Origin of the sequence: Paraburkholderia sp. GAS448, from assembly GCF_050435685.1 — a bacterium.
Classification (GTDB): Bacteria; Pseudomonadota; Gammaproteobacteria; order Burkholderiales; family Burkholderiaceae; genus Paraburkholderia.
The window spans coordinates 1-226053 of the sequence record NZ_JBNDKT010000004.1; the positions used below are offsets into that span (position 1 = coordinate 1).

Here is a 226053-nt window from a genome sequence, read left to right on the forward strand (position 1 = left end):
AATTGCTCGGCGTGAGGCGCGAATGCGCCAGGCCCGGCGCGCATACCATCACCTTGTGCAATTGCCCGACTTCCGAGTAAACGCCCAACCCAGCCGACGAACTTGCAGTTGCATTAGCCATATAACCCTCGCTTAAAGTGGAATCCGACCAGTCGTGGGCCCGCTGACCTTCGTCACGGCACCGTGCATGGTGGCCGTGATGAACGCTCGCTCAGCGCCGGTGAGGGTCGACTTCCCTTGCTCGCGTCGCGCGATTAAAGACGACAACACTGCAGGTGCACACAGTAACGCCTGAATGAACAGGTATCTGCGTTTGCAAAAGTAGAATGGGGACACTGCGAAGGCGGGTAACAACCGCGCCGGTAATGCGGATCGAAGACTGTACTGGGACACACTGGCTGTGATCCATGCGAACAATGCAACAGGAACACCTGCCACTCGCGAGCATGACTGTGGCAACGAGAACATCTCCACTACGGACATAGCGCCGGCAAGCTTCGCGGCAAGCCCCCAAGGAGACATCATTCCCGTCTGGTTCATTTCCAACGTCCTCGTCGAAATTCCAACCCGGCAAGTATGTTGCTTAGTTTTACTTTTTCCGATGCGTTGTCAAGGTCATTTTTTCAGGATTTAACATTGGATTTACCCTGATCTTCTGCTAAGACTCGGCGCGCCTGACAGGTGTCGATTTTTCGCCGATGCGCGCCTGTTCAGGCAGGAATCGCACTCACGATCAATGATTCACGCAACTCAGACAACGTGACTCTGCCGCCTCACGCTTCTATGCGCATCCGTTCACGATGCAAGTGCGGCGTCGTTGCATAGACAGCCCTGCGCCAAACACCCCGTCCCAGATGACAAAAGCGTCGCGCCACCCGACTCGCAAGCCCTCATACACCGCCCTGAAACGTCTCACCCAATGTGTCTGCCAGCTGTACTTGATACTGCTTATGAAACAGTACCTTCCACTATTTCAAATTACGCCTGCCCTGTCGTCTGGATTCAGAGGGCCGCAAGATCCATGCTTGGCGAAATCGTTACTTACATTCACTGATACTATCGCACCCTGCCCGTCACTTATAAGATTTATTAGAGTCAATTTGATTATTTCAAATTTGAAAGTGACATCATGCTAGTCTCCGCGCCGCGGATTTTCTCATCAACTCCGGTAGCGTTTGCGGTTCCAAACATCCAGAACAGCGGTGACAACGCGATAGCCCGGCAAGGTCGCGGGGTATCCGGGATGCCGGTTGGCTCGCGTCGGAAGTTCACGGATAGTGCGAGCCAACGTAAGAACGCAGCGCCGGCGGACTATCGCGCGCGCGGACCTCTGCAGATTGATTGAAGGCTACCGTCCCGTCACATCGAATCGTGCCAGAAAGCGGCCTCTACCGGCGAATTTTCAACCTGCATGGTTAGGCATGCAAACTTTATCTTGACTCAAACCGAACCACCGAAATCCTCGAACGAGATTTCGACGCGGGCGAGCGAGCGCCGCCTCGTGCCCATGCGCTAAACTGCTCTGTTTATCTCCGCTCCTGTCAATACCCTATGTGGAACGCAATCAGCAACGTGGGCGATGCCGCGTTGACCATTCCCGTCGCCATGACCTGCGCCGTCTGGCTCGCGCTCTCGGATCGCGCGCTCGCGATGCGCTGGACGCTGCTTCTGGCGGCAGGCATGGCGCTCGTCGGAGTGACGAAGATCCTGTACGCCGGCTGCGGCATCGAAATCTCTGCGATCGGGTTTCGCGTGATTAGCGGTCACTCCACCCTGTCAACGGCCGTCTGGACGGTCACCATCGCGCTGCTTTGCCGGGGAGCGGGAAGCCGCGTGCTCGCCGGAGCCGCGTGTGGTCTCCTGATCGGCGCGCTCACTGCCATCGCCCGTCTTTTTGACCATGCGCATACCGTTCCGGAAGTCATCGCGGGTTGGCTTCTGGGTGCCGCGGTTGCGGCCTTGTTCATACGCTCGCTGACACGCTCTGACGTCAAGCTGTTCCGGCCTGCGGTTGCCGCTATCGGGTTATCGCTCGTGACAACCCTGGCGTACGGACATCACGCGCCCTTTCAGGCCATGATCGAGGACTATTCTCCTGGCATCTGCAGCGGTGTGCTGGCCGACTTTTTTGGCCGGTTCTGATCCGTTGCTCGCTGCGTAAGCGCCTATCGAAAATTCATGAGCGGTATGGATTTAAATACTCTGATGACCCTTACCCGATATCACGGACGTCACGCATTCCGAACAGGACAAGCGGGACAGGATGCTGTCGATCGGCTCCATCCATCCGTTAAATATTGATTAAATTATCGTCTGGACAACAATATGTCTCGACGACAAGCTTAACAATTGTGAATTCACCTCGCGAACTCGCATAACCGGCCGCGAACTTACGCTTTTACTTCCGGTTAGCAGCCGGAGTGAAGCTGCCGCAATCAACCGACGCAACCATCGCCCTTCAGTACGGGGCGCCCCGCAGGCTCGAAACGTCCCTGCGCCTGTTCCGGAACACCCTGCGGCATCGAGTCGATGGCAACACCTCATCACCCCCCCTCCACCGTGAAAAACGGAAAGCCCCCTGCTTATCACACCAGAACCCAGCGTATCCCGGGCGACATCGTTTCTGACATGTCCGACATTCCCACGCCCGCTAGTAGGATAAATTCCAGGCGTACTGCGCATCGACGCAGCAAATTCCTCTATCGGAATCCTGAATATGTCAACCATGACGATCAAGCTCGCGCTGGCGGACGACCACCCAGCGGTACTTGCCGGGATCAAGCACGAACTGGCCGGAATTCCAACGATCGACATCGTCGGCACCGCTCGCAACTCAACCGAAATCATCGAACTGCTGGACCGCACGCCGTGCGACATACTCGTCACCGACTACGCGATGCCTGGCGGCGCGTACGGCGACGGGATGACACTCCTGTCTTTTTTGCGGCGCCACTATCCAGCCCTGAAAATCATCGTATTCACGACCATCGACAATGCGGCGATTGTCAGCGAGGTCTCGAAGCTCGGCATCCAGGCCGTGCTCAACAAGGTCAGTGAAGTCGCGCATCTGGTTTACGCAATCTATGCCGTGTACGCGGGCGCGTCGTATTTTTCACCCTGCGCGGCGCAGCAGACATTGCGGATCCGCCATGGTCGCGCCACGACGGACCGCGTCCGGCAGTTGACCCCGCGCGAAACCGAGGTGATACGACTCTACCTGTCCGGCCTGTCTATCAACGAGATCGCGGGAGTATTGAGTCGCGCCAAGCAGACCGTCAGTGCGCAAAAAAAGACGGCGATGCGCAAGCTCGGCATCGAGCGCAACGCGGATCTGTTCCGGTTTGCCAATGAAACCGGCCTGATTATCTCAACCGGCCCATCGGGCCCAGGCGACACGCCCACGCTCCCTCCCGGCCCGCCACCGAACGAAATCTGAATTCGAGTGTGGGCGGGCAACATCTTGCGCTTTCGCCCAGACATGTGCATTATGCATATATGCACGATGCACATGTTGAGGTATCGCCATGACGCAGCGCACAGAAAATCTCCTGGGTGTCCTCGCCCTTCTCGTCACCGACGAACTGAACGCTCAGCCAGCGATTCCCGCCTTGGGCGGCCCGACCGTCCGCGCAATGCTCAACGCGGTCGGCATGTACCCCGATTCGTCTATCGAACTGCTGCGCGATGCTGTCGATCTGTCCCATCCTGCCGCAGTTCGCGCAGTCGCGGGGCTGGTCGACGCCGGTCTCGTCAAGAAAAAGCCTGGTCCGGATAAACGTTCGGTTGCGCTTGTCCTCACCGCGGCTGGAAAGCGCGAAGTGAACAGCATGCGGCTCGCGCGCGAACGCATGCTAAAGCGCGTCGTCGGCCATCTGGACGAAGCCGAACACCAGGTACTCGAAAACCTGCTGATCAAGATCCTCTGGCACGAAACGCGCGACGCATCGCATGCCATGCAACTCTGCCGCCTGTGCGACGAAGGACCGTGTCTCAAGGCCGGCTGTCCTGTCGAATGCCGCGACCAGGGATTGCCGATGCCGCAGCGGAGCGGATCATGACCTCGCCCGCCCCTACCCGGTGGCACGCCATTGCGGCGCTGACAGCCGTCTCGACGCTGTCGCAGATCGGTCAGTTCGGCATGGGCTTCGTCGTGCTGCCGGTATGGCTCGCGCACCAGGGTCTCGACGCGCCGCGCGCCGGTCTCTTTTCTGCCGCGCAGTGGGCCGGCATCCTTGCGGGCCTGCTCGCGGCCCCCGTCCTTGTGGAGCGGATCGGCTCGAAACGGACGGTACTGATCGGGCTCGCCGCGTCGATTCTCGCCTTCGTCAGCATGGGCATGCTGTGGTGGCCGCTCTGGATCGCTCCCGGCGCACTGCTCGGCCTGGGCATCGGACTACGCTGGATCGCCAACGAAACATGGCTATATCGGCTCGTGCCGCCCGAATCGAGCGGACGTGTCGTCGGTTTTCATGAAGCGCTGATCGCGACAGCCGGTGTCGTAGCGCCGGGACTCGCAGTATGGTGCGGGGCCAGCGGACAGATCACCTTCATGAGCGGCGCGGCGTTCACGCTCGCCGCGGCGATTCCGCTGTGCCTCACGCGCAGCGACAGGCCGGCCGAAGCCGCAACCCGGCCGCAACCCGCCCGCGCGCAAGGGGCATCAATCTCCGTTGGCCCGCTGGTTGCGCTGGGCATGGTCGTCGGGGCCGTTGCTGGTCTCGCGGACGGCGCACTCTATGGACTCTTTCCGCTCTTCGCCAGCGGACGTGGATTGACCAGCTCGCAGACTTCAACGCTGCTGATGCTCTTTGGCATCGGCGCGATGGCCTGCCAGTATCCGGTCGGCTGGCTCGCCGACCGGCTCGGCTTGACGGCAACGGTGATCGCGTTCGGTGCGGCCGATACGCTGGCGATCCTCGCGTTCACATTCGCCGCGCCGTCATCCGCGTGGCTTGTTGCAAGTGCGCTGCTGCTAGGCGGCATGAACGCCGCACTGCTGACGCTAGGCATGTATGCGGGGGCGGCCGGCGACAAGGCGACGCTGGCGCGCAGCATGCGGCTGATCTCGCTCGCGTTCACGGCGAGTTCCATCGTCGGACCGCTCGTGGCCGGCTTCGCGATGAAGGCGCTAGGCAGCGACATGCTGATGTGGCAACTCGCGCTGATCAGCGGCGCCGTCACCGTGTATGCACTCGGGATCCGTCAGGGTCGGCGTCAGCCTGCGGCACAGTCGTCCGCGGGCTGACGCCGACGTGATGCTACTAGCGTGATGCAGCTACCTTGCGCTGCCGCCACATGCACAGCAGATCACATGCGATGTGCGCTGCAGCGATCGCCGTGATGTCGCTCTGGTCGTATGCCGGCGCCACTTCGACGACATCCGCGCCCACGAGGTTCACCGCACTGAGCCCACGCACAATCGAAAGACCCTGTGCAGACGACAGACCGCCCGCCACCGGCGTGCCCGTTCCCGGCGCGAAAGCCGGGTCGAGGCAGTCGATATCGAACGTCAGATACGTGGGCCGGTCACCGACAATCGACACAATCCGCTCGACCGCAGCGCGCGGTCCATGATCATGCACCCATGCCGCATCGAGAATGTTGATGCCGAGAAAGTCCTCGTTCCACGTGCGGATGCCGACCTGCACCGACGTCTTCGGATCGATCAGCCCTTCCTTGACGGCCTTGTAGAACATCGTGCCGTGATTCAGGCTGTCCGGATTGTCATCGGCCCACGTATCGCAATGCGCGTCGAAGTGGATTAGCGACAAGGGCTTGCCGTACTTCTCCGCATGCGCCACCAGCAGCGGATATGTGATGTAGTGGTCGCCGCCGAACGTCAGCATCTTCGCGTTCGAACGCAGAATGGTGCGTGCGTGTTCGATGATCGCCGGCTTGATCGACAGCGGATTGTGAGCGTCGAACCAGCAGTCGCCGTAGTCGGTCACGGCAAGATCGTCGAAGGGGTTGAAGCCCCACGGATACGGATGCAGCTCGGCAAGCTGCACGCTCGCCGCGCGCACCGCCGATGGGCCAAGACGCGCGCCGGAGCGGAAAGTCGTGGCGACATCGAGCGGCACGCCCGACACAACGACATCCACGCCATCGAGTTCGCGTGTGTACTTGCGTCGCATGAACGAAAGTACGCCTGCATAGGTGTTTTCGATCGAAGACCCGTAGAGGGACGGACGGCGGATTGCACCGTCGCCATAGAGAAGTTCAGTCATGGGATGACCTGATGGAACATGCCGGCAACGCACGCGGAGTGTCCTGGGTTGTGCGCGTGTCGCACGGCGTCGGATTCATTGGGAACGCGACGGCACGGACAAGGTGTGCCGTCGCGCTGGCTTGCGAATCCTTTAGCGCAGCCGCACCAGCGTAGACTTCAGCTCGGTGTACTTCTCCAGTGCGTGCAACGACTTGTCACGGCCGTTACCCGATTGTTTGTAGCCGCCAAACGGGAAGTTCATGTCGCCTCCCTCGTCATAGCAGTTGACCCATACCGTGCCCGCGCGCAGGCTGCGTGCGACTTCATGCGCCGTGGTCAGGTTCGAGGTCCAGACGGCGGCGGCCAGACCGTAGTCGCTGTCGTTGGCGATCTTCACGGCCTCCTCGACCGTATCGAACGTGATCACCGACAACACGGGCCCGAAGATCTCTTCGCGCGCGATCTTCGAATCGGCCTTCGTGTCGAAGATAGTCGGCTCGATATAGAAGCCGCCCGCTTCCGGCGTCACACGGCCGCCACCCAGCAACAGCTTCGCTTCGGCGCGGCCCGCTTCGATGTAACCCAGCACACGATCGAGCTGAACCTGGTCGACGATGGCTCCCATCGACGTGCCCGGATCGAGCGGATTGCCCGGCGTATAGCTGCGCGCCGCGGCGACGAGCTTGCCGAGGAAAACGTCCTTGATGTCGCGATGCACGAGCAGGCGCGAACCCGCGGTGCACATCTCTCCCATGTTGTAGAAAATCGCGCCCGCAGCGGCATTCGCCGCGCGGTCCAGATCGGGACAGTCGGGCATGACGATATTCGGCGACTTGCCACCGAGTTCGAGCCACACCCGCTTCAGGTTCGATTGCCCCGCGTACTGCATGATGAGCTTGCCGACGTTCGTCGAACCCGTAAACGCCAGACAGTCGACGTCCTGATGCAATGCCAGCAGCTTGCCCGGCTCGCCGCCGCCCGGCACGACGTTGAACACGCCTCGCGGAATGCCAGCTTCGAGCGCCAGTTGCGCAAGACGGATCGCCGTAAGCGGCGACTTCTCCGAAGGCTTCAACACCACGCTGTTACCCGCCGCCAGTGCAGGACCGAATTTCCACGATGCCATCAGGATCGGGAAATTCCACGGCACAACCGCCGCCACGACGCCGATCGGCTCACGCGTCACGAGGCCGACCAGATGATCATCGCTCGGCACGACCTCGCCGCCGACCTTGTCGATGGCCTCGGCGAACCATTCGACGCAATAGGCTGCGCCCGGCACATCGACCGATGTCGTATCGCCGATCGGCTTGCCGGCATCGAGCGTTTCGAGCAGCGACAGCTCATCGAGATGTTCACGGATGAGCCCCGCCCAGCGCAGCAGGATTGCCTTGCGCGCACGCGGATTCAGGCCTGCCCATACACGCGCGTCGAATGCGCGGCGTGCGGCCGCTACGGCGGCGTCGATGTCCGCCGCGCCGCTATCCGCGACCTTGACCAGCACCTTGCCGTCGATCGGGCTCACGCAGTCGAACGTGCCCCCCGATTGCGCGTCGCGATACTCGCCGTCGATAAACGCACGGCCTTCGATCGAGAGCGTTGCGGCTTTGTCTTTCCAGTAAGCAAGCGTTTTCTTTTCCATCAGGATGCCTCAATTGTTAGGCGACCGACGTCGATGTAGAGCCGGGCGGCGGCCCGGCGTTCGCGTCGGACGCAGGGGCGCGGCGTCAGAAGCTTGGCGGTGAATTCGCGGACACGACCTCGCAGACCTGCTCCGCGCTGGGATTGCGAAAGCGATGCGGCAAACGGCTTTCGAAGTAATAGCTGTCGCCGGGGTCGAGCAGCCACGTCGTGCCGTCGACGGTCAGTTCGAGTTGACCGCTGACGACTACGCCGCCCTCGTGTCCTGTGTGCTGCAACATCTCCGGTCCGGTATCGGAGAGCGGTTGATAGACCTCGCGCATGATGCACATGTTGCGGTCCTTCACGCTCGAGGCCGCGAGATAGAACTCGATCGACTCCGTGCCGAGATTGGGCATTTCGGCGCGGCGCGACACGATCGACCGGTCGGCCTCGATCTCGAACGTGAAAAACTCCGCGAGACTCATCGGTATGCATTCGAGCAGCTTTTTCAGCGACCCGACGGAAGGACTCACCCGGTTCTGTTCGATCAGCGAGATCGTGCCGTTCGTGACGCCCGCGCGCTTGGCCAGCTCGCGTTGAGAAAGACCATTCTTCTTACGGATGTACTGAAGACGGGCCGCTACTTCGATGGACATCGATCAACTCTCGAGACAGGTTGAAGGGTCTGCTGCTGTGTGATGCGCGAGTGTTGAATATTCTAATCACTTTAACTCGGGCGCAGTACGGAAAAACCCCTGAAAGCCAATCGAAATATTTCCTTAGCATGCCTCATTCCTGCAGCGCCAGCTTCGGGTGCACGCTAGGGGAAAGCCCTGATCAAGCTTTTTTAAAAATGATTTGACGGCCTTTTTGGCTCGTATATCCTGAACTACAGGTCACCGTCATACCGGTGTAACGGAACCAGGCAACAGCTTCCGGAGCGCAGCGAAGTTGGGTTCGCAACGGCATGAACGGATGTTCAATGTCCCGTTTCTTTAAACGCTGTACGCGTTTCATCGAACGAGGCGTTCAATACTTTCAACGTCGCCCAGTCGAGTGTAATCGTGAGAGTCCGAGGCCCTTTGGTTAGGTGGGAAAAAAGTCAGCGTGCGAGGTGTCTTCGCGCTGACCGTACCATCGCCGACGGCAGCAACGGCAGCCTTGCGTTTCGCCGGTTTCTGTCCGTCTACACGATCCTTTCCCGCCGCTCCGTTCGACGTCACAACGCCATTTCAGCACGCGCCTTCATTGCCGTCCGTACGGACGAAGTCGCGTCATTGCTGCCGTAGGTCCTCTCCCTCTCTAGCGGTTCGATTCATCCGTTTGCGTACGCGCATCGTGCCTGCGTCTGGCCGCATATTGCCTGCGCAATTTGCACGCCTCGCGCAAGGCGCGCCACGCAGCGGACCGGATCGAACCGCTTATCTGATCGCCACGCGCGGCGCGGTCCGCTGACGACCGTCGCACGCCTGCACCACGTTGCGGCTTTGCGCCAGGCGCTAGCTGCGCAACCGTGCCGCGCGTACGTCACGCTGTTTCCGCCGCGTCCCGCGGTGACCCAATACGATTGTCAGCTTTCTGTTAGTCATGCAAACAAAACCATTGGTCGGCGTCAGCGCCGACAGAACGATGATGGGTGCACATGCGTCGCACGTGGTCGGCGAAAAGTACATCGCCGCGATCGTCGACGGTTCGGACGCACTGGCCATGCTGTTGCCCGCACTCGGCGCGAAGCAATCCGCCGCGGATATTCTCGCGGCGGTCGATGGCCTGCTGTTCACCGGCAGCTATTCGAACGTGGAGCCGTATCACTATGGCGGCGACGCGAGCGCACCCGGCACGCTGCACGACGCCGCACGCGATGCGACGACCTTGCCGCTGATGCGCGCAGCCATCGAAGCCGGTGTACCGGTGCTGGCCATCTGCCGTGGTTTTCAGGAAATGAACGTCGTGTTCGGCGGGACGCTGCATCAAAGCGTTCACGCAGTGGAGGGCTTTAACGACCACCGCGAGAACAAGGACGACGAACTGGCCGTGCAGTACTCACCTTCCCATTCAATCCAGCTGACCGAAGGCGGCTTGCTGCAGCGCCTCGCAGCGGGCGCGAATGAGGCTCGGGTGAATTCGCTGCATGGGCAGGGCGTCGAGCGGCTGGGCGACGGTCTCGTGATCGAAGCCACCGCGCCGGATGGCTTGATCGAAGCGGTCAGCGTCAAGGAGGCCCGTGCTTTCGCCCTGGGTGTGCAGTGGCACCCCGAGTGGAAGCATGCCGACGACGCGCTGTCCACCGCGATCTTTCAGGCGTTCGGCGCAGCCTGCCGCGATCGAATGCGCATCAGGGCTGGTCTTGCCGCGGCATCCGCCGCGGCGCTGTGAACGACACAGTCAAGACCAGCCGCGCAAACAATAGAGAGAAAATCATGCATGACATCGACGAGTTTCTGAAGAAACACCGCATCACCGAGATCGAAGCAATCATTCCCGACATGGCCGGGATCGCACGCGGCAAGATCATTCCGCGCAGCAAGTTCGAATCCGGCGAATCCATGCGCCTGCCGCAAGCGGTGATGATCCAGACCGTAACGGGTGACTATCCGGAAGATGGCACCCTGACCGGCGTCACCGATCCCGACATGGTTTGCGTACCCGACCCGTCGACGATCCGCATCATTCCGTGGGCCGTCGACCCCACCGCCCAGGTGATCCACGACTGCGTCCACTTCGACGGCACGCCCGTCGCCATCTCGCCGCGCCGCGTCCTGCGCCGCGTGCTCGAAATGTACAAGGCCAAGGGCTGGAAGCCGGTTGTCGCGCCGGAGCTGGAGTTCTACCTGGTCGACATGAACAAGGATCCGGATCTGCCACTGCAACCGCCGATCGGCCGGACAGGCCGTCCGGAAACGGGACGTCAGGCGTATTCGATCGAAGCCGTCAACGAATTCGATCCGCTCTTCGAAGACATCTACGAGTACTGCGATATCCAGGAACTGGAAGTCGACACGCTGATTCATGAAGTCGGCGCCGCGCAGATGGAAATCAACTTCATGCATGGCGACCCGCTCAATCTGGCCGACCGCGTGTTCCTCTTCAAGCGCACTGTGCGCGAAGCCGCGCTGCGCCACAAGATGTATGCGACGTTCATGGCCAAGCCGATGGAAGGCGAGCCGGGTTCGGCCATGCACGTGCACCAGAGCCTCGTGGATGAAGAAACCGGCCATAACCTTTTCACCGGCGCAGACGGCAAGCCGACCGAGCTGTTCGACGGCTACATCGCCGGCCTGCAGAAGTACACGCCTGCGTTGATGCCGATTTTCGCGCCCTATATCAACTCGTACCGCCGGCTGTCGCGCTTCATGGCCGCGCCGATCAATGTGCAATGGGGTTACGACAATCGTACGGTCGGCTTCCGGATTCCGCATTCCGGCCCGCAGGCGCGCCGCATTGAAAACCGCATCCCCGGCGTGGACTGCAATCCGTATCTGGCGATTGCCGCGACGCTTGCCGCGGGCTATCTCGGCATGACGCAGCGCCTCAAACCGACCGAGCCGCTGATCAGCGATGGCTACGAACTGCCGTATCAACTGCCGCGCAATCTCGAAGAGGGTCTGACGTTGATGGGCGCCTGCGAACCGATGGCCGAGATGCTCGGTGACAAGTTCGTCAAGGCCTACCTCGCCCTGAAAGAAACCGAGTATGAAGCGTTCTTCCGCGTGATCAGTTCGTGGGAACGCAGGCATTTGCTGCTGCACGTTTAAGACGGCACCCGCAAAGGCAGAACAACTGGAGGCAACATGAGCTACAGAACAGAAGAAGTCGCATACGTACAACCCGCGCAGCCAGCGGGGAGCGCGCAGGTCGCGCCACGACGCAGCACCGCCGAGTATCGCGCGCTCGATGCCGCGCACCACATCCATCCGTTCTCGGACATGGGATCGCTCAATCGGGCCGGCAGCCGCGTGATCGTGAAGGCGCAAGGCGTCTATCTGTGGGATTCGGACGGCAACAAGATCATCGACGGCATGGCGGGCCTGTGGTGCGTGAACGTCGGCTACGGCCGCAAGGAACTCGCCGACGCCGCCTATAAGCAGTTGCAGGAGCTGCCGTTCTACAACACGTTCTTCAAGACGACCCATCCGCCCGTCATCGAACTGTCCGCCCTGCTCGCGGAACTGGCGCCCGCGCCGTTCAACCACTTCTTCTACTGCAACAGCGGCTCGGAAGGCAACGACACCGTGCTGCGCATCGTCCATCAGTACTGGGCCACGCAGGGCAAGAAGCTGAAGAAGTATGTGATCTCGCGCAAGAACGGCTATCACGGCTCGACGATCGCCGGCGGCTCGCTCGGCGGCATGGGCTACATGCACGAACAGATGCCGTCGCAGGTCGAGCACATCGTGCATATCGACCAGCCCTACTGGTTCGGCGAAGGCGGCGACAGGACGCCGGAAGAGTTCGGCCTCGAGCGCGCGCGGCAACTGGAGACCGAGATCCTCGAACTCGGGCCGGAGAACGTTGCGGCCTTCATCGGTGAGCCTTTCCAGGGAGCGGGCGGCGTGATCTTCCCGCCATCGACGTACTGGCCGGAAATCCAGCGCATCTGCCGCAAGTACGACATCCTGCTCGTCGCCGACGAAGTGATCGGCGGCTTCGGCCGCACCGGCGAATGGTTCGCCCATCAGCACTTCGGCTTCGAACCCGACCTGATCACGATGGCCAAGGGGCTGACGAGCGGCTATGTGCCGATGGGCGCCGTCGGCCTGCACGATCGCGTGGCGAGAGCGATCATCGAAAACGGCGACTTCAATCACGGCCTCACCTACTCCGGTCACCCGGTTGCGGCTGCGGTCGCGGTCGCGAACCTGAAGCTCCTGCGCGACGAAAAGATCATCGAGCGCGTGAAGAACGAGACCGGTCCTTACTTCCAGAAGCGCCTGCGCGAGACGTTCGCCAATCACCCGATCGTCGGCGATATCTCCGGCGTGGGACTCGTCGCCGGCATCCAGCTCGCGAAGGATCCGAAAACACGCGCGCGCTTCGAAAACGGTGGCGAGGTCGGGACGATCTGCCGCGACTTCTGCTTCAACGGCAACCTGATCATGCGCGCCACCGGCGACCGGATGCTGCTGTCGCCGCCGCTCGTGGTCACGAAGGAAGAAATCGATGAAATCGTCTCGAAGGCGAAAAAGGCCATCGACGCGACCGCACAACAACTCGGCCTTTCATAACGGCAGTCCTTACCGGTGCGGGCGCGTGGCGACACGCGCTCATGCCGGACCTTACCTTCAGGGGAAAAAAGCATGAGCGTTTGTCATCTTCGTCACGCGGTCGCGGGGGCCGCTCTTCTCGCCATGACGGGTCTGTCGGCGCTGTCCGCTACTCCGGCACTGGCGGCGGACACCGAACTGAACGTGTACAACTGGTCGGATTACATCGCCAAGGACACGATTCCGAACTTCGAGAAGCAGACCGGCATCAAGGTCAAGTACGACAACTACGACAGCGACGACACGTTGCAGGCCAAGCTGCTGGCAGGCAGCTCGGGCTATGACATCGTCGTGCCGACGTCGAACTACATGGCCAAGCAGATTCAGGCCGGTGTCTACCAGAAGCTCGACAAGTCGCAAATGCCGAACCTCAAGAACCTCAATCCGGTTCTGATGAAGATGATCACCGACGCCGATCCGGGCAACCAGTACGGCGTGCCCTGGGCCTACGGCACGGACGGTATCGGCTACAACGTGCAGGCCGTGCAGAAAGCGCTCGGCGCGAATGCGCCGGTGGACAGCTGGGCACTCGTCTTCGATCCCGCCAATCTGTCGAAGCTCAAGGGTTGCGGCGTGTCCTTCCTCGATCAGGCCGTCGACGTGTTCGCCGCGGTGCTGCAGTACATGCACAAGGATCCGAACAGCACGAACCCGGGCGACTATCAGGCCGCCTTCGAGGTGCTGAAGAAAGTCCGCCCGTACATCACCCAGTTCAATTCGTCGGGCTACATCAATGACCTGGCGAACAACGACATCTGCGTCGCGGTGGGCTGGTCAGGCGACGTCGGTATCGCCCGACGCCGCTCGATGGAAGCCAAGCGCTCGTACGAAGTCAAATTCTCGAACGTGAAGGAAGGCGGGCTGCTGTGGTTCGACGTGATGGTCGTGCCGAAGGATGCACCGCATCCGGAAGCGGCGATGAAGTGGATCAACTACATCGAAGATGCCAAGGTCAACTCGGAGATCACGAACGAAGTGTTCTATCCGACGGCGAACCTGGCCGCACGCCAGTTCGTGACGCCGGCCGTCGCACAGGACCAGACCGTTTATCCGCCGGATGACGTGCTCGGCAAGATGACGCTGATGAAGCCGATGCCGACCGACATCCTGCGGCTTGAAAACCGCCTCTGGGCCCAACTGAAGACGGGTCACTAACCGCCTCAACAACACGGATATCCCCGGTACAGGGGTCGCTTGACCCCTGTACCGATCGAAGCAAGCTTTATCGCAGTCAGCCTGCGCCGTTAAACGCGCAGTCCCCCTGTTTCCCGATCGCCGCGAACCTTTGTGAGCCGCCTCCCGCGCCTCGCACGGGGACGCTTACGCCTGCGATCCGCAAGGAATGGCACCATCATGAACTCGACGCCCACTCTCAGCGCCACCCCGGTGGCCCGCAACACGGCCGCGACGGCAAAGAAGCCGGACGAATTCGTCCGCATCGAAAACGTCGTGAAGAAATTCGGCGACAGCACCGCTGTCGACAACGTCAACCTGACGATCGCGAAGAACGAACTCTTCGCGCTGCTCGGCAGCTCCGGTTGCGGCAAGTCGACCCTGCTGCGCATGCTCGCGGGACTGGAGACCGCGACCTCCGGCAAGATCTTCGTCGATGGCGAAGACCTTGCCTCGCTGCCGCCCTACCGACGGCCCGTGAACATGATGTTCCAGTCGTACGCGCTGTTTCCGCACATGAGCGTCGAAGCCAACGTGGCGTTCGGCCTCAAGCAGGAAGGCACGCCGAAGAACGAGATCCGGGAGCGTGTCGCCGACGCGCTCCACCTCGTGCAGATGAGCAAATACGCGCAGCGCAAGCCGCATCAGCTGTCGGGCGGACAGCAGCAGCGCGTCGCGCTCGCGCGTTCGCTGGTCAAGCGGCCGAAGCTGCTGCTGCTCGACGAACCGATGTCCGCGCTCGACAAGAAGATCCGCCAGAAGACCCAGCTCGAACTGGTCAACATTATCGAGAAGGTCGATGTCACCTGCGTGATGGTCACGCACGATCAGGAAGAAGCGATGACGATGGCCAGCCGCCTCGCCGTCATGAGCGAAGGCCGCATCGTGCAGATCGGCTCGCCCAGCCAGGTCTATGAATTTCCGAACAGCCGCTTCTCGGCCGAATTCATCGGCTCGACCAATCTGTTCGAGGGCTTCGTCGTGGAAGACGAGCCTGATCACATCTTCGTCGAAAGCGAAGACCTCGAAACGCGCATGTACGTGAGCCACGGCATCACCGGGCCGCTTGGCATGCCGGTGGGCATCTCGGTGCGCCCGGAGCGCGTCAGGGTGTCGCGCGAGCGTCCCGCCTCGCCGCACAACTGGGCGCGCGGCGTGGTCTCCGATGTCGCCTACATGGGCAGCTATTCGCTCTATCACGTGCGCCTGCCCAGCGGCAAGACCGTGATGTCGAATCTCTCCAGTTCGTACCTGATGAACGAAGGTGCGCCCGCCTACAACGACGATGTCTTCGTCTCCTGGTCGCCCGCAAGCGGCGTGGTGCTGACGCAATGAGAACGCCTGCCCCCACCTCCGTGCTGCCTGGTGCAGCCCCCGCGAATCCGCGCTTCGTCGCGCTGCGCGCGTTTTTCTCGCGCTGCGTGCCCTCTGGCCGCACGAGCGTCATCGGCGTGCCTTTCCTGTGGCTGACGGTGTTCTTCGCGTTACCGTTCGTGCTCGTGCTGAAGATCAGCTTCGCCGATCTGCGCATGGGCATTCCGCCCTACTCGGAGCTCGTGACCATCAAGGACGGCGTCGTGCATTTCGCCATCCAGCTGAGTCACTACCTGTTCCTGCTGCAGGACGACCTGTATATCGCGACCTATATCAGTTCGCTGAAGATGGCCGCGGTCTCAACCATCTGCTGCCTGCTGATCGGCTACCCGATTGCGTACTACATCGCGCGCTCGGAACCGCAGACACGCAACCTGCTGATGATGGGTGTGATGCTGCCGTTCTGGACGTCGTTCCTGATCCGCGTCTATGCGTGGATCGGCATTCTGAAAGACGACGGTCTGCTCAATCACACACTGATCTCCATCGGCCTGATCCACTCGCCGTTGCGGCTGTACCACACTGATATTGGCGTCTATATCGGCATGGTCTATTCGTACCTGCCGTTCATGGTGATGCCGCTTTACGCGCACCTCGTGAAGATGGACCTGACGCTGCTCGAAGCCGCGTACGACCTCGGCGCGAAGCCATGGACCGCCTTTACCCGCATTACGTTGCCGCTGTCGAAGAACGGCATCATCGCGGGCAGCCTGCTGGTGTTCATCCCGGCGGTGGGCGAGTACGTGATTCCTGAGCTACTGGGTGGCGCCGACACGCTGATGATCGGCCGCGTGATGTGGGATGAGTTCTTTAACAACATGGACTGGCCAATGGCTTCCGCGGTGACGGTGGCGATGGTGTTGCTGCTGCTGGTGCCGATGGCCGTCTTCCAGTACTACCAGGTGAAAGAGCTGGAGGGCGCAAAATGATCAAGCCAAACAAACCCCTTTCCGCCGGTGTGCTGACGCTCGGGTTCCTGTTTCTTTACATCCCGATCATCAGCCTCATCGTCTATTCGTTCAATGAATCGAAACTCGTCACGGTCTGGTCGGGCTTCTCGCTGAAATGGTACGCGGCGCTGCTGCAGGACGATGAACTGCTGACCGCCGCCTGGCTGTCGCTCAAGATCGGCTTGCTGACCGCGTGTGCGTCGGTCGTGATCGGCACCTGGGCGGGCTTCGTGCTCGCGCGCTTCGGCAGGTTTCGCGGCTTTACGTTCTTCGCCGGGATGATCAACGCGCCGCTCGTGATTCCCGAGGTGATCCAGGGCATCTCGCTGCTGCTGCTGTTCGTCGCGCTTGAACAGATGCTCGGCTGGCCAAGAGGCCGCGGCGTGCTGACGATCTGGATCGGCCACGTGATGCTGTGCGTGTCCTACGTGGCGATCATCGTGCAGTCGCGTGTCAAGGAGATGAACCGGTCGCTCGAGGAGGCTGCGCTCGATCTTGGCGCCACGCCGCTCAAGGTGTTTTTCCTGATCACACTGCCGCTGATCTCGCAGGCGCTGATGTCGGGCTGGCTGCTGTCCTTCACGCTGTCGATCGATGACCTCGTGCTGTCCGCGTTCCTCTCCGGCCCCGGCTCCACGACGCTGCCGCTCGTCGTCTTCTCGCGCGTGCGTCTCGGCCTGAATCCTGAAATGAATGCCCTTGCAACCATCTTTATTGCTGCGGTGACGATCGGGGTGATCGCCGTCAACAAGTGGATGCTGGCCCGCGAGCGCAAGCGCACCCGTGACATGCAGATGGCCTTCGCCCAGGCCGAACCGGCCGATGCCAGTCCCGCAGTACCGCAACCCGCCACCGTACGGCAATCACTAGATACGGCAAAAGCATAAGAAGTTCTTTGCAATACGACCAACAAGGAGAAATTTGCATGAGAAAGAAACTCATCTGTCTGCTAGTGGCGGGGAGTCTGCCTGGCCTTGCCATGGCAGATGCCACTAGCGACCAGATCAAGGCGCTGCAGGAGGAACTCCACGCACTGCAAAAAGAAGTGAAGCAACTGCGCGCGGAAGTAGCCACCAGGCCGAAGGCTGCCGCAACCGCGGCGGCCCCGGTGGCGCCTGTCGCCGCGCCGGTCGCGGCAGCGCCGGTGGACGTCACTTCGCCTGACTACGGCAAGGCTCAGGCCACGCTGACCAACGACGACGTCACGGCGATGAAGCAGCAGATCGCGAACCAGCAGTTGAAGGTCGATTCGCTTGAAGATGCGGCCAACACCGGGCCGATCGCAGGTCTTTCGGTGACGGGCTATATCGATCCGACCTACGTCTACAACCGTGCGCAAAGCTCCTCGTCGTTCCTGTTCGCGAACCACGAAAACGTCTACACCTACTACAACAGCACGTTCGGCGACCTCTACCTCGACATCAAGAAGACCTTCGGCGTAGGCCCGATGGCGCCGTCGGCGGAAGTCACGCTGATGCCGAACCGCGGCAACGGCATCACGTTGCTGCAGAATTCGCACGGCCAGATCGGCAACAACATCCTGAACACGGCCGTGGTCAACGTGCCGATGACGGCGGAAGCGACCTTCGTCGCCGGTTTGATCCCGAGCTTCGGCGGCTACGAAGTGCAGCAGTCCAACCAGATGCTGACGCTGACGCACAACCTGCTGTATGACTTCTCCGATCCGGGCAGCTACGTCGGTATCGGTGCCAACTACACGAAGGGTAACTGGGCTTCGAAGTTCTTCCTCGGCAACGAGCAGTACCGCACGTTCGGCTCGATCACGCAGACGGGTGTCAATGCGTTGGGCGACCCGATCACGACCAGCAACAAGGTGCCGACGTTCACGGCGCGGACGGACTACACGTGGTCGAGTGCCCTGGATATCGGCGGCTCGTTCAACATTGGCCGGCAGACGCTGCCGAGCGCGTTCAACGCGGCGACGAACACTACCGCATTCGGTGTCGGCGGCCAGGCGCCGAGCGCTTACGGCACGTTCCTGTTCGGCGAGGTCGACCTCACGTATACATTGGCGGACGTGCAGTACAACGCCGAAGTCGACTACGGTCAGCAGGACCATGCGGCCTTCAACGGCGGCCAGGCACAGTGGTACGGCATCTCGCTGCTCGCCCACCGCAAGTTCAACATCGATGGCATCGGGCGGATGGGTGCAACGCTGCGCTATGACTACCTCGGCGACAGCAAGAACGGCGGCGGTGGCGGTGGCATCGCGCTGAACTCGAACGGCATGGATACCGCCAACGGCTTCGGCATCGGTGCTGACTGTCTTGCGAACTCGCAGGCGAACGGCGGCCTCGGCTTCGAATGCAAGGGCGCGAACCGTCAGGACGTAGCACTCGATCTGTTGTTCTATCCGACCCAGCAGATCCAGGTCAAGGTGGAATATCGCCACGACTGGGCCAACAACAGGGTGTTCCTGCGTAACGACGGCTCGTACGGCAAGTCCAACGACCTGCTCGCCACGCAGTTCATCTACTCGTTCTAACGCTGCACGCCGAAACATCGCGCCTGCTGTTCAGGGCGTGATGTTTCGGCCAACCCTGCCCTTCCTGCCTATGCTCAGGCTTTCGAATCAGCCCCATGCCGCGTCGTACTACGCGGCCACCGTCAACGACACAACCCGCCATCCAGCGCTCGACGATTCCATCACGGTGGACGTCTGCGTGATCGGCGCCGGCCTGACCGGCATCTCCGCCGCGCTCAATCTCGCTGAACGCGGCCATTCCGTCGCGGTGCTCGAAGCATCGAAGGTCGGCTGGGCCGCGAGCGGTCGCAACGGCGGCCAGTTGATCGGCGGCTTCGCGTGCGACATCGATACCTTCGCGAAGTACCTGCCCGCCGACGACGTAAAACGCGTCTGGGATATGGGCCTGGAAACACTCGATATCGTCCGGGAGCGGGTCGCGAAACACCAGATCGACTGCGCGCTGACCCCCGGTTACCTCACTGCGGCGAACAAGCCGCGGGACGTCGAAGCGTTGCAGCAATGGCGCGACGAAGCCGCAAAGCGCTTCGGCTACGACCGCTTTCAGTACGTGGACGGCAACGCGATGCCGCACTATGTGCAATCGTCGCGCTACCTGGGCGGATTGTTCGACCCGGACAGCGGTCATCTTCATCCGCTCAATTACACGCTCGGGCTCGCTCGCGCCGCCGTCGCTGCTGGCGCGCGCGTCTTCGAAGACAGCTGCGTCACCACACTGCGCGCCGAAGGTGGGCGGCACGTCGTCGAAACCGCCCGCGGCAAAGTGCATGCGAAGTTCGTTGTGCTTGCATGCAATACGTATCTCGGCTCGCTTGCGCCCGCCGTCGCGCGCAAGATCATGCCGGTCGGCACCTACGTCGTGGCGACCGAGCCGCTCGATGAAGTGCGCGCCAACGCCTTGATGCCCGCGCAGGCTGCGGTCTGCGACAGCCGTTTCGTGCTCGACTATTTCCGGCCATCGAAGGATCGCCGTCTGCTGTGGGGCGGCAAGGTCAGTTACTCGAAGCTCGCGCCGCGAAATCTCGCGCAGGCCATGCGCGGCGACATGCTGAAGACCTTCCCGCAACTCGCCGATGTCAAAATCGACTACGCATGGGGCGGTTTTGTCGACATCACGATGAATCGGGCGCCGCATTTCGGACGCCTTTCGCCCACCGTCTACTTCGCGCAGGGCTTCTCGGGGCACGGCGTCAACACGACGGGGCTCGCGGGCAAGCTGATCGCCGAAGCGATCGACGGGCAGGCGGCTCGCTTCGATCTCTTCGGCAAGATCCCGCACCGCGATTTCCCCGGTGGCGATACACTGCGTACCCCTGCCCTCGTGCTCGCGATGGCCTGGTATCGGATGAAGGACCTGCTGTGATGACCAACGACAGTCTCGACCGCCGCGCCGACGCACTCGCGCGCGACTCTTACTACGAAGCGACAGCCAGCCGGCCGCACGCGGACGACCCGATGCTCGATGGCATCCACGAAGCCGACGTCTGTGTGATCGGCGCGGGTTTTGCGGGCCTTTCCGTTGCGCTCGAATGCCGGGCTCGCGGCATGTCGGTGATCGTCGTCGACGCGCATCGTCCGGGCTGGGGCGCATCGGGACGCAATGGTGGCCAGACGCTCGTCGGTTTCGCGAAAGATGAAGTCATTGAAAAACAGCTCGGCCTCGACGGCGCGCGCGCCGCGTGGGCCATGTCGGTCGAAGGCGTGGCGCTCGTGCGCGAACGAATCGCGCGCTACGGCATCGACTGCAATTTCACGCCCGGCTATCTGGCCGTTGCGACGAAGCCCAAGCGCGTGCCGGATCTGCGCGCGTGGATGGAGGCCGCTTCGTCCCGCTGGGGCTATGGGAATCTGTCATGGCTCGACACCGACGCGATACGCGCGCGCATTGCGTCGCGCAACTATCTCGCGGGCGTCTACGATCCGCTTTCGGGCCATCTGCACCCGCTCAAATACTGCCTCGGTCTCGCCGATGCGGCGCGGCTTGAAGGCGCGCAGCTCTTTGCGCATTCGCCGGTGCTGGAAGTGGTACGCGGCTCGCGCCCCGTCGTCCGCACCGCGACGGGAGAAGTGCGCTGCCGCTTCGTCGCTGCCTGCGGCAATGCAACACTCGGCGACGTGCTGCCCGCCGAAGTCGCTTCGCGCATCGCGCCGATCGCATCCTACATCGTCGCGACCGAGCCGCTCGGCCGCGAGCGCGCAAATTCGCTGATAGCGGGTCGCGCCGCCGTGTGCGACAACAATTTCTTTCTCGACTACTACCGTGTCTCCGCCGACCATCGCCTGCTGTTCGGCGGCCGCGCCAGTTCCACCGGCGCATCGCCCGTGCAGCTCGGGGAAGAAATCCGCCAACGGATGACGGGCGTCTTTCCGCAACTATCCGATGTCAAGGTCGAATTCGCGTGGGGCGGCTTTGTCGATGTCACGCGCAATCGCGCGCCGGATTTTGGTTCGATCGATTCGAACTACTACTACGTGCAGGGCTTTTCCGGACATGGTGTGGCATTGACCGGCATTGCCGGGCGCGTCGTCGCGCAGGCGATGGCGGGCGAGACCGGCGCCTTCGATCTCTTTGCGAAACTAAGGCACGCGCGCTTTCCTGGCGGCCCGGCGTTTCGCGGCCCGGCGCTCGAACTCGGCATGCTGTATCACCGGATTCGCGAACTGTTCTGAGCGGCGGCCAGTGTGACAACAACAACCAGGGCGCAATCGAGGCACAATGGTTCGCTGCCAGCGGCAGCAGCATGACGCTTGCCGCAGGCCTTCATGGACCGTTTCCTGACGATACGCCAATGACTACCCAACTGACCTCCGCCATAGCGTCGAAATTCGCTGCGCTGGCGCTCGACCACCTCACGCGCGAGTATCCGAACAAGCTCACCCACTCGCTTGCCGGTGCGCAGGATGTGCAGGGTCCGCGCGCGCTCCATCCGGTCTTTTACGGCAGCTACGACTGGCATTCGTGCGTGCACGGCTACTGGCTCGTGCTGCGCCTGATCGACCGCTATCCCGACCTGCCTGAGGCGGATCGCATCATCGCCGTTGTCGAAGCACATTTCACGGACAGCAATGTCGCCGGCGAACGTGCGTATCTGGATCTGCCCCACAATCGCGGCTTTGAACGGCCGTACGGCTGGGCCTGGCTGCTTGCGCTTGCCGCGCAGGTGCAGTCGATGAAACTGCCGCAGGCCGAGCGCTGGACGCAAACGATCGCACCGCTCACGGAGGCCTTCGTCGAGCGCTTCGAGGAGTTTTTGCCGAAGGCGACCTACCCGCTGCGCGTCGGCACGCACTTCAACATGGCGTTTGCACTGGCGCTATCGCTCGACTTCGCGCGCCAGACCTCACGCGATTCGCTCGCTGGCCTGATCGTCGAAACGGCGAAGCGCTGGTATCTGAGTGACGCGGGGTGCCAGGCGTGGGAGCCGGCCGGCGACGAATTCCTGTCGCCGTCGCTGATAGAAGCCGAGTTGATGCGCCGCGTGTTGCCGCCGACGGAATTCGTCGAGTGGTTCAGCCGTTTCCTGCCTGACGTCGCCCGACGCGAACCGGCCACGCTATTCCTGCCAGCCACCGTCACCGATCGCAGCGACGGCAAGATTGCGCACCTCGACGGCCTCAATCTGAGCCGCGCGTGGTGCCAGCGATCGATTGCGCGTGCGCTGCCCGATGGCGATGCGCGTGTCGCCGTCCTGCGCGAAGCGGCGGACACGCATCTGAGCGTGGCACTCGCGCACGTCGCGGGCGACTACATGGGCGAACATTGGCTCGCGACCTTTGCGCTGCTTGCGCTGGAAGCGTAGCAAAGCAAAGGCGGACGGTCCCAGCCTGGGGCGTCCGCCTGTCCGGCTGCGCGATGCGGCTACCGGGTGCTAGCGCGAAATCGTCTCCAGCGCCCGCCCTTTGGTGCGCGGACCCAGCAGACCGATCGCGGCCATCACGATCAGCATCGCACCGGCAATAAAGACGAACACGCCCGTCGAACCGAATTCCTTCAGCACGGCGGCGATCAGGAACGCGGTGAATATCGCCGAAAAACGGCTCCACGAGTAAACGAAGCCCACCGCCCTCGCCCGAATACTCGTCGGATACAGTTCGGTCTGGTACGCGTGGTAGCTATACGAAATGATATTGCCCGCGAGCGTCAGGCACACACCGAGGCTGACCAGCAACACCGCATTCGACACCTGACTGAACCACAACCCGCACACCACGTTGACCGCGGCCATCACGACGATCACTGTCTTGCGCTCGAAGCGGTCGGCGATGAAAAGGCCGATGATCGGCCCAAGCGGTGCGGCGATGGCGATGATGCTCGAATACATCAGGCTCGTCGTGATCGTAATGCCCTGCTTGATCAGCAACGTCGGCACCCAGTTCGCGAAGCCGTAGAAGCCGACGGTCTGGAACACGTTGAAGATCACCAGCATCAGCGTGCGCGAACGGTACGGCGGCACCCACATGTCGCGGAAGTTGCCTTTGGCGGCCACAGGCAGCGCCTTTTCCGGCTGCGGCAGCGGACGGCCGTACTCGGCCTGCACTTTGGCTTCGAGCACGCTCATCACGCGGTCCGCTTCGTCGAGCCGCCCCTGTTGCGCGAGCCAGCGTGGGCTCTCAGGCAACTGACGGCGGATCCACCAGACGAACAATGCGCCGTGCGCGCCGATCAGCACGACCCAACGCCAGCCGTCGAGGCCGAACGGCGCGCGCGGCACCAGCAGGTAGGCAAGAAACGCAACCACGGGCACTGCGGTGAAGCCCACTGCCTGCTCGCACGCGAATGCCCGACCGCGAATCTGCTTCGGCACCAGTTCGGAAATGTATGTGCCGATCGTGACGAGTTCGACGCCAATGCCGACGCCTGCCACGAAGCGCCAGAGATTCAGGCCGGGCGCGGTCTGCTGGAACGCCATGATGACATTGGCCACCGTGTACCACAGCAGCGAGTACGTGAAGATCGCGCGCCGGCCGAAGCGGTCGGCGAGAAAGCCACAGGCGATCGTGCCGATGAAGAGCCCCGAGAACAGCGCGGCAATGAAACTCGCGATGCCAGTCGTGCCGAACAGACCATGCGTGGTCGCGGTCAGCAGCCCGCTTTTGACGAGGCCCGGCGCGACGTAGCCGGTGTAAAGCAGATCGTATAGCTCGAAAAAGAAGCCGAGGCTCAGCAGCACGACGAGCTTCCAGATGGAGCGCGTCGCCGGAAGGCGGTCGAGGCGCGCGGAAATGCTGCCCGCGTCGATGCGGGTATCGGTCTGTGCGCCAGCCGTCGCGGCAGGCGTTCGGGAGGCTGCCGCGCGTGCAACGCTGCCGCCCTGTTCGGGGGATGCCATTCGTTGTCTCCATTGTGAGGCCGGTCTCGTGCCGGCTTCCCATGTCACGCGTGCCACGACAGACATGCTGGCCGGGACACAAGGCCCGGCCAGCATTCTAGCGGTGTGCGCTCTTCAATTGTTCGAAGGTGGCGATTTTTCCAGCCAGCGCACTGGCCGCGACCGTGTACGGACTCGCCAGCCACACGTTGCCCGGCCCCGACCGTCCGGGAAAATTGCGATTGATCGCGCTGATCGTGACTTCATCGGCAGAGGAAGACTGGGCCGGCCCGCAGTTTGCGCACGATCCGCAACCCGGCATCACCAGGGTCACACCCGCACGCTCGAAAACAGGCAGATACCCGCGTTCCTCGCAATAGCGCCGCACCTCCATCGTGCCGAACTGCAGGAACAGGCGCGTGCCCTCCGGCACCGACAAGCCGTGCTCGACGCCCCAGCGCAGCACCTCGTGATAGAAGTCGAAGTCTTCGCGCTTGCCGGCCGTGCAGGAGCCGCCGTAAGCGATATCGATGGCGACGTCGCGCTCCAGTTGCGGCGCCGGGATCCCGTTGCCGGGATCGCCCGGGCGCGCGAGCATCGGCTGGATCGCGCCCGCATCGAGGCGGATCGTGTCGCGATACACCGCGCCCGGATCGCTTTTCATCCAGCCTTCAAGTTCGACATCCACGCCCCGCCGTTCCTTGAGGAACGCGATGGTCTGTTCGTCCGGCTCGACGATGCCGGTGAAGCCGCCCAGTTCGGCGACCATGTTGGTGAGCGTCGCGCGCTCGTCGATCGACATCGCACGCACCGCCGCGCCGCCGTATTCGAACACGAGGCCGATCGCCCCGCCTGCGCGGATCGAATCGAGTTGCAGCAGATACAGCACGACGTCCTTCGCTGTCACGCCAGCGCGCAGCGTGCCGTCGATCTCGATGCGCAGCGTCTCCGGCACCTTGCAGCGCACGTAGCCCGTCACCCAGCTGTTGGCGATATCCGTTGCGCCCGCACCGAACGCGAGGCAACCGAGCGCGCCGGAATGCGGCGTGTGCGAATCCGTGCCGGTCACGATCTGGCCCGGCAACGCGTACTGTTCGGCCATCAGCGCATGACAGATGCCTTCCGAACCCGGCACGCCATCCAGCGCGCCGTGCGAGCGCACCGGATAGTCGCGCGAGAAGGACGTATGCCCTTCCATCAGGTTCGCGACGCCGGGCAACAGGCCATCGCGCAGGTGCGGAATGCTCTGTGCGGCAAGCACCAGATGGTCCTGAAACGCGATCACGTGATCGGGCGCAAAGAGTGGCGCCGGTTTGCCGAACGCGCGATGCATCAGATGCGCGCACATGCCGGTGAAGTAGTCGTGACTGAAACGCCAGTCGGCCGCGACAAACACGCCGTCACCACGTTCAGCCCGCTTGATGCCCGGATGCAGATGGCGCTCGATGATTTTTTCGACCAGTGTCTTCGGCTGGCTGTTCGCGGCTGTGCGGTGCACATCGCTGCGCACGCGCGGCGCGGGCCAGTCGGCGAATTTGCTGTAGGCGAGCAGGCCGCCGCTGCGGATGATCTGCTGCGTGAGGGCGTCGCGTCCTTTGAGGAATTCGTCGATCGGCACCGCCTCGCCCGCGATCAGGCGGTCGAGCACCGAGAAATCCGTGGTCGTCAGAATGCCGATGTTGTCGCAGTTCTGCTGATAGATGCGCTCGAAGCTTTCCGCCACGATGAGCCGGATCCCTGCCGACAGTTCCGCCAGCGGACTCGATTCGCGCGACGACCCCTTGCCGTAACGCTTGCCCGCCACCGTGACCTGAAAACCGCCGTTGCGGATGTCGTTGCGTCCGATCGGCAACTGGTCGCCCGCCTTGAAACCGACGTAGGGAAACTGGCCGAGGCGCTCGTCGTACGTGAGCATCACGGTAACCGGGGTGATTTCGTCGGTGGAAACGTTGTCGCGCAGTGCGCCAGCCGCGTCGAGCGTCAGGTTTTTGCCGGCCAGTTGGGTCCTGACGGCAGCGGGATCCCGCGAGAGGTACAGCACGCGGCCGTCGAGGCGAATCGTATCTTCCATGTGGCTTTTCTCCTTGAAGCCACTATAAGCGCCCACGGCGCGACACCGAAGTGCTGGTTCGACAGGCCAGCCTTCTCGCTTTGCGAGGGTTGGGGGCCGTAACGAGACCTGCCGCGTTCGATACGCCCGGGATGCGCAAGCGCTGCCCTGCTATCCCCGCTCCGCCAGAAACCTGACCAGTTGCGCGGCGCTGGCCGTCAACTGATCGCGGCTGCGGAACACCAGCACCAGTTGCCGCGTCGCCCATGTGTCGCGCAGCGGCAGCAGCCTCACATCCAGCGCGTTCACGTAGAGCTGTCCCACCTGCTCCGGCACCACCGCAATACCCAAACCCACGTGCACCATGCGGCACAGCGCATCGAGACTGCTCACGCGAATCTTCACATCGAGTGTGCGTCCCGCCTGCGCGGCCTGTTGCGCAAGCAGCCGCGTCAAGGCGCTCTCGCTGCGCAGGCCCACAAAGCTGTCGTCGAGCACGTCGGCAAACGCGACGGTCTGTGCCCCCGCCAGCCGATGAGTACGCGGCACCATGAGCGCCAGCCGGTCCGCGCGATACGGCTCCTGCCCGAACGCGTCGACACCCGCCACCGGGTTGCAGATACCGAAGTCCGCGCCGTGTTCCTCGACGATGCGCAGCACCTCCGAGCTGTTTTCCTCCTCCAGTTCGATCGACACATCCGGGAACACGCGGGTAAATGCCGAGATATCTTCCGGCAGGAACTGCACGATCGACGAGAGGTTCGCCACGACCCGCACGCTCCCCTTCGCGCCTGAAGAGAACCGCGACAGCTCCGCGCTCATCTGTTCGATGTTCGCGATGATCGTTTGCGCGTAACGCAGCACGGTTTCGCCTACCGGTGTGACCGTCACACCGCGCGACTGCCGCTGGATCACGGGCAGGCCGACCAATGTCTCGATCTCCGCGATGCGCCGGCTGACGGCAGACGAGGCGATGAATTCGCGCTCCGCGGCACGGGCAATGTTTTTTTCCTGGCAAACCGCAACGAAGAGGCGTAGCGACGTCAGATCGAGTTTCTTGAGGAGGTTTTCCATGACTGTTGCAGCACGATAAAAGTGGATATTTGCAGCGGGCCGCCTTCGGCGGCCCGGTCGTTCGTGACAGTCCACGTATCGCGATGAATCGCGCAACGCGTCTTTAGTGCGGTACGTTCACCACCCCATGGCTCACGCCGATCGCATTGCTGCCGGGGTTCGCTACGATGGCAGGCAGGTTCGCCACGCTCAACTCGGGCGCAAAGCCTGGCATGCCGCCGCGCGGCACCGTGCGGATCACCTGCGACGGCGGTAGCGGCGTGCCGTTCTTCAGGTGGCTCCACATCAGGTTGAGCGCCTGGATGTTGTAGTAGTGGACCGGCACGAAGCGTGTGTCAAAACCAGGCCAGAAGAGGAACGCGTCGAAATGCTGTCCGTTCGTCACCTCGTAGAACGACAGTTGGCTGCGCGAGCCTTCCCTTACGCTGTTTGCTGCAAGATACGCGCGCGACGCATGATTCACCGGCACGAGTGCATCGCTGCGGCCCTGAACGATGATCGCGGGCTTGCCATGCAGGTTTGCATTCACGCGGATCGCTTCGACACTCGCCAGCATGCGCAAGTCCCTACCTGTCCATAGGCTGCGTACGCATGCCGCACCCGCGAAGCTTGCATCGGATGTCGCGAGCCGGTGGTCGGCCCCGCCTTGCGGCGTGACGTTGTAGACGAGACTGATGCCGTTGGTCGGCGGCACACCGTTGCCCAGCCCGAACACGGTCAGCATCGGCGAGACGGCCGGTGTCACGCCCGCCGCGCCCGTTAACGGGTTCGTCGTGCCGAAGCTGAAGCCGCACAGATTGTCGATCACGCTCGACCTCGTGTACGCATTGGCGTACGTCACGGCGACGGCCGGCACGGCTTGCGAATCCCACATGGGTGCGTGCAGCAGATCGGAATCGGCTTCATAACCTGCCTCGTGCAGCAACGTGAGCGCGTCGTTCGCCTGGGTCTGCGTGTCGGTGCCGTGTATGTAGCCTGCCGCTGCCAGCGACGCGCAGCGGGCCTGGCGGATGGCCGACGTTGTCGCGCTGGGCAACACCGTCAGATACGGAGCGCCGGCGGCCGCCTCCGCGAGTGCGGCGCATGGCTGGAGCAGGTTGGCGAGCGTCATGTAGTCCGCCAGCGGTTTGCCGGCCGCAGCGATACGCTGGCCGCCCTCGATCACCTGTGCGTTGCCGGGCATCCGGACATTGACCTGTGGCTCGCCGACCACGACCGCCGTGATCCACCCTCCCGTATCCTGCTCGGCGGCCTCGAGCGACGCGCCGCCGCCGTTGCTCACAGACGCCGCGATCGTCGTGATGCTGCCCTGCCGGTAGCGCACGCCGTGATTCGACGGGCCGACGCGCGGCGCAAACTGCTGGTTCAACGCCCAGTACGCGAACTGCACAGCCGCCAGTGTGTCCCTGCCCCAGTCCTGTTCAGGGTTCTGCTGCGAATGCGCATGCTTGAACGCATAGCGGTTCGGAAACGCCTGATTGTAGGTAGTCAGGGTGCCTGCGGGCACTCTGGCGGTGAAGAGACTGCTGCTCCCGGCGGTAGCGGCATCGGCAAGGCGGCCATCAATCAGCGTCACGAGACCGGTCATCAGTTCGTGCGCCCCGTTGCCGGTGCCCTTGTCGGTATAGGCGACCGCGCAGCCGCGCTTGAGTCCCCACTCGCCAGCCGCCGATATCGCGCCGTAAACCCCGCGCGAGCCCGACGACGTCGCCGTGACGATGCACGGGTTCGCCGGATCGAAGCTCGCCGGCACCTGAACCAGCAGGCTGACGTTCTGCCGGCCATGGCCGTCATCGGCGTACGCCAGGTATTCGGTGCCGGCAATTTTTCCCTCGCCAAGGGTGTCGTTCCCGGTCAGATCAACATTGGGTCCCCAGAAACGACCGTAACCGCCGTTCGCCGTCATGTCGACGAGCGCGCGGTAATTCGACCAGATCGCGAGCCGCCGCAACTCGGCTGACGTCGGGCTCGCCGGATTTGCAATAGCGGGTGCCGCCGGGCTTGCGAGCCCTGTCTTGCCAAGGCCGGCTGTCAGCAGATCGTCGCTGACGCCGTCATATGTGGTGGTCCTGAGGCTGCTTGCCACGACGAACGACGGCAGGCGATTCAGGGCGGACCGCCCACCGTCGTGATCGTCGGCCCACGCGCCGGGGACGAGTACTGCACCCAATATCGCGGCACTGAGCAATACCGCTCGACGCCGGGTTGCGGTCGATTTGTCTCTCATCGGTTTCTCCTTTTCTGTTCTTCGGATGCGCCGCGCACTGCCCGCTTGCCAGATGCATGAGGAACGCCTGGCGTTGCCTGCCAGCGTCCCGGGTGGGGCGAGTTCGGCCGACCGTACAGTGCAAAGGGCGGCCGTCCGGGAACGTCGGCTCACGGCGTCAATAGACATTAGAACGTCGGGGCCGCAGATACAATGAACGTTTGCGCGGTCGCCATGCCCGTCGTGCAGGCGGCGTCAATCAATCCAGCCAGGCAGCAGGGAGCAGCATGACGAAGGTTGAACAGAGAAATGACCTGATGGAACTTCGCGAACTCGTTCGTCAGTTCGTGAGCGAGCGCGACTGGGACAAATTCCACACCCCGAAGAATCTGGCCACAGCGCTCAGCGTAGAGGCGAGCGAGTTGCTCGAACCTTTTCAATGGCTTGTCTCGGGCGACAAAAGCGAACTGGACGAAGCGAAGCTGACCGCCATGCGGCACGAAATGGCCGACGTGCTGGTGTACCTCGTTCGCCTCGCGGACAAGATGGACGTCGATCTCTATCAGGCTGTGCTGGAAAAGATGGCCCTCAATCGGACGAAGTACCCAGCCGATAGGGTGCGCGGCGACTCACGAAAATACTCTGAGTACAAAGACGGAAAACAATGAGACGGTGCGCGGAAGCGATCAACCAGGACGTCCGCTGCGACAGCGGCGCCTCTACAGGTCCGCGTGGTGATCGAAGAATTCGAATCGGTACCGTTGATCTACACTTGGCCCGGCCAGACAATCTGCATGAAGGCGATCGCCGTGGACAAAGCGCTTGCAGGGTACGCGCGAGTGCGTGTGTGAGAACAGGGTGAATCTCGCTCTTCGCAGCTTATTTCGGATGACACTCGAAGGCCAGTTCGGAGTCGTGCTCGTCAGTCAACCGCACACCGCTCGTCGTTTCGAGTTTGACGCTGCTTCGCATTCCGCGCTGTGCGCACCAGGCGTCGGCCTGGGCGAGCGCGGCCTCGTGTGCTCGCGCCCACGCGAGGCGCCCGCCCCGGGCGTTTGCCGTCACCTTGAAGGTGTTTGGCTGGTCCGTCGCGACCACGCTGCTGGCCGTCGCACAACCGCCCAGCAGGAACGCCCCGGCAACAATGGCCGAGACGAGCCGCGTCACCCTGCGGCGCGCTGCCAACGCCGACGCCGCGAACGCGGTGATGCCCGTCGTTCGTTCACCAGGGATACACGCCGCGCCTGCCGGCTCGATGCCCGTTAGCAACTGAAAACGCTCATTTTCGGCTCGGGGGCGAAGATAGCTCTCGCTCTTCATTGAAGACTTCCATGCGCTCGCAAGCCGTGTCGCGAGAACTCATCCCGCGCCCGAAAACCAGCCTGCCATCTGTCGGACCGGCCCACGCACCTCATATTCGGCGCGTGTGCCGACAGCCGAAAGTATGGCGGATGCCGGACGCAAGATCAGCCAGCATGTGATGAACACTGCGTTTCAGTGATGTGAACAATCGCCATCGTCGTGGGTGCCATCCGGGACGAAGCGCAGCGTGCCGTCAGCGTCGAACCAGTGCAGGCCCGCACGAGCAGTGGCCGGACGACGCGGCTCGAAAACCTGCCGTCCGGCACAAGGCGCTTGCCGGGCTACTGCACGACCCGGGCTCTCAGCCGCGCGTACTCATCTTCCGAAATCGCCCCGGTCGACTTCAGGCGGTCAAGCTTTTCGATCTCGTCGGCAGCACTGAAGCCGACGACCTGACGCAATTCATCGCGCGCCTGTTTCGCTCGCTCCTGGTTGCGCTCAGCCATGCCACGCCCCTGCGTCAAGAGGTACGCGAAAATGCCGATGTAAGGCAACACAATCAACAGGATGACCCAAAGCACCTTGCCAAAACCCGACACATCGTGGCGGCGGAACAGGTCGCTCGATACGGTGATGAGCAGCCAGAACCACAGGATAAACATGAACACGGAAAAGATGTCGACCACAAAATTGGAGAATGTAAAGCCACCTGAAAATAACATTGTCGTTCTCCCGTTATTCTGCTTGCGATTGAAATAATCAACGTCCCGATGGATCCTGCATTGCAGGCGGTCGTACAACATCGTGCATCATTATTCGAATTGCCACGGAATTATAGGTTCTTTTCGCACGTCACTTAGAAAAGCTAACCATACCGGTTGATAATTCCCGGGGTCGGAAGCAAGCCAGCATAGGTGAATACGGCAATGAAGATATCGAAACATCATTCGAAGCGAATTCGGGTGATGCAATATGCATCCGCCTTGAATTCTCTTGTTAGCGGCGTTGCAGCAAGCGTCCTCACTTCAGCTCCTTCGACCGACCAGGGGACCTCTGCGCCCCAAAAGGGGGACGGAATTCTCTGCCCGCGTCGGGGTTTCATCCTGACCCGAACCTCTCCCGTAACGCCTTGGTCACAAACGGCCAGGGGTGCAGCGGAAGCCACTTCAAATAAATTCCCAGCCGGTTGTCGATTTCGTCCGGGCTCGTTCGTCGTCAGGTAAAGCGATGCTTTCAGCCGGCGTCCCTCTGCATGGGGCGCCTCCTTCAGGCACGGCCGCGCCCCCTTTTCCGCCGAGGTAAAACCCGATGAAACCCAGGCTCTACGCCCACCCATTTTCCTCATACTGTCAAAAGGTTCTGGTCGCGCTGTACGAAAACGACACGCCGTTCGAGTGGCGCCTGCTGTCGCACGATGACCCGCAAATAATGGAAGAATTCTCCGCGCTCTGGCCGCTCAAACGCTTTCCCGTGCTCGTGGACGCTGGCCGCACGGTGATCGAGGCGAGCATCATCATCGAGCACCTTGGCCTGCACCGTCCGGGGCCGGTGAGGCTTTTGCCAGCGGATGCCCGCGCCGCGCTGGACGTCCGCACCATGGACCGCTTCTTCGACAACTACATCTCGACGCCGCAGCAGAGGATCGTGTACGACAGCCTGCGCCCGGAGTCGGAGCGCGACGCACGCGGCGTCGCCGAGGCGCGCGCGATGCTCGACACCGCATACGGCTGGCTCGACGGGATCATGGCCGGCCGTGAGTGGGCCGCCGGTGACGACTTCAGTCTGGCCGATTGCGGCGCCGCGCCGTCGCTGTTCTATGCCGACTGGACGCATCGCATCGCCCCATCGTTCCCGCACGTGATCGCCTACCGGCAGCGACTGCTCGAGCGCCCGTCATTTGCACGCGCCGTCAACGAAGCGCGGCCGTATCGCCCTCTATTCCCGCTTGGCGCGCCAGATCGAGATTGAGCGCGCCTGAGCACAATTGAGCGCCAGTGATCCGCCCACTCCAGGAGACTGATGATGACACCTGTCCCGCCCCTCGTTCCCGCCACCGAGCTCGCAAAGCGCAACAGCATGACCCTCCCGAACGAAAGCGACGAATACCGCCGCGCACGCAACGCGCTGCTTGCCGAAGAGATCGAATTGCGGCGGCACATCGAACGTGTCGCCGAACAGCGCCGCGCCCTGCCGCCCGGCGGCGAGGTGACCGTCGACTACCGCTTCCAGGGCGAAGCCGGCCCGCTTGATCTCGCTGGCCTCTTCGGCGACAAGTCGACTCTCGTCGTCTACAGCTATATGTTCGGCCCGCAGCGCGAGCGGCCCTGCCCGATGTGCACGTCGTTGCTGAGCGCCTGGAACGGTGAAGCGCGCGACATCGAACAGCGCGTGGCGCTGGCCGTCGTCGCGCGCTCGCCCATCGAGCGCCTCCTCGCGTTCGGCAAGGAGCGTGGCTGGCACGATATCAAGCTCTATTCCGATACCGACGGCCGCTACAGCCGCGACTACCATGCGCTGACCAAAGACGGCGGCGACGACGCGGCCATTACGGTCTTCACCCGTCGCGACGGCGTCATCCGCCACTTCTGGAGCGGCGAAATGGGCTTCGAAACCGCGGATCCCGGTCAGGACCCGCGCGGCGCACCCGACCTGATGCCGATCTGGACCATCCTCGACATGACGCCCGAAGGGCGAGACCCCAACTGGTACCCGAAACTCGACTACCGGGACTAACGCACATTCGCTGCACCACCGTACTTGCCGCCTCCTCGCGGTCGGCATAGAGTGTTCGCACAATCTATGGGCCGACCGCGGAGAGTCTGATGTTTGGCAGCCTGATCTTTCGACAACTGTATGACGCAACGTCGTCGACCTATACCTACCTGTTGGGCGACCGGCAAAGCAGGCAGGCCGTGATCATCGACACCGTGTTCGAACAGCACGCCCGCGACCGCGCACTGGTGGAGGAACTCGGGCTGCAACTGACTGCCGCGCTCGACACGCATTGCCACGCCGACCATGTCACCGGCGCCTGGCTGATGCAGCAGGCCACCGGATGCAGGATCGGCGTCTCCGGACGCTACGGCGATGCGTTGCAGGGCGCCGATCTGCGGCTCGATCATGGCGACCGGGTGACGTTTGGCAGAATGCACCTGGATGTGGTCGCCACGCCTGGGCACACCATCGGATGCCTCACCTACATCACCCACGACCGGCGCATGGCCTTCACCGGCGACGCCCTGCTGATCCGCGGCGCGGGCCGCTGCGATTTCCAGCAAGGCAATGCGGGCATGCTCTACCGCTCGATTACGACGCAGATCTTCAGCCTGCCCGACGACTGCCTCGTCTTTCCGGGGCATGACTATGCCGGCCGCACCGTATCGTCCGTCGCCGAGGAGCGGGCGTACAACCCGCGCATCGGCGGCCATGCCGACGAGCGCGACTTCGTCGGTTTCATGGAAAACATGCAGCTGCCGCACCCCAAGAAAATCGACGTCGCAGTCCCCGCCAACCTGCGCTCGGGCAAACCGGAGAACGGCGAGGTGCCTCGCCCGGCAGACTGGGGGCCGGTGCGGCAGAGCTATGCCGGACTGTTCGAAATCGAACCGGAATGGGTTGCCGAGCATCTGGGCGACGTGCGCGTGCTCGATGTTCGTCAGCGCGAGGAGCTGGATGAACCATTGGGCCGCATCCCCGGCGCGCTGTTCATTCCACTGAACGAACTCCAGAACCGCCTGACGGAGATTCCCAACGACCAGCCGGTGGTCCCCGTGTGTCACTCCGGGATGCGTTCGGGCCAGGCGACGGTCATGCTGCGCCAGGCAGGCTTTCCGCGTGTTGCCAACCTGCGGGGGGGCATGCTGCTCTGGCACCAGACAGGGCTACCGGTGGTGCACGGCGAAGGGCCGCAGGCTTAGCTTGGCGAGCCGGTGATATCGAAGATCCTTCGCTGCTCGATCCGGATCGGGACCGGCGTCAGCGCCGCGCCCTCGCATGGACCGTCGACGCACATCCCGTCCTCGAAGCGAAACATCGCGCTGTGATGCGCACACATCAGCAGTTCGGCGTCGTAGGCCCAGAATGTGTTCGGCTCGTAGTTCAGCGGAATCGAAAAGTGCGGGCAGACGTTGCGATAGGCCCAGGCGTCATCGCCGCGGCGCAGCACGACGATGCCCGGCCCGCTGGCCTGCCCGCTTGCCTGCCTGAGCGGTATTTCGAGCGCGCCGCCGTCAGGAATATCGTCGAGCGCGCATAGATAGCCGGGCTGCTGTTCGAGACTCACCGCATTCATGGCCGCGTCTCAGGAGCGTTGCCGCACGAGCACGAAGTCGCGCTCGACTTCGAAGAACGGGCTGGGCAAGTCCCACTCTTTTGCGCTCGCCGCATTGTCGTTCGGCACGTAGTCGACCACGAGTGACGGCTTGACGCCGAACACCGCATCCGACTGGACATACGCATCGCCCGCGGAGAAAAGCGCCGTGGTCAGCGTTTCGTACCCCGGCGCTTCGATCAGAAAGTGCACGTGCGCAGGCCGCATCGGATGACGTCCGGTTGCGAGGAGCATCCGCCCGACAGGGCCATCGGTCGGGATCGGATAGCTCGTCGGCTTGATGGTTCGGAACGCGTATTCGCCGTTCGGTCCCGAGCGGAATTTGCCGCGCAGATTGCTCTCCGGCTGGTCGGGATCCTGGCCTTCGTACATGCCGTTGTTCGCGGTCTCCCACACTTCGATCGACGCGCCGGCGACCGCTTTGCCCTCTTCGTCGACGAGGCGTCCGCGAATCAGCGCCGGTTCGCCGTCGGTGCGCGCGATGTTCGCGCCGAAGTCTTCCTCTTTCGCGCCTTCGCGATAGAACGGCCCGAGCAGGCTGGTCTCGGTGGATTCGTCCGGGCGACCGTGATTGATCGCATCGACGAGGATCGACAGCCCTAGCGTATCCGACAGCAGGATGAATTCCTGGCGTATGCCGATGCACTTGTTGCCGGTCGCGGTCAGGAACTCAATGCCGCGGCGCCATTCGTCGCCGGTCAGCTCGACCTCGGTCGCGAACGCGTGCAGGTGCTTCACGAGCGCCGTCATGATCAGCTTCAGGCGCGCATCGGTGCACTCCGAAAACGTATCGAGGACGGTAGCTGTAATGGAATGGGTCGTCTCACTGTTCATTTTTCACCTCATGCACGATGAGTGGCCTGCGGCGTATCGAGCGGATCCGCCATGCCGCCGGTTGTCCGTTTCTGCGCCGGCCCCGCATCGACGAACACCACGCGCCGGCCCACCGGAAACAATTGCAGACCGAAGCGGCTCGACACGAAGCCCCACAGACCCTGTGGAAAAAACATCGTCACGACGATGGCCAGCGCACCGAGCCCGATCAGATACCAGGTGCCATAGTCGGACAGAAACCGGTTCAATACAAAGAAAATCAGTGCGCCGATAATCGGCCCTTCGAGCGTACCCAGCCCGCCGATCATCACGATGAAGATGCCGAACGCGGTCCAGTTCACGGAGAACGCGGCATCCGGCGAGATGCGCAGATTGCCGAGAAAATACAGGCCGCCAGCCAGCGCCGCGCCGCACGCGGAAACCAGATAAACAATGAGGCGCGCGCGCTTCACATCGACGCCCTGACTGCTGGCGGCAACGGCATTGTCGCGCATGGCGGTCAACGCGAGGCCGGCCCTGGAGCGCAGGAACACATACACCAGACCGATGGCCGCCGCGACGATGGCAAGCGCGAGCCACAGCGTCAGCGACTCCCGCAACGCACGCGGCACGTCGTGCAGCGCCGTCAGGCTCGTCCCGGAGCCTCCGCCCAGAAACGATACGTTCGCCACCGTCAGGCGGAACACCTCTGCGATCACCCATGTCCCGATCGCGAAGTATCCGCCTTCGAGACGGAACGCCACCCGCGACACCGGAATCGCCACCACCGTGGCGATGACTGCCGCAAGCGGCACCGCGACGAACGGCGACACGCCGCCGTAGTTCGAAAGAATCAGCATCCCATAGCCGCCGATACCGAAGAACGCCTGCTGTCCGATCGACACCATGCCGCCGTATCCGGCGAGCAGATTCCACATCATGGCGAAAACCAGATACGACGCGAGTTGCACGAAGTCGTGCAGCGCACCGCGCCCGGCCCACCACGGGGCGCTGGCGACCGCCAGCGCGACGATCAGCAACCCGGCTACGGCCACCCTGCTCGCGCGCGTCGCACGGCGCACTTCGAAGGATGAAGCGGGTCGGTTCAAATGCATGGTCATGTCGACACCTCTATGCGGTTTTGGGCAACAAGCCCTGCGGCCGGGCAACCAGCACGCAGAGAAACACCACGTGGCCAAGCCAGATGCCCCAGCCGGGGTCGAAATAGAAACCCGCCTGCTGCGCAATGCCGAGCGCCATGCCACCGACGAACGTTCCCCAGAACGAGCCCATGCCACCGATGATCACGGCCTCGAAGGCATACAGCAGCAAGGCGGGTCCATCCGTCGGGGACACGGCAGTGCGCATCGAATAGAGTGCGGCGGCAACCGCGATCAGCACGAACGCGATACCCATCGCCAGCGCATAGGTGCGGCGGTACGAGACGCCCATCAACTGAACGATTTCGCGGTCATCCGAGGTCGCGCGAAAGGCGCGGCCAAGCGGCGTTCTGCCGAACAGCCACTGCATCGCGAACGCGAGCGCGACCGCTGCGGCGAGCGTGACAAGCGGCAGATAGCCGAGCGTGATGCCGCCCGCGAGGGTGATGCTCTTCGCTTCGAAGCTGCCTGTCGCAATCGAGCGCGGGTCTGCGGAAAACACCTGCTGCAGCACGTTCTGGATCACGATCGACAGCCCGAAGGTGACGATCAGCGAAGGAAGCGGGTCGCGGCTGCTGACCCGGTTCAGAATCGCGTATTGCACCGCGTAGCCCGCGCCGAACGCGATCACGAGCAACAACACGATCGCAACGGCAAGCGGCAGATGAGCGAACGCCGTCAGTGCGAACAGCACGAACACCAGCAGCACGATGAAGTCGCCGTGCGCGGTATTGGTGAGCCGCATCACGCCGAACACGAGCGACTGCCCCATTGCAAAGAGCCCATACAATGCGCCCAGCAGCACGCCTTGCACGACGATATTGATGACCGTATTCATGCGACAGCTCCAAAATACGCCTGCGTGATGGCCTCGTCGGAGACATCGGCCGAGATGCCCGACAGCGACACACGCCCTTCCTGGAAGCAGTAGAAACGCGACGACACGCGGCGCGCGAGCTGCACGTCCTGCTCGACGACAATCGCGCTCATGCCGTCGGCCACAATGGCGGGCAACGCCGCATAGATCTCGCGCACGATCACGGGCGCGAGGCCGAGCGAAAGTTCGTCGCACATCAGCAGGTCCGGGTTGCTCATCAACGCGCGGCCGATCGCGACCATCTGCTGCTGGCCACCCGACAGCGCGGTTGCGGCATGATGGCGACGCTCGCGCAACGCCGGGAACAACGCATAGATGGTTTGCAGGTTCCATCGGCCCGGTCGTTTGCTATACGCGCCTAACAGGAGGTTTTCTTCGACAGTGAGGCTCGCAAAGAGCCGCCGGCCTTCCGGCACGAGCGCAATGCCCTTGCCGACGATATGCTCCGGCGCCGTCCCGCCGAGCGGCTCACCGCGGTACAGAATCTGCCCGGCACGCGAGCGCAGCAGCCCGGCCACCGATTTCAGAAAGGTCGATTTGCCCGCGCCATTCGAACCGATCAGCGCGATCACTTCGCCTTGCGCCACCGTCACGTCGATTCCGAACAGTGCCTGGAAATCACCGTAGAACGCAGTGAGGGCGTGCGTCTCCAGAAGAGCCGACATGGTCATGCCTCCAGTCCGAGATAGACCCGCCGCACCTCGGGATCGTCCATCACAGCGGCAGGCAGGCCTTCGGCGAGCCGCTTGCCGAAGTTGATGACGAGCAGCCGGTCGGCCACCGCGAGCAAGGCATGCACGACGTGCTCGATCCACACGATCGTCACGCCGCGCTCCTTGACGCTGCGAATTTCGTCGACGAGTTCGTGTGTCTCGGGTTCGGTCAAACCGCCGGCGATTTCATCGAGCAGCAGCAGTTGCGGCTGCGTCGCGAGTGCGCGTGCCAGTTCGAGGCGCTTGCGGTCGAGCAGGCCGAGCGTGCCCGCCAGCTGGTTCGCGCGCGCCTTGAGGCCGGTGCGTTCGAGCACGTCGACACAGACCTCATAGGCGGCATGCTCCGTCAACTGGCCGCCGAAGGTCGCGCCGACCAGCAGGTTCTCGAACACCGTCATGCCGCCGAACGGGCGCGGCACCTGATATGAGCGACCGATTCCAGCGGCGCAGCGGCGATGCGGCGGCAGGTGCCGGACGTCGGCGCCGTCGAACTCGACGCCGCCCTTATCGGGCCGCACGTCGCCGCTGACGAGATTGAACAGCGTCGTCTTGCCGGCGCCGTTCGGTCCGAGGATGCCGTACGTCTCACCCCGTTCGACGGCGAAGCTGATATCGTCGGTCACGAGCAGCGCGCCGTAATGCTTCGAGACGCCAGTCAGTTTCAGCACAGCACTCATCGCAGTTCTCCACGCACAGGTCAGGCGATCAGCTTGAGCGGGCCGCCGAGCGGCACGGCAGGCGCAAGCTGGTTGTTGACGATCGTCAGATCGAAGGGATGCCTTTGCCCGGGTCCCTGTGCCTTGAGCCACTGGCCACCGACAAGCGGCGTCTTCGCGACGTTCTTCACCGGCCCGCTACCCCAGGCCACGTGCCCGACCAGCGTATCGAGCTTCGTCGACGCCACGGCGTCGCGAATCGCTTCGTTCGAGTCGACGTCTTTCGCGCGTTTCAACGCATCGACTGCGATTTCGAACAGCGCGTGCGCGAAGCCGATTGGCTGGGTCCACTGCTTTGAGGTGGCCCGTTCGTAATCGTCCGCGACTTGCCGCGCGCTTTGGCCCGTCAACGACGATTTGAACGGATGCGACGGCGACCACCACACTTCGGTCGAAAGGCCATCGCCGAGATCGCCGAGCGCCTCGATCGAGGTGGGAAACAGCAGTGCCTTGCCGATCGAGATCACCTTGGGCTTCAACCCTTGCTGATGCGCCTGCACAAGGAAGTTCTTCGCATCGGGCGGAATCACCACGCCGGTCACGATCTGCGTATTCGCCTGCCTGAACGATGAAATCTGCGCGGAGAAGTCCTGCGTCATGCTCTGGAAGCGGCCAGGGTCTTTCAACGCAAAGCCCTTTTGCGCAAGCACGGGAGGAAAGCCGAGTTTCGCGTCGCCCCATGCGTTGCCGTCGCCGTCGTTCGGAAACAGACCGCCCACGCTGCGATTGGTCTGCACCGATTGCCACATGCCGGTGTAGACAGCGATCACGTCCTCCAGACCCCAGAAGAAGTGATACGTAAAGCGGAAACCTTTCTTCGGATCGCCTTTCCTGCCGAAAAACCACGGCTGCCACGGCACCACGGTCGACACGCACGGCATCTCGTTCAGCTCGCAGACGTCGCTGACGGGATTCGCCGTTTCAGGCGTGCCGGACACCAGCATGATGTCGACCTTGTCCTTGAGAATCAGATCGTTCGCGACTTCACCCGCGCGATTCGGATTTGACTGGCTGTCCTTCACCACGATCGATACCGGATACGGCTTGCCGCCGATGACGATGCCGTTCTTCAGCACCGTCTGCATCTGCTGGATCGTGAAGCGGTCGGCTTCGCCGAACGGCGCGAGTGGACCGGTTTGCGGCGATACGTAGCCGATCTTGAGCGTGCGCGCGCCTGCGCCGAATACCAGCGGCGACAGCACCGACGTCGACGCGGCAAGCGCGCCGCCGGCCGCGAGGGTGACGAAGCGGCGCCTGCCGGCATCGAAGGAATGTCCGTCCATGGTTGTCTCCTGTATTTATGTGTGTGTGCGAGTGCGTGTGGCTACGTCGGCCTTCGCCCCTCGAATGCGGCTTCAAGCAACGCTCGCAGTGGTGCAGGTTCGACCGGCCGCGGGTTCCAGTACGGATTCTTCAATGCGAGATCGAGCGCCACGTCCAGATCGGTTGCCGTGAGGCCGATGTCTTTCAGCGCGGTCGGCGCACCGTGGTCGTGGGCGAGATCGAAGGCCCCTTGCGCGGCATCGTCGGCACGCAAAGCCCGCGCGATGCGCTTCATCGCTTCCGGCGCGGCGTCGCGGTTATACGCGAGCACATGCGGCAACACGATCGTGTGCGTTTCCGCGTGCGGCAGATTGAAGGTGCCGCCCAGCGTGTGACACAGCTTGTGGTGCAACGCCATGCCGACGCTCCCAAGCACCGCGCCGCACAGCCACGCGCCGTACAGGCAATCGGCGCGCGCGGCGAGGTTGCCGGGGTCGTCCATGACGAGCGGCAAGCCATTTCCTAGCGCCCGGATGCCCTCCTCCGCCATCAGACTCACGATCGGGTTCGCATCCTGCGCGTATAGCCCTTCGGCCGCATGCGCGATAGCGTTGATGCCACTCGTGAGCGACAGCGCGGGCGGCAGCGATGTCGTGAGCGTGGGATCGTAGATGACCGTCCTCGGCAACACGCGCAGGTCTCGACCGGTCTTCTTCACGCCGCCTTCGGTCAGGCCGTAGATCGGCGTCATCTCGGAGCCCGCGTAAGTCGTCGGGATCGCAATGATCGGCAGCGATGTTTCAAGTGCGATGGCCTTGCCGAGACCTGTGGTCGATCCGCCGCCAATCGCAATCGCGCAGTCGGCTCCGACCTCGGTTGCGAAAACGCGCGCCTGTCGTGCCGTTTCGACCGGCACGTGCATGACGGCTTCGGCAAACACACCCGCTGCGCGCTCACCCAGTTGCCCGGCGAGCGCCTCGGCCTGGGCGCGCTGCTGCGGCGTGGACAGCACGAGCGCGCGGGTTGCGCCGAGCAGTTCGATCTCGCGGCCCAGTTGCGCGAGGCTGCCCGCACCGAAGATCACGCGCGAAGGCAGGCCGTTGTAGACGAAGGGTTGCATGGCGGTTCAGCGCGGGTAGTAAGGGGGAATCTGCGCGTCCACATTGACCCAGACCGACTTGGGCTGCGTGTATTCGCGCATCGCTTCGAAGCCCATCTCCCGGCCATAGCCGCTCGCGCCGACCCCGCCGAACGGCGATGCGGGGCTCACGCGCTTGTAGCAGTTGATCCACACCATGCCGGCGCGAATCTCGCGCGCAATCAGGTGCGCCCGTTGCAGATCGCGCGTCCAGAGACCCGCGCCCAGACCGTACTCGGTGCCGTTCGCGATCGCGAGAGCTTCCTCATTGGTGCGGAACGTGGTGACCGTCATGAACGGGCCGAACACCTCTTCCTGCGACACCCGGTCCTCAGGCTTCGCGGCGACGATAGTCGGTTCGACATAGCAGCCGTTGGCCAGCGCCGCCGCATCGGGCGCCTTGCCGCCGGCCAGCACGCGGCCGCCCTGCTCCCGCGCGATGTCCACGTAGGACAGCACGCGGTCGCGATGCTGCCGCGACGTGAGCGGGCCCATTTCGGTCGACGGGTCGAGCGGATCGCCGATGCGGATCGTGCGGCTCAATGCAGCGAACTTCTCCAGCACTTCCTCGGCGATGGATTCATGCACGATCATCCGCGAGCCCGCGATGCACGCCTGCCCCTGGTTATGGAAGATCGCGAATGCAGAGCCTTGCACGACCGCATCGATATCGGCGTCACCGAAGACGATGTTCGCGCCCTTACCGCCCAGTTCGAGCTGCACCTTCTTCAGGTTGCCGCTCGACGCCTGCACGATCTTGCGGCCGACCGCCGTCGAACCGGTGAACGCGACCTTGCTGATCTCCGGATGCTCGGCGATGTACTGGCCCGCCACGTGACCCAGCCCCGGCAGGATATTGACGACCCCTTCGGGAAACCCGACTTCCGCCATCAGTGCGGCAATCGCGAGACTGGACAGCGGCGTCAACTCCGCGGGCTTCATGATCACGCAGTTGCCTGCCGCCAGCGCCGGCGCCATCTTCCAGCTCGTGAACATCAGCGGGAAATTCCACGGCACCACCTGCCCGACGATCCCGACCGGTTCACGCGTCAGATAGTTCAGAAAGCCCTGCTCGACCGGAATCACGGAGCCTTCGAACTTGTCGGCCATGCCGCCGAAATAGCGGAACGTGGCCGCCGTGCGCGGCACATCCAGATTACGGGTGTCGCGGATCGGATGACCGGTGTCGAGCGATTCGAGCCGGGCGAGCGCATCGCCGTTCGCCTCGATGGCGTCGGCCAGTTTCAGCAGCAGACGGCCCCGCTCCATCGCGGCGAGCTTGCTCCACTTCGGAAATGCTGCCTTCGCAGCCGCGACGGCGCGGTCGACATCGGCGGGGCCGGCCATCGCGACCTCGGCGATCACCGAGTTGTCATGCGGATTCAGGGTGGCGAGCGTTTCGCCGTTTGCAGCGGGCACGAAGCGGCCGCCGATGAAGAGTTGCGTTTGCATGTCAGTCCTGCACGAGTGAGACCTGGCTGAAAGCCTGGACGTGACATCCCCCGCAACGCCAGCGGTCTGGCGCCGTTCGATCGACGAGCGGAGGATGCCGGGAAGTTAGATCTGGATCGGGTACGGCGGCAGTTCGCCGCTTTCGTAACGCTTCGGCAGATCGGGCGTCGCGTTCTCCCACACCAGCAGCATCGAACGCTTCTGCGAGTAGCCCTTGTGGCGGATGTCGGCGGGCATCGCGGCGATATCGCCCGCGTTCATCGTGATGCGCGCGCGCGGCTCGCCGCTATCCTTGTCGGCGACGTCCCAGATGATCTGGTCGGACAGTTGCAGGAACCACTCGACGCGGTCGTTGCCGTGAAAGACCGGCAGCACGAACTCTTCCGTAGTCGGACAGAACAGGCTCTGCTGGCAGACCGAGGTCACCGACGGATTCCATGTCACATCGGAACGCGACAGGTACTTGAACAGGCTGAACGCGTGCAGCGCCTTCTCGAAACCGGGCTCGGCGTGAATCTCCGGCTCGTCCTGCACGACGTCCGCGAACTGGCGATTGACCGGCAGATCGTCGCGCAACGGCGAATCGCCTTCGAGACCGGGCATGCGCTTCGTCGCAATGCGGGTGCGCTCGATCGCCGCGATGTTGTCGCCATGCTTCGTGCCGAATGCAGAGCCCGTCTCTTCGGGCGCGGCGAAGGGATCGAAGCCTTCGTTGACCCAGTCCTTCAGGATCGCCTTGAAGGTCGCCATGATGACCGGCGTATCGAACTGCTGTGTGTGGTCGACGCCCGCGTCCTTGAAGCTCGCGTTGTACGCACCGGCGTACATGTCGACCTTGCCGTAGTGATTGCGCGTGCCGATCACTTCGTCGAAATTGACCCAGCCGTAGAAGAAGCCCCATGCGACGTCGCGCATCATCGCGCGCAGGAAGTCGTCGGCGTGCATCTGGTGCGAACGCGTCTGACCGTTCGCGGGCCACTTGATCGTGGCGAAATAGGCGTCGCGGCTGAATTCGAAGTCGCCCAGTTTGAATACGCGATAGCCGGTGGCCTGATCGGGTTCGCTTGCGGTGACGTTTTGCAGTCTGGTTACTTTGTCCATGATTGACTCCGTGTGTTGATCGATCGTGTAGAGAGGGTCACTGGATGCAGATGTCGGCCCATTTCTCGACCGAGCAGCGTCCGAGGATCGTTTGCACGAGCACCACACCTTTCTTCACCGCTTCGAAGCGGTACGCAGCGCCTGCGGGCAAGAGCGCCTGGTGGCCGCGACGCAGCCGCACATAGCCCATCGACTGCCCTGAAGGTTGGCCTTCGAGACGTACCGTGCCTTCCGTCTGCGCATCGACGAGCGGGCCATCTGAGGGCTTGATGAAGTGCACGTCGATCTCGCCGTCGAGCACGACTGCGAATTCGTCGTGCGACGCCGCAAACCACGGCGACGAACCTTCCGCGCGCAGCGTCTCGATCACGTACTTGAGATTCTTGCCGACGACGATTTTCTGCCAGGGCTCTGCGCGGCTCGCGACTTCGAACACGTTCGACATCGCGTAATGCTCCGGCTTGCCCTTGATGATTTCGATGGAGCCCTTGCGGAAATTGTCCAGGCTGCCGAACCAGGTCTGTTGCATGTCTGCCTCCGTTGATCTGTGAATGCGTTTTGCCTGCATCGAAGATTAGGTGGCAACGGGTCTGTCGGCAATGATCTGAGGGTCGGGATTCGCGAACGATGAGTGCGTCAAAAACCCGCCAGGGAAACTACCTGGCGGGCGTCCCGTCAGGCCTGTGCAGGCCTGGGCGGGCTCAATCTTCGGCCAGTTCCTCGCCGACGCTCCTGGTCTCGTCGTCGGGCGGCGCGATGCCGAGTGCCTTGTCCCATTGCGGCTCGCGCAGATAACGGGCGCGCAGGAAATCGACGAACGCCTTGACCTTGGTCGTCGAGCGATGCGACGCCGGATAGACAGCGGACAGCCATAGCGGCGGTGCGGCGTAGTCCGGCAGGACACGCTCCAGACGCCGCTCGAGCAGATCGGCAGCGGCGACCATCGTCGGCAGATAGACGACGCCCGCGCCGGCTCGCGCGAACTCGAGCAGCAGATGCACGCTATTGGTTTTGAGCACCGGGTTGAGGGCGATTTCGAAGCACTCGTTGCCCTTCATCAACGGCCACTTGTCGCCCCACGGGTAGTAGGAATAACGCGCGAAGTCGTGCCGCAGCAGGTCGAGCGGCGTGTCGATCACGGGCTCTTCCTTCAGGTAGCCGGGCGCGGCGCACAGCACGCCACGCACGGGAAAGAGCTTTCGTTCGACGAGCAGGTTCGACGCTGGCGGGTAGATCTGCAGCGCGAGATCGAAGCCTTCCTGAACGGGATCGATGACCCTGTCGCTGACGGTGACCACGAACTCGACGCGCGGGTACGCTGCGCGAAATTCGATAAGCGTCTGCGAAAAATGCCCGAGCGCAAAGCCCGGCAATACGTGAACGTTGAGCGTACCTGATAGCGAATCGGCCGCGCCGCTCGAACGCCCCGACAGATCATGCACCCTGGTGACCAGTTCGGCGCATTCGCGGTAGTACGTCTCACCGAGTTCAGACAGGCGCACCGCCCGCGTGGAACGGTGAAAAAGCGGCACGCCGAAGTGCTCTTCGAGCTGCTTCACGCGCGAGGTCACGACGGATTTGGCGACGCCCAGCTGACGCGCAGCGCTCGCAAAGCTCTGCGCCTCCGCGGCCCGCACGAACGCTTCCATCGACATGAACAGGTCCATGCTGTCTCCTGGGGCCGCTGTAGTCGCGGCCTGATCTGATGGACTGAAGTGTAATTTGTTTCGCGAGGCGCTGCCGTTTGCGGCGTGACGTATTAAATGAAAGCTTAACGGGCTGTCATGGGGCGTGGCGACGTTTTCATCAAACCTCGCAGGCAACCGGCCAGAAATCACCAGGCGAGGCCGGCAAGGCGCCTGCACGCCAACAAGTCCACTCGCGCCAATGACCGTAGAATGCAAAACCAGCCACATCGAAAAGCGCATGCGCAGATGCAACGATCTGCCCGGACGATCGCTGCTGCGTCTCAGAGGGGAATAGTCTCGTGAAAGATCCGCTCGTTGCTGGACTGGTATTGATCGCGCTGGACGTTGTGCTTTGGCGCCTGGTGTGGCCGCGCAACGATACCGTGCGTCTGTTGCTCAGACTCGTGATCTTTGGCGTCTTTACCGCATTGCTGTTCGGCTCCGGATTAAGCCCCTTCGCCACTGCGCCATGGCCAGAGTCGCCGTTACGCCATCTCGCCGCCCAGGCCCTCGGCGTTGTGTGGTGGCTGGACGGTGCGCGCCTCCTCACGTTGACACTGGACGCCCTCTTCCAGCGCCGCGACTGGCATCGCGAGCGCCTGTTCCAGGATGTGCTGGGCGCGGTCGTCTTTCTTGCCGCTATCGTCGCATCGCTCGCATTCGTGCTCGGGCTGCCGGTGTCGGGGCTAGTCGCGACATCGGGGGCGCTTGCCATCGTCCTTGGCCTTGCGATCCAGAGCACACTTAGCGATGTGTTCGCGGGCATCGTGCTGAACACCACCGAGCCTTATCACATCGGCAACTGGGTTTCGGTGGACGACGTCGAAGGCAAGGTTATGGAGATGAACTGGCGCGCGACGCACCTGCTCACCTCCCAGGGCAATATCGTCATTGTTCCCAACAGCGTTGCGGCCAAGGCCAAGATCACCAACAACAGCCGGCCTTCGTCCCTGCACGGCGTGACGATTACGCTCGAAATATCCCCTGAAGAGCGACCGGCGACAGTCCTCGGTGCGCTCGAACGGGCGATAGCGGGAATCAGCACGGTGATGAAGGACCCTGCGCCGTTTGCACTCGTCAAGGGCGCTTCGACCAACTCAATCCAATACCAGGTCACCGCCTATATCGACGACATGGCGCGCAAGACAGCCGTGAACAACGCGCTCTACGATCTGTGTCACCGTCATCTTGCTGCCGCAGGCATTGAACTGCGTCCGTTGGGCGTACCGTCGCAGCCGGCCCGGGACGTCGCCAGCCGCCGGCAACGGCTTCTGTCCCAGGTCGAACTGTTCAGTACCTTGCAGGGCGACGAACTGGAGGCACTCTCCGGACGGCTATCCCGTCACGAATACGAGCCCGACCAGATCGTGGTCGCGTCCGAGGACGTTACCGACTACCTGATGATCGTCGAATCGGGAGTCCTGTCGGTGTCAGTCGATGAGTCTGGCGGCCCGGTCGAAACCACCCGCCTCGGGCCAGGCGACGCCATCGGCGAAGCTGGTGTCCTCGCGGGCCTGCCGGTACAGGCGCAAATCACGACCGTGACGCGGACCGTCATTTATCGCCTGGACAAGACCGACCTGACACCCTTCCTGCAGAACCGGCCTGAAATCGGCCAGAACATGTGCAGGCTTTTATCCGAGCGGCAAGAGTCCATACGCAAGCTCGGCGTCGCACCCGAGGCGTCGAAGGACACCGAGTGGTCCGTGTTCGAATGGCTGCGCGAAGGCATGCGCAAGCTACATGAACTCACGACCTGAAGGGGGGCGCACGAAGCGCCCGGGCACTATGCCAAGGCTCGCTAGTCCTGGCTGAGCCACGGATAGCGGGCGGTATCGCGGCCCGCATAGTCGGGGTCCAAGTAGATATAGACGCGCTGGATCTTCCAGTCGCGAATCTCGAAGACATCGCACCAGTTCCCCGCGCCCCATGCCGGCACGCCGGCGCGCCATGGACCGTCGCGATGCTCGCCGTGACTCGTCCCTTCGCATATCACGGTATCGCTTCCTGAGAATACCCAGTTGAAATGCGCATAGTGGTGAACGATCGACTTCAATGTGCCGCCGACATCGGTGAACAGCTTGCCGATCTGATCCTTCCCGCTCGCGAGTCCCCACTTGGGGAAGAACACCTGCGCGTCGTCAGCGAAGAGGTCGAGGATGCTGCCTCCCGTCGATGTGACGCCGCCGTTGTCGAAGGCCTTCAGATACTCGATGGCTACCGATTTTCTCTGTTCGTCGGTCATGGTTTGCGTGGTCAGCGCCATGGTTATCTCCTGTTGATGGATTCGTTCGCCAGGGTTCGTCGGCAGCAGCCGACGAGCCCCAGCGGCTAAGGGCAGTTCACGTCGTGTTTCAGCGCGGCGGCTGTCTGTGTGCGCTGCGCGCTGCAAGATACGAGAAGGCGAGGATCGGCCCGAGTGTTGCACCGCCCGCCCAGTAAGCGCGCGCCGACGCCGATGCAACACAGTTGCCGACGCCGTATAAGCCCGAAATGGCCTGCCCCATGTGGTCCAGCACCTGCCCTTCGGGATTCGTGACAGGGCCGCCCTTCGTATCGAGGTTGCCGCCCGTCAGGAGCGTTGCATAGAAGGGACCGCTCTCGCTGAGTGGATACATCGTCGGATTGGGACACGCTGGCCCGGGTGCCGTCGCGCCATTGAACAGCAGTTCGACAGGCCGCTCGCCACGCGCGAAATCAAGGTCCTTGCCGCTACGCGCAAACCCGTTGAAGCGCTCGACAGTCGCCGGAAGATTGGCGTCGAAGTCGTCTCCGAAGGTCAGATTGCCGATCTGCGGTGCGAGCTTCGCCACACGCTCGCGGATCTTCTGTGCGAGTTCGGCGAGCGTATCGGCCTTGATCACATGTGCATCGTTGACGCCTTCGGGCACGATGAAACGCCCGTACTCGGTGCTTGCAGAGTGCTGCTGACTGCGCGCATCCCAGATCGCCGCGAGGACGAGGTTCGGATACTCCGACTTCGCGGGGTCCCACGTAAAAAAGGCCTGCGCGGATTCGTTGTAGGCGAGCTTTTCGTTGGTGACGCGCTCGCCATGCCGGTTCACATAGATCATCGAATCGCCTGACGGCGAGAACGTCCCGATCAGACCCGGATCGTCGTCAAGCGCCTTTTCGAGGACGATCGGACACATCCACGAATAGTTCATGTTGCGCAACTCGGCGCCGACCGCCGTGCCGATACGGACGAAGTCCCCTTCGTTGGTGCGCGCGGCACATCCGCCGAAGACGGGCGCGCTCAGGAAGTTCTTGCGCATCGTCTTGTTGTGCGTGAACCCGCCTGTGCCGAAGATGACTGCCTTGCGCGCCTTGACGATCATCGCGCCACGTTGCGCATCATCCACTTCGACACCTGTAACGGCGCCCGTCCCGTCAGTCACGAGGCGCTTCACGGGGCAACTCGTGCGGATTTCGACACCCGCCCGGCGCGCAGCTTCAGTCATTGAACGCACCGCCACCGCGCCGCCATCGGACATCGATTCGCAAGCGCCTTTGGGCAGCAGCACGCGGCCCTTCGGCGCCTTGTCCTCCGGCAACTCGGCCCAGTAGTCCGGCACATCCGGGCAGTGACGGTATTCGAGCGCCCCCTTGTCCGCGAGCAACTCGGCAGCAAGCGACGCGTTGTCATAGATTGCCTCGCACATATCGAACTCCCACTGCGTCATACCGAAGCGCGGCAGTTCCGGGCTGTACGTTTCCGGCCTCGATAGACGGGCCATGTAGCGCAGACAATCCTCCTTCCGGTCTTCGATGCCAAGTTCACGCATCGGCCGGTTGTTCGGCACCCAGTACCAGAACGCGGCCTTCTTCGCCGTCCCACCCAGCTCCGGCGCCTTCTCCAGCAGCAGGACCTTGTTGTCCTGCCAGGCTGCAAACAATGCGCAAGCGAGGCCAGCAGCTCCCGCCCCCACCACCACGATGTCGAACTGCTCATCGAACTTTCCGGCGCCTTGTGGCGTGGCAGTCTCGCGTGTCATCACACTCATGGACGTCTCCTGGTTTGCGTATCGACCTGACCGGTGCGCGGACTCGCTGTGGATGACTTCGGCTCAAGCGGTCGCGTTCTCTGCATCGAAGAGTAGGGAGCGAGGGACCTGAGGGCAATGCTTCGAGGGTCGGGAATGGCGAACGATGGGTGCTTCAAAAACCTGCCAGGGAAAGTACTTGGCAGGTGACGCAGGGAAGACCTTGACGCCGGATTCCGGCTGGCGGGTCGCTGTTATTCGTCCTCCGGTCATCCTGATTTACCCCAACCAGACCGGCGCCGGCAGGCACCGCACGACATCGCTCGACGCCTTACGTGGCGGGCGTTCCAGCCTCTCCGACGGCAACGCCATTGCGCGCTGCAGCATTTCTCCTTTCTTGACACGCCCGGGCCTGGCTGCTGTACTAAATAAAACAAAGTGATTTAGTCACAAGCGCCCCGGTTTCCAGCCGTATCCACCGGGCGCGATATCGAGAGGCGTCATCAGCGCCCGCTGTCATTGAGTCGACCGTCAGTTCGAAACGTCGCTGTCAACAACCCGGAGGAGCGTCCCCCATGAATCTGAATTCAAGCAGGCACCCTGTCGCAAGACGAATCGTATCGATGTGCGTGGCCGCCACGGCCGTGTGGTGTGCGGGTGCTTCGCACGCCGCCGACCAGCCTGTCATCGGCCTCATCACGAAGACCGACACCAACCCGTTCTTCGTCAAGATGAAACAGGGCGCCGATGCCGAAGCGCAAAAGGACGGCGTGAAGCTGATCAGCGCGGCCGGCAAGTTCGACGGCGATAACGCGAGCCAGGTCACGGCGATCGAAAACATGCTGACGGCCGGCGCGAAGGCAATCCTGATCACCCCGAGCGACACGAAGGCCATCGTGCCGAGCATCAAGAAGGCGCGCGCGGCCGGCGCGCTCGTGATTGCCCTCGACACGCCAACCGACCCGCAGGACGCCACCGACGCCCTCTTCGCCACCGACAACTTCAAGGCCGGCGTGCTCATCGGCGAATACGCGAAAGCGGCGATGGCAGGCAAGCCCGCGAAGATCGCCACGCTGGACCTGGCGCCTGGCGTATCGGTCGGCGTGCTGCGGCATAACGGCTTCCTGCAGGGCTTCGGCGTGAAGGAAGGCGACGCGTCCATCGTCTGCAGCCAGGATACGCGCGGCGACCAGGCGAAGGGCCAGACGGCGATGGAAAACTGCCTGCAGAAGTCGCCCGATATCAACGTCGTCTACACGATCAACGAGCCGGCCGCGGCAGGCGCCTGGCGCGCGCTGAAGGCAGCAGGCAAGGACAAGAGCGTGATGATCGTTTCGATCGACGGCGGCTGTGAAGGCGTGCGCAACGTGAAGGGTGGCGCCATCGCGGCAACGTCGCAGCAGTATCCGCTGAAGATGGCGTCGCTCGGCGTTGCCGCTGGCGTCGACTACGCCAAGACCGGCAAGAAGGCGACGGGCTATCACGACACCGGCGTCACGCTGATCACCGACAAACCCATGTCGGGTGTCGACAGCAAGGACTCGAAGTTCGGTCTCGACAATTGCTGGGGTAACAAGTAACACCGCTCCAACCGGGCCCGCGCCCGCGGGCCCTGACAGGATTCGTTAGCGGATTTGTTTGCGTGGGTCACCTGCCACGCTGTTGCATCGAGGAATCAGATCATGTCCACTCCGTCGGCTACCGGCGCTCGCCGCCTTGGCGATCGCCTGCCTTCTCTCGCTGAAATCGGCCCCCTGCTCGCGCTCCTGCTTGCGTGCGCGTTCTTCATCTCGCAGAGCAACCGCTTTCTGTCGTTCCAGAATCTTTCGTTGATCCTGCAACAAACGATGGTCGTCGCCGTCATCGCGATCGGTCAGACCTTGATCGTTCTCACCGGCGGCATCGATCTGTCATGCGGGATGTTGATGGCGTTCGGCTCGATCGTGATGACCAAGTTCGCCGTCGTGCTCGGCGTGCCGCCAGTCCTCGCGATCCTCTGCGGCGTCGCGGCCAGCACGGCGTTTGGCCTTCTCAATGGCGTGCTCATCACGCGCATCAAGCTGCCCGCGTTCATCGTGACACTGGGTACGCTGAACATCGCGTTTGCGCTCACGCAGATCTATTCGAACGCCGAGAGCGTGTCGAACCTGCCGGACGCCATGATGTTCTTCGGCAACACGTTCAGCATCGGGCCGGCCGAGGTGACCTACGGCACCGTGCTCACCTTGCTGATGTATCTGCTGACCTGGTTCGTGCTGCGCGATACGGTGCCTGGACGACACCTCTACGCACTCGGCAATAACGCCGAAGCGGCACGGCTGATGGGCCTGTCGTCGCAAAAGATCCTGCTCACCGTGTACACGCTGGCCGGCGCGATCTACGGGATTGCCGCGCTGCTGTCGGTATCGCGTACCGGCGTGGGCGATCCGCAGGCGGGGCAAACCGAAAACCTCGACAGCATAACCGCGGTCGTGCTCGGCGGCACGAGTCTCTTTGGCGGGCGTGGGTCGATTGTGGGGACGCTGCTGGGCGCGCTGATCGTCGGCGTTTTCCGTAACGGCCTCACGCTGATTGGGGTGTCCTCGGTGTATCAGGTGCTGATTACCGGCATGCTGGTGATTCTCGCCGTTGCCGCCGACAAACTGTCACATCGCCGCTAACGCGAACGAGGGAATCTGTCATGTCGACTACTCACACCGCCTCCAATGCCACGCCGGTTCTGCAGGCACGCGGACTCATCAAGCGTTATGGCCATGTCACCGCACTCGACGGCTGCGATTTCGAAGTGTTGCCCGGCGAGATTCTCGCTGTCATCGGCGATAACGGCGCCGGCAAATCTTCGCTGATCAAGGCGCTTTCGGGCGCAACCGTGCCCGACGAAGGCGAGATCCTGCTCGACGGTAAGGCAGTGAAATTCCGCAGCCCGCTCGATGCACGCGAACAGGGCATCGAAACCGTGTATCAGGAACTCGCTGTTGCTCCTGCGATGAGCATCGCGGAAAACCTGTTTCTTGCCCGCGAACTGGTCAAGCCTGGCTGGCGCGGCTCGATCCTCAAGATGATCGACAAACGCCGCATGCTGGAAGAAGCGACCGCGCACATGAAGGGCCTGCAGATCGGCATCCGTTCGATGCGGCAGGCCGTCGAAACGCTGTCAGGCGGACAGCGCCAGGGTGTCGCTGTTGCGCGCAGCGCGGCGTTCGCGCGGCACGTGGTGATTCTCGACGAGCCCACTGCGGCGCTCGGCGTGAAGGAAGGCAACATGGTGCTCGAACTGATCCGGCGCGTTCGCGATCGCGGCTTGCCCGTGATCCTGATCAGCCACAACATGCCGCACGTGTTCGAAGTCGCCGATCGCATCCACATCCAGCGGCTTGGCCGGCGCGCCGCGCTCGTCAACCGCGCGGACATCCACATGTCCGAGGCCGTCGCGATCATGACCGGCGCGAAGGAAGCGGACGTGAAGGCGATCGCATGATGCACCGCCCCCTCACCGGCCTTTGACGATGGATACCGGTAGCCGCTCGCCGCTCAAACGCACGGTCGGATCGAATCAGGTCGGCATGCGTCAGTTCAACGAACGGATCGTCCTGCAGGCGATCCGGCTGCATGGTCCATTGCCGAAGGCCGACGTCGGGAGGCTCACGCGGCTGTCGATGCAGACCGTCTCGATGATCGTCGAGCGCCTGATCGATGATGGTCTGCTCGCGAAACAGCCGCGCGTGCGGGGGCGAATCGGGCAACCGTCGGTGCCGATCGCGTTGCGTCCCGATGGCGCGTTCACGATCGGCATCAAGGTCGGGCGCCGCAGCCTCGACGTGCTGGCGATGGATTTTACCGGCCACGTGTGCAGCCGCGATGTGTTCGAGTACGCGTATCCCGATCCCGTCACGCTGTTTCCGGCGCTGGAAAGCAGGCTCGCGCGCACGAACGAAGCGCTCGGCGCGCGCGCCAAAAAAGTCGTCGGTGTCGGCGTGGCCGCGCCTTTGTGGCTCGGAGGCTGGCGTGATTTTCTTGGCGCGCCGCCCGACGCGCTCAACGCATGGAACGACATCGACATCCGTTCGCGCATCGAGACATTGACCGGGCTGCCAGTCGAGTTCGCCAAGGACACGACAGCCGCCTGCGCCGCCGAACTGGTGATGGGCCAGGGGCGCGGCATTCACAATTTTCTCTACCTTTTTGTCGGCACGTTCATTGGCGGCGGCCTCGTGATCGACGGACGGTTGCACGGCGGGCCACATGGCAATGCGGGCGCAGTGGGATCGATCCCGCTTGCCCGCGATGGCTCGAAGCCCGCGCGGCAGCTGCTGCATGCGGCCTCAGGCTTCGTGCTCGAAAAGCTGTTCACGGATGCCGGCGCACCGCCCGCGGCCGCGCACGATCATCGCGCCTTATCTCCGGACCTGTGGCGTTTGACGGAACAGTGGCTCGACACGGCCTGCCCGGCCATCGCATCGGCATTGACCAACGCAGCGGCATTGCTCGATCTCGAAGCGGTGGTGATCGACGGCGAGTTCGACCGGCAACTGGTGCGCGAAATCATCCGTCGCACGGAGCGCGTGCTCGATCGCTTCGAATGGGAGGGCATGGCGCGCCCCCAACTGCTGGAAGGCGCAATCGGCGCCGACGCGCGCGCGATGGGCGGGGCCATCCTGCCGTTGTACGCGCATTTCGCGCCGATGCACGAACTGTTTCTGAAGCCTGCCGTGAACGTCGATTATTGATCCGTGCGCACAGTCACTTTTGCCGCCTCGCCCTTGTCCGACGGCAAAGCAAGCAACGGTTGCAACGCGGGTGCCAGCGACTTGAGCAACTGCACCGCCAGAGCGCTCGTAAAGTCATAGTGCGCCGCGTATGGCTCGTGAACCCACGCGGTCAGGGAGCCATAGAAACGATCGCCGATCACGAACACAAAGGTCGCGCTCCGGTTGACCTTGCGCGACTCGATCAGCCGCGCGCCGCGGGCGAACACGTTAAAGCGCTGATCCCCGGTGCCAGTCTTGCCGTACACCTCGAACGTGCGCCCATTCGGGAATGTCATGCCCTGCGCCAGACGCTTTGCGGTTCCACCCGTTACGACGTCGCGCAGCAGATCGTGCACGGTATCGACCACTTCTGGCGGCAAGGCCGTCTGCGGCGCAATCGACGCATGGGTGAAGCGTGTTTCGTAGGGCGTGCCCTTTGCAAACTCGAGTTCCGCAATGCTGTGCGTCGGCACCTTGTTGCCACCGTTCGCGATCAGGCCGATCAACTGCGCAAGCGCGACGGGCCGGTCGCCCGATGCGCCGATTGCAGACGCATAGGAAGGGGTCAGCGTAGCGAACGGGTAACCCAGCTCGCGCCATGACCGCCCTATCGCCGCATACGCCTGCAGTTCCACCATCCGCCTGATGCGCCGGTCCTGCGTGGCGTGATAGCGGGTCTTGAAGAGCCACGAATAGGCGTCCGTACGCGCGGGGCGGCTCGCGTCGAGCACCTCGTCAAGCTTCGCCGCTGGATGGCTGCGCAGATAGTTGAGCGTCCACAGTTCCAGCGGATGAACACTCGCGATATAGCCGCGGTCGTTCAGATTGAAGCGGTCGATACCGTACTTGACATAGAGCTTCGCAAGATCGTCATCCGATAGAGACGCGGCAGGCGTCTTCTTCAGCGCGGCCCGCATCTGCACGTCGAACCACGCCTGCGGCTCGTCAGGCGCCACGCTGCGCAAGACGGTGGCGATCTTCGGCGGCGATTTGTGGACATTACGGAGAAGCAGCGCGAGCGCATCATCCGGCGTCTTGCCCTGATACTTCGTGTAGAAACGCTTCATGTAAACCTGGCTTTCCTGATCGGCGAAGCGCGTCAGGTAGAGATGCCGCGAAGCCGGATCGTCCAGCCATAGCGATGTCGGCCCCGCCACCTCGATCGTCTCGTAGTGCACGATGTCGCGCATCAACCTGACGAACACCAGATTCACCGAATGCTGGAAGGCGCGATGCACCGTCAGGATCTGGCTGTTGTCGCTCGATTCGAAATTATTGAAGGTCTGCGCCCCGCCGCCCGTAAAGAACGTCTCGCCAGGATTCGCCGAGTATTTCCGTTCGATTGCGGCAGCCAGCATCGGCTGCAGTGAACGGTCGGACGTGTGCGCCAGATAATCGACAGCCCAGCGCGTCAACGCGTCCTGCCTGTCGGGCTTGACCGCGCGCAACTGGGCCGCGCTTAACGACGCATAGCGCTCGTGCAGTTGCGTCATGATCTGCAGGTAAGTGATGACCGTGCGCAACTTCGCCGTCGAGCCAAGGTTAAGGCGCGCGCCCTGATTGACGTCGAAAGGCTGGTTAAGGCTATCCGTCTGCACGCGCAGCACGTTTTCAGTGCCACGCCGCTCGAACAGCGTGAAGCTGTACGCAATTTTCGAAGGATCGTCGTGCGTGCGCAGCATCTCGAAGCCATACAGGCCGGCGGCGCTCGCCCCGTCGCGCGTTCCGGCGCTCGCGAGCCGCGCGCTCACATCCTGCTGTACCGCGTCGTCGAGCGTCGCCCGTGCCGTGACATCGAGCCGGTCGAGATCGTAGAAGTTGCGTACACCCAGCGCCGACAGCAATTGCGCCCGCAACGACGTGACGGCCTTGCGCGACACGTAGGACATCGGCGGATGAATCACACGTGTGCGGTCCAGTTGAAGGGACGCCGCGAGTGCCGCATCCCGCAGCGACGCGGAAATGATGCCGCCGCCCGCCAATAAGCGCAGATAACTGTCCGTCAACCTGCCGAGTTCCGCATTACCGCTGCGAAGGAAGTACGACGGCGCGCGCTGCGCGATCATCAGCGACAGCACCTCGCGAAACGCAAGCGCCTGCTCGCCGAGCGTATCCTCGGTGACGGGTTCCCTCAGGATGCGATTGACCTCGTCGAAATCGCGGCCATACCATGCGGCAAGTCCGTCGCCGATGCCGTTGATTTCACCGACGCCCGCCTTCGCGGACAGCGGCACCGAATTCAGATAATGCACGACGATCTGCCGTCGCGCGGGCAGCGTCTGCGGCCCGTCGAGATACGCCCTCACTGAAGCGGAAGCGATCTGCCGAAGCTTTTCCATCGGCGTGCCCGTCTTGCCGTCCGGCGAATGGCGGAATTTCTCGATCTGGGTCGCCAGCGTGCTTCCGCCGGGCGTTTGCTGATGGCGGTCGAAAACCCGTACCCCCTGATCGACCAGCGCCCGGCTGAAACGGCCCCAGTCGAGCGCCGGATTGCGATTCGGCTGGTCGGCATTGAGCAGATTGCGGTCTTCGATGAAGAGCAGCGAATCGACCACGAGCGGCGGAATCTCGTCGAATTCCGAGTAAATCCTGCCGGGGTAGCTTGCACCGAAAAGAGGCGTGCCGTTGGCGTCGAAGAGCCTGAGCCCCGCCTGATCCTTTTCTTCGTAGGGAAGAAAGAGGCCCTCGTCGGCGAGTGAAAGCATTTTTTCGGAATCGCGCGCCTGGGTCGCGACAGCAAAGCCGCGCTCAGCCAGACGCTGTTCGAAGGAAGGCAGCCACGCGTAACCGAGCCGCTCGTCATACGGCCCGGCGGACGGAAAACGGATGCTGTCGCTGGGACCGTCGGCGACGGTGAAGGCGATATCGCGCGTCAGTTCGGACAGGTAGCGCGCCTGCAGGCGCGACGTCTCGATTTCGATCTGCGCGAAGCGCACCCCGATGACAAGGGCGACAAGGAAAGCTGCTGCAAGCAGCCATTTAAACCACTTCCAGACCGAACGGGCACCGGTCAAGCGAAGCGGAATCCGAACCACCGGCCGATTCATGACGGCTTCTCCCCTGGTAAGGGCCTGGCCGCAAAAAGCACCTCCCATTAGTCTAATACTTCATGGAAAAAGTGCCCGGTCCGGAGTTACCCGAGAGTGTGCGCTGCGCAACACACGGCTGGCACGCCCATGGCAAACGCCTTTCAGCGGCCGGATCTAGCCTTTGGTTGCCCCAAAAGTGAGCCCGGCGACGAACTGCCGCTGCATCGCAAAAAACATCGCCACCGACGGCAGCGCCGCCAGTATCGAACCGGCGGAAACCAGGTTCCACGCCGTCGTCCATTGCCCCTTGAGCGCCGCGACGCCGACGGTGATCGGCGCGGCGTCGTCGCCCTGCGTCAGGCACAGCGCCCAGAAGTAATCGTTCCAGACAAAGGTAAAGACGAGAATCCCGAGCGCCGCGAGCGCGGGGCGGATCAGTGGTAACACGATGCGGAAAAACACGGTCCATTCGCTCGCGCCTTCGATGCGCGCCGCCTCGACGAGTTCGAATGGCAACTGCTTGATGAAGTTGCGCAGGAACAGCGCGCAGAAGCCCGTCTGGAACGAAACGTGAAACAGGATCAGCGCGCTGAGCGTATTGAACAGGCCCAGCCGCAGCGACAGATCGCGAACCGGAATCATCAGGATCTGGATCGGCACGAAATTGCCGGCCACGAACGTGCCGAACAGCAGCATGTTGCCGCGAAAGCGATAGATCGCCAGTGCGAAGCCGGCCATCGCGGCCAGCGTGATCGAACCGATCACCGATGGAATCGTGATCAGGCAGCTGTTCCAGAAGTAGTGAAGCATGGGCGACGTCGTGAGCGCTTCGCGATAGTTGGCGATCAGCGAGATGTGCTCGGGCCAGCCCCAGTAATTGCCTCTCGATAGCTCGTCGGTCGAGCGCACGGAAGTCACGAGCACGGCGATCATCGGCAGCAGCCAGATCAACAGCGCGACCGGCAGCGACATCTTGTACAGCGCACGGTTGGCCGGTTTCCATTTCTCGACGGGAAGCGGGTACATGGCGTGTCTCCTTACTGCTCTTCGCGCACCATGCGGCGCAACTGGAAGCCGATATAAACCAGCACGATCGCAAACAGCACCACGGCGATCGCGGCCGAATAGCCGAGGCGGTAATACTTGATCGCCTGGTCGTACATGAAATAGGCGAGCACCGTCGAGCTTTCGAAGGGGCCGCCGCCGCTCATCACGGCGATCAGGTCGAAGCTGCGCAGCGCACCGATCACCGTCACGACGATCGCCATGAAGGTGGTGGGCCGCAATTGCGGCAGCACGACGTGCCACAGCATGGCCCAGCCTTTGGCGCCTTCCATCCGCGCGGCTTCGAGCTGTTCCGAACTGAGGGTCGTCAGCCCGGTCAGATACAGGATCATGCAGTAAGCGGTTTGCGGCCAGAGCGCCGCGAAGATGATGCCGAACGTCACGTAGCGCGGATCGCCGAGAACCGGAACGCCGTGCCCGAGGATCACTTTCAGCAAGCCAAAGGTCGGATCGTAAAACCAGCTGAAGATCAGCCCCACCACCACGCCGGACAGCACAAACGGCGCGAAGAAGAGCGACTTCACGATGCGGATGCCGCGCACCGCCTGATTCAGATACAGCGCAATCGCAAGGCCCATCGGCGGCGCGAGCATGAAGAGCACCAGCCACAGCACGTTGTTCTTCAACGCCGTATAGAAGGTCGGCGCATGCATTAATTCAATGTAGTTGCCAGGACCGATGAACTCCTTGTCCGTCATGCCGTCCCAGTTGTAGAGGCTGAGCGTGAGCGACGACAGAATCGGATATACCACGTAGATCGCGACCATGATGCACGCGGGCGCAAGGAACAGAAAGGCCGCACGGCGCTGCTGCCTGGCACTGGGCGACGCGCGCCTCTTCGCCAGGTGCGGCGTGGCCGCCTGCGGCACGTCCACCTCCACGCTGCGGGTCGAGACAGTTTTCATGACGATTACCTCTACGGCCTCTTCGATTGCCAGCGATACCGGTATGCGTGAAGCGGCACACGTATACCGGTATCGTGCTGTACTACGACTGCTTCTTGTAGATCCGCTGACGCGTCGTTTCGAGCTGAGCGAGGATTTCGTCGATCTTCGTCGGGTCGGACATGAACTGCTGCATGCCCTTCATGCCTTCGTCAGCCATTTCCTTGGTCATGTCACGATCATAGAACTGCGCGATGCCGCCCTTCGTGTTCGACAGGATCTGGAAGCCGATCTTCGAAATCTGATCGTCCGGTTCCGGCGACTTGCTGTTCCCTGGCAGCGAACCGAGTCCCTGCGCAAGTTTCGCGCTGATCTCGGGCGTTTCCATGAAGGCGAGGAAGGTGTGCGCGTCGGCCTTGTTCTTCGCTTTCGACGGAATATGCAGCGATTCGACCGGGCCATCTTCAGCGGTCGGAACCTTCGGGTCGATGATCGGGAACTGGAAGAAGCCCATTTTCGGCTTCACGTCCGCCGGAAATCCCCCGGTGATGAACGTGCCCATCAGCATCATCGCGGCCTTGCCCTGGAACAGGAACGGCTGTGCCGCATCGAGATCGTATGACAGCGAGTTGTCGATGAAGACCTTATCGTCGATCAACTGCTTCCACGTCGTGTAGACCTTCTTCACCCGCGGATCGGTGTAAGGTACTTCACCCGCCATCAGCTTCTGATGGAACGCATTGCCGTTGATGCGCAGGTCGAGGTAATCGAACCAGCCTGCGAGCGTCCATGCGTCGCGCCCCGCCACGGCAACGGGTGTGATGCCAGCGGCCTTGAGCTTTTTCGATGCTTCGAGAAACTCGTCCCACGTCTTCGGCTCGCTGGTGATGCCCGCCTTTTCAAACAGGTCCTTGCGATAGAACATGCCCCATGCGTAGTACACGGTCGGCGCCGCGTATTGCTTGCCCTTATACGACGACGCTTCCTTCGTCGACGCGTACATGCCGTTCCAGTTGTCCCTGTTCCAGTCGTTCGTCAGGTCCTCGAGCAGACCACGTCGCGCGTAGTACGCCATGCGTTCGCCGTCGTGCCAGTTCACGACGTCCGGTGCGACCGTCGACAGCCAGCCGGGCAACTGCACCTTGTACGCCTCTTCATCGACGAACGACACCTTCACGTCGATATCCGGATGCGCCTTCTTGAATTCGTCGATGGCAGATTGCCAGACGGCTCGCTGGCTCGCGCCCTTGAATGCGATGTTGACGGCGAGCGTGCCCGCGTGGGCAATGTTGCCGGCAATCATCGTTAGTCCCGCGGCTGCGAGCATCATGCCGATCAGCCCTTTGCGTACCGCACTTTTCGTGCTTGTCATGCCTGTCTCCTGATGGGTGATGGAATCTTATGCGGCGCGAAAGACCGCCACGCCCTGCGGTTCGACCGACGACGACCCGATCACGAACGCGTCCGCACGGACGTTGTCGATCGTGTGGGCGGTATCGCCGTAGTTGAAAACATAAGTCAGCGCGCCACGCCGGCTCACGCGGACCGTCTCTGCGAGCGGCGCAGCATCGAGTTGCGCCGCCCTGGCTACCTGCTGGAAGATGCGTTGCGTCAGTGCGTCGTCGAACAGGCTCGCGCAGTAGTGTAGCGAGCCATGCCGCACGAACGCCGGATGACCATCGTCGAAGCGCGCGAGCACATCGATACTGGATGCTGCCTGCAACAGGTCGCGCCAGTGGTGAGCCGTGCCTTGCAGTGCGCCGTCGCTGCCCGCTACGGGCACGCTGACGTTCGGGCGCATCGAGTCGACACGCCATACGCGCATCGGCAGGACATCGGCAAGTGCGCCGGGCGGGAGGTTCGCGGGAATCTGCAGATCGCGTGTTTTCGACCCGGTGCGCGGACCCAGCACGACCTGCGCACCGCTTGCCACGAGCCGCGCACCGAAGTCATCGGCGACGACTGGCAGCGGCGGCACAACGATCATCCGGTAGCCATCGAACGACGCGTCCGACGGAATCACGTCGACATCGAGACCGAGCGAACGCAGCGCCGAGTAATACTCGAACGCGAAACGCGGATAGTGGAAATCGGCGGCCTGCGGATGGATCTCGAAGAGCCACTTCGCCTCATAGTCGTAAACCAGCGCAACTTTGGAGCGGACCTGCGGCTCACCATCAGCCGCCACGATGGCACGGATCTCCTGCGCCACGCGCGCGGCCTCTTCACCCCCTATGTCGAGCTGGTTGTCCGGCGTGTTCAGCCCTGCATGCATCTGTTCCTGCGCGAACGGCGCCTGCCGCCAGCGGAAATACGACACACAGCCTGCGCCGTGCGCGAATGCCTCCCAGCTCCACAGGCGCACCATGCCCGGCAGCGGCGCCGGATTCCACATCGCCCAGTTCACCGGGCCCGGCTGCTGCTCCATCACCCAGAACGGCTGCTTCGACATGCCGCGGTACACATCGTGATTGAACGACGCGAAATCCGGATGGCCGGTGCGCAGGAAGCGCGCCTTGATTTCAGGCGCGAACCATTGCTCTTCGAGCGCGCCGAGCGGATAGCTGTCCCAGCTTGCGATGTCGAGGTCGGCGGCGACCTTGTAGTGATCGAATTCCGTGAACAGTTGCATGAAGTTATGCGCGATGGGACGGCCCGGCGAATGCTGGCGCAGAATCTCCGTCTGCATACGGTTGAACCGCACCACTTCGTCAGATGCGAACCGCCGATAGTCGAGCCGATGCGACGGATGCGCTTCCGTCACGGTGCCGATGGGCGGATCGATTTCGTCGAAGCTGCGGTATTCCATGCTCCAGAACACCGTGCCCCATGCTTCGTTCAACGCATCGATGTTGCCGTAGCGCGTGGCGAGCCAGCCGCGAAAACGCCTGGCCGCCGCAGGAGAATAGCTGACCACGGTGTGATGGCAACCGTATTCGTTGTCGGTCTGCCAGAACGCGACAGCCGGATGCGAACCATAGCGGCGCGCCACCGCTTCGCAGATCACGCGTGCCGCCTCGAAGTACGAGGGCGACGAGAAATCGTAGTGACGTCGCGAGCCGAACGCACGAGGCCGCCCGTCGGCACCGATCGCGAGAATATCCGGATGCTGGTCGATCAACCACTTCGGCGGTGTTGCGGTCGGCGTGCACATCACGACCTGCAGGCCGGCCGCGCCGAGAATGTCGACCGCTTCATCGAGCCAGTCCCATCGGTATACGCCCGGTTCCGGTTCGATGCGGCTCCACGCAAATTCGCCGATCCGGACGCGCTCGATGCCGAGTGCCTTCATGCGCGCGGCGTCGTCGCGCCACATGGCGGGCGACCAATGTTCCGGGTAATAGCAGACTCCTAAACGCATGCAGCGCTCCTACGCGAGCTGAGTGACGGAATGATTCGAGGTATCCGCGCGATGCGTCAGCGCGAAACCATCCTCGGTGAAGAGATGACACGATGCAGCCGGGACATGGAAACTGAGACGCTCGCCGCTCTGCACCTCGATGTCGCCGGGCGCCTTGGCGATCAGCACGTCGCCGCCCGGTTGATCGAGATGCAGATAGCTGTGCTCGCCAAGCTGTTCGATCAGCGTCACGCTGCGATGAATCGACTGGGCGGCCGCCGTCGACGAAGGCGCGCCGGTTGCGTGTGCAACGGTCTGCGTCTCGAGATGTTCGGGCCGGATACCCAGCGTGACCGGCTGCCCGACGTTGAGCGTCCCCGCCTCGACCGGCACGTCGAGCGATTCGCCCGTGTGTGAAAGCGTGATCTGTACGTGTTGCGAATTGAGCGCCGCGACCGTTGCAGGCAAAAAATTCATGCGCGGCGAACCGATGAAACCCGCGACGAAGCGGCTCGTCGGCCGGTGATACAACTCGAGCGGCGAGCCGACCTGCGCGATGCTGCCGTAGCGCTCCGTATCCTTGCCCGCATGCAGCAGCACGATGCGGTCGGCCAGCGTCATCGCTTCGATCTGGTCATGCGTCACGTACACCACGCTCGCCTTCGCGAACTGCCTGTGCAGCCGCGCGATTTCGATCCGTGTCTGGCCGCGCAAGGTCGCATCGAGATTCGACAACGGCTCGTCGAACAGGAACACGCCCGGCTCACGCACGATCGCGCGGCCGATCGCCACGCGCTGGCGCTGCCCGCCCGACAGCGCGCGCGGCTTGCGCTCGAGCAACGCTTCGAGTTGCAGCACGCGCGCGGCTTCCCTGACCTTGCGGTCGATTTCGTCCCTGGGCTTTTTCGCGAGCTTGAGGCCGAACGCCATGTTCTCGTACACGCTCATATGCGGGAACAGCGCGTAGCTCTGGAACACCATCGCAACACCGCGCTCCGCCGCCGGCACTTCGTTGACAAGCCGGCCGCCGATGTACAGGTCGCCGTCGGTGACATCCTCCAGACCGGCGATCATCCGCAGCAAGGTGGACTTGCCGCAGCCCGACGGCCCGAGGAACACGCAGAATTCGTTTTCGCCGATCTCCAGATCCAGGCCGCGGATCACCGGCGGATGATCGCCGTACGCTTTGTGCACTGCTTTCAACGAGATACTGGCCATTGCCTCGCCTCCATGCTTTAATGCGTCACGACAGGAGGTTAAGCGCTTAATCAGGCGGCAGAGAAAAAGACGATTGATGAACAATCGCCTGATCTTGCGCTGTCTCCGGTACGTTCTGTTTTGCGGACTCTATCTCGATGGCGACTGTCGTTGCAAATGTCAGGATGCCATCCCAAATGCTGATCAACCCCATTCAACTGCGTTACACCGATGACCACGCTCAATGAAGTCGCCCTGCACGCAGGCGTCACGCCCGCGACGGTCTCCAACGTGCTGCGCAATCGCGGCCGGGTTGGCGTGGCGACGCGCGAACGCGTGCTCGAAGCGGTCAGGGAGTTAGGTTATCGCCCTCACCTCGCGGCGCGCGCACTGGCCGAAGGCCGGGCACCGACATTCGCGCTGATGGTATCGAGCATCGCCAATCCGTTCTACCCGGAATTTACCCTTGCTGCCGAGCGCGCCGCGCGCACCAGCGGGCACTTCCTGATCGTCTGCAACACCAACGACGACCAGCAGACCGGCCGCGCGTACCTCGAGCAGATTGCGGGCACCTTATCGGAAGGCGTGCTGGTGACGAATGCCGAACTGGTGTTCGACGATCTGCGCGCAACCGCCGAACGCGGCACGCCGGTCGTGCTGTGCATGTGGGAACGCCCCGACGATCCGCCGGATCTGCCGTGCGTCGCGGTCGATTTCAGCCTCGCGGGATCGCTCGCCGCCCAACACCTGCTTGAGCTTGGGCATACGCGCGTAGGTGCGCTCGTCGGCAGCAAGAGCCACGACCAGGACAAATGGCCTTGCGGGATTCACGGCGCGCGTCGGGACGGCTTCATCGCGACCTTCAATGCGGCAGGCGTCGGTCCGCTGGTTGCGGAGTTCACGTGCGAGTCGGACACCATACGCGGTGGCTATGACGCGGCACGGCAACTGCTCGAAACGCATCCGGAAGTGACGGCGATCTTCGCCACGAACGACCTGCCCGCTCTCGGCGCAATGCACGCCGCTGCCGACCTCGGGTTGTCGGTGCCGGAAGACCTGTCGGTGATCGGCATTACCGACATCCAGCTTGCACGTGATTCACGCCCGGCGTTATCGACGGTTGCCGTGCCGACCGAGGAAGCGGCGCGCATGGCGGTCGACCTGCTGCGCGAACTGATCGAGCGCGCGCCACGCGATACGCGTGCGGACCCGGGCTCCGTGCCGATGCTGGTGACGTCCGCGCCCGTGCTGGTGCCGCGCGCATCGACCGCGCCGCCGCGCCGCGTGGCAGGCGCTCAGCGCGCCCGTGCCCCATCGCGCAGGCGTTGAATGAAGGCCTGCGCGGGTGGAGAAAGCACGCCACCTTTGCGCGTCACGATGCCAAACGTCGGTGATGGCGACTTCAATGTGACCGGCAGGATGCGCAGCATCTTCTTGCGCACGAACAGTTCAGCGATATCGGTCGGCAGCAGTGAAACCAGATCGGCGCTGTGCTGAAGCAGCGCGACCGTCACGAATGTCGATGCGGTCGAGATCGGGTTCGCGGGCATGCTCAGCCCGGCGAGATCGAGTTCGCGTTCCAGCAGCGCATGCAACGGCATGTGGCCCGGGTACGTGACCCATCGATAGCCGCTGAGGTCCTGCAACCCCATCTGCTTCGCCGCCATGCGCCGATGGCCATAGCCCACCACGACCGACAGCGGTTCATCGCCCAGCGGCCGGTAGTGGTAGCGCGCAGGCTCGTCGCTGACGATCGACCGCCCGATCACGAGATCCAGCCGGCCTTCGTCGAGGAGCATCAGCAGCCGCGCGCTCGTATCCTCGACGATCTCGATCGACAGGTTCGGCTGGCTTCCATGCAGTTCATCGAGAATGGGGACGACCACGTCCGGAATCGCGCCCATGATCGTGCCGATCGCAAGACGCCCGCCTTTACCCGAGCGGATTTCCGCCAGGTCCTGGCAGAGCGACGTCAGATCCGTCGCGAGGAGTCGCGCATAGCGAATCACGCAATGCCCGAACTGATTCGGAATGAGGCCGCTCTTCGCGCGCTCGAAAAGCGGCGCTTCAAGCATCGATTCGAGCTCATGCAGCGCCTTGCTCGCCGCTGACTGCGTCATCGACATCGCACCCGCCGCCTTATGCAGAGACTTGTGATCGTCGAGCGCGATGAGCAGTTGCAGCTGTCGCATCCGCAGCCTCGACATCAGCACGTTCAGGGTGTTCTTCATGTGAGTCGCAAAAGTGATCGCCGCCTGGAAACGATTCACTATACCGCGCGGGGAAGCGGGCCGTACACCCGTGGTCGTGCGGTCAACCCACGCTCAACACTCGACGATCGCCTTCACCACACCCGCCTTCGCATCGAGCAAGCCTGGGAATTGCGAAGGCACGTCAGCCAGTTGCAGACGATGTGTATTGAGCGCCGCGCCCGGCACCTTGCCCGCGCGCATCGCCGCAAGCACTGTTTCGAAGTCTTCGGCTGTTGCATTGCGGCTGCTGAGCAAGGTCGCTTCCCGCTTGTGAAACTCAGGGTCGGAAAACGAGATGGTGTCGCGCACGATCGAGATCAGCACATAGCGCCCGCCGTGCGCGATGAATTCGAAGCCGCGTTCCATCGCTTTCGCATTGCCGGTGGCATCGAACACGACGTCGAAGAATTCGCCGTCGGTCAGCTGCGAAAGCTCGGCCTTGTCGTTGTCTCCGATGCACACCGCTGCGTTCACGCCCAGTTCGCGCCTGCAGAAGTCGAGCCGGTCCTGGCGCGTATCGAGTGCAGTCACGTTCGCGCCGCGCAAACGCGCAAACAGAATTGCGGCCATGCCGATCGGCCCCGTCCCGACAACCAGCACACGCTCGCCGGCCTTCACGTCGCCGCGCCGGGCCGCATGGGCGCCGATCGCGAGAAATTCGACCATCGCAGCTTCGTCGAGCGATACGCCTTCGGCCTTGTGCACGAACTGCGCAGGCAGGCTCAGATACTCCGTGAATGCGCCGTCGCGATGGACGCCGAGGACCTGGATATTCACGCAGCAATTGGTCTTGCCCTGCCGGCAGGCGACACAGTGACCGCACGACAGATAGGGCATGACATAGACAGGGTCTCCTGCGCGCAGGCCGCTCTCGGCGTCCGCCTCCTCCACTACACCGGACAGCTCGTGCCCCATCACGCGCGGATACGCGAGATACGGCTGATTGCCCGTGAAAATATGCAGATCGGTGCCGCATACGCCGACGCGCTTCACGCGCAGCAGAACCTGGCCTTGTTCACGTTGCGGCTTCGTACGGTCTTCGGCAACGAGCTTGCCGGGTGTTTCGCAAACGACAGTCAGCATGGCATTCCTTGATGACCGGACACGCGCCGGTCGCTAATCGATGACGAAGGCAATTTAGCGAGAAGCAGACAATCTGGTCAAGCCAATTTATTAAATCGTTTAATTGGCCTGACCTCAGAACCCTTGCTTCGGTCCTGTGCCCTCATCGCCGGGAACCGGTGTAGGCCGCCTTGCAAAAGTTGAGTAACATAGCCGCGCATGCCATCACTCATCTCTCCATGACAGCCAACCCACAGGAATTGACACCGGAAACGCTTGTCGCCTTGCTCGAGCGAGTCGCCGGTGAAGATGCGTCGGCGTTGCGGGAGCTCTATGACGTCGCGTCGCCGAAACTGTTTGGCCTCGCGCTCCGTATATTGAGCAAGCCCGAATGGGCCGAGGAGGTGCTGCAGGACAGCTTCGTCAATATCTGGCGCTTTGCGGGCGACTACCGCCGTGGCTTGTCAGCGCCGATGACGTGGATGTCCGCCATCGTGAGAAACCGTGCCTTCGACCATCTGAGGCGGGTCAACGCGACGGAAACCGAATGGAGTGATACGTTGGATGACCTTGTCGCGTCAGGCGACCCGACTCCCGAAGAACTGTCGTCGATGAGCGCCGAAGCGCGCCAGCTCGCGCGCTGCATGGAGACGCTCGAACCGGCACAGCGGCAGGCGGTGGCGCTCGCGTATCTGCGCGACCAGAGCCATAGCGAGATCGCCGAGGTTCTGACCGTGCCGCTCGGCACCGTCAAGTCGTGGATCCGGCGCGGCCTCCAGAAGCTCAAGACCTGCCTCGGGGGTGTCTGATGAATCTGCATCGGTATCCCGAACTGGTGGATCGCCTCGCCGCTGAATTTGTGATCGGCACGCTGCGCGGGGGCGCCCGCCGCCGGCTTCAACGCTATGCCGACCACGATCCGGCGATCCGGCGCGCACTGCAGGACTGGGAACGGCGGCTCGCGCCGATAGCCGAACTGGGGCCCGCCGCCACGCCGCCGACGCGGGTCTGGCAGGCCATCGAGGAACAGCTGGGATTCGCCGCACGTCGTCAGCTTGAGTCGCGCGCGGCCGAAGCTGCGCGTCCAACGCCACCCGTGCTGCCCGAACGGCGCCCATGGTTTGAAAGTCTTTCGTTCTGGCGCGGCTGGGCGATCGGTGTCACCGCACTCGCCGCGATTGCTTTCGTGCTCGTGGTGCGTAGCATCCTGCCGCTTTCACCAACCCAGCCGACGCCGCCTACCGTTGCGCAACAGCCTGAAAACGAGATTTCGCACGTCGCCGTGCTGGACAACAAGGAAGCGCAGGCGGTCATGCTGATCTCGTGGGACGCAGTCCACGCGAAGGTCAAGCTGCACCGGCTCACCGACGCCGCGCCGCCGGCAGGCCGCTCGATGCAGCTATGGGGCTTGCCGGTGAATGGCCATCCGGTGTCGCTCGGGGTGATGCCGGATCACGGCGACGCCACGATGCCGGCCGGCGAGCAGCAGCCGCAGCAATATCCGGTGCTGGCGGTGTCGATCGAACCGTCGGGCGGCTCGCCGAATCCAGATGGACCGACAGGACCCGTCGTGTTCACCGGCAAACTTCTGCCGGTTTCCTGATTACCTGAAAATGACCGGCGCTGCCATACGGCGCCGGCAAACCAATCCTATGCAAAGCTATTACGAAGCAACCGTCGCTCGTCCTGCACGGCCGCCGCTGACTGGCAAACGCAGCGCCGAGGTGTGCATCGTCGGTGGGGGTCTCGCCGGTCTGTCGACTGCGCTGGGTCTTGTCGAGCGTGGCGTGCGCGAAGTGGTCGTGCTCGAAGCGAAGCAGGTTGGCTTCGGTGCGTCGGGACGCAATGGAGGCTTTGTCTTCGGCGGCTATAGCCTCGACTGCGCCGACCTGCTGAAGGCGCTCGGCCCGCAACGCGCGCGCGAACTCTATACGCTCACGACCGATGCGGTCGATCTGATGCGCAAGCGTATCGAGCGCTATCGCATCGACTGCGACGACACGCACGCCGGCGTGATCCTCGCGAACTGGTTCGATGAACCCGCGCGCCTCGATGCGCAGAGGCGTCTGATGAAAGAGTCATTCGGGGTCGACTGGGAGCCGGTGGCCGAAGCGGAGCTTGCGGAGCGGCTGAAGACACGCCGCTATCACGGCGGCCTGCTCGAACATAACGCGTTCCATTTCCATCCGCTGAAATACGTGCTTGGCGTGGCGAGAGCCGCTGTCGACGCCGGCGTCGACGTCTACGAGCAATCGCCCGTCACCGGCCTTCATCGGCAAGGCAGCGGCTTTCTGGTCGAAACCGCGAACGGCGCGATCGACGCGAAGCACGTCGTCATGGCAGGCGGCGGCTATGCGCGCAACGTCTATCGACGCGTGGAACGCGCCGTGCTGCCTATCGCAACGTATGTGATGGCCACTGAACCGCTCGGCCCACGTCTGAAGGATGCGATCGATTGCGCGTCGGCAATCTACGATACGCGCTTCGCTTTCGACTACTACCGCCCCCTGCCCGACACGCGCATCCTGTGGGGCGGCCGCATTTCCGTCCTCGACCGTCAGCCGGAAGTCATCGCGCGCCTGCTGCGGCGCGATCTGCTGAAGGTGTATCCGCAACTGCACGACGTGCGCGTCGACTACGCGTGGGGTGGCCTGATGAGCTACGCGCGGCACAAGATGCCGCAGATCGGCCAGAGCGCGGACGGCGTCTGGTATGCAGTCGGCTTTGGCGGACATGGCATGGCGCCCACCACGGTGTCAGGCGAACTGCTGGCAGCTGCCATCTCCGGCGAGCGGCCGGTGCCCGAAGCCTTCGGCAGTTTTGGATTGACCCGCACCTTCGGCGCGCTTGGCCTCGCGGCTGCACAGCTCACCTATACGACGATGCAGACGCGCGACGCGCTCGCCGCACGGAATACACAAAACAGGCAGACATCCTGAAAGCAGGCGCGCCAGACGCGCGCAGCCCGACGCCCGTTTATGCCGGAAACCCGCGTCTAACGGGGCGCCTGGCGGGGATTTGGCCATGCTAGAATGATCCGTCATCGCCGCTAATACGCAAAATGAAAATGGGAAGCAAGGCCGCTGAGCCCGACAACCACGGCATCGTGTCCGAAGCCCGGCGCAAGTACGATCCCGAAGAGACAAAGCGCAACATCCTCGACGTCGCCACGCAGGAATTCTCCGCGATGGGTCTCACCGGCGCCCGCGTCGATGCTATCGCGGAGCGCACGAACACCACCAAGCGCATGCTCTACTACTACTTCGGCAGCAAGGAAGGGTTGTACGAGGCTGTGCTCGACAAGGTGTACGGCGACATCCGCGCGCTGGAGCAGGATCTGCACATCGATGAACTGGATCCGCGCGAAGGCCTGCGCAAGCTCGTCGAATTCACGTTCGACTATCACGACAAGCATCGCGATTTCGTTCGCCTCGTCAACATCGAGAACATTCACGGCGCGAAATACATCGAGCAGATGAAGACGTTCAAGAGCCGCAATGCAAGCGTGGTGAGAACGATCGAAGATCTGCTCGGACGCGGCGTGGCGGCGGGACAGTTCCGCAGCGACGTCGATGCCATCGATCTGCATCTGATGATCAGTTCGCTGTGTTTTCACCGCGTCGCGAACCGTCACACGTTCGGCGCGGCGTTCGGCCGCGACCCCTCGCATCCGCGTCTGCGGGCGCGGCATCGGGCGATGATCGTCGATGCGATACTGCGCTTTGTGAAGCAGGAAAACTAAGAACAAACCGGCGCGTTCGATACTGCAACGCGCCGCTGTGCCGGTTCAATCAGCGTGCGGATGAGCTTCAGTCAGCACGATCCGCTTGATATCGCCGACGATAAAGATATACGACAGCGCGCCGATCAACGCGACCACGCCGATGAACACCAGCGCGCCGACGAACGATCCCGTCGCCGAAACGATGAAGCCGACCACAAGCGGCGTCACGATCCCGGCCAGGTTCGCCGCGAAGTTGAAGATGCCGCCCGTCACGCCGAGCAGGCCGTCCGGTGCGATATCGGACACGAGCGTCCAGCCGAGTGCCGCCATCCCCTGCGCAAAGAACGCCACCGACAGGATCACGATGACCGCGACATTGCTATCGACGTAGTTGGCCAGAATGATCGTCGAGGCAAGCAGCAGGCCGGCGATGATCGGCAGCTTGCGCGCCACGTTCGGCGAGACACCGCGACGCAGCAGCCAGTCGGAGAACGTGCCGCCGAACATCACGCCGACCGAAGCCGCAATGAACGGCATGATCGCGAAGAAGCCGATCTTGAGCCAGCCCATGTGCCGCTCGGTCGCGAGATAGGTCGGGAACCAGGTGAGGAAGAACACGAGCGTCGAGTTGCCGGCGAACTGGCCAAGGCAGATGCCCGTCAGTTGACGATGCTTGAGCAGGCGGCCGATCGTGCGCCATTCGAAGCCGCTCTTCTTTTTCTGGCCGGATTCCTTGTTGGCGTGCGTCAGCCCGCCACCCTCTTCGATATAGGCGAGTTCAGCGGCATTCGCGCCCTTGTGATCGAGCGGCTCGCGATAGAACATCCACCAGATCGCGCCGAACACGATGCCCACCGCGCCCACCACATAGAACAGCGAACGCCAGCCGAAGGCGCCCATCAGTGCAAACAGGAACGGGCTGAAGAACGCGAGGCCGATGTATTCGCCGACGGTGTACGTGCCCGTCGCCATCGCGCGTTCGCTTTGCGGGAACCATGTCGCGACGACACGGCTATTGGTCGGGAAGCACGGCGCCTCAGACACCCCTAGCCCGAGACGGAACGCAACCAGCCCGCCGATGCCATGCACGAGCCCCTGCGCCAGCGTGCACAGCGACCAGAACGTCATCGACAGGAAATAGGTGACCTTGCTGCCGAAGCGGTCGAGGAACAGTCCGCCTGGAATCTGCGCGAGCACATAGCTCCACGAAAACATCGAGAAAATCACGCCCATGACGGCCGCACTGATGCCGAGTTCTTTCGTCAGCTGCGGCGCGGCGATGCCGAGAATCGTGCGATCAAGGTAGTTGATCATCGTCCCGATCGCGAGCAGTGCCAGGATACCGTAGCGCGCATTCGAACGACGCATCCCGCCGACGCCGGCTGCAGATCCTGCCGGTGGCGACACCGGCGTTTTCGGCCGGGTTGCTTGAGAGCTTTGCGACATTTTAGTCTCCACGTTTTGTAGTGTATTAACGGCTCAACAGCGACTGAAAGTGCATAAACATGCGTTCGGCGTCAGGCTCGAGTCCGGTGAAAAGCCGGAACGCGTCGACAGCCTGATAGACCGCCATCCCGCCACCCGTCAGCGTGCGGCACCCCACCGCCTCGGCGGCCTGCAGGAGCGCGGTGCGAATCGGGAAGTACACGACATCGGCAACCCACAGGTCCTTGTGCAGCAGTTGCGCCGGCAACGGCAGGCCAGGGAGCTTGGCCATACCAGTCGGGGTTGCGTGGATCAGGCCGGTCGCGGCCGCCATTGCGTCCGGCAGCGAACCGCCCGCCTTGACCGTTGAAGCGGGGAACCGCTTCTGCAATTCATCCGCCAGTGCGCTGGCGCGCGCGGCATCGACATCGAACAGCGTAAATTCGCGCGCGCCCATCGTCATGGCGGCATGCGCCACGGCTGCGCCCGCGCCGCCCGCACCCAGTTGCACCACATGTTCGAGCGACACATCTGGCAAGCCGCGCCTGAATGCGCGCGCGAAGCCGGACCAGTCGGTGTTGTGGCCGATGCGACGTCCGTCCTTCAGCAGCACGGTATTGACTGCACCCAGCGCGCGCGCATCGTCCGACAGTTCGTGCAGTAGTGGAATGACGCTCTGCTTGCAGGGATAGGTGATGTTCAGGCCGTTAAAGCCCATCCGCTCGGCGGCGAGCAACAGATCCGGCAATGCGGATGTGTCGAGCTTCAACCCTTCGAGATCGATGCGTCGATAGACGTAGCTCAAACCGAGTCGCCGCGCTTCTTCTTCGTGCATCGCCGGGCTCAGCGAACCGCCGATGCCCGAGCCGATCAGACCAACCAGATAAGACGATGACGCGCTCATTTCAGGTTCCTTGCGTTCAGTATCGTGGCCATCCGCTCCAGCGCGAGCACATAGCCTTGCGTGCCGCACCCGCAGATCACCGCCTCCGCCAGTGCGGACACATACGAGTGATGGCGGAATGCTTCACGCCTGTGAATGTTCGAGATGTGGACTTCGATCACCGGCTTTTCGATCGCGATGATCGCGTCGGCAATGGCGACCGACGTGTGCGAGTACGCCGCCGGATTGATCACGATGCCCTGCATCGTCGTCCGGGCTTCGTGCAGCCAGTCGATCAACTGATGCTCAGCGTTCGACTGACGGAAATCGATTGCAAGATTCAGCCGCTTGCCGGCTTGGCGGCAAAGCTGCTCGACGTCGGCAAGCGTCTCCGAGCCGTAGATCGCCGGCTGACGCGTACCGAGCAGGTTGAGGTTGGGTCCGTTCAGGACCAGCACCGAAGCAAAACTCATGAAATACCACTCCAGAAGAAAGCACGCGGAACTCACCGCAAGCCGGGCAGCCTTCCCCGACGGTAGCGCAGTGTGCGCCCGATCGCGCATGATGTCTTTCCGGGTTTATCCGAATTTGTACCATCTAGTTAGTTTGTATAGAATCGCGCCAACAACTGAATAAAGTGCCAAAGTCTGTGGCCCAGATATGTAATTGACGGGTAAGCCGACGGGTCACGACGCTACGCACAGCTCGCTGCCGAGGTACGCCGTCCGCGTCTTTTCAGCCAGCCCCTTTCCCCTCGCAGGAGCCGTTTCATGCAGCGTTCGATTGCCACCGTGTCCATCAGCGGGACACTCGTTGAGAAGTTGACCGCCATTCAGGCGGCCGGCTTCGATGGCATCGAAATCTTCGAAAACGACCTGTTGTATTTCGACGGCTCACCAGCCGATGTCCGGCGCATCGCCGCCGATCTTGGCTTGAGGATCGTGCTGTTCCAGCCGTTCCGCGATTTCGAGGGCGTCAGCGCCGGGCGTCTCGCGCGCAATCTCGATCGTGTGAAGCGCAAGTTCGATCTGATGCACGAACTGGGCACCGACCGCATTCTGGTTTGCAGCAATGTCTCGCCCGATTCGATCGGAGACGACGCGCTGATCGTCGATCAGCTCGGCGCGCTTGCACGCGCGGCACAGGAAGCCGGCGTCATCGCGGGTTATGAGGCGCTCGCGTGGGGGCGGCATGTGAATTCGTACCGGCACGCATGGCGGCTCGTCGATGCGGTGAACCACCCTAATCTCGGGCTCGTGCTCGACAGCTTCCATACGCTGGCGATCAACGATCCGGTCGCCGAGATCGCCACCATTCCCGGCGATCGCATCGTGTTCGTGCAGATCGCCGACGCGCCGAAACTCACGATGGACGTGCTCGAATGGAGCCGCCACTACCGCTGCTTTCCTGGCCAGGGCGACTTCGACCTTGCGGATTTCATGGCACGGGTGATCGAAGCGGGCTATCAGGGGCCGCTGTCGCTGGAGATCTTCAACGATGGATTCCGCGCGGCGCCCACCGCTGCGACCGCGGCTGACGGCTATCGCTCGCTGCTCTATCTGGAAGACGAAACACGCGCGGTATTGAAACGCGCGGGCACAGCGACGCATCAGCTCTACGAACCACCGGCCGCGCCGGAACACGTCGGCATCCAGTTCCTCGAATTTGCCGTCGACGATATCGCGCGCAACCAGCTGGTCGACTGGCTCACGCGTCTGCGTTTTCGTCCGGCCGGGCGGCATCGCTCGAAAGACGTCGCGTTGTATCAGCACGGCGCGGCGTCGATCGTGCTCAACGCAGAAGCGGATTCGTTCGCGAGCGCTTTTTTCATGCAGCACGGCCTGTCGCTGTGCGCCTCGGCATTTCGTGTCGACGACGCGAAACTCGCGTTCGAACGCGCGGCAGGCTTTCGCTACGCGCCGTTCTCAGGTCGCATCGGGCCGAACGAACGCGTGCTGCCAGCCGTGCAGGCGCCGGATGCCAGCCTGAATTATTTCGTTGACGAAGCGCCCGACGAACCCACGCTCTTCGAAGCCGATTTCGTGCTGACGGACGTGAATGGGCCAAGCGAAGTCGGCCCGCTCTCCGGTATCGATCACGTATGTCTGTCGCTTCCGGCCGACTCGTTGAACGCCTGGGTGCTCTACTTCAAGACGGCGTTCGGCTTCGAAGCCGAAGCGGACTGGCTGGTGCCCGACCCATACGGTCTCGTACGCAGCCGCGCCGTGCGTAGCCGCGACGGCTCGGTGCGGATCGCGCTGAACGCGTCGCTGGACCGGCATACCGCAGTGGCCGAATCGCTGTCGATGTATCGAGGCTCGGGCCTCAACCATGTCGCATTCGGCACGAACGACATCTTCAGCGCCATCCCGCAGTTCGTTGCCGACGGCCTGCCGCTGCTGCGTATTCCAGGAAATTATTACGACGACCTTTCGTCTCGCTACGCACTACCTGACGAAATTCTTAAGGCGTTGCGTACGCACAACATCCTGTACGACCGCGATGATCGCGGTGGTGAGTTTTTCCACGCTTATACGGAACAATTGGACCAGCGCTTTTTTCTCGAGATCGTGCAACGGCGGGGCGGATACGACGGTTACGGTGCAACCAACGCCGCCGTCCGCCTCGCCGCCCAGGCTCAACATAAAAAACACGCAGCGCGCTAAGTGTTTTTCTTGTTTGACAAGGAAAACGGTTTCCCCGAACATGCTTGACAAATAAAAACCGAAATCCGGTTTAAGACATTCTTTTCTCGCCTCGCAACCGTATGCGAAAACAACGAAGGAGACTGCAGATGAAATCTGGCGGCACACTCAAGAAGGTCCTTATCACGGCCGGCGCGGCGCTCGTCGCGGCACCTGCTTTCGCGCAAAGCAGTGTCACGTTGTACGGCATGGTCGACGATGCGCTCGTCTACGTGAATAACCAGAAGGGCCATGCGAACTGGTATCTGCGTCAGGGCAACCTGTACGCGTCGAAGTGGGGCCTGCGCGGCGCTGAGGACATCGGCGGCGGCACCAAGGTCATCTTCGATCTGCAGAACGGCTTCGACCTGAATACCGGCGCGCTGTCGTCGTCCACGCAGATCTTCAACCGCCAGGCCTACGTCGGTGTCCAGAACAACACCTACGGCACGTTCACCGCGGGCCGCCAGTACACCCCGTACTACCAGTTCGTCGGGCCGCTGGCCTCGAGCAACTGGCTGACCGGCGCGACCGGCGCACACCCGGGCGATATCGACGGCCTTGATACGACGATCCGTATCAACAACGCGATGATCTATTCGACGCCGATCTGGAACGGCCTCCAGGCCAGCGCGATGTACGCGCTCGGCGGCATTGCCGGCCGCACCGGCGCAGGCCAGACGATCAGCGGCGCGCTGCGCTACTCGAACGGTCCGGTCGGCGTGGCCGCGGGCTACCTGAAGATGGACAACGCGCAGACCAACCTGCCGCTGGCCCCGACCGGCACAGCGGCGTTCGATCCGGCCTCGACGGGCAGCTTCGGCGCTTCCGCGCTGAACAACGGCTACCTGACCGCGGCGTCGGTCGAGCATGCGTCGGTGGCCGGCAACTACACGCTGGGCGACCTGATGCTGGGCCTGAACTATTCGAACGTCAAATACGTGCCGAACGCCCGCTCGATCTTCACCAATACGGCGGTCTTCAACACGTATGCGGCGCTGGCGGTGTACCGCTTCACGCCGGCCTTCGATGTGGCCGGCGCGTTCGCCTACACGCTGGCTTCGAAGGCGAACGGCATCAACGACGCGGCGCATTACCAGCAGTACTCGCTGAAGGAGGCCTACCACCTCTCGAAGCGCACCACGCTCTACGCGCTGCAGGCCTATCAGCACGCAAGCGGCCAGACGCTTGGCCTCAAGGGCGCGGGCAACATCATCAATGCTGCCCCGGCAGTCGGCGACTCGCAGAACTCGACGCCTTCGTCGACGAGCGGACAGTTCGTCGGCATGGTGGGTATGGCGTTCACGTTCTAAGGTCCGCCTGAACCGATGGCCGCCGGCACAGTCCGGCGGCCATCGAACTTCTTCTCCAGAACCGTCGACACGACCCGGCAACTGGGTCACGACCGGACAGAATACGGCCGGAGACAGGCCATCATCCCGACACAGACAAGCCCTGGGCAGGCCGCCTCCCCGGCCGGAAATACCGGAGCCGATATAATGGCGGTTAGTCCGCACTACCGCGCCTGTCTGTGTTCTCGCCGATAGCGGCATTATTCTGGCGCCATCCTGGCGTCGCGAGCACAGCCCGCGCGGGTTCGAAATGCCAGGAGAGTCATGAAGAAATTTGCTGCAACGCTGTCGATTCCGTTCCTTCTTGCCGCTTGCGCGCAGTTCCAGAATCCGGACGCGGGCGAACCGGTCTCCGATCACCCCACCCAGCGCTCGGTCAACGATGTCGTCGAATGCATGACGCAGGAAGCGGCCAAATACGACGCCAGCTTCAAGACCACCGCCATCCCGCAGGGCTCGATGCTCGACTTCGGTGATTCGAACATCGTCAAGGTCCGCAGCGACAACGGCGCGACGCAGTACCGCTTCTACGCAGGCAAACGCCATGCATCGAACCTGTGGATCGAAGGCGCCAGCAAAACCTGCGCGCCCTGACGGCCACAGTATGAAAGACGGCTGCAAGGTTCGGTAATTCTTTCCGGTCGCATAGGACAAGTCTTAATCATTCTTTAAGACTTCGCCCGTACGATCCTCTCGACGCCAACGCACAACGAGGTGCGCCCATGGGCCAGCCGAACCCGAAGAACATGAACACGAAAGAAGTCCCGGCTTCCGCGAAGCGGCCGACAATCCTGCGCCGCCTGTTGAGCCATCACGAACTGGCGACGCTGCTGCTGTTGCTGCACGCGCCGGTTGACGCGATGGCAAAGCCCGAGATTCCGATGCTTCAGGAGGCCGGGCTGGTTGAAAGCGTTTCGTCGGAAGCCGGCGCTCCGCGAATCCGCCTGACGTCTGAAGGCAACGCGATCCTTCGCGGACTCGGCGTGAAGTGATGCACCTGCTGACTCTAAGGCGGTGAGGCGACGTCACCCATTCGCCTCGTGCGTCGTCTCCGTTTGGCCCCCTCCGGTTTGCCCCCTCAAGCCTGCCAGACTGCATATCCTGCCTCACGCAGTCCGATTCCCAGTTCCACTTCCATGTCTGCCGCGCCGTCATATGGCATCGGATTGAACACTTCATACAACGCCGGCAAGAGACGCAAACCGTAGTCGCGTACGAACCGGTTCGCCTGAATGCCCGCCTTGTGCCGGTCGAAGCGCACGTCGGGGTCGAGTCCTGTCATCCCTACGTACACGCACGGCTTGTCGAAACGGTAATCCGGGTTGGCACGGCGAAAGCGCGGCTCGTTCCACACCGTATCGTCAAGTTCGACGACATAGACGAAGTAGTGGTAACGCTTCTGGCGACGCGCCATGTGCCGCCGCTTCAGCTGCGCGCGGTGCCGTGCAGCAGCATCCGGTACTCGGTCGGCGTAATGCCGACGGTCGCCTTGAACTGCCGCGTGAACGCGCTGTGATCGGTGTAGCCGCATAACGCGGCGACGTCGGTGACTTTGTCGTGCGAAACGAGCAGCGCGGTGGCCGCGTCCAGTCGCGTTTTAAGCAGAACCTGGCGCGGCGTCAGATGAAACACCTTGTGAAAATACCGCTCAAGCTGTGCCACCGACATGTCCGCCATTGCGGCGAGATGCTTCAGGTTAAGCGGCTGAACGTAGTTGTCCTGGATGTACTGGACCACGGTCGCGAGCCGGCTGTATGCGGGATGGCCGCCCTCGTCCGCTTTCAGGTCGCGGGAAATGCCGGCGAGCCCGACGATATGGCCTTCCGGATCGCGCAGCGGCTGCTTGTTGGTCAGGCACCAGCCCGGCTGGCGGCCGGGATACAGATGCAACTCCAGTTGATCGACCAGCTGGTTGCCGACGCTGACGATCGCCTTGTCCTGTGCGGTGTAGACGCGCCCGAAGCGGCGTGGAAACACGTCTTCGGCAGTTTTGCCGAGCAGCGCCTCTTTGTCCTTGTAGCCGCAGCGCGAAGCCAGCGTCCGGTTCACGAGCACGTAGCGCGCCTGCGTATCCTTGATGAAGAAGACCACGTCAGGCATCGCATCGAACACCGGTTCCAGCAGCGTGAAATGCGAAAGCATGCCGGTCAGCGTGGCGGCGCCCGGATCGAGCGGGTGAGCCAGCGTATTCATCGTGCGTGTCCAGGTGTCGGTTGCCAAGCGGTTGTCGTGTGCGGTCGATTATAGGGCCGCCCAGCAGGCGAAGAGAATCCGGATACGCCGCCGGGATCCGCTGCGGGCGGTCCGGGTGTCCGCATCCATCCCCTCACCCCACTGGTAAGCTCAGTCAGCGCATGCGCCGTCGTCCGGACAGGCAGCCATCAACGTACCGATCTGTGCCGGACTGAACGGCGGACGCGGCTGCGCCACATCCCAGCCGAAGTACGTGTGCGCTGCCGTGCCGCAGATTCGCCCCTGACACGCCCCCATGCCGCATCGCGTGTGCAGTTTGGCGTCCCGCCACGTCGGATGGACGCGCACGTCGCCGACCGTTACGTCTTCGCAGCGGCATAGCAGGGTTTCGTCGGACGGCATCGCAAGTGCGGCCCGCGTCAGCGAGAAACTGTCTTCCAGGCGCGCCGCGAAGCGCCGCCAGCGCATGCGTTGCATGCGCAACGATATCGCCTGATGCGGTGCGCCGCTTGCCACGAGTCCGGCGATTTCCCCCTCGACGCGCGCCAGTTCCATTCCGCCGATGCCCGTGCATTCGCCAGCCGCAAGCACGCCATCGACCGATGTGCAAAGCGCGTCGTCCACGGCAATCGCGCCGGCGTCGTCGAGCGTGCATCCCAGCGCCTGCGCGAGCGTCACATTCGGCACAAGGCCGTAACCGCACGCGACGCGATCGCAGGCCAACGTCACGTCACGCGCCCCTCTGCGGATGACCACCTCTTCAACGCGACCGTCGCCGCGCACTTCATGCACCGTGCTGTCCGTCCAGTATCGCAGGCCTGCAAAGCCTCGCGTGAGTCGTGCGGCCTGCAGCAACTTCGACGGCGTCGCAACGAGCGATGCCCCGAAGCGCGCCACAGCGGCCGCCGGCGCCTGCTCGACCACGGCAAGCACCTGCGCACCAGCTTCGCGCGCAGTTGCAAGCGATGCCAACAGCAACGGCCCGCTGCCCGCGATCACGATCCGTTCACCGCGCACCGGCACACCGCTTTTGATCAGAGCCTGCAGACCGCCCGCGCCCGTGACGCCGGGCAAAGTCCAGCCCGCAAACGGTAACAGGCGCTCGCGAGCACCCGTCGCCAGAATCAGGCGGCCGTAGCTCAGGTTGAACCCACCGTGCTCCGCCGATTCGACCAGCAGGCCGTGTTCAGGCAGCGGGGCGATGACGCGTGTCGAAGTCAGCAGCGTGACGCTGGAATGTTCGTGCAGACTGGTCAGCAGTGCAGACAACATTGCCTTCGGCGGATGTGCCGGCCCTTGACGCCACACCTGGCCGCCTGCGAGCGGATTGTCATCGAGTACGGCCACGCGTGCGCCCTGCTTTGCCGCCACCCACGCCGCGCTCAGTCCCGCCGGACCGGCACCCGCGATCGCGATATCGAAGTGCCGGGTCATCGGGATCCTGTCGTCTCAATGGTCTGCCCGTCCCGGCAGAGGGTCTGGCACGCGAGTACGTGGGCGTGCCCGTCGACCGTGACACGGCATTCCTGGCAGACGCCCATGCCACACAGCGGCCCGCGCGACTGGCCGCTCACCGACGTGCGCGTGGTGCGCACGCCGCTTATTGCAAGAGCCGCCGCGACCGTGAGGCCCGCTGCGACTTCCCTGATGTCGCCATCGATCGTCACACGGACCAGACCGGAGTTGGCGCTAGACATGACAGATTCCCTCCGCAAAGCGAGCCGGCAGAAAGGGGGCAACCGGAATGGCGGCGTCGCTCCGCGTGATCTGCGCGGCGAGGAGCTTCGCCGTCGCAAGCGACGTGGTCACGCCAAGACCTTCGTGGCCGACCGCAAGCCAGATGCCCGGCGCGGTATCGCCCGCCGGTCCGATCAATGGCAGGCCGTCCGGCGATGCCGCGCGAAAACCGGTCCATGCGCGGATGCCGTTCAGCTTGGGCAGCGCGGGCAGGTAACGGGCCGCACGCTGCAGCATCTGTGCGAGCACGGGCATTTCGACGGCGGGATCCGTCGTATCGAACTGACGCGATGAACCGATCAGCAACTGCCCGGTTGGCCGTGGCTGTGCATTGAACGCGACCGACGTTCCTGTCGCGTGATGCGCGCTTTTGATGTAGCCCAGTTCCAGAAGCTGGTGGCGGATGAAGCCGGGGTAACGGTCGGTGATCAGCAGATGCCCTTTTTTTGGCTGCAATGACACCGACGGCACCAGCCGTTGCGCGCCAATGCCGTTCGCCACGATCACGTGCGCCGCGCTCACGCGCTCGCCGCTCGATAGCGTCACGTGCTGCGCGTCCACCCTGGCGACTTCCGCATTGAGTCGCACGCGGATGCGAGCTGCGTGAGGTGAGTGCGCGAGCAACCATTCAGCCGCCGTCGGCGCATAGACGATGCTGTCTTGCTCGATCAGCAGACCACCTGCCATAGACGGCGCGAGTGCGGGTTCGCGGGCACGCAACGCCGCAGCATCCAGCATTTGCGCTGCCACGCCCTGCGCCGCAAACGCGTCGTGCATGGCGCGAGCGGCCTCGCATTCCTCATCGTCGGTGGCGACCCACAGCGTGCCGCAGCGCGCGAACGCGTCGCGCTCGCGCAACTGCGGCGCAATCTCCAGCCACAGATCTCGCGAGTACCGGCTCAACGCGAATTCGGCCGGCGAATCGTTCATCACGACGATATGGCCCATTCCTGCCGCCGTCGCGCCACCGCCGATGCCGCGCGAGTCGATCACCTGTACCTGCATGCCGCGCGCCGCGAGTTCGGCCGCACATGCCGCGCCGACAATACCCGCCCCCACGATCACTGCATCCGCTGTCATACCGTCCGGATACCCCAGGCGAACGGATCGCGCTCGTCGAAACAGAGCCGTCCTTCGGACATGATGTGCGCGCGGCCGGTGATGGTGGGCACCACCGTCGCGCCGTCGCCGCTGTAGCGATAGCTCGCCTCGAACACGCTGCCGATGATGCTTTCCTGGCGCCACACGGCACCTTCCGCGAGCTTGCCGTCGGCCGCGAGGCAGGCGATTTTCGCACTCGTGCCGGTGCCGCACGGCGAACGGTCATAGGCATTGCCGGGACACAGCACGAAGTTGCGGCTGTCGATGCCTTCCCGCGACGGCGGCCCGAAGAGTTCAATGTGATCGATCAGCGCGGCGTCGGCGCCGGTGATGTGCTGCGCGCTCAGCGCGTCGCGTATCGCAGACGTGAAAGTCGTCAGTTCCGCGATATTTGCCGGCACGAGCGTGCGGCCATGATCGGCGACAAGGAAAAACCAGTTGCCGCCCCACCCGATATCGCCCGTCAGCGTGCCGTAGCCCGGCACGTCGACAGAGACCGCCTTGCGGAACCGGTACGCGGGTACGTTACGCACGGAGACGCTGCCGTCGTGGTTGAGCGTCGCCTCAACAATGCCGACTGGCGTTTCGATCCGGTGCTGCCCCGGCCCGATGCGTCCCATATGGGCGAGCGAGACGACGAGCCCGATCGTGCCGTGTCCGCACATGCCGAGATAGCCGACATTGTTGAAGAAGATCACGCCGGCCGCGCACCCGGGATCGTCCGGCTCGCACAGCAGCGCGCCCACCACCACGTCGGAGCCACGCGGTTCGGTGACCACACCCGCGCGCCAGTTGTCGAATTGCGTGCGGAATACGTCGAGCCGTTCGGCTAGCGTTCCACTGCCGAGATCGGGGCCGCCCGACACGACCAGACGGGTCGGTTCACCGCCGGTGTGCGAATCAATCACGTTCAGGGTTTTCATGCCGCCATGTTAGAAACGCGGCTGATACGAGTCTTGGTGACATTACGCGCGGATTGTGACGATTTCCGCATAGTCAGCCTGAATGCGCCGCGAACCTTTCATTCATTTCCCACTATGTCGATAACGTCATCTGGCCGCACGCATTACTGCCACTTCGAGGACACCATGTGCGTTGCGCGCCATCTATCAGATTTGCACCGGCAACACCTGACTCAGCAAGACAGGTCAGCACATTTATTGGTGTTGACGTGCACAGTCGCTGTGCCGAAATCGTCATCCGGCACGCGCCAAACGCGCAAGACGGGGGATTTATACCTGCTTAAACTGCGTTCAATTCATCACACTCAGGAGAGCAGTCGTGGCGCATATCTGGGAAGGCGTTTGGCCCGCAGTCACCACCAAGTTCAACGCGGATTTCAGCATAGATCGCACATGGACGAAAAAGAACATCGAGGCGCAGATCGATGCGGGTGTCGACGGGATCATCGTGTGCGGCTCGCTCGGCGAAGCCTCCACGCTGTCGCTCGATGAAAAGCTGGACGTGCTGGACATCGCCGTCGACGCGTCTCGTGGCCGTGTACCGGTACTGCTGACGATCGCCGAAAACAGCACGCTCGACGCCTGCCGTCAGGCGGAGGCTGGCGTGAAGCGCGGCGCGGCTGGTTATATGGTGCTGCCGGGCCTGCGCTATCTGTCGGATCGTCGCGAGACGCTGAACCACTTCCGCATGGTCGCTAACGCCAGCGCGCTGCCGCTGATGATCTACAACAATCCGCTCGCCTACGGCGTCGACATGACACCGGAGATGTTCGCCGAAATCGCCGACGAAAAGAAAATCGTCGCGATCAAGGAATCGTGCGGCGATGTGCGGCGCGTGACCGACCTGATCAATGTCGTGGGCGACCGCTTTGCGATCCTGTGCGGTGTCGATAACCTCGCGATGGAAGCCATTCTGATGGGCGCGCACGGCTGGGTAGCAGGACTTGTGTGCGCGTTTCCGCATGAAACCGTCGCGATCTACAAACTGCTCAAAGCTGGACGGATCGAAGAAGCGCGCGCAATCTACCGGTGGTTTGCGCCTTTGCTTGCATTGGATGTGTCGGCCAAGCTCGTGCAGAACATCAAGCTTGCTGAAGCGATCGTCGGACTCGGCACAGAGCCCGTGCGTCCGCCACGGCTGCCGCTCGCGGGCGACGAGCGCAAGGCTGTCGAAGCGTTGATCCGCCGCTCGATCGAAACGCGCCCGGCGCTGCCGAAACTCTAAGCCTCAGGCGCGAGGCTCAGACAGCGCAGCAACCGCGTTTCGGCGCGGCCGCTGCCTGTCGTTATTGCAACAGGAGGGTGACTCGCGCGGCCTCGTGCTTTTCCGACAGCACCCACTGATGCTGGCCCGCTCACCCTGTCTCCGATCCCCTACGAGGCGTAGCAGACGAACCTACAGCCCCACGTCACCATTCCTGGCACGCTCAATGGCATACGTGACGGCGGTCTGCATGGCGTCGTCGCGACTGGCGAATTTCTGGGGAATCTTGTGCCTCATGACCTGCACGAATGTCCTGGCGAGATCGCTCTTGAGCTCGAACAGCACCGATGCCTCCCACTGCCCGGGCGATGACTCAAACACCGTGCAATGTCCGACGTAGCCGCCCTCTTCAAAAACAGTACAGTCCGTCATGGCACTCTCCTTCGCCAGGAACGTCAATCGGTGTGGGCCGGCTTGTCGTGTCTCGGACCCTGTCTGCCGCAAGCGATTCAGACGCCGATATCGCGCACGTGATCCCGGCCGCCCCCGCCACCTTAAGTATCGAAGTACAGGTAAAACTCCCATGGATGCGGACGCAGCTTGATGCTGTCGATTTCGCGTTTGCGCTTGTATTCGATCCATGTCGCGATCACGTCTTCGGTGAATACATCGCCTTTGCGCAGAAACGCGTTGTCGGCTTCGAGCGCCGCGAGCGCCGCGTCGAGTGAGCCTGGCACCTGCCGTATATTGCTGGCTTCTTCGGGCGGAAGGTCGTAGATGTTCCGGTCGAGCGGGTCGCCCGGATCGGTTTTGTTTTCAATACCGTCGAGACCGGCCATCAGCATCGCGGCAAAAGCGAGGTACGCATTGGCCGACGGGTCCGGACAGCGGAATTCGACGCGTCGTGCATTCGGCGAGTCCGAATACATCGGGATGCGTGCCGCGGCCGAACGGTTGCGCTGCGACATCGCCAGATTGACGGGCGCCTCATACCCCGGCACCAGACGCTTGTACGAATTCGTCGTCGGCGCGCAGAAAGCCATCAGCGCGGGTGCGTGTTGCAGCAGGCCGCCTATGTACCAGCGGCACAATTCCGAAGTCAGCGCCCAGCCGTTTGCGTCGTAAAAGAGATTCAGTCCGTCTCTCCACAGGCTCTGGTGGCAGTGCATGCCGCTCGCGTTGTCGGCAAACAACGGCTTCGGCATAAAGGTTGCAACTTTCCCGTGCCGGCGCGCGACGTTTTTGCAAATGTATTTGTAGATCATCACGTTGTCGGCCATGCGCGTGAGCGTCGCAAAACGCATGTCGATCTCGTTCTGGCCGGCGGTCGCCACCTCGTGATGATGCACCTCGACCTGCACACCCGCCTGCTGCAACGTCAGCGCGATCTGCGAGCGGATCTCCTGGAGCGTGTCGTGTGGCGGCACCGGGAAGTAGCCCTCCTTATAGCGCTGCTTGTAGCCGAGATTGCCGCCGCCATACGCGCCCTCGTCGCGACCAGTGTTCCAGTCGCCCTCGGCCGACTCTACGTAGTAGTAGCCGCAGTGCTGATCCTGTCCGAAGCGGATCGAGTCGAAGATAAAAAACTCCAGTTCGGGCCCGACGTAACAGGTCGTCGCGATGCCCGTCTGGCGCAGATAGTTCTCGGCCTTTTTCGCAACGAAGCGCGGATCGCGCGAATACGGTTGCTGCAGCACCGGATCGACCACGTCGCAGATGATCGACAGGGTCGGCGTATCGCAAACGGGATCGACGAAAGCAGTCGCCGGGTCGGGTCTCAGCAACATGTCGGACTCGTGGATCTCCTGAAAGCCTCGGATCGACGAGCCGTCGAAACCGATCCCGGCGCTGAACAGGTCTGCGTGGACCTCAGGGAGCGTAATCGAGAAGTGCTGCCACAGGCCGGGCAGATCGGTGAACTTCAGATCGACGATCTGGATATGGTGTTTCCGCAGCCAGTCGATCACATCGCTCGCACTAGCCGGTCGCGTGACGCCGTAGCTGCCTGCTTCGACGGATACAGCGAAAGGCGATCCGGAAGCGTCTTGAGTACTGGCCATGGACATCCTCCTCTTTCGGCCCCTTGAGCTTGATCCCACCCTCGTACGTGCACGTACGACAACGGCAGACCTGTGCGCAGCTAGCGGTCTTCCGCGAGGGCTTTCAGATGGGCGTCGCCAGCGTCCTGCGCAGCGGCGCGCGTGGTATACGACTCGTCCGAAACGAGCGAGCGCTTGACCTTCTGGGCGCCGAAGTCGACCAGCGTGATGACCCATACATAGGCGCCAGCCTGCTCAGCGGTTTGCACGAAAGCGCGCACGTCGCCGCTGTCGTCTGTTTTCATCGTGACCTCCCAGGAAATGTGTCGGGATTAAGACGCTGGCGGCGCCGCACACGCAAATGCGCTCGTGTGGCCGGAACCGTTCTTCGCGTAACTTGATTCTAGGCAATGGCGCCGGGTGCTGCGGGTTGTTTGTACGCTTCTCCTGACGATGGCTTCAGATTCATCCTTACGCGCGCCAGACTGACTTCAACCGGCCAAACTCGGCGGGCCGGGTATATGACCGATATAGTTCGCCGACCGTGCCGAACGCCAGGGCTGGCTTAAGCGTTGCGCCGGGGAGAACCCGTGTAATCCAGTCGTATGCGTTCATATCGCGCTGCCCGGCACGCACTGCGTCTGTCAGCGCGATGAGCGCCTTGTCCGCCGAGTGCCCCCCAAAGTCCACGAAAAGATGCTCTAGCGGATGTCTCGCAGCGGTTGTAGCGCGCAAAGCAGGTGTTGCCGTCGTCAAGTTGCTCTCCTGCGTGGGTTGGTTCTTCCGTATAGCAAAGCCATGTGACACGACAGTCACTTCCGTCAATCAAGGTTTCGAAAGGAACTTGAAAGTTCTCCAGGGAGAATTCCGCCTGATCCTGCACGCGGTATATACCGCAATATTTAAACCCGCAATCACGGGTAAACGATGTCTACAAATCAGGCATTTCGGTAAAAATCGCGGTATATACTGCGGCACATCGCACTGACCGGGCCAGGCGGTACGACCCCACAGAGTCTTTCTATCCCCAGGAGAATTGCATGAACATGTTTTCAGGCTGGAAGAGCGGTGCATTGACGCTGGCATTGTGCGCGGCGAGCCTGTGCGCCCACGCGGACGACCAGCTGGCGAACGTCAGAAAGGCCGGCGAGCTGGTGGTCGGCACGGAGATGCAGTTTGCCCCGTTCGATTTCCTCGACAACGGCCAGCAGGCTGGCTTCAACAAGGACCTGTTTGCCGAAGTCGGCAAGGAACTGGGCGTGAAGGTGCGCTTCATCGACCTGCCGTGGCCGAGCGTGCTGCCCGGTCTGGAAGCAAAAAAATTCGATATGGTCGGCGGTCCGTTGACGGTCACGAAGGCGCGCATGGACCGCTATGCCTATACCCTCCCCATTGCTGATGCAACCGACGCCCTGCTCAAGCGCACCGGCGACAACTCCGTCAAACAGGCGTCGGATATCGCCGGCAAGACGGTCGGTGCAGGCAAGAGCACCGCGCAGTACGAGCAGTTGAAGAGCTGGGCTGCCACGCTGCCGAAGCCGCCTGAAATCCGCGAGTACGTCGACTTCAATCAGGCTTACTCCGATCTCGCCGCCGGTCGCATTGTCGCCGTCGCGAACTCGGTGACCAATATCGCCTATGTCGCCAAAGAGCGTCCCGACACGTTCACCGTCGTGCAACCGGCGTTCGGAGCGAAGGTCTATTACGCCTACTGCATGCGCAAGGATGCGGACAGCAAATCGCTTCTTGACGCATTCGACGCCGCGCTCGTGAAAATGCACAACGACGGACGCCTCGCCACCCTGCAGAAGAAGTGGCTTGGCGTGGCGATGGATACCCCCACCACACAGCCCGCACCGAACTATTGAGCGAGCCTGCACGCTTCACCGGACGTATGCGGCGGCTCGACAGCCCACACGTCCGGTCTGCCTCACCGCCCCCTCTTTTCAACGCTCTCGACCATGTTCAGTCCGACTGTGTTTGCGCACGCATTCCCCCTGTTGCTCCAGGCGGCAATTGCGACAGTGGGTATCTCGCTGACCGGCCTCGTGATCGGTTTCTTCGTGGCGCTCGCTGTCTGCGCCGCGCGCCTCTCCGCCCGTCGAACCATGCGCGCATCCGGAAGCGCGTACGTGTTCTTTTTCCGCGGCGTGCCGCTGCTGGTGCAACTGCTGCTCGTGTACTACCTTCTGCCGTTCGTGGGCATCAACGTGCCGCCGCTTGTCGCGGCCATCAGCGCGGTGTCGCTGTGCTCGGCGGCGTATATCGCGGAAATCCTGCGCGGCGGCTTTCTGAGCATTGCGCACGGACAGATCGAGGCCGCACGCATGCTCGGCATCCGGCCATTCGACATGCTTCGGCGCATCCAGGTGCCGCAGGCATTCCGGCTTACCCTGCCATCGCTCGCCAACGAGATGGTGCTGCTGATCAAGGCATCGTCGCTGATATCGGTAGTCGGTGTTGCTGAAATCACCCGTACCGCGCAGAACATTGCCGCCGGCACCTATCGGCCGCTCGAAGCGTATCTGGCCGCCGGCCTGATCTATTTCGTGATCAACGGCACGCTCGCGGCGCTCGCCCATCTGGCCGAACACCGGCTCCACGCATGAGGCCTCACGATGAAACAGTTCGATCTCACCGTCATCACGCACAACCTTCAGCCGATACTTTCCGGTCTCGCCAACACCATCGGCACATGGACGGCCGGCGTTGTGATCGGCATGGTCCTCGGCTTCCTGATCGCCGTCCTGCAACTGTTCAGCGGTTCGCTGGTGCGTGGCGTATTGCGCGCCTATGTCGAGTTTTTCCGCAGCACGCCGTTTCTCGTCCAGCTCTTCCTGCTTTACTACGGTGGTCCGTCATTCGGCGTGACGCTCGAACCCATGACGGCGGGCGTCATCGGGCTCGGTCTCTATGGCAGCGCCTATTTTGCTGAAGCCTTCCGCTCCGGATTCCGCTCGGTCCCGCGCGGCCATCTCGAAGCGGCCCAATGCCTCGGACTGACGCGCTGGCAGATGGTACGGCGGGTCCAGCTTCCGCAGATGCTTGTCCTGATCGTGCCCGCACTCACGAATCTGACGATCGTGTTGAGCAAGGAAACCGCCGTCCTGTCGATCGTCACCGTTCCGGAACTCACGTTCGTCCTGACGGGTATCGGTTCGGCAACGTTCGCCTTTATGGAAACGCTGCTCGTATTGTGTGTCTGCTATCTCGCCCTCGTCGAACTCACGGCGCGCGCCGGCGCATGGGCAGAAACACGTCTTGCCCGCTTTAGCGTCTGACAGGAATTCCCAGCCATGAATGCCATTACCGATATGCCTGTCTCCTCTACTCCGAACGCCGCTGCTTCCGCGCGTCAGCCTCTGATCGAGGTGCGCAGGCTCGGCAAGCAGTTCGGTGAAATTGAAGTGTTACGAGGTGTCGACCTCGAAATCGACAAATCCGAAGTGGTCTGCATCATCGGGCCGTCCGGATCCGGGAAAAGCACGTTGCTGCGCTGTGTCGCGGCGCTCGAAACCTACGACCGGGGCGAGGTGCTGATCGAAGGCGAACTGCTCGGCTACACCGAACGCAACGGTCGCCGCATGCGGGCGTCGCAGGGCGAGATCAACCGGGTGCGGCGCAACGTCGGCATGGTGTTCCAGCAATTCAACCTGTGGCCGCACATGAGCGCGCTCGGCAACGTCATCGAAGCGCTGCAGCGTGTGCGCGGCCTGTCGCATGGCGAAGCGAAACGGCGCGGCATGGCGATGCTGGAGACAGTCGGTCTCGCGCACAAGGCCGACGCTTACCCGGCCAAACTCTCGGGCGGCCAGCAGCAGCGCGTCGCCATCGCACGCGCGCTGGCGATGGAACCGCACATCATGCTGTTCGACGAGCCCACCTCGGCGCTCGATCCCGAACTGGTCGGCGAGGTGTTGCAGGTGATGAAGCAGCTCGCGCGGGACGGCATGACGATGGTTGTCGTGACCCATGAAATGGGGTTCGCTGCCCAGGTCGCCGACAAGGTGGTGTTCATCGATCAGGGACGCATCGCCGTGCAGGGATCGCCGCAACAGGTGTTTCATGATGCAGCCAATCCGCGCCTGCGCCAGTTCCTGCAGAACTACTTTGATCGCAACGCGTTCTGGACGCGAAACAACGACACGGAGCCAGCATGACCCCAACCGATGCGCTGATTGGCGCGCTTCGCCCCGAAGTGCGCGAATTGCCCGCCTATAACGCGGGTTTGTCCGCGCGACATGTCCGCGAGCAGTTCGGTGTGACACGCGTCGTCAAACTCGCCAGCAACGAAAATCCGCACGGCGCGAGCGCAAGCGTGACCGAGGCACTGGCGCAGGCGCTCGCCGACGGCGTCGGTGTCTATCCGGACCCGACCTGCGGCGCGTTGCGGGCAGCGCTTGCGGAACACGTTTCTGTCGATGCTGGACAGCTCGTTTTCGGCAACGGCTCCGAAGATCTTCTCTCGGTGGCAGCGCACACGTTTCTCGCACCCGGCGACGAGGTCGTCACCGTCGTGCCGTCGTTCGGCCTGCACGTCATCTGCCCGCAGAGCATCGGCGCCACCGTCAGGACCGTTCCCATGCGCGGCTTCGAATTCGACGTCGACGCGCTCTGCTCCGCGCTCACGCCACGCACCCGGATGCTGATCGTGAGCAACCCGTCCAATCCGGTCGGCTGTGCGATGGACGGTGCGCAAATCACACGGCTGTTGTCCTGTGTGTCGCCTGGCACGCTGGTCCTTTGGGACGAAGCGTACTACGAGTATGCGATGGCCACACCCGGCTATGCGGACTGTCTGGCGCTGCTGGCGGCGTCCGGCCTGCCATGGCTGGTGCTGCGGACCTTTTCCAAAGCGTATGGTCTCGCCGGCTTGCGGATCGGATATGGCATTGCGTCCGACCCGCGACTCGCCGATCTGATGAACCGGGTTCGTACGCCGTTCAATATCAATCATTTCGCGCAGTGCGCCGCCGTCGCGGCATTGTCCGACATGGAACACGTTGCGCAGAGTGTCGCGCACGTCAGTCATGAACGCGAGGCGATGCGTGCTTCGTTGATCGCCCTTGGCTATTCGCCCGCGCGATCCTGTGCGAACTTCCTGTTCTTCGATACACATGAGGACGCGGTCGGGCTGTCGCAGCGCCTGTTACGCGAAGGCGTAATCGTCAAGCCGTGGCGGGAACAGGGTTACTCCAGTTGCATCCGCGTATCGATCGGCAGCAGCGACGACAACGACCGGTTTGTTGCGGCGCTCACCCGCCTCTCGCGTGATACGGAAGCGAGGGACACAAATTGAAATCCGCCGAACGGACCAGGTCATCCCCGGCGAAGGGCCTCGCACACCAGCCTCGCGCCTCGACCAAACACGCTATCCAGGGAGCGGCAACGCCCGCAGTGTCGAGCGAAGGCCCGGCCATCGCCCGCTACGAGCGAGTCAAGACCTACATCCGCACCACCATCGACTCCGGCACCTGGAAATCGGGAGACCGGATACCCTCCGAGCTCAGTCTGGTCGAAACACTCGGTGTGTCGCGCATGACGATCAATCGGGCATTGCGCGAGCTGAGCGACGAAGGCCTGCTCACGCGGCTGTCTGGTGTCGGCACCTTCGTCGCCGAATCGAAACCGCAATCCACGCTGCTGATGATTGCGCATATCGGAGACGAAATCCGTTCGCGCGGTCACGAGTACAGCTACGCAATCCTGCTCCAGAAGCGGGAAACGGCTCCAGCATTCGTGTCGAACGCTCTTGGACTTGAGCCTGGCGCATCCGTGTTCCACGTGATCTGCGTGCATCGTGAAAACGGCCTGCCGGTTCAGCTCGAAGACCGCTATGTCAATCCTGAGGTCGCGCCGGAATTCCTCGGTCAGGACTTCAGCAGCAAACGTCCATCGGCCTATCTGTTTAGCACCGTGCCCCTCGATGAGATCGAACACGTGGTCGATGCGGGCCTCGTGACAGCGGCCGAGGCGCAACTGCTCGACATCGCCGACGAGGAACCCTGCCTCACCCTGGTGCGGCGAACCTGGACCGCAGGCGTCGCTGTCACCTTCGCGCGCTTCGTTCACCCGGGTTCGCGCTATCGGCTTGGGTGCCGCTTTACGCCCGATGTCGCTCGACGACAAAGCTAGCGCCCCCTGCAATCTCTTCGCTATTTTTTAACATCGGACAGTCATGACTCAAATCGAAAACGTTGTTACCCTCGTGCCCGGCGAGGTCAGGCTCGATCAGTTGCGCAGGATCCTGCGCGACGCCACGCCGGTTGCGATCGATGCGCGTGCGTTTCCAGAGGTCGACCGCAGCCACGCGGTCGTCGACGATGTGATCGCGCGCGGCGCAGTGGTCTACGGAATCAACACCGGCTTCGGCAAGATGGCGCAAACCGTGATCCCTTCAGACAAGCTCGCCGAACTGCAGAAGAATCTGGTGCTGTCGCACAGCGTCGGCACGGGCACGCTGCTCGACGACAGCACGGTGCGCCTGATCATGACGCTGAAGGCGATCAGCCTTGCCCGCGGTCACTCCGGCGTGCGGCCGGAAGCGATCCATGCGCTCGTGCGTCTCATCGATGCGGGTGTCTATCCGTGCATTCCGGCCAAAGGATCGGTGGGCGCTTCGGGCGACCTGGCGCCGCTCGCGCATATGACGTCCGTGCTGATCGGCGTCGGTCATGCACGCGTCGGTGGCGAACGTGTCAGCGCGATCGACGGATTGCGCCACGCCAGGCTCGAGCCCCTGCAACTCGGCCCGAAGGAAGGACTTGCGTTCCTCAATGGCACTCAGGTTTCTACTGCCCTGGCACTGGTGGGTCTGTTTGCTGCTGAAGACGTGTTCGCGTCCGCGATACTTGCAGGCGCCTTGTCGCTCGAAGCGATCAAGGGCTCGCTCGTGCCGTTCGACAGCCGCATCCACGCGGCGCGTGGGCAACCGGGGCAGATCGATGTCGCCGCGGCTTACCGCGCGCTCCTCGCGGAAAGCCAGATCGTTTCATCACATCAGGATTGCGGGCGTGTGCAGGATCCGTATTCGATCCGCTGCCAGCCGCAGGTGATGGGCGCGTGCCTGGATCAGCTGCGTCATGCCGCTGAAGTATTGCGTATCGAAGCGAATGCGGCCTCGGACAATCCGCTTGTATTCGCCGAACAGGGCGACGTGCTGTCAGGCGGCAACTTCCATGCCGAACCGGTCGCCATCGCGGCAGACAACATTGCGATAGCGATCGCTGAAATCGGTGCGATATCCGAACGTCGTCTCGCCTTGCTGCTCGATTCGAATCTGTCGGGTTTGCCGCCGTTCCTTGTGAGCGACGGCGGCCTTCACTCGGGCTTCATGATTGCGCAGGTGACCGCCGCGGCGCTCGCCTCGGAGAACAAATCGCTCGCTCATCCGGCCAGCGTCGATAGCCTGCCGACATCCGCCAACCAGGAAGATCACGTGTCGATGGCGACGTTTGCCGCACGACGCCTCGGCGACATGGCGGAAAACACCGCTGTTGTGGTCGGTATCGAAGCCATGGCGGCGGCGCAAGGTGTGGACTTTCATCGCCCCCTGCGCTCGACCGATACGATCGAAGGCGTGATCGCGGAGATTCGCCGGAACGTCGCATTTTACGAAAAGGACCGCTATCTGGCGGACGACATCGAAGCGATGAAAACGTGGGTGAGGACCATCGAGGCGCCCGCTTGCGTGGCAAAGCTTTTGCCCAGTGCGGCGCGCCAGGCGTAGGAACGAAAGGATGGCGACCCATCTGATCGCGGCACCTTCCGACACATCTGGGGAGGAGGAAACGCCGTTCTGGACGCCTGCGGCTGGCGTCCGCCGCCCATCGGGGGTCGCCGCTCAATTACAGGTGCGCGACAATGCGCAGCGCACCCGTTTTGTCCTCGTGTGGAGCAGCGCCGACGGGCAATCGGTGACATCTGCGACAAGCCGGACTTTCCGCACCATCCGCGAGGCGGTGGCCGAAGGCGTCGCGCGCTTTGGCGTTCTGCCGATACGCCAACGGCAGATCACGGGGCTTTGATAGTCATGTGGCGGGCCTGAAGGATCGCTTCAGCGAGGCGCTCGTCGGCCCGTGCCGGTTTACGCCCGGTGGCCCACGCCAGGTTGTGTCGGCTGCCTGACAACCAGAACGGGAATGGCACTGTGTGTCAGGACCTTCTGGGTTTCACTGCCGAGCAACATGGCGCGCATACCACCCCGGCCATGGGATGCCATCACAATGAGATCGCAGTCTCGTTGCTCTGCAACGCTGATAATCGCCTCATACGGGTGAGCGTGGTTCCTCGCAACCGTGTCGCACTCGACGCCGGCCTGCGTGGCGGCCTTCGTGACCACCGCGAGATAGTTCTCCGCATGCTGCCGGGTAACCTGAATGAATCGGTCCTCGGTGTCCGCAAGCATTTCGGTGCCGTACGCGAGGACGTGGAATTCCGGGATGACATGGAGCGCCGTCACTTTGGCTCCGCTTTCCCTGGCGAGTGTCACCGCCATCTGAATAGCGGCGTCGGAGAGTGCCGAACCGTCGGTCGGCACCAGCAGATGCTTGAACATACCTTTCTCCCCCCGGACAGACCTGTTCGCCTTGACGTCCTGTTCGGGGCCAACGTTTGACCCAGGCGAGCCCGAATCAGGACGATTCCTTTCAGTATAGTCAGCGCGAACAAGACCTGCTCCTCCTGATTCGCGAAAGCCGGCATCGACGGCGCCCAAACCCGCGGGATCGTGACGATGTTCCTGCATGATCTGGCGTCACCGCGAAAAAGTCAGACGAGCAGGCGCAGGAACCCTGGCGGAGCATCCTGTCTATACAGGTTCAGCGAGATCAAAGCTGTATATACAATATGTCTTGATTACGCGTATACCCATCCCCGACTCCCCCTCTCCACGTAACGATTCCGTAATTTCAGGCCGTTGCACGGCCACTCCGCGAGAAAACCCTAGTTGCGATCCACAATGTGGATCAGCTATCTTGTATGTACAAGTTGAAGATTCAAGTGGCTGACGTAGCATTCGAACGCGATATGCCTATACAACATTGATTTTCTGCCTTCGGCGCTGTGGGACGCTCCGCATCCTGTGGCACTTAGCATCACGAAGTACCTCTCTGGAGATTCCATGAAGAAACTCGCTCTGTGTATCGCCCTCGCAGCCATCGCCACCGGTGCCTATGCAAAAGACTGGTCCACCATCCGGTTCGGGGTCGACGCAAGCTACCCGCCGTTCGAGTCGAAGGGCGCCGACGGCAAGCTGTCCGGTTTCGACATCGACCTCGGCAACCAGATCTGCGCGCGCCTGAAAGCGAAGTGCGTGTGGGTCGAAAACGACTTCGACGGCATGATCCCGGCGCTGAAGGCGAAGAAGTTCGACGGCGTGCTGTCGTCGATGTCGATGACGCCGCAACGTGCGGAGCAGATCAGCTTCTCGTCAAAACTCTTCAACACGCCGACACGCCTCATCGCGAAGAAGGGCTCGCCCCTCGTCCCGACGCCAGAATCGCTGACGGGCAAAGCGATTGGCGTCGAACAGGGCACGATCCAGGAAACGTACGCCAAGACCTACTGGGAACCTAAGGGCGCGAAGGTCGTGTCGTATCAGAACCAGGACCAGGTCTATACCGACCTGCTCTCCGGTCGTCTGGACGGAGCGTTGCAGGACGCGGTACAGGCGGACATCGGCTTTCTGAATACGCCGCGCGGCGCGGGCTTCCAGTTCGCCGGCAAGGACATCATCGACGCGAAGATCCTCGGCAATGGCGCGGGCATCGGCCTGCGCAAGGACGATGCCGATCTCAAGGCGAAAATCGACAACGCGATCGCCGACATGATCAAGGATGGCACCTACAAGACGATCGAGAAGAAGTACTTCAATTTCGACGTCTACGGTAGCTGAGCGCTTTCCGTCGATTCCTCCGCAGCGTGTGTGCCCCGGCGCGGTTTCATCCGCCGGGCGGGCACGCATCAGCGGCGCTGAACGGGCGCAGCACAATCAGGCGCCGGGTAATCAAGGGTACGAATACATGTTCTTCCACGGGTACGGCCCACTCCTCCTTGCGGGCACTTGGGAAACGGTCAGGCTGGCAGTGCTGTCGCTGGGGGCATCCTTTCTGCTGGGTCTTGGAGGCGCCGCGGCGAAGCTCTCGCGCAACCGGGTGCTCTCTAGCGTCGGCACGCTCTATACGACGTTGATTCGCGCAGTTCCTGATCTCGTGCTGATGCTGCTGCTGTTCTACGGCATTCAGATCCTGCTCAACAATCTGACCGACTCCCTCGGTGCCGCCCAGATCGACATCGACCCGTTCGTGGCCGGCGTCATCACGCTCGGCTTCATCTACGGCGCGTACTTCACCGAGACGTTCCGGGGCGCTTTTCTTGCTGTTCCTCGCGGACAGCTGGAGGCCGGTTACGCGTACGGCATGAGTTCGTGGCGAGTGTTCAGCCGCATCATGTTTCCGCAAATGATGCGCTTCGCGATACCCGGCATCGGCAACAACTGGCAGGTGCTCGTCAAGGCAACGGCGCTCGTATCGATCATCGGCCTCGCCGACGTCGTCAAGGCCTCACAGGATGCAGGCAAGAGCACGCTCGAATTTTTCTTTTTCACCGTGACGGCCGGCGCGATCTATCTTGTGATTACAAGCGTGTCGAACCTCGTGCTGGTCTGGCTTGAAAAGCGCTACTCGGCAGGCGTACGGAGGGTCGCATTGTGATCGAACTCGTCAGGCAATACTGGCAAAACTTCCTCTTCACCGACGGATATCGCTACAGCGGTCTCGTCATCACATTGTGGCTGCTGGTCGCCTCCGTGGGTCTGGGGTTCCTGCTCGCTGTTCCGCTGGCGGTTGCCCGCTCGTCGAGCAACCGCTTCATCTCCGGACCCATCTGGCTCTTTACGTATGTCTTTCGCGGTACGCCGCTGTACGTACAGTTGCTGGTTGTCTATACGGGGCTCTACAGCCTTCACTTCGTGCACTCGCACGCAGCGCTCGACGCGTTTTTCCGCAGCGCGATGAATTGCACGTTGCTCGCCTTTGGGCTGAACGAATGCGCCTACGTCACCGAGATATTTGCCGGAACGATCAAGGCGACACCCTATGGCGAGATCGAGGCCGCGCAGGCCTACGGGATGTCGAAGTACAAGCTCTACACGCGCATCATCCTGCCGTCTGCGTTGCGGCGCGCGCTGCCCAACTACAGCAACGAAGTCATCCTGATGCTGCATGCGACGACGCTCGCATTCACGGCGACCGTACCGGACATCCTGAAGGTGACGCGCGACGTCAACTCTGCAACCTATGCATCCTTCCAGGCCTACACCATTGCCGCCGTCATGTACGCCTGCATCGTTTTCGCGCTCGTATGGGCGTTTCGCCGGATGGAAACACGCTTGCTGGCCTTTTTGAAGCCGCAAGGGCATTGAACCTGGCTGTCTGCAGCCAAGATGGAGTGTATCGAGAATGTACAAGCTGACTGTCGACGACCTGCACAAGAAATTCGGTGACAACGAGGTTCTGAGAGGCGTATCGCTCAAGGCAAAGGCTGGCGATGTCATCAGTATCATCGGTTCGAGCGGCTCCGGGAAAAGCACCTTTTTGCGGTGCATAAATTTTCTCGAGCAACCTTGCGCGGGGCGCATCACCCTCAACGCGGAAGAGGTCCAGACGACGCTCGACAGAAACGGCGCATTGCGGGTTAGCGATCACCGCCAGTTGCAGAAAATGCGCACCAGGCTTTCGATGGTGTTTCAGCACTTCAACCTGTGGGCGCACATGACCGTGCTGGAAAACATCATCGAGGCGCCCCTCAGCGTGTTGGGTTTGAGTCGCGCCGAGGCGGAGAAGCGAGCCCGCAAGTATCTGACCAAGGTGGGCCTCACGGCCGGCATGGAAAGCAAGTACCCGTCCCATCTGTCAGGCGGCCAGCAACAACGGGTGGCCATTGCACGCGCGCTGGCGATGGAGCCCGAAGTCATGCTGTTTGACGAACCCACGTCCGCGCTCGATCCGGAACTGGTCGGCGAGGTACTGAAAGTGATGCAGTCGCTGGCTGAAGAAGGACGCACGATGATCGTGGTCACGCACGAGATGGGATTTGCGCGCAACGTGTCGAACCATGTGATCTTCCTGCACAAGGGAAAAATCGAAGAGGAAGGGCATCCTCAGGAAGTGCTGGTCAAGCCGAAAAGCGAACGGTTGGGTCAGTTCCTTGCCGGGAACCTGAAATGACAACGGGCCTCGACCCGATTCAAGGGGCTGCTCAGGACTGGAGTGCCGGATGCGGACCGTAGTACGCGGTCGGTTCGGCGCTATGTCCATCTTCCTGCGCACGGCGTCTGCGATACTTCCAGGCATCTCGTCCAGCGGACACGCACAACGCAACACGGTCTAAATCCATGCAAATCAAAACACACCCGCTCATCTCGCCGACGCTTGGTACTGAACGCCATCTGACCAGTTTTCACTATGGATCGACCGGCGGTCAGAAAATTTACATCCAGTCGTCGTTGCACGCTGACGAACTGCCAGGCATGCTCGTCGCCTGGCGCCTGCGCAAGCATTTCGCCGACCTCGAAGCTGCAGGCAAGCTGCGCGGCGAAGTGATCGTCGTGCCCGTCTCGAACCCGATCGGCCTCAACCAGTGGATTCTCGGCTCGCACATCGGTCGCTTTGAAGGCAATACGGCGCAAAACTTCAACCGCCACTTTTATGACCTGACGGCCCTGGTCATGCCCCGCGTCGAAGCGCGCCTGACGGGTAATACCGACGAGAACCGGCAGGTGGTGCGCGCCGCCATGCGCGAAGCACTTGATGAACAGACACCACGCACCGAACTCGATTCGCAACGGCTTGCATTGCAAAAGCTCTCTTACGACGCGGACATCGTGCTTGATCTGCATTGCGACTGGGATGCCGCGATGCATTTGTACACCAATCCAGATACCTGGGAGGAAGTGGAGCCCCTCGCGCGCTATATCGGCGCCAAGGCGTCGCTGCTGGCTCTGAACGCGGACGGCAATCCGTTCGACGAGATTCACAGCTTCTGCTGGTCCAATCTGCGTGCGCGTTATGGCGAGCAGCATCCGATTCCCAATGGCAGCGTTTCGGTGACCGTCGAACTGCGCGGCCAGCGCGATGTGTCGCATGAGTTCGCCGAACAGGACGCTCAGGCGATCGTCAATTACCTTTGCCATCGCGGCTTCATCGATGCAAAAGCCGAGCCGATGCCAGCGCTGTCGTTCCCCGCCACGCCGTTCGCGGGTGCGGCAGCGGTCACTGCGCCAGTATGCGGCGTGATCGCCTTTCGCGCTGAACTCGGCGCATGGATCGAATCCGGCCAGCCCGTCGCCGACATCGTCGATCCGCTTACGGACCAGGTGACCACGTTGAACGCGCCGACGGCCGGCGTGCTGTACGCGCGTCACTCACTCCGGTTTGCATCGGCCGGGTTGACGATCGCGCACGTCGCTGGCGCGACAGCGTTTAGAACAGGCTCTCTGTTGCCGCTTTGAGTATCTAGACGGCCTTGTCACGGTTACGCGTTGCCCAGAGCCGACATGGATCTCCGACGAACAACGTCTGGCAGGTGATCAGTTCGGGCAGCGGAGCAACCGTGTTTCAACGCCAGCGCTGCCTGCGTTTGTGACGCAAGGAGGGCGACTCAGGCAGCCTTATGCTTTTCCGACTCGCCTGTGCGCAGGGACAGCAGCCGGTAACCGCTTCGGTACACTGGCTGCAACCGGAGCCCATTGCGCGCCTCGATCTCGAGCAAGAGACGCAGCCGCGACACATGGCTATCAATCGTACGCGTGGCCTCACGAAATTCCCGTCCCCATACCATCGCAAAGATGTGATCTCGCGTCAGCACACGTCCGATATTCGAAAAGAACAGCGACGCAAGACGATACTGCGTGCCTGATAGGTGCACCGGCGCGCCGCGCAGCGTCACCACCTGGTGGCGGGCATCGAAATGGTAAGGACCGACATCGAAACGCACCGCGCTCTGCCTGTCTGGATACGCGCGCCGCAGCAGTGCAGTCACCCGCGCGCGAAACTCCGCGGGACGGATAGGCAGTTGCACGTAGTCGTCCGCGCCGTGCGCGAATGCGCGCACGATGGCTTCCTCCGAACCGTCGAGCGACGCGAAGATGACCGGTATCTGCTCCGCCCCCACCCATCGCGCGGATCTCAGCACCTCGCCGCCCGACAAACGGAGGCCCTGCCAGTCCAGCACCAGCAGGTCTGCTGTAGAAAGCGCCAGTGACTTCGACAGGATCAGCCCGTCCTGATAGGTCACGCACGTATGTCCCGCTTCGTTGAAGATTGTTTCGATCGCCTTGCTCTGGACCGGATCACGCTGGAGGATGGCAACACGCATTAGGAGGACTCACAACAGATTGACTCGCAAGTGATTCTGTTTGGACGTCGTGGTACCGCCTATAAGATGAATCTGAATATGGAGGTGACGTACCGTGTTGCTATCGGAACGCATGTGCAGCCACGCCGCACCGAACGCCTGCGCCTCCTGCCGGCTCGCGGAGCCCCCAGAGCCTCGATCTTTCATCCTGTAAAATAGCCGGTTGGCATAAAAGTCGTCAGCACGCGCGCCCTTATCCGGGCGGCCGTGCCTCGTGTTCCGTGCTCTACCCAGCGCCCCGCACTTCTCGTCCGACGACGGCCGGTATCCACGCGCTACGCGTGGCGTTCAATCCAAAAAAAACACATCGCAATGCAAGCTACGGATCTGGGTAGGGCACAACCCGTCACGACACGCGCCCTCAAGGGCAGCGACTACAAAACGCTGGGACTCGCGGCACTCGGTGGCGCACTCGAGTTCTACGACTTCATCATCTTCGTGTTCTTCGCTCCGGCGATCGGACAGCTGTTCTTCCCCGCCTCGATGCCCGACTGGCTGCGCCAGTTGCAAACCTTCGGCATTTTCGCGGCGGGCTACCTGGCGCGCCCGCTCGGCGGCATCATCATGGCGCACTTCGGCGACCTGTTCGGCCGCAAGCGCATGTTCACGCTGAGCGTGCTGCTGATGTCGGTGCCGACGCTGATGATGGGCCTGTTGCCCACCTACACGAGCATCGGCGTGCTCGCGCCGGTGCTGCTGCTGGTGTTGCGTGTGCTGCAGGGCGCGGCGGTCGGCGGCGAAGTGCCGGGCGCATGGGTGTTCGTCTCCGAGCACGTACCGCAGCATCACGTCGGCTATGCGTGCGGCACGCTCACCGCGGGTCTGACGGCCGGCATCCTGCTCGGCTCGCTGATTGCGGCGGCGGTCAACCGTCATTTCGCCCCCGCGGAAATTGCCGGCTACGCGTGGCGTATCCCGTTCCTGGTCGGCGGCGTGTTCGGGCTCTTTTCGGTCTATCTGCGCCGCTGGCTGCACGAAACGCCGGTGTTCGCCGAACTGAAGCAGCGCAAGTCGCTGGCAGCGGAGATCCCGCTGAAAGCCGTGCTGCGCGACCACGGCCGCGCGGTCATCGTATCGATGCTGCTGACGTGGATGCTGTCGGCGGCTATCGTCGTCGTGATCCTGATGACGCCGACGTTGCTGCAAAAGCAGTTTCACATCGACCCGGCTACCGCGCTGCTTGCAAACTGCGTAGCGACGCTCTGCCTGACGATCGGCTGTGTCACCGCCGGCTCGATCGCCGGACGCGTCGGCGCAGGCCGCACGATCTTCGTCGGCGGCCTGGCGCTCGCCGTGTCCTACTACGCGATGATGCAGCAACTCGCTGTCGATACCTCGTCGCTCGTACCGCTCTACGCAGTCAGCGGTTTCTTCGTCGGCGTGATCGGGGCGATCCCGTTCGTGATGGTCAAGGCGTTTCCGCCGGTCGTGCGCTTCTCCGGCATCTCGTTCTCGTACAACGTCGCCTATGCGATCTTCGGCGGCTTGACGCCGGTTGTCGTGTCGCTAATGATGAAGTCGAATCCGATGGCGCCGGCGCTGTATGTCGGCGCACTGTGCGTCGTCGGCGCACTGACGACGCTGTTCATCAAGGATGCTGCGTCGTCGCGCTGAATTCGTTCGAAAAGGCTGAACCGGTAACGCAACATCACGTGATCTACTGACCCGGCGCGCCGCCCTCACCGGCTGCGGCACGTGCGGCAGGCCCACGACGGCGCACCTCCCGGTGCGCCGTTCTGCTTTCCGGGCACGTTCACGGACGACATCGACACTTCACGCCGTTCCGAAACATCCCGCCATGGACAGGTTCAGGCTATGTCCCATGAACTCATCCAGAGCCTCCTTTACACCCGCGCTCGCCCGCATCGTCGCAACGGTCAGCGTCGGCTTCGTCGTCACGCAGCTCGACGTCACCATCGTCAACATCGCGCTCGCCAACCTCGGCGCCGATCTGCACGCGAGCGTCGCCGGTTTGCAATGGATCGTCGATGCCTACACGCTCGCGTTCGCGGTCCTGATGTTGTCTTTCGGCGTGCTCGGCGACCGGCTCGGCGCGCGCCGCGCGTACGCAGCCGGCATGACGCTGTTCGCACTGGCCTCGCTCGCCTGTGGGCTGTCGGTGAACGCACCGATGCTGGTGGTCGCCCGCGCGCTCCAGGGCGTGGGCGCCGCCGCCATGCTGCCGAACTCGCTCGCACTCCTCAATCAGGCATGCCGCCACGATCCGAAGTTGCGCGCGCGCGCCGTTGGACTCTGGACCGCGGCCGGCGCGATCTCGATTGCGGCGGGCCCCGTGATCGGCGGCCTGCTGATCGCCGCATTAGGCTGGCGCAGCATCTTTCTCGTGAATCTGCCGTTGTGTGCCGCCGGTCTCTTTGCGACCTGGGCCTGGATACCGCGCGCCGCAACCCCGCCCTCATCGCAGCAGGTAGCACAGCAGCGTTCACGCGGGATCGATCTGCCGGGTCAGTTGCTCGCGGTCGTGACACTCACGGCGTTCACCACCGCGGTCATCGAATGGCGGCCGCTGGGTCTCGCCCACCCGCTCGTGGCAGGCGCATTCATGCTGGCGCTCGTCGCCGGTGCGGCCTTCATCGCGGTCGAGGCGCGCGTGCGCGAACCCATGCTGCCACTGGCGCTGTTCGGCAATCGCACGTTCAGTGCTGCCGTGCTGTTCGGCATCTGCGTGAATCTGACCTACTACGGCATGGTGTTCGTGCTGAGCCTGTACCTGCAACGTGTGCGCGGCGACACACCGCTCCAGGCCGGCCTGGCGTTCCTGCCGCTGACTGGCGGGTTCCTCGTCTCGAACGTGGTCAGCGGCTGGGTGGTCGGCCGGTTCGGTGTGCGCGTACCAATGATCGTCGGCGCAATGATCGCGGCGCTTGGGTACGGTCTGCTGCATTTCATCGATGCGTCGACGCCGCTTGTCGCGATACTCGTGCCGTTCCTGCTGATTCCCTCAGGCATGGGACTCGCCGTGCCGGCCATGACGACAGCCGTCCTCGCTACCGTCGCGCCGCGCCGCGCAGCCACCGCCTCCGCCGTGCTGAATACGGCACGCCAGGCTGGCGGCGCAATCGGCGTGGCGACGTTTGGAGCGCTCGCGAGCGGGGCCGAAGCGACGAACATCGTCGCGGGACTGCATGGATCGACGGCGATCTGCGTCGGCCTGCTGCTGACCGGCGTGGTGCTCGGCTGCCTCGTGCATCCCGAGCCCCATGCGCGCAGACCGGACGGGGCAGCCCCCCCTTCGCCCAACCGCCAGAGCAATGCCGGCTGAAGGCCGCCTGCCCGCGCGGGCGCAGATAAGACAAAGCCCACGATGCGACTGCACCGTGGGCTTTATCTTCCTGATATCGCGTTACAGACTGGTTTCCTGAATCTGGCCCGTATCGAGCGCGCGCTCCACGAGTCCTTCTTCCTGCACCTTGCGAATGGCGTTTTCGAGAAGCTTTTCGGGCTCTTCGATTTCCGCCTTGATGGCGCCGATCAGCCCGGAGGCATCGAGAATGACGAGTGTTTTCGCCGAATCGGCCTGGCTGATGATGACGCGATGCGGGGTCGGCCCTTCGCCGAGGCTCGCGCAAAACTGCATCACCTTGCCGCCGATCGTCTGGTCAAAGCCCTGAATCATGGTCTGCTCCCTGCATCGATATGCAACCCCGAACACGGGAAACTTTGCAGAAACAGCGCGCGCAAACGAGGCGCGTCGCCACCATCCTGTTTCGTCCGCCAATGAGCCCGCAAGTTCACAAACCACTCAATCCGCCACGCGGCGCACGCGCGCCGTCGACGCTGATGCGGCCCGCGCCCGTCACGCAAAGCAGCAGGAAACCGCCGGCAATGCCGATGTTCTTCCAGAAGTGAATGAGCATGTCATGCTGGACGGACGCATCGGCGATGTTCCAGAAATCGTGACCCAGCACGGCGGTTGCGACCGTGTACACGGCCATGATGAGCCCGAGCGGCCGGATCTTGAAGCCGAGTACGAGGAACACCCCCCCGAGCGTTTCGACAGCGACGGCAATGGGCGCCGCGACCTGCACGAATGGCACGCCCTTCGAGTGCAGATATCCGACGAAGCCGGCGTAGCCAAGCAGCTTCATCACGCCACCCCACAGAAACAGCACCGCGAGGGCAATACGTGCGATGAAGATTACGCCGGAATCGACGGGACGCGTCATGAGAGGGCTCCTGTGAAGAATATGCAGAAGACCGGGCGGATTACTGACAGTTCCCGGACGCTGTCGTCAGAATATGTGCATTACCCAGGTTTTCCAAGCGAAAAGACGCGTCGCCCGGCCCGGGTGAGGCGCCGCAGCGGCAGTCAGAACGTCGTGCGGCGATCCGGGTCCGGCTTGCTGCGTGGACGCCAACTTGTCATATTCCTTTCATCGCATCGAGGTCGCTCGCATGGTGGGCGCGGCGCCTCCTCAAGAAACAGCTTACCTCGGGGCGTCAGGTGCGAGCAGCACGCCTTTCTTGAACACGAAGCACCCGTAACCGCGCTGTTCGCCCGTCACGATCACGCAATACGCGCTGCGCGCACGTTCGTAGAAGGCAAAGCGCTCGATCGACGCAAACGGCACGTCGCGGCCTTCAGCCGCATTCACTTCCGCCTGCGCCTCACGCTGCACGGCGGGAATCGTATCCGGCTCGCCGACCACTTCCATACGCAGGGCCGGGTGGTCGACAAAGGTGTCGAGCGGCAACACAGACAGCACGGCGCGAATCGCCCGCGCCGAATCGACGCCGTCGAGGCGCAGCGGCTTGCCGGTCACGGTTGCGCGCGCAACGGAGTCGGACGGGAAATTAGCGTCGCAGATGACCAGTTCGTCACCGTGGCCCATCGCGCGCAGCGCGTACAGCACATCGGCATTCAGCAGCGGGTCCAGATTCTTCAGCACGTGATCTCCTTCATGGTCGGTTGGCACGCAGCCCGTCTTCGGCAGTCGGTCCGCCTGCGTAAGGTAACCGCATATGCGCCGCCTGCACAGGCTTGCATCAAAACAGATGACTCACTGCACAGCGCGAACGGGCCGCAAGGCGCTTCGCCGCGCGGCCCATCATCGCGAAACCGAACGGCTGGTCGAAGGCGTACGCCGGCGTTCCGGCGCAAGCCTTCAACACAGAGACGTTGCCGCTCTCGCGGGCTCAGGCTTCGCCCGGCACTGCATCCAGAAAACCCGTGACGGCGCGCAACCGGCCACCTGCGTCAACGACGCCGAAATCAGAGCCCTTCACGACGGGGATGCCTTGCGGCGTCTCCAGCGCCCAGGAAAACCGCAGGTTATTCGCGAAGCCATCGACTTCCGACGAACGATGGAACGTGTGCCCCGGGAAACGTTCGTGGACCGCGCGGATCATCGCGTCGATGCCGTCGTGGCCGTTGCCCGCAAGCAGCGGATCGACATAGACGGCGTCGGTCGTCCAGGTCGCAGCGATCAGCTCGCGACGGCGCGCGGGGTCGGTTTCGTTCCAGGTGTCGAAGTAGCGGTCGACAAGATCGGTATGCGTATTCATCACGGACTCCTTCAATCGGATCAGGTTAAGGCGGACAGGTGAACCCGGCTTTGCGGCCCAGGGCCCGGCAGGAAGAACGCCGCGGCAGGGCACGGACTGAAGGTTCGGCGAAGCGTCTGCGGTCGTCGATTACGTCAGAGGTAAGTTTCATAAATCGAGATAAGTGACTGTTTTTATGAAAGAGAGCTGGTATTTTGACTTGTGCGGGTAGCTACTGAAATGCACAAGCGATACCAAATAAAATCAACGGTTTACAACGCGATTCCAGACGAGGGGTTGTCTCGCCTCTTGTTGTAAGTGCTGTGCGGAGGGCGTTGTCACGTGACGGTGTTGGCGACGGCTAATGAGCAACTGTCTTACCAGTCAAGCCGTGCGGATGGTTTCATCCCACGGCTTTCCTGTTTTTGCGATTGCGTTGAGAATCGTAAGCAGCTTCCGCATACAGGCAACCAAAACAAGCTTGTTTGGCCTACCGGTGGCGACGAGCCGATGATAGAAGGTCCCCATCACGGGGTTGAAGCGAACAGCCGCTAACGTCACCATGTACAGCATGCGTCTGACGGCAGCACGTCCGCCGAAGATCATTCGTTTGCCACGAGACGCTCCTGAGTCGCGGTTGAAGGGCGCCACACCGATCAGCGCACTGACCTCACACCGCGTCAGCTTGCCCAGTTCCGGCACGTCGGCAATCAGCGACGGCACCGTGGTCACCGCGGTTCCGCAGGAGGATGTGTGCAAGTTTGAAGTTATCGCGGGCCGCGTCAAATGTGACGGGATAGCGGCTCCACGATTCGCGTGCGCACTCCAGCGCCCTCCTGACACGCGTGCTGGTCGCTGCCGCACTCGACCAGCGTGGTTGGGTTCGGTCCACAATGGTTGACGTGGTCACAGATCGTGCCCAGGCTATGCGATCGCCAGTAACGTCAGTGGAGCCTTGCGTCGCACCGCGGATTCTCGACTGGTTCCACATCGGCATGAAACTTCACGCTGTGCGGTCGGCGCTATGCGCGTACACATTTCCTCTGCCCAATGTCAGACCTTGTCTGAACTGTCCATGGACGCGCCGCCGGAAGGAGCCCGCTCTGCGTATCGGGCAGATCGCAGTACGTCGGCACCGCGAAGGTCACAGGATCGTGCCGCGCGTTCGGGTAATGCACGCAGTTCGATTCATCTGTCGAGGTTCTCGACTTCGAGTAGGTACTTCGAGCAGAACAACGCGGCGACTCGGGTCTGCACTGAGGCGGTTGGCCAGCACAGCACCAGCTTAACCGCCCCCAATGGGGAAAACGTCGAACCTCACGACGATCCCCCGGTATATATTGATTATTTATTCGCAAAAAATTGCTTCAAACCGTAGACCAGTCCGGCAAAGGGGATGCCCAATGCGGCATAGACAGCTTGCGCCTCCGGCGCCGCGTTGTCAGCAAGCATTTCGACCGCAACGTTCGAGTAGCCGACCGGAATCACGCCCGCCTGCTGCATGCGGCGAATGCCCATGTCGACCTGCGTCTGACTAAAACCGCCCGATGCGTCGATGACCGCATAGCTCGAATAACCATCCGCGATGGCGGAGATCGCCGGGAACGCGAGACAAACGTCGGTGGAAATGCCGGTGACGATCAGCTTCCTGCGCCCCGTGGCTTTCACCGCCTCGACCACGCGCGGTTCGTCCCAGGCGTTCACCGTCGTACGCTCGATGCGCTGGATGCCGGGAAGCGCCTCGGTCAACTCCGGAATCATTGGGCCCCACATCTGTTCCGTGGTGGTCGTGACAATCACCGGCACCTTGAGCGCAAGCGCCGCCTTGGCCAGTCCAACGACGTTGTGCATGAGCTGTAGAGTGTCGATGTCGCGTACGCCGCTGTACAGTCCGACCTGGTGATCGACGAGCAGCAGTACCGCATTGTCACGGGTCAGGCGTTCAAGAAACGGCGAGGAATTGGCGTTCATGGCTGTGTCTCCTTTCAGTGAGGTAGTTCGGTTTGTTGCCGATGCAAAACCTGCTCGTCATATACTGATCGGCCCTTTCGCGCCGATAACCTGCCGCGCCGCCAAACAATGTCGCGCGCTGCGACCAGTAGTGCGTCTTTTCCCACAGACGCAGGACATCCATAGCCTCCTTGCGGAATTGGGCGTCCTGCTTCGCCGTGGCAGTCACGGCAGTCAACTCGAGGCGGTGCCCGGACGGATCGAAAAAGTAGATCGAGTACAGGAAATCGTCATGATTGGTCGGGCCTACAACCGGGATACCTCGTGCAAGCAGCGATTCTCTCGCTCGCTCGACGGTTTCCTTGTCCGCCACGCGAAAGGCAAAATGCTGCACCCAGTCCGGTGTTCCAGGATCTCTGCCTGACTGCTCCCCCTCATCGGCCGGCAACTCGAAGAACGCGATGCAGGCGCCATCTTCCATTTCGAAGAAGATATGAACGTGTGGGCTATAGGCGCCCGTCGAGGGCACGTGATCCTCGCCCATTGCATGGATAAACTTCAGGCCTAGCACTTCCGTGTAGAAGTCGACTGTCTCACGTGCGTCCCGGCGCCGAAACGCTGCGTGATGCAAACCCTTGCAAAGCATCGTATATTCTCCTTTAAGGCAAGCAACCCGGCCGAACCCTACCGTGTCGCCGGCACGAACCGCTGGTCGATATAGCCGAAGACAGACTGACCGTCGTGACCCACATGCTCAATGCGCACGCGCTCGCCGAAGCTGAAGAAAGGCGTCGATGCCTTGCCGTCGCGCAATGTCTCGAGCGCCCGGATCTCACCAATGCAGCCGCACCCGGCCGACTCATCCTCGTTCGATACGGTGCCAAGTCCGACAATAGTGCCCGGCTCGAACGCCCGCGTTTGAGCAACGTGGGCGATCAGATCGCCGTAGTGAAACGGCGTGTCCACACCGGTATCGATGCGGCCAACGGTTTCACCGCGCAACGAGCACAGCATCTGCCCTCCCACGAGCCCATCGTGCCAAAGCTCGCCCAGTTCGTCGGGTGTCACGGCAATTGGGCCGAGGCTCGATGCGGGCTTACCCGTCCGGAAGCCGAACGTGCGCTTCAACTCGCCGGGAAGCAGCGCGCTCAACGACACGTCATTGAGCAGCACGAAGAGCCGGATGTAGGAACACGCTTCCTGCGGACTCACGCCCATCGGAACGTCCCCGGTCACTGCAGCGATCTCCGCTTCGAAATCAATACCTAACGCATCGGAGGGCAGTGGAATGTCGTCGTCCCAGCCGAAAAAGCCATGCGATGTCCCTTGATAGACCAGCGGCTTCTCCATCAGATCATCCGGAAGCGCCTCCCCGCGAGCAGCACGGTTGCGCTTGATGTGGCTTACATAGGCGGCACCGTCAAGGTATTGATAGGCACGCGGCAAAGGCGGGCCAACTTCGCTCCACTCGATAGGCAAGGCGCCTTGCGCTTTCCCGGCGTTGAGCGCCGTATATATCGCTTCGAGCCTGGGAGCTGTCGCCTCCCAATCGTCGAGAGCAACCTGCAAAGTACGTGCAACCGAACCTGCACGCACGATATATCGCAAGTCCCGACTCACCACTACCAATTCGCCGTCCCGCCCGGAACGCAATGACGCCAGTTTCATATCTCTTCAAGCTCCCAATCCCAAGTTTCATCAACGCGATTTCCTGCGTTTGATCTTAGGCGCGGCGCCGGAAGCGTCATCGTCAATTTCCACCTACTGAACACGAACCACACCGTGGCGTGTCGGACGGCCGTTTCGTAGTCTGAGACGCCATGGATTGCGAAGAATCACTGCTCGACAGGTTGCGGCATCACGATCTGTCCGAATTCGCCGTTCTGGAAAGCGCTGATCCGATCTTCGAGTTGCTCGCGAGTGTTCATGACGATTGGCCCGTGTTTGGCAATCGGTTCGTTCAACGCCGGACCGGAAAGAACGACGAAGTGGCAATCTTCGTCAGAGACGAAACGGACCGTTGCCGTGCTCTCTGCAACGTCCTTATCCAAAGCCACACTCACTGCGTCGCCGGCCATCAGATGCCGCACCTTGCCCCCGATTTCTATCCGTAGTGCTCCCGCGACCGCGTAAATCATCCCGTTCCAGCCGCGCAATAGCTCATGGCTGAATGCAGATGAACGCGAAAGGAAGGCGTCCAGCAACGTGAATGGTTCAGGCAGTCGTACGGAGTGAGGGTTGCTGACGCCATTGCTGCTGCCCGAAACCACACGCACACGAACACCTGGAGCCTTGAACTCCGGGATCTCATGCGGTTCCACATGAACGGCATAAGGCGCGTCAAATTTCTTGCTGGCCGGAAGATTCACGAAGATCTGCAGCGCGTGAACGTGCTGCCCCTCGCCCTCAGGCTGCTCGGTATGCACCGCCCCGCGGCCGGCGGCAAACCAATGCAACGCACCCGGATTGATGGGATCGTGGTTGCCCAGCGAGTCGTAATTGACGTGTGCGCCTGTTGCATCTTCGAACACATAGGTCACCGCCGAAATTCCCGCATGTGGATGCGGCGAAAACGTCGGACCGGTCATATGAAAATGATCGAGCATGACGACGGGATCCATCAATCCGCCAAATGCCTGCTCGCCGAAATGCTTTGCCCAAAACGCTTCGCCAATGCTCATGTCGTGACCGGCGACGATGTGCGACATACGCACGAATTTGCTCATGGTGATCCTCCGTCATACCGCATTTCAGCCTCGAAGCCATCCGGGCGCGCACGCAAGGATGGCTTCGCGACTGTCCGGACGAGGACGCGAGACGCCCTCGCCGAGTCGGGTTGCCGCCTTACTTGCTGGGCGCGTTCTTCATCTGCCACACGAGGGTGGCGAACGGCATGTCGAGATCGGCATACACTTCCTGGGCCTTCGGATCGGTGTTGCCGTGCCGCATTTCCACACCGGCGGTAGCGTAGTCGGTAACCGGGATGCCGGCACCCGCCAGGCGTTGCAGCCCCACCGTACGCTTGGTCTCGCTAAACGTACCCGACGCGTCGAGCACCACACGGGGGTCGTAGCCAGCGGCCTTGAGCGTCAGGGCAGGGAACGTGGCGCAGACTTCCAGCGAAACTCCGGCAATCAGAATCTGCTTGCGGCCCGTCTTCTGGATGGCTGCCCGGACATTCGGATCGTCCCAGGCGTTGATCGAAGTCCGGCTGATCACCGGGACACCGGGAAGCGCGGCAGTCAACTCCGGGATCGTCGGGCCCCACATGCCGTCGGGCATCGTGGCGGTAACGATGACGGGGATGCCGAGCGCCTTCGCGGCTTTGGCGAGCGCCACCACGTTGTGCTTGAGTTGACCGACGTCGATGTCGCGCACGCCGGTGAACAGGCCAACCTGGTGGTCAACCAGCAGCAGCACGGTGTTGTCTCGCGACAGCAACGAATACGGCGCACCCGAAGGCGCGACCGCGTTTGTCGCAGGCGCTGTGCCGGCCGCCTCGGCCGTAGTAGCAGCGGAAGTGGCAACGACCGCCATGGCGAGAACTGCAGCTTTCAGGAAAGGAAGGGTTTTCATGATCTTGATGAACGTTGGCATTGGGATAAGGCATCGGCCTATGGGCGCCTTCGCCTGACTGTCCGGTGCACATCCGCCCCGGTTGAGATGAATCATATATACGCAACGACAAACGATAAATATGGTATTTCTAAACCTATCGTTGCACACTGGAAACGATAGGCAAGCCAACTCAAGAACACCTGGACGCCGGATGAACCCCGTATCTCTTGACCTGAACGACCTCTATCTTTTTGCTCAGGTGATCGAGCATCACGGCTTTACCGCCGCGGGGGAGGTGCTCGGCGTTAGCAAATCCCACATTTCCAGGCGGATCACCGATCTGGAAGCCAACCTCGGCGTTCGGCTCCTTCACCGAACCTCACGCCGGCTCAGCTTGACCGACGCCGGCCAGGACCTTTACGCGCATTGCCGAGCCATGATTTCCGAGGCACAGGCTGGTGAAGAGGCCGTTCGGCGCCGGACTGCCGAGCCCACAGGTCTCGTGCGGGCCAGCATGCCCGTGGCGATCACAGACATCGTGCTGGCCAGATTGCTGCCCCGTTTCATGCTGCGCTACCCCAAGGTCCGGCTGGCAATCGAGGCGAGTCACCGGCAAATTGATCTTGTCGAAGAACATGTCGATGTGGTGGTACGGGGCCTGGGTTTTGAAGTGGAGTCTTCGAGCCTCGTCCAGACCCCGCTGTGCACGGCGCGCTGGGGGTTGGTGGCGAGCCCCGTGTATCTGGCGCAGACGGGGACGATTGATGAGCCGGACGCGCTACCCCACGGCGATCTGTTGATCTATGCGTCGATCAATGAGCAGGCCACCGTACTGCGCCTGTTCGGCGCTCATGGCGATGTTGCCGTACGGACCATTCAACCCCGCCTGCAGAGCGACAATGTCGCCGCGCTGAAGGAGGCCGCATTGGCGGGTATGGGCATCGCGAGCCTGCCTCTCTATGCATGCGCGCGTGAGATCGAAATGGGGACTTTGCGCGTCGTACTGCCGGAGTGGCGCCCGCGGGAGGGACGATTGGCGGTGCTGTTCCCGACGCGCCGCGGCATGATGCCGGCGGTACGCGCGCTGGTCGACTTCCTGAGGGACGAATTGCCGCCCCTCATGGGTTAATGCGCTCGCGTCACTTTCCCTTGCGTGGCGCAGCAGTCGATCCTCTGACGATCAGTTTGGGAGGCAGCACGACCTTACGCACCGGTTGCTCGCGAACCTCGATTGCCTGCTGGAGAAGATCGGCCACCTGGCGCCCCATCTCCTCATGGCTGATGCGGATGGTCGTTAAAGGCGGTTCGACCATGTCCACAAGCGGCATATCGTTGTGCCCGACCACGGACATGTAGCGAGGGCATGGCAGCCCCTTTTCGCGCAACGCGTCGTACACGCCCAGCGCAAGCGAATCGTTCGCCGCGACGACCGCAGTCACTTCCGGGTGTGCGCTTAGCAAGCGCCGCATGGCTTCCAGCCCGTCTTCCCGAGTATAGGAAGCGGCCACCTCGCACGGCGCACGATTGCCGTCCAGCCCGTGTGATGCGAGCGCCTGCACGAAGCCTTTGCGCCTCAGGAAGCCTGTCGAGTTGTCCTCGGGACCCGCAATATGGCCGATCTTCACGTGCTTCAATTCCACCAGGTGATCAACGGCCAATTGGGCGCCAAGCAGTTCATCGGAAACGACAGCTGACAATCTCGCCTCGTCTTCCGCCCGGTTCACGAGCACCGTGGGCACACCTCTCTCGATGCAAAACGATGCCAGCGGATCGTGACGAGTGGCCGTGGCGAGGATAAGCCCGTCGACTCGCCGCGCGATGAGGCCGTGGGCAAATTCCAGTTGGGCCTCAGTGTCGGTATCGAGGTACCCGATGATCGAGAAGTACCCATGTGCTGCAAGACGCTCCGTCGCACCCGCAAGGATTGGGGTAAAGACACTCGTTGCGATCTGTGGAACCAGAATGCCAACAAGTTTGGAGCGCCCGGTTCGCAGGCTCGCCGCCACGGGATCCAGACGGTACCCGAGCTTGTTGGCGGCCTTCATGACGCGAGCCACGAGATCGGGCACGACCACAGAACGCGTCGCAGGATTCAATGCGCGCGACACCGTTGAAGCGTGGACCCCGGCGAGTTCCGCGACCTGCTTCATGGTGACCGGCCGCCGATTGGCAGGTTGGGTTGCTTTCTCTTTCACGACAAGCCTGCTTGGGTTCAGTCTGGAATGGGGTCGGGCCGTGCCGACGGGAAGGGCCAGGTACGCACTTCGCTACAATCGATTGTATCAATCGTACCCGAATAGGGAAACCACCTGAGGGTGGGTCGCCGGACTGTATCTCCAGAAATACAGGGGGCTGCCGCCCGCCGCGACGCAATCAGCGGAGGCGAGTTGGCCTTGACCGTCACACCGGCCGCCATGGAACTCATTTTTCCGGCTTGCATTCTGCAATCGATTGCAGTACATTGAATCCAGAAGCCGACAGCGATACATCCGCCGCGCGCCGTTCAGCCGGATTCCAGGCAGACGCCATGCCGCTCAAACCCCGGCAGTAAATGGCTATCTGCGCTAACGACCCTGTTGCACCTGCTTACTGCAGCCCACGAGTCGCTGCGCGTTTCAAATTCTGCAATCGATTGTAAGGAGAAGGCCAAATGGCTGAAACTTCGCTGGATAGATCAAACCTGAATCGCCCATACTGGGGCGCCATCCTTGGCGGCATGGTCGTCGAGGCTGACCGTGAACAAGAGTTCTTTACGGTCGAGGAAGCCGCGACCGCGAATCCGCTGGGACGCGTGGTGTCCGCGGACGAAGGGCTCGTAGACCGGGTCGTCGCGGATTCGCGGCAAGCGTACGAAAACGACTGGCGCCAACGCTCGCCTCGCGAGCGCACCCAGTTACTGCATCAGGTTGCCGCGAAGATTCGCGAGCACGCCGATGAACTCGCCGAACTCGAGGCTCGCGAAGTCGGCAAACCGAAGCGCGACGCACTTCGCTTCGACGTCTCTTACTGTCATGCCTGCTTCGACTATTTCGCCGGTCTCGCCGATACGCTCCATGGCGAAATCCTCGATCAAGGTGCGATCGAGGCGCGCGTGCTGTTCGAGCCGTATGGCGTGGTCGCGGCTATCCTGCCGTTCAACTGGCCGCCGATTCACTTCGCAAAGAAGTCCGCGCCGGCACTGGCCGCAGGAAATACCGTCATCGTGAAACCAGGCGAACAGGCGCCCCTGACCGTCATGCGACTGGTTGAACTGGCCAATCAGATTCTTCCACCCGGTGTTCTGAACGTTGTCCCGGGCATCAAGGCCGGCCCCGCGCTGGCGTCGCATCCCAAGGTCGAACGCATCAGTTTTACCGGCGCAACCGCAACGGGCCGCCGCGTTCTACAGAGCGCCTCAGAGAACATCACCTACGCGACCATGGAACTCGGCGGCAAGAACGCCCTCCTCATTCTGGAAGACGCGGACATGGAGGTGGCCCTGAACGTCGCCCTCGAAGGGATGTTCTATAACCAAGGGGAAGCATGCACGTCGACGGCACGGATTCTCGTCCACGAATCCCGCTACGCCGAGTTCGAAGAGAAATTTGCGCGTGCGACAGAGAAGCTCGTGGTCGGCAACGGACTGGATCCGAAAACGGACATCGGTCCGATGGTCGACGGCAAGCAGCGCGACCGCGTGATGGGATACATCGACATTGCGATGCGCGAAGGCGCGCGGCTCGTGACACAAGGCAAGCCGCCGACCGACCCGCAATACCAGCGCGGCTTCTGGGTACCGCCCACCGTGCTCGCCGACATCGTGCCGACGATGACTGTCGCCCAGGAAGAGATCTTCGGGCCGGTAGCGTGCCTGATGCGTTTCAAGACCGAGGACGAAGCTGTCGAGATCGCGAATGGCACAGCCTACGGGCTGACCGCAGCGATTGTCACGACCGACGAGAATCGCGCGTGGAAGCTCGCGCCGCGCCTCGAAGCCGGGATGATTTTCGTCAATAACTACATGCGCCGGGCGTTCCTCGGCTCGCCGTTCGGCGGCGTGAAAGGCAGCGGTTTCGGCCGCGAAAACGCGACCGAAACGCTCAAGGAATTCGTACGCTCGAAGAATGTCCGTTTCCCGTCCGGAAAGACACCGATCCCGACGTGGCCGCCGAAAGACTAAGTAGTACGCGAGCGGAAAACCGATAGTGCGGAAGGTAGGTGTCGTCCCAGGAGACAAGTACGGACGACACCAGTGTCCAAGTCAAGACACTCAGGAGCAGAGACCATGAAGAAGATACTCATCAAGAACGGCTATGTCGTCACCGTCAACGCAGGGCGTGAAGTATTCGAGCGCGGCGCAGTTGCGGTCGAAGGCAAGCGCATTACCGGCGTCTACGCGTATGAAAATACGCCGATCGATGGCTTCGACAAAACCATCGATGCCACCGGGTGCCTCGTCATTCCCGGTCTTATCAATTTGCATCAGCATCCGTGGTACTCGATGTTCAAGGGCCTGGCGGACGGCATGCTGCTCGAAGACTGGATCGACGATCTGGTTTTTCCACTGGTTCGCAATCTGTCGAGCGACGCGATGCGCCTGTCCGGATATCAATGCGCGATCGAGATGCTCGCAACCGGCACGACGACGTCATTCAACCACTCCGTCTCGGTCAGCGACGAAGCGATCGTGCAGTCGAGCGTCGAGTCCCAGGCTGAAGTGGGCATCCGTCAATTTTTTGGCAAAGAATTGCGCTGCCGCAACAGCCGGTTCCTCGACCATCCGCTTTCTCTCGACGAATCGCTTGCGGCCGCTGAAGAGGACATCCGCCGCTGGGACGGGCGACACGACGGTCTGATTCGCATGGGCATGGTCATCGAAGCCAACGCTCATTGGACCTCATCCGGCATGAGCACGGAAGAGCTCATCATTCGAGGCACGGAACTCGCGCGAAAGCTGAACGTTCGCATCAGCAGTCACATCGCCGCCGGTACGTTCTCCACCGAAAAGGGTTTCCTGAAACATTTGCGGGAAACCGGGCGCACGGATGTGCGGTATCTGATGCAACTCGGCGTGCTGGATGAACAGTGGATGCTGATTCACGGCATCCACTGCACCGAGCTGGACCTCGAACAAATGGCGCATGTGGGTGCCGGTCTGGTGTACACACCAACCAGCGAAGCAATGCGCGGCGGCGGCATCGCCCCTGCTGCGAATGCATTGCGCGCGGGCGTTTCGACTGCACTCGGCACAGACGGCGCCATGGTCGACTACACCAACGACATGCTCGAGCAGGTCAAGGCATGTGTGCTCTTCCAACACCAGCGCCATCTCGATCCGACGCGCATGCCATTCGAGCGAGCCCTGGAAATGGCGACCATCAATGGTGCTCGCGTTCTCGGCGTCGCCGATGAGCTTGGCTCACTCGAGGCAGGAAAGCTCGCCGATATCGCGGTCTTCGATATGCGGGGTCCCCATGTTGGTTCACTTCAGCGCCCGTTGTCCGCGTTCCTCGGTGCCGGCAAGGGAACGGACGCGAAGTATGTGATGGTCAACGGCGAGATCGTGTTCCGTGAAGGGAGTTTCACGAAGTTCACGGACCGCAAGGCACTTCTCAGCAACATCGAGCAGCTTGCCACGGAAATCATCACAAAGGCCGGTCTTGCATCCAGGCTCCACATGACGTGGAAAGAAAAGTGCCCTCCGCTTGTCTCCGCGCGCGCCTCGGTCTAGTCAGGCGCGCTCACCTCACCGGGTTAGATCCATGAACTATGTGAATCTCATCATCGCCATTGCGTTCCTCGCAGCGGCCACTGTCAACCTGATAGGTCCGCCTGCCATCCGCGCCGAGTTCACGAAATGGGGTTATCCGGGCTGGTTCAGAGTGACCGTGGCAACCGTCGAGCTGGTTGGGTCGATCTTGCTGTTCGCGCCCGGAGCCCATTGGCTCGGGGCTTCGATTCTTCTCGTGCTCACGCTGGGGATTCTTGCCTCGTTTGCCAGATCGAAAGAATGGATGCGGATGCAGTACCCGCTTGTATTGCTCTTTCTTCTGGCCACGAATGTCGCTGCTTGATCGATCGCACGCCGCGTGGGAATTCACCGCGTCACAGGGCAGCTACGTATCGATAACGTCCTTCCTCAACGTGTGCTGAATCTGCCTAGCCATGCCTTGCAACTGCTTCGCGAGCACCGCGATTCGCTGGCGGTCCATTCGGGAGTCAATTGCCGCGACGCTGATGGCGCGATTGGACGCCCAAGTATGTCGCCGATGTGCACGCCAATCGCAGAAGTGCCAAGCGTGACGCGATTTCTAACGTGGGCATAGCCGTTGTGCTGATACTCGTCGATCGACGCAGACAAGCTCGATCTCGCCAGCAGCCCCGGAGCGAATACGGCGGATGCAACGCTATCGATCACGAGCTGACGCTCGTCTTCGGGTCGCGCGGCAAGAATCGCCAGCCCTCCAGCACCGAGGCCACGCGGGCGGCGGCTACCTGAGTCGAGCGTCAGAACGCGGACAGGAGATGGGCCCTCGATTCGCTCAAGGCACACGGCTTCCATACCGCTGCGCACCACCAGATACACCGTATCGCCGACCTCTTCGGCAAACGCGCGTAGCAATGCCCGTGCAGGCTGCCAGATGTCGAACCGGGGCGCCGCGGCAATGCCCAGTTCGTAGGCGAGCGGGCCCAGCGCATAACGCCTCGATTGATCCATTTGAGAGGCCAAACGTTCGGAGACCAGTTGCTGTAACAACCGATGCACCGTCGAATGAGACAGGTCCGTCATGCGCGCCAGGTCGGTCAGCGCAAGACCACGGCGCCCCGCGGTGGCGAGCAGACGCACAAGTTGCAGCGAACGCTCAACCGACCTTGACGTGGATGCCATCTTTGCCCCTATCCGGTTACGACGACGTGAGTCTAGTCCCCGCGCGATTCATTTGAAAGTAGCTTGCCCGCAAGGAAAACGTGGAATGAGACCAAACGCCAGAGAAAACAACGCAATGCATGCATTGAATCGATGTTCACCAAATGAAAACGCGATCAGCACGCGCTGATTGTCCTGTTCTCGCAAGGTGTGGATCCGGTCGGCAGCCAGCGGGAGGACATTTCGAGCAATTGCGAGACATTCCGATAAGCGATTGAGGTCCCTCTTCCGTACGATGATCTTGACACGCCATTTGTGGAACTCGCCAGCTATTTGCTGGATCAGGCTGTCTCACGTTGCTCCCACTGATTTAGATAAGGAATTCGAAATGTTTCAATATTTCCCAGGCAACTACATGTGGTCCCTTTCCGTCATGCGCTGTCTCGCCAGTGGCGGCTTTCAGACTCTCAGCCGCACCTTGAAGGAAGAGGTACGCTTCAGCTCGAAAGAAATACTGACCCTCGACTGGGCCAGCTACCCGATCCTGCGATTCAGCGAATGCCCATCCGAAGTGACCACTTCGTTGATCAGCCGCCCGGATAAGGCGCCGGTCGGCGCGGGCGAGCCAACGGCGCTGACGATTGCTCACGCGGTTGGCAATGCCATATTTCACGCCACGGGTGTTCGCATTCGGAAGACGCCCTTCACCGCACAGCAGTTCAAGGCGTCTCAGAGCAGTTGATTACAGTAGCTGGCTGCGCAGACTTGGCTATTGCGTTGAAAGCACCGTTGTTACCGACATCGGATATCGACGTCGATAGAATGCGAGCCCGTAGACGCTGACTGCGGCCACGGTAATCGGCACGGACACCACGGCGAACATGACCGTGGGCGCCCATTGCGCCGAGAGCATAACGCCACCGATCATCGAGCCAACGATCGAGCCCACCCGCCCCATCCCCAGCGTCCACGCTACGCCGGTGGCACGTGTTGCTGTGGGATAGAAACCCGTGGACAGGATGCTCGTCCCCGTCATGGCGCCGCCGGTGCCGACACCGGTCAGGAAGAGCGCGACCAGCGCAAGCGCGGGAACCGCCGTCAGATGACCGAACGACGCAAGGCAGATCGCAGCGCAAAGGAACGCGCCGGCTACCACGTACTGCGGATTCATCCGGTCCATCAGGAACCCAAGGAAGATCGCGCCGAGACCGTTACCGGTCAAATACAGCGCCGTCATGAGCGATGCACGGGCGAACGGCACGCCACTCTCCTGGATCAGCATGGTCAACCAGTTGCCGAGAAAATAGACGGCCAACAACGCCATGAATCCCGTGACCCAGAGGAGCAAGGTACCGCCACGAAGCCCGGGACGCAGCAGATGACTCACCGGGAATCCCCGAGCGGGTTCTTCATCGAGTGTCAGGCGCAGGTCGCCCAGTTGCGTTTTTGGCTCGATGCGCTGAACGATAGCCTGCGCATCGGCCTGCCGGCCCCGTGCCACCAGAAAAGACGCCGACTCCGGCAACCAGGCGACCAGAAGTACGGCCAACAGGACCGGCAGTACGCCTCCCAGAATCAGCATCGATTGCCAACCGTAGTGGCTGATCATATGCGAGGCGACAAGACCGCCCAACACGCCGCCAGCCGAGATGCCGCATCCAAGGGGTGCGATGAGCGTCGAGCGCATGCGATCCGGACTATATTCAGCGGCGAGCGTGTAGGCATTGGGCATCGCACCACCCAAGCCGAGGCCCGTCATGAAACGCAGCGTAATCAGTGCTTCGATCGAGATAGCCCTCGACGACAGTATGCTGAACAGACCGAACAACAGTACCGAACAAATCAGCGTGGCTTTTCGTCCAAAGCGATCCGCAATGGGCCCGAAGAGAAAGGAGCCAATGGCGAGGCCAAGGAATCCAGCGCCGAATACAGGCGAGAACTGCACCGGGTTCGCCCCAAAATGCGCTTTGAGCGCGGGGGCAATGAAACCAACGACGACTGTGTCGTAGCCGTCCAGAACCAGGATCAGGAAGCAGAGAACAAGTGTTCTGATCTGGAACCCTGACATCTTGCGTCCGTTGATGAACGCTCGAACCGAGATGGATTGTGTTGCTGACATCCTGAAGCTCCTATTGCGCATGAAGCGTGTTCAACCTGAAAGAATCGATCAAAATGAGTGCGCGATCCCCACGCCGAATCCGGTCAACGTCATACCGGCAACCTGACCCGGCAATGGATTTGTCGAATAGTTATACGAAGTTCCGGAGCGATTCATGAGTCGGCTGAAAATCGCACACAGAGTAGTCCGCCTGGACAGCGCATAGTCGTAGCCCAATGCAATCTGGCGAGCCCCCGAATCCACACCGGGCCGCCCAATGCCGCCGATCGGAACCGTCGCATTTCCTGTTGCTGCCTGCGCCTGGATGTACGAAACCTTGATCGATTGCACGGTCCATTGGTAGACGGCCGCCAACTGCCATGCCCAACGGTTCGTGTAAGTGGAAGGGGTCGGCTCGTAATGCAGACGTTCGGCCGCACCGCGAACACTCAAACTTCCATACGTGTAGGCGGCGCCGAACCGCTGCCCATAGTCCATCGTGCCGTGCCCGAAATAGCTGTTGTGCTGCTCGTACGCGTATGACAGATAGACGGAACCGCTCTGGTACGCCAATGACGTCGACAATAGCGACGGTGTCTGTGTAGCGGTCTTCTCGTTGGGTAGTGAATACATCACTTGTGCCGTCACGCCATGCCAGTTCGGTGACGTATAAAGCACGCCGTTGGCTTGCCGACGGTCGAATGACGAGTCCCCCTGGGCGTTTCCTCCAGGAAAGAACCCATTGCCCATGATGCTGTTCGCACCGGCAATCGTGTTCATGAAAAATGGGTCAATCGGCATGCATGTCGAGGCACGGTAAGGTGTCAATTGAAATCCCATCGATAGCTGACCATAGGGACCGGCAAGTCCGACATAGGTATCGCGGTCATTCACGCCGCCGGCCCCGCGATTCACGAAAATATTCCCCTGAATCTGGAAGAACGCGCGCCAGCCACCGCCGAGATCCTCAGTCCCTTTCATACCCCAGAACGACAGGTTGTTCGACTCCCGCCAGGTGGACGGAATGCCAGCTCCGCCGCTCGCTCGAACGTTCTCGATATCGGTGTTCAGATAGCCGAACAGCGTCACGCTGTCAGCGGCCATGCTCGAAGAGGAAGCGAAAAGTGTGGCGGCGGCAAGCACCGCCGTACGGGCCCTGCTCATCGCGCGGTCTCCAGTGAAAAGACGGATTGCTCATGCTTGTTGTGTTCGGTGTGCTTCATACGTCACGCCCTTGAACTGAAAGATCCTGATTGCCTTGTGCTGGCTATCGATACGACGCAGGTCAACTGGCTACCTCAAGCCACCTGCCGGCATCAAAACAGCTTGTTTGAGTCACTATATTGCAATCGATTGCAGCCAATAAACTATGGTTTACCAGTGTATTCAGATCAAGGCCGTCGAAAGAATGATCGATACGTATTGGACTTTCGCGCTCATGTTAGTGATAGCCATGGCGGTTCACTATTTTGACAATTCAACTTCCATGAACTATGCTGCAATCGTTTGCAGATTTGATGGCTTAAGGGTCCGATTCGGACTCGCAAAGTGACTCCGTGACCCGCTTCAATCCCACCCGGATCGCGAGCGTCTCCCGGACACTTGCGGCGGCGGCGCATCCGTGGCCATCAGGAGGCGTGCTCACGCCACACATGCAACACGTTCCGGTTCACTTCAACTCATGAAAGCGAGGTAGGTATGACAAATGACGCACAGAAGGAGCACGTTCGAAACTATGTCAAGCGCGATGCCGCGCAAGAGCGGGCGTATTCCCCCGCCGTCATCACCCAGGGCGGCAAAATCGTGTGGCTGGCGGGACAAACCGTGGTCGACGACGAACATGGCAACTCCCTTGCCGGCGATTTTTCAGGGCAGGCGCGGGAGATCTTCGCCAGGATTGCGAGGACGCTCGAGCAGGCAGGCGGCTCGCTTGCGGATATCGTCACGATGACGGTTTCGATAACCGATTCGCGCTTTGGCGATCAGTTCACCAAAATCCGCAAGGAGATTTTTGGTGACAACTTTCCGGCGAGCGCGCTGATTACCGTGGTCGGGTTAGCCAAACCGGAAATGCTGCTCGAGATACAGGCAATTGCCGTGATCGACTAGGCGCTTGAGCGGGCGGAGATTCCGGATCACCTCCGCCCAATTGCTTCGGTCCCGCACCCTGGCCTAACGCGGCCAGCGTGCCGAACTTTGAGCCATGTGAAGATACTGACGATCCACGCAGTCGCTGGGTCCCTGGACCGTTGATACGCTTGCATGCGCCTCGCGAATGCGCGAGACCTGCTCCAGACCCGCGTCCGGAATGCTCATATCGCGAATGAGTCCGTGTGACGGATCCACCAGATCTTCGAGTACCGCGCGGGCACCGTCGTCCGTCAGTTCGATAAACTCGGCGCGCAGAATTTCGACTGACGCATCGTTGTTAGCCGCGTCGAAAATCCAGTTCAATGCTTCACGGTAAGCCAGAATGAAATTGATCAGTTGCTCATGGTTTCTGGCGGCCCATGACTGCATGACCGCGCCAACCGTGCCCAGATAGTCTGAAAACAGCGAGCTGCCGCGGGCCACCACGTTGAGCCCATGGCGCCCACCCAAACGTTCAAAGGGAGTGCGCACAAGTGTTCCGTCGTGCTGTGCGGCGACCAGTGCGCGATAACGATTACCCGTGCCGCCGGCTGCTTCGAAGGTCACGTCAGTGACCGCGATCTGATTTGCCGCGAGAATTTCTCTCAGCACAAATGCAAAGCCGGTTGTCAGCGCATCGACTGACAGGGTTTTTCCTCGCAACTGCGACACAGACTTGAGTTCCGGTTTCGCCATCAACGACAGGAAGCCATGATCGCCGCCCATGAACGCAACCAGGTCTGGCGAACTTCCGTCCGCCGTTTCGCCTTGCCCGCTCCTGTATGCGAGTACGTTGTCCACGCTGGTCAAAGCGACGTGCGCGGAGCCGGACGTCAATCGGTTAATCATATCCACGGAGCCCTTTACGTACTCAAGGCTTACGTCCAGTCCGTACTTCTCGAAGTACCGCCGTTTCTTGCCGACCCATATCGGCAGGTTGAACGCGCCCTCAAAGCCGAGGACAGTAAAAGTCTTCAGATGCTCTTCCATGTGCCATCCTGTTTGACGTTTGCAATCGATTGCAGGATACTGTCGAGGTACACGTGTCGTCAAGACGCCATGGTGTAAGTACTGAGCCGTTTTCTTGCGGGGACAAACATGCTTTTGTTTTGCTGGAGTGCGGTGACTGATGCCGCAGTATCGGAACTATGACGCAAAGGAAGCGGACCACCCTCCGGGAATTGGCGGAATCCATCGGCGTTCATTCGTCCACGGTTTCACGCGTAATGAACCCCGAGACTCGCCATCTGATCAGCGATGGTGTGGTCGAGCAAGTGCTCAAGGCCGCACATGAGCGGTATTTCTCGCCCAATCAGACTGCCGCCACACCGCGCACCAGACGATCTCACATCATTGGGGTCGTGCTGCCGGACATTGCCAACCCGATCTTCCCGCCGATTCTGCGCGGGCTCGAAGACGAGCTCGCCAGGAAAGGCTACATTCCACTGATTGCAAACGCCGAAGGTGGGAAGGAGCGGCAACGGTTCGTTATCGATCAGATGGTCGGGCGTCAGGTAGACGGTTTGATCCTGGCAACGTCCGACCGCAACGACCCGATCCTCGAACATTGCCTCGCGGTGGGCATACCGGTGGTAGTCGTCAATCGAAGCGACGACAGCGGCCGTGCTTCCTGTATCGTCGGCGACAATCGGCTGGCAATGCTCCAGGCCGTCACCCATCTGGTTCAATCTGGCCACACCTCCATTGCCCACGTCGCAGGCCCGGATGACCTTTCAACCGGTCACGAGCGCCGCCTGGGATTCCTTGAAGCAGTACGGGAGAACGGCCTGAAGGAGGCCCAATGCCCCGTGGTCGAATCCAAAGCGTTTCACCGTGATGAAGGCCGTGCCGCTTGCGACATGCTGCTTGAACTCCATCGCGGTATCACCGCGATCGTCGCCGCCAACGATCTGCTTGCGCTCGGGTGCTATGACTCCATTTGCGCACACGGTCTTCGGTGCCCACAGGACATTTCGGTCGTCGGCCACAACGATATGCCGCTGATGGATTCCGTCGCACCTCCGATGACTACCGTACGCATCCCCCTTTACGGAATGGGGGTTCGTGCTGCGACCCTGATGCTGGAAAACCTCGATAGCAGTACAACGGTGCATGTCAACATTGTGCTGAGGCCAGAACTCGTCGTTCGCGAATCCACGATCGCCAGATAATCTGCTTGCGCGCGGCGCACTGCCGTCCATTTTTTCCCGCGGTGTCCCATTCTACAAACGATTGTAGAAATATCATCACATCACTTCTAGCCACCAGGATCAATCCTCTGATCTCATCTTAGAAAAGGATCTTTGACAACCCGATGCTGTTGCACTATTCTGCAATCGATTGCAAGAGGAGACATGAAATGTCGGAATCTGTACGACCCGGCAGCATCGTTAGCGATGCTGCATCGGTGACGGACATCGTGCTTGCGGCTATGAGCAAGACCGAGAGCCCGCGCCTGAAGGAAATCATGAATGCGCTCGTCAAGCACTGCCACGCGTTCCTGGCCGAGACCAGGCTGAGCGACGAGGAGTTCGAGCAGGGGCTGGATTTTCTGAAGAACGTGGGCTTGACCTGCACGGACAGTCACAACGAAGTTGTGTTGCTGGCGGACGTGCTTGGCCTCTCCACTTTGGTGAAGGTACTGAACAACTCGGCACACGAAGACCGCACGGGCGGCGCCTTGCTCGGACCATTCTTTCGTGATGGCTCGCCGCACTATGAACTGGGTGCGTCGATCGTTCAGGACAATGCGCTCGGATCGTTGATCTTTGTCAACGGGCAAGTCCTGAATACACAGGAAGAACCGATCCACAACGCGAAGATCGACGTGTGGCAGGCCTCGCCAGTCGGCCTTTATGAGAATCAGGATCCGAACCAGCCGGAGATGAATCTGAGGGGCCATCTCTTCACCGATTCGAACGGCCAGTTCCATTTCCGGAGCTTGAGGCCCGCCGGTTACCCGGTACCCACCCATGGGCCAGTCGGCGCGCTGCTCCGCATCCAGCATCGACACCCGTACAGGCCGGCTCACCTGCACTTCGTTGTTATCGCGGAAGGCTATTCGACACTCATCTCTCAAATCTTTGCCGATGACGCCGAGTACCTGGATTCCGATGTCGTTTTCGGCGTCACGCGCGATCTGATAGGAACGTTCGAGCAGCATGAAGCGGGCACCGGTCCTCACCCCGAGCAGAAGACGGCGTACTACACGCTCCATTGCAAATTTGTGCTCGCGCAAGGCGTGCCGACCTACCCCACGCCGCCGATCAAATAGGAGGAACGTCTCATGTCTCATACCTTAGACCATAAGGTCGCGGTCATCGTCGGCGGTACTGGCGGCATTGGTGCCGCGACGGCGCACCGGCTTGCCCTTTCAGGCGCCTGCGTTGTCGTAGTCGGTCAAGATGATCTCTCGCACGCGCGAGCCGTAGCGGAGAGCTTGCCGGGAGAAGGACATTGCGCTGCGCTTGCCTCGATCACCGGTAGCACCACGCTCAACGAACTCGCTGACACGGTGCGCGGCCACTATGGTCGTGCCGACATACTGGTCAACGCCGCTGGTTTCACGCAACCGGTCAAGCATGACAACCTCGATGCGTTGACCGACGAGCTGATCGACGACATGTTCAAGGTGAACTGGCGAGGTCAGTTTGCTGCTATCCGCGCGTTTCGCGCGCTGCTCGCCGAGTCGGGCGACGGGTTGGTCGTGAACGTGTCCTCGATTTCGGCAACGACCGGCATTGGCAGCAACATCGCGTACTGCGGGGCGAAAGCCGGCCTCGACATCATGGCGGCGTCTCTTGGCCGCGCACTGGCACCACAGATTCGGGTCATGAATGTATCTCCGGGCGTTGTCGATACGACCTTCGTGCCTGGCCGAGGGGCGGATTTCAACGACAAGGTGGCGGCGACCACCCCGCTCGGCCGAATTGGAACCCCCGATGACATCGCAGCCGCGGTCGAGGCGTGCGCCACTCACCTGACGTTCACAACGGGTGTCACGCTCGTCGTCGACGGCGGCCGCAGGCTGGGCTAGTTCATCACAAGTTCCGGAGAAGACAATGCATCCTCGAAAGACCATCATCACCTGTGCAGTAACCGGGAATCTGACCAAACCCGAGCAACATCCCGGCCTGCCGGTTACCCCTGAGCAGATTGCCAACGCATCGCTCGATGCGGCACGCGCCGGCGCGGCAGCGGTACACATTCACGTGCGGGACCCCGAAACCGGTCGCCCCTCGATGGACATCGAGTTGTACCGCGAGGTGATCCGGCGCATTCGCGCTGAAGACGCCGATGTCATCATCAATCTGACGACCGGCCCAGGCGGACGCTTTATCCCGAGCGACGACGATCCCAAAGTTGCAGCGCCTGGAACGACGCTGATGCGCCCCGAAGATCGGGTCGAGCATATTCTTGCCCTGAGTCCTGATATCTGCAGCCTTGACCTGAACACCATGAATTCCGGTGCGGATGTGGTAATCAATACGCCGAAGAACGTCACCCGCATGGCGGCGGTGATCCGGAAAGCCGGCGTCAAACCCGAACTCGAAATTTTCGATTCGGGCGATATGCATCTCGCGCTTGATCTGATCAAGTCAGGCGTACTCGACGGCCCCGGGTTATGGACCTTCGTGATGGGCGTGAAGTATGGATTTTCCGCCTCGCCTGAGTCCGTGATGTATGCCCGCAGCCTCCTGCCCGCCGGTGCGCAATGGGCCGCGTTTGGCGTGGGCCGCTTCGAGTTTCCGATGGTTGCGCAGGCATGGCTGGCGGGCGGCCATGTTCGTGTGGGCCTCGAAGACAACATCTACATTTCCCACGGTGTACTGGCGGAGAGCAATGCGGCACTCGTCCAGCGGGCAAGCGACATTGTGCATTCGCTTGGCGGCGAGCTGGCGACCGCCCAGGAAGCTCGCGAACAATTGGGGCTGCGCTGATGAATACAGTCCTGAACTCTGTGCCTCTCGTTCCGTCAGTCGATCCGAGCGCCTTCGTGGCCCGAGGTACACAAATCATCGGCGACGTGACGATCGGCGAACAGTCATCCATCTGGTTCAACTGTGTGCTGCGCGGCGACGTCCAGAAGATCTCGGTTGGACGACGGACCAACATTCAGGATGGTTCCATCGTTCACGGCACCACCAACGGCCTTCCCACCATTATTGGCAATGACGTGACCGTCGGCCACGGCGCGATTCTGCACGCCTGCACGCTCGAAGATGGCGCTTTTGTCGGCTTCGGCGCACGCGTGCTGGACGGTGCCGTCGTCCAGTCCGGAGGCCTGCTTGCCGCCGGTGCCGTGCTCTCGCCACGCAAGATTGTTGGTACCGGAGAACTCTGGGCTGGAAACCCTGCCCGTTTGCTTCGAACCCTCACCGACGAAGAACGCGCCAGTCTGAGTCTGGCCGCTTCACGCTACGTCGCACTGGTTGAACGCTACAAGACCAATCAGTTCATTACCTTGACCTATTAGGAATCCAAAGATGAAAGCAGTTCATGTTACGGCACCGAGCGTCAGCATAGATTCACTCGACCTGAATATCGCCCCCCAGCCGGTACCGACCGCTGACGGCGGCGAATGCCTGGTACAAGTGGTGAGCGCGGGCGTCAACCCAAGCGACGTGAAGGCCGTACTTGGCGGCATGCCGCACGCAGTGTGGCCACGTACGCCTGGCCGTGATTATGCGGGGATTGTGCTCGAAGGCCCTGCCGATCTGGTCGGCCAGGAGGTCTGGGGAAGCGGAGGCGAACTCGGCATCCGGCGCAACGGTTCGCATGGCCATTATCTAATCGTCCCTGCTGCCGGTGTGCGCAAGAAACCCGCCAATCTGACGATGGAGGAAGCGGGATCCATTGGCGTGCCGTTCATTACCGCATACGAGGGACTGCGCCGTGCCGGTGGGGCGAAAAAGGGCGATGTCGTACTCGTGTTCGGCGCAAACGGCAAGGTTGGTCAAGCTGCCATTCAGCTCGCGACGAACGCCGGCGCAAAGGTACTGGGTGTCGAACGTACCGCTCAAGACTATCTCGGGCATACGAATGGCGAGGTGATCATGATTGATGCGTCATCGCAGAAGATTGCGGAGGTCGTGCGTGAAAATACGCACGGCCACGGTGCCGATATTATCTATAACACGGTCGGCAGCCCGTACTTCGAACAGGCCAACGCGGCGCTGGCAAAGCGCGGCACCCAGATCTTCATCGCCACGATCGACCGATCAGTCCCATTCGACATCTTTGCTTTTTACCGGGGTCAGCATACGTACGTCGGAATCGACACACTTGCGCTGGATAGCATTGATGGAGCCCAAATCCTGGATCAGTTGCTACCGTTGTTTGTGGGTGGACAGTTGAAGCCGTTCCCGATCAACCAGGAGGCGGTATTCTCGATCGATGATGCCGCTCGTGCCTATCAGGCGGTGTTGCGCGGCAGTACCGACCGTGTCCTGCTCAAGCCATGAACGTCACCCGATTCGACTCGGCGCCCGAGTACTTCCCGGACAACCATTTTTCGATGCGGTGCGTGAGGCTACAAGGGCATGAGGCAGGAGAGTCGGACACGCTGTGGCTTGGCGTTTCCACGATTCAGCCAGGCGGCTATACGTCGCTTTCTGCATCTGCCGTCGAGAAGCACTACGTCGTATTGTCAGGCGAGCTGACCGTGGAAACGTCAGCCGGTACAGAGGTACTACGTACCAACGATTCATGCCGTCTCGCGCCAGGTGAAGCCCGGGCACTCAAGAATTTGTCTTCCGCCACGGTCACTGTACTTCTGGCCATGCCGCTTTCCTGAGACCTGTATCGATCAGCCCATGGAGCGCCGCGGTGTTCCTGGCATTTCCTGTAGCTCGCCCGCCGTCATCACACGTTAGCGGCAGGAAGGTCGACAGGAAACGGCTGATCGAAGTTGGCGGACCTGCTGCGGTTGTTTCGCGATAAGGCCGACGGGGCGAAAATTCTGCCACGATATGGATTCCTTACACCATCAGCGAGTAGAACTGGGTGGCGACGGTTTGCGCAACTCCGTCGTGCTTCATCTGCCCTTTTCTGATCATGTTCATCACTTCGATGCCTGACAGAATGATGCAGGCGCACCGGTAATCCTTGAAGCCGATCATGGGTTTGATGATGCGCTTGATGGCACGATGGTCCTGTTCGACAATGTTGTTCAGGTACTTGACCTGGCGGACCTCGATGGGCGTTTCCCTTTCAGCGTTGATTTGGAGCCAACCGCCGTCGATGACGTCGCGACCGCGCTGTCCAGGCTCTGTAAGATTTTTGCCCTCAAAGGGAGGCCGCGAGGTGATAGCAAATCCTCAACTCAACCTTCTCGGACAACTGGACTGTTGATGTCCACCGAATTCTGACGCACAGCTGGTCAATTCTGCGACATCAACACTGGGTATTGCTGCGGCGAACCTTATCTGACTCGGCGATGCCTTCAGTCCCTGGCAGGATAAACGATGCCCGCGGCCCCTCTTTGATCCAACGATCGAGCGTATCCGCCCATGCCTGAAGCATCATCCCTCTCTGTTCTGCGTACTCCGCCTTGTTGTAGATCGCGCGAACACCACGCTGCTCATGTGCAAGACACTTCTCGATCCAGTCAGTATTGAATCCAGCTTTGTGCAACAGCGTAGTTGCCGTGCGCCGAAGGTCGTGAACGGTGAAAGGCTCAAATTCGTCGCCTCGGTCGCAAATCAGCCTTACAGTGCTATCGATCACCCGGTTCAGCGTAGCCGCGCTTATTGGCAATGCAGTCTCGTACCGCCCACGATGCAAGTACGAGCTAGCGCCAAAGCACGTCTAAAACGCCACGAGAATCTCTAGCGCCTGTTCGCTCAGGTAGACACGATGCGGACGCCTTGCCTTCATGCGCTCTTTTGGGATAGTCCGGGTTGCTGTCTCGGAGTCGACCTCATCCCAAGTAGCCTCGATGACTTCCGATTTACGGACAAGCGTCAGCGGTCGCCTCGTTGGTTACCGCATCGTATAAGGGCTTGACGTGAACGAGGTTCTCCCCGATCTGTATCGGCGTGCTGACTTTCGATGCAATCTGCGCGATGCGCGAATAGTCATCGTGCCGGACCGGCTCTCGATCCAGTAAATTCCTTCGCCGTCGAGCATCGGACAGAACTACAGTGGCTGGGAAACGCTCAGCGCCTGATTGAAATCGACCATCAATACCACGTCATCGGACAGTCTCTTCCGTACCGCACGAACCGCGGCGAGATCGTCCATAAACGGCGGCCTTCCCAGTCGAATCTTTATCGCGCGAAAGCCGCCCGCGACGAGCTGGTCTGCTTCGCCCGCCGCGTGTTCAGGCGATATCAATCCGAGGCCGTTGCCAGGAGGCCGGGACGGGTTCCAGGGACGCCAGCGGCATCTGCGCGCAAATCGCAAGAGCGTCCCATGCCGTCGTATCCGTCGCCGACGCGAGCATGCAAAGTGGACCGTAAAGACCGGTAAGCCTGAAATAGCGCGCCTTCTGGCTGTTGGACGGGGGAAACAGTCGATACCCCAATCCTATTTTGCATATTCGGGAATATCGGTTACAGCGCGGCTCAAACCTGCTGCGCACCGCTCCTCGGTGGGTTCAACGCATGCGGGGAAGGGGCGGTCTGTTTCGCATACAGATGTAACCGAATCGGGCTTAAGATCGAACTAGCAAAGTATCGATTGCGGTCGAAGTTGGACTTGCTTTCGTTTCCATTTGTATGTTCCGCTTTCTTAACCCTGACGTTGACCATGACCATGGATTTAAACTTCGCATGCACAATGTGCGGCAATTGTTGTCACAATCTTCGTCTGCCTCTCAGCGTCAATGAAGCCATACACTGGTTAGAAAGAGGGGGTGACGTTCAGGTGTTTTGCGAAGCAATGCCGTGGCCCGTCGAGCCGTCAACGGACGATGGTCAAGCACAACACAGGCGAACCCGGTCTTTTGCTGCCGAAAGCGGTGAACTTGCAATCCGTGTGATGGTGACAGTCGTTGCCGCCTTTGATGGCGCTTGCCCGCACCTGCAACCGGATATGCGATGTGGCGGATACGAGGCGAGGCCCAACGTGTGCAGAATCTATCCGGCTGAAATCAATCCTTTCATTGAGCTTATGCCAACTCACAAGGCCTGCCCGCCCGAAGCCTGGACGGTCGACAAACCGTCACTTATCAAAGGCGGTCAAATCGTGGATTCCATTACGGCGGGCCTGATCCGGAACTCGCGCGAGGCAGCGATACATGATGTTCCTGTGAAAGAACGTCTGTGTGGCAACGCCGGCTTTCATACCGCATCGTTGACCAATGAGGGGTTTGTAACGTACACGTTACCCCCTGGAGCAATGCTTGGGGAGTTATACAGAGCGCTGAATCCGGCATCGTCTGCTGCACGAGCGGTGTCGTGGCGCATCCTGTCAAACCGACGCACTACCGTAGACACGCTGAATTCAGTGGGCGCTCACTCGGAAATGCACACGGCCCTATTGCCGACCCAGGGGTACATCCCGCTCTTTGGCGCGAACTAGCGCCTGTACCCCTGGATTCCCATGGGCAGCAGATCGTCCTTGCCCGTACGGACGATGCCATGCGCTGCAAAATTCGATCCATTTTTTCCGCTACTTTGAACCGCTTGCGCGTCGGAACCGGGTAGGATCAGCGCCGTACATAGCCGTGAATGCTGACGAGAAACTGCTGCGGCTCGAAAAGCCGACCCGTCGGGCAATCTCTGCAATGCTAGTCGAGGTCGTTTCGAGCATCTCCGCTGCCTGACGTAAGCGCACGACCTTGACGAAGTGCATCGGCGACTGGCCGAACATTTCGGAGAACCTGGCGGCAAACGTCGACCGGCTCATCTCCGCGATATCAGCAAGACGCTCGACCGTGAAAGGCGCTGCTGGCCGATCAAATACTGCCTGCATAGCCCGACCCAACCTCACGTCGGAAATTCCCGCTAGCCACGGGAGCGTATCATCGCCCTCTTCCATCTGCTTTCTCAACGCCAGAATCAGGCATTGCTTGAGCAGTGCCTCCGTCAGGGCGCGGGACCCCATACGCGGTCGGGCTGATTCCGCAAGAAGCATGATGAACTGGTCCCTCAAGCCTCCGGCTTCGCCAAATTGAACAACAATCGGTTGTCCGGATGTCAGGAACGGATCCCGTCCTGCGGCAATTCCAAGGCTGACTTCGCCGCAAACCGTGAAAATGCCATGTCCGCCCGTGCCAGCCGAAACAATGGGCACCGATTCCCGGGATGCGTGCGCAACCGCTCGAGGCCGCGTCTCGTACCTGAGCGGCGACGCATTCCGGCTTTCCATCCGGTATGGAACACCGGGAGGCAGAAGCACGAAGGTGTGAGGCTCGAGAGAAATAGTCTCGTCGTTGCGAATTACCAGGGACCCTCGACCTGCGAGGCAATAGTGAAGACTCGCCGTCTTGCACGGATCGAAGCTCACCGCCCAACCTTCGCGTACATCACAGGCCGTGAAGTTGACCACGCCGACGTCGAGCGCTGCCAGCAGAGCGTCAAGGAGGAGTAAAGCATTACGTTGCATACATGTCTGGACGAATCAGCACCAACTTTGGACCCAATGAAACCCACGATTTCCTACCATGAAGATCCCATCCTCGTAGTTATCTGACTCATGGAGCCTGACATGTACGACATGAAAAAACTCGCACGACTCAAGAAGCTGGACGAACTAGCACCGGATTCGATGCAGCAACTCTCGAACTTCGATACTGCGGTCTTCAGGGAAGGAGCGCTGTCGAGTGTTCACAAGCAACTTATTGCGGTTGCGGTTGCCCTCACGACCCAATGTCCATACTGCCTGGAGCTTCACGCGAAAGCGGCGCGAGACGCAGGCGCAAGCGACGAACAATTGGCAGAGGCTGCCCTCGTAGCGGCTGCGATTCGCGCCGGCGGAGCCATTACTCATGCAACGCATCTTTTTGGTGGATGACCTGCAGCGGCGCCCCGAGGGGGTGTAACTGTTTCTGAGTCGGCTGGAGTCGTCGCCCGGCGGCACATAGGGCGCACCATTAGCCATGCTCATACAAGAATCCGCCATGCATATACTTGGTTGCTTCGGCGCCCAGCGTGAGCACGCGGGTGCCGCTCGGCAATCCGCGCGCTCGTAGTTGAGAAAGCGCCAGCCAGATCGCTGCAGATCCTGTATTACCAATTTGATGCGCGTTGACGAATATCTTCTTAAGTGGAATGTCGAAATGCGCTGCAAGCTGCACGCCAATGCGCCCGTTTGCTTGATGCGGAATGATCCAGTCAACCGTGCCTGGTGTAACCCCTTGGCAAGCCGCCGCGGCCAAACCTTCTTCGAGCAGCCCTGCTCCAGTCTCCGCAATCCGGCCGTAATCATGGCTGAAGCTGAGCGGCGAAGAGGCAAACGCGGCACAATCGGAGCCGCCAGTGCGCATCTCCAGCCCGGGGGACTTGCCCAAACCAATGGAGCCGAACCAACTTGCCCGCAATCGATGCGGCCCCTGATCCGAAGGCGCCAACACGATCGCTGCCGCGCCGTCGCCCATCTGTACGAGACTGACTCGCTGGTCCCGGTCAGTCGCAGCGCGGGCCGGATCAAAAAAGAGCGAGCCGGTCTCCGATCCCACAATCGCCACCGGTCGCGCACCGGCGGGCGTCAGCAGCCCGAAGGCGATCACCAGTGCGTTTGCGAATCCGGTGCACGCCTGGCGCAGTTCGAGATGCGGCCCAGCGTAGCCAAGTTCATCCGCCACCAGCGCGATATTGGACGGCAATGGCTGCGCCGGCGTGGCGGTATGGCCGATCAAATAACCGAGATCACCCGCTGTAAGCCCCGCCTCGTCGAGTGCGATGCGTATGGCGTTTGCCGCAAGTTCGGGGTTGCGTGCGCCAGGTTCAGGAGCCTCGACGCGGGCCCGGAACGCGCGGCTGATATGACGCGTCTCAATTGCCAGCCGCCGCGCCGTTGCGCTTATCGCGCGCGAAGACAGCCCAGGTGCGAACGGGGCCACCAGGTCAAATAATTGTTCGTTACCGACCGGTGGCCCAGGTAAAGAAAAGCCTGTGCCCAGAACAGCAACACTGCCGTTCGCGTACCAATTCCGGGTGGATGCTGTCGTCATAGCAAGCCATTCGGCAAGCGCGCGACATGGCGGATGAGCGCGTCTGGATCAATACGAAGTCCTTCGAATGCCGCGCCTCGCAGGCGCAATAATTCCGCGAGCGACAGCCGTGCGGCCGCGGCAGCGTGGTGCATTCGATCGCTTGTTCCGAGTGCGCGGACAAGGGTTCTCGCCACTGCAACATGACGCGCCTCATCATGACGAATACGCTGAAACAGTTGGACGATCACTTCATCATGCGCGAGCGCTGCGCGAGACGCGATCAGGCGGGACAGAATTGTACAAGCGGCCGCATCGATCGCCGCAATCCGCGCGAGATGCAGCGCCCGCCCGTGGGCCGCCAGGTGGATATGGAATCGGCGCGCGGCGCGGCGGAGTTCTGCCGCATCCTGGGACGGTGGCAGCATGACAGCGAGTTGCTGCAATAGCGATTCGTGAACATGTTCCTCCATTTCAATTCGCCGCAACGCCATAGTCGTTTCAGTGTCGCTGCCCGCTTGATCGGCCAGCCGATGAAAGGCGATCGTCGCAGCTTCCTCGCCGCAGCTAAGTAATGGCAAAACATCTGCCAGGGCTTGGGCGGTGAGATGATCGAGGCGCGGTGCAGCCACATAGGGTACTGGTAGGGCATCTGCTGGGCGCGACAAGACAAAGCACACGCCTGAAGCGGAACTCACGGCAACCTGTTCCACCTTGTTCACGGCAACGCGCATTTGCAACGTCCTGTCTAAAATTGGCCAACATGTCGGTCTGACGTCCTTGGTCGCCTCAACCTGGAACGACGACGCCAGGAACCTCTTTACAATTTCCAGATATGAAAGCCGAGGTTCGGTCTGTCGAGAGGTCCCGAAAGATTTAAATTCTTCAAAATCGGGCGACCAGATCAGTCAGCCATTGCGGCGAGATAGCGAGAGCGACTCCTTCAAGCTGGTGATCAAGCCCCGTAATGATTAGCAAACCAACCGCGATCAGCAAGCCGCCGAGCATCTGCTTACTGCTTCCTCCAACACGCATCAATCTGCCGCGCCACCGACTCAACATGCTACGTGCCGCGACTGCGAGGGCGAGCAATGTCGACGCGATTCCAAGTCCAAAGGCCAGCATCACTAGAGCGGCTTCACTCAGATTCTTTCCCTGACTGGCAAGTACCGTCGCTGCACCGAGCGTCGGCCCGACACAAGGACTCCAAACCAGGCCAAGCAACGCCCCGATCGCGGCCTGGCCGATGAGGCCATAGCGGTCCAATGCCGTCTGGCTGTGGCTCGCCCAGTTGGCGATCGGGGCGACGATCCGGTTGAGCAAAACCTGGGCGCGATCGACCAGCGTCACAATCCCGATCAGGATCAGAGCTACTGCGCCGATGAAACGGACGAGATCGGCGTCTGGGGCAGCGGAGACTCCTGATGCCGCAAGAGCGAGACCCAACGATGTGAATGACAGGACCAGTCCACCCGTGAGTGCGAACGGGCCGAAGCGGTCTCTTTGCGCCGCACTCCCCAGCACGATCGGGACGAGCGGAAGCACACATGGCGAAAGGATTGTCAGTGCGCCTGCCGCAAAGCCCAGCGGCAGCAGGTCTAGAGCCGCGGACATGGCTACTGCACAGCACTTGTGAGCAATGTCTGGATCTTCCCGGGATCTGTCTGGAAGATGATGCGACCCGTCTCGGTCGCGCCCTTGAACGCAATCAATGTACCCTGTCTGGAAACGCCGAAGCGTTTCAACTCGGACTTTTGACGATCGTAGTTGAGCTCGAAAACGATGAGCTTGTCGTACGCTGGCGCGGCGACAATCTTCTTGATCGTATGCCTTTGTGATGCACATACAGGGCACCACCACGCGCGAACGTCGATAAGCACCGGCTCGCCAGCGGCTTGAGCGGAAGCGAATGCTGCGGTATCGAATTCGCTAAATTCGGCAGATTGAGCTGCTGTAGAAAGTAACATTGCCGTGCTCAATACGGCCACGGGGCGAAAGATGTTCATGGGGACACTCCCTGGGGCATTGCACTGTCAATCCGGAGTGATTGGTCCGCCAGTCACTTCGTACGTCGTCGCTGACACGGTTGCTCTGGCTTCTAAAATGGACGAACGGCGACTCTGACTGGTAATTCGCCATAGCTTCGGCGCCGGTTACAGCAGTTCGACTATTTTTATACTTCCTCTACGCCGTAAAGTGTTCTCGCACATGGGCGAAGACGAGCTGACCGAGCCAGATCCTGGCGATCAAAAATCGGCCAAGGCGTACAAACGGTGCACGCGGCTAAGCGGAAACCGATGACGCGTTTGAAAATGTCTCGAATCATGGTGATACGAGAACTCAGTTAGTGAAGGGCACCCATGTGCAGGTATCAACGGCGCGAGGCCCCGCGGCCGGTTTTCGGCGTGAACCTGCGGCGCATCGGGATGCGAAGCGGCGCCGTTGGACTGCAATGACCGGCTCGGGATCGGAAAGCCGATCTTAAGGCTCTCCTCAGCTGCATCAATGACCGCGGTAGAGCCCTTGAGGACCGTCGTCCTGTCCGTGGAACGGACGTCGGCTGCCCGAGCGCGAAATCGAGGATTCGGGCACACCGCCGACAGCGCTTTGCGTCTCGGCTGCCGTGTTCTGCTCCTCAGCGAGCGTGCGCGCGCTCGGCCCGCCTTGCGACGACGGCGCGCCGACCTCAGGGCGATAAAACGGGGCAGGACCATAGCCGCTTGCGAAAGCGGGAGCAGCAAGCGAAGCGATAGCTGCAAGCAACAGCGTGGCGATGAGCTTGGACTTCATGACGACCTCCAAAAAAACTGTGATTGCTGGAATGCGCCTGGATCGGATCTGATGCACTTGCATTCCGGAAAGTAATTCGGAGAAGCTCAAGAACGGGTTACAGCACGTCTGAAATCTTTTGCGCTTCAGTCGACGGCTGACGTTCACCGCGCGACTTGCCAACTAGTAGAACATCCCGTAAATAGATTGACTAATTAACTGCCTTGTTTATCACGGCGGATGGTGTCATGTTGCGGTTGTGCGTGCCGCGGACGCTCGAGCGCCCGGCAAAAGTTTTCGGTCAGCTGTAACCGAACGCGGTCGCCATCCGAACTAGCTTTAGTCATTGCAGGTAGAACGATATGGAAACCGACCGTCTGGTCTCGCTGCTAGCCGCCGACGTCACGCCCGTCGATCCGCATGCGGGTGCACGGCGTTTCAGCTGGGCGCTGCTCGCCGGCGCGATCGGCGCAACGCTGCTCATGTTGATCTTTTACGGTCCTCGGCCCGATCTGCGCGAGATGCTCGTCACGCCGCTCTTCTGGGCCAAGGTGGCGTTCCCGGTCGCGCTCGCCGCAGGCTCGCTTCTCGTCACCGCGCGTCTTGCGCGGCCCGGCGCTGCCGTGCGCCCGGCATGGGCAGGGATTGCCGTTCCCGTCGGCGTCGTCTGGCTTGCGGGCCTGGCCGTGTTTTGGCTCGCGCCTTCCGCGCAGCGCGCCGAACTGCTTTTTGGCCATACCTGGCGAACTTGCCCGTTGAACATCGCCTTCCTTTCGGTACCCGGCTTCGCTGCGGCGCTTTGGGCCGTGCGCGGGCTCGCGCCGACGCGGCTGCGGCTCGCGGGCGCGGCCGCCGGCGCGCTCGCAAGCGCTACCGGGACCGTCGCCTATAGCCTCCATTGTCCGGAAATGGGGGTGCCGTTCTGGGCCGTCTGGTACGTCATCGGCATGGCGCTTCCCGCCGTGGCGGGCGCGCTTCTCGGGCCGCGATACCTGCGATGGTAGAAGGACCACCGACCGTGCATTCGACAGAGATGCGACTGAGAGCCCTGCTCATCAGCAGCATGAGCGGCGACGCCGTGGCCTACCACACTTTCCTGAGCGAGCTGACGCGCCACTTGCGCGGCTACCTGCGCAAACGCATTCCTCAGCTCACCGACGACGTCGAGGATCTCGTCCAGGAGATCCTGCTTGCCGTCCACAATGGACGCCACACCTACCGGCCCGAGGAGCCGCTGACGGCGTGGGTTCACGCGATCGCGCGCTACAAGCTGATGGATTTCTTCAGGGCACGGGCGCGCCGCGAATCGCTGCACGATTCCATCGACGATCACCTCGACATCTTCTGCGCGCCGGACGACGAACCATTGGCGGCACGCCGCGACATCGGCAAGCTGCTCGATCAGCTGCCCGACAAGCAGCGCTTGCCGATTCTGCATGTGAAGCTCGAGGGTCTGTCGGTCGCCGAGACCGCGCAGCTGACAGGGCTCTCGGAATCGGCCGTCAAGGTCGGCGTGCATCGCGGCCTCAAGGCACTCGCGGCCAGGCTGCGCGGGGTTGCTTAAGTTGTTGCGTGCCTGAAGCCAGCAATTCTCCGTCACCCCGACACCTGCACTGCAGCCTCACGAATCGAAAGATTCGTTCGCTGTAACCCGGCATCGATATCCGGCGAATTAACTGGCGTATCCGCCACGGATACCTTCCATCCCGACTATTGGAGAGATTTCATGTCCGCAAAGATCAATGTCAGTGCCGCCCTGCTGGCCGGCGCAGTTGCAGGCCTTCTCGCATCGGCGGCGCATGCCGCGCCGCTCACCAAGGCGGAAGAAAGTGCCGCTGTCGCGGCTCACAAGGAAAAGTGCTATGGCGTCGCGCTGAAGGGGCAAAACGATTGCGCGGCCGGCCCGGGCACGACCTGCCAGGGTACATCGGCGACCGACTTCCAGGGCAACTCGTGGAAGTTCGTTCAGGGTGGCACGTGCACGAACATTCAGGTGCCGGGCGGCGGCCACGGCTCGCTCACGCCGACCTGATCGCGCAAACGACAAGAGGGACGGGACGACCATGAGCGATTCCACCAGATCAGCGGCGGCGAATTCGCCTGGCCGTTCCCGTGGTCCGGCGCCCGGCGCAACCGGGCTTGCCGGCACCAGCTTCAAGCACGTACACCTCGCCGCGATTCTCGAAGACGGCCTGCAAGACGGATTCTTCGAGGTTCATGCCGAGAACTACATGGGCGCGGGCGGACCACCGCATCGCGCGCTTGCCGCGATCCGCGAGCGTTACCCGATCTCGCTTCACGGCGTGTGCATGTCGATCGGCGGGCCGGACGCGCTCGACGTCCGTCACCTCGCGCGCTTTCGCGAACTGGTGGAGCGCTACGAACCCACGCTCGTTTCCGAACATCTCGCGTGGTCCTCGCACGGCGGCACGTTCTTCAACGACCTCCTGCCCCTGCCGTACACGAAAGCCACGCTCGACAAGGTGTGTGAGCACATCGACCAGGTTCAGGAAGCCATCGGGCGTCCGATGCTGCTCGAAAACCCGTCCACGTATGTCGCCTTCGCGTCGTCAACAATGAGCGAGCCGGATTTCATCCGCACAGTCGCGCAACGGACGGGTTGCGGTCTGCTGCTGGACGTCAACAACGTTTTCGTCTCGGCGGCCAATCATGGCTATTCCGCGCGCGCCTACCTCGCGGAATTTCCGCTCGAATACGTGGGCGAAATACATCTGGCCGGCCACAGCGAGCAGCATGACGACGAGAACACACTGCTGCTCATCGACAGTCACGACCGGGCCATCGCTGATCCGGTCTGGGATCTTTACCGGCATGTCGTGGCACGCACCGGGCCAATACCGACGCTGATCGAGTGGGACAGCCATCTTCCTGCGTGGCCGGAACTGCGGGCGCAGGCGTTGGCGGCTCGATGGATCGTCTCGGAGCACGAAACGCTACTCGTGGAAAACGCCGGCCATGAAGCCTGAGTATCTTCCTCTCGAATATGCGGCGGCGTTCGCGCCGGGTTTGACGAATCCGGAGACGACGGCGCCCGAAGACGTCGTGGCCGCGCGCGGAAAAGGCGTGGTCAAGCGGTACAACGTTTATCGCAACAACGTCACGGTCAGCCTCATCGACGCGCTGGCCGCCATCTATCCCGCGGTCCAGCGCATCACGGGCGTCGAGTTCTTCCGCGCGATGGCGCGCTCTCACGTCCGCGCCACGCCGCCGGATTCGCAGCTGTTGTTCGAGTACGGGCGGGATTTCCCCTCGTTCATCGAGTCGTACGAATACGCGCGCGACATGCCCTGGCTCGCGGATACGGCGCGCATCGAACGCGCCTGGCTCGACGCGTATCACGCGGCGGATGCCGCGACGCTCAAGGCTGAGACTTTGGTGAGCGTCGATCCGTCATCGCTGGCGCAGGTGCGATTCGTCCCGCACCCTGCCGCGCGAATCGTGCGGTCGCGCTATCCGGCCGTCGCGATCTTCGCGATGAACCGCACGGACGGCCCCGTTTCCCCGCTGTGTTCGAGCGATGCGGAAGACGCGCTCGTCACGCGGCCGGACCAGAACGTGATCGTGTCGCGCCTGCCGGTCGGCGGCGCGGCCTTCCTCATCGCGCTCATCAAGGGCGAGTCGCTCGGGGCCGCGGCCGAAGCGGCCTTCGACGAGACTGATTCCTTCGACCTGCCGGCCAATCTGGCAGCGATGATTTCAGCCGGCGTGTTTGCCGGCTTCCAACAGAGGGAGTAATCAAGATGTCGACTCGACAAGAGACCAGACTGTCCTTCACGGGCATCGTCGCGAATGCAATTGTGCGGGCACAACGCCTCGTCGAACGACTCGCGCAACCATGGTTCGTGCAACTTGTGCTGCGCATTGCGCTGGCCGTGCCGTTCTGGAAATCGGGCATCCTCAAATGGCGCGGTTTCCTGCAACTTAACGATACGGCCATCGACCTCTTCACCGATGAATTCCATCTGCACCTGCCGGGTGGCCCGTATCCGTTTCCGGCGCCGTCCGTCTTCGCCTTCCTTTCCGCTTGCGGGGAGGTTACGTTTCCGGTGCTGCTCGTGCTCGGCCTCGGCACGCGGTTCGCCGCTGCGGGTCTGCTACTGATGACTTGCATCATCGAATTGACCGTGCCGGACGGCTGGCCGATTCACATCACCTGGGCAGCCATGGCGCTGGGAATCGCCGCGTGGGGACCGGGTCTGATTTCGATTGACTATCTGCTTGGAGACCGTGCGAACAGGTCATGAAAACGCGAGATCTGGTCACCCGGCTAGCCAGCGACATCTCGCCGGTCGAGCGCGACGCCGTCCCCAAGCTGCTCAATCGCGCGCTGATGCTCGGCCTCGCCGGCAGCACGGTCCTGCTGGTCGCGCTGTACGGGGTCCGAAGCGACATGCCGGAGCTGATCCTCACGACGATGTTCTGGGTGCGCCTTGTCTTCCCGCTCGCGATTATCGCTGCGGCCATGAAACTCGCGGAACGGCTCGGACGCCCCGGCGCGCCGCTCAAGTTCGCCTGGTTCGCCGTCGCGCTGCCCATCGTCACGATGCTGCTTGCCGCCGGAAGTATTCTGATGGCAACGCCGCCGGGCTACCGGCTTCAGCTGATGCTCGGGACGACATGGCGCACCACGACGGCGAGCGTCGTGATGCTGTCTTTTCCGTCGCTCACCGCCATGATGCACGCCATGAAGCAGCTCGCGCCTACCCGCCTCGCGCTGGCCGGCGCGGGCGCGGGCCTGCTGGCCGGCGCACAGGGGTTGCTCGTTTACTCGCTGTATTGCTCGGAGATGGCCGTGCCGTTCTGGGGCGTCTGGTACGTGCTCGCGATCGCGATTACCACCGCCATCGGTGCGGCCATCGCGCCGCATTGCCTGCGTTGGTGACGTTCGCGGTTTGCGGATGGCTTCGGCGCATTCGCCGCCCGATTGGATTCGCGCCGTTAGAGGTCGAGGACCGGTTCGCAGCGACCACTTGCCGGCGGAACCTCCGCCCAGCCTGCGCAAGTGAAGTTCGCGCCGGAAGGCAACGAATTGCTGGTGACCGAAAAGGGCACACAACTCATTGACACGTATTCCGTCGGCTTCACCGGCTACGCCTCGACTCCAACACCCCATGCCTCAAACGGCGTCACGCCGTTCGGCTTTTCCATCACAATCCGAGGTTATGCGATCGTCTCCGAAGCCGGGTCCGGTTCGGTTTCCTCATATGAAGTCGAGGACGGCAAGCATCTTACTTCGATCAGTGCAGCGATTCCCCTGGGCCAGTCCACCCCCTGTTGGCCTGTCACAACCGGCGACGGACGTTTTGCCTATACCGCCAATGCCGGTAGCGGCACGATCAGCAGTCTGCGGATTGCGGCGGATGGTACGCTAAGCTTGCTCAATCCATCTGCAGGTACGCTTAGCGCTCCCCTCGACATGGCGCTCAGCAGTCGCAGCAAATTCCTCTACGTGCGGGAGGGCAACGGCGCTGTAAGTGGCTTTCGCGTGACGCCTGACGGCACACTCGAGCCGCTTGGTTCAGTTACCGGCATACCGCCGGGAGCCCAGGGGATCGCAGCGCGCCAGGCACATCACCCGCAACAGGCGCGCCTGCCAGATTTCTTCCGAGGCCGAAGACAGGGATTCGGACGTGTTCGGCCTTCGACTGGCTGCCGCCTCCGTATCAGCGTCCCGATGCAGCCACGACTCGATCACGTCATGCCCGACCCATGCTCGTGCCCGCGAGCTCTCGTTGAGCCACGCCCCGGCACTGTCGATTGCCCGTGTAGCGCATTGAAGGACGGTGCATGGGTGCAGTCCGACGTGAGCGGCCGTTTTGTGCAGAATCGTACCCGAGGCGATCGGCCGAAGCCGACCCACAACTGCCGTTCGGACCGCTACAACTGCAATGACAGCTTCCGGGGCACAACGGACAACCACCCAGTCGGTAACTCATCGACCAATGCGGTCATTGAGCCGATCGCCGGCCAAGGGTCGCCATCGGCCCCCAAAGCGACCCTTCCGATTTCCCGAGGGTAGTCGTTCATCTCGTCGAGTTGTCTGTCAAGCACACGGAAACGGACGGACAGTGCAACCGCCGTTGGACGGCGAGGCAATTCAGGAGCCTCTCTTACTTTTCTTTCTTCTTCCGAATCTCGGCCTCTTGCGCCCGGCTTACAGCAACCCGCGAGAGGGATGGTCCTGACGTGGAGACACTTATTTCCCAATACCGAGAAGGAATTCGCGATCGGGTTCCGGCATTGAATTGAGCCATTCCGATTCAGCTCCAGGTGCGGGCAACACCTTACCGTACTCAACCATCTGGGACGGCGGTAACTCAGAGAGATACACCCAAACGGAGCGCTTTTCGGCGCCCGTCGCGTTTGCGACAAGCGTGACGAGAGCTTCGAGCAAACCCCTCTTCTGATCCGCGCTTCTGCCCGCACGGATCTGTCCTTGAACGAATAACTGATCCGACACGAGCGGTGCTCCGCCGAGGAAGTGATCGCCAGCCGGAATGGCCTGAAAAATCACTTGCGCGAAGAAACCTTGCGCGCCGGTCGCCTCGCTGTGTACGCGCGTAATGTCTCGCGCGATCTCCCGCTTCTGTTGATCGGTAAGCCGCCCAGCGGGCGCCATCACGGTATAAGTTGGCATGCTGCTCTCCTGTCGCGATTGCACGCTACGTTGCGGATTTGCAAATCTCGAATTAGGGCGATGGATACGCCTCGTCCCTCACGGCCACGACGCGATATCTCAAGGAATCTGTTTCCGCGCCGGAAAATCGGTGACTCGGAATTAATGCGTCTTGCTATCGACAGATTGTGACCCATTCAGCGTTACCGATCCATCGATCGAGATGCGTTGATCCCGCTCTCCGTAAAGCACCGCGTGCATCTTCGACCGGTCGAGCTCCCCCTCCCACGCCGACACCACGACAACCGCTACTGCATTGCCAATGACGTTCACTAACGAGCGGCATTCCGCCATGAAGCGATCGATACCCAGGATGAGCACCATTGCTGCCACAGGAACGGTAGGCACAACCGCAAGACTTGCCGCAAGCGCAACAAAACCTGCACCGACAACCTTTGGACGTGAGCATGGTTACAGCCAGGAGCGTCAATTCCTGACCGGTCGTCAGATGTATATTCGTCGCCTGGGCAAGGAACAGAACGGCGAGCGTCATATAAATGTTGGCGCCGTCAAGGTTGAACGAGTACCCGGTAGGCACGACCAGACCAACCACCGCTTTCGAGCAGCCCAGTCTTTCCAGCTTCTGCATCAATTGAGGAAGCACCGCTTCGGACGTGCTCGTTCCAAGCACAATTAACAGTTCATCCTTCAGATAGGCGAGAAGCCGGAACACGCTAAACCCCGCCATCCTGGCAACAGTCCCAAGCACCACTGCAACAAAGATGAACGCCGTCACGTAGAACGTCAGGATCAGCTTGAAGAGCGGTATCAACGATGCAATTCCGTACTTCCCGACGGTGAACGATATCGCACCGAATGCACCGGCAGGCGCAGCTTTCGTGATGATCTTGACCAGAGAGAAGAACACTGCAGACAGCTTTTCAATCATGGCCGTTACGCCGCTTGCCTGCTCCCCCGCCGCAGAGATCGCAATGCCGAACATGATGGATACGAAAAGGATGGGCAGCGTGTCGCCCTTGGCAAACGCATCGAAGAACGACACGGGAATGATCCCGAACAGAAAGCCGGTCAGCCCGTCGAGATGTTCCGACTGGCTGACGAAGCCTGCAATCGCCCGTGTGTCCAGCGACGCGACCAACACATTGAACCCGTCGCCAGGATGCAGCACATGGCCGGCCAGCAAGCCGATCGCCAAAGCAATGGATGACACGACCTCGAAGTAGACCAGCGCCTTTCCACCGACGCGTCCCACCTTTTTCAGATCGCTCATGCTGCTGATGCCCGTCACCACCGTACAGAAGATCACCGGTCCGATGATCATGCGAATGAGCCTGATGAATGCGTCCCCGAGCGGCTTCATTGCGGTCGCGTACTGCGGGTACAGGTGACCGAGCAGAACGCCAGCGGCAATCGCCAGCAGCACCTGCACGTACAGAACTTTGTAGAAGGGTTGTCTCATGATGTCGTTTTCCGTTAGCTCGTGGTCTTCTGCCGGGCCTGATCCAGTGCCAGCCTGATATCCGTTGCCCGGACAGGTAGGTGGCGCATCCGCACGCCCACAGCGGCAAAAATCGCGTTGCCGATCGCCGGTGCGACCACGGTAGTCGGAGGTTCGCCAAGTCCGACAGGCGCCTCCGTGCTGTCCACAAAGGCGATGTCCATGTCCGGAACGTCCGCCATGCGCAGCGGCGTATAGGTATCCAGATTCAGATCCTTCACATACCCATCTTCGAATCCGGTGCCTTCGTAGAGCGCCATGCTCAAGCCCCACAACGTCGCGCCCTGGGCCTGCGCCATGGCACCATCGGGATCGATGATCGAGCCCGCATCGATCTCCATCCACAACTTTTGCACCGTTACGTGTCCCGTCTGCCGGTCTATCTTGACCTGCGCCACGCACGCACACCATGTCGGCATTGCGCGCTCCTGTCCGAACGAACTGGCAAGGCCGAGACCCGTGTCGGGCGGCATCGCGCGTCCCCAACCCGCACGCGCTGCCACGCGCCGGATGACGTTGGCCTGCCGCAGCGCGCCACCCGTCGAACTCGGCGCGGCGCCGGCGTTCCGGCCCGCGCCTGTGAGGTGCGCGAGACGCAGCGCCACGGGATCGATTTTCTGCACATGCGCGACCTCGTCCATGAACGACTCGACCGCCCAGTTCGTCCATCCTGGCGCGACTGCACGCAACCACCCCGGACGAAAGCTCTTTTGTGCGAGATCGTTGTTGACTGCACGGACCCGCAGTGCGCCCACGTCGTACCAGTGGTCCGCGCCCGAGATCGAGAACGGATCGTACGGTGCACCATTGGTGCCCTTCTGCATGTTTCCCGGAAACACAGTCAGACTGGGCCAGCCTGCAACCGCGACGTGTTCCATCGCCACGATCTTTCCATCGTTATTCCAGCCAAGGCGTAGCCGCTGTAGCGTGGGCGAGCGCAGCGAGTCGAGCCGCGTGTCGTCTTCGCGGGTCAGCACCATCTTGAACGGACGTTCCAGCGCTTTCGCGGTCAGCGCCGCAGGAACCGCGTAGTCGCCGTTTAGCCTTCGGCCGAAGCCGCCGCCTATCAGGTACGTCCGCATGACAATGCGTTCTACCGGAACCTGAAGCGCTTTGGCGAGGACGGGCAGAATGAAGCCCTGCGCCTGATTGCCGGTGTGAATTTCGAAGACGCCGTCTTTCTCGAACGCGACGGCGTTGACGGGTTCGAGTTGAAAATGCAGCACACCTGTTGTGGTGTAAGTGCCTTCGAGCGTCTTGGCTGCTCGTGCGAGGCCACCGTCGACATCACCTCCGCCTGTGTCGAGCAGCGCGCCCTGGCTCCTGTCAGCCACCAGCGCTGCGGCATGGTCGAACAGATCCTTTTCGGATACCGTTGCCGTGTCGCCAACCTGCCACTTCACCTTCACGAGATCGACCGCGCGTAGCGCCGCGTAGAAGCTGTCCGCTATCACCATAACCCAGCCAGGTACCGTTCCGGACGGATCGTCCAGCGCCACGCTACGCAGGTAGCCTTTGACGCCTCGCGCAGCACTGTCGTCGATCGAGAGCACCTTCGATCCGTAGCGTGTGGGCGGTAGCTTCGGCCGACCGTAGACCATGCCTGGCACGTCGACGTCGATGCCATAGACCGCCGCGCCGATGGTTTTGTCGGGAACGTCGAGCGCCCGGGTCGGCTTTCCGATCAACGTACGATTGGCGGCGCCTTTGATCGGCAGCGCTTTCAGCTCGTCAGCGGAAAAGCGGCGTCCGAGGTTGCCGCGGCGCACGATCTCGCCGTAGCTGATTGAACGGCCATTCGCATGGACGGCGCCATTCCTGGCAACACATCGTGCAGCGGACACATCCAGCAGCTTCGCACCTGCTTCGATCAATGCCATACGACCGGCCGCACCCGCCCGGCTAAATACCGGGAACGTCGCCCACACCGATGTACTTCCGCCCGTGACCATGAACCCCCATCTGGGATTGGTATCGACACCCACGATCCGGACCATGGTCCAGTCGGCTTCGAGTTCGTCGGCCAGAATCCGCGCTATGGCTGTGCCGATGTGCTGACCCATCTCGGCCTTCGGGACGTTCACGGACACAACGCCTTCGTGGTCGATCCCGAACCACACGGTCGGCTCGAAGACCGGCTCGCCCGATGTCGCTGATGCTGACGCCGGCGACGCGCCTCCGAACGCATTGAGCGCGAACGCGGCCTGCGAAAAGCCGAAGAACGCGCCTGTGGCAACTGTCGCCACCAGAAAAGAACGGCGCGACAGATTGATGACCGAATCTTCGCCGCCATGCTGGGTCCTGCTCATGCCTTGTTCTCCGCCAGTTCCCGCGCAGCCCGTCTGACTGCTTCCCGGATACGCGAATACGTCATGCATCGGCATAGATTGCCAGTCATCACTGCGTCGATATCCGCGTCGGTTGGATCGGGAAAGTCTTTGAGCATGGCGGCCGCCTGCATGATCTGACCGGACTGGCAATAGCCGCACTGGGGAACCTGCAGTTCTCTCCATGCACGTTGCACGGGATGCTGGCCGTGCGGATCGAGCCCTTCGATCGTCGTGATATCGGCGCCCTCCACGGCACCTAGCTGCGTGACGCACGAGCGCGTCGGGCGACCACCGACATGGACCGTGCACGCACCACACATGCCAATCCCGCAGCCGAATTTGGTGCCTTTCAAGCCGACCTCGTCACGAATGACCCACAACAGCGGTGTTTGCGGATTCGTGTCGACCGTGGCGGGACGGCCATTGATACGAAACGTTGTCATCGAATTTCTCCTGGCCCTGCGGCACGGATCGCTGCAACCTGTTTCCCGAGATCCGGCCACGGCGCTTTGGTCGTTCGGGTACTGCGCAAATAACCGGCGATGCTCGCTACATCGTGGTCCGTCAAGCCACGTGCGAAACCGGGCATCACGATGCCGGCGGCGCCGTCCTTCGCGTTGATGCCATACAGAATCACGCGAATGAGGTTCGACGGATCGTCCAGAAATACGGCGCTGTTCACCCCCAGCTCCGGCCTGTCTGGATTGACGTCGGGCGCCCGGTTGTAATGGCACGAGGCGCACGCGGCGACGAACAGACGGCCTCCCGCACTTGCCATACGGCTACGATCCTGCGCATCGACGTCGAGCGCCGATGACACCGCCGAAGCCGTATGAGCAGCCCTCGCATCGCCGTCGCCGAGCGACTCGACGTAGGTCACCAGCGCCTGCTGGTCTTCGGCACTGAGAGCGCCGAGTCCCTGCGTGACGGGCGCCATCGGCCCTGCCGCTGTTCCGTGATAGTGGCTCGCTCCGGTCGTCAGATAGTCGTGCAGTTCCGCTGACGTCCACGGCACCGGCGCAGGATTGGCCGCGGTCAAAGCCGGCGCGAACCAGCCGTCGACCGATGCACCCTGATAGAGACGACTCGTGAGTTCGTCGCCCAGCGGACCGCGCGGCGTGTGGCAGGCGGAACAGTGGCTCAGCCCCTCGGCGAGATAAGCGCCGCGATTCCAGGCGGGCGATCGATCGTCTCGCGGTTCGAATCGCTCCGGATGGAAAAACAACAGCTTCCATCCCGCCTGAAGCGCCCGGATGCCAAACGGAAACGGCATCTCGTTCGGATGGTTCTCTGCGTGCACGGGCTGCTGTGTCATGACGAATGCGTACAGCGCGTGAATGTCCTCGTCCGACAGCCTGGTGAAGTGGTCGTAGGGAAAGGCGGGAAAAAGATGCGACCCGTCGCGCGCCACGCCTTCACGCATGGCGCGGAGAAAGGCTTCTTCCGACCACGAACCAATGCCCGTCTCGCGATCCGGTGAGATGTTGGTGGAGTAGATGGTGCCGAAGCCCGTCTTCATTGCGTAGCCGCCGGCAAATGACCTGCCGCCCATGACCGTATGACAGCTCGCGCAGAATCCCGCAGCGGCAAGACGCGCGCCTTGCTGTATCAAAGCGGGCGAAAAGCTCGACGGGTCAGGTGTCGGCACTTCCGAAAGTGCCGGCCTCCAGGCGAATGCAATAAATCCGCACACGCCTATGACAAGCACTGCCGCTACCCACGCCCCGACGCGCCTCATACGACGACGCTCCGATCGTGGCGCTTCTTGCGGCGATGTATCCTGATCTCTCGACATTGCATCCCTCTCCAACCGTTGGCGTGTTCACCGACGAGTTTCACCGGAGGATTAAAGGAACCTGAGGAACCGGAACGGCGACCGCCGCAGGCGCCCCCAGAAACCTGTTGCCACTACCTTAGATGACGCCGGTGCCTCAAACCATGTCGAATAAGCAGGGTTTTCAGGTCATCGGGAAACCCATGAAAAAAGGACCGGATACAACGCATCCAGTCCTTTCACGAACTTGCTCGATAACCTGGATCAGTTCGTGCGCGCTTTCAGTTTCGCCACCAGGACGTCACCGAATTCCGGTGCCGACATCGGCTGCTGACCCGTAATCAGTTCGCGATCGACGACCACGTTGCTGTGCCAGTTCGCGACCGTATCGACATGCGCGCCCGCTTCTGCGAGTGCATTCACGGGATAGAACTGAACATTGCCGCCGAGACCGTTCGGGCCTTCGAGTTGCTGCTCTTCACCCGTGGAGAACACGGTCATGCGATAACCGGCATACGGCCAGCCTGCAGCGAGTGAATTCGCCTTACCATCATTGGCGATCATCGATCCGACGAAGGCGTCCGGGTCCTTCAGCGTGGACAGCAGCACGATGGGTCCGTGGCAGATGATTCCAGTCGGACGGCCGCTGTCATGGAAGCTGACCAGGATCTTGCCGAGATTGCGGTCCTTCAGCAGATCCACCATCGGGGCGTGGCCACCCGGAATGAAGAGCCCGACATAGCCGCCTGTTCCCTCGGCGACCACCGAAGCGAGCGTCTTGGGTTGCTTCAGCTGCGCGATGCCTTGCGCGTACTTCAGTGCGTCAGCGCGCGCCGCGTCATCGCCGCCAAAAAACATCTTGTTGTTCGAATTGGCGTCCATGACGGGCATGTCGCCTTTCGGGTTCGCGATGACCGGCTCGTAGCCTGCCTCGACGAGCTTGCGATACGGCACGACGAACTCGTTCAGGTAGTAGCCGGTCTCGTAGTGCTTGCCATCGCGCAGGTCGAGCTCATGCGCGCTCGACATCACAACGAGGACCTTGCCGCGTGACTGTGCCGACGCGCCCACCGGCAATGCAAAGGCACTGGCCATCGCGAACGCAGCAGCGCCGAATTTAAGGAGGTTCATGATCAATCTCTTTCGCATTATGGGTTGGTGGGCTTACTGGGCGGTCGTGGCGTTCGACGTGTAGCGCGGCGCGGCCTTGGCATTCGCGAACCGGGGAGCCAGCGCGCGACGGTCGGCTTCCCACTTCGTCCAGTCGTCGCCATCGTGCAGCGTCGGGATGGTCACGAGTTCGCCCTGATCGAGGCCTGCGAGCGCGGCATCCACCAGATCGTCGGCCGTCATCGTGCTCGCGGCTTCCTTTTGCTTCGCATAGCCGGCGACGTCCCAGAACTCGGTTGCCGTCGCTGCCGGCAGCACGGTCTGCACACGCACGCCCTTGCCTGCGAGGTCGCGCTGAAGCGCATGGCCGAAGCTCAGCACGTACGATTTCGAGGCGCTGTACACACCGTTCAGCAGTTCGACTGCAATGCCGACCACCGAACTGATGTTGATGATCGTGCCCGAGCCCTTGGCGACGAACGCAGGCGCAACCGCGTAGGTGAGACGCGTCAGTGCCGTGATGTTCAGGTTGATCATCGATTCCATGGAGTCGACGTGACCGTCGAGAACCGATGCAACCGAGCCGACGCCCGCGTTGTTCACCAGCATCGTGATGCGCGGGTCTTCGCGAAGCAGGGTCTCGATTTTCGCGAGCGCAGCCTTGTCGTTGAGATCCGCGGCAATCGTTTCGATCGAGCGGCCCGTCTCTTTCGTGAGGCGCTCTGCGAGAGCGTTCAGTCGGGTCTGGTTGCGTGCAACCAGAATGAGGTCGAAGCCGCGCTTGGCGAGACGATCAGCGTAGATGGCGCCAATGCCAGCCGACGCGCCGGTGATCAGCGCGAAACCGTTCGTAGAGGAAGTCATTTTCAGTCCTTTGAGTGGGTGGTTGAACCAACAGGCGTCGGTTCATGGAGCGAATTCTGAGCTCGGTCACCCACGACATCAATGCCATATATGCAATGATTTATGCCATGCCTTCACCTACGCCGCCGCTGTCCGTTCTGTGCTACTTTCAACGAATCAAGCCATGACTCGCGAGGCATCAATGCATACCGTCGGACTTGTCGTCTATCCCAACTTCCAGTCGCTCGCGCTCGCAGTGGCGAGCGTCTTCGAATACGCCAATCTGCTGCGCGGCGAAGCAGCTTACGAATTCAGCATCGTGTCCGAGCACGGTGGACCTATCGCTTCGTCCCAGGGGTTTTCGGTTCATAGCGAACCACTTGCCAAAGAGGGCTACGACACCCTCATCGTGGCGGGCGACAACGAATGCCGCCTGCCTTCGACTGCGCTGGTGGATTACCTTCGGGAAGCGCCGCGCCATTCACGGCGAATTGCGTCGATCTGTACGGGTGCATTTGTTCTGGCTGCTGCAGGTCTGCTGGAAGGAAAGCGCGCAACGACACACTGGTTCCACGCGCGTGACTTCCAGAAGCAGTATCCGAACGTACAGCTCGAAGAAGATCGCATCTTCGTCGTGGATGGACAGATCTGGACGTCGGCCGGCATGAGCGCCGGCGTGGATCTCGCGCTTGCGATCGTCGAAAACGACTTCGGGCTGGACACCTCGCGCATGGTTGCGCGCAAGCTCGTGCTTTATCAGCGTCGCGGTGGCGGTCAGTCGCAGTTTTCGGCGCTGCTGGAGATGGGCGCGCGCTCAGACCGCGTTCAGATGGCGCTCACCTACGCGAGCGAAAACCTGGCGAGCGATTTGTCGGTCGAGCGGCTGGCCGAAGCGGCACGGCTCAGTCCGCGTCAGTTCAGCCGTGTGTTTCGTGAGGAAACGGGTCAATCGCCCGCGAAGGCAGTCGAGCGGCTTCGCGTTGAAGCCGCTCGTCTGATGATGGAGACGACTCGTCACCCGATCGAGATCGTCGCGAGAGAGACCGGCTTTGGTGACCGGGAGCGGATGCGTCAAGCGTTCCTGCGTGCATTCGGTCAGCCACCGCAAACCATACAGCGGGCGTCGGGTGTCACGCCCCTTGCGCTTTAAGCGTAGTTCGCCTTACTGCTCGCCCGGCGTCCACTCCGGGCTATAGCCGCCCAGCGCCGGGTGATACATCTCATCCCCGGAATGCTGGGTGAATTCGACGTTGAGCCGGTCTTCACGCAGGCCGAGAATTTCGATGCAGTGCGCGCACAGCGCTTTGGCCACGTCCATACGCAGTTCGGGCGTCCTGCCCTTTCTGACGTCCAGCATCATGACCGCGACCGGGGTGGGCTCTTCACCGGCTTCGGGAATCCGCCAGACACCGCCATCTCCCAGCTCTCGAATCGCGACGCTGATACGCCTGATGTCGACCGACATCATCCGCGCGTAGGTCTCGCTCATCTTCAGCGCCAGGCGCCGCTTGTCTTCCACTGAATAGTGGTCGTTTACGTCCAGTTGCAGGTAGGGCATAGCGTCAACACTCCTGGAAAGCCCCATTTTTTCACAGGACGCGGTGCCTCTCCAATGTCAGATGTGCAAGGTTTCCGGACACGCAAGTGATTGCGTTCCTTCGCCGTGGATCACTTTCCGGACGCCGCGGGATTGCTTGCGCGAGCGCTTTCATACGCGGTCAGGCATTCATCCGACGCGACGTGATCGGCGAGCGCGCGCAACGCTGCGGCCGATTCCCGCCCGAGTACCGCCTCGACACGCTCGTTGACTTTAGTCCAGTGCATGAACGCTTGACGAACCCGCGCTGCGCCCATGCGCGCTAGCGCGGCAGGTTTGGCCCGCCCATCCAGCTCATCGGGCTGCAGTTCGACCAGGCCGTCTCGAATGAGCTGCCAAAGCGCATGAGTCACGGCGGAAATCTGAATGGCGAGTTTGATCGCCAGGTTAAACGGTCGCTCGCGAGAATGTCGGCCTTATCCGGTCCAAGCAATGACGCGTCCTGCCTCGGTGTAAGCGCGGCGACTACCACGTGCCCTACGGCCTCACGGCCGCGTCAGATCGATCGTTCCGGCGCGGCCAGACAAGCCCGCTTACTGCGCCGTCCATCCTCCGTCGATACGCAGACTCGTACCGGTGATCATTGCGGCAGCTGGAGACGCAAGATACAGCACCGCCGCAGCGACTTGGTGACTTGAAAGCAGACGGCCCATCGGAATCCGGTTGAAGACCCAGCGCTTGAACTGCTCGTTCTCAAAGAACGGCTGCGTCATCGGGGTATCGACGAACGTAGGTGCCACCGTGTTCACGCGTATTCTGGGCGCGAGTTCAACAGCGGCTGCCTTCGTAAGACCTTCCATCGCGTGCTTCGTCATGCAGTACACCGATCGATCAGGTGCCCCCACGTGGCCCATCTGCGACGAAATGTTGATGATGGCACGGTCACCAGTCGCTTCGCATTCGAGCATCTTGCGAACGGCCGCGCGGGTTACCAAGAACGTCGCCCTGACATTCAAGCTGATGACAAAGTCCAGATCCGAAGTTTTGACGTCCGCGAGTCGTGAAGGGATGTTGGTGCCCGCATTGTTGACGAGGATGTCCAGCGTCGGGAGTTCGGAGAATGTCCGCTCTAGTTCGTCATCTTTTAAGAGGTCGCATACAACAGAAGTGCAAGCGCCACCGTTTCGATGGATACTAGCGGCGACTTTATCCAGTTCCCCGGCATCCCTGCTGAGCAGATAGACGTGCGCGCCGGATTCGGCGAGCAAAGAAGCGATGTCCGCACCAAGGCCACGACCCGCGCCAGTCACAACAGCAGTCTTACCATCAAGACTAAAAAGTCCCTTAGACATATGTCCCTCTCTGATTCAAATCCGGTTGATTGATTGTTTCGCTGGCTGCGTCCACACCGTGTGCCCGCCGATTTGTGACAGTCCATTCGGAGGCCGGCGAGCAGAGTCGGGCACGACTAGTTGACCACTGACGATGCGTGGCCCCGCCGATAGGTCGCGACCATCGCCATTTGGTCGTTCGCGCAAAAGATAGCGTCAGTCGCGAATTGTTTCATTTTCTTGATGCAGTCGTGTGGTGTTGCGTGAGGTGCGGTGCGTTGTGCCACCCACGATTTCCAGGCCACTCCAGTTCGTCGAGGTACAGGTTCCGCCTCCACGCGGAAGCGATCAATCTCGACGGAGCGCGGCTCAGCCTTCATGCGTTCCGCTAGCCGGAATCAACATCGCCGTTGAAGGAGCTTTGCGATCGTTGGCGACCCTTGCGAACAGGGCACAGACGAGCGTGATGCCGGCCGCAATCATTGCGAAGATGGCCACGGGTGTGTAGTCGCCGTACTTCGCGAGCAGCGCCGTCGCGATTAGCGGCGTCGGCGCACCGGCAACCAATGCGCCCAATTGGAACCCAATCGTCACTCCGCTATAACGCACCTCGGGGCTGAACATTTCGGCGAACCAGGCGGCCATCGGCGAGAACACAGCAGCGTGAGCAATCGTGAGCACCATGATTTGCGCAAGCAGGATCATCGTCGGGTTCCCAGTTCCTATCATGTGGAAGAACGGGAAGGGCGCCACCACCGCAATCGATGCGCCAAAGACTACCACCTGCTTTCGACCAGACTTGTCAGATAACGCGCCGAAAAGTGGATTCGTCAGCAGTTCAAGCGCAGCGGCAATTAGAATCGCGACAAGCACCGTCTTCCGCGGCAGGCCAAGATGGCTTGTCATGTACGTCAGGCCGAAGGTGGTAAATACGTAGTACAAAATATTGTCCGCAAATCGGAGTCCCGCAGACATCAGGATCGCCCTTGGGAACCGGCGAACCGCCTCTACGATAGGCAGTTTGACGGTTGCATCGGTGTCAAGTACCTTCTTGAAAGCGGGCGGCTCTTCGATGCGGAGTCGGATCACGAGACCGACAGCGACAAGGACAGCACTGAACAGGAACGGAATACGCCAACCCCACGCCAGAAACTCCGCTTCAGGCAGGCGACTTGCCAGTTCCATTCCGCCCACTGCCATACACAGCCCTGCGGGAAGACCCATCTGGGGGAAGCTGCCATAGAGGCCACGTCGGTTCGGGTTTGCGTGCTCGACGGCGATCAGCGCGGCCCCGCCCCATTCTCCGCCTACGGCCAAGCCTTGCACGATGCGCAGCAGGATCAGAAGGATCGGCGCAGCGAGTCCGATGCTGTTGTAAGCCGGCACAAGACCGATGAGCGTGGTCGAAAAGCCCATTGCGAGCAGCGTCGTGACCAGCACGAACTTGCGCCCGACACGGTCGCCGAGATGGCCCGCGACGATGCCGCCGAATGGCCGGGCGATGAAACCGACCGCGAACGTACCGAACGCCAGCAGCGTCCCGGTCAATGGATCTCCACCGGGGAAATACAGCTTGCCAAAAACAAGTGCCGAGGTGATCCCGTAAAGAAAGAAGTCAAACCACTCAATGGCACTTCCAATAAAACTGGCGGTCGCAATCGTCAGCATCTTCGGTAACGAATGCCCTGCCGCAGTCGAGTGCTTGGTATCCAAACCTGTCTCCTAATGCATAGGTATGCAAAGTTTCGTGAATTTATCTACAGCCCATATCGTGCGGATGTCGACCACGCGTAAGGCGGATCGGGCAGCTGCTTGCCACCGCGGATGATGAACTTGGGAACGAATTCAAGCAGGCCGGTCTCGATGCGGTCTTCTGGAATGCCCGCGAAATCGCTGAAAATGGCGCTCACTTTTTTGACAAGAGTGAGCTTCGCTTCGTCGGATCGACCGGCGCGAATGTTACACATGATGAGCGTGTCGCCGCCCGGTTCTCCACCTATGTAGCTGCTTTCGGACGCCAGGTCATTAAAGATTACGCTGATGATTTCGAGCGGGGATTTGATGGTCTCGTTGACGGCGATGGTGATCGCCTTCGCGATCTTCCGCTTGACAGCGACATCCAGTCCTGCGCGAGTGTTGCAAACGATGATGGGCATTTCCGAGAGCTCCTGGAGAGGCGAATCAGGTTATGGGTTGTGTCCGGACTGAATACGTATGCAGCTTACGAAAAACTGCATGGACCGGACAGCATCGCGTTAATTTTCGGTTGCATATACATCTATATGGACGTAAGGTGACAGTGCGACGCGGGTGGCCCCAACAAGGCGCAATGTCTCGTCTGCTACCACTTCTGATGCGCTCACCCCTGACTGTAACGGCTAGATTCAATCGTGGAGAGATGTACCTACAACTGATGTATATGCATCAGTCTAGTGAAGATGGACAGGTTTGAAACCTAGTGAGAACCCTACGGACCCTCGATGCCCCTGTCATAAAGTCTGAATGGGCGCGGAGTCCGATTTTAGATCTAACTTCAAACCGGTCACCGGTTCTACACGTCGCTGTCGAGAGGTGATACGATAGTTGCATATACACTGCTCGTCTATCCGGAGGACCGTCGATGTTCACTGAATGCTATTGCACCCAGTTCAGGCGCTCGGCGAACGCCCTGACGAGCATTTACGACGACGCTTTGCGCCCGGTGGGTCTGAAGATCACGCAGCTCACCCTGTTGCGTGGTCTCGACCGCCTCGGCTCGGCAACCTACAACGAGATTGCGACTGAGTTGTCGCTCGACAAGACGACAATCTCGCGCAACATCAAGTTGCTAATCGATGCGGGATGGGTTGAGGTATCGAGCGATGAGGATGCGCGCTATAAGCTGGCGAAGCTTAGCCCCGCCGGTGCCCGTGTATTGAAAAAGGCTGAGCCGCACTGGCGCGCGGCGCAGACCCAAGTCGAGAAGGAACTCAAGAAATATTTGAAGGGACCTGCCAAGGACGTGCTTCTGGAAGCACTGGAGACACTGCAGCAGTTTGGCGGCGAACGATAGGCTGCCGTCGCCCGGAGAAGCGGAGCACGAATTGCTCCGCTTTTTTTCTTTTGCCTGGGCGTTATGCCTTCCCGGTGAGGTTGTAACACGGAGCAGGCTTGGCGTTTTAAAATTTGGGCGTCATCGCGCGCCGATCTTGCCTTCGCGACCTGCATGCGCAGTTCGGGTGTTCGTCCCCTTCGAATGTCACACATCATCACGGCGGCGGAAACGGGTTCTCCGTCCACGATTCTCCAGACGCCGCCATTGCCCACTTCTCGAATGGCGATGCTGATGCGTCGTATGTCTACCTTCATCATGTCGGCATACGTCGACGCCATTTTCTGCGCAAGCGCTTTCTTGGCCTCTACCGGATACGTGCCGGTCACGTCCAACTGCAGATACAGCATGCGGAACTCCTGAAGCAAAGCGGACGGCGGCCGTAGCGCTCACTACGCCCGCTGTCTTCACACGTTCACTTTAGATAGTTGATCTGGCTACGCCAGCAAAGAGACTCTCAGCGACTGCCCTGAATTTGTTGCACCGCGCTACGTAGATCGTCAGAAAGCGGGACCGGCCGGCGAGTGATACGGTCGACGTAGGCGTGAACGAAGGTGCCATGCGCGAACGACTGATTACTGTCGTTTCTGAACAGGCTGATCTCATAGGTTACGCTGGTTGTACCCACTCTGCTTACGGACAGTCCACAGGTGACGAGGTCTGGAAAGACGACCTCGTCAAAGTACTCGCAGCTCGTGTGCACGACCAAACCGACAGCCTCACCGCGAACCGGGTCCAGGAGACCTCGTTCGACGAGCCATCCATTGACTGCAGTGTCAAACCACGTGTAGTGAACAGCGTTATTCACGTGCCCGTAGATGTCGATGTCTTTCCACTGGGTATTAACCTGGCAGAACCAGTGAAAGTCGGTTCGCGGCCGCGGCTTGGTCCGTGTCATGAGCGTTTCCTTATCGGCAATCAGGCCGGGACGGCGGTACCGTAAGGCACGTCGCGGTTGCCGAAGCGACGCACGCGGATGTTGGCTTGCTCACCGTGGGCGATCATGCCCTCGATGGCGCAGAGCCGAGAGCAGTACGAACCAATCAAAGCGCTCGCTTCATCCGTCAGGACCTTCTGATACGTGCAGGTCTTGATGAACTTGCCGACCCAGAGGCCGCCCGTGTAGCGCGCGGCCTTGCCGGTCGGCAGCGTGTGGTTCGTGCCGATGACCTTGTCGCCGTAGGCGACGTTGGTGCGCGCACCAAGGAAAAGCGCACCGTAGTTCTTCATCCTCTTCAGGAAGTAGTCCGGGTCGCGCGTCATCACCTGGACGTGCTCGGACGCGATGCGATCGGCTTCCGACACCATCTCCTCGAGCGTGTCCACCACGATCACTTCACCATAGTCGCGCCAAGAAACGCCCGCCGTGTTCGCCGTAGGCAGGATCTTCAGCAGGCGCTCAACTTCAGCGATGGTGTCCTTGGCCAACTGCAGCGAGTTGGTGAGAAGAACAGCGGGGGTATTGAAGCCATGCTCTGCCTGACCCATAAGGTCCGTCGCGCAAATTTCTGCATCGACGCTGTCGTCGGCGATGATCAGCGTTTCCGACGGTCCTGCGATGAGGTCGATGCCGATGCGACCGAACAGTTGACGCTTCGCTTCCGCGACGAACGCGTTGCCCGGTCCGACCACCATTGCAACCGGATCGATCGTCTGCGTGCCGAGCGCCATCGCAGCGATGGCCTGAACACCACCGAACGTGTAAATCTCGTCAGCACCGCCGAGATGCATGGCGGCGACCACAGCCGGGTTGGGTTTGCCACCGACCGGCGGCGATGCGGTGATGATGCGCGGGACGCCTGCAACCTTGGCCGTTACGACGCCCATGTGTGCCGAGGCAACCAGCGGAAACTTCCCGCCGGGAACGTAACACGCCACGCTCTCGACCGGCATGTTCTTGTGACCAAGGACCACGCCCGGCAGCGTTTCCACCTCGATGTCGCGAAGCGAGTCGCGTTGCGCCTGGGCGAAGTTGCGCACCTGCGCTTGCGCGAACTTGATGTCTTCGAGCTGACGCTGAGACAGCGAGCGAACACAGCTTGCAATCTCGTCTTCCGACAGTCGGAAGCTTTCAGGCGACCAGTTGTCGAATTTCGCCGAGAGTTCAGCGACCGCTGCGTCGCCGCGCGATGCTACGTCGGCGAGGATGCCCGTGACCACGTCGCGAACCTTCGCGGCGTCTTGCGAGGACTCTTCGGCGCTACGACCGTGCTTCAAGAATTGGATTGCCATTTGCATTTCCTTTTTGCAGGGGGGTGATCGGTAGCAGCGTGCTGTCTGAACTTGGGTAGTCTGCTGCGTTGATGCAAATGTAGCGCAAATTTTTCTGCAAACTCTGCGCAAATGCTCCATACTTACCCTAGCGGCCAGCATCCTTAGCGTGAAGTAACCTGTCTGCACCACCCCGGCAATGCAAATTTATGCAAACTAACGCGCGTTCGATTGTTCGCTCAAAGTCTTCAAAAGTCCGGCTTGAAGATGTTGCCGAGCGCCTTGGCATCTCGGTGTCCACTGTGTCTCGTTCCTTGACGGGGCACCCAGCCATCAGTAGCGACACCCGTAGCGCCGTGCAAGCGGTCGCTGCCGAAATGGGATACAGGATTCCGTCCCAAGGTCGACCCACGCGTAAGTCGGCAACGAAGCTGATCGGCGTGGTTGTCGGAGCGTTGCATAACCGGTTTATGACGTTGTTGCTGACGCATCTACATGACGCTCTGCAGGAATTCGATTACCAGATCACGCTGATGATCGACTCGATGAACGATTCAGGAAATTTGCTCGCGTTTCGGCCTTTGATCGATGGCTATCTCGATGGAATGATCTTCGCGACCGCGACACTGGATTCACCTGTCGTGGCGGAGATGCAAAGACGAGGCATTCCCTTGGTACTCGTCGTTCGGTCCGTCGACAATGTGAGGGTCGACACGGTAGAGATTGACAATGTTCACGCTGGTGCGATCGCGGCCGAACATCTCAACCAACTCGGTCATCGCCGAATCGGGCTTGTAATGGGTCCGCAGAACACGTCGACAAGCAGAGACCGCGTCAAAGGGGCCATGCAGTGGTTAGAAGGAGCGGGCATACCGCCGACTTCGGTACCGTTGATTTTTTGTGATTACACCAGCGAAGCGGGGTATTCCAGCGCCATTGCGATGCTAAGCGAGGAGAACCGCGTCACTGGCATCGTTGCGGGCAATGACACCATCGCGCTCGGTGTGCTTGAAGCAGCAAAACGGCAGGGCATCGCAGTGCCGGGGCGGCTATCGATAATCGGCTTTGACGACATGCCGCTGGCAGGCTCGCCACTGGTCGGCCTGACATCAATCCGACAGCCTGTCGAAGCGATGGCACGAACTGCCGCGCGCCGGCTTGTGGAGCGCATCAGAGCGGGTGGAATGGGACCGCCGGTCCACGATGTTTTGCCCATTCAACTGGTGCGGCGCGATACCACGGGACCGTGTCAGTAAGTGACGCGACTCGATGACGAAGTCCTTCGAATTGCCCGGGAGCGGGCCGTCGCGCGGTGTGCCGACCATACTTATCGTGTGCGTCCGGACCGGCAACGAGGTAGACGAATCTCTCGCGAAACCCGAATGGCGCTTTACGGAGTGGACCCGTCATTCAAGTGTCCATGGGAGCGCTCGAGCGAACGTCGCTTCATGGCCGACCTCTGCCTCACGCGATCCGCATGTGCAGCACGAGCACGGCGGTCGGCACCGCGCGACCCCAAAAGCGGACAGTCTGGCGAGACCCGCTACAAACTTTTCAGAAGATTGTCGATTTTCGATCATCAGCTTCGTCGTCAGGTTATTCACACCCAAAGGATCTCCCATGAAATACCTCGGCTTGGCCTACTTCACCCCCGATAAATTCGCCGCGATGGCGCCAGACGACGTCAAGAAATTGGTGAGCCAATGCCCCGCATTGGACGACAAGATGCGGGCTACCGACAAGGTACTGATTTCCGCATCGCTTGGCGATCTGGACAACTGGAGGACGCTCCGCCCGCGCAGTGGCAAGACGCACGTCACCGATGGGCCCTATACCGAGTCGAAGGAAGTCGTGGGCGGCCTGTTCATCATCGAGGCGGATACCCATGACGAGGCGTTGCGCATCGCCTCCATGCACCCGGCGGCCACGCTGGGCGAAGAAGGTGGATGGGTCGTCGAGCTTATCCCCGTGGATTTCTACTGGTCCCGATGAGGGCTTGGACGCGTGTCTCAAATATGCGTTGGGGCTCTGTTCTCCTCAAACACCTTCACGGCTTCGTGAGTCATCGCGACGATGCTACTTCTGGGCCGAGCGGCGACGCCTGTGATCGACCCGAAGCCGCCGTTCGAGCCGCCAGGGCTTCAATGGCAGTTATCGGAGTGATCCGGCCGTCCGCGCCGGTCCCTCACGAGCAACGGTTCCACCTCTTTGTGGACGTTTGTCGATTGACGGCAAGGCGATCGTTCAACGGCCCAGGCTTACTGCTTAAACCCTGCGTGACGCAGCGCTTCCTCAGCGGCCTCGTGGTCTTGAACCGATGTTCCGCCAGAAACACCTATGCCACCCACCAGACGCCCTTCGTGGAAGATCGGTACGCCACCGCCGACCGGCGTCAGCCGCGGATGGTGCGCCAGTGGGGCAACGGTGGGCTCGGCCATGTACTGATTCCATTGGTGCGTGGCCATACCGAACGACGCGGCGGTCCATGCCTTGTCGATGGCGACATCAACGGTAAGGAACGGGGCGGTATCCGCTCGCTCGAAAGCGCGCAGGTGGCCTCCTGCATCGGTAATTGCGATCGTCGCGGCGAATCCGCGCGCTGCGCAGGCGCGGCGCGCTTCTGCCAGCAATGCTTGTGCAGCTTCCAGGCTGATCGTTGTCGTGCTGATGATTTGCGATGTCATGTTGATGCTCATTGTCAGAAGAGTTCAGCGGTTGGCGACGACGACCTTGCCGATCATATTGCCTGCCTCGACCAGCGCATGCGCCTCGATCAGACCTGCGGCGTTGATGCCGTCAATGCGTCGGGTCAGCGTGTGCTTGAGGCGGCCCAGATCGACCAGCTCCGCCGCGCGGCGCAGCAACGCGCATTGCCGTGCGAGGGTGTCGGTGGTGAACATCGCGCGGGTGAACATCAGCTCCCAGTGAATCGAGATGGATTTCCCCTTGAACGGCCCGATGTCCAGACCCACCGGGTCGTCGACGAGTGCGAACTGGCCTTCCGGGCGCAGCACGGAGGCGATTTGCGGCACATAGGCGGCGCTGTTGTTCAGCCCGGCAACGTGGGTAACGTGCTCGATGCCGAGCGCGGCCAACTGGGGTGCCCAGGCCTGATGATGATCGAGGACGTAATGTGCGCCATGGGCCAGCACCCACTCGCGGGTTTCCGGCCGCGAGGCCGTGCCGATGACGGTCATGCCAGTCAACTCGCGCGCCAGTTGGGTCAGAATCGAACCGACGCCGCCAGCCGCTCCAATGACGAGCAGCACGTTGTTGTCGGTCGGGTCCGCCGCGTGAACACGCAGACGGTCGAACAGCAGCTCCCACGCAGTGATCGTCGTCAGCGGCAACGACGCGGCCGCGGCGAAGTCCAGTGAGGTCGGCATAGGTCCGACGATGCGCTCGTCCACGGCGTGCAGTTCGCTGTTGCTGCCGGGCCGCTTGATGTCACCCGCGTACCAGACACGGTCGCCTGCCTTGAAGCGGGTTGCCCGCGGACCGGTCGCGCGGACGATTCCCGCCGCGTCCCAGCCGGCGATGCGCGCACCGCCTTCCGGAATATCTCCACCGCGCCGGATTTTGGTATCGACCGGGTTGACCGATACCGCTTTCACTTCCACCAGCAGATCGTGGTCGCGCAGCTCCGGCGTCGGCAGCTCGATATCCTGCAGCGCCTGCGGGTGGCTGACGGGATGGTTCTGATAGAAGCCAATTGCTTTCATACACGTGGTCTCCAAGGGTGATTGAGACCATGTTATCTTTCGTCGATATGCGGATAAATACCCGCCGAGCCCAAACAATTTCGGCATTTCAATGAAAATGATTCGACTCGATGACGTTCAGATCTTCGTACACACGGTGGACTACGGCAGCTTCTCGGAGGCGGCGCGCCAGTTGAATATCGCGCCCGCACACGCGAGTGCGTCAGTGCAGCGACTCGAAAAGGCGCTGGACACGCGCCTGTTCACCCGTTCGACGCGAAGCATGCAACTTTCAGACGCCGGGGAGCGATACCTGCCGCATGCGCGGGTCATGATTGGCGCGCTGGAGCAAGGCGAGCAGGCCCTGGCCGACGGCCGGGGGGCGCTGTCCGGGCCGCTGCGGCTGTCCGCTCCGTCTGACTTTGGTCGAAACCTGCTGTTACCGTGGCTGGATGAATTTCAGCACCGGCACCCTGGTTTGTCGCTGCACGTGAAAATAAGCGACCGTGCGGCCGACCTCATCCGCCAGCCGCTGGATGCGGTCGTGCGCTACGGAGCGCTGCCAGATTCGTCTCTTCTGGCCATGAAACTGGTCGACAACAATCGACGCGCATTGTGTGCCGCGCCGTCATACCTCGAACGGCATGGCGCACCGGCCAAAGTTCAGGATCTGCGGCGACACAACTGCCTTCGGTACGTCTGGAGCGAGCAGATACATGAACGCTGGCACTTTACCCCGCCTGGCGGCGAGCGCACCGTGGCCGTCACAGGCAATCGCATCAGCGACGATGCCGATGCAGTTCGTCGCTGGGCGATAGCCGGGGAAGGCCTTGTCTACAAGTCGCGGCTGGACCTCATTGACGATCTGAAGGCAGGTCGGCTGGTGGAGTTATTTCCCCCGGAGTATTGCGAGCTCGCGCCGCTGCACTTGATTTGTGCTCACCGTGCGCAACTGTCGCCGGCGATTAACGCGTTGCATGCTTTCTTGCGGGAGCGATGCGCTGCATTGCTTGCCAGCTGTCCATTGGGGGGCACTCAAGCTGTACTCGCGATTTAAATGGCCGCCTCCAGGGCGCAACGGACGTCTGAATGTTCGAACCTCTTTGACCGCGAAGGTCGTCTGTTGGCCGAGCCCGGGCCAACGCAAATGTCGGGGGGATCGCCGCGCGCAGTATTTATGCGAGTGGCATAAAGCGACCCTCAACAGCCGCTCAGGCTGTCGGGACATCAATGGCCGCTCCCGGAGTGGTTCGGACGTTCGTGGTCAAGATCCAAAGTACTTGGCTTGTAACCGCGATAAGACGCGGGTTATCACGGCTACCGCCGACCGCCCGTTCCCGGACGCACATCAGATCCAAGGTGGCTTTATTGTTTAACACCTTCCGTCTGGATATGCAGTACGGTCTTCATGCCAAAGCCGTATGACTTGCCCGAGTCCATGCCGAAGTCGGCTCGGTCGAACGTGGCCGTCGACTCAGTCCCACACACTTCGCGCTTGAGGAGCGGATTCATGAAGCATTTGAACGATTCGATCTTCAAATTCAGCGGCTTGGAAACACCGTGCATTGTCAGTGTTCCAATCACTTCGACAGGCGTGTCGCCGTCGAAGCGAATTCCTGTGCCCGTGTAAGTCGCAGCCGGGTATTTTGACGCGTCGAAAAACTCCGGGGTTTGCAGACGCTTGTTGAGTATGTCGTTGCCCGTGTCGATCGACGCAGTATCGATCGTCACGTTGACCATGCCCGTCTTCGCGGCACGGTCAAGCGTCACCACGCCGCTCGACTTCTTGAACTTGCCTCGCCACACTGAAATCCCGCCGAAGTGATCCGCTTCGAAGCTTGGGTAAGTGTGAGTCGGATCGAGCTGGTACGTCTCGGCGGCCGCCACGGCACCAGACGACACACCCGCGACCAGCGCACCCGCTACGATCAATAGTTGCTTCTTCACGCTGCGCTCCTTGATTGATGGGTGTGCCTCGCGCGCCTTCAGTGCTGCGCGGCAACGATGTGAAACTTGATGACGACGTCGTCCGCCACGACTGAGGTGTCTTTCCATTCGCCCGTGCCGATTTCGTACAGCGTGCGCTTGATCGGAAGTGAACCGTCGAACGTCTGCGTCGCACCCTGCTGCGTGATCGCGACGAGTAGCGTGACGACCTGCGATTTGCCCTTGATCGTCAGCTTGCCGGTCACCTTGTACTGGTTGCCGCCGGCAGGCGAGATGGCCGTCGAGGCAAACGTCGCTTTCGGGAACGTCGTGCTGTCAAACCATTCCTTGCCGCGCACCTGCTTGTTGTACTCAGCGTCGCCCAGGTCGTAGCTGCTCATATCGACCGACAGGTTCGTGCTGCCCGCAGTGGGCTTCGCGGGGTCGAAGGCCACTTGCGCGGTGAACTTCTTGAACGCACCGTCGACCGGCACGTTCATCTGCTTCGACGTAGCGACAACCGTGCTCTTGCTTGCGTCGACTTGCGCGAATCCGGGCAACGCGACTGCGAACAGAACGGCCGCGGCACTCGCCAGTAGCCGGCGAGAACAGCTATTCCTGAGAGTCATTCGAAGATCCAGAGTGAACGCGCCCTGAGATGGCGCTCTCATTTAAGGAAAGGAACCACGCGTGCGAGAAGCCCGTCACGTTCCACAAATTGATGCTTGAGTGCCGCCAGCACATGCGTGGCAAACAGCACGAGCAGCGTGTAGATCATGCGAGCTTCGCTGTTGCACACGAAGCGATTCGTAACAATCGCCCCTGTGCAACTGCTGGTGACGACTTGAAAACTTCTTGTGCCGGCGCCTCTGCACTAAACGCGAACCAATCCTCCATCAACAACAATGGTTTGTCCCGTGATGAAGTCAGCATCCTTCGAAGACAGGAACGAAACGATTCCAGCCAGATCCTCCGGCGTTTGCGCTCGCGGGATGGACTGCATGGAAACGATGAGCTTCGACTCCTCCTCGTAGCTCATCCCACCTGGACCCCTGCGTCCGGGCTCGAGCATCCAGGGTGTTCTCGTCAATCCAGGCGCCACGGCATTGACCGTGATGCCGGAGACACCCAGCTCGCTTGCCAATGCGCGCGTCAAGCCGATCAACCCCATCTTGCTGGCAATGTAGTGAGTGAAATCCTTTATTGGCGCGCCGAACGTATTGGACGTGATGTTGATGATGCGCCCCCATCCTTTTTTGCGCATATTTCCCACGAGTGCATGTGCCAGCCAGAATGGCGCATCCAGGTTAATGGACATCAGCAATCGATAGTCCTCCATGGTAATTTCATCGAAGGATTTGTTGGGGAGAATCCCGGCGTTATTGACCAGCACGTCGACGGAGCCGAGCTGACTTTGCACCTCCGCCGCTACGCGGTCTATGTCTGCCTTCTCGCTGAGGTCGGCGCGGAAAATATGTGCCTCCGATCCGGCTTCGTGGACGAGTTGCGCAGTAGCCTGGCAGTCGAGACGATCGAGGAGAGCAATAGTAAAACCGTCTTGAGCAAGTCTTTTCGCAAAGGCTTGACCGATACCTCGCGCTGCGCCGGTGATTAAAGCAACTTCATTCATGTCGTAGCCCTTACTAACGTTAGGATTTGGAGCGATCTGCGGACGGAGATGATCGTGACATCGTCCGCCGCTGGGTCGTTTGCGCCTGCTCGACTTAGCTACCTGGTGATGCTGAATCCCTGCCCGTATGCAGCGAGGGAGTGCGGTGCCACCCTTTTTTCAGAATGGGTAAGCGGGAAGGTTTTCGCGGCTCGTCATCCACTGCCATTCCGTGAACTGGTCGGCATTGGTCAGCGTGCTGTAGTTATGCCCGTTGCCCGACATACCCAGGCCGCCCATCGGCCCGAACACCTCGTGCATGACCGTCTGGTCATTGATGTGGACGATGCCGGCATGCAATCGGTCCGCAACCCGCTGGGCCCGGCGCAAATCGGAGGAAGCCACTGCCGCAACCAGGCCATACCGGTTCTGATTGGCCAGCGCAACCGCTTCGTCATCGTCCTTGACCACGGTTACCGCGGCGACAGGACCGAAGATCTCTTCCTCGAACACCGGCATGCCTGGCGCGACGTCAACCATCACGGTCGGCTTGTAAAACAGCCCGTCTCGCGATCCACCGGCGAGAATCTTCGCGCCCTTGACGGCCGATTCCGCCACGATGCGATCGACGTTTGCGGCCTGCCGTTCGTTGACGATGGGGCCCAAGTGGAAATCGCCCTTGAACGGATCGCCGACCGATAGCGCATTGGCCCGCCGCACGAGGCTCTCGATGTAGGCGTCGGCAATGCTTTGCTGAACGAGATGCCGCCCCGCGGACATGCAAACTTGCCCCTGATGCAAGAACGATCCCCACGCCCCGGCACTCGCCGCGGCTTCGACATCGACGTCGTCGAGCACGATGTAGGGATTCTTGCCGCCGAGCTCGAGGTTCGCTCGCTTGAGCAAGCCGCCCGCCACGGCGCCGATCGCTTGCCCGACCCGCGTGGACCCGGTGAAGCTGATCATGTTGACGAGCGGATCCCGGACCAGCGCGTCACCCGTTTCCGCGCCGCCGGGAAGCACATGGAACAGCCCGTCGGGCAGCCCCGCGGCCTCGAACAGCCGGGCAAACAAGACGCCCCCGCAGACCGACGATTGAGGATCGGGCTTGAGCAGCACCGCGTTGCCGGTGGCCAGCGCCGGCGCGATGGCGCGTGCCGCGAGGATCAACGGGGAATTCCACGGCGTGATGACCCCGACCACGCCCATCGGGATTCTGCGCGCAACGCTATGCCGCCCCTTCATGTCGCTCGTCGTGATCATGCCGGTCGGCTGGCTGGCCAGCGCCGCCCCTTCGAGAATCTCGCGTATCGCCAGCTTCACCTCCAGATGCCCCTTCGGCCGTATCGACCCGGTCTCGCGGATGATCTGACGGGCGATCTCGTCTGCGTGCACCTGCAACAAGCGCGCGACCTCGCGCAAAGCGTCGCCTCGCTGAGGCCCCGGCGTCGCGGCCCACGCGCGTTGCGCATCGGCCGCGATCGCGGCGGCGGCTGACACGTCGGCGGCCGACGCGCAACCAATCGATCCCATTTCCTCGCCGGTCGCCTTCTCGGTCACCGGGATCGTACCGCCGCCGGCGGCTTTCCACCCGCCGCTGTAGATTTTGTTGCGCCACACGTCTGCGGGCGCCAATTCGGTTACGGACATCCGATTCCTCCTGTTCGCTTCATTCAAGACGGAAAAGACGTCGCGCGTTTTCCCGTCCAACCTTTACGCGGTCAGGCTTGCTGATCGCGCACATTTCGAACCGCCAAGACGCCTCTCATGCGTTCAAACGGGCGAGGACATCATTGGCCCGCCGCGCAACATCAATCGCTTCCTTGATGTCCGGAATCCCCTGGATGCCAGGCGAGTTGAGCGACAAAATTGAATACTCCGTTCCGCCCTGCTCCATCCGTTCGAGCCGTTTCTGCTCGACGTCTATCAGATTGGACTTCAGCATCTCCCAGATGTGGGAAGGCGCATAACCTTTCGATTGCTCGATCGTCAGGTCGATTGCAAAGTGCTCTTCAAGTGCAATCTTCTTGTTTCTCATCAATCTGCTCCGGTTCAGCGTATGACGCTTGGCTCAAGTAGGAAGAAACGCGCGGCCGATCCGAGTTCGCCCGGATGGCATTTTTTTGATTTATCAAATACTTTACGGGTGGAGTATATTTGATTTTTCAAATACAAAAACTCGCGTAAACCCTCGACACACCAACAATCGAGACGCTATCGTGCTGCCGGCCGCGGTCGACGGCAGCCTCGGCACCAACCGCGCGCGCGGTGGACACAGGCAGATCACTGCTGATACCGACGTCGAGGCCGTGCGGTCACAACGTCCATCTCGCCGGCAGCGAAGTCGCGGCCGCGCACCAGGACCGGAACGTAGGATGGGGCACTTGAGAGAGTCTCCGCAGGAACAAGTCCCCACAATCAACCATTTTCCGCTGTCAGCTGCCACTGCAGGCCAAGCCTGGCAAGCGTTTAGCGAAGGTATTCAGTTTTCAGGGGATGGGCAAAAATAGTCAATATCTCTAGATCATCGGGCTGCATCGCCTCGGCGATATTCTGAAGTCAGATCGTCCATTTTGTCCTTCAGGCCGCCGTCAAGAACATAGTCCGCGGCGGCGATCGTATCCCTCAATTGTTCGGCGCGGCTCGCGCCCAGAATGACGGAGGTAATCGTCGAATTCGCGAGCATCCATGCGATCGACAGCTTGGCGAGGGGCTCACCTAGTCCTTGAGCGATTACGCGAAGCTGTTCGATAGTTTCGAACTGACGCTGATGCCAATAGCGGGCTTGGTACATGGCGCCAAACTGGCCGTTCTCAGCCGAAAAGCGGCCCTCGCCGGGCGTCTCGTCGGGCTGGTACTTCCCGGTCAAAAGTCCGCCGGCGAGCGGATTGAACGGGATTACCGCCAGATTTTCTTCCTGCGCCAATGGCAGTAGTTCACGCTCGACCTCCCTGAACAGGAGATTGTAGCGAGGCTGCACCGATACGAACCGGGCCAGCCTCAAGGTGTCCTGCCGGCCGATCGCCCGAGCCAGCCGATAGGCCAAAAAATTCGACACGCCGACATAGCGTGCTTTGCCCGAGCGGACGACCAGATCGAGCGTTTCGACGGTCTCGTCGAGCGATGTCGCCGCATCGTCGATGTGGAGTTGATAAAGGTCGATATAGTCGGTTTCCAACCGCCGAAGCGACGCGTCGATCGCGTCGAGCAGATGCTTGCGCGACGAGCCCTGATCCCACGCAGATGGACCCATTGGAGCTCCGGCTTTAGTCGCGACGATGAACCTGTCGCGCCTGCCTTTCAGCCAGCGCCCGGTGATCCCCTCAGTCCGACCTACGAAAGTCAAGTCGGCGCCCATTGGATAGGCGTCGGCTGTATCAATGAAATTCACACCCGCGTCCGCGGCGACATCCAGGATTTGGTGTGAGGCGGATTCATCCGTCTGCTTACCGAACGTTGCGGTTCCGAGGCTCAGACGGGAGACCGTAAGTCCAGTGAGACCGAATCTTGTGTACTGCATGGCATGCACCTCAAGTGGAGAGTCGCGCAGGCGCGACGTAGATCATGCGCCGGTGAAGCGACGAACCGCTTCCACGGCATGATCCTGAATTACGGCATCCCCGAGATCAGCGAAGCTTTCCGGTTGATCGACGACGAGAGTCCCGGTAAGCGTATTTGCACACGCCCAGACGGATGGTCCGGTTTCAGCTCCTGGACTGTGCTCCATTTCATCCTCCTGCAGAGGGGGCTGTTTATGAGGCTTGCGGTGCAGTCCGTGGAGATGGGGGCTGCGGAGCATTGGGGTTCATTTCCTTCGCGATGGCGTAGGCGCGTTTGGTCGCCGGACGCACGGCGACCGTGTCCAGCCAGCGTTCGACGTGAGGAAACTGGTCGATGTCCTGGTTCAGGATGTTGTAGGCAGCGGCCCAGGGATACGTTGCGACATCAGCGATTGAATAGTCGTCGCCGGCGAGGAACGGCCGGTCAGCGAGACGTCTGTTGAGCACGCTGTACAGGCGGGTGGTCTCAGCCGTATAGCGCTCGATCGCGTAAGGAATCTGCTCGGGTGCGGCGCGCCGGAAGTGGTTCTGTTGCCCCGCCATCGGACCCAGGCCACCCACTTGCCAGAACAACCACTGATGTACCTCAAGCTGCCCACGCTGATCTGCGGAAATCAGCTTGCCTGTCTTGTCTGCGAGGTAAAGCAGAATGGCGCCCGACTCGAACAGAGAGACCGATTCCCGGCCATCGGCCGGTTCGTGATCAACGATCGCCGGAATCCGGTTGTTGGGCGAGATTTTCAGGAATTCCGGCTCGAACTGCTCGTTCTTGCTGATGTTCACCGGAACGATGCGATACGGAAGACCGCTCTCTTCAAGGAAGATTGTTATTTTGTGGCCGTTAGGCGTGGTCCAGTAGTGCAGGTCAATCACTGAATTCTCCATCTACTAAAAGGCTCTTGCCCGGGTAGCAGGAACCGGAATGATCGAGGCTATGCCGCAAGGCCCAGCCGGACTGAACAGGTCCTTGACGCTCACCGGGATTTGGGCCGGTTCCCGGTCGACCGGCCACGGGAGTCAGGCGGTGCCCGCGCGCGCCAGTTGATCCAGTACAGGAAACAGCTCAGAGGGGTCAGGACGACGCGTATAGTCTGGGTTCACCTCGGAGTACGCGACGACGCCGTCTTGCGCGATGACATAGCGTGCGGGCATTGGCAGGCTCCATGACGTGTCGTCGTTGAACGCCGTGAGGTCGTTCTTCAGGACATTCCGATACAGATCGATCAGATAGTCGGGCAGCGCGAACCGCACACCGAACGCTTGCGCCAGCTGGCCATGAGGATCGACGAGAATGGGAAAGCCCAGGTGGTTTTGCTGGACCGACTTGCGGCTATTGACTGCGTTCTGCATCGAGATCGCGACGAGTGAGGCCCCTCGCGCTTCGATGTCGCTACGTGCTTCCTCCAGCGCCTGAAGGTCCAGATTGCAATACGGGCACCAGACGCCCCGATAGAACGTGACCACCAGCGGGCCGCGGCTCAGAAGACGATCCGAACTGAATGTTGCGCCTTCGGAATCCTTGAGCGTGAAGCTGGGAGCCTGCTGACCAGCCTTGATCGCAAGACTTGCCTGCCCGCTCGCGATCAGTTCCGCAGTGCCTTTACGGAATGTCTCGATCACAAAAGAGGGAATATTGTAGGGGGGGCCGCCACTCACCAGTTCGGTGGTGAAGGCATCCAGTTTGTCCTGAAGCGCCATGACTATCTTCTCCGTTTGGGAGCCGCGAGCAAGAGACGCGGCAACGAGAGGGAAGATATTTCATGCACCCACGCTCTTGTAGGCGTGGAAACCAACTTTAAGATATTCAGTTATTGAATGATTGACCCACTCAGGCGACAACATCGGGTTGGCGCTTGATAAAATCGGTCCGAATCTCCTTGAACGCGGCGCTCACGAAATCGGCAAACGCCCGGGCCGATGGCTTTGCGGCGCGACCAGCGGGGAGGATCACGTGGATGTCGGCTGACCCCATCTCCCAGCCCGGGAGGACACGTACGAGTGCGCCGCTGTCCAGTTCTGCCAGGCAGCTCAAATGACCGGTTGAGAGAATGCCAAGACCCGCCACCGCTGCGGCCGTCGCACCATCAGACCCATTCAGCATGAAACGTCCGTCGACGCGAACGGAAGTCGCCTTTCCGTTCCTCCGGAATGCCCATGCTTCTGAACTCTGGCCAGCCGGCCCGACGATCACGGCATGGTTAGGCAAGTCCGATGGAGCAGATGGGGTTCCCGCCTTTTCCAGATAAGCCGGCGAAGCTACCAACACGCGACGCACTACACCGATCCTGCGTGCGACCGCCGTCGAATCGGCCAGTGGACCGACGCGAACTGCAACATCCACGGACTCGCCGACCAGGTCTTGTCGCCGATCGTTCAGTGTGAACTCCACTCGCAATCCAGGATGGGCGTCGGTGAATTGCGAAAGTCGTGGGAGGACAGCCCGGGTGGCTAAAGCCGACGAGGTAGCGACGCGCAGAATTCCGCGTAACTCCCCGGTGCCGCGAGCAGCGTGATCTGCCTCGTCGAGCGCTGTGAGAATCGCCTCCGCGCGAGCCAGATAGTCGACACCGGCCTCCGTCAACGTCACGGCACGTGTCGTGCGCGTGAGCAAGGAGGCACCGATTTTCCTTTCCAGGGCGGCGACAATGCGCGAGGCGGTCGGCTGGGAGAGGCCGAGTTCACGACCGGCCGCGGAAAAGCTGCCAGTGCGCGCAACCCTGACGAAAAGTAGCAGCGAGAGAAATCGATCGTTCATGCAGATATCAAATATAACTTAGTCATTTTCTCCTACTACTTCAAAAAAGTGAATGAGGCAATACTAAGTTAAAAGGCCGCCGCGTGTGGCGGCCTCGTCCACAGGAGAGAGTCTCGGCATGTTGGCCCTATCGATCGTCTACGCTAGTGCGCTGGTCTGGATTTCGGCCATCGCTCAGCACGTCAACAATCTGACCGTACATAGCGCCAGGTGGGTCGCGAGTGACCGCTCGCAGCCGATCGCCGATGACGGTTTCACCGGGCGGTCGACGCGTGCACTGCGCAACAACCTCGAGTCGGCTGCGATGTACGTCCCGGTTGCGCTGGTCGCGCTTTTCCTGCACCCGACCTCGGCGATCGTCTCCTGGGTGCCAGCCATCTATATGGTTTTCCGTACGACGTTCACACTCGGCTACTGGCTGAAGATCAACCCGGTCCGCTCCCTGTCCTGCTGGCTTCCGAACTTTTATCTACTGCCTGGTGTCGTCTCATGACACCCATCGTGTTGAGCAGAGCAGGCCGAATAGCGCCGTTCAGTCAGGAATCGGGCAACTCGAAATCAATGGCTGTCTCTACCGACGCATTCCTGAATTTCCATTTCTCTTATTGAACGCATCAGAGATCCATCATGCCCGACAATGAACAACAGACCGTGTTTTCACCATTCAGCCTGGCCGGCCTGAAACTGAAGAACCGGGTCGTAATGGCGTCGATGACACGCGGACGCGCACGCAATGCGGGACTTATCCCGACGGCGTTGCATGTCGAATATTATCGGCAACGTGCTTCCGCTGGTCTGATCATGACAGAATCGACCTGGGTCAGCCGCGAGAGCATTGGTTTTATCAATGTCCCTGGCCTTTTTACGGCCGAACAGGCCGAAGGCTGGCGCGCAGTCACTGACGCCGTTCACGCGGAAGGCGGCCGGATCTATTCCCAACTCGCCCATTCCGGGGCCGGGTCCCATCCGGATTTCTTCAAGGGCGAGCCGCCGCTGGGGCCGTCGGCCATCAACCCCGGCCTCAAGTCATTCACGCCCGGAGGGTTCAAGGATACGGTCACGCCCCGCGCGATGACTGTCGAACAGATCAAGGCGACGATAGCCGATTACGCAGCAGCGGCCCGTAACGCCAGAGCGGCCGGCTTTGATGGAGTCGAACTCCATTCGGCCACGACCTATCTACTGCCGGAGTTCCTCAACAGTGCACTGAATGTCCGTCGGGATGAGTATGGGGGTAGTCCCGAAAACCGTGCGCGGATCGTCGTCGAGATACTGGAAGCCCTGATTGGCGTGTGGGGGCCTGGTCGCGTGGGCATCAAGATCAGCCCGACGATGGCGATGGGTGGATTCGGCCCGACCGGCGAGACGGTTGCGACCTACGATTATCTCGTCGAGCGGCTGAACGACCTGGCGCTCTCCCACCTGCAGATCGTCCGCGCCCCGAACGATCTTACCGGGACACCGATTGATGCGCTGCAGGACACCATTGCTTATTACCGCCCCCGATACGCTGGCACGCTTATCGCCAATCGTGGCTTCGATAAAGCGTCAGCCACCAGCGTTATCGAATCGGGCCAGGCCGACCTCGTATCCTTCGGTAGTTCTTTCATCGGAAATCCCGATCTGGTCCGACGGTTGCGCGAGGATCTTCTGTTAAACCCATCCAGCCGGGAAACCTATTATCAGGGCGCTGCCGAAGGCTACGTCGACTATCCGGTGGCATCCTGATCGCTTCCCGGCCGCGGTGTGAAGCAGAGGCGAACTCGATCAAGACTACGAACATCAAGAACGAACTTGCGCCACTGAACGGAGCGACCTCAGGAATCGGGGAAGCTGTCGCTGGGCGTCTGGCTTCCATGGACATCCAACCTATGCCGCGGCGCGGCGGGTAGATCACATGGCACCCAACATACCCGGGCACGACCTTTACTTATTGTAATCACTCAATCGGAGACAGAAATGACTTCAAGCAGTCCCACCAACGACCGCATCAAGGCTGACGACATGGTGCAAAATTTTAAGGAACAGGGGTTCCTGGCACGGCGCCTTTTCGTTGTGTTTACCACTCCAGTTAATGGACTCAGCCCTGTTATGCAGAATCTTCAGGCCCATCTTCGCTATCAGGTTGAACTTGAACACAAAGGCGTGATGTTCGCGGCTGGCCCTCTTCTGACGGACGATGGCGAGTATGGTGAAGGCGAAGGAATGTTCATTTATCGAGCCTCGTCGCTTGGGGAAGCCCGGTCGATTGCTGAGGCCGACCCTATGCATTCGAGCGGTGCTCGCAGATTCCGCATCAGACCGTGGATCCTCAATGAAGGGAAAATAGCGATCTCCGCAGACTTCTCTACCGGAAAGTTCGAAGTCGTCTGATAGGCAGCAAGAACCCAACCCGTATGGTCAGTTCTACGGAATAAAGCGGTCGAGAGATCATCGAGGTGCTCAAGCGCGTTGCGATTCCATGTTACACGCTTCACCGAAGGCTTCAATCGCTTCATTACCTCCACGATTGCTCCGGTTGCTTCCGGCTGGAGCGGTCGCCGGGTGGGGCTTGCACCCACTGGAAAGCGCCACCTTTTCACGGCGCACGCCCTAAAGGGACTTTCGACACGCTGAGCTTATAGCGGCTCCTTGAAATCTGCGGATTGCTGACGGTGGCGGCATCGAACAGCCGGACGGCAGCTTCCTGCATCAGCGAACTCACACTCCCGTTAAGGGTCGGACCGGTCGTGATGAAGGGCGAGATCGACTACTTCCGCGAACTGCATCTGCTCGACCGCATGACGGTGCGCCTGACACTCGCTGGCCTGTCCGACGACGGCAGCCGCATGGTGCTGCGCAAGGCGCCGTTACCCTGTCGTATGCGGCGAGGTGGCGGCTGAGCCGCATACGGCGCGCCGTCCTCACCCGATGCGCCGATTTGTTCCCTTACGTTTTTGATGTCGGCCGGCCGTGTTTGACTGCGTAGCTGACATTCGACCGTGTGGCAACGAAGGATATGAACGACTCGTTGTGGCCCGAGAATCGTCGAAGCCGTCGCGTTGGGGGCGCGAACGGTTTCGCCGTGTGAAATATCTCCGGCAAAGTCAAATTCCACCGTGCGCAATGGAAATTGCGGCTATGGATCGTGGCAGGAAAGAGCTCTGCACAACGTGAGGCAACAAGACACACAACAAAATCGCAGCCAGGCTACCGTTCCGGTGCGAAATCGTATTGCTTTATCTGATCATCGTGGGTCAATAACACTATGCGCGTTTCCCTCGGTTGATCGACGAACAGTGAGCAATGCCGGGCGTGGATAGCAGGGCGCCCCGTCGCATTCCGACAAATTCTTCTGCCCGGCACCTTCATCGGCACAATTCGGCTAGCGAGCGGCGATGCCTTGCGCGCCCGGAGGCAGCCCTGTCACTGCGCCGATCGAATTCAAACTGCCATCGGGTGAGATGCTGAAGCCACTAACGGCGCCGTCAGCTTCGCGAACGTACAGGAACTTGCTGTTCGCGCTAAGTGCGAGATCGAGCGGGTTGCTTACGACTGCAGCAGTCGCATTGATCAACTGAGTTGTGCCGTCGGCGTTCACCCGCAGGCTGCTGATCGTGCTGCTGCCCGCGTTGGCCGTATACGCGTAGCGCCCGTCACCTGTCGTGACGAGCCAACACGGCGCCTTTTCTCCGAGGGGGACGTTGCTGATCGCCGTTAGTTCCTGATTGCGCTCGATGTCGTAAGAAGCCACGGAGCCCGAGCCCGCCGCGGAAACGACTGCATAGCCACCGCGCGTGACCGAAAAGCCGAACGGCGTGACGCCGCTCGATGCATGCCGCACGGGGCCGGTCGCATATCCGGCGGGGTTGACATGATACGTATCGATGAGTTGCGTCCCTTTTTCGGTCACAATCAGTTCGTCGCTCTCCGGCGCGAAACCGATCTGACCAGGTTGAGCCGATGTGCCACCAGCGACCGGACGCAGCGAATTCGCTAGCGGAACCAGGCGCCTTCCAAACCCGTCGACGAAAAATCCGCTTATATTGGGAGTCCCGCCTGCGTTGACCACGTAAGCGGTAAACCCTTTTACCGCGACACTGACCGGCATTTGACCACCCGATGGCTCCTTGTCAAGCAGCGTAAGCTTCGTGCCTTCAACCTTGAACATGGAAACTTCGTTGCTTCCTGCGTTTACCGCAAACAGGAATCCGGACGAGAAAACCAATGAGCCTTGTGAGCCCAGGGGATCAGCTCCGGCACCTGCACCTTTGCCGCCTGTCGGGTAGGTGGCCTGGTACGCAAGATGACCGTTCGCGTCCCGGGAGTACGCCAGCACGGCATTGCCGGTTGGCTGGTTCGACAGAACAAAGACAGCGCCAGGCGAGTCGATATCCGAATCGGCCCATGAAATTGAGGGTAAAGATAGCGCGGCAGTTATGGCAAAGATGAAATGTTTGCGCGCTGCGCGTGGAAAAAGGCGGTCTGATTTCATTGACAGCTCCATATGTTGGCGAATTACAAATTGAGTGCCACAGGACAGATCGTTATTGACACGACCCGATCTTTGATACGTCGTTCGCTACGGGTACCCGTGCCGGGTACACCTGCAAGTTCGCATACGCGACGGTTTCGGTTACACCGACCACGATTTTTTTCTGGGACTGAGAGTGACCTGATCTGTTATCCAGGCCAAAGCGGGGGATTACTCGAGCGTCATCCACATGCGAGGCGCGCCTGACGACGGTAGATCAGGGCGCGCTCGATCGCGCTCTCCCAAAGGCTTGCGACGCTGAACTGCGGGGTATGGCGCGGGCCCTCGATCAGGCCCCGTACGACGGTTGACAGTTTCGCGGCGCCGGCAGCGGCCCATAACAGCAGATGCGTGTCGAGTAAGAGCTTCACGCGTCGTTACCTTCGAACAGATCGGTGATCTCACTCGAGCCCATTGTGTCGGAGCCGGTCGGGGACCTGGATCCGGCCCACCATGAAACCGATCCGCCGCTGCTGCGCGACGACCGGCGCGTCGCGCAGCAGCCCGTTAAAAGAGGAGGTGAGCGTCGCCGAAAAACGCGGCCGAGGACAGCCCCGTAAGCGGGGTCCCCTTGTTTTCCGTGCACAGAGTAACGGTTGGAGATCGAGCACTGGCGTGGGACTCAGACCGTAAGCGCTTGAATAGTTTACGATTTCTGTTCGTTGTTTGACGCGGCGGAAACCCGCATGTTCATTGGGCTGGTTTTGCACGCGGAGAGCTTGCGTCGAGCACGCTGCCACGCGGGTTTCCGGCCGATTCGGAAGCGAACAGCAAGTATTTGAATATGCAGCGATTGATGCACTGCAAACCGCCGAGACCCGCATCAATCCAAGGCCTGCCTACCGTCACTTTGTGCACGGAAAACAAGGGGACCCCCTTTATGACGTGCAGCCGTCATTCAGCTCACCGTTCACGTCCTTCCAGATACGGCCATTCGGCAAGTCCGGTTTCGTGCGGCGCGGATATGCGCTTTCAACCGTTTCGGTCGCGGAGGCTGACGGTATGATTCACGGACGGACCCTATGACCGAATTCCGCTAATAGTGTGAAACCCCCCCTGAGAGGCGAATCGACTGACTATCCTTGCTAAGGATGGAGCGGATGGGAGGGTACCAATAATGAACACCTCACGCACTCGAGCACTGGTTGGCAGCCTCTTCCTTCTCATTGCGGCCCTGTTCATCACCCAGTTCACCGCCTGCAGCGGGGACGAGGAATCGTCTTCATCCCCTCCAGTCCAGCGCATTCGACCTTTTGCACTCAGGTATGCCGATGGCTCCGTGGTGTATGCGGTAGGCCAGCCCATCATTCCAAACGATCCCAGTGTACGCGGACAGGTCGTTTCATACTCCGTTGAGCCCGCACTCCCACCCGGCCTCGCTCTCGACCCCCGCACGGGTGTCATTGGCGGGACGCCCACCGCCCCCTCCGTGGCAACTATTTACGTTGTGACGGCCTCGAATTCCCAGGGGTCAACTTCGGGACGTGTCCAGATTGAGGTAACCGACCACGTACTCGCCCCGGAGAGCCTGAGCTATCCTGTCGTGTCTGCAATCTACGCGATACACCAGGCGATCCCCCCGAACGCGCCTGTAACTACCGGGGGCGAGATTACCCAGTTCACCATTAATCCGAGCCTTCCACTGGGCCTCTCGCTGGACCCTGAGACAGGTGTCATCAGTGGTACGCCCGTGTTCACCCAGCCAGCTACGCAGTACACCGTAACCGGCGCCAATGCTGCGGGAAGCGTTCAGGCGAATATTGCCATTGCGGTTCAGCAACCGGTGGTGCCTCCCGTAGAGCCTCCCATACAGCCACCCATTGAGCCTCCGCCCGTACAGGTGGTGCCTCCCTCGACGGTTTCCTATGCCGATGCGGTGTACGTCGTGGGCCAGCCCATTGTGCCCAACGTGCCGACGCTGACTGGCGGAGTGCCCACACAGTTCACGGTCAGTCCGGTTCTGCCTGCCGGTCTCGACCTTGATCCCGTGACCGGTGCGATCAGTGGTACGCCGACTACCCCGCAAGCCGCAACCCTGTTCACGGTGGTCGCGGCCAACTCGGCGGGTCAAGTCCAGACCACCCTGACCCTGACTGTGACAGCTGCGGGTACGTGGACGCCTGGCGATAGTCTCAATACCCCCCGCGTGACACATACCGCCTCGCTGCGTCCTGACGGCACCGTGCTGGTGGCCGCCGGCTTCGGTTCGGCCCGTGTACTCAGCTCTGTGGAAAGCCGCACCGTGGCCGGAATCTGGCTGAATGCCCAGTCGATGGCAACATCACGCTTCTTGCACACATCGACCACGCTCCAGGATGGCCGTGTACTTGTCGTGGGTGGCGCAGGATCCAACGGCAGCGCGCTAAACACGGTCGAAATCTTTGACACGCAATGGAGCGCAGCGGCGCCCACCACAACCGCCCACCAGAGTCACACGGCAACCCTTCTCAACGATGGTCGGGTCCTGATTGCAGGGGGCTTCGATACGAGCGGCAAGCCTACTGCCGTAGCCGAGGCTTACAACCCCGGCACAGACGCCTGGACACCGGTTGCTTCGATGAACACAGCCAGGGCCGACCACACGGCAACCCTTCTTGCCGACGGTCGTGTTCTTGTCTCAGGCGGGGAAAACAGCGTTGGGAAACTGGCCTCTGCGGAAGTGTATGACCCAACCGCAAATACCTGGACGCCAGCACCCGACATGAGCCTGGCTCGCGCGTTCCACACTGCATCATTGCTCGCCGATGGCTCCGTCCTGGTGGCAGGCGGCGGCGTCGGCGATGCCGGACTCGCGACCAATGAGGTTGAGCTGTTCAATCCGCAGACCCTGAGCTGGCAGCCCATGCCGCCCATGACAACCCGGCGCGACTCACATACCGCTACCGTGCTGCCGAACGGCCAGGTGGTCGTAGCAGGTGGTTCAGGCGTCAACACGGCGCCCCTGGCGTCGGTGGAAATCTTCGACCCCGCCAGCGGGCAATGGCTGGCTGCGGCCTCGATGGCAAACAGCCGCGCCGCTCACACGGCGACGCTCCTGCCGGACGGCCGCCTGCTCGTCGTTGGTGGCAAGGGCGCCAGTTACCTTGCCAGTTCGGAGTTGTTCAACATATCTGTCAGTGGCACGCAGGCCGCCGCAAACACGGGCCCTTAAGGACGGGAGCTTCGACGATTCAGCGACGATCGCGATATAGGCGCAATTAGCCAGCTCCGCCAGCTGGGAGTAAGCGAACCCCAGCAGCAACCGGACGTTCCCGGACGCCTGGTCGCACTGAGAGACGTGCGTCCGGTCGGGCCAGAGACCCAACCGCCACATCCACGCGGGGGTGCGATATCTGGCAGAGGCCGACATTTAAATGTCCGCGCGGTAGCGCGAACGAACGACCGCTCGTGGCCGATTGCACCCGCTGAGATGCGGCGCCACAAAGCTGCCGTAGGCGCCGGACGAATTCTTTCGACTGGCAGCTTACGGTCGACCTGGTCGAACGCGTACAACCGGCCATGTCCGGACATCGGTCCGCGCCTTCACGGGGTCATTCAAATGTCGGCTCCGCACCAGACAGCGGTCCTTTGTGCGCAGAACATTTCAGTCGCGTTTCCGATCAGCCCTCACCGCACGACCTATTCTCGCCACGGCTAGCCAATCGACCCGGGATGGCAATTGTGTAGAAGAGCCTTCGTGCATCTTCACCGCGCCCGCGCAGGAAGGCGCGCAATCATCCGATCAGCCATCGCGCGGTCGATGACTTCAAATGAGCGGCTCGTGCGCTCATAGGCATACATGTCGCCAGTCGCGATGTCGAACCACCAGCCGCTCAACACCAGTGCGCCAGCAGTGACTTGCTGGTGAACGATCGGGTATGTCATCAGATGCTCAAGCTGCACAAGTACGTTGAGTTGCGACAATTGATCGTGCGGTTTCAGCCTGTCATTGAGCGGACCTTCGTGTTCGAGGCGAAACGCTGCGTTGTTCGCGTGGTACAGCCATTTATCGAGATTCGGCGCTTTCAGCTTGGCGTTGCGTGTATACACGGCTTTCATCGCTCCGCACTCGGAATGCCCGCACACAACAATATTCGCGACTTTCAACACCAGCACTGCGTACTCGATCGCGCTTGCCTCGGAGAGGTCGCCGGTAGAGACTCCCTCCGCAGTCGCCGGTGGTATCAGGTTGCCGACGTTGCGCATCGTGAACAGATCGCCCGGATGGGTCGAGGCAAGCAGGTCCGGCACAACCCGGCTGTCCGAGCACGTGATGAAGAGCGCATCCGGTGTCTGCGCGAGCGCCAGTTCGCTGAACTGCTTCGCGTATTGCGGCAGCATTTTCTCGCGGAATTCAACGATGCCCATTATGAGTTTGTCCATGGTTTGCCTCCGAAAGGACTAGTCGTTTGCTGTCGAGACTGCCGAACCTCCAAGCCCTTGCGAATCGGGGATACGGGCCAACGCCAGGTCCTCGGGAAATGGGTGCGTCGAGGCGATCGCGCGATCGAGCAGTGTCAGCTCGACACGCAATGCGTCATGACGATGTTCCGGCAGGCTCTGGATGAGGTTCTCGATCGCCGCGCGTAGACGGCGCGCGATTTGAATGCTGCTCGCGCCGCATTGTCGTATTTCGCGGAAACTAATATGCACGAAGTCTTCCCAATTGGGCGTCCGTAAGATCACGCGCACCCGCCCCGACCTATCCACCATCTCTTCGATGCGCAGAGACCGTTTGCCCACCACGCGCAATAGCCGGTGCAACTGATCGATCGCAAGCACGGCCGTCGTCGGATCGTTGATCGCCGCCGACAGCGCTTTCAGCGCAATATCGACCAGGATGCGAAACGCGAACATAGGGTCCTGCTCCATTGTGCGTTCCGTCCCGAAAGCGACCAGTGTGCGGAGCCTGCTCTCATCGAGAGCGCCAGAGTTCCCGTACAAATAAAACAAGGGTTCGTCCGCAGCGACGAAATCACCCACTTGTGGCACGAATTCGATGATTGAGTCAGTGCGCCGCGCCTTGTCCACCAGCCTTTCCAGATTCACGGCCAGAACGATGCCAGATTTGCCGCGGTGACGAACAATGCGATCAGGTACGCCTCGCTCTTTGTCACGTTCCGGCGGGGTAGTTGCACCGGAAGTCGAAGCGGGGTAAACGCTCTCTATGACCGCCATCCCGTGCTTCCCGACGCGTGCCACGAGGCTTACCGGACGCAGAGATTTCGCGGCGTAGTCAATCAGGAAAAGGAACGCGACGACGGAGGCGAATCCAAATAGCGCTGCAAGGAACACTTGAAGTTGGTGTACTTCATTCTCACCCATCCAACTCTGCGTTCTATCGGCGAACAGCATTGTGAAAACGAACAATCCCGAGATGCTACGGATGGTGTTATCGCGCAGCAGTGTCGTCGTGATCCGCGGGGTGTACTGCCCGCCAGCGACCTGGATTGCGACGAGCAGCGAACCGAACGTAAACACCAGAAACCCCAGGTCTGCGGAAACGATGTCACCAAGCAACGACCGCGCCCCAGTCATGGACAGCCCAAGAAAACCGGTTTTCGGATCAAGGATCGCTTGCCTGATCATCCACCTTCCCAGCATTTCAGTCAGAGGTTTTACCACGGCATAGATCGCGACTGCGATGAGCGGCACGGCCCACAGCGAAGATCTTAGGTAGCTCCTTAAGCTGTACCAGCGATTCCAGTCCATGTTTGCTCTCTCCCCAGGATCCATATTGCAGCGGGAGACCAAGGTCTTCACGGTTCGCCAGATGGCATGCGAAGGGGGGCCTCCCGACCGGGCGCGCGCACGGCTGCGCTTACCCCACGGTCGCTTCCTCCGGCCGTCGTCTTGACGTCCCGTCGGTGTTCAGGTCAGCGCCGCTGAAACGTCCAAAACCACCTGTTTTGCATGCACGAACTGCACCGGCGCCAGGACGACACCGTCGCCTCTGTCATACGCCAGAACCAGACGATCCTCCATTCTGACGGACACGCTGCATATCACGTTACCTTCGAGGGGGCCACGCGGCCCCCTTATTGTTGACTACTTCCCTCAACATTGCGACGCCATTTATAAACGGATCCACACAGCCGCCAACACCTATGTCTGGCCAGTTCGTCGCGGATGTAATCCAGCGGTGTGAGCGGAAGGTTATCCGGCAACTTGTCGATCAGGCCAAGGATCCGCTCCTCCGCCTCCTCCAGCTCCTTGCCCTCCGCGCGACGCTTCGACACATCGCCGTAGCGGCCGGTCTCCTTGATCCAGAGCACCTTATCGAGCGTGCGCCGCAGGTAGTCCTTAAACGTGATCGGCTTATCCAGCTCGACACCGGTAAACTCGCGAGCGACGGCCTCTGGATCGTCGTCGTAGGCTTCGTTCTGCCCCGTGACAAATTCTGCAAGCATTGCCTCGCCGGTGCGCTGCAACGCTATGATCGGCTTCTCGTTGTTTTCGATCGCCTCGATCGCGAGGTCGACAATTTCCCGCGATTTCAACGCGAGCAGCATTTGCGATACGAGCGCGTGCATGCGCGAGCCGAAGTTCATGCTGGTCGCCCCCATTCGCATGCCGACGCGTTCGCTTTCCGGGATCCTCAGCAGCTGCTTCGCATATTCCTTGTTGATCTTGGTGACGATTTCCTTCACGTCGCCCGAGATCTAGTTCATTCCAGTCAGGATCTCGGCGAGCTGGTTGGCAATCTCCTCGTTGCGCTCGACGTAGCGCGACACCACAAATTCCTTCTCGATTCCGGTGTTGTCGAGCTCGCGCGAGATCATGCATCCCTGCAACGCGATCTCGTAATTCAGGGCCTCCTGAAGCGACAGCGGATCGCTGTTGACCGCATCGAGCAGTTTCTGCGGATTAACGCCCTTCGGCAGGATCTTCTTGTACAGCGCGAGGTTCGTCGCGCCCTTGATCGGGGTGCCCGACGAATACACCACGTTACCTGTTGCGAACGGCGACGGAGCGAACGCGTCTCAGGCACATGGGATATCAATCAGGTCATCCAGACGGACAGCGAAGCCGCACGTCGCATCATCGGGGAATCGTTGCCCGACTACTTGCGCGCGATTACCGGGGAGGAAGAAGTTGAAGGTATGCACCGACGAATTCACGGCCTGCCTCCCGAAGGTCGTCGCACCCTGGTAGCGAGGGACTTTCTCGAGGCATGACGCAGGACTCGCTCGACAAGTTCTGCAACGCGGCAGGCTGGTCGGTGGGCAGCGACGCGGCGGTTCCGCTTGTGAAAGTGGGGGCGAACGGCACCATCGACACTACATTGGCCTCCTCGCAGGTGATAGCCCTCGTGCTGACCATTACCGGCCTGTTGGCAGCCGTTTCTATCAACGGCGCCAAGGTAACCCGGCTCAATCTGTGAGCGCGAAGCCGGGCTTGCTCCCGGCCCGCCAGCTTGCCTGCGCGGTCATGGCGGGTGCGGGGCAAGCGCCATACGTCCGGTGCGGACGGCGTCCAGGCGCGGGAATGTGCGCTGTGCGTGGCAGGTCGGCGCAGGCCCGATCGTCATTCAACTGTCACATGAACGAAGCCGGCGATGTGCCTACTTCTGGGCAGCAGGCTCCACGGAAATGGCGAGGGCTTCGGTGTACACGGCCTCGACCTGGTCACCCGTCTTGATGTTCGCCAGTTGCGCGGGATCCTCCACCTTCAGGTCTACCGTGTTGCCCTTGGGGCCTTTTAACGTGACAGTTTTGGTTTTTGTATTGACTCCGACGACGTCGGCCAGGACTTTCACCTCCCGCCCAACGGTACCGCCAGGCTTGGCCCCAGGGGGCGTGCGCTCCATCGACGGAGTCTCTGAGGCGGAACTCATGCCGTCGCCGTTTTTCTTGAGACTCAAGGCGAGTGATTCCTTGTAAACGGCCTTGACGACGTCGCCCACCTTGAGTTGGTCGAAGTTGCGCGCCTCGTCCCCAACCTGCACTTCGACGACCTTGCCGTTGGCACCCTTCAGCACTACGGTTCTTGTCGCGGGATCGATGTCCTGGACTGTGGCGGTCACCCGGGTGGTTCCCTTTATGACCGCCTTGCCCGGCGATTTCATCACTTCCACGTGGGACTCCGGCTGCTGCGCCCATGCTGTATGGACCATCGCTGCCACGGCAGCGATGACGAGCATCTTTCTGTTCGACATAATTTACTCCTTTAAAACACCGATATGTCACCCGCAGCGGATCTGAAACGGCTAAGTGCCAACTGCGCGATGTTCATGCGCGGGATGAGCCGCCCACACCAGCCACCGCGTGCACGCACCTTGTGCATCCCATCGGGAAACAAGTGGGAAAGATGCGCCCAAACAGGCGACTCCTCTCGTCGCTCCCGCTTGCGAATTGAAGGATCTGCGCGCGGTATCCCTACGATCGAACACACGTTGTGCGACCGTTCTGTATCGGTGCGTATCTCCAGGTGCGCTTGTTCCATATCAAAGATCAGGTTAGCAGCGATAACCCGCAGGAATAGAGTTACCGGCTGAAGTAGATCGTCCTTCAGTTTGGCTCATCGTCGCGTGAACAGGCATGGCCTCTCGCAAGAACTCCACCTGTCACGCAAGCATTGAGACTTGTAACGCAATGAAGTGACGACGCTGCTCCAGTTCACCATATACCATCCAGATAGCTCTACGCCAGTAACTAATGACATGAATGTCCGCGCAACATGAGCGCGTCTTCCAGATTGCGATGTTTTAGCGATCGACATAGCCGGCGAGCAGCTCGGGTATGGCTCGTACGATCTTTCGATAATCAGGCTCATTCAGGAATCGGCAACCCATAGCGCGCCATGTGCCGGGAGTCCGCGAGCCCCAACCCGTCACGCATCGCTTTCGATCCAGCGCTCCTGCGGAATCCGGGTACGCTGTAGGCCTCGCTTCGACTACCTCACGACGGCCGGCTAGACGTCCGCGACGGGTACGGATTGTGCTTATCATTTAAGGCATCCTACACGTTCAGTCATACCACGTTGCCTCGCAAAGATGCAACGCGACCCGAGGAATGGACGCATTCCCGGTTCATGGTCACTACCTATTGTGCGGCGGTGTAGACGTCAATCAACATGATTCACGGTTTATCCCCTACCCTTTTACGCGCGACCTGATCTGGATTTCACTTGAACCGCAGACTGACGTCGAGCGTGCGGCGGGTTGCGCCGGCAAACAAAGAAGGGCATGGTCATGGTCAAAGCCGATACTCGAAAGCACGCGAGTGCCCAACTTCGAACAGAAACCCCGTACCTGATGGCTGATGAACGCCTGGCTAAAGGGAGTGCGCTGCGCGCTACCGTCCCTCGTGTGTCGCAGGGGATGGAAGCCACCCACCGATCGCCGTGATCCGGTCGAACTCCTGAGTGATTCCAATGAAGGCTGCATCATGGATGCTGATTCCGGTCCGCTTCGGGCGCATGCCCGCCCGGGCGATGCCGCGATGATCGCCGGATACACGGGTTCCGGCCAGACGTTCGACGACGCGATTACCGAGTTCGCGACGGAGCACAGTTCCCTGAACCGACGTGACTATCGGGAGTTCATCCGCGCGTCGGACGGACCGGATTCAGGCGACGATAGAGGACTAGTCAGGAGCGCTGCTAGCCACTCTAGTCACCGATGTTCGCCCGACGCGCGGCTTCCTGGACACCGCGAACCGATGCAGCGGTGACGATGCCTGTCACCAGTCGCCCCACCACGCCGAGCAGGACCGCGTCGATCCGGCCCAGCGCAGTCGTGGGGACCACGTCACCGTACCCGCACGTTGTTCATGATCTTGCCATGGTCGAACACGTTCCAGCTCACGCTGGGACCGGCGACGAGCGCCAGGGTGCTGGGCGCGCCGGCCACCGACGTGGCGGTCCGGACCAGGCTGCCCAGAATCGTCACAGGGGGTAGAGATCGGCCCCTGCCACGCCGATCAGCGCCGACTGGGCAGAGCCACCTGCAGTTCGGCGGCACGAACGTCCGGGCGGCGCAGCAGCAGGCCGGCGGGCACGTTCTGCAGCACCGCACGGCCAACGAGCGGGATCATGCCTTCCTTGCCCGGGTGTTCCTCCAGTTCGGGCAGCGGGCCAGGCGGGCGGCCGATCAGGATGGACAGCGCATGGCGGGCAAGCATGATCTGATTCTCGAAATCGGGGATGGTGGCGAGAGTGCCCAGATACTGCGTCTTTGCCTGTTGCAGATCCAGCTCATCGCTTTCGCCACTCTTGAATAGACGCTGGGTGATCGCATAGCTGCGCTTTTGCAGTTTGGCGTCGTCGCGGGCGATGCGCAGGCGCGCCTCGGCCGTGCGCAGGGCGTAGTAGGTGGTGGCCACCTGGGCATGCAGTAGTACCAGCACATCATCATGGTTGGCTCTGGCGGCAAAATACGCGCTATCGGCCGACTCGATCGCGCGGCTGAAACGCCCCCAGAAATCGAGTTCCCAGCCGACGCTGAAGCCCGCGCTGTATTGCAGGAAGCCGCCGTCGTGCGGGCGGCTTCCGCCGGAGCGCCTTTCATCGCCGTACAGAACGTCGCCGTTGATCTGCTGCACTTGAGGGTAGCGCCCGCTCAGGGCAATCCCCAGTTGGGCGCGAGCCTCCATCACACGCAGGCCAGCGATCTTCAGGTCGCCGTTGTGGGCGTCAGCTTCAGCAATCAGACGCTCGAGATTCTGATCCGAGAATACCTGCCACCACTGCCGGGCGTCCGGTTGTACCCCCTGGCTGGTGACCTGCTCGATAGCCGGGCTGCTCCAGTGTTCGATCCAGGCCTCGCGCTGGGGATGAAAGTCGGACCCGAACCAAAATGCAGCCACTGACGCACACCGCGCCGATCAGCAACAGGCGTTCGGGGCGGACGAAGCTCAGCACGGGACGACCCTCGCGGCATCAAGGCTTCTTTTGCTCCCCTGGCGCCTCCGCTTTCGGTCCGTCCTCCACCCATCGCCAGAACAGTTGATAACCGACTGCAAGCACCACGGGACCAACAAACAGGCCAATCACGCCGCCGGTGACCATGCCGCCCAGCGCGCCGATCAGCACCACCGGCATCGGCACGTCGACGCCGCGACCCAGCAGCAAGGGCTTGAGGACGTTATCGGCCAGTCCTGCAACGAAGACGTAGACCGAGAAGATGATCGTCGCTACGCCGACACCTTTGGTGGCAATGACAAAGGCGATCACCGGAATGGTGATCAGCGTGGCAGGCAACTGCATGATCCCGAGCAACAGGACCGCGAGCGACAGGAGGCCAGCGGCAGGAACACCTATCACGACAAAAGCAACGCCTACCAGCAGCATCTGGATGAACGCGATGCCGACCACGCCTTGTGCGACCGCACGGATGGTGGCGGTGCACAATTCGGCGATCTTCGGACCGTTTTCCGGGCCCGAAAGACGCGAAGCGATCTGCACTGCGCTGCGGCTCCCCTCTTCCCCATAAGCCATGAAAATGCCGGCGACGATCAGGGCAACGAAGAAGACCAGCAGCCCCGCGCCGAGGCTCGTGACCGTCCCCAGCAGCGCGACACCGACCTCCTTCAACTGAGGCGCGTACTTCAGCACGAGACCGGTCAGGTCCGTGGCGGCCTGCAGCCAGAAATCGTACAGTCGCTGGCCCACCAGCGGCCAGGCCGCCACCGACTCAGCCGGTGGTGGAATCTGGAAGGTGCCGCTCTTCGCGATGTCCATCGTGCGCTCCAGCGAGTCGGCAATCGCGTTGCCCATCAACCAGGTCGGCACAAGGATAATGGCGAAGGCAACCAGAACGATCAATGTCGCAGCATGACCATCCTTCTTGAGCACCCCGCCCCGGAGTTTGACCAGCAGGGGATAGAGCGTGATCGCCAGGATCATGGACCAGACGATCAGGTTGAGGAACGGGTAGAAGATCCGGAAGCAGGATATCGCGAGAACCGCTATCAAGCCGGCACGGATCAGTACATCGAGCAGCCCGCGGGACAGCGCCATGTCAGAAGTTTGCGTCGGCAACATCGATTTGCCTCCTTGCAGATTGGCGCCAGGTATCGGAGCGGTATGCCAAACTTGCCAGTCAAACGTGCCCAGCCAGCGCGACGAGAAGAATTCGTGCCAACGACGATGCACGAGTTCGAACCGGGACATGACGTCCAGGATGCAGCGTTGTCCGCCCCGGCGATGCCCCGCGGGGATAGTTACACACGGCACGACGGTGCGTTCCCTCGAGGGAAGTCTAGATCAGTCGGGGAGCCAGGACAAATTTAGAAGGGGGATACCGCGGCCCATTTGCGAGCGCCAGGCGGCCGGAATGGGTGTGCCACATCTCACGGCGCACGTTCTGGAGACAACATCAACAAGGGCCAACAACCAGCAAGCCTAAACAATATCTAACGTTCTGTACCAGCCGCATGCTCCGTATCACTACTTTGGCATCGCCAGATCTTCTTCCACAAAGCGCAGAAGCGCTTCTGTCAGCGCCTCGCGCGGGTAGGCGTTCTGCGTGACGAACAGTGAGCCGATCGTCGTATGGGTTCGGGCGACAGGCACCGCGAGTGCCCAGTGGTCAGCGTTGATGTAGGCCACGAGGGTGCTTCCGGGCACGACCTGATCATAGAAGATCACCTGACTGTCGTTGCGCGCATCGACGCGCGAGAGTTTGTCGTAGCTCGATTTGAGTATCGACGAAATGCGCTCCGGCTTAGGGAACGTCACGATCGAGTAGTAGTGCAGTTCGGGGGGAAGCGGGTTTTGCGCGATCCACGCCTTGCGTGTTGCCGGTCGCAGGCTTTGCACGGCGCCTCCGTCTCCCGAGGTGCAGGTCGCGCCAGGAAAGTGCTTCAGCAGGTCAGCCTGGTATTGCTCGGCATCATTGGCGAGCGGCGAACCACCGACCGCTCCTGCTACGCTGACTACCGCCGCCACGCGGCTACGCATCTCCGGATACGCGACTACGGCCTCCAGGATGTCCGCAGCACCCTTGGAATAACCGATCAGCACGAGCCGCGGTGTTCCCGCGGGCAATTGCATGGCCATGATGGCGTCGCGAATCTGGCGTGCATTGTGCGCGGTGCTCGACAACCCGTTGACGTCAAGCATGATCGCGTCGTATCCAAATTGCTGAACGTGCTTCGTGACGGTGCCCGGCGCATTCAGCCACGTCTTGAAGCAGTCGTACCCGATGCCTGGCACCACTACCGCAATGAGATGCCGCCTGGATTGCCCCAGATCGACGGGCATGGTGGTGCCGGCAGGCTCGGAGCCGACGCGTGTCAGCGCGTCTTCGCAGGGACGGTAATCAGGAAGCGCCGAGCCACGCGCTTCCAGCACCGCACAATAGATCTCGCGGAACCGCGCCCGTTTGTCCTGAACGCCCGCCTGAAATGCCGGAACGAGAACAAGCGGGGGCGTGTCTGTCGAGTACGGGATGAGTGGTTTCGTTGCACACGCCCCAAGTGTGAGACAGGTCGCGACGAGAGCGCACGTGAGGGCGCGATTCCACCACATACGCAGATAACGAATTGATTGCTGCGCAACGGCACCGTGTGCTCCCGTGACTGGATTACTTACCTGCATCGCCATTCTCCTCACGTACAGCAGGCTCACGCCCTTCCAGGTAAGGCACCCAGTCGAGAATTTCCACGTTCGAGAAACTCAGCGGTCGCGTTGCGAAAAACATCACTGCACGTAACCCGTCGGTGTAGTAGTGCGCGCCGTTGAGCGTGGTCCGGGGGTGCGCCTGCGGCGCCGGACCGACACCGTGCACGAACCCGAGTTTGTCAAGACCACCGGAATACATCATGTCCTGCACAATAAAGTTCCTTGCCTCGTCAACGTCCTCATGCAACACGCCGCCTGCCATGTCGTGGCGCGCAAAGCGGCCACCGACCGGCCGTCCGACCTGCGCCACGTACACCGCGTCGCCGTTGATGCGAATGGGCGCGAGCCACGCACGTATTGAGGTTGCGGGCACGCCAGCTTGCGCCTCCTTGCGCAGGACGACGTCCGGTTTGCGGCCGAAGACCCATTGCGCGAGATCGCTCTCGCGCAGGTCGCGACGATAGCTACGTCGCACCATCGCTGCCCCAATGTCTCCAAGTTTGCCTACGACAACGACATTCAGCGGGTCGGCGCTGGTCGTCGCGTGCTGATCGCTGGCGCAACACGGCAACCGTTCGAGGGCGGCACGTAGCGATGCAAGGTCGTGGCAGTCGGTGACCGCCGCATCGGGATACTGGAACAGCGTTAGTGCGAAGCGTGGGTCCGGGATGTCGTCCGGCACGCGCACAAAGAGGGAAAATGGAATCAGCGTCCTGCTCCCGAACAGGTCGATATTCACGAGTTTAGGGTCTCGATCCGGGTTGGTGAACAGAATCCCGGCGCGCGTCTCGCCCGGCTGAATCGGGTTCTTGAATCCAAGCTCGTCAAAGTGCTTGTCGATGCTCGCATTCGTCACACCCCCGAGAAGCGTGTGCAAGGACCAGGCGACTTCGAGTGGCGAAAAGTAGTCCGGATCGGTTCCTGAACGCAGCAGCCATAACGGTTGCGAAGTCCGGTTCTGAACTTCGATCCATAACGGCTGTACGTGGGTCTTGTTGATGTCGGCGCCGAACATGCGCTTGCTGTCTTCAGATCCCAGCACGGCCGCGCTCACCCGCACGTCCTGGCTGGTAGCGCTGACCGCACGTTCACGTAGCGGCGCATCGTTGATGCTGGTTGGGGCTGACCATGTTGCGCAGCCAGTGAAAGCGAGCGAGAGGACAACGCTGCCCGCAGTTCTTCTCAATGCACGTTGTAACGATCGCAGCCTGCTCATCGATCTTCTCCCAGGGGCACGCTATTGCGCCTGGTGCCCGCCTCCGAAGGGAGGAATTCGATCTCAGAAAGCGAGGATGGATGGCGGTCAAATATGAGTATCTGGCGATATCCATCGGTGTAATACGGATCGGTCGTCAGGTTTTCGCGCGGTGCACTTTGCGGGGCGGCGCCTACTCCCTTTACGAACCCAATCTTTGCGAGGTTCTGGGAGTAGGCCATGTCCTCCGTTAGCGCTGTGCGCGCCTCGTCGACGTCCGGATCGATCTTGTGCGTTGTGAGCGTCGGCGAGTGAAACGTGAAACGGACGCCGATATCCCGGCTGATCTGACCCACCCACACGGGCTTGCCCTGGTAGCGCATGGGGCTTAGCCAGAGTCGTAAATGATTGCGCTGGTGAATCGTGTCACGTGCTTTCTGCAACGCGAGGTCCTGCGGCCGGCCAAACAGGTAAAGATCGCTCACCGGCGCATTGACGTAACGTTCGCCAGAGAGCGCGGAAGTAATCACCTTCATGATCGCGCCTGACCACCTCTGCTCGGTCGGGCTCCACCCGCGGCGCACCAGTGCGGGAAAGGCGTCGTCAAGGCCACCCACAATAACCAGATTGAGTGGATCGCCGTTCTTCGAACCGTCCTTATTCGTTGCACAACACGGAAGAGCTTCGAGCGCGGCGCGAAACGCGTCGTCATCGGTATAGTTCACGATTTGCTCGGGCGGATAGATCTCGCGCCTAAAAACTTCGCTTACATGGTAATCGGCAAAGAAGCCGGGCACGACTATGAGGATCGAGAATGTCCTTGCCTGCCCGCTCGCAATCAGGTCGAGCTGGACGAGCTTCACGCCCTCGCTGAGGTTAGTCAGCACGAACCCCGATATGGTCTGGCCGGGCAGCACGGGGTTGTGGAACGCAAGCCGGCGGAAGCGCCGGTCGAGTTCGTCCTTCCCACCAGGCGAATCGCCGTGGACAAACGCCTCGGCCGCTTCTGACGCAGGGAAGAAATTTGGGTCAAGGCCCGGCGACATCAGATAGTAGCTGTGGGTGTCGTCGTCCTGGACCTCGATCCAGACGGGCTGAATCATCTTCTTCGCAAGCGGCACGCCATAGACCGCTTCGCTTTCGTCGGCAGAAAGGACCGCTGCCGATACCTCTACCCAGCCGTTCGAACGCGTCTCTGCGCGGCTTCTGTAGGCGAGTCCACCTGTGGAAGACGGCGTCGTGGCGCAACCACACAAGACGCAGGTGATGACAACTGACGCAAGCAGTCGATTCACGATCCGGTTCATCGCGTAACCTCATTGCCGCGAGTCGGGGCGGTGTTCCTGTCAGTGGGCGAGCGCCAACCGAACCTTACGACAAGCTCCGTTGCTGTACCTTCATCGTTTCCCGGTACACATGAACTATATAAGACATAATGCCTTTCCGTGAGACAAAGGCTGGCCGGCCGTGAGGGATCAGTAGCGGGATAGCATCGCTGACAGAGCCGCGCGGTGTGGACAGGGCCACACCCGGCGATTTCCGGCGCGCAGGCCAGCGTCGAACACGATAGCACGGGGTACACGGGACTGGATGTTCACGTGCGGCCGGAATATCCCATTGGTTCGTCCGAGAGGTTAGCCCCCGTTGCGCGTGCTGGAATGACGCCTCGATAGTCATGCGGTGCCGCGCCGGCATCAGATGTCGAGCCGGCTGACCTTGGTGCCTTCGAAGCTCAGGTTGGCCATCAGGCCGGAGTTCGTCAGCACGAAACCGACGATCGGCGCACCCGTCGTCGCGGTGTCGAGCGTACCGTTGGCGCCGGTCTTCGCCACCACTACCGAGCCATCCACGCCGGCTGTCCAGCCCTTGTCGCTCGTCCGGAATTTATCGAGCGCGTCCTGGGTCATGAACATCATGATCACCGCCTTGGACTGGGCGCCAATCTGCAAGCCGAACGAGGCGGTACTGGTCTTGTAATAGCCGACGGACGCGCCTCCCACGCGCAGCGCGCCTTCGCCATATTCGCCGCCGACCACGAGGCCAGCGGCGAACACCGACGGGAAGACGAGAATGCCCTTGGCCTTGCTGGCCTGCGCCTGCGCGCCCGGCGTCGAACTGAACAGCTTGTTGAGGGCGCCATCGACACCGGCATCGATTTCATGGCGCTTGATGTTCGCTTCCGCCGGATCCTGGGTCGTGTTGCAAGCGGCCAGCGAGCTGGCCAGGGCGATGGCGGTCAGGGAGAAGAAGGTACGACGGTTCATGAGACTCTCCTCGATTGAAATGCTGCAGAATTGGGCCTGAGGCCCCTGAGATTGATGTCCACATCCATCGAACGACGGAGTCACGCAGACCGACGCGCTGCTTAGAGGCAGCCGCTAATATCGCCGGTAGGGTTCGTTCCACCCCCGCTTCCCGGGCGGAAGCCGACCCATGTTTTGCTGGTACCGGTCCACGAGGGCCGCACGACGGCGGCTGCGCCATTCGGAGGCTGCTGCCCCGGGACATAGACATCCATCGCCTGGTTGTTCGCCAGCGTCAGCTGCGATGTGACATGCTGTTGCGACTGGTTTGCCCATTTCTGAGCGATGCATTGTCCGACTGCGGAGGCCGGCTGCTGACTTTCTCCGACCGATTGCACGCCCGGCGGCATGGATTGGCTTGCACAGGCTGACAAAGCAGCGGTCACGACGAGAAGCGGTAAGGATTTCATTTTTTCACACTCCAGTTGGATTTCGCATTTCCATCGGTTTGGTGCAACGTCCTGCTGGCATGTGCGCAAGTCCGAAACGACGCCCGTCGCCCGGCCCCTCACGACATGCCCTCAGAACCCGCCTGTGCCGCGCTGACTAGCCAATACTGACGTGCTCGTCTATGCAACCAGGCTTTTCGGTCTCCACGCTTCGAAGCGCGCAGGTAAGTCAATCTGTACGTCGCGGCGGGAAATTTTTCGGCTATGACCCGAAGACCAGTTTAGTTGGCGCTGAAACGCTACGACGCTCAATGCCCACCTCGACGGATCATGTCTGCCGATTCCCCTGCAACGACGACCACCCCCTCCTGCTGGTCCAGCCAAAATTCCGCATCGCCCTTGAAACTGGTCTGCGGCGATACGCCCTGATCGATCGCGGCGCGATCACTTCACCATTCGCGAGAGCACGAGCACGTATATCGCCGACGCGAGGAGCTGGGCCACGGTGACCGGTAGCCCGAACCGCAAAAACCTGAGGAACGTGACCGGCTTGCCGTGGCGCGCGCAAATGCCAGCGGACACGACGTTGGCGGATGCACCGATCAGCGTGGCGTTCCCGCCTGGAGTCGCACCGAACATCATCCCCACGAACACCGGAAGGACGGCCGCCGGCCAGTCGACGAACTGCGTGCCGAGCGCCGCGTCCGGCACCACCTCCGCTGCTACCAGGTAGCCCTTCACAATCAGGATAGACGCCGCTGCAACCGGAACATTGGCCAGCACGGCTGAAAGCAGGCCAATGCCCGCGATCGTCGTCAGCGCAACGGGCATCAGCGCGGTGCCGAACACCGCGTAAAGCCGCAGCGCCAGCAGCGGCAGCAACTCTGTCTTGGCCACCGCCTGGACAAGGCAAAAGATGCACCCAAGGAGCAGAAGCGTCTTCCAGTTGACGCGGCAACCGCCGTATCGATGACATTGAATGCGATCGTCAAGATCACCACCGCGAACACGCCAAGGACGAAGTAGATCTGCAGTGCGCTCATGAGCAGGCCCGGTCAGCTAGCGCATGGGCGGCGCGTAGATCAGGCCACCCTCGGTCCAAAGACGGTTGAGGCCGCGTTCAAGATTCAGCGGGCTGCGCGCTCCGAGGTTGCGATCGAACATTTCTCCGTAGTTGCCGACGACCTGCACCGTACGTGCCACCCAGCCCCGTTCGACCCCGTTGGCTGTGTCCACATCGGTTCCCGGATCGAGCGCACGCGCCACCAGCGGATCGCGCAAGCGCACCCGTGCGTTGCTCTGCGTGACTCCATACCCTCCGGCGGCAGTCAACGAAAACAGCATCCAGCGCACGAGGGTCAACCAGGCTCCGACGCCGGCGCGAACAACGGGCCCGCGCGGCTCCTTCGCAATCTGCTCTGGCAGGATCACGTACTCACCCGCGCCGCCCGGGGCATGCAAGCGGACAGCCGAGAGGTGGGCAGCGTCAGCTGGATAGGCGCGGCAACGTCCCTGGAAGTAAACATCCGCGGTTTCGCTCGCCGAGTCGACGACGAGCGGCGTCACGCTCAGGTTTCTCTCGGCAAAGTAGTCAACGAGGTGTACCTCGCTCGACGTGCCCTTCTCGACACAGGCGGCAGCGCCGCCGAGATCGGCAACTCTGCGCACGCCGCTTTTTGCCGGAACCATGAACGCCTGCACATCGTAGAAAAGCACACTGGCGAACTGCACGCCGAGCGTGCTTTCACGAACCAGCGTCCACGTCGTATTGCGGCTGAGCAGGTCCACCATACCGGTGCACAGTGCGGGGAATCTTGCTGAAGCCTTCAGCGGAATGAAGGTGACCCGATCCGCGTTACCCAGCGCCACAGCAGCGACCGCGCGGCAGAAATCGATGTCGATGCCCATCCAGCGCCCCGCCGCGTCTTTTGCCGAAAGCCCCGTAACGCCCTGACTCACACCGCATCGCAGCACGCCGCGCGTCCTGGCCTGCGTCAGGGTATCGCCGTTCGCTGCGTAAGCGGGCAAGTCAATGGCCGTGACCAGCAGTAACGTTAGCGGCAATATCCTGTCGATCATGCGGCCAATGAGAGTCATCGGTGCACCTGTGGCAGACTCCAATCGGAGTCTGCTCCCGACCCTCAATACGCCGCCGAACGCCCGCACCAGCTCTCTCGACAGCATCCTGTGGGATGTGGATGTGGACAGCATCGGTTGTCTCCTCGAAGGTCGCGCCGAAGGTATCCTGGCGACAAACAACACCTGCCAATGACCATGGTGATCGGAGCTGGGCTATGCCGCTGCGTCCGTCAACTTCCGGCAGAAAAGCAGTCGACTCATCGCAAGCCAGGGTGACGTCAAATTCATCAGATATGCAAATTGTTACTTCATCCTTTCCCTGGCGCAACAAGCTGCTTTCGACCACGATTACCTAAGGCATTCGCTGGTCAGGTCCACCGCTCCTGCGTTTCAAGTCGTAGGCCACCGCGAGGCCGACCCACCGTTTTCATCTAAATTTGACCCACCCCTAGACAGGGTAGTGCATCTATTCCGATGTGGATAACTCTTCGCCGTCTGTCGTCTTAGAAGCACTCTTTCTCGTTTCCTTTGCTTTGGCAGAACTGGTCCAGAAGCCGAGGGCGGCCGCGAGCCATTGGAGGAGAACATGGCGATTGTCCGCAACGTAGAGCTTCGTTCAACAGATCTTGTTGGCGCTGGCGTTAGATTGACTCGCGGGGCCGACCTTGAACCGACTAGCGTTGCCGCTCAAGAATGATCGACACCAGAACGAATCGCAGCGCATTCCGGGTGATCATTTGATTTCTGGCATACGGTACAAACCGGGACCGCAGACAACCATACAGCCATAGATACGCCGATGGCAAAGAGCACTAATACGGAGGATTCACAACTACATATTGTGAGCCTTGGGGCTGGTACCAGGTACTGCCACATTGCTGGTAAACCATCCCACCATAGTTGACCGGAACACAATTTGCCGGCACGGTTCTGGTCATGGAGCCAATAACAGCAGAAGTCACGGCAACCGTCGCGCCAACCGCGGCCGCAGTTGCGACCGGATGATAGTCGTTATCCCAACCTCCATGTCCTTCGACATTCACATTGGTATTCCTGTTGACGTTTACGTTGTTGACACTGGTGTTTCGGACATTGTTCGTGCGCGCGTCGGCCCTGCTGTTGTTAACCTGAGCGTTCTGTCTGGGGGCACCACCGCCAGCCGCTTGCGCCCGAGCGCCACCGCCGCCGGCCGCTTGGGCGCGAGCGCCGCCTCCGCCGCCGCGACCTTGCGCCTCGGCTATGGGTGCTAAAGCGAAGCTGGTGAGAACGAGCATAGCCAGTGGCGTCAGAAGCAACTTGCTGAATAAATTCTTCATGTTGGATCTCCTTTACTTTGCCTTCACCGGCACGATCTCGATCTTCGTAGAACCTTTGGGCGGCGCAAACGCGAAAACCGAGTCTGGGAATGTCGGCTTCAAATCCCAGTGCAACAGGGAGATCGATTGTGGGCGGGCATCGTCGGCCCGATTGGTGATGACGATCTTGTGCGGCAGCGGCTTGCCGCCGGCGGATATCCAGATCTGCCAGTCGATATCGCCCTGACGGAACGCGTAATGGTCACAAAGCTCATTTCCGATAAAGCCCTGGCCGGCATTCATCGCGGACTCAATCTTGTCGAGGGGCGCAAGGTCGGTACCCCAGACAAAGAGATCCGCCAACGGCATTTCCAGGCCGTACCTCGTTTCCAACTTCTCGATCAGCTCACCGATCGTGCCGGAAAATTCGACCGACGAGTAATACTTTTGTGCCGGTGTATAGAGGGTGACGGTCTTTCCGTCGTAGAAGAGTTCACGCGTGGAGCGTGGGCTACGCATCACGACGTGCAGCCTGTTCGGGCGAACGACATTCATATCTGCCGTCGCCGAGTGCTGCAGCTTTTGGCCGTCCTCCAGAACGCGCTCGGCGGTCAGTTCGGTCGAAACATGAAAGCGCTTCAATGTTTGCAAATAGGCGCCCATGGCCTTGAGTGCCTGTATCGATCCTTGATCGACCGCGCTCGCCGCAGGCTGCGTCGTGCTCGCCGGCGCAGTCTGTGCGTAACTGGACGAGGCGGCGACCGACATAGCTAACAGGCCGAGGACAAGACTCTTCCGTTGCATGGCTGTCTCCTGTTGTTAAGCACCACTAGAGCTATACAGACGGCTCGCCGTCGGCTTAATATTGCCTGGCTGATCGAGGGAGGGTGGCCGCCTCTTCGTTATAGACCATCTTGAGATTGGCGTTGCGGTTCACTGTCGTCCGATGTCCCGCTTCCGGTCTGTCTGGTTTCGGCTGCACGGTATCCTTCGGGTCACTCGCCGTGGCGCTAACCGGGCGATGCTTGAGCCACGCTTTCTGGTAATCGTGAAGCCAGTCCCGTACCGGCATGTGAAAGCTACCGGCAGCCTGTTTCGACGCATCGTGTTCCATGATCGGTGGTGTCCGAAAAGACGGCGATGGTCCCCGCCGTCGACGAGGCCGACGCCCATTCACTTACGTCCCTGCCCGCGCTCGATCGCCTTTTCACGGGTAGTCTGCGCGTTGATGATCAACCTGTACGCCGCCGCGTAGTATTTGTAAATATTACGCACATACGTCGTTGTTTCGATGCCGATCCTCTCCGCCGCGACGATCTCCACGTTGATGAACCATTTGTCCGGGTAGAGGCCACAGTTGGCAGCTTCCTCATAGCTGTGATTCGATCGGCAGCAGTCCCAGAAACCAGATAGTGATCCGCCGCCCGGCAGACAGACCCGGCTCCCGATCAAGCTCCGTCACTGTTCCGTCAGCCGCGGTGTCGATCCAGACGATCCGACGGTTGCCAGCGGCATCGACGCGTTGTTCGAGTCGCCAGGCTTCCCGGTCGAGACGCGCTTCGACTGCGTCTACCACCTGGCTCGCGGCCACGTCGCTTTCACAGTAAACGCCAATTTCAGTGTTGAGCTCCATGGAACGTGGATCGAGATTCATCGAGCCGATAAAGATGCTCTTGCGATCGAACACGTAAGTCTTGGCATGCAGCGATGCCCTCGACGAACCAAACGTGGATTTCTTGTCCTCTGCGGATTCATTTGTCGTGACCGGCTTCCGTTCGTAGAGGCGCACGCCCGCGGCAAGCAGCGCCTTGCGATAGCGCTCGTATCCCGCATGCACCGCGGCGACATCGGTTGCAGCAAGCGAATTGGTCAACACGGTGACACGCACCCCGCGCGCGGTCAGCCCCGAGAGCCAGGCCACCCCGCCCTTACGCGGGACGAAGTACGGCGAGACGATCAACAACTCCTGTGTCGGTTGAATGCGCAGCGCCCGCCATTCCGTCATCAGATGCCCCTGAGAGTCGCCAGGCGCGCGGGTGATCGTCGACGGATCGTCGTAGAGCAGCGTAGCGTTGCCCCAGGAAAAGTCGAGGTCGCGTGCCTGAATGACCTGAAACAGCCGTTGCCTCGCCTGCACGAAGTAGGGGCGATCCTGTTGCGACGCGACGGAGGCATCCAGCTTTTCGCGGTAGGCCGCCAGCGTCGTCGGCTCCGCGCGATGGCCCATCAGCCGGTCGATCGGATAGGCCGCATCCGAGTTCCAGTATTCGTCGAAGGCGTCGGAAACCTTGCGGACTATCGGCCCGTGCACAAGCACATCCAGATCGCCGAAAGTGAAATCGCTCGATGCACCGAAGTACTCGTCGCCGATATTGCGCCCGCCCACAATGGCGCCCTGGTTGTCTGCGATCATCACCTTGTTGTGCATGCGCCGGTTGACCCGAAAGAACTCGAACACAGCCCCCAGTTTCTTGAGACTGCGGTTCGCGACCGGGTTGAACAGGCGTATCTCCATGTTGGGCTGCGAGTTGAGAGCCAGCAGGAGCTGATCGTCGGCATTCGTACCCAGATCGTCGAGCAAAACACGAACCCTTACGCCGCGGTCGGCCGCTCTGAGCAGTGACGCCGCAAGCTCCCGCCCGGTCGTGTCGTTGTGCCATATGTAGTACTGCAGGTCGAGCGAGCGGTCTGCGGCTTCGCTGAGCAGTATGCGGGCGACCAGTGCGTCGACCGGGTCCGGCAAAAGGTGAAACGCGTTGCTGCCTGGGTGTTGCTGCTCCGCGGGTACGAAGACCGCGCCAAGACGCGTGGTCTCAGTGTGATCCAGTGCATGTGTCTCTGTCCGACCCGCCTGCGGCGGCAGACTCGCGCATGCGGCCAGCATGGCGACGGCAAAGGCCGCAATGATATTCCGAAGCTTTTCCATTTTCGTTCTCCGCCTGGCTGATATGCGCGGCAACCAGCCAGCACACATCCTTTCACGCATCGAGCGCGTCAGCAGGAGAACATATAGCGCCGATGCAGCCAGTTGGCAAAGCATGACAGGTAGCCCGTCATGCAGGAATCTGGCAAAAGTAAACGGCTTGCCCTGGCGCGCGCGGATCCCGGTACGGCGAAGTTAGCGAAAGCGCCGGCAGCAGGTCGGCGCGCGCAAAACGCACCAGCGAGAAAGCACGCATGCCGGCCGGGCTGGCGGGAATACAGGCGACCCGGAATTCGATCTGCGCGCCGTCCTCCGACGAAAGGAGAGCATGAAGGATACAGCGCGCGTGCTCGGACGCATGTACGACGCAATCGAATACCGGGGGTACAGCCAGGAAATTGTCGAGGAACTGGCCCAATACGCGGCGTGCCCGTCTTCAACGGGCTGACCGACGAATACCACCCGACCCAGATGCTCGCCGACGTGCTGACGATGCGCGAGCACAGCGACAAACCGCTGCACGACATCAGCTACGCGTATCTCGGCGACGCACGCAACAACATGGGCAATTCACTTCTCTTGATCGGCGCGAAGCTCGGCATGGACGTGCGCTTAGGGGCACCCAAAACGCTGTGGCCGCATGAAGACCACGTCGCGGTAGTCTCGACTATCATGGACGACCGGCACAAGAATCATGCCAGGCCTGCCTGGCCAAATCCCCGAGTTGGCGACGCCCGTGCGCCCAGTCCATTGAGATCCAAACGGGCCGTGTGTCACCGATCGCCGACAGGCCGAGGCCGACGAATGGACCCAGTCGATTCAGCCGTCCGGTTTGTGACGGTTTCATGAAACAGGTTCGTTTCGACCATCCCGAACGGCCAATGCCGCGCCTCGGACGGCACATCAGCAATGCACGCCTGGACTTGCCCCCACCGGCAGGTGGATGACGCTCTATCTGACGGAGCGCCACCTCACGGAAGTGTTTTTGCTCGTGTGGAGACGATATCGCAGCGTGCTTTGGGTGCTTGAAGGACGACGCGAAGGGCATACGAAGCGAGACAGGCCTGGCCGTACCCCCGGAGCGCTCTCGAGTTCGGCCTTGCACGGCTGCGATCGGCTTTCGAACGTAGCCGCCGAGTCCAACTATCAGTTGGATATCTTCGGGTGACTTTTCCCGTTTTTCCAATAGGTGGTGAACAAGGTACGCGCTTATGCGCGGCAGAACACAGACTTGGTGCGCTCCCATCCATGCGTCCACGCCTTATTTTACGGAACGTTGGGATCCACTCTATGCAGTCGGCCCCGGTCCCGAAACTGACCCAACTGGCGATCGAGCGTGGACTTGTCGCGCGTGAGAAAGCGCTGAATCATGCAGCGGCGATAAATCTAATAGTCAAACCTCATCTTTATACGAAAAACTTCATGACCTCGTTTTGCAAATTCAGCTTTGAAACGAGCGCGGCGTACTTGCCATTCCGCGTCAAGGCGATAAAGGGCGACTCGTCCTCCAGCAACGCATCGAGCTGACGTTCTGGAGCCCAACTGAGGTCGATAGGCTTCCTGAACAAGACCGGACGGAACAGTTCGTCAAAGCGCACCAAGTCGACGCTTCGTGAACCTTGAACCTGTTCCACTTTCTTTCCGAGATCGCTCTGGAGTATTTGCTCTGTCAACAGCGGGTTGCGCAGACCCGTCGATGGATCGAAGGCCATCCATCGATATTCTGTCGCCGAGGCCCCTGACACAGAGGCGGGTTGCGCCGGTACAACAGGAGGCTTGACCGGAGGATTCACGGGCTCGACGAGATCCCATTGTGCCGCTGCCGCCCGAGCCACCTGTATGCTTCGTTCGTATTGCGGGTGAGCGCTCGCAAGGAGCGGCAGCAGATCGCCAGGATATGACCACCCCTGAATGTGTGATTCGCAGACATCGTTTCAACTAAAATGAGGCGATGGACCGCGAAATTGCGACTCGATTACGTTGGGTGATGATGTATCACGAGACCGGCAACGCCGGTCTCGTGTGTGCGCGCTGTGGCATCTCGAGACCGACACTTCGCAAATGGTTACGACGCTACCGGGATGCTGGAGAAGAGGGTCTTCGATCTCAAAGTCGCCGCCCTCTCAACAGTCCAAACCGGAAGGTCACTGAAGCTGATCGGGCGACGATTCTCCGGAAGCGTGCCGAGCACAAGGGGGCGCGGAGGATCCAGAACGAGTTGCGGCTCCGCGAACAAAGAGAACTGTCCCTGGCGACCGTTCACAAGGTTCTGAACGAAGCGTCCGTGAAACCGTTAGTGCGTCCCAGGCGGCCGGCACATCCCAAACGCTATAGTCGCCCGGTTCCAGGGGATCGGGTCCAGATGGACACGATGAAGATCGCGCGAGGCGTCTACCAATACACGGCCATCGACGACTGCTCGCGCTTTCGCGTACTGGCTGTCTACCCGCGCAGAAACGCCCGTAATACGCTGCTTTTTCTTGATCGTGTCATCGAGGAAATGCCGTTCCCGATCCAGCGTATCCAGACTGATCGGGGCGGCGAGTTCTTCGCCGAATCGGTGCAGCGACGTCTGATGAGCGACTGCATCAAATTTCGACCGATTCCGCCACGCTCGCCACCCCTCAACGGCAAGGTCGAGCGTTCACAGCTGACTGACCTGAACGAATTCTGGGTCCACCATGCCCCGACCGAGGACGAGATTGACCAGCGACTTGAAGAGTGGCAGTTCGACTACAACTGGCGCCGTCCGCACGGCTCCCTCGGTGGCAAGACGCCGGTTGACCGCATCGCAGAAGTCGGCGAAATCACGCCTCTCTCGGAGCAGGTGCAAAACGCATACGACGAGCGGAAGGAACGAATCCGGCATCGCGAATGGCGTGTGGACAAGACACTTGCAGAGCACCGGCGCGTGCTGGAACTCGCGTCTCCTACCGGAGCCGCGAGTTCCCTGTGAATCGCACAACTTACTATGTCTTGTTCTTCATGGACATGGCGACCCGCTCCGTTCACATCGCCGGCATGACCCCCGACCCTGATACGCCCTGGATGATGCAAATCGCACGTAATCTCAAGGACGTTGATGGTGGGTTCCTCCGCGGCAAACGATATCTCATCCTCGATAGGGACACCAAATACTCAGATGCCTTTCGCAGCTTCCTCGTCCGCGAGGGCACCAAAGACATTCGCCTGCCCCCCACGTTCACCCAATCTGAATGCTTTCGCCGAACGCTTTGTGCGCTCTATCAAAGAGGAATGCTTGCGCCGGATGATCTTTGTCGGACAGGCATCGCTTCGCCACGCGATCAACCAGTTCATGGTCCACTACCATGCCGAGCGGAATCATCAAGGGCTCGGAAACCGCCTGCTGCGGCCCATCTCGACCACCGCGCGTCTCGGGGAACCCGTTAAACGGCGCCGACGCCTTGGCGGAATGCTCAGCTACTATTATCGCGAAGCCGCCTGAACCTCACAGTTCCATTTTTGGACATTTCGCCTTCGCGTCCCGCAACGCGATCGCGGCCCGGTTCAGTTCGCCTCTCAGCTGCTCGGCGCTGCGCATGCCAGGCAAACGCCACTGCGGATTATTCGAGTCGCTGGTGCACGCCGCCGGACTTGTTCGTTGCGCCGCGACGGGATGACGCGCAGGGCTACAACAGCATTCACGCCGAGACGCCGGACTTGCCCTTGCTCTTCGGACCGGCGACATTGCCCGAAGCGGAATGCTCCTTGGGTGCTGCGCCTCGTTTCGCTGCGCCGGTTCGTCCACCACGCCCGGCTTCCATCACGTCCTCAAGGTAGCGCTCTACCACGTGCTGGAACTCCAGGATCGCCGCGTGACGGTCAACCACACTGGCATCGTGGCTCAGCGTGACGGCTGCCTTCATAAGATGCTGCACGACCACGGCCCGGAACAAAGCTTCGTCCACAGACAGTCGCGGCGCGAGGGCGGCCAGCACGGATGCGATTCCTTTGCGCAATCTTTCGCGCACTCCGGTGGCGCCGGGCAATGCGACATCACGCGCGTCGACCAGCACCACGAAAGCGGGGTGCGTCGTGCGAAACGCCACGAAAAACGTCGTCAGCCGGCTCGCAACGACCGAAACATCAAGCAGCGGCACCTCCTCGCTCAGCCGGACTAACGCTGCTTCAAGCTCGGTCACGTATTGCTCGATTAGCGTACCTGCGACCTGGTCTTTCGTCGGAAAGAACTGGTAAAGCGAACCGATCGACGCCCCCGCGCGCGCGGCGATCGCTGTCATCGTCGTTGCTTCGTACCCTTTTTCGGCGAATTCCGCACTTGCGGCTTCCAGTAACGACGCCACCCGCGCATGTCCGCGGGCGCGGCGCGGCGCCTTCGCCTCGCCCGTATTCGGCGTTGACTTTTGTGAGGCCATTCTCATATACTGTTTGTGAGCACCCCCTCACAATACACCAGCGGCTCGCCGCTTTCAATGGAAGACCATCATGTTGCAAAACCTTGACCCCAAGACTACCGCTCTCGTTCTGATCGATCTTCAGGAGGGCATTCTCGGATTCGGGAAAGCGCCCCGCCCCGCCGCAGCCGTGCTGGCTACCGCGGCAACGCTCACAAAGCGCTTCCGGGAAGTGAACGCGCCGGTCGTCCTGGTCCGGGTGGGCTGGAGCGCCGACTTCGGCGATGCACTGAAGCAGCCCGTCGATCAGCCCATCTCGCTTCCCCCCGGCGGACTGCCCTCGAACTGGTGGGACTTTCCCGCCGAACTGGCGGTGGAGGAGCGCGACATCAAGATCACGAAACGCCAATGGAGCGCTTTTTACGGCACCGAGCTCGATCTGCAATTGCGGCGTCGCGGCATCGAAACCATTGTGCTCGGCGGGATTTCGACGAACATCGGCGTTGAGTCGACGGCTCGCGCCGCGCACGAGCACGGGTACTCGCTGGTGCTCGTCGAGGACGCGATGAGCTGCGGCGCGCCCGAGCATCACCATGCGTCGCTCAATTACATCTTCCCGAGGCTAGGTCTCGTGCGGCGATCCGTCGACGTACTCGAGGCGCTCGCAGGCTGATGACGCCCGATGGACAAGCACAGCATGGCCGGAGAGCGACGATGAGCAGCGAACGTCAAACCGGAGCTTCGTCGCTCTTGCGCCGCGTCGAAACCGTGTTCGACAGGCGGGGATTGGGTCGCGCCATGTTTGCGCTCGTCCCGCTGCTCCTGCTTGCAGTCATATCAGGCAGATCCGAGTGGCTTACCGCTGCTATCGTGCCGGTCGCGATGCTCATCGCACTCGACCACTCGCAGCTTGCGCCGCTCAGCGTATTCGCGCACGCATTGGCGATCAGCGCGGGCTTCATGATCCTGATGGCGTCGCTCGCGCACCCGCTGCTCTTTGTCGTAGCCACAGTCCTGCTGGGCATGGGATCCGTGCTGGTGACCGCGGGCGGCAGTGCCTTGCGCTCGCTCGGCAACTTCACGTTCATTCCCTCGCTGTATCTTGCCTGCGAAAGTGGGGAAGGCGTCACGCGGCAGGCGCTTATTACCCGGAGCGTTGAGGTCCTGCCGTTCCTGTTGGTAGCCGCGTTGCCGATCCTGCTCCTAGCGTCAGTCGAGCACTTCCGCTCGCGTGAAACCGGCCAGCCGACTCTTGCGCATTTCGCAAAGTGGACTCGCCTCTCCCCAAACAGCGAGCGCAACGCATATATCGAGCTGATGATCACCGTCGCGCTCGCGGTCGCTTGCGCTGCCGTACTCGTCGAATGGCGGCACGTCGATCATGGTCAGTGGATGATCTGGTCGGCCGCCAGCGTCGTTACCGGAAATGCAGCAAGCGCCCGGCAGAAGTTTCGCAGCCGGCTCACCGGGGCCGTTGTCGGCGTTTCCTTCGGAGTGGTCGTCGGGTTGATGGTCCCTCATGCGTTATTTATGCGTGTGCTCGTTGTGTTCGCCGCAATGCTGACGCTCATCTGCATTCGTCCGTACACGCTCGCATTCGGCGTCCGGTGCGCCTGTGCGGCAATAGCCTTTGTATTGGCGGGAAAGCCGTGGATTTTTGGAGGCGAACGCCTGCTGAACGTGGCAGTCGGCAGCGCCATTGGGCTGCTGTGTGCGCTCACGGCATCCGCCATTGCGGCGCACATGAAGGACACGTGCCGCTCGACGTGTGACGCCCCGAGACCCAGGCAAGACTGAGCGGGACTGCGCAGTCGCCTCCGATTAAGGGCGCACGAGGGTACGGGCCGATTCGGTGTTTTGGACATTTGCACCGGCGAATTTCGCTGGCTGAGGAAGAGCTGCATTTCAAGAGTGCTTACGATCGAAGACGATGAAACTACCGCGAGCGACATCGCAGTGGAGTTGCGGAAACGCGGTTTCAGCGTCGATTGGGTCAACAACGGACGCGAAGGAATTGCGCGGGCAATGAGCGATGAGTACGACATCATCACGAACAGAGCTGAGTGTCCCCTTGCTTTCACTGCGAGCCGTCTCGTCCGCCTTCCCTTTGCCCTAATTCTGGCTCGTAAGATGCGCGGAAGTACTTTGCGCAGGAGCGAACACGATGGATCTCGATGCGGCAAGTAGAAGCCGCGGCGTCGCCGTACTCTTGACGCTGTCCGGAGGCTTTCTCGACGCGTATACGTACGTTGGCCACGGCGGTGTATTCGCGAACACGATGACGGGAAACGTGGCACTCCTCGGCATCCACATAGCAGCTGGTGACTGGACCCAGGCGCGGCTGCACATTCCCCCCCTTGTCGCCTTTGTATTCGCGGTATTTATGGTTCACCTGCTGCGCCTCGACGCCGTCGCGAACTCGCTTCCGCGCCCCGCACTTGTCTGCCTTTTGCTTGAAATTCTTTTTCTGGCTGTAGCGGCTAGCGGTGTGTGTGGACGCTCAGAGCTTTGGCTGATCCCAGGTATCACATTCGTCGCTACGCTGCAGACCTTGTCCTTCACGCACATCGAGAATCTTACGTACACGTCTGTGATGACAACCGGAAACCTTCGCCGCGCAGCGAAGAAATTGCTCGAAGGACTGATCCCAAGATACGACAAGTCGGCTCTTCACGACGCGTCGCTGCTTGGAGCGGCAGGATTCAGCTTCTTCGCCGGTGCTGTGTTCGGGGGGCTCGCAACCAGACTCATGCACGATGTGGCGTTATGGTTCGCAGTAGGGCTCCTCTTGGGCGCCCTACTTCGGATGTGGCAACTGGTACGCAGCAGCGCCAGCGCCTGACACTACCCGCGCTCAGCAAGCATAGTCGCCGCAGCCATAGCGATCGAAGTCTCCGTGGACTCGCGGTGTTATATGTCCGACTAACCGTTGCAAGACATCTTTGGCCGAAGAGCGCTGGCCTCTAAGACGCGTTCTAAGCAAGCAATTCGACTCGAGACAATCTCCGATCAAGGCATACCTGACACCCTCCCAGGTTTGACGCTAACAGTTGCCGGGTCGCACGTTTTCTAAATTTAATCTGGATTTCTACACTTTGTTCATTCGGTGTGCGATGTCATGGCCAGATACAGATGTCGCATCTTTCTCCGGTTTGTTCCTTTCCCGTTATTTAAGGAAGAGGGTGAAGCGGCAGGGTGTATCCTTGAGCAGATACAGCACCCGGTCATACAGCACCGTCAAGGATCTGGATACCCGCCGCATCTCGCGCCAGGTGAGCAGGGCGTCCAAGCGGGGGGAGCGCAAACGTTGACCTCGTTACTGGGGTTCAACGCTTACGGGGACGCTTCGACGCAGCAATGTCAGCCCGCAGCCGCAAGTTCGTAACGCGCGAAGGACCGAGATCCCCTGTGGACAATGCTGTGCAACGTGAAGCCGAAGTTCTCAAAGACCGCCCGCAACGGCTGCCTATCCGCAGCACAGTCTAGGCGCAGATACGGGCGGTTGAGGTCCCGCGTCCGCTCCTGAGCAAACGTGAGCAGCGCAGTGGAGACCCCTTTCCCTGCCCACGCACGACGAACCGTCAGCTTGTGCACAAACGCGGAAGTCCCGGCCTTGATCTCCGGCCAGAAGTACGGATCATCTAGCTCAAAGCGCATGATGCCGATGATTCTCCGCCGTCACGGGCGACCACAAAAATCCCGGCCTAAATGTCAAAAAGCGTGCTCCCGACGCTGAACCCCGCAGGACTCCACATAGGCCTGCCGCCATCGACAAGCCATTGAGCGGCCTCTTGCACAACAGAAGCGACTGCCTGCGCATCGTGTATTTGGGCTTGCTCGATATGCATAAGAGCGGAGATGGGTAAGGCTTGCGAGAGTTTATCAACTCACATGGGTAACGTCAGCTACGAAGCCCGGCAGTCTTCGCGCACTAATGGCGCCGGTCTCGGGCCCTTTGTTAAGGGCAGCGCGGGAGAGGGTCTTATCCAGCGAGCCCCGCACCAGTGCAACGCTGCGACCGTCTCCCGCACCGCAGGTACAACTAGCGCAGCCACGTAGTGGCCAACTCTACCACTTCATTGCCCTTCGCATTGAGCACTGCCCGCAGCATATACAGGCTGAAGCCCTTCGCATGCGCCCACTCGATCTTGGGCGGCAAGGCAATTTCGTGCTTTGCAACCACAACGTCCACCAGCACCGGCCATGGCCGCGAAAGCGCATGCGCGAGTGTGCCTTCCAGCGTTTCCGAGTCCTCCACGCGTATCGCCTCGATGCCCGCACCACGCGCGATAGCGGCGTAGTCGGTCGAAGCGAGCTGCGTATCGTCGTCGAGATAGCCGCCGGCCTTCATTTCCATCGACACGAAGCCAAGCGAGCTGTTGTTGAACACGACGACCGTCAACGGAAACGCCTCCTGGCGTGCCGTGAGCAGATCGCCCATCAGCATCGAAATGCCGCCATCGCCGCAAAGCGCTACCACCTGACGATCCGGTGCAGCCGCCTGGGCGCCCAGCGCCTGCGGCAAGGCATTCGCCATCGAACCATGGTTGAAGGACCCCAGCAGCCTGCGCTTGCCGTTCATGCGCAGATAGCGCGCGGCCCACAGGGTCGGCGTGCCGACGTCGACGCTAAAGACCGCATCCTCTTCCGCCAGATCGCTTATGAGCTTCGTGAGATATTGCGGGTGGATCGGGCTGCCCGGCGGCGACGGCCTCGCGAATGCATCGAGACCGGCCCGCGCTTCGGCATAGTGCTTGAGCGCTGCTTCGAGAAAGCGCCGGTCCGGCTTGCGCTCGAGGCGGCCCCGGAGCGCGGCCACCGTGGCCTTGACGTCACCCACGAGCCCCAGCTCGAGGGGCACGCGGCGGCCGAGCGCGGCGCCGTTGCGGTCGATCTGGACGACCTTCGCTTCGGAGGGATAGAAGTTTCGGTACGGGAAGTCAGTGCCAAGCATGACGAGCGTATCGCACGCCTTCATCGCGTGATAGCCGGAACTGAAGCCGATCAACCCGGTCATGCCCACATCGAACGGATTGTCCCACTCCACATGTTCCTTGCCGCGTAAGGCGTGAACGATCGGCGCGCCGAGAGCGTCGGCCAGCGCCACCACTTCGTCGTGCGCGCGCTCGCAGCCGCTGCCGCAAAGCAGCGTGACAGCCTCGGAGCGATTGAGTAGTTGCGCCAGCCTGTCGAGCTGACCCGCTTCGGGAATCGTTACCGAAGCGTCCACCGAGAGCACGCCGGGCTTGTCGTCGGGCGCGCTTTCGAGCGCCACGTCGCCCGGGAGCACGATGACGGCCACGCCGCGCGATTCCAGCGCCGTGCGGATGGCACGGTCTAGCACGCGCGGAAACTGCTGCGGATTGGTCACCAGTTCGACGAAGTGACTGCATTCGCGAAAGAGTTCCTGCGGATGCGTCTCCTGAAAGTAGCCAAGCCCGATTTCGGAGGTAGGAATATGCGCGGCGATGGCCAGCACGGGCACGTGGTTGCGCTGGCAATCGAACAGCCCGTTGATGAGGTGCAGATTGCCCGGTCCGCAGCTTCCCGCACACACGGCGAGCTTCCCGGTCAGCGCCGCCTCGGCGCCCGCGGCAAAGGCTGCCGACTCTTCGTGGCGCGTATGGGTCCACTCGATCTTGCCGAACCTCCGCAAGCTGTCCGATAGTCCGTTGAGGCTGTCGCCCGTCACACCCCAGATGCGCTCGACACCCGCGGCAGCAAGCGCGTTCGTGAGGTAATCGGAAATGGTTTGTCGTGTCATGATCGTGCTCCTGCGATTAGATCAGATGAAGGGCTTTGGCCTCGTCCGCGAGCGTCGCGCGGAAATCGGGGTGCGCGAGCCCGATCAGCGCCCGTGCCCGCTCCGTCGACGACAACCCCTTGAGATTCGCGACGCCGTACTCGGTCACGACGATGTGCGTGTCCGTGCGCGGCGTGGTCACCGGCCCCGAGAGCTTCGGCACGATCTTCGAAAGCGCGCCGCCCTTCGCCGTGGAATGGAACGCGATGATCGACTTGCCGCCTGCCGACCCGTAGGCACCGCGAACGAAGTCGAGCTGGCCGCCTGTCGCGCTGTACTGATGCCCGTTCACATGCTCGGAATTGCACGCGCCGGTCAGGTCCATCTCCACAGTCGAATTCACCGAGATCATCTTCGGGTTCTGCGAGATGACCGCCGGATTGTTCACGTAGTCCACCGGGTAGCTCTCGATGGAGGGGTTGTCGTTCATGAAGTCGTACATCGCTTGATCGCCCATGGCGAAGGTAAAGACCGACTTGCCGCGATTCACGGCCTTGTTGCGGTTCGTCACCACGCCGCGCCGGATCAGGTCCACGAGCCCAGGCGTCAGCAGTTCGGTATGCACGCCCAGCTCGCGGTGGCCATACAGCGCGCCGCACACCGCATTGGGCAGCGCGCCAATACCCATCTGCAGGCAGGCGCCGTCGGGAATGAGGTTTGAGATCAGATCCGCGACCATATGATCCTTTTCGCTCGCCGGCTTCGGCAGCAATTGCGGCAGCGGATGATCCGATTCGACAATGGCGTCGACCTCGGAAATGTGCAGCAACGAATCGCCGAACACGCGCGGCATGTTCGGATTGACCTCGACCACAAGCCGGCGCGCGGAGCGCGCAACGGCGCTCGTGTAATCGTTGTTGGTACCGAACGTGAAATAGCCGTTGCTATCCATGGGCGACACCATCACCAGCATCGTATCGACCGCAATATGGTCGCTGAAAAGACGCGGCGACTGGCTGAAGGTGTTCGGCACGAAGAATACGACCTTGCGGTCGCCGTCTTCGGCGCCCTGGCGGATCAGCTTGCGCTCAGGCTCGCCGAGGAACATGCAGTGCGGCTGGACGCGCCCCATCAGTTCGTATTGCAGCAGCGTCTTGCTGAGAAACGATTCGGCGTGGAAGTAATAGACCTTCAGCGCATCGACATCGCCCGCACTCGCACGCGCCGCCAGCGCAGCCAGCAGCGAAGGCGGCTGGGACATCGCCATGCCGAGCGCCACAGTCGAACCGCTTGCAATCGACGATACTGCTTCCTCAGGTGTACGAAATTTTGAGGAATAGACGGATTCGTTATTCATAGCCACGCTCCTTAGTAGTTGGCTTCCGCTTCCGGCGAATGTCCGCGCCGGTAGATCAGCATCGTCCGCTCGAACGACATCACCAGCTTCCCGTCCTGATTGATACCACGCGTGAGAACCGTCACGATGCCTTGCGTGGGACGGCTTTTCGATTCGCGCTTTTCCAGCACCGTCGATTCCGCATAAAGCGTGTCGCCCGCAAAGACCGGATGCGTCGCGCGCACGTTGTTCCAGCCGAGATTGGCCACCACCTTGGCGCTCACGGTGCGAACGCTCATGCCCGTCAGCAGCGCGAGCGTGAAGGTGCTGTCCACCAGCATCTTCTTCCACTCGGTGTGACTCGCGTAGGCCTGGTCGAAGTGCACTTGCTGCGTGTTCATGGTGAGCAGGGTCGTCCAGATGTTGTCGACGTCCGTGATCGTCCGGCCCGGGCGATGCTCGTAGGTGTTTCCGATCTCGAAGTCTTCGTAGTAAAGGCCGGAGACCTCGCGAAAGCGGTTCTCCGCGATCTTGCGGTAGGCAGCGATGGATTCGCTCATGACATGCTCCTGGTTGAAATTGAAAAAAGCGGCGAACGCTCAGGCACGCGACAGAACGCGCCGCGCCTCGCGTGCGATCGCCTCGTCGACCATGCGGCCGTCGACGACCGCAGCGCCTTCTCGCGCGGCCTCGATCACGCGATGCGCCCAGTCGATTTTTGTGGCGTCCGGTGTCATGGCCGCGTTGATGGGTCCGATGTGGGAAGGATGGATGGCCGCCTTGCCGTCGAACCCGTTCGCGGCGGCAAACCCGATTTCGTGCTCGAGTGCGGCGCTATTGCCGATCTCGAAGCATGGCGCGTCGATGGCGCGTATGCCGCTCGCCACGCACGCGGCCGAAATCTGCACGCGTGCGACGGAAAGCGCGAACGACGCAGGCTGCACGCCAACGTCCCCGGCATAGTCCCCCGCGCCGAACATGACCGCCGCGACACGCGAGGCGGCGGCAAGCACCTCCGGCAGCACCGCGATGCCCTGGCGCGATTCCACCAGCGGCACCACGCGTGCGTCGCTCGCGATTTCGCGCAGCAGCGCTTCGACCTGCAGGACCGTTTGCGCGGCCTCCACCTTGGGGATCACGATGAAAGCCGGTTGAAATTCCGCGTCGAGCATCGCGGCCAGGTCATCCAGGCCGTTGCGCGAGTTCGGCGTATTGATGCGCACCGCGAGCGCGGCAGTAGAACTGAACGGCTGGCTGAGCAGGTTGCCCAGCTGCTGGCGGGCGATGGTCTTTTCTTCGGGACGCACGGCGTCCTCCAGATCCACGATCAGCACATCGGCCCCCGCCGGGCCGGCTTTGGCGAAACGCTCGGGGCGCGTCGCAGGCGTGAACAGCCAGGACCGGGTTTTCGTCTCGACGTCGCGAGCATTCATTGCTTCACCTCCAGAAGTTCGATTGCCAACGGGGTTCATTCTCTGTCCCCATCGGCTCCTGAACAATCGCTGATTGGCGAAGCCAGACTCAACCCGAACCGAAACCGGCGCTTCTTGCGCTTTTTTATCAGCCGGTGGCGGCGCCAAGGTGCGCGAGATGTTCGACGAGCCGCCGGGTGGAGGAAGGCAGCCGCTCGAGGTCGCTTACGCAGATCAGGATCTTGCGCACGGCCCACGCGTCGGTGATGCGCAGCAGACGCACCCGCATCGAGCGTTGAAACCGCCGCGCCGCCGACTCAGGGAGTATCGCGACGCCCACGCCGTTTTCGACCAGGCGGCAAATCGACGCGAAGTTGCCAAGCTGGATGCGGTGCCGCAAGGTGCGATGCAGCCGCTTCGCCTGATTTTCGAGAAACACCTGAATCGACGAGCCGCGTTCGTGACCAACGAAATCGGCTTCGATAAGATCGGCAAAGGCGATCTCCCGCTGCAGCGCGAAGCGTTCGTCGACTGCGGGCACAACCGCGCACAGGCGGTCGGTGGCAAAGGGAAACGTCGTGAGCGCCACGCCCTCGGGCGGCGAAGCGATGATGCCGATATCGGCCACTCCTTCCGCAATGGCCGCGATGATCTCATCGCTCGGACGCTCCTCAATTTCGATGTTGATGTTGGGGTTGTCGCAGAGAAAGCGGCTAAGCGGGCCAGGCAGCGTCTCGACAAGTGCATTCGTGTTCGAGAGGATGCGGATGGTCCCCCGCATCCCTTGGGAGAACTGTGCGAGGTCGTCCGTCATGCGTTGTAGCGCGCCGAGGGTGGCCCGCGCGTGGCGCAGGAAGGTCTGCCCCGCCTCCGTAACGCGTATGCCGTGAGGCCGACGCTCCAGCAGCGGCACACCTACCGCCTCCTCCATCTGCCGGATACGCGCACTGACCGCCGCGAGCGAGAGGTTGACGCGGGCTGCGCCGTGCGTAAGGCTGCCAGCTTCGGCGACGGCAGCGAAGGTTTGAAGGTCGACAAGGCCAAAATGCATGGGATAACACACCGGGAAGGGAGTCTGGACTCGAATGGACGGGCCACGAGGCTCGCCTGCGAGAAGCATACCTGGCTTTACGAACGCATGTCCAACGTGTGCCGCGTGCCTCGACGCGACACGCAGATAGCCTTTCCCTCCCTTCAACCACTCTTCTTTTTTGTTCAATTGACCGTAGCTTACAAGCGGCCCGGCACTGCGCCGCCTGGAGGGCACCGGTGCACGCGGAGTTGACCCACACGAGCTGCACGTTGGTGATCTCCAAGTGCTGGAGCGTCGTCTCACGCTAAGTCTTGTGGTGCGCAGCGCCCTCAGGCGGCAACGCCCCCCGTGTCCGTCAGCACTTCGCGCAAGCGGTCCCGAAACGGATTCAATACCGGTGTGTTGCGCAATACGCATACGCACAGGTCGCGGCGAGCCCAGGGTTCCGCGAGCTTGAGCACCACGACGTTGCTGCCTGAGTCGCTCTCGATGGCCGAGCGCGCGACGATGCCAACTCCGGCACCTGATGCAACTAGTTTCACGATCGCACCATAGCTCGACACCTGCACGCGCACGTCCAGGCGCCCGCCCAGCGCGCTCGCGTGATTCATCAGGAACGTGTGAAGTGCCGCACCTGGCTGGAGGCTGATGAACGGGCGCTCCAGGCACTCCCCGAAGCCGATCTCTCCCCTCGCGGCGATATCGCTGTCGCGCGCGGTGACCACCACGAGTTCGTCCTCGCGATACCGATGAAAATCCAACTCGGGATGGTTGGCCTCCAGCGCCACCACGCCGAGGTCTGCGCGGCCCGAAGCCACGGCCGCCACGATGTCGTGGCTCAGGCGCTCCTCCAGCGAAATCCGCACGTTCGGATAGCGCGAGAAAAAGCAGGCGAGATCGTCGGGCAGATAAGAGCTGATCGCATTGTTGTTGGCGAACAGCGTCACGTGCCCCACCAGACCATTCGAAAACGGCAACAGATCCGCGTTCATCTGCTCCAGTTGCGCGATGCAGCGCCGGGCGTGCTCCATTACGATACGCCCGGCGGGCGTCGGCATCACGCCGCGCGCGAGCCGCACCAGCAAGGGTGCGCCAACCACGTCTTCCAGGCCCTTGATTCTCAGGCTTACCGACGAAGGCGCGAGGTGGCAGCGATCCGCGCCGCGCGTCACGCTCCCTTCCTCGGCAACCGCCAGGAAAACTTCCAGATCCGTCAGTTCATAGCGCATCAGCACCTCCGCAGGAAAGACGATTCTGCCGCCAGCATTCGGTTTTGACAAACGCTCCGTTTGAATTATCTCGATGTATCTATTCGGACCGAACCGCAATACTCACTGCGACCAGCCAAAAATTGCGGAGACGATCCATGAATCGCCAGACTTCAACTGAACACCCGCTGCCGCTTGCCGGGGTCACGGTCGTGGCCATCGAGCAAGCGCTCGCGGCCCCCCTTTGCACGTGCCGTCTTGCCGAAATGGGCGCACGCGTCATCAAGATCGAGCGCCCCGAGGGAGATTTCGCCCGCGGCTACGACGCGGCCGCGAACGGCAACTCTTCCTATTTCCTCTGGACCAACCGCGGCAAGGAGTCGGTCGTGCTCGACTTCAAGCTGGCCGACGACGCCGCGCTGCTGCGTCGCCTCATTGCCGAGGCCGACATCTTCGTGCAGAACCTCGCACCCGGCGCGCTCTCGCGAGCAGGCTTCGATAGCTCGACCCTCCGCGAGCAGCATCCGCAGCTCATCACCTGCGACATCACCGGTTACGGAACGGGCAGCGAGACGAGCAAGCTCAAGGCCTACGACTTTCTCGTGCAATGCGAAAGCGGCCTCGTGAGCGTTAGCGGCGCGCCCGATGCGCCGGGCCGTATCGGCGTTTCGATCTGCGACATCGGCGCCGGCATGAACGCAACGATTGCTGTGCTCTCCGCGCTCACGCTGCGCGATCACACAGGCCAAGGCTCGGGCGTTTCGGTCTCGCTCTTCGACGGTGCCGCCGACTGGATGACCGTGCCCTACGTCCACGAGCGCTACGGCAAGGGCGCACCCGCGCCGCAAGGCCTCAAGCACCCGTCGATCGCACCCTACGGGGCGTGTCGCACGAGCGAGGGACGTGACATCGTGATCAGCATCCAGAACGACCGTGAATGGGGCAACTTCTGCGAGGTGTTCCTCGGCAATCGCGAGATTGCCAGCGACGTGCGATTCGCGACCAACAATGCGCGTGTGCAAAACCGCGAAGCGCTGGATGTGCTGATAGGCGACGCATTCCGTACGAAGGCACTCGATGAAGCACTCTCGCTGCTCGGCGACGCCAACATCGCTTACGGCCAGTTGCGTCAGGTCGCCGACATGACCACGCACCCCGCGCTGCGCACGTGGCCGATGGCCGCCGACGATGTGGAGTTGCAGATGGTCGCACCGCCCGTGCGCGCCCCCTGGGACGCGCAGCGCTTCAAACCCGCGCCGAAGCTTGGCGAACACACCGCGCGCATTCGCGAGGAGTTCGCGGCCGAAACCGAGGAGGCAGGCGCATGAGGCAGGCCGACATTTCCAAACTGGGCGAATGGGTGGGCAAGACCATCGTGGACGAAGACGTGCTCGATGTCCGCCACGCCCGCCTGATGGCCGCCACGATCGGTCGCGGTGCCGAGGACCTCGTCACAGGCGCACCGCTGCCACCGCTGTGGCATTGGCTCTATTTTCTTGAGGGCCTGCCGCCCGAGCGCCTCGGCCGCGACGGCCATCCGCAACGCGGCGGTTTTCTGCCCCCAGTGCCGCTACCGAACCGGATGTGGGCCGGCGGCCGCGTCCGCTTTCTCGACGCATTGCCCCTCGGTGCCACGGTCGAAAAACGCTCGACGATCCTCGCGATCGAGCACAAGCAGGGTCGCTCGGGCGAACTCGCCTTCGTCACGGTACAGCACGAGATCGCACGCGGCGGAAAAGTCGCCGTTTCGGAAGAGCACGACATCGTCTACAAGGAAGTGTCGCCGGGCGGCCCGGCGCGCCAGGAAGTCCGGCGCGCACCGGGCGAGCATCGCGAGACCTTCCTCGCAACTTCCACGACGCTCTTTCGCTATTCCGCGCTCACCTTCAACGGGCACCGCATCCACTACGATCAGGATTACTGTCGAGAGGTGGAAGGCTACCCTGACCTGGTCATCCATGGTCCGCTGAATGCGACGCTGCTGGCTGGCCTTGCGCAGCGCATTGCCGGCAAGCCGCTGGCGACGTTCGATTATCGCGGCGTTCAGCCCGCCATTCTCGGCAATGCCCTGACACTGAACGGCGTGCGCCAGGGCGAACGCCTTGAACTCTGGACCGCGCTACCCGAGGAACGCGTCTCGATGCAAGCAAACGCCACTTTCTGACGTAGGTCCCTCGCAGTTCACCCTTTCACAAAAACATCAAGGAGACAGGTATGACAGGCAGAGCCACCATGACGGCGGCGGTCCCCGGCGCGGTGTCGGGCGAAGAGGCTGAGACGCGCACCTCCGCGCGCCGTATCGAGCGGCGCGCGGCGCTTGCGGGCGTGATCGGCACCACGATCGAGTGGTACGACTTCTTCATCTACGGCACCGCAGCGGCATTCGTATTCCCGAAGCTGTTCTTTGCGCACGGGTCATCGTCAGGACTCCTAGCTTCGTTTGCGACGATCTTCGTCGGGTTCTTATCGCGCCCGCTGGGCGCCGCGCTATTCGGGCACATGGGCGACCGCATCGGCCGCAAGTCGACGCTGATCGCCACGCTGCTCCTGATGGGCCTCGCCACGTTCCTGGTCGGCTGCCTGCCCGCCGACGGTGCGATTGGCGCGCTCGCGCCATGGCTCCTCGTCGCGCTTCGCTTCCTGCAGGGGATCGGCGTCGGTGGCGAATGGGGTGGCGCCGTGCTGCTTACCATGGAATCGCATCACGGCGAGCGGCGCGCCTTCATGGCCAGCCTGCCCCACATCGGCGTGCCGCTCGGTCTCGTGGTGTCGGTTCTCGTCTGGAGCGGCTGCGCGCGCGCCACGGGCGACCATCTGCTCGACTTCGGCTGGCGAATTCCGTTCTGGATCAGCGGCGTATTGCTCGTGATCGGACTCGTGATTCGTTTCGGCGTGCCCGAAACGCGCGAATTCCTCGAAGCGAATCGCGCCGTTGCCAGCCGCGTCGGGCGGAGGAAGACGCCTATCGCAGAAGCCTTTCGTACCCAGTGGCGCACCATTCTGCTCTGCGCGCTCATTCGCCCTGGCGAACAGGCGGCGTTCTATATGCTCACGACTTTCGTCGTCCTGTACGGGTCGCAGGAGTTGGGGCTTGGGCGCGAGTTCGTCCTCAACGCGGTTCTCATCGCCGCGATCGTGGCATGCTTCGCTCTGCCTTTCTTCGGCTATGTTTCCGACCGCATCGGCAGGCGCCGGACCTTCTTTTCCGCCTGCGTCTGCATGACCTTGTTCGCGTTTCCGTATTTCGCCATGCTTGATACGCGAGCACACGCGGTCGTTGTCGTCGCCATGGTGGTGCTAATGATCATCCACGCCGCCATCTACGGCAGCGAGGCGGCCTACATTGCCGAATGCTTCCCGGCGCACATCCGGTATACCGGCGCGTCGCTGGGCTATCAGGGCGCTTCGATCATAGCCGGCGAGCCCGCCCCGCTGATCTCGCTGTGGCTCTATGAGACCTTTCATAGCGGCTACGCCGTGGCCGCATTCCTCGCGGCCATGTCGTTCATGAGCGCCTGCGCTTCGTTCTTCCTCGGACGTCCCAATCGCCCCGCACGTCGAGCTTGAAGCCGGAACTAGAAGCGTGGTCCATGCAAGACGCGCGTGAAATCTTCGAGGCTCGGCTCTTGATCGAGCCCTATCTAGCCGGAAACGCGGCGGCCAGGATTGGCGTAACGGACGTCGAACGTCTTCATGTGCTCGCACAACAGATGGCCGACATCACGCACCGGCCATCGACGCCGGAATCAACCGAACGCTGGTTCTCCGCCAACGATGAATTCCACGCGATCGTTACCGCCGCCGCCGGCAACGCTCGTCTGGACCAGTCGTTAAAGTCCATGAAGGAGACGCCCTTGATCAAATGGACATTCGACGCCTATAGCGACGCGGACCGCAGTCGGAGCGCAAGCCAGCATTTCGAGATCGTTCGTGCGCTTGAGCAACGGAATGCCGCTTGTGCCGAGGCCATTACGCGATGCCACATCCTGGCGGCGCAAGCAGCGGTACTCGACAGATCCGCGACGGAAGATCCCGCTTCTTGACCGAGGCCTAAACGAACAACAACTGCCCTGAAAACTACATCGGAGACGTCACATGCAAAGCACAGTACGGGCCGGCGCAAGACTCGACAGGCTACCCATATCCCGGTTCCAACGCCGCATTCTGTGGCTCATCGGCGGCGGGATGTTTGATCCAGGCGAAAACGCAGGTGAAGTTGCGCATACCTGTCAACGTGCGGCTCCATGCAATTGGGCTGTCCCCCGACGACATCGTGAAGCGCTGCCGCGATTCAGTTGTGTCGAAATCCATGCTTCATCATGCACGAAATACCTGGAAACACGAGCGCGGCAGTCCGGTCGACAAGGATTCCCTGACTCGCCAGTTCATGCGCGCTCGCAGGCAATCGAACATCACATGGGAAAGTGGCAGGACGGCACCAACGTTTCACGAGCTCCGCAGCCTCGCCGCGCGCCTATATGCAGACCAGGAAGGGCCTGAGTTTGCCCAGGCAATTCCTGGACATAAGCGCGCATGCATGACTGCGCAGTACCGTGACATGCGCGGCGCTGAATGGACCGAAGTGAAGTTCGCCGGGTGAGAATTCCAGACCAATAATAGGCGAATTCCAGACGCCCCGCGCCACGACAGGGGTTTCCGGGCGGTTCAATTACGTCGGAGGTAATGGAATCGGGGCGGCGTTTGGCTATCATCGGCAACATGAACACACTCTCTCACTCCCCGTCCCTTCCGTCAGGTGGCACGACGGACCGCCGCTCGGTCGGCGAACTGCTGCGCGAATGGCGACAGCGTCGGCGCATGAGCCAGTTGCTGCTCGCGGCCGAAGCGGACATCTCGACGCGGCATCTGAGCTTCGTCGAATCGGGCCGTGCGGTTCCTAGCCGCGAGATGGTGATGCACCTGGCCGAGCGCCTCGACGTGCCGCTGCGCGCGCGCAACGCACTGCTGGTCGCCGCCGGTTATGCGCCGCTCTTTCGCGAACGGCCGTTGACCGACCCGCAACTGGCGGCCGCGCGCGAAGCCGTCGATCTCGTGCTGAAGGGGCACGAGCCGTACCCGGCGCTCGCGATCGACCGCCACTGGACGATCGTCGCGACCAACCGCGCGCTCGCGCCGCTCGTCGCCAACGCGAGCCCCGCGTTGCTCGAAGCGCCGGTCAACGCGCTGCGATTGAGCCTGCATCCTGACGGCCTCGCATCGTCGATCGTCAACTGGCATGCGTGGCGTACCCACGTGCTGGCGCGCCTGCAACGCCAGGTCGATGTGAGCGCCGATGAGACGCTTGCCGCCCTGCGCGACGAACTGGCCGCCTACCCGTCACCGCCAGGGGCGCTCGCCGCGGACGACCACCGCACGTCCGACGCTGGCCAGATCGCCGTTCCGCTGCGGCTGCGCACGCCGCTTGGCGTACTGTCGTTCTACAGCACGACGACGGTGTTCGGCACGCCTGTCGATGTGACGTTGTCCGAACTCGCGATCGAGGCGTTTTTTCCCGCCGATCCACAGACTGCCGCCGCACTGCGGGCGCATGCGGAAACTCAGGCGCCGACGGTTCTCAAACAGGACGGCGGAAGATAGGCCAGCACCATCGGCTACCATGCAGGGAAACAACCGGCATGGGGACAACGGTGGCTGATCAGGGCAACGACATCCTCGTCAGGCAACTCGGCCCTGACGACCGCGACGCGTATTTCACGCTTCGTCTGCAAGGCCTGAAAGCGCATCCCGAAGCGTTTGCAGTGAGTTACGACGAAGCCCTGCAACGGGGGCCGTCGCTGCACGACGCGACGTTGCAGGGCACGCGTACCGACGAAGGCGACTTTCTGCTGGGGGCATTCGCCGGAGCAGGCGGTCCGCTCGTCGGCATTGTCGGACTTTTTCGCGCACAACGGATCAAGGAGCGCCACAAGGCATCGCCAGGCGGCATGTACGTCTCACCGCAGGCCTCGGGACGCGGCGTCGGACGCGCACTGCTCGCCGAACTGTTCGTGCGGGCCCAGCGGATGGAAGGCCTGCAGCAGATCCAGCTTGTCGTGGCGAGTACGAACGAGGCCGCGCGGCGGCTATACGAATCATTCGGCTTCCGCACGTATGGGCGGGAAATCGGGGCGATGTGCATCGATGGCGTCCTGTACGACGCCGACTACATGGCGCGTCATCTGTGAAGTGCAGCACACCGGATTGAACCGCAAGACATGGAGTGTCGAGCGCCCCGCGACTCCGTAGACTGAACCTCATCGGTTACCCTCACTGGAGCACAAAATGAATCAGACGGCGCTGTTTGAGCCCGCGAGCGACCTCGAGCCGCTGGCAGCCATCGCTACACGAAGCGCCACACCGCGTGCGCACCACGCAACCCGCGAAACGTATCCGGTCGCCACGGCGGGATCCGTTGCGCAGCGTGTCGATGCGATCGACTGGGTGCGTGTCGAGGAAGAACTGGATGGCCACGGTTGCGCCACCATCGCGCACCTCCTTGCATCAGCCGAATGCGATGCGCTGACCGCCCTCTATTCCCGCGACGAGTTCTATCGCAGCCGCGTCGTCATGGCGCGCCACGGCTTCGGACGTGGCGAATACAGGTACTACGCGTATCCGCTTCTGGATATCGTCGGCGGCCTGCGTACGGCGCTCTATCCGCATCTGGCGCCGGTGGCGAACCGCTGGAACGCGGCCATGCACATCGACGTGCGCTATCCAGCGGCGCACGACGCCTTCCTGCGCCGCTGCCACGAAGCCGGCCAGCTACGTCCGACTCCGTTGATCCTCCAGTACGGCAAGGACGACTACAACTGTCTGCATCAGGATCTTTACGGCGAGCACGTGTTTCCGCTCCAGATCGCGATCCTGCTGTCAGCGCCGGGTGAGGATTTCACAGGCGGCGAGTTCGTGTTGACCGAACAGCGTCCGCGCATGCAGTCGCGCGCCGAGGTCGTCCCTCTGGGCAAAGGCGATGCGGTTATTTTTGCAGTGAACGATCGCCCTGTGCAGGGCACGCGCGGACCTTATCGCGTCAAGCTGCGTCACGGCGTGAGCCGGCTACGTTCCGGCCATCGGTACACGTTGGGGGTGATTTTCCACGACGCGCAGTGAAGTCGAGGCGTTTGCCGTAACGTGCGCGGCTATCGATATCGCGTCTCGATCGATAACCGCCGCCGGCCTGAACATGGAGCGCTCGCGCTCGTCCAGTTTCCAGTCGTTACAAACACCCCCTGGTTTGTAACATCTGACAAAAAGCATGCGTAACAAATTACATCAGCGGAACCTGCCAACAGAACCCGTATTTTTTACCGAAAGTCACTTCAGCTTATCTTTCAGTTCTATTCTGTTCTCTGTCTTCTCTGTTCCCGCCCGAATTTCTCTCACGCTTTCCATGGATTACCCTAATACTCCGCCTGGTAAGGCTTTGCGACCATCCAACGGAATTCTTCCCACCAACAAAAAGCCTAAACTTCGACTGTTTCAATCGGATGAAAAAATTACCGAAAATGAGTGTGGTTTTTTGAGATATTTTTTTAAGAAAGGGATTGCTTTCCGCAATCTGTGTTCATACAATTCGCTCCAAGGTGTTACGAGATGTAACACCTTGTATCAAAGATTCGATGACGCCGGAGATCTTCAGTGTCCGGCGGGGGCAAAAAAGATAACGGCAAAAAGCCGGCATATAGATAGATCGGGGCTTCGGAAAACTGAAAAATGGACCGCAGCAGCGAGACGCTGGATTCAATCCGCGAGATTAATTTGTCTTACATCATGCTTGCGCAACGTATGTTGCGCGAGGACAAGCCAGTCGGGATGTTCCGGTTGGGACTGTCGTCGGAACTGGCCGATCTGCTTGCCGGGCTGTCGCTCGCGCAGATCGTCAAGCTGGCCGCTTCCGATCAGCTTTTGTGCTTCTTCCGTTTCAACGACCACACGATGCTGTCGGCGTTGACGCAAACCGCGAAACACGCGGAAGTAGCGCCGACCCACGCGGCTATCCTGCTCGCAGGACAGCCCGCAGAGCAGTTCGCATAAAAGGTGACAGCGATGCTCAAGCGAAGCCTGACGGAAGACGCCCAGGAAGTATTCCGCGCCATCGCGCTGATCGAACTCGGCGCGCGCATGCAGGTGCTCGAAAGTGAACTGACGCTTTCGCGCGACCGCATGATCCGCCTGTATCGCGAGGTCAAGGGCGTATCGCCGCCGAAGGGCATGCTGCCCTTCTCGGCCGACTGGTACATGAC

General features: G+C 61.4%; 221 protein-coding genes and 14 pseudogenes (1 of these 235 only partly in view). 104 read left to right on the forward strand and 131 right to left on the reverse strand.

Features of this window, described 5'->3' with window-relative positions:
* Positions 1-1551: 1551 nt before the first annotated feature.
* From P3T23_RS08785 to P3T23_RS08800, 4 genes are all read left to right on the forward strand, one after another.
* Positions 1552-2142: a phosphatase PAP2 family protein gene (locus tag P3T23_RS08785; RefSeq protein WP_429315791.1), complete on the forward strand. Its 591-nt coding sequence runs from the start codon at positions 1552-1554 to the stop codon at positions 2140-2142.
* Positions 2143-2725: 583 nt separating this feature from the next.
* Positions 2726-3436, forward strand: coding sequence for a response regulator (locus P3T23_RS08790; protein ID WP_429316213.1), 711 nt, complete (start codon positions 2726-2728; stop codon positions 3434-3436).
* An 88-nt stretch (positions 3437-3524) separates the two neighbouring features.
* Positions 3525-4058 carry a MarR family winged helix-turn-helix transcriptional regulator gene (locus P3T23_RS08795; RefSeq protein ID WP_429315792.1) on the forward strand — a complete coding sequence of 178 codons (534 nt, stop codon included), beginning with the start codon at positions 3525-3527 and terminating at the stop codon, positions 4056-4058.
* The gene (locus P3T23_RS08800; protein WP_429315793.1) at positions 4055-5245 is read left to right on the forward strand and encodes an MFS transporter; all 1191 of its coding nucleotides are present in this window, start codon (positions 4055-4057) and stop codon (positions 5243-5245) included. Before P3T23_RS08795 ends, P3T23_RS08800 begins: the two co-directional genes overlap by 4 nt.
* A 16-nt stretch (positions 5246-5261) precedes the next feature.
* Here P3T23_RS08800 and speB read toward each other — a convergent pair whose 3' ends face one another.
* From speB to P3T23_RS08815, 3 genes are all read right to left on the reverse strand, one after another.
* Positions 5262-6227, reverse strand: a complete 966-nt coding sequence (gene speB, locus P3T23_RS08805; RefSeq protein ID WP_429315794.1) for an agmatinase — start codon at positions 6225-6227, stop codon at positions 5262-5264.
* A 132-nt stretch (positions 6228-6359) separates the two neighbouring features.
* Positions 6360-7850 (reverse strand): aldehyde dehydrogenase, encoded by a 1491-nt coding sequence (locus P3T23_RS08810; protein WP_429315795.1) that lies wholly within the window; start codon positions 7848-7850, stop codon positions 6360-6362.
* Positions 7851-7935: 85 nt separating this feature from the next.
* Positions 7936-8487, reverse strand: a complete 552-nt coding sequence (locus P3T23_RS08815) for a cupin domain-containing protein (RefSeq protein ID WP_429315796.1) — start codon at positions 8485-8487, stop codon at positions 7936-7938.
* A 408-nt stretch (positions 8488-8895) separates the two neighbouring features.
* Between P3T23_RS08815 and P3T23_RS08820 the strand changes: the two genes are divergently transcribed.
* The 12 genes from P3T23_RS08820 (at position 8896) to P3T23_RS08875 (ending at position 22898) form a co-directional block, all read left to right on the forward strand.
* Positions 8896-9120 carry a hypothetical protein gene (locus P3T23_RS08820; RefSeq protein WP_429315797.1) on the forward strand — a complete coding sequence of 75 codons (225 nt, stop codon included), beginning with the start codon at positions 8896-8898 and terminating at the stop codon, positions 9118-9120.
* A gap of 298 nt (positions 9121-9418) precedes the next feature.
* A complete protein-coding gene (locus tag P3T23_RS08825) occupies positions 9419-10207 on the forward strand; it encodes a gamma-glutamyl-gamma-aminobutyrate hydrolase family protein (protein ID WP_429315798.1) in 789 nt (262 codons plus the stop codon).
* A 44-nt stretch (positions 10208-10251) separates the two neighbouring features.
* Entirely contained in the window at positions 10252-11586 is a 1335-nt protein-coding gene (locus P3T23_RS08830; RefSeq protein ID WP_429315799.1) for a glutamine synthetase family protein, read from the forward strand.
* 36 nt (positions 11587-11622) lie between these two features.
* Positions 11623-13056, forward strand: a complete 1434-nt coding sequence (locus P3T23_RS08835; RefSeq protein ID WP_429315800.1) for an aspartate aminotransferase family protein — start codon at positions 11623-11625, stop codon at positions 13054-13056.
* Positions 13057-13128: 72 nt separating this feature from the next.
* Positions 13129-14250: a polyamine ABC transporter substrate-binding protein gene (locus tag P3T23_RS08840; protein WP_429315801.1), complete on the forward strand. Its 1122-nt coding sequence runs from the start codon at positions 13129-13131 to the stop codon at positions 14248-14250.
* Between the two features lie 198 nt (positions 14251-14448).
* Complete coding sequence (locus P3T23_RS08845) at positions 14449-15603, forward strand: ABC transporter ATP-binding protein (protein ID WP_429315802.1); 1155 nt, start codon at positions 14449-14451, stop codon at positions 15601-15603.
* Positions 15600-16571: an ABC transporter permease subunit gene (locus tag P3T23_RS08850; RefSeq protein ID WP_429315803.1), complete on the forward strand. Its 972-nt coding sequence runs from the start codon at positions 15600-15602 to the stop codon at positions 16569-16571. Before P3T23_RS08845 ends, P3T23_RS08850 begins: the two co-directional genes overlap by 4 nt.
* A complete protein-coding gene (locus P3T23_RS08855) occupies positions 16568-17479 on the forward strand; it encodes an ABC transporter permease subunit (protein WP_429315804.1) in 912 nt (303 codons plus the stop codon). Before P3T23_RS08850 ends, P3T23_RS08855 begins: the two co-directional genes overlap by 4 nt.
* Before the next feature lie 38 nt (positions 17480-17517).
* Complete coding sequence (locus tag P3T23_RS08860; protein ID WP_429315805.1) at positions 17518-19098, forward strand: DUF3138 family protein; 1581 nt, start codon at positions 17518-17520, stop codon at positions 19096-19098.
* Positions 19099-19168: 70 nt separating this feature from the next.
* The gene (locus P3T23_RS08865; protein WP_429316214.1) at positions 19169-20461 is read left to right on the forward strand and encodes an NAD(P)/FAD-dependent oxidoreductase; all 1293 of its coding nucleotides are present in this window, start codon (positions 19169-19171) and stop codon (positions 20459-20461) included.
* Positions 20461-21768, forward strand: coding sequence for an NAD(P)/FAD-dependent oxidoreductase (locus tag P3T23_RS08870; RefSeq protein ID WP_429315806.1), 1308 nt, complete (start codon positions 20461-20463; stop codon positions 21766-21768). The genes P3T23_RS08865 and P3T23_RS08870 overlap by 1 nt, the downstream gene beginning before the upstream one ends.
* Positions 21769-21887: 119 nt before the next feature.
* A complete protein-coding gene (locus P3T23_RS08875; RefSeq protein ID WP_429315807.1) occupies positions 21888-22898 on the forward strand; it encodes a DUF2891 domain-containing protein in 1011 nt (336 codons plus the stop codon).
* Between the two features lie 69 nt (positions 22899-22967).
* On the opposite strand, the gene P3T23_RS08880 is transcribed toward P3T23_RS08875, so the two are convergent.
* From P3T23_RS08880 to P3T23_RS08895, 4 genes are all read right to left on the reverse strand, one after another.
* Positions 22968-24428 carry an MFS transporter gene (locus P3T23_RS08880; RefSeq protein WP_429315808.1) on the reverse strand — a complete coding sequence of 487 codons (1461 nt, stop codon included), beginning with the start codon at positions 24426-24428 and terminating at the stop codon, positions 22968-22970.
* Positions 24429-24525: 97 nt separating this feature from the next.
* Positions 24526-26478, reverse strand: coding sequence for an aconitase family protein (locus P3T23_RS08885; protein WP_429315809.1), 1953 nt, complete (start codon positions 26476-26478; stop codon positions 24526-24528).
* 150 nt (positions 26479-26628) lie between these two features.
* Positions 26629-27531 (reverse strand): LysR substrate-binding domain-containing protein, encoded by a 903-nt coding sequence (locus P3T23_RS08890; RefSeq protein ID WP_429315810.1) that lies wholly within the window; start codon positions 27529-27531, stop codon positions 26629-26631.
* A 103-nt stretch (positions 27532-27634) separates the two neighbouring features.
* Complete coding sequence (locus P3T23_RS08895; RefSeq protein WP_429315811.1) at positions 27635-29758, reverse strand: D-(-)-3-hydroxybutyrate oligomer hydrolase; 2124 nt, start codon at positions 29756-29758, stop codon at positions 27635-27637.
* Positions 29759-30024: 266 nt separating this feature from the next.
* Between P3T23_RS08895 and P3T23_RS08900 the strand changes: the two genes are divergently transcribed.
* Positions 30025-30405 (forward strand): nucleotide pyrophosphohydrolase, encoded by a 381-nt coding sequence (locus P3T23_RS08900; RefSeq protein ID WP_429316215.1) that lies wholly within the window; start codon positions 30025-30027, stop codon positions 30403-30405.
* Between the two features lie 211 nt (positions 30406-30616).
* Here the strand turns inward: P3T23_RS08900 and P3T23_RS08905 are convergent, their stop codons facing one another.
* Together P3T23_RS08905 and P3T23_RS08910 are read right to left on the reverse strand one after the other, a co-directional pair.
* Positions 30617-31057 (reverse strand): hypothetical protein, encoded by a 441-nt coding sequence (locus P3T23_RS08905; protein WP_429315812.1) that lies wholly within the window; start codon positions 31055-31057, stop codon positions 30617-30619.
* A gap of 323 nt (positions 31058-31380) precedes the next feature.
* Positions 31381-31842 carry an SHOCT domain-containing protein gene (locus P3T23_RS08910; protein WP_429315813.1) on the reverse strand — a complete coding sequence of 154 codons (462 nt, stop codon included), beginning with the start codon at positions 31840-31842 and terminating at the stop codon, positions 31381-31383.
* Positions 31843-32347: 505 nt separating this feature from the next.
* Here P3T23_RS08910 and P3T23_RS08915 point away from each other — a divergent pair.
* The 3 genes from P3T23_RS08915 to P3T23_RS08925 all read left to right on the forward strand — a co-directional run bounded on the left by P3T23_RS08915 (position 32348) and on the right by P3T23_RS08925 (position 34956).
* Positions 32348-33007, forward strand: coding sequence for a glutathione S-transferase family protein (locus P3T23_RS08915; protein WP_429315814.1), 660 nt, complete (start codon positions 32348-32350; stop codon positions 33005-33007).
* Positions 33008-33061: 54 nt separating this feature from the next.
* Positions 33062-33772, forward strand: a complete 711-nt coding sequence (locus tag P3T23_RS08920) for a DUF899 family protein (RefSeq protein ID WP_429316216.1) — start codon at positions 33062-33064, stop codon at positions 33770-33772.
* A gap of 101 nt (positions 33773-33873) precedes the next feature.
* Positions 33874-34956: an MBL fold metallo-hydrolase gene (locus tag P3T23_RS08925; RefSeq protein WP_429316217.1), complete on the forward strand. Its 1083-nt coding sequence runs from the start codon at positions 33874-33876 to the stop codon at positions 34954-34956.
* Here P3T23_RS08925 and P3T23_RS08930 read toward each other — a convergent pair.
* The 12 genes from P3T23_RS08930 to P3T23_RS08985 all read right to left on the reverse strand — a co-directional run bounded on the left by P3T23_RS08930 (position 34953) and on the right by P3T23_RS08985 (position 46269).
* A complete protein-coding gene (locus P3T23_RS08930; RefSeq protein WP_429315815.1) occupies positions 34953-35330 on the reverse strand; it encodes a Rieske (2Fe-2S) protein in 378 nt (125 codons plus the stop codon). The genes P3T23_RS08925 and P3T23_RS08930 overlap by 4 nt on opposite strands.
* Before the next feature lie 9 nt (positions 35331-35339).
* Entirely contained in the window at positions 35340-36203 is an 864-nt protein-coding gene (locus P3T23_RS08935) for an intradiol ring-cleavage dioxygenase (protein WP_429315816.1), read from the reverse strand.
* Between the two features lie 8 nt (positions 36204-36211).
* The gene (locus P3T23_RS08940; protein ID WP_429315817.1) at positions 36212-37303 is read right to left on the reverse strand and encodes a branched-chain amino acid ABC transporter permease; all 1092 of its coding nucleotides are present in this window, start codon (positions 37301-37303) and stop codon (positions 36212-36214) included.
* A gap of 10 nt (positions 37304-37313) precedes the next feature.
* Positions 37314-38180 (reverse strand): branched-chain amino acid ABC transporter permease, encoded by an 867-nt coding sequence (locus P3T23_RS08945; RefSeq protein WP_429315818.1) that lies wholly within the window; start codon positions 38178-38180, stop codon positions 37314-37316.
* On the reverse strand, positions 38177-38884 hold the full coding sequence (locus P3T23_RS08950) for an ABC transporter ATP-binding protein (RefSeq protein ID WP_429315819.1): 708 nt from the start codon (positions 38882-38884) through the stop codon (positions 38177-38179). The genes P3T23_RS08945 and P3T23_RS08950 overlap by 4 nt, the downstream gene beginning before the upstream one ends.
* A gap of 2 nt (positions 38885-38886) precedes the next feature.
* Positions 38887-39609: an ABC transporter ATP-binding protein gene (locus tag P3T23_RS08955; protein WP_429315820.1), complete on the reverse strand. Its 723-nt coding sequence runs from the start codon at positions 39607-39609 to the stop codon at positions 38887-38889.
* A gap of 20 nt (positions 39610-39629) precedes the next feature.
* Positions 39630-40931, reverse strand: a complete 1302-nt coding sequence (locus tag P3T23_RS08960) for an ABC transporter substrate-binding protein (protein ID WP_429315821.1) — start codon at positions 40929-40931, stop codon at positions 39630-39632.
* Between the two features lie 41 nt (positions 40932-40972).
* Entirely contained in the window at positions 40973-42031 is a 1059-nt protein-coding gene (locus P3T23_RS08965) for a maleylacetate reductase (protein ID WP_429315822.1), read from the reverse strand.
* A gap of 6 nt (positions 42032-42037) precedes the next feature.
* Positions 42038-43501 (reverse strand): aldehyde dehydrogenase family protein, encoded by a 1464-nt coding sequence (locus P3T23_RS08970; protein ID WP_429315823.1) that lies wholly within the window; start codon positions 43499-43501, stop codon positions 42038-42040.
* Between the two features lie 105 nt (positions 43502-43606).
* The gene (locus P3T23_RS08975) at positions 43607-44602 is read right to left on the reverse strand and encodes a hydroxyquinol 1,2-dioxygenase (protein WP_429315824.1); all 996 of its coding nucleotides are present in this window, start codon (positions 44600-44602) and stop codon (positions 43607-43609) included.
* Between the two features lie 37 nt (positions 44603-44639).
* On the reverse strand, positions 44640-45131 hold the full coding sequence (locus P3T23_RS08980) for a hydroxyquinol 1,2-dioxygenase (protein WP_429315825.1): 492 nt from the start codon (positions 45129-45131) through the stop codon (positions 44640-44642).
* 172 nt (positions 45132-45303) lie between these two features.
* On the reverse strand, positions 45304-46269 hold the full coding sequence (locus tag P3T23_RS08985) for a LysR family transcriptional regulator (RefSeq protein WP_429315826.1): 966 nt from the start codon (positions 46267-46269) through the stop codon (positions 45304-45306).
* Positions 46270-46589: 320 nt separating this feature from the next.
* Here P3T23_RS08985 and P3T23_RS08990 point away from each other — a divergent pair, with 320 nt between their 5' ends.
* Positions 46590-48050: a mechanosensitive ion channel domain-containing protein gene (locus P3T23_RS08990; protein ID WP_429315827.1), complete on the forward strand. Its 1461-nt coding sequence runs from the start codon at positions 46590-46592 to the stop codon at positions 48048-48050.
* A gap of 41 nt (positions 48051-48091) precedes the next feature.
* Here P3T23_RS08990 and P3T23_RS08995 read toward each other — a convergent pair whose 3' ends face one another.
* Complete coding sequence (locus P3T23_RS08995) at positions 48092-48556, reverse strand: nuclear transport factor 2 family protein (RefSeq protein WP_429315828.1); 465 nt, start codon at positions 48554-48556, stop codon at positions 48092-48094.
* Between the two features lie 88 nt (positions 48557-48644).
* Entirely contained in the window at positions 48645-50294 is a 1650-nt protein-coding gene (locus P3T23_RS09000; protein ID WP_429315829.1) for an FAD-dependent oxidoreductase, read from the reverse strand.
* A 145-nt stretch (positions 50295-50439) separates the two neighbouring features.
* Between P3T23_RS09000 and P3T23_RS09005 the strand changes: the two genes are divergently transcribed.
* From P3T23_RS09005 to P3T23_RS09025, 5 genes are all read left to right on the forward strand, one after another.
* The gene (locus tag P3T23_RS09005) at positions 50440-50715 is read left to right on the forward strand and encodes a hypothetical protein (RefSeq protein WP_429315830.1); all 276 of its coding nucleotides are present in this window, start codon (positions 50440-50442) and stop codon (positions 50713-50715) included.
* Between the two features lie 133 nt (positions 50716-50848).
* Positions 50849-51853 (forward strand): sugar ABC transporter substrate-binding protein, encoded by a 1005-nt coding sequence (locus P3T23_RS09010; protein ID WP_429315831.1) that lies wholly within the window; start codon positions 50849-50851, stop codon positions 51851-51853.
* A 102-nt stretch (positions 51854-51955) separates the two neighbouring features.
* Positions 51956-52933, forward strand: a complete 978-nt coding sequence (locus P3T23_RS09015) for an ABC transporter permease (RefSeq protein WP_429315832.1) — start codon at positions 51956-51958, stop codon at positions 52931-52933.
* A 20-nt stretch (positions 52934-52953) separates the two neighbouring features.
* Positions 52954-53751, forward strand: coding sequence for an ATP-binding cassette domain-containing protein (locus tag P3T23_RS09020; RefSeq protein WP_429315833.1), 798 nt, complete (start codon positions 52954-52956; stop codon positions 53749-53751).
* 28 nt (positions 53752-53779) lie between these two features.
* The gene (locus P3T23_RS09025; RefSeq protein ID WP_429315834.1) at positions 53780-55000 is read left to right on the forward strand and encodes an ROK family transcriptional regulator; all 1221 of its coding nucleotides are present in this window, start codon (positions 53780-53782) and stop codon (positions 54998-55000) included.
* Here the strand turns inward: P3T23_RS09025 and P3T23_RS09030 are convergent.
* The 6 genes from P3T23_RS09030 to P3T23_RS09055 all read right to left on the reverse strand — a co-directional run bounded on the left by P3T23_RS09030 (position 54994) and on the right by P3T23_RS09055 (position 64557).
* Positions 54994-58068 (reverse strand): transglycosylase domain-containing protein, encoded by a 3075-nt coding sequence (locus tag P3T23_RS09030; RefSeq protein WP_429315835.1) that lies wholly within the window; start codon positions 58066-58068, stop codon positions 54994-54996. The two genes, P3T23_RS09025 and P3T23_RS09030, sit on opposite strands and share 7 nt — an antisense overlap.
* Before the next feature lie 156 nt (positions 58069-58224).
* Positions 58225-59076, reverse strand: coding sequence for a carbohydrate ABC transporter permease (locus P3T23_RS09035; protein WP_429315836.1), 852 nt, complete (start codon positions 59074-59076; stop codon positions 58225-58227).
* An 11-nt stretch (positions 59077-59087) separates the two neighbouring features.
* Positions 59088-60020 carry a carbohydrate ABC transporter permease gene (locus P3T23_RS09040; protein WP_429315837.1) on the reverse strand — a complete coding sequence of 311 codons (933 nt, stop codon included), beginning with the start codon at positions 60018-60020 and terminating at the stop codon, positions 59088-59090.
* Between the two features lie 82 nt (positions 60021-60102).
* Positions 60103-61329, reverse strand: coding sequence for an ABC transporter substrate-binding protein (locus P3T23_RS09045; protein ID WP_429316218.1), 1227 nt, complete (start codon positions 61327-61329; stop codon positions 60103-60105).
* A 69-nt stretch (positions 61330-61398) separates the two neighbouring features.
* Positions 61399-63360: a beta-galactosidase gene (locus tag P3T23_RS09050; protein ID WP_429315838.1), complete on the reverse strand. Its 1962-nt coding sequence runs from the start codon at positions 63358-63360 to the stop codon at positions 61399-61401.
* 9 nt (positions 63361-63369) lie between these two features.
* Positions 63370-64557, reverse strand: coding sequence for an ABC transporter ATP-binding protein (locus P3T23_RS09055; protein ID WP_429315839.1), 1188 nt, complete (start codon positions 64555-64557; stop codon positions 63370-63372).
* Between the two features lie 210 nt (positions 64558-64767).
* Here P3T23_RS09055 and P3T23_RS09060 point away from each other — a divergent pair, with 210 nt between their 5' ends.
* The gene (locus P3T23_RS09060; protein ID WP_429315840.1) at positions 64768-65865 is read left to right on the forward strand and encodes a LacI family DNA-binding transcriptional regulator; all 1098 of its coding nucleotides are present in this window, start codon (positions 64768-64770) and stop codon (positions 65863-65865) included.
* On the opposite strand, the gene P3T23_RS09065 is transcribed toward P3T23_RS09060, so the two are convergent.
* Positions 65832-66767: a LysR family transcriptional regulator gene (locus P3T23_RS09065; protein WP_429315841.1), complete on the reverse strand. Its 936-nt coding sequence runs from the start codon at positions 66765-66767 to the stop codon at positions 65832-65834. The genes P3T23_RS09060 and P3T23_RS09065 overlap by 34 nt on opposite strands.
* Positions 66768-66860: 93 nt before the next feature.
* Entirely contained in the window at positions 66861-67871 is a 1011-nt protein-coding gene (locus P3T23_RS09070) for a zinc-binding alcohol dehydrogenase family protein (protein ID WP_429315842.1), read from the reverse strand.
* Between the two features lie 218 nt (positions 67872-68089).
* Between P3T23_RS09070 and P3T23_RS09075 the strand changes: the two genes are divergently transcribed.
* From P3T23_RS09075 to P3T23_RS09090, 4 genes are all read left to right on the forward strand, one after another.
* The gene (locus P3T23_RS09075; RefSeq protein WP_429315843.1) at positions 68090-68659 is read left to right on the forward strand and encodes an RNA polymerase sigma factor; all 570 of its coding nucleotides are present in this window, start codon (positions 68090-68092) and stop codon (positions 68657-68659) included.
* Positions 68659-69453: an anti-sigma factor gene (locus tag P3T23_RS09080; protein WP_429315844.1), complete on the forward strand. Its 795-nt coding sequence runs from the start codon at positions 68659-68661 to the stop codon at positions 69451-69453. Before P3T23_RS09075 ends, P3T23_RS09080 begins: the two co-directional genes overlap by 1 nt.
* A gap of 49 nt (positions 69454-69502) precedes the next feature.
* Positions 69503-70789, forward strand: a complete 1287-nt coding sequence (locus P3T23_RS09085; protein WP_429315845.1) for an NAD(P)/FAD-dependent oxidoreductase — start codon at positions 69503-69505, stop codon at positions 70787-70789.
* Positions 70790-70911: 122 nt separating this feature from the next.
* Positions 70912-71592, forward strand: coding sequence for a TetR family transcriptional regulator (locus P3T23_RS09090; RefSeq protein WP_429315846.1), 681 nt, complete (start codon positions 70912-70914; stop codon positions 71590-71592).
* Positions 71593-71637: 45 nt separating this feature from the next.
* Here the strand turns inward: P3T23_RS09090 and P3T23_RS09095 are convergent, their stop codons facing one another.
* From P3T23_RS09095 to aroQ, 3 genes are read right to left on the reverse strand one after another with little or no spacing between them, the layout of a single operon-like run.
* Complete coding sequence (locus tag P3T23_RS09095) at positions 71638-73020, reverse strand: MFS transporter (RefSeq protein ID WP_429315847.1); 1383 nt, start codon at positions 73018-73020, stop codon at positions 71638-71640.
* A 25-nt stretch (positions 73021-73045) separates the two neighbouring features.
* Positions 73046-73903, reverse strand: coding sequence for a shikimate dehydrogenase (locus tag P3T23_RS09100; protein WP_429315848.1), 858 nt, complete (start codon positions 73901-73903; stop codon positions 73046-73048).
* Entirely contained in the window at positions 73900-74355 is a 456-nt protein-coding gene (gene aroQ / locus P3T23_RS09105) for a type II 3-dehydroquinate dehydratase (RefSeq protein WP_429315849.1), read from the reverse strand. Before aroQ ends, P3T23_RS09100 begins: the two co-directional genes overlap by 4 nt.
* A gap of 297 nt (positions 74356-74652) precedes the next feature.
* On the opposite strand from aroQ, the gene P3T23_RS09110 reads away from it, so the two are divergent.
* The 4 genes from P3T23_RS09110 (at position 74653) to P3T23_RS09125 (ending at position 78910) form a co-directional block, all read left to right on the forward strand.
* Positions 74653-76548, forward strand: coding sequence for a bifunctional sugar phosphate isomerase/epimerase/4-hydroxyphenylpyruvate dioxygenase family protein (locus P3T23_RS09110; protein WP_429315850.1), 1896 nt, complete (start codon positions 74653-74655; stop codon positions 76546-76548).
* Positions 76549-76676: 128 nt separating this feature from the next.
* A complete protein-coding gene (locus P3T23_RS09115; RefSeq protein WP_429315851.1) occupies positions 76677-77879 on the forward strand; it encodes a porin in 1203 nt (400 codons plus the stop codon).
* A 303-nt stretch (positions 77880-78182) separates the two neighbouring features.
* Positions 78183-78512 (forward strand): hypothetical protein, encoded by a 330-nt coding sequence (locus tag P3T23_RS09120; RefSeq protein ID WP_429315852.1) that lies wholly within the window; start codon positions 78183-78185, stop codon positions 78510-78512.
* Between the two features lie 128 nt (positions 78513-78640).
* Entirely contained in the window at positions 78641-78910 is a 270-nt protein-coding gene (locus P3T23_RS09125; protein WP_429315853.1) for a hypothetical protein, read from the forward strand.
* A gap of 86 nt (positions 78911-78996) precedes the next feature.
* Here P3T23_RS09125 and P3T23_RS09130 read toward each other — a convergent pair whose 3' ends face one another.
* The 6 genes from P3T23_RS09130 to P3T23_RS09155 form a co-directional block, all read right to left on the reverse strand.
* Positions 78997-79332, reverse strand: a complete 336-nt coding sequence (locus P3T23_RS09130) for a hypothetical protein (RefSeq protein WP_429315854.1) — start codon at positions 79330-79332, stop codon at positions 78997-78999.
* Positions 79333-79343: 11 nt separating this feature from the next.
* Positions 79344-80111, reverse strand: coding sequence for a helix-turn-helix domain-containing protein (locus P3T23_RS09135; RefSeq protein ID WP_429315855.1), 768 nt, complete (start codon positions 80109-80111; stop codon positions 79344-79346).
* 150 nt (positions 80112-80261) lie between these two features.
* Positions 80262-81545 carry an FAD-dependent oxidoreductase gene (locus P3T23_RS09140; RefSeq protein WP_429315856.1) on the reverse strand — a complete coding sequence of 428 codons (1284 nt, stop codon included), beginning with the start codon at positions 81543-81545 and terminating at the stop codon, positions 80262-80264.
* Positions 81542-81808, reverse strand: a complete 267-nt coding sequence (locus P3T23_RS09145; protein WP_429315857.1) for a (2Fe-2S)-binding protein — start codon at positions 81806-81808, stop codon at positions 81542-81544. The genes P3T23_RS09140 and P3T23_RS09145 overlap by 4 nt, the downstream gene beginning before the upstream one ends.
* A complete protein-coding gene (locus P3T23_RS09150) occupies positions 81801-82928 on the reverse strand; it encodes an NAD(P)/FAD-dependent oxidoreductase (protein ID WP_429315858.1) in 1128 nt (375 codons plus the stop codon). Before P3T23_RS09150 ends, P3T23_RS09145 begins: the two co-directional genes overlap by 8 nt.
* Positions 82925-83872 carry a 4-hydroxyproline epimerase gene (locus P3T23_RS09155; protein WP_429315859.1) on the reverse strand — a complete coding sequence of 316 codons (948 nt, stop codon included), beginning with the start codon at positions 83870-83872 and terminating at the stop codon, positions 82925-82927. The genes P3T23_RS09150 and P3T23_RS09155 overlap by 4 nt, the downstream gene beginning before the upstream one ends.
* Positions 83873-84230: 358 nt before the next feature.
* Between P3T23_RS09155 and P3T23_RS09160 the strand changes: the two genes are divergently transcribed.
* Complete coding sequence (locus tag P3T23_RS09160) at positions 84231-85136, forward strand: dihydrodipicolinate synthase family protein (protein ID WP_429315860.1); 906 nt, start codon at positions 84231-84233, stop codon at positions 85134-85136.
* A 171-nt stretch (positions 85137-85307) separates the two neighbouring features.
* Here the strand turns inward: P3T23_RS09160 and P3T23_RS09165 are convergent, their stop codons facing one another.
* The 4 genes from P3T23_RS09165 to P3T23_RS09180 form a co-directional block, all read right to left on the reverse strand.
* Positions 85308-85547 (reverse strand): hypothetical protein, encoded by a 240-nt coding sequence (locus P3T23_RS09165; RefSeq protein WP_429315861.1) that lies wholly within the window; start codon positions 85545-85547, stop codon positions 85308-85310.
* A gap of 122 nt (positions 85548-85669) precedes the next feature.
* Positions 85670-87175 carry a type I glutamate--ammonia ligase gene (gene glnA, locus P3T23_RS09170; RefSeq protein ID WP_429315862.1) on the reverse strand — a complete coding sequence of 502 codons (1506 nt, stop codon included), beginning with the start codon at positions 87173-87175 and terminating at the stop codon, positions 85670-85672.
* 80 nt (positions 87176-87255) lie between these two features.
* Positions 87256-87459 (reverse strand): hypothetical protein, encoded by a 204-nt coding sequence (locus P3T23_RS09175; RefSeq protein ID WP_429315863.1) that lies wholly within the window; start codon positions 87457-87459, stop codon positions 87256-87258.
* 166 nt (positions 87460-87625) lie between these two features.
* Positions 87626-87910, reverse strand: coding sequence for a hypothetical protein (locus tag P3T23_RS09180; RefSeq protein WP_429315864.1), 285 nt, complete (start codon positions 87908-87910; stop codon positions 87626-87628).
* 284 nt (positions 87911-88194) lie between these two features.
* Here P3T23_RS09180 and P3T23_RS09185 point away from each other — a divergent pair, with 284 nt between their 5' ends.
* The 8 genes from P3T23_RS09185 to P3T23_RS09220 all read left to right on the forward strand — a co-directional run bounded on the left by P3T23_RS09185 (position 88195) and on the right by P3T23_RS09220 (position 95181).
* A complete protein-coding gene (locus tag P3T23_RS09185) occupies positions 88195-89022 on the forward strand; it encodes a transporter substrate-binding domain-containing protein (RefSeq protein WP_429315865.1) in 828 nt (275 codons plus the stop codon).
* 93 nt (positions 89023-89115) lie between these two features.
* Entirely contained in the window at positions 89116-89763 is a 648-nt protein-coding gene (locus P3T23_RS09190; protein WP_429315866.1) for an amino acid ABC transporter permease, read from the forward strand.
* A 9-nt stretch (positions 89764-89772) separates the two neighbouring features.
* On the forward strand, positions 89773-90435 hold the full coding sequence (locus tag P3T23_RS09195; protein WP_429315867.1) for an amino acid ABC transporter permease: 663 nt from the start codon (positions 89773-89775) through the stop codon (positions 90433-90435).
* Between the two features lie 15 nt (positions 90436-90450).
* Complete coding sequence (locus tag P3T23_RS09200) at positions 90451-91314, forward strand: amino acid ABC transporter ATP-binding protein (RefSeq protein WP_429315868.1); 864 nt, start codon at positions 90451-90453, stop codon at positions 91312-91314.
* Positions 91311-92453 (forward strand): histidinol-phosphate transaminase, encoded by a 1143-nt coding sequence (hisC, locus tag P3T23_RS09205; RefSeq protein ID WP_429315869.1) that lies wholly within the window; start codon positions 91311-91313, stop codon positions 92451-92453. The genes P3T23_RS09200 and hisC overlap by 4 nt, the downstream gene beginning before the upstream one ends.
* 74 nt (positions 92454-92527) lie before the next feature.
* The gene (gene hutC, locus P3T23_RS09210) at positions 92528-93289 is read left to right on the forward strand and encodes a histidine utilization repressor (protein WP_429316219.1); all 762 of its coding nucleotides are present in this window, start codon (positions 92528-92530) and stop codon (positions 93287-93289) included.
* Positions 93290-93332: 43 nt separating this feature from the next.
* Positions 93333-94883, forward strand: a complete 1551-nt coding sequence (hutH, locus tag P3T23_RS09215; protein WP_429315870.1) for a histidine ammonia-lyase — start codon at positions 93333-93335, stop codon at positions 94881-94883.
* Between the two features lie 10 nt (positions 94884-94893).
* On the forward strand, positions 94894-95181 hold the full coding sequence (locus P3T23_RS09220; protein ID WP_429315871.1) for a hypothetical protein: 288 nt from the start codon (positions 94894-94896) through the stop codon (positions 95179-95181).
* Positions 95182-95240: 59 nt separating this feature from the next.
* Here the strand turns inward: P3T23_RS09220 and P3T23_RS09225 are convergent, their stop codons facing one another.
* Complete coding sequence (locus P3T23_RS09225; protein WP_429315872.1) at positions 95241-95711, reverse strand: universal stress protein; 471 nt, start codon at positions 95709-95711, stop codon at positions 95241-95243.
* Positions 95712-96275: 564 nt separating this feature from the next.
* On the opposite strand from P3T23_RS09225, the gene P3T23_RS09230 reads away from it, so the two are divergent.
* The 5 genes from P3T23_RS09230 to P3T23_RS09250 all read left to right on the forward strand — a co-directional run bounded on the left by P3T23_RS09230 (position 96276) and on the right by P3T23_RS09250 (position 100664).
* Positions 96276-97049, forward strand: coding sequence for an ABC transporter substrate-binding protein (locus P3T23_RS09230; protein WP_429315873.1), 774 nt, complete (start codon positions 96276-96278; stop codon positions 97047-97049).
* 127 nt (positions 97050-97176) lie between these two features.
* A complete protein-coding gene (locus tag P3T23_RS09235) occupies positions 97177-97866 on the forward strand; it encodes an ABC transporter permease (RefSeq protein ID WP_429315874.1) in 690 nt (229 codons plus the stop codon).
* A complete protein-coding gene (locus P3T23_RS09240) occupies positions 97863-98576 on the forward strand; it encodes an ABC transporter permease (protein WP_429315875.1) in 714 nt (237 codons plus the stop codon). Before P3T23_RS09235 ends, P3T23_RS09240 begins: the two co-directional genes overlap by 4 nt.
* Before the next feature lie 37 nt (positions 98577-98613).
* On the forward strand, positions 98614-99381 hold the full coding sequence (locus tag P3T23_RS09245; RefSeq protein WP_429315876.1) for an ABC transporter ATP-binding protein: 768 nt from the start codon (positions 98614-98616) through the stop codon (positions 99379-99381).
* A 167-nt stretch (positions 99382-99548) separates the two neighbouring features.
* Positions 99549-100664 carry a succinylglutamate desuccinylase/aspartoacylase family protein gene (locus tag P3T23_RS09250; protein WP_429315877.1) on the forward strand — a complete coding sequence of 372 codons (1116 nt, stop codon included), beginning with the start codon at positions 99549-99551 and terminating at the stop codon, positions 100662-100664.
* 149 nt (positions 100665-100813) lie between these two features.
* On the opposite strand, the gene P3T23_RS09255 is transcribed toward P3T23_RS09250, so the two are convergent.
* A complete protein-coding gene (locus tag P3T23_RS09255; RefSeq protein ID WP_429315878.1) occupies positions 100814-101530 on the reverse strand; it encodes a response regulator transcription factor in 717 nt (238 codons plus the stop codon).
* Between the two features lie 351 nt (positions 101531-101881).
* On the opposite strand from P3T23_RS09255, the gene P3T23_RS09260 reads away from it, so the two are divergent.
* Positions 101882-103183, forward strand: a complete 1302-nt coding sequence (locus P3T23_RS09260; RefSeq protein WP_429315879.1) for an MFS transporter — start codon at positions 101882-101884, stop codon at positions 103181-103183.
* Positions 103184-103391: 208 nt separating this feature from the next.
* A complete protein-coding gene (locus P3T23_RS09265) occupies positions 103392-104852 on the forward strand; it encodes an MFS transporter (protein WP_429315880.1) in 1461 nt (486 codons plus the stop codon).
* An 81-nt stretch (positions 104853-104933) separates the two neighbouring features.
* On the opposite strand, the gene P3T23_RS09270 is transcribed toward P3T23_RS09265, so the two are convergent.
* The 10 genes and pseudogenes from P3T23_RS09270 to P3T23_RS09315 form a co-directional block, all read right to left on the reverse strand.
* Positions 104934-105206: a hypothetical protein gene (locus P3T23_RS09270; protein WP_429315881.1), complete on the reverse strand. Its 273-nt coding sequence runs from the start codon at positions 105204-105206 to the stop codon at positions 104934-104936.
* A 115-nt stretch (positions 105207-105321) separates the two neighbouring features.
* Entirely contained in the window at positions 105322-105756 is a 435-nt protein-coding gene (locus tag P3T23_RS09275; protein WP_429315882.1) for a DoxX family protein, read from the reverse strand.
* A gap of 261 nt (positions 105757-106017) precedes the next feature.
* Positions 106018-106479 (reverse strand): RbsD/FucU family protein, encoded by a 462-nt coding sequence (locus P3T23_RS09280; RefSeq protein WP_429315883.1) that lies wholly within the window; start codon positions 106477-106479, stop codon positions 106018-106020.
* 247 nt (positions 106480-106726) lie between these two features.
* The gene (locus tag P3T23_RS09285; RefSeq protein WP_429315884.1) at positions 106727-107095 is read right to left on the reverse strand and encodes a nuclear transport factor 2 family protein; all 369 of its coding nucleotides are present in this window, start codon (positions 107093-107095) and stop codon (positions 106727-106729) included.
* Between the two features lie 363 nt (positions 107096-107458).
* Positions 107459-107890, reverse strand: a pseudogene (locus P3T23_RS09290) (transposase); the annotation flags it as partial.
* A gap of 528 nt (positions 107891-108418) precedes the next feature.
* Entirely contained in the window at positions 108419-109045 is a 627-nt protein-coding gene (locus tag P3T23_RS09295) for an isochorismatase family protein (protein ID WP_429315885.1), read from the reverse strand.
* Complete coding sequence (locus tag P3T23_RS09300) at positions 109017-109670, reverse strand: VOC family protein (RefSeq protein WP_429315886.1); 654 nt, start codon at positions 109668-109670, stop codon at positions 109017-109019. Before P3T23_RS09300 ends, P3T23_RS09295 begins: the two co-directional genes overlap by 29 nt.
* A gap of 38 nt (positions 109671-109708) precedes the next feature.
* Positions 109709-110692, reverse strand: coding sequence for a fumarylacetoacetate hydrolase family protein (locus P3T23_RS09305; RefSeq protein ID WP_429315887.1), 984 nt, complete (start codon positions 110690-110692; stop codon positions 109709-109711).
* 167 nt (positions 110693-110859) lie between these two features.
* Positions 110860-111750 carry a pirin family protein gene (locus P3T23_RS09310; RefSeq protein ID WP_429315888.1) on the reverse strand — a complete coding sequence of 297 codons (891 nt, stop codon included), beginning with the start codon at positions 111748-111750 and terminating at the stop codon, positions 110860-110862.
* 118 nt (positions 111751-111868) lie between these two features.
* The gene (locus P3T23_RS09315) at positions 111869-112600 is read right to left on the reverse strand and encodes an isochorismatase family protein (RefSeq protein ID WP_429315889.1); all 732 of its coding nucleotides are present in this window, start codon (positions 112598-112600) and stop codon (positions 111869-111871) included.
* A 193-nt stretch (positions 112601-112793) separates the two neighbouring features.
* Here P3T23_RS09315 and P3T23_RS09320 point away from each other — a divergent pair, with 193 nt between their 5' ends.
* The gene (locus P3T23_RS09320; protein WP_429315890.1) at positions 112794-113711 is read left to right on the forward strand and encodes a LysR substrate-binding domain-containing protein; all 918 of its coding nucleotides are present in this window, start codon (positions 112794-112796) and stop codon (positions 113709-113711) included.
* Positions 113712-113721: 10 nt separating this feature from the next.
* On the opposite strand, the gene P3T23_RS09325 is transcribed toward P3T23_RS09320, so the two are convergent.
* Positions 113722-114732 carry a LacI family DNA-binding transcriptional regulator gene (locus P3T23_RS09325; RefSeq protein ID WP_429316220.1) on the reverse strand — a complete coding sequence of 337 codons (1011 nt, stop codon included), beginning with the start codon at positions 114730-114732 and terminating at the stop codon, positions 113722-113724.
* Positions 114733-115232: 500 nt separating this feature from the next.
* On the opposite strand from P3T23_RS09325, the gene P3T23_RS09330 reads away from it, so the two are divergent.
* The 3 genes from P3T23_RS09330 (at position 115233) to P3T23_RS09340 (ending at position 118635) form a co-directional block, all read left to right on the forward strand.
* Entirely contained in the window at positions 115233-116741 is a 1509-nt protein-coding gene (locus P3T23_RS09330) for an aldehyde dehydrogenase family protein (RefSeq protein WP_429315891.1), read from the forward strand.
* Positions 116742-116846: 105 nt separating this feature from the next.
* Positions 116847-118292 carry an amidohydrolase family protein gene (locus tag P3T23_RS09335; RefSeq protein ID WP_429315892.1) on the forward strand — a complete coding sequence of 482 codons (1446 nt, stop codon included), beginning with the start codon at positions 116847-116849 and terminating at the stop codon, positions 118290-118292.
* A gap of 31 nt (positions 118293-118323) precedes the next feature.
* Positions 118324-118635, forward strand: coding sequence for a DoxX family protein (locus tag P3T23_RS09340; protein WP_429315893.1), 312 nt, complete (start codon positions 118324-118326; stop codon positions 118633-118635).
* 65 nt (positions 118636-118700) lie between these two features.
* Here the strand turns inward: P3T23_RS09340 and P3T23_RS09345 are convergent, their stop codons facing one another.
* Positions 118701-119450: an IclR family transcriptional regulator gene (locus P3T23_RS09345; protein WP_429315894.1), complete on the reverse strand. Its 750-nt coding sequence runs from the start codon at positions 119448-119450 to the stop codon at positions 118701-118703.
* A gap of 367 nt (positions 119451-119817) precedes the next feature.
* On the opposite strand from P3T23_RS09345, the gene P3T23_RS09350 reads away from it, so the two are divergent.
* Positions 119818-120171: a hypothetical protein gene (locus P3T23_RS09350; protein ID WP_429315895.1), complete on the forward strand. Its 354-nt coding sequence runs from the start codon at positions 119818-119820 to the stop codon at positions 120169-120171.
* 27 nt (positions 120172-120198) lie between these two features.
* Here the strand turns inward: P3T23_RS09350 and P3T23_RS09355 are convergent, their stop codons facing one another.
* Together P3T23_RS09355 and P3T23_RS09360 are read right to left on the reverse strand one after the other, a co-directional pair.
* Positions 120199-121548 (reverse strand): MFS transporter, encoded by a 1350-nt coding sequence (locus P3T23_RS09355; RefSeq protein ID WP_429315896.1) that lies wholly within the window; start codon positions 121546-121548, stop codon positions 120199-120201.
* Between the two features lie 48 nt (positions 121549-121596).
* Positions 121597-122691 (reverse strand): porin, encoded by a 1095-nt coding sequence (locus tag P3T23_RS09360; RefSeq protein ID WP_429315897.1) that lies wholly within the window; start codon positions 122689-122691, stop codon positions 121597-121599.
* 534 nt (positions 122692-123225) lie between these two features.
* Here P3T23_RS09360 and P3T23_RS09365 point away from each other — a divergent pair.
* On the forward strand, positions 123226-123636 hold the full coding sequence (locus P3T23_RS09365; RefSeq protein WP_429315898.1) for a RidA family protein: 411 nt from the start codon (positions 123226-123228) through the stop codon (positions 123634-123636).
* Positions 123637-123699: 63 nt separating this feature from the next.
* Here the strand turns inward: P3T23_RS09365 and P3T23_RS09370 are convergent, their stop codons facing one another.
* Positions 123700-124647: an ABC transporter substrate-binding protein gene (locus tag P3T23_RS09370; protein ID WP_429315899.1), complete on the reverse strand. Its 948-nt coding sequence runs from the start codon at positions 124645-124647 to the stop codon at positions 123700-123702.
* A gap of 236 nt (positions 124648-124883) precedes the next feature.
* Here P3T23_RS09370 and P3T23_RS09375 point away from each other — a divergent pair, with 236 nt between their 5' ends.
* The 7 genes from P3T23_RS09375 to P3T23_RS09405 all read left to right on the forward strand — a co-directional run bounded on the left by P3T23_RS09375 (position 124884) and on the right by P3T23_RS09405 (position 130453).
* Positions 124884-125828 carry a LacI family DNA-binding transcriptional regulator gene (locus P3T23_RS09375; RefSeq protein ID WP_429315900.1) on the forward strand — a complete coding sequence of 315 codons (945 nt, stop codon included), beginning with the start codon at positions 124884-124886 and terminating at the stop codon, positions 125826-125828.
* A gap of 188 nt (positions 125829-126016) precedes the next feature.
* Positions 126017-126931, forward strand: coding sequence for a dioxygenase (locus P3T23_RS09380; protein ID WP_429315901.1), 915 nt, complete (start codon positions 126017-126019; stop codon positions 126929-126931).
* A 12-nt stretch (positions 126932-126943) separates the two neighbouring features.
* A complete protein-coding gene (locus tag P3T23_RS09385) occupies positions 126944-127693 on the forward strand; it encodes an SDR family NAD(P)-dependent oxidoreductase (protein ID WP_429315902.1) in 750 nt (249 codons plus the stop codon).
* 25 nt (positions 127694-127718) lie between these two features.
* Complete coding sequence (locus P3T23_RS09390; RefSeq protein WP_429315903.1) at positions 127719-128597, forward strand: 3-keto-5-aminohexanoate cleavage protein; 879 nt, start codon at positions 127719-127721, stop codon at positions 128595-128597.
* Positions 128598-128683: 86 nt separating this feature from the next.
* Entirely contained in the window at positions 128684-129133 is a 450-nt protein-coding gene (locus P3T23_RS09395; RefSeq protein ID WP_429315904.1) for a gamma carbonic anhydrase family protein, read from the forward strand.
* A 10-nt stretch (positions 129134-129143) separates the two neighbouring features.
* The gene (locus P3T23_RS09400) at positions 129144-130121 is read left to right on the forward strand and encodes a quinone oxidoreductase family protein (protein WP_429315905.1); all 978 of its coding nucleotides are present in this window, start codon (positions 129144-129146) and stop codon (positions 130119-130121) included.
* Positions 130118-130453, forward strand: coding sequence for a cupin domain-containing protein (locus P3T23_RS09405; RefSeq protein WP_429315906.1), 336 nt, complete (start codon positions 130118-130120; stop codon positions 130451-130453). The genes P3T23_RS09400 and P3T23_RS09405 overlap by 4 nt, the downstream gene beginning before the upstream one ends.
* A gap of 184 nt (positions 130454-130637) precedes the next feature.
* Here the strand turns inward: P3T23_RS09405 and P3T23_RS09410 are convergent.
* The 3 genes and pseudogenes from P3T23_RS09410 to P3T23_RS09420 all read right to left on the reverse strand — a co-directional run.
* Positions 130638-130880, reverse strand: a pseudogene (locus P3T23_RS09410) (DDE-type integrase/transposase/recombinase); the annotation flags it as partial.
* Between the two features lie 172 nt (positions 130881-131052).
* Positions 131053-131625 (reverse strand): annotated as a pseudogene (locus P3T23_RS09415) (tyrosine-type recombinase/integrase); the annotation flags it as partial.
* Between the two features lie 171 nt (positions 131626-131796).
* A complete protein-coding gene (locus P3T23_RS09420) occupies positions 131797-132063 on the reverse strand; it encodes an enolase C-terminal domain-like protein (RefSeq protein ID WP_429315907.1) in 267 nt (88 codons plus the stop codon).
* Positions 132064-132438: 375 nt separating this feature from the next.
* On the opposite strand from P3T23_RS09420, the gene P3T23_RS09425 reads away from it, so the two are divergent.
* Positions 132439-133182 carry a YkgJ family cysteine cluster protein gene (locus P3T23_RS09425; protein WP_429316221.1) on the forward strand — a complete coding sequence of 248 codons (744 nt, stop codon included), beginning with the start codon at positions 132439-132441 and terminating at the stop codon, positions 133180-133182.
* 90 nt (positions 133183-133272) lie between these two features.
* On the opposite strand, the gene P3T23_RS09430 is transcribed toward P3T23_RS09425, so the two are convergent.
* Positions 133273-134208: a helix-turn-helix domain-containing protein gene (locus tag P3T23_RS09430; RefSeq protein WP_429315908.1), complete on the reverse strand. Its 936-nt coding sequence runs from the start codon at positions 134206-134208 to the stop codon at positions 133273-133275.
* Positions 134209-134310: 102 nt separating this feature from the next.
* On the opposite strand from P3T23_RS09430, the gene P3T23_RS09435 reads away from it, so the two are divergent.
* Positions 134311-134616, forward strand: coding sequence for a carboxymuconolactone decarboxylase family protein (locus P3T23_RS09435; protein ID WP_429315909.1), 306 nt, complete (start codon positions 134311-134313; stop codon positions 134614-134616).
* Between the two features lie 79 nt (positions 134617-134695).
* Here the strand turns inward: P3T23_RS09435 and P3T23_RS09440 are convergent, their stop codons facing one another.
* The 5 genes from P3T23_RS09440 to P3T23_RS09460 form a co-directional block, all read right to left on the reverse strand.
* Positions 134696-135775, reverse strand: a complete 1080-nt coding sequence (locus P3T23_RS09440; protein ID WP_429315910.1) for a 3-oxoacyl-ACP synthase III family protein — start codon at positions 135773-135775, stop codon at positions 134696-134698.
* On the reverse strand, positions 135772-136488 hold the full coding sequence (locus P3T23_RS09445; RefSeq protein ID WP_429315911.1) for a hypothetical protein: 717 nt from the start codon (positions 136486-136488) through the stop codon (positions 135772-135774). The genes P3T23_RS09440 and P3T23_RS09445 overlap by 4 nt, the downstream gene beginning before the upstream one ends.
* Before the next feature lie 151 nt (positions 136489-136639).
* Positions 136640-137368 carry a cytochrome c biogenesis CcdA family protein gene (locus P3T23_RS09450; RefSeq protein WP_429315912.1) on the reverse strand — a complete coding sequence of 243 codons (729 nt, stop codon included), beginning with the start codon at positions 137366-137368 and terminating at the stop codon, positions 136640-136642.
* Positions 137369-137370: 2 nt separating this feature from the next.
* The gene (locus P3T23_RS09455; protein WP_429315913.1) at positions 137371-137760 is read right to left on the reverse strand and encodes a thioredoxin family protein; all 390 of its coding nucleotides are present in this window, start codon (positions 137758-137760) and stop codon (positions 137371-137373) included.
* 496 nt (positions 137761-138256) lie between these two features.
* Positions 138257-138544: a hypothetical protein gene (locus P3T23_RS09460; RefSeq protein WP_429315914.1), complete on the reverse strand. Its 288-nt coding sequence runs from the start codon at positions 138542-138544 to the stop codon at positions 138257-138259.
* A gap of 341 nt (positions 138545-138885) precedes the next feature.
* Between P3T23_RS09460 and P3T23_RS09465 the strand changes: the two genes are divergently transcribed.
* The 8 genes from P3T23_RS09465 to P3T23_RS09500 all read left to right on the forward strand — a co-directional run bounded on the left by P3T23_RS09465 (position 138886) and on the right by P3T23_RS09500 (position 144563).
* The gene (locus P3T23_RS09465; protein WP_429315915.1) at positions 138886-139527 is read left to right on the forward strand and encodes a DUF1109 domain-containing protein; all 642 of its coding nucleotides are present in this window, start codon (positions 138886-138888) and stop codon (positions 139525-139527) included.
* Positions 139521-140087 (forward strand): sigma-70 family RNA polymerase sigma factor, encoded by a 567-nt coding sequence (locus tag P3T23_RS09470; RefSeq protein ID WP_429315916.1) that lies wholly within the window; start codon positions 139521-139523, stop codon positions 140085-140087. Before P3T23_RS09465 ends, P3T23_RS09470 begins: the two co-directional genes overlap by 7 nt.
* 162 nt (positions 140088-140249) lie before the next feature.
* Positions 140250-140555 (forward strand): BufA1 family periplasmic bufferin-type metallophore, encoded by a 306-nt coding sequence (locus P3T23_RS09475; protein WP_429315917.1) that lies wholly within the window; start codon positions 140250-140252, stop codon positions 140553-140555.
* 31 nt (positions 140556-140586) lie between these two features.
* Positions 140587-141510 (forward strand): MNIO family bufferin maturase, encoded by a 924-nt coding sequence (gene bufB, locus P3T23_RS09480; protein WP_429315918.1) that lies wholly within the window; start codon positions 140587-140589, stop codon positions 141508-141510.
* Positions 141500-142279: an HvfC/BufC family peptide modification chaperone gene (locus tag P3T23_RS09485; protein WP_429315919.1), complete on the forward strand. Its 780-nt coding sequence runs from the start codon at positions 141500-141502 to the stop codon at positions 142277-142279. The genes bufB and P3T23_RS09485 overlap by 11 nt, the downstream gene beginning before the upstream one ends.
* A 5-nt stretch (positions 142280-142284) precedes the next feature.
* Positions 142285-142788, forward strand: coding sequence for a DoxX family protein (locus tag P3T23_RS09490; RefSeq protein WP_429315920.1), 504 nt, complete (start codon positions 142285-142287; stop codon positions 142786-142788).
* Complete coding sequence (locus P3T23_RS09495; RefSeq protein ID WP_429315921.1) at positions 142785-143426, forward strand: DUF1109 domain-containing protein; 642 nt, start codon at positions 142785-142787, stop codon at positions 143424-143426. Before P3T23_RS09490 ends, P3T23_RS09495 begins: the two co-directional genes overlap by 4 nt.
* A 120-nt stretch (positions 143427-143546) precedes the next feature.
* A complete protein-coding gene (locus tag P3T23_RS09500) occupies positions 143547-144563 on the forward strand; it encodes a lactonase family protein (protein ID WP_429315922.1) in 1017 nt (338 codons plus the stop codon).
* Positions 144564-144740: 177 nt separating this feature from the next.
* Here P3T23_RS09500 and P3T23_RS09505 read toward each other — a convergent pair whose 3' ends face one another.
* From P3T23_RS09505 to P3T23_RS09535, 7 genes and pseudogenes are all read right to left on the reverse strand, one after another.
* The gene (locus P3T23_RS09505; protein WP_429315923.1) at positions 144741-145181 is read right to left on the reverse strand and encodes a tautomerase family protein; all 441 of its coding nucleotides are present in this window, start codon (positions 145179-145181) and stop codon (positions 144741-144743) included.
* A 141-nt stretch (positions 145182-145322) separates the two neighbouring features.
* A pseudogene (locus tag P3T23_RS09510) lies at positions 145323-146640 on the reverse strand (dicarboxylate/amino acid:cation symporter).
* 14 nt (positions 146641-146654) lie between these two features.
* On the reverse strand, positions 146655-148988 hold the full coding sequence (locus tag P3T23_RS09515) for a molybdopterin cofactor-binding domain-containing protein (protein WP_429315924.1): 2334 nt from the start codon (positions 148986-148988) through the stop codon (positions 146655-146657).
* Complete coding sequence (locus P3T23_RS09520; protein WP_429315925.1) at positions 148985-149452, reverse strand: (2Fe-2S)-binding protein; 468 nt, start codon at positions 149450-149452, stop codon at positions 148985-148987. The genes P3T23_RS09515 and P3T23_RS09520 overlap by 4 nt, the downstream gene beginning before the upstream one ends.
* Positions 149449-150747 carry a c-type cytochrome gene (locus tag P3T23_RS09525; RefSeq protein ID WP_429315926.1) on the reverse strand — a complete coding sequence of 433 codons (1299 nt, stop codon included), beginning with the start codon at positions 150745-150747 and terminating at the stop codon, positions 149449-149451. The genes P3T23_RS09520 and P3T23_RS09525 overlap by 4 nt, the downstream gene beginning before the upstream one ends.
* 300 nt (positions 150748-151047) lie before the next feature.
* Positions 151048-151914 (reverse strand): type 1 glutamine amidotransferase domain-containing protein, encoded by an 867-nt coding sequence (locus tag P3T23_RS09530; protein WP_429315927.1) that lies wholly within the window; start codon positions 151912-151914, stop codon positions 151048-151050.
* A gap of 33 nt (positions 151915-151947) precedes the next feature.
* The gene (locus P3T23_RS09535) at positions 151948-152757 is read right to left on the reverse strand and encodes an SDR family NAD(P)-dependent oxidoreductase (RefSeq protein ID WP_120310692.1); all 810 of its coding nucleotides are present in this window, start codon (positions 152755-152757) and stop codon (positions 151948-151950) included.
* A 181-nt stretch (positions 152758-152938) separates the two neighbouring features.
* Between P3T23_RS09535 and P3T23_RS09540 the strand changes: the two genes are divergently transcribed.
* Positions 152939-153886, forward strand: coding sequence for a GlxA family transcriptional regulator (locus P3T23_RS09540; protein WP_429315928.1), 948 nt, complete (start codon positions 152939-152941; stop codon positions 153884-153886).
* A 12-nt stretch (positions 153887-153898) separates the two neighbouring features.
* Here the strand turns inward: P3T23_RS09540 and P3T23_RS09545 are convergent, their stop codons facing one another.
* The 5 genes from P3T23_RS09545 to P3T23_RS09565 form a co-directional block, all read right to left on the reverse strand.
* Positions 153899-154294 (reverse strand): tautomerase family protein, encoded by a 396-nt coding sequence (locus P3T23_RS09545; protein WP_429315929.1) that lies wholly within the window; start codon positions 154292-154294, stop codon positions 153899-153901.
* A gap of 110 nt (positions 154295-154404) precedes the next feature.
* Positions 154405-154686, reverse strand: coding sequence for a hypothetical protein (locus P3T23_RS09550; RefSeq protein WP_429315930.1), 282 nt, complete (start codon positions 154684-154686; stop codon positions 154405-154407).
* Positions 154687-154866: 180 nt separating this feature from the next.
* A complete protein-coding gene (locus tag P3T23_RS09555; RefSeq protein WP_429315931.1) occupies positions 154867-155625 on the reverse strand; it encodes an SDR family NAD(P)-dependent oxidoreductase in 759 nt (252 codons plus the stop codon).
* Positions 155626-155973: 348 nt separating this feature from the next.
* Positions 155974-157317, reverse strand: a complete 1344-nt coding sequence (locus P3T23_RS09560; protein ID WP_429315932.1) for an MFS transporter — start codon at positions 157315-157317, stop codon at positions 155974-155976.
* Positions 157318-157361: 44 nt separating this feature from the next.
* Positions 157362-157760 carry a tautomerase family protein gene (locus P3T23_RS09565; protein ID WP_429315933.1) on the reverse strand — a complete coding sequence of 133 codons (399 nt, stop codon included), beginning with the start codon at positions 157758-157760 and terminating at the stop codon, positions 157362-157364.
* 464 nt (positions 157761-158224) lie between these two features.
* On the opposite strand from P3T23_RS09565, the gene P3T23_RS09570 reads away from it, so the two are divergent.
* Complete coding sequence (locus P3T23_RS09570) at positions 158225-158656, forward strand: MarR family winged helix-turn-helix transcriptional regulator (RefSeq protein ID WP_429315934.1); 432 nt, start codon at positions 158225-158227, stop codon at positions 158654-158656.
* Between the two features lie 137 nt (positions 158657-158793).
* On the opposite strand, the pseudogene P3T23_RS09575 reads toward P3T23_RS09570, so the two are convergent.
* The 3 genes and pseudogenes from P3T23_RS09575 to hisD form a co-directional block, all read right to left on the reverse strand.
* Positions 158794-159045: pseudogene (locus P3T23_RS09575) on the reverse strand (tautomerase family protein); the annotation flags it as partial.
* A 107-nt stretch (positions 159046-159152) separates the two neighbouring features.
* Positions 159153-159593 carry an acyl-CoA thioesterase gene (locus P3T23_RS09580; protein ID WP_429315935.1) on the reverse strand — a complete coding sequence of 147 codons (441 nt, stop codon included), beginning with the start codon at positions 159591-159593 and terminating at the stop codon, positions 159153-159155.
* Between the two features lie 20 nt (positions 159594-159613).
* Positions 159614-160927: a histidinol dehydrogenase gene (gene hisD, locus P3T23_RS09585; protein WP_429315936.1), complete on the reverse strand. Its 1314-nt coding sequence runs from the start codon at positions 160925-160927 to the stop codon at positions 159614-159616.
* Between the two features lie 188 nt (positions 160928-161115).
* Here hisD and P3T23_RS09590 point away from each other — a divergent pair, with 188 nt between their 5' ends.
* Together P3T23_RS09590 and P3T23_RS09595 are read left to right on the forward strand one after the other, a co-directional pair.
* On the forward strand, positions 161116-162162 hold the full coding sequence (locus P3T23_RS09590) for a LacI family DNA-binding transcriptional regulator (protein WP_429315937.1): 1047 nt from the start codon (positions 161116-161118) through the stop codon (positions 162160-162162).
* A gap of 364 nt (positions 162163-162526) precedes the next feature.
* Entirely contained in the window at positions 162527-162898 is a 372-nt protein-coding gene (locus P3T23_RS09595; protein ID WP_171929655.1) for a YciI family protein, read from the forward strand.
* 266 nt (positions 162899-163164) lie between these two features.
* On the opposite strand, the gene P3T23_RS09600 is transcribed toward P3T23_RS09595, so the two are convergent.
* On the reverse strand, positions 163165-163602 hold the full coding sequence (locus P3T23_RS09600; RefSeq protein WP_429315938.1) for a GlcG/HbpS family heme-binding protein: 438 nt from the start codon (positions 163600-163602) through the stop codon (positions 163165-163167).
* A gap of 12 nt (positions 163603-163614) precedes the next feature.
* A complete protein-coding gene (locus P3T23_RS09605) occupies positions 163615-164628 on the reverse strand; it encodes a zinc-binding alcohol dehydrogenase family protein (protein WP_429316222.1) in 1014 nt (337 codons plus the stop codon).
* Positions 164629-164725: 97 nt separating this feature from the next.
* On the opposite strand from P3T23_RS09605, the gene P3T23_RS09610 reads away from it, so the two are divergent.
* A complete protein-coding gene (locus P3T23_RS09610; protein ID WP_429316223.1) occupies positions 164726-165664 on the forward strand; it encodes a LysR family transcriptional regulator in 939 nt (312 codons plus the stop codon).
* 308 nt (positions 165665-165972) lie between these two features.
* Here P3T23_RS09610 and P3T23_RS09615 read toward each other — a convergent pair whose 3' ends face one another.
* The 10 genes and pseudogenes from P3T23_RS09615 to P3T23_RS09660 all read right to left on the reverse strand — a co-directional run bounded on the left by P3T23_RS09615 (position 165973) and on the right by P3T23_RS09660 (position 174457).
* Positions 165973-166554, reverse strand: coding sequence for a YceI family protein (locus P3T23_RS09615; protein ID WP_429315939.1), 582 nt, complete (start codon positions 166552-166554; stop codon positions 165973-165975).
* A 38-nt stretch (positions 166555-166592) separates the two neighbouring features.
* The gene (locus tag P3T23_RS09620; protein WP_429315940.1) at positions 166593-167162 is read right to left on the reverse strand and encodes a YceI family protein; all 570 of its coding nucleotides are present in this window, start codon (positions 167160-167162) and stop codon (positions 166593-166595) included.
* 38 nt (positions 167163-167200) lie between these two features.
* Positions 167201-167305: pseudogene (locus tag P3T23_RS09625) on the reverse strand (cytochrome b); the annotation flags it as partial.
* A gap of 102 nt (positions 167306-167407) precedes the next feature.
* Positions 167408-168163, reverse strand: coding sequence for an SDR family NAD(P)-dependent oxidoreductase (locus P3T23_RS09630; protein WP_429315941.1), 756 nt, complete (start codon positions 168161-168163; stop codon positions 167408-167410).
* A gap of 159 nt (positions 168164-168322) precedes the next feature.
* The gene (locus tag P3T23_RS09635; RefSeq protein WP_429315942.1) at positions 168323-169792 is read right to left on the reverse strand and encodes an aldehyde dehydrogenase family protein; all 1470 of its coding nucleotides are present in this window, start codon (positions 169790-169792) and stop codon (positions 168323-168325) included.
* A 115-nt stretch (positions 169793-169907) separates the two neighbouring features.
* A complete protein-coding gene (locus P3T23_RS09640; protein WP_429315943.1) occupies positions 169908-170180 on the reverse strand; it encodes a hypothetical protein in 273 nt (90 codons plus the stop codon).
* A 486-nt stretch (positions 170181-170666) separates the two neighbouring features.
* A complete protein-coding gene (locus tag P3T23_RS09645) occupies positions 170667-171662 on the reverse strand; it encodes an aldo/keto reductase (RefSeq protein WP_429315944.1) in 996 nt (331 codons plus the stop codon).
* A 232-nt stretch (positions 171663-171894) separates the two neighbouring features.
* Entirely contained in the window at positions 171895-172575 is a 681-nt protein-coding gene (locus P3T23_RS09650) for a glutathione binding-like protein (protein ID WP_429315945.1), read from the reverse strand.
* A gap of 144 nt (positions 172576-172719) precedes the next feature.
* Positions 172720-173400, reverse strand: coding sequence for a peroxiredoxin-like family protein (locus P3T23_RS09655; protein WP_429315946.1), 681 nt, complete (start codon positions 173398-173400; stop codon positions 172720-172722).
* A gap of 130 nt (positions 173401-173530) precedes the next feature.
* Positions 173531-174457: a LysR family transcriptional regulator gene (locus tag P3T23_RS09660; RefSeq protein WP_429315947.1), complete on the reverse strand. Its 927-nt coding sequence runs from the start codon at positions 174455-174457 to the stop codon at positions 173531-173533.
* A 118-nt stretch (positions 174458-174575) separates the two neighbouring features.
* On the opposite strand from P3T23_RS09660, the gene P3T23_RS09665 reads away from it, so the two are divergent.
* The 4 genes from P3T23_RS09665 to P3T23_RS09680 all read left to right on the forward strand — a co-directional run bounded on the left by P3T23_RS09665 (position 174576) and on the right by P3T23_RS09680 (position 177339).
* A complete protein-coding gene (locus P3T23_RS09665) occupies positions 174576-174950 on the forward strand; it encodes an MAPEG family protein (protein ID WP_429315948.1) in 375 nt (124 codons plus the stop codon).
* A 134-nt stretch (positions 174951-175084) separates the two neighbouring features.
* Positions 175085-176185, forward strand: a complete 1101-nt coding sequence (locus tag P3T23_RS09670; protein ID WP_429315949.1) for an alkene reductase — start codon at positions 175085-175087, stop codon at positions 176183-176185.
* 231 nt (positions 176186-176416) lie between these two features.
* The gene (locus P3T23_RS09675; protein WP_429315950.1) at positions 176417-176830 is read left to right on the forward strand and encodes a YciI family protein; all 414 of its coding nucleotides are present in this window, start codon (positions 176417-176419) and stop codon (positions 176828-176830) included.
* 359 nt (positions 176831-177189) lie between these two features.
* Positions 177190-177339 carry a hypothetical protein gene (locus tag P3T23_RS09680; RefSeq protein WP_429315951.1) on the forward strand — a complete coding sequence of 50 codons (150 nt, stop codon included), beginning with the start codon at positions 177190-177192 and terminating at the stop codon, positions 177337-177339.
* Positions 177340-177821: 482 nt separating this feature from the next.
* On the opposite strand, the gene P3T23_RS09685 is transcribed toward P3T23_RS09680, so the two are convergent.
* Together P3T23_RS09685 and P3T23_RS09690 are read right to left on the reverse strand one after the other, a co-directional pair.
* On the reverse strand, positions 177822-178607 hold the full coding sequence (locus tag P3T23_RS09685; protein ID WP_429315952.1) for a lactonase family protein: 786 nt from the start codon (positions 178605-178607) through the stop codon (positions 177822-177824).
* Positions 178608-179152: 545 nt separating this feature from the next.
* Positions 179153-179341, reverse strand: a complete 189-nt coding sequence (locus P3T23_RS09690; protein ID WP_429315953.1) for a hypothetical protein — start codon at positions 179339-179341, stop codon at positions 179153-179155.
* A gap of 746 nt (positions 179342-180087) precedes the next feature.
* Between P3T23_RS09690 and P3T23_RS09695 the strand changes: the two are divergent.
* Together P3T23_RS09695 and P3T23_RS09700 are read left to right on the forward strand one after the other, a co-directional pair.
* A pseudogene (locus P3T23_RS09695) lies at positions 180088-180462 on the forward strand (putative Ig domain-containing protein); the annotation flags it as partial.
* Between the two features lie 51 nt (positions 180463-180513).
* Positions 180514-182121, forward strand: a complete 1608-nt coding sequence (locus P3T23_RS09700; RefSeq protein ID WP_429316224.1) for a Kelch repeat-containing protein — start codon at positions 180514-180516, stop codon at positions 182119-182121.
* A 533-nt stretch (positions 182122-182654) separates the two neighbouring features.
* Here P3T23_RS09700 and P3T23_RS09705 read toward each other — a convergent pair.
* From P3T23_RS09705 to P3T23_RS09720, 4 genes are all read right to left on the reverse strand, one after another.
* A complete protein-coding gene (locus P3T23_RS09705; RefSeq protein ID WP_429315954.1) occupies positions 182655-183332 on the reverse strand; it encodes a carbonic anhydrase in 678 nt (225 codons plus the stop codon).
* Between the two features lie 18 nt (positions 183333-183350).
* Complete coding sequence (locus P3T23_RS09710; RefSeq protein ID WP_429315955.1) at positions 183351-184661, reverse strand: DUF2254 domain-containing protein; 1311 nt, start codon at positions 184659-184661, stop codon at positions 183351-183353.
* A 326-nt stretch (positions 184662-184987) separates the two neighbouring features.
* Positions 184988-185599: a hypothetical protein gene (locus P3T23_RS09715; protein ID WP_429315956.1), complete on the reverse strand. Its 612-nt coding sequence runs from the start codon at positions 185597-185599 to the stop codon at positions 184988-184990.
* Between the two features lie 12 nt (positions 185600-185611).
* Positions 185612-185896 carry a hypothetical protein gene (locus tag P3T23_RS09720; protein ID WP_429315957.1) on the reverse strand — a complete coding sequence of 95 codons (285 nt, stop codon included), beginning with the start codon at positions 185894-185896 and terminating at the stop codon, positions 185612-185614.
* Between the two features lie 227 nt (positions 185897-186123).
* Here P3T23_RS09720 and P3T23_RS09725 point away from each other — a divergent pair, with 227 nt between their 5' ends.
* Positions 186124-186333, forward strand: coding sequence for a hypothetical protein (locus P3T23_RS09725; RefSeq protein WP_429315958.1), 210 nt, complete (start codon positions 186124-186126; stop codon positions 186331-186333).
* A 180-nt stretch (positions 186334-186513) separates the two neighbouring features.
* Here P3T23_RS09725 and P3T23_RS09730 read toward each other — a convergent pair whose 3' ends face one another.
* Entirely contained in the window at positions 186514-187107 is a 594-nt protein-coding gene (locus tag P3T23_RS09730) for a hypothetical protein (RefSeq protein WP_429315959.1), read from the reverse strand.
* 1255 nt (positions 187108-188362) lie between these two features.
* Between P3T23_RS09730 and P3T23_RS09735 the strand changes: the two are divergent.
* A pseudogene (locus P3T23_RS09735) lies at positions 188363-188537 on the forward strand (DUF2252 family protein); the annotation flags it as partial.
* A 24-nt stretch (positions 188538-188561) separates the two neighbouring features.
* On the opposite strand, the pseudogene P3T23_RS09740 reads toward P3T23_RS09735, so the two are convergent.
* The 15 genes and pseudogenes from P3T23_RS09740 to P3T23_RS09810 form a co-directional block, all read right to left on the reverse strand.
* Positions 188562-188717 (reverse strand): annotated as a pseudogene (locus P3T23_RS09740) (ion channel); the annotation flags it as partial.
* A pseudogene (locus P3T23_RS09745) lies at positions 188704-189812 on the reverse strand (TolC family protein); the annotation flags it as partial. The pseudogenes P3T23_RS09740 and P3T23_RS09745, both read right to left, overlap by 14 nt.
* An 18-nt stretch (positions 189813-189830) precedes the next feature.
* A complete protein-coding gene (locus P3T23_RS09750; RefSeq protein ID WP_429315960.1) occupies positions 189831-190934 on the reverse strand; it encodes an AI-2E family transporter in 1104 nt (367 codons plus the stop codon).
* Positions 190935-191339: 405 nt separating this feature from the next.
* Positions 191340-192422, reverse strand: coding sequence for a hypothetical protein (locus P3T23_RS09755; RefSeq protein ID WP_429316225.1), 1083 nt, complete (start codon positions 192420-192422; stop codon positions 191340-191342).
* Positions 192423-192477: 55 nt separating this feature from the next.
* Entirely contained in the window at positions 192478-193731 is a 1254-nt protein-coding gene (locus P3T23_RS09760) for an LssY C-terminal domain-containing protein (protein ID WP_429315961.1), read from the reverse strand.
* Positions 193728-195017 carry an LssY C-terminal domain-containing protein gene (locus P3T23_RS09765; RefSeq protein WP_429315962.1) on the reverse strand — a complete coding sequence of 430 codons (1290 nt, stop codon included), beginning with the start codon at positions 195015-195017 and terminating at the stop codon, positions 193728-193730. The genes P3T23_RS09760 and P3T23_RS09765 overlap by 4 nt, the downstream gene beginning before the upstream one ends.
* A gap of 387 nt (positions 195018-195404) precedes the next feature.
* Complete coding sequence (locus P3T23_RS09770; RefSeq protein ID WP_429315963.1) at positions 195405-195974, reverse strand: BPSL1445 family SYLF domain-containing lipoprotein; 570 nt, start codon at positions 195972-195974, stop codon at positions 195405-195407.
* 101 nt (positions 195975-196075) lie between these two features.
* Positions 196076-196423: a hypothetical protein gene (locus tag P3T23_RS09775; RefSeq protein ID WP_429315964.1), complete on the reverse strand. Its 348-nt coding sequence runs from the start codon at positions 196421-196423 to the stop codon at positions 196076-196078.
* 423 nt (positions 196424-196846) lie between these two features.
* Positions 196847-197461 (reverse strand): SLC13 family permease, encoded by a 615-nt coding sequence (locus tag P3T23_RS09780; RefSeq protein ID WP_429316226.1) that lies wholly within the window; start codon positions 197459-197461, stop codon positions 196847-196849.
* On the reverse strand, positions 197462-198499 hold the full coding sequence (locus tag P3T23_RS09785) for a transporter substrate-binding domain-containing protein (protein ID WP_429315965.1): 1038 nt from the start codon (positions 198497-198499) through the stop codon (positions 197462-197464).
* 794 nt (positions 198500-199293) lie between these two features.
* Positions 199294-199797, reverse strand: a complete 504-nt coding sequence (locus P3T23_RS09790; RefSeq protein WP_429315966.1) for a hypothetical protein — start codon at positions 199795-199797, stop codon at positions 199294-199296.
* A 12-nt stretch (positions 199798-199809) separates the two neighbouring features.
* A complete protein-coding gene (locus tag P3T23_RS09795) occupies positions 199810-200580 on the reverse strand; it encodes a DUF2092 domain-containing protein (RefSeq protein ID WP_429315967.1) in 771 nt (256 codons plus the stop codon).
* Positions 200581-200635: 55 nt separating this feature from the next.
* Positions 200636-200890, reverse strand: a complete 255-nt coding sequence (locus tag P3T23_RS09800) for a hypothetical protein (protein ID WP_429315968.1) — start codon at positions 200888-200890, stop codon at positions 200636-200638.
* Between the two features lie 59 nt (positions 200891-200949).
* A pseudogene (locus P3T23_RS09805) lies at positions 200950-201147 on the reverse strand (lytic transglycosylase F); the annotation flags it as partial.
* A complete protein-coding gene (locus tag P3T23_RS09810; RefSeq protein ID WP_429315969.1) occupies positions 201146-202702 on the reverse strand; it encodes a phospholipase D family protein in 1557 nt (518 codons plus the stop codon). The pseudogene P3T23_RS09805 and the gene P3T23_RS09810, both read right to left, overlap by 2 nt.
* 316 nt (positions 202703-203018) lie before the next feature.
* Between P3T23_RS09810 and P3T23_RS09815 the strand changes: the two are divergent.
* Positions 203019-203380 (forward strand): annotated as a pseudogene (locus P3T23_RS09815) (ornithine carbamoyltransferase); the annotation flags it as partial.
* Between the two features lie 725 nt (positions 203381-204105).
* On the opposite strand, the gene P3T23_RS09820 reads toward P3T23_RS09815, so the two are convergent.
* Positions 204106-204411, reverse strand: coding sequence for a hypothetical protein (locus P3T23_RS09820; RefSeq protein ID WP_429315970.1), 306 nt, complete (start codon positions 204409-204411; stop codon positions 204106-204108).
* 239 nt (positions 204412-204650) lie between these two features.
* On the opposite strand from P3T23_RS09820, the gene P3T23_RS09825 reads away from it, so the two are divergent.
* Positions 204651-205655, forward strand: a complete 1005-nt coding sequence (locus P3T23_RS09825) for an IS481 family transposase (RefSeq protein ID WP_429315971.1) — start codon at positions 204651-204653, stop codon at positions 205653-205655.
* Positions 205656-205837: 182 nt separating this feature from the next.
* Here the strand turns inward: P3T23_RS09825 and P3T23_RS09830 are convergent, their stop codons facing one another.
* On the reverse strand, positions 205838-206017 hold the full coding sequence (locus tag P3T23_RS09830; protein WP_429316247.1) for a hypothetical protein: 180 nt from the start codon (positions 206015-206017) through the stop codon (positions 205838-205840).
* Between P3T23_RS09830 and P3T23_RS09835 the strand changes: the two genes are divergently transcribed.
* A complete protein-coding gene (locus P3T23_RS09835; RefSeq protein ID WP_429316227.1) occupies positions 205935-206165 on the forward strand; it encodes a hypothetical protein in 231 nt (76 codons plus the stop codon). The genes P3T23_RS09830 and P3T23_RS09835 overlap by 83 nt on opposite strands.
* 196 nt (positions 206166-206361) lie before the next feature.
* Here P3T23_RS09835 and P3T23_RS09840 read toward each other — a convergent pair whose 3' ends face one another.
* Positions 206362-207096: a TetR/AcrR family transcriptional regulator gene (locus P3T23_RS09840; RefSeq protein WP_429315972.1), complete on the reverse strand. Its 735-nt coding sequence runs from the start codon at positions 207094-207096 to the stop codon at positions 206362-206364.
* Positions 207097-207166: 70 nt separating this feature from the next.
* On the opposite strand from P3T23_RS09840, the gene P3T23_RS09845 reads away from it, so the two are divergent.
* The 4 genes and pseudogenes from P3T23_RS09845 (at position 207167) to P3T23_RS09860 (ending at position 209917) form a co-directional block, all read left to right on the forward strand.
* The gene (locus tag P3T23_RS09845) at positions 207167-207748 is read left to right on the forward strand and encodes a hydrolase (RefSeq protein ID WP_429315973.1); all 582 of its coding nucleotides are present in this window, start codon (positions 207167-207169) and stop codon (positions 207746-207748) included.
* A gap of 41 nt (positions 207749-207789) precedes the next feature.
* Entirely contained in the window at positions 207790-208872 is a 1083-nt protein-coding gene (locus P3T23_RS09850) for an FUSC family protein (protein WP_429315974.1), read from the forward strand.
* Between the two features lie 105 nt (positions 208873-208977).
* Positions 208978-209127: pseudogene (locus tag P3T23_RS09855) on the forward strand (DNA-binding response regulator); the annotation flags it as partial.
* A 112-nt stretch (positions 209128-209239) separates the two neighbouring features.
* On the forward strand, positions 209240-209917 hold the full coding sequence (locus P3T23_RS09860; protein ID WP_429315975.1) for a YoaK family protein: 678 nt from the start codon (positions 209240-209242) through the stop codon (positions 209915-209917).
* 351 nt (positions 209918-210268) lie between these two features.
* Here P3T23_RS09860 and P3T23_RS09865 read toward each other — a convergent pair.
* From P3T23_RS09865 to P3T23_RS09900, 8 genes and pseudogenes are all read right to left on the reverse strand, one after another.
* Positions 210269-210364, reverse strand: a pseudogene (locus P3T23_RS09865) (helix-turn-helix domain-containing protein); the annotation flags it as partial.
* Positions 210365-210435: 71 nt separating this feature from the next.
* A complete protein-coding gene (locus P3T23_RS09870) occupies positions 210436-210732 on the reverse strand; it encodes a GNAT family N-acetyltransferase (protein WP_429315976.1) in 297 nt (98 codons plus the stop codon).
* A gap of 385 nt (positions 210733-211117) precedes the next feature.
* Positions 211118-212839, reverse strand: a complete 1722-nt coding sequence (gene poxB, locus P3T23_RS09875; RefSeq protein WP_429315977.1) for a ubiquinone-dependent pyruvate dehydrogenase — start codon at positions 212837-212839, stop codon at positions 211118-211120.
* Between the two features lie 16 nt (positions 212840-212855).
* On the reverse strand, positions 212856-214175 hold the full coding sequence (locus P3T23_RS09880) for an acetyl-CoA hydrolase/transferase family protein (RefSeq protein WP_429315978.1): 1320 nt from the start codon (positions 214173-214175) through the stop codon (positions 212856-212858).
* A gap of 11 nt (positions 214176-214186) precedes the next feature.
* Positions 214187-214714: a (R)-specific enoyl-CoA hydratase RipB/Ich gene (ripB, locus tag P3T23_RS09885; RefSeq protein WP_266225319.1), complete on the reverse strand. Its 528-nt coding sequence runs from the start codon at positions 214712-214714 to the stop codon at positions 214187-214189.
* Positions 214715-214753: 39 nt separating this feature from the next.
* Positions 214754-215587 carry an aldolase/citrate lyase family protein gene (locus P3T23_RS09890; RefSeq protein WP_429315979.1) on the reverse strand — a complete coding sequence of 278 codons (834 nt, stop codon included), beginning with the start codon at positions 215585-215587 and terminating at the stop codon, positions 214754-214756.
* A 127-nt stretch (positions 215588-215714) separates the two neighbouring features.
* A complete protein-coding gene (locus P3T23_RS09895) occupies positions 215715-216617 on the reverse strand; it encodes a LysR family transcriptional regulator (RefSeq protein ID WP_429315980.1) in 903 nt (300 codons plus the stop codon).
* Between the two features lie 311 nt (positions 216618-216928).
* A complete protein-coding gene (locus tag P3T23_RS09900) occupies positions 216929-217828 on the reverse strand; it encodes a LysR family transcriptional regulator (protein WP_429315981.1) in 900 nt (299 codons plus the stop codon).
* Positions 217829-217965: 137 nt separating this feature from the next.
* Here P3T23_RS09900 and P3T23_RS09905 point away from each other — a divergent pair, with 137 nt between their 5' ends.
* Genes P3T23_RS09905 through P3T23_RS09920 form a run of 4 tightly spaced genes read left to right on the forward strand, consistent with a single transcriptional unit; the run spans position 217966 to position 221850 of the window.
* Positions 217966-219135, forward strand: a complete 1170-nt coding sequence (locus P3T23_RS09905; protein WP_429315982.1) for a CaiB/BaiF CoA transferase family protein — start codon at positions 217966-217968, stop codon at positions 219133-219135.
* Positions 219132-219971, forward strand: coding sequence for an FAS1-like dehydratase domain-containing protein (locus tag P3T23_RS09910; RefSeq protein ID WP_429315983.1), 840 nt, complete (start codon positions 219132-219134; stop codon positions 219969-219971). Before P3T23_RS09905 ends, P3T23_RS09910 begins: the two co-directional genes overlap by 4 nt.
* A 50-nt stretch (positions 219972-220021) precedes the next feature.
* Positions 220022-221374: an MFS transporter gene (locus tag P3T23_RS09915; RefSeq protein WP_429315984.1), complete on the forward strand. Its 1353-nt coding sequence runs from the start codon at positions 220022-220024 to the stop codon at positions 221372-221374.
* 23 nt (positions 221375-221397) lie between these two features.
* A complete protein-coding gene (locus P3T23_RS09920) occupies positions 221398-221850 on the forward strand; it encodes a GntR family transcriptional regulator (protein ID WP_429315985.1) in 453 nt (150 codons plus the stop codon).
* 91 nt (positions 221851-221941) lie between these two features.
* Here the strand turns inward: P3T23_RS09920 and P3T23_RS09925 are convergent, their stop codons facing one another.
* Positions 221942-222118: a hypothetical protein gene (locus tag P3T23_RS09925; protein WP_429316248.1), complete on the reverse strand. Its 177-nt coding sequence runs from the start codon at positions 222116-222118 to the stop codon at positions 221942-221944.
* On the opposite strand from P3T23_RS09925, the gene P3T23_RS09930 reads away from it, so the two are divergent.
* From P3T23_RS09930 to flhC, 6 genes are all read left to right on the forward strand, one after another.
* Positions 222042-222407, forward strand: a complete 366-nt coding sequence (locus tag P3T23_RS09930; protein ID WP_429316228.1) for a tyrosine-type recombinase/integrase — start codon at positions 222042-222044, stop codon at positions 222405-222407. The genes P3T23_RS09925 and P3T23_RS09930 overlap by 77 nt on opposite strands.
* A 119-nt stretch (positions 222408-222526) precedes the next feature.
* Positions 222527-223405: a helix-turn-helix domain-containing protein gene (locus tag P3T23_RS09935; RefSeq protein WP_429315986.1), complete on the forward strand. Its 879-nt coding sequence runs from the start codon at positions 222527-222529 to the stop codon at positions 223403-223405.
* A 38-nt stretch (positions 223406-223443) separates the two neighbouring features.
* Positions 223444-223992 carry a GNAT family N-acetyltransferase gene (locus tag P3T23_RS09940; protein ID WP_429315987.1) on the forward strand — a complete coding sequence of 183 codons (549 nt, stop codon included), beginning with the start codon at positions 223444-223446 and terminating at the stop codon, positions 223990-223992.
* Between the two features lie 97 nt (positions 223993-224089).
* A complete protein-coding gene (locus tag P3T23_RS09945; RefSeq protein ID WP_429315988.1) occupies positions 224090-224920 on the forward strand; it encodes a 2OG-Fe(II) oxygenase in 831 nt (276 codons plus the stop codon).
* Positions 224921-225523: 603 nt separating this feature from the next.
* On the forward strand, positions 225524-225844 hold the full coding sequence (gene flhD / locus P3T23_RS09950; protein WP_133666507.1) for a flagellar transcriptional regulator FlhD: 321 nt from the start codon (positions 225524-225526) through the stop codon (positions 225842-225844).
* 12 nt (positions 225845-225856) lie between these two features.
* A protein-coding gene (gene flhC, locus P3T23_RS09955; protein WP_429315989.1) for a flagellar transcriptional regulator FlhC crosses the window boundary here: on the forward strand, positions 225857-226053 show its 5' portion. Its footprint extends 367 nt past the window's final position; the window shows 197 of its 564 coding nt (coding positions 1-197); its start codon is at positions 225857-225859; the stop codon falls past the right edge of the window.

What these genes read in the sequence shown, in the direction of transcription:
- P3T23_RS09050 (WP_429315838.1), bottom strand. Translation starts at nt 63,360, where the DNA reads ATGCGTTTAGGAGTCTGCTATTACCCGGAACATTGGTCGCCCGCCATG.
- P3T23_RS09675 (WP_429315950.1), top strand. Translation starts at nt 176,417, where the DNA reads ATGACTTCAAGCAGTCCCACCAACGACCGCATCAAGGCTGACGACATG.
- P3T23_RS09465 (WP_429315915.1), top strand. Translation starts at nt 138,886, where the DNA reads ATGGAAACCGACCGTCTGGTCTCGCTGCTAGCCGCCGACGTCACGCCC.
- P3T23_RS09425 (WP_429316221.1), top strand. Translation starts at nt 132,439, where the DNA reads ATGTGCGGCAATTGTTGTCACAATCTTCGTCTGCCTCTCAGCGTCAAT.
- P3T23_RS09255 (WP_429315878.1), bottom strand. Translation starts at nt 101,530, where the DNA reads ATGCGTGTTGCCATCCTCCAGCGTGATCCGGTCCAGAGCAAGGCGATC.
- P3T23_RS09725 (WP_429315958.1), top strand. Translation starts at nt 186,124, where the DNA reads ATGACGCAGGACTCGCTCGACAAGTTCTGCAACGCGGCAGGCTGGTCG.
- P3T23_RS09025 (WP_429315834.1), top strand. Translation starts at nt 53,780, where the DNA reads ATGGATACCGGTAGCCGCTCGCCGCTCAAACGCACGGTCGGATCGAAT.
- P3T23_RS08940 (WP_429315817.1), bottom strand. Translation starts at nt 37,303, where the DNA reads ATGACCATGCATTTGAACCGACCCGCTTCATCCTTCGAAGTGCGCCGT.
- P3T23_RS09185 (WP_429315865.1), top strand. Translation starts at nt 88,195, where the DNA reads ATGAACATGTTTTCAGGCTGGAAGAGCGGTGCATTGACGCTGGCATTG.
- P3T23_RS08900 (WP_429316215.1), top strand. Translation starts at nt 30,025, where the DNA reads ATGACGAAGGTTGAACAGAGAAATGACCTGATGGAACTTCGCGAACTC.
- P3T23_RS09445 (WP_429315911.1), bottom strand. Translation starts at nt 136,488, where the DNA reads ATGCGCGTTGCCGTGAACAAGGTGGAACAGGTTGCCGTGAGTTCCGCT.
- P3T23_RS09335 (WP_429315892.1), top strand. Translation starts at nt 116,847, where the DNA reads ATGAAGAAGATACTCATCAAGAACGGCTATGTCGTCACCGTCAACGCA.
- P3T23_RS09660 (WP_429315947.1), bottom strand. Translation starts at nt 174,457, where the DNA reads ATGAACGATCGATTTCTCTCGCTGCTACTTTTCGTCAGGGTTGCGCGC.
- P3T23_RS09795 (WP_429315967.1), bottom strand. Translation starts at nt 200,580, where the DNA reads ATGCAACGGAAGAGTCTTGTCCTCGGCCTGTTAGCTATGTCGGTCGCC.
- P3T23_RS09460 (WP_429315914.1), bottom strand. Translation starts at nt 138,544, where the DNA reads ATGAAGTCCAAGCTCATCGCCACGCTGTTGCTTGCAGCTATCGCTTCG.
- aroQ (WP_429315849.1), bottom strand. Translation starts at nt 74,355, where the DNA reads ATGAGTTTTGCTTCGGTGCTGGTCCTGAACGGACCCAACCTCAACCTG.
- P3T23_RS08790 (WP_429316213.1), top strand. Translation starts at nt 2,726, where the DNA reads ATGACGATCAAGCTCGCGCTGGCGGACGACCACCCAGCGGTACTTGCC.
- P3T23_RS08975 (WP_429315824.1), bottom strand. Translation starts at nt 44,602, where the DNA reads ATGGACAAAGTAACCAGACTGCAAAACGTCACCGCAAGCGAACCCGAT.
- P3T23_RS08935 (WP_429315816.1), bottom strand. Translation starts at nt 36,203, where the DNA reads ATGAACAGTGAGACGACCCATTCCATTACAGCTACCGTCCTCGATACG.
- P3T23_RS09080 (WP_429315844.1), top strand. Translation starts at nt 68,659, where the DNA reads ATGAATCTGCATCGGTATCCCGAACTGGTGGATCGCCTCGCCGCTGAA.
- ripB (WP_266225319.1), bottom strand. Translation starts at nt 214,714, where the DNA reads ATGAGCGAATCCATCGCTGCCTACCGCAAGATCGCGGAGAACCGCTTT.
- P3T23_RS09450 (WP_429315912.1), bottom strand. Translation starts at nt 137,368, where the DNA reads ATGTCCGCGGCTCTAGACCTGCTGCCGCTGGGCTTTGCGGCAGGCGCA.
- P3T23_RS09565 (WP_429315933.1), bottom strand. Translation starts at nt 157,760, where the DNA reads ATGCCCATCATCGTTTGCAACACTCGCGCAGGACTGGATGTCGCTGTC.
- P3T23_RS09600 (WP_429315938.1), bottom strand. Translation starts at nt 163,602, where the DNA reads ATGAGCATCAACATGACATCGCAAATCATCAGCACGACAACGATCAGC.
- P3T23_RS09845 (WP_429315973.1), top strand. Translation starts at nt 207,167, where the DNA reads ATGTTGCAAAACCTTGACCCCAAGACTACCGCTCTCGTTCTGATCGAT.
- P3T23_RS08835 (WP_429315800.1), top strand. Translation starts at nt 11,623, where the DNA reads ATGAGCTACAGAACAGAAGAAGTCGCATACGTACAACCCGCGCAGCCA.
- P3T23_RS09925 (WP_429316248.1), bottom strand. Translation starts at nt 222,118, where the DNA reads ATGGATTTCGACACAACTGAATCGCGGCAGCGCTTCACGATGTCGTCG.
- P3T23_RS09545 (WP_429315929.1), bottom strand. Translation starts at nt 154,294, where the DNA reads ATGCCCTACCTGCAACTGGACGTAAACGACCACTATTCAGTGGAAGAC.
- P3T23_RS09530 (WP_429315927.1), bottom strand. Translation starts at nt 151,914, where the DNA reads ATGAACCTCCTTAAATTCGGCGCTGCTGCGTTCGCGATGGCCAGTGCC.
- P3T23_RS09770 (WP_429315963.1), bottom strand. Translation starts at nt 195,974, where the DNA reads ATGAACCGTCGTACCTTCTTCTCCCTGACCGCCATCGCCCTGGCCAGC.
- glnA (WP_429315862.1), bottom strand. Translation starts at nt 87,175, where the DNA reads ATGGCCAGTACTCAAGACGCTTCCGGATCGCCTTTCGCTGTATCCGTC.
- P3T23_RS09165 (WP_429315861.1), bottom strand. Translation starts at nt 85,547, where the DNA reads ATGACGGACTGTACTGTTTTTGAAGAGGGCGGCTACGTCGGACATTGC.
- P3T23_RS09570 (WP_429315934.1), top strand. Translation starts at nt 158,225, where the DNA reads ATGTTCACTGAATGCTATTGCACCCAGTTCAGGCGCTCGGCGAACGCC.
- P3T23_RS09435 (WP_429315909.1), top strand. Translation starts at nt 134,311, where the DNA reads ATGTACGACATGAAAAAACTCGCACGACTCAAGAAGCTGGACGAACTA.
- P3T23_RS09190 (WP_429315866.1), top strand. Translation starts at nt 89,116, where the DNA reads ATGTTCAGTCCGACTGTGTTTGCGCACGCATTCCCCCTGTTGCTCCAG.
- P3T23_RS09085 (WP_429315845.1), top strand. Translation starts at nt 69,503, where the DNA reads ATGCAAAGCTATTACGAAGCAACCGTCGCTCGTCCTGCACGGCCGCCG.
- hisC (WP_429315869.1), top strand. Translation starts at nt 91,311, where the DNA reads ATGACCCCAACCGATGCGCTGATTGGCGCGCTTCGCCCCGAAGTGCGC.
- hisD (WP_429315936.1), bottom strand. Translation starts at nt 160,927, where the DNA reads ATGGCAATCCAATTCTTGAAGCACGGTCGTAGCGCCGAAGAGTCCTCG.
- P3T23_RS09220 (WP_429315871.1), top strand. Translation starts at nt 94,894, where the DNA reads ATGGCGACCCATCTGATCGCGGCACCTTCCGACACATCTGGGGAGGAG.
- P3T23_RS09755 (WP_429316225.1), bottom strand. Translation starts at nt 192,422, where the DNA reads ATGTGGTGGAATCGCGCCCTCACGTGCGCTCTCGTCGCGACCTGTCTC.
- P3T23_RS09245 (WP_429315876.1), top strand. Translation starts at nt 98,614, where the DNA reads ATGTACAAGCTGACTGTCGACGACCTGCACAAGAAATTCGGTGACAAC.
- P3T23_RS08970 (WP_429315823.1), bottom strand. Translation starts at nt 43,501, where the DNA reads ATGCAAACGCAACTCTTCATCGGCGGCCGCTTCGTGCCCGCTGCAAAC.
- P3T23_RS09760 (WP_429315961.1), bottom strand. Translation starts at nt 193,731, where the DNA reads ATGAGCAGGCTGCGATCGTTACAACGTGCATTGAGAAGAACTGCGGGC.
- P3T23_RS09850 (WP_429315974.1), top strand. Translation starts at nt 207,790, where the DNA reads ATGAGCAGCGAACGTCAAACCGGAGCTTCGTCGCTCTTGCGCCGCGTC.
- P3T23_RS09430 (WP_429315908.1), bottom strand. Translation starts at nt 134,208, where the DNA reads ATGCAACGTAATGCTTTACTCCTCCTTGACGCTCTGCTGGCAGCGCTC.
- P3T23_RS09830 (WP_429316247.1), bottom strand. Translation starts at nt 206,017, where the DNA reads ATGAACTGGTTGATCGCGTGGCGAAGCGATGCCTGTCCGACAAAGATC.
- P3T23_RS09300 (WP_429315886.1), bottom strand. Translation starts at nt 109,670, where the DNA reads ATGCTTTGCAAGGGTTTGCATCACGCAGCGTTTCGGCGCCGGGACGCA.
- P3T23_RS08965 (WP_429315822.1), bottom strand. Translation starts at nt 42,031, where the DNA reads ATGCAACCCTTCGTCTACAACGGCCTGCCTTCGCGCGTGATCTTCGGT.
- P3T23_RS09800 (WP_429315968.1), bottom strand. Translation starts at nt 200,890, where the DNA reads ATGGAACACGATGCGTCGAAACAGGCTGCCGGTAGCTTTCACATGCCG.
- P3T23_RS09345 (WP_429315894.1), bottom strand. Translation starts at nt 119,450, where the DNA reads ATGGCATCCACGTCAAGGTCGGTTGAGCGTTCGCTGCAACTTGTGCGT.
- P3T23_RS09270 (WP_429315881.1), bottom strand. Translation starts at nt 105,206, where the DNA reads ATGATTCAGGGCTTTGACCAGACGATCGGCGGCAAGGTGATGCAGTTT.
- P3T23_RS09380 (WP_429315901.1), top strand. Translation starts at nt 126,017, where the DNA reads ATGTCGGAATCTGTACGACCCGGCAGCATCGTTAGCGATGCTGCATCG.
- P3T23_RS09120 (WP_429315852.1), top strand. Translation starts at nt 78,183, where the DNA reads ATGAAGAAATTTGCTGCAACGCTGTCGATTCCGTTCCTTCTTGCCGCT.
- P3T23_RS09235 (WP_429315874.1), top strand. Translation starts at nt 97,177, where the DNA reads ATGTTCTTCCACGGGTACGGCCCACTCCTCCTTGCGGGCACTTGGGAA.
- P3T23_RS09630 (WP_429315941.1), bottom strand. Translation starts at nt 168,163, where the DNA reads ATGAATGAAGTTGCTTTAATCACCGGCGCAGCGCGAGGTATCGGTCAA.
- P3T23_RS09670 (WP_429315949.1), top strand. Translation starts at nt 175,085, where the DNA reads ATGCCCGACAATGAACAACAGACCGTGTTTTCACCATTCAGCCTGGCC.
- P3T23_RS09260 (WP_429315879.1), top strand. Translation starts at nt 101,882, where the DNA reads ATGCAAGCTACGGATCTGGGTAGGGCACAACCCGTCACGACACGCGCC.
- P3T23_RS09825 (WP_429315971.1), top strand. Translation starts at nt 204,651, where the DNA reads ATGGACCGCGAAATTGCGACTCGATTACGTTGGGTGATGATGTATCAC.
- P3T23_RS08800 (WP_429315793.1), top strand. Translation starts at nt 4,055, where the DNA reads ATGACCTCGCCCGCCCCTACCCGGTGGCACGCCATTGCGGCGCTGACA.
- P3T23_RS09115 (WP_429315851.1), top strand. Translation starts at nt 76,677, where the DNA reads ATGAAATCTGGCGGCACACTCAAGAAGGTCCTTATCACGGCCGGCGCG.
- P3T23_RS08810 (WP_429315795.1), bottom strand. Translation starts at nt 7,850, where the DNA reads ATGGAAAAGAAAACGCTTGCTTACTGGAAAGACAAAGCCGCAACGCTC.
- P3T23_RS08930 (WP_429315815.1), bottom strand. Translation starts at nt 35,330, where the DNA reads ATGAATGCGGTGAGTCTCGAACAGCAGCCCGGCTATCTATGCGCGCTC.
- P3T23_RS09820 (WP_429315970.1), bottom strand. Translation starts at nt 204,411, where the DNA reads ATGGCCTTCGATCCATCGACGGGTCTGCGCAACCCGCTGTTGACAGAG.
- P3T23_RS09750 (WP_429315960.1), bottom strand. Translation starts at nt 190,934, where the DNA reads ATGTTGCCGACGCAAACTTCTGACATGGCGCTGTCCCGCGGGCTGCTC.
- P3T23_RS09340 (WP_429315893.1), top strand. Translation starts at nt 118,324, where the DNA reads ATGAACTATGTGAATCTCATCATCGCCATTGCGTTCCTCGCAGCGGCC.
- P3T23_RS09365 (WP_429315898.1), top strand. Translation starts at nt 123,226, where the DNA reads ATGACAAATGACGCACAGAAGGAGCACGTTCGAAACTATGTCAAGCGC.
- P3T23_RS09495 (WP_429315921.1), top strand. Translation starts at nt 142,785, where the DNA reads ATGAAAACGCGAGATCTGGTCACCCGGCTAGCCAGCGACATCTCGCCG.
- P3T23_RS09045 (WP_429316218.1), bottom strand. Translation starts at nt 61,329, where the DNA reads ATGATGCTCGCAGCCGCGGGACTAACGATGATTGCCGGCAACATTGCC.
- P3T23_RS09940 (WP_429315987.1), top strand. Translation starts at nt 223,444, where the DNA reads ATGGGGACAACGGTGGCTGATCAGGGCAACGACATCCTCGTCAGGCAA.
- P3T23_RS08855 (WP_429315804.1), top strand. Translation starts at nt 16,568, where the DNA reads ATGATCAAGCCAAACAAACCCCTTTCCGCCGGTGTGCTGACGCTCGGG.
- P3T23_RS09095 (WP_429315847.1), bottom strand. Translation starts at nt 73,020, where the DNA reads ATGTCGCAAAGCTCTCAAGCAACCCGGCCGAAAACGCCGGTGTCGCCA.
- P3T23_RS09155 (WP_429315859.1), bottom strand. Translation starts at nt 83,872, where the DNA reads ATGAAAACCCTGAACGTGATTGATTCGCACACCGGCGGTGAACCGACC.
- P3T23_RS09470 (WP_429315916.1), top strand. Translation starts at nt 139,521, where the DNA reads ATGGTAGAAGGACCACCGACCGTGCATTCGACAGAGATGCGACTGAGA.
- P3T23_RS09400 (WP_429315905.1), top strand. Translation starts at nt 129,144, where the DNA reads ATGAAAGCAGTTCATGTTACGGCACCGAGCGTCAGCATAGATTCACTC.
- P3T23_RS09330 (WP_429315891.1), top strand. Translation starts at nt 115,233, where the DNA reads ATGGCTGAAACTTCGCTGGATAGATCAAACCTGAATCGCCCATACTGG.
- P3T23_RS09140 (WP_429315856.1), bottom strand. Translation starts at nt 81,545, where the DNA reads ATGACCCGGCACTTCGATATCGCGATCGCGGGTGCCGGTCCGGCGGGA.
- P3T23_RS09390 (WP_429315903.1), top strand. Translation starts at nt 127,719, where the DNA reads ATGCATCCTCGAAAGACCATCATCACCTGTGCAGTAACCGGGAATCTG.
- P3T23_RS09520 (WP_429315925.1), bottom strand. Translation starts at nt 149,452, where the DNA reads ATGACAACGTTTCGTATCAATGGCCGTCCCGCCACGGTCGACACGAAT.
- P3T23_RS09275 (WP_429315882.1), bottom strand. Translation starts at nt 105,756, where the DNA reads ATGACGCGTCCCGTCGATTCCGGCGTAATCTTCATCGCACGTATTGCC.
- P3T23_RS09640 (WP_429315943.1), bottom strand. Translation starts at nt 170,180, where the DNA reads ATGAGAAACAAGAAGATTGCACTTGAAGAGCACTTTGCAATCGACCTG.
- P3T23_RS09775 (WP_429315964.1), bottom strand. Translation starts at nt 196,423, where the DNA reads ATGAAATCCTTACCGCTTCTCGTCGTGACCGCTGCTTTGTCAGCCTGT.
- P3T23_RS09195 (WP_429315867.1), top strand. Translation starts at nt 89,773, where the DNA reads ATGAAACAGTTCGATCTCACCGTCATCACGCACAACCTTCAGCCGATA.
- P3T23_RS08860 (WP_429315805.1), top strand. Translation starts at nt 17,518, where the DNA reads ATGAGAAAGAAACTCATCTGTCTGCTAGTGGCGGGGAGTCTGCCTGGC.
- P3T23_RS08840 (WP_429315801.1), top strand. Translation starts at nt 13,129, where the DNA reads ATGAGCGTTTGTCATCTTCGTCACGCGGTCGCGGGGGCCGCTCTTCTC.
- P3T23_RS09295 (WP_429315885.1), bottom strand. Translation starts at nt 109,045, where the DNA reads ATGAACGCCAATTCCTCGCCGTTTCTTGAACGCCTGACCCGTGACAAT.
- P3T23_RS08890 (WP_429315810.1), bottom strand. Translation starts at nt 27,531, where the DNA reads ATGGAAAACCTCCTCAAGAAACTCGATCTGACGTCGCTACGCCTCTTC.
- P3T23_RS08950 (WP_429315819.1), bottom strand. Translation starts at nt 38,884, where the DNA reads ATGTCGGCTCTTCTGGAGACGCACGCCCTCACTGCGTTCTACGGTGAT.
- P3T23_RS09590 (WP_429315937.1), top strand. Translation starts at nt 161,116, where the DNA reads ATGCAAACTAACGCGCGTTCGATTGTTCGCTCAAAGTCTTCAAAAGTC.
- P3T23_RS09070 (WP_429315842.1), bottom strand. Translation starts at nt 67,871, where the DNA reads ATGCTGACTGTCGTTTGCGAAACACCCGGCAAGCTCGTTGCCGAAGAC.
- P3T23_RS09145 (WP_429315857.1), bottom strand. Translation starts at nt 81,808, where the DNA reads ATGTCTAGCGCCAACTCCGGTCTGGTCCGTGTGACGATCGATGGCGAC.
- P3T23_RS09005 (WP_429315830.1), top strand. Translation starts at nt 50,440, where the DNA reads ATGGGTGCTTCAAAAACCTGCCAGGGAAAGTACTTGGCAGGTGACGCA.
- P3T23_RS08870 (WP_429315806.1), top strand. Translation starts at nt 20,461, where the DNA reads ATGACCAACGACAGTCTCGACCGCCGCGCCGACGCACTCGCGCGCGAC.
- P3T23_RS09320 (WP_429315890.1), top strand. Translation starts at nt 112,794, where the DNA reads ATGAACCCCGTATCTCTTGACCTGAACGACCTCTATCTTTTTGCTCAG.
- P3T23_RS09880 (WP_429315978.1), bottom strand. Translation starts at nt 214,175, where the DNA reads ATGAATAACGAATCCGTCTATTCCTCAAAATTTCGTACACCTGAGGAA.
- P3T23_RS09075 (WP_429315843.1), top strand. Translation starts at nt 68,090, where the DNA reads ATGACAGCCAACCCACAGGAATTGACACCGGAAACGCTTGTCGCCTTG.
- P3T23_RS09665 (WP_429315948.1), top strand. Translation starts at nt 174,576, where the DNA reads ATGTTGGCCCTATCGATCGTCTACGCTAGTGCGCTGGTCTGGATTTCG.
- P3T23_RS09305 (WP_429315887.1), bottom strand. Translation starts at nt 110,692, where the DNA reads ATGAAACTGGCGTCATTGCGTTCCGGGCGGGACGGCGAATTGGTAGTG.
- P3T23_RS09130 (WP_429315854.1), bottom strand. Translation starts at nt 79,332, where the DNA reads ATGGCGCGTCGCCAGAAGCGTTACCACTACTTCGTCTATGTCGTCGAA.
- P3T23_RS09920 (WP_429315985.1), top strand. Translation starts at nt 221,398, where the DNA reads ATGCAAGACGCGCGTGAAATCTTCGAGGCTCGGCTCTTGATCGAGCCC.
- P3T23_RS08995 (WP_429315828.1), bottom strand. Translation starts at nt 48,556, where the DNA reads ATGGCGCTGACCACGCAAACCATGACCGACGAACAGAGAAAATCGGTA.
- P3T23_RS09910 (WP_429315983.1), top strand. Translation starts at nt 219,132, where the DNA reads ATGAGGCAGGCCGACATTTCCAAACTGGGCGAATGGGTGGGCAAGACC.
- P3T23_RS09895 (WP_429315980.1), bottom strand. Translation starts at nt 216,617, where the DNA reads ATGCATTTTGGCCTTGTCGACCTTCAAACCTTCGCTGCCGTCGCCGAA.
- P3T23_RS09350 (WP_429315895.1), top strand. Translation starts at nt 119,818, where the DNA reads ATGTTTCAATATTTCCCAGGCAACTACATGTGGTCCCTTTCCGTCATG.
- P3T23_RS09455 (WP_429315913.1), bottom strand. Translation starts at nt 137,760, where the DNA reads ATGAACATCTTTCGCCCCGTGGCCGTATTGAGCACGGCAATGTTACTT.
- P3T23_RS09635 (WP_429315942.1), bottom strand. Translation starts at nt 169,792, where the DNA reads ATGTCCGTAACCGAATTGGCGCCCGCAGACGTGTGGCGCAACAAAATC.
- P3T23_RS08865 (WP_429316214.1), top strand. Translation starts at nt 19,169, where the DNA reads ATGCTCAGGCTTTCGAATCAGCCCCATGCCGCGTCGTACTACGCGGCC.
- P3T23_RS09680 (WP_429315951.1), top strand. Translation starts at nt 177,190, where the DNA reads ATGAAGGGCGAGATCGACTACTTCCGCGAACTGCATCTGCTCGACCGC.
- P3T23_RS08915 (WP_429315814.1), top strand. Translation starts at nt 32,348, where the DNA reads ATGAAACCCAGGCTCTACGCCCACCCATTTTCCTCATACTGTCAAAAG.
- P3T23_RS09035 (WP_429315836.1), bottom strand. Translation starts at nt 59,076, where the DNA reads ATGTACCCGCTTCCCGTCGAGAAATGGAAACCGGCCAACCGTGCGCTG.
- P3T23_RS09710 (WP_429315955.1), bottom strand. Translation starts at nt 184,661, where the DNA reads ATGGACTGGAATCGCTGGTACAGCTTAAGGAGCTACCTAAGATCTTCG.
- P3T23_RS09790 (WP_429315966.1), bottom strand. Translation starts at nt 199,797, where the DNA reads ATGAAGAATTTATTCAGCAAGTTGCTTCTGACGCCACTGGCTATGCTC.
- P3T23_RS09355 (WP_429315896.1), bottom strand. Translation starts at nt 121,548, where the DNA reads ATGTCAGCAACACAATCCATCTCGGTTCGAGCGTTCATCAACGGACGC.
- P3T23_RS09620 (WP_429315940.1), bottom strand. Translation starts at nt 167,162, where the DNA reads ATGACTCTCAGGAATAGCTGTTCTCGCCGGCTACTGGCGAGTGCCGCG.
- P3T23_RS09555 (WP_429315931.1), bottom strand. Translation starts at nt 155,625, where the DNA reads ATGTCTAAGGGACTTTTTAGTCTTGATGGTAAGACTGCTGTTGTGACT.
- P3T23_RS08830 (WP_429315799.1), top strand. Translation starts at nt 10,252, where the DNA reads ATGCATGACATCGACGAGTTTCTGAAGAAACACCGCATCACCGAGATC.
- P3T23_RS08845 (WP_429315802.1), top strand. Translation starts at nt 14,449, where the DNA reads ATGAACTCGACGCCCACTCTCAGCGCCACCCCGGTGGCCCGCAACACG.
- P3T23_RS09945 (WP_429315988.1), top strand. Translation starts at nt 224,090, where the DNA reads ATGAATCAGACGGCGCTGTTTGAGCCCGCGAGCGACCTCGAGCCGCTG.
- P3T23_RS09705 (WP_429315954.1), bottom strand. Translation starts at nt 183,332, where the DNA reads ATGGACAAACTCATAATGGGCATCGTTGAATTCCGCGAGAAAATGCTG.
- P3T23_RS09535 (WP_120310692.1), bottom strand. Translation starts at nt 152,757, where the DNA reads ATGACTTCCTCTACGAACGGTTTCGCGCTGATCACCGGCGCGTCGGCT.
- P3T23_RS08985 (WP_429315826.1), bottom strand. Translation starts at nt 46,269, where the DNA reads ATGGACCTGTTCATGTCGATGGAAGCGTTCGTGCGGGCCGCGGAGGCG.
- P3T23_RS09065 (WP_429315841.1), bottom strand. Translation starts at nt 66,767, where the DNA reads ATGAAGAACACCCTGAACGTGCTGATGTCGAGGCTGCGGATGCGACAG.
- P3T23_RS09405 (WP_429315906.1), top strand. Translation starts at nt 130,118, where the DNA reads ATGAACGTCACCCGATTCGACTCGGCGCCCGAGTACTTCCCGGACAAC.
- P3T23_RS09905 (WP_429315982.1), top strand. Translation starts at nt 217,966, where the DNA reads ATGAATCGCCAGACTTCAACTGAACACCCGCTGCCGCTTGCCGGGGTC.
- P3T23_RS09310 (WP_429315888.1), bottom strand. Translation starts at nt 111,750, where the DNA reads ATGAGCAAATTCGTGCGTATGTCGCACATCGTCGCCGGTCACGACATG.
- P3T23_RS09860 (WP_429315975.1), top strand. Translation starts at nt 209,240, where the DNA reads ATGGATCTCGATGCGGCAAGTAGAAGCCGCGGCGTCGCCGTACTCTTG.
- speB (WP_429315794.1), bottom strand. Translation starts at nt 6,227, where the DNA reads ATGACTGAACTTCTCTATGGCGACGGTGCAATCCGCCGTCCGTCCCTC.
- P3T23_RS09315 (WP_429315889.1), bottom strand. Translation starts at nt 112,600, where the DNA reads ATGAAAACCCTTCCTTTCCTGAAAGCTGCAGTTCTCGCCATGGCGGTC.
- P3T23_RS08960 (WP_429315821.1), bottom strand. Translation starts at nt 40,931, where the DNA reads ATGGACGGACATTCCTTCGATGCCGGCAGGCGCCGCTTCGTCACCCTC.
- P3T23_RS09655 (WP_429315946.1), bottom strand. Translation starts at nt 173,400, where the DNA reads ATGGCGCTTCAGGACAAACTGGATGCCTTCACCACCGAACTGGTGAGT.
- P3T23_RS08920 (WP_429316216.1), top strand. Translation starts at nt 33,062, where the DNA reads ATGACACCTGTCCCGCCCCTCGTTCCCGCCACCGAGCTCGCAAAGCGC.
- P3T23_RS09100 (WP_429315848.1), bottom strand. Translation starts at nt 73,903, where the DNA reads ATGAGCGCGTCATCGTCTTATCTGGTTGGTCTGATCGGCTCGGGCATC.
- P3T23_RS09200 (WP_429315868.1), top strand. Translation starts at nt 90,451, where the DNA reads ATGAATGCCATTACCGATATGCCTGTCTCCTCTACTCCGAACGCCGCT.
- P3T23_RS09645 (WP_429315944.1), bottom strand. Translation starts at nt 171,662, where the DNA reads ATGCAGTACACAAGATTCGGTCTCACTGGACTTACGGTCTCCCGTCTG.
- P3T23_RS09870 (WP_429315976.1), bottom strand. Translation starts at nt 210,732, where the DNA reads ATGCGCTTTGAGCTAGATGATCCGTACTTCTGGCCGGAGATCAAGGCC.
- P3T23_RS09150 (WP_429315858.1), bottom strand. Translation starts at nt 82,928, where the DNA reads ATGACAGCGGATGCAGTGATCGTGGGGGCGGGTATTGTCGGCGCGGCA.
- P3T23_RS09230 (WP_429315873.1), top strand. Translation starts at nt 96,276, where the DNA reads ATGAAGAAACTCGCTCTGTGTATCGCCCTCGCAGCCATCGCCACCGGT.
- P3T23_RS09685 (WP_429315952.1), bottom strand. Translation starts at nt 178,607, where the DNA reads ATGTTCAAGGTTGAAGGCACGAAGCTTACGCTGCTTGACAAGGAGCCA.
- P3T23_RS09475 (WP_429315917.1), top strand. Translation starts at nt 140,250, where the DNA reads ATGTCCGCAAAGATCAATGTCAGTGCCGCCCTGCTGGCCGGCGCAGTT.
- P3T23_RS09020 (WP_429315833.1), top strand. Translation starts at nt 52,954, where the DNA reads ATGTCGACTACTCACACCGCCTCCAATGCCACGCCGGTTCTGCAGGCA.
- P3T23_RS09090 (WP_429315846.1), top strand. Translation starts at nt 70,912, where the DNA reads ATGAAAATGGGAAGCAAGGCCGCTGAGCCCGACAACCACGGCATCGTG.
- P3T23_RS08795 (WP_429315792.1), top strand. Translation starts at nt 3,525, where the DNA reads ATGACGCAGCGCACAGAAAATCTCCTGGGTGTCCTCGCCCTTCTCGTC.
- P3T23_RS09730 (WP_429315959.1), bottom strand. Translation starts at nt 187,107, where the DNA reads ATGTCGAACAGAAAGATGCTCGTCATCGCTGCCGTGGCAGCGATGGTC.
- P3T23_RS08880 (WP_429315808.1), bottom strand. Translation starts at nt 24,428, where the DNA reads ATGGCATCCCCCGAACAGGGCGGCAGCGTTGCACGCGCGGCAGCCTCC.
- bufB (WP_429315918.1), top strand. Translation starts at nt 140,587, where the DNA reads ATGAGCGATTCCACCAGATCAGCGGCGGCGAATTCGCCTGGCCGTTCC.
- P3T23_RS09765 (WP_429315962.1), bottom strand. Translation starts at nt 195,017, where the DNA reads ATGAACCGGATCGTGAATCGACTGCTTGCGTCAGTTGTCATCACCTGC.
- P3T23_RS08955 (WP_429315820.1), bottom strand. Translation starts at nt 39,609, where the DNA reads ATGAGTGCTGTGCTGAAACTGACTGGCGTCTCGAAGCATTACGGCGCG.
- P3T23_RS09580 (WP_429315935.1), bottom strand. Translation starts at nt 159,593, where the DNA reads ATGACACGGACCAAGCCGCGGCCGCGAACCGACTTTCACTGGTTCTGC.
- P3T23_RS08895 (WP_429315811.1), bottom strand. Translation starts at nt 29,758, where the DNA reads ATGAGAGACAAATCGACCGCAACCCGGCGTCGAGCGGTATTGCTCAGT.
- P3T23_RS09900 (WP_429315981.1), bottom strand. Translation starts at nt 217,828, where the DNA reads ATGCGCTATGAACTGACGGATCTGGAAGTTTTCCTGGCGGTTGCCGAG.
- P3T23_RS09000 (WP_429315829.1), bottom strand. Translation starts at nt 50,294, where the DNA reads ATGAGTGTGATGACACGCGAGACTGCCACGCCACAAGGCGCCGGAAAG.
- P3T23_RS09370 (WP_429315899.1), bottom strand. Translation starts at nt 124,647, where the DNA reads ATGGAAGAGCATCTGAAGACTTTTACTGTCCTCGGCTTTGAGGGCGCG.
- P3T23_RS08910 (WP_429315813.1), bottom strand. Translation starts at nt 31,842, where the DNA reads ATGTTGTACGACCGCCTGCAATGCAGGATCCATCGGGACGTTGATTAT.
- P3T23_RS09840 (WP_429315972.1), bottom strand. Translation starts at nt 207,096, where the DNA reads ATGGCCTCACAAAAGTCAACGCCGAATACGGGCGAGGCGAAGGCGCCG.
- P3T23_RS09890 (WP_429315979.1), bottom strand. Translation starts at nt 215,587, where the DNA reads ATGAATGCTCGCGACGTCGAGACGAAAACCCGGTCCTGGCTGTTCACG.
- P3T23_RS09785 (WP_429315965.1), bottom strand. Translation starts at nt 198,499, where the DNA reads ATGACTCTCATTGGCCGCATGATCGACAGGATATTGCCGCTAACGTTA.
- P3T23_RS09375 (WP_429315900.1), top strand. Translation starts at nt 124,884, where the DNA reads ATGAACCCCGAGACTCGCCATCTGATCAGCGATGGTGTGGTCGAGCAA.
- P3T23_RS09325 (WP_429316220.1), bottom strand. Translation starts at nt 114,732, where the DNA reads ATGAAGCAGGTCGCGGAACTCGCCGGGGTCCACGCTTCAACGGTGTCG.
- P3T23_RS08850 (WP_429315803.1), top strand. Translation starts at nt 15,600, where the DNA reads ATGAGAACGCCTGCCCCCACCTCCGTGCTGCCTGGTGCAGCCCCCGCG.
- P3T23_RS09250 (WP_429315877.1), top strand. Translation starts at nt 99,549, where the DNA reads ATGCAAATCAAAACACACCCGCTCATCTCGCCGACGCTTGGTACTGAA.
- P3T23_RS08905 (WP_429315812.1), bottom strand. Translation starts at nt 31,057, where the DNA reads ATGAAGAGCGAGAGCTATCTTCGCCCCCGAGCCGAAAATGAGCGTTTT.
- P3T23_RS09605 (WP_429316222.1), bottom strand. Translation starts at nt 164,628, where the DNA reads ATGAAAGCAATTGGCTTCTATCAGAACCATCCCGTCAGCCACCCGCAG.
- P3T23_RS09505 (WP_429315923.1), bottom strand. Translation starts at nt 145,181, where the DNA reads ATGCCAACTTATACCGTGATGGCGCCCGCTGGGCGGCTTACCGATCAA.
- P3T23_RS08875 (WP_429315807.1), top strand. Translation starts at nt 21,888, where the DNA reads ATGACTACCCAACTGACCTCCGCCATAGCGTCGAAATTCGCTGCGCTG.
- P3T23_RS08945 (WP_429315818.1), bottom strand. Translation starts at nt 38,180, where the DNA reads ATGAATACGGTCATCAATATCGTCGTGCAAGGCGTGCTGCTGGGCGCA.
- P3T23_RS08980 (WP_429315825.1), bottom strand. Translation starts at nt 45,131, where the DNA reads ATGCAACAGACCTGGTTCGGCAGCCTGGACAATTTCCGCAAGGGCTCC.
- P3T23_RS09440 (WP_429315910.1), bottom strand. Translation starts at nt 135,775, where the DNA reads ATGACGACAGCATCCACCCGGAATTGGTACGCGAACGGCAGTGTTGCT.
- P3T23_RS08885 (WP_429315809.1), bottom strand. Translation starts at nt 26,478, where the DNA reads ATGGAAGATACGATTCGCCTCGACGGCCGCGTGCTGTACCTCTCGCGG.
- P3T23_RS09485 (WP_429315919.1), top strand. Translation starts at nt 141,500, where the DNA reads ATGAAGCCTGAGTATCTTCCTCTCGAATATGCGGCGGCGTTCGCGCCG.
- P3T23_RS09225 (WP_429315872.1), bottom strand. Translation starts at nt 95,711, where the DNA reads ATGTTCAAGCATCTGCTGGTGCCGACCGACGGTTCGGCACTCTCCGAC.
- P3T23_RS09540 (WP_429315928.1), top strand. Translation starts at nt 152,939, where the DNA reads ATGCATACCGTCGGACTTGTCGTCTATCCCAACTTCCAGTCGCTCGCG.
- P3T23_RS09935 (WP_429315986.1), top strand. Translation starts at nt 222,527, where the DNA reads ATGAACACACTCTCTCACTCCCCGTCCCTTCCGTCAGGTGGCACGACG.
- P3T23_RS09360 (WP_429315897.1), bottom strand. Translation starts at nt 122,691, where the DNA reads ATGAGCAGGGCCCGTACGGCGGTGCTTGCCGCCGCCACACTTTTCGCT.
- P3T23_RS08815 (WP_429315796.1), bottom strand. Translation starts at nt 8,487, where the DNA reads ATGTCCATCGAAGTAGCGGCCCGTCTTCAGTACATCCGTAAGAAGAAT.
- P3T23_RS08825 (WP_429315798.1), top strand. Translation starts at nt 9,419, where the DNA reads ATGCAAACAAAACCATTGGTCGGCGTCAGCGCCGACAGAACGATGATG.
- P3T23_RS09595 (WP_171929655.1), top strand. Translation starts at nt 162,527, where the DNA reads ATGAAATACCTCGGCTTGGCCTACTTCACCCCCGATAAATTCGCCGCG.
- P3T23_RS09060 (WP_429315840.1), top strand. Translation starts at nt 64,768, where the DNA reads ATGACCACGCTCAATGAAGTCGCCCTGCACGCAGGCGTCACGCCCGCG.
- P3T23_RS09015 (WP_429315832.1), top strand. Translation starts at nt 51,956, where the DNA reads ATGTCCACTCCGTCGGCTACCGGCGCTCGCCGCCTTGGCGATCGCCTG.
- P3T23_RS09135 (WP_429315855.1), bottom strand. Translation starts at nt 80,111, where the DNA reads ATGAATACGCTGGCTCACCCGCTCGATCCGGGCGCCGCCACGCTGACC.
- flhD (WP_133666507.1), top strand. Translation starts at nt 225,524, where the DNA reads ATGGACCGCAGCAGCGAGACGCTGGATTCAATCCGCGAGATTAATTTG.
- P3T23_RS09055 (WP_429315839.1), bottom strand. Translation starts at nt 64,557, where the DNA reads ATGGCCAGTATCTCGTTGAAAGCAGTGCACAAAGCGTACGGCGATCAT.
- P3T23_RS09915 (WP_429315984.1), top strand. Translation starts at nt 220,022, where the DNA reads ATGACAGGCAGAGCCACCATGACGGCGGCGGTCCCCGGCGCGGTGTCG.
- P3T23_RS09810 (WP_429315969.1), bottom strand. Translation starts at nt 202,702, where the DNA reads ATGGAAAAGCTTCGGAATATCATTGCGGCCTTTGCCGTCGCCATGCTG.
- P3T23_RS09285 (WP_429315884.1), bottom strand. Translation starts at nt 107,095, where the DNA reads ATGAATACGCATACCGATCTTGTCGACCGCTACTTCGACACCTGGAAC.
- P3T23_RS09175 (WP_429315863.1), bottom strand. Translation starts at nt 87,459, where the DNA reads ATGAAAACAGACGACAGCGGCGACGTGCGCGCTTTCGTGCAAACCGCT.
- P3T23_RS08785 (WP_429315791.1), top strand. Translation starts at nt 1,552, where the DNA reads ATGTGGAACGCAATCAGCAACGTGGGCGATGCCGCGTTGACCATTCCC.
- P3T23_RS09515 (WP_429315924.1), bottom strand. Translation starts at nt 148,988, where the DNA reads ATGAGCAGGACCCAGCATGGCGGCGAAGATTCGGTCATCAATCTGTCG.
- P3T23_RS09385 (WP_429315902.1), top strand. Translation starts at nt 126,944, where the DNA reads ATGTCTCATACCTTAGACCATAAGGTCGCGGTCATCGTCGGCGGTACT.
- P3T23_RS09610 (WP_429316223.1), top strand. Translation starts at nt 164,726, where the DNA reads ATGATTCGACTCGATGACGTTCAGATCTTCGTACACACGGTGGACTAC.
- hutH (WP_429315870.1), top strand. Translation starts at nt 93,333, where the DNA reads ATGACTCAAATCGAAAACGTTGTTACCCTCGTGCCCGGCGAGGTCAGG.
- poxB (WP_429315977.1), bottom strand. Translation starts at nt 212,839, where the DNA reads ATGACACGACAAACCATTTCCGATTACCTCACGAACGCGCTTGCTGCC.
- P3T23_RS09265 (WP_429315880.1), top strand. Translation starts at nt 103,392, where the DNA reads ATGAACTCATCCAGAGCCTCCTTTACACCCGCGCTCGCCCGCATCGTC.
- P3T23_RS09125 (WP_429315853.1), top strand. Translation starts at nt 78,641, where the DNA reads ATGGGCCAGCCGAACCCGAAGAACATGAACACGAAAGAAGTCCCGGCT.
- P3T23_RS09490 (WP_429315920.1), top strand. Translation starts at nt 142,285, where the DNA reads ATGTCGACTCGACAAGAGACCAGACTGTCCTTCACGGGCATCGTCGCG.
- P3T23_RS09040 (WP_429315837.1), bottom strand. Translation starts at nt 60,020, where the DNA reads ATGAAAACTGTCTCGACCCGCAGCGTGGAGGTGGACGTGCCGCAGGCG.
- P3T23_RS09010 (WP_429315831.1), top strand. Translation starts at nt 50,849, where the DNA reads ATGAATCTGAATTCAAGCAGGCACCCTGTCGCAAGACGAATCGTATCG.
- P3T23_RS09110 (WP_429315850.1), top strand. Translation starts at nt 74,653, where the DNA reads ATGCAGCGTTCGATTGCCACCGTGTCCATCAGCGGGACACTCGTTGAG.
- P3T23_RS09525 (WP_429315926.1), bottom strand. Translation starts at nt 150,747, where the DNA reads ATGAGGCGCGTCGGGGCGTGGGTAGCGGCAGTGCTTGTCATAGGCGTG.
- P3T23_RS09030 (WP_429315835.1), bottom strand. Translation starts at nt 58,068, where the DNA reads ATGAATCGGCCGGTGGTTCGGATTCCGCTTCGCTTGACCGGTGCCCGT.